We start from the raw sequence: 230,686 nt of genomic DNA on the forward strand, positions 1-230,686 counted from the left end.
AAGTAACCACGACCCATTCGATATTCCAGAGGGTAAAGTAACACTGCCTGAAGGCCACGACCCAGAAAACTACAAACGCGATCTAGCAATCAAATATGCAGACTATGCTCTTGGTAAATTCATCGCGAAGGCAAAAACGCAAGATTACTGGCAAGACACCGTCTTTTTAGTGGTTGCAGATCATGATGTGCGCGTGTTTGGTTCAGAGCCTGTGCCGCTTAAATCTTTCCACATCCCTGCTGTGATCCTAAATAGTGATATGGATGCAAAGCGCGATACTCGCTTAGTCAGCCAAATTGATTTACCTGTTACTTTGTTGTCGTTATTAGGCGTTGAGCAAGCAACCCCCATGCTTGGTTATGATTTAACTCAACAATACCCTGTTGAGCGCGCCATGATGCAGTACTACGACAACTTTGCTTACGTAGAAAATGGTGAAGCCGTGATCCTGATGCCAAACCAAAAAGTGAGCTATTGGCGCTATGACTCTACAAGTAAAACGCAAGTTGCCATCGATAACACAGATAGCAGAGTTGAGCTTGCCAAAAAAGCCTTAGCACACGTCTTATTTAGCAATTTAGCTTATACCGAACAGTTGTATCGCTTACCAAATAAATCGTAGCGATGAGGAATGATTATGAGCATGCAAATTAAACAACTCCTTACTAAAAAATGGCACGTTAGCTACAGCCAATTTGTCTGGCTGGTGTCGTTGTACTTGGTTATTGCATTTAATGGCCTGTTTTTATTTAACATGCTTGAAGCAGCCAGCAAACCTGAACATATCAATTGGTTATTTATAGCAAGCGTACCGTTTTTCTTATTAGCACTGACGGCAATGGTGTTAAGTTGGTTATCGCTAATCACCTTTGTTAAACCCGTGCTTTTAACAAGCGTCGTGGTTTCATCGTTGTTGTTTTATGCAACCTTAAATTACGGTGTTATCTTTGATAAAAGCATGCTGCAAAATATCTTAGAGACAAATTCAGGTGAGGCTTTTTCATACCTTAATGTACAAGTTATCGCTTTTATTACTGTGCTAGGCGTACTGCCTGCTTACTTGTTTTCTCGCTTTGAAATTGTCGGAAACTTTCGTGTTCGTCTTAAAAGCTTTGCGCTTCTTAACGTTACAGCGTTTATTGCTGTAGCTGTTATTGCCGTTCCTTTTTATAAAGATTACGCCTCTGTAGGGCGTAATAATCGTCAATTAACCAGCTACATTACCCCCTTTGCATTTTATACTGCGGGCTATAAGTACCTGCGCGATAATTATTTTTATCCACCTCTACCATTTAAAGTCTTAGATAAAACACCGCACCTATTAGCTAAGCAACAAAGTTCACTGACGATTATGGTGGTAGGCGAAACAGCACGCGCAGCAAACTTTTCACTACAAGGTTACGACAAGCCGACTAATCAATATACCCCTAAACTTGGCGTTAAATATTTCAGTGATGTTAGTTCATGTGGCACCGCAACGGCCATTTCTGTACCTTGCATGTTCTCGCGCTTAGACCGCAATCACTATGATTCGCGCATCGCGCAAAGCCAAGAAAATGCCCTAGATATCATTCAACGAAGTGGTGTAGAAGTAACGTGGATTGATAACAATAGCAGCTGTAAAGGGGTTTGTGTGCGGGTAAACTCAGAAACGGTAGAACCAACAAAGAGCAACCCACTTTGTGACGGACGCTATTGTTTTGATGAAGTACTGGTTGAAGAATTGGCTGCAAAGCTTGCCAAAAGTGATGCGAAACACCAACTAGTGGTATTACATATGATTGGTTCACACGGGCCAACCTACTATCGCCGCTATCCAGAAAAAGACAGTAAATTTTTGCCTGATTGCCCACGTAGCGATATCCAAAATTGTAGCAGTGAGCAACTCACAAACACCTATGATAATACCATTGCTTATACCGACCTAGTACTGAGTAAACTTATTAATTTACTGCAAAGCAGTCAGGCGGATGACAAAGCCCTACTGTATGTTTCTGATCACGGTGAATCACTGGGTGAAAAAGGCTTGTACTTACATGGCTTCCCGTATGCGTTAGCGCCTAAAGAGCAAACCCAAGTGCCTATGCTGTTTTGGAGTAATAAACTAGCCGATACCCGCTTTAATCAATGTATCGAACAGCAGCGTAACCATGCTTTTTCGCACGATAACATTTTTGACACCCTACTAGGCTTAACCCATGTACAAAGCACTGAATATCACCCAGAGCAAGATATCTTTAATGCTTGCTCAACACAAAGCTAACGAAATAGAGATTTCATACTATGCAATTTGATAGCACTAACAAACCCATTGGCATTAAACGTATTCGCCTTGCATTCAAAAACTCCCAACGAGCATTCACGTGGTTGGCAAAGCATGAGTCTGCTTTTAAACAAGAGCTGATACTGTTGGTCCTAGCCATAGCGGTGGTTTTTGTATGGCAGATTAGCCTGTACGAGAAAATTATGCTGCTTGTATCAGTGCTATTTGTGATGTTTGCTGAAGTCGTCAATACGGCAATTGAAGCCGCCATTGACCGAATAGGCCTTGAAATTCATCCATTATCAGGCCTAGCTAAAGACTTAGGATCCGCAGCCGTACTGATTGCTTTAACGATTTGTGCGTTGGTATGGGGCGGCGTGTTTGTTAATAACCTAAGCTAACTCGCTTTTTTATCATCAGGGGTGTCATTACAAAGTGCACAGTGGCGCCCTTTTGATGAATGATATAAACGGGTTGCGATAAAAATGGCCGTGGCAATAAAAGACCAAAGTAGCGCAAAGCCTAACGCGCCCATTGTCTCGTGACCTTTTAGAATTTCCACCATAAATAATAAAATAGCCACTAACGTAAAAACTTTAGTGGTTCTTAGTATCCAAAATTTTGTACCCACAACTTACTCCTTTATACCAGAATCCTTAGAACGAGACACCTTTGAAAGAAGAAGTGTAGTACAAAATAAGAAAAACAACCTAAAAAGCTAAAACAGGCCCAGACAATATCTGTACATTATTTCTAAATACCTCTAAAAGCCCTGTTGGTGAGTGCTCAGTACCAAGCACTATCACATGACAGACATAACGATAGCCATTGTTAGTAAAGGTATAAAAATGATTCCCTCCACTGCCATCAAAGCTTAATGTGCCCCCTGTGATCACAAGGCTTGGCTCATCTTGCATAGATTGATCAATCCCCCATGCTGCATAACGGTACTGATTATCAGCCAGTTCATCGATACGAATTAAATGCTGTTTTGTTTGCCACGTTAATATCGGCTTTATAAATTCACGGAGGCTTTTATGTAATGCTTGTTTTTGCTCGTCAATCAGCGCTTCGCGTTGTGCTTTTTCTGACTCTGATTCATAAGGCACAGCCCAAATAGAGCCATCAAAGTCTAACCACAATTTGCCTGAATCAAACATGATGCCGCGCCACCCCATCATTTCCCAATCATGGCGAACGTTTGAGTTCACGATTTTTTCGACAAACTCTTTATCAAAAATTTGCTCAAAGTTTTCTATAAGCATTTGCTCATTTTCAATTGCTTGCAGCGGCTCTTTGCGCTGCAGTGGATAATGCACTCGCTTAGCAATGGCAGCTTTATCACCTGCCTTAAATGCCGCAACCACAGGTTTGACAATATTTATGTGCTTTGTTGCGGCAAGACCACTGAATGCCATCAACAAAAGGAATAGATAAACACAGTACTTAAAAAATCTCATTAATTACTCGACCACCAAATCAAACACAACATTGACACTTGCTCTGAAGGTAATCGATTCTTGTAAATACTTACCTTCTGGGACTGTATTAATACGTGAGCCCGTGACCATGATTCGTTCAATATTTGTATTGCTACCATAGCCAAAGTGACTACCTATCTCTTGCGATTGAATACTATACACCCGACCAAGTTTCGCTTCGAATGCGCTTGCAAGGCTACTTCCCTGCTGTTTGGCATTCGCAACTGCTTTATCAAGAGCGGCTTGCTCGTAATCTGAGGCTTTGGTTGATAAAAGTTGAATTTGCTCGATTTGATTGACACCCACTTTAAGCGCAAAGTTTAAAAAGCCGTCCAGAAGGGAGAGTTTTTTAAGGCTGACTTTGACCTTGCGCGTGGCTCGAAAGCCATCTTTAACTTGGTTATCATTTTCGTCATAACGCATGTTCGGCTCTACGAAAATTCGCCCCGCAGAGATACTTTTTTCGTCTATTGAGAAATTATTTAAGCCCGCCAGGAGTTCATTAACTTGCGTATCGACTTGCTGCTTAGCCTGCACGCTTTCAGCTTTTACAGCTTCAAACTCTAACGTGATATCAGCCCTATCGGGGGCTGTACGCACAACTGCCTCACCTTTAACAACAATATGACGATTATCCGGCAGACTTGTTGCAGCTATCGCAGAACTTGAACATAAAACTAATGGTAACAGTAATTTAAGCATCGTAACCTCTCCCTAGAAAAAGTTATGATGCCTTGCTACAGCAGGAAAGTATAGTAATGCATACTTTCTTTCGATGTAAAAAAGCGAGTGATGATAACTCACCACTCGCAAACTCATCGAAGTTAAGATGATAGGAAATAAACGCTAATTGGCTTTAACTTGCCATCGCATTGTCGACGTAATCTTCGACCATATCGGCAAAATCTTGATCAACAATACCCAGCTCTGCAAAGCACTGCTCTTTAATTTTAAACCACTCGCTCGAATATTGTTGGTGGCGGGCATAGTCCACAGCACTTTCTGCACATTTTAAGATGGCATACGCCATACGTTGTTGCTCATCATTGTTTTGCTCTAAAAAGTGCGTGTTGTGATGATTTAAAATAACGTGACAAAGTGGCTTAGGTAGGTGCCAAGATACCGAGATAAAATAACCAATCACCGCATGATCGCACTGATAACGAGCCTGCTCTAGGTCGGTAATCGCGTGCTCTTTTGCTAGGTTTGCTTGTTTAAGAACCTCGACATAATCTCTGAATTTTAATGCCATTGCAGCAATACCGACATTATGAAAAAGCCCTAAAGAGTAAAGCTCATCCACTGGCATTAATGACTTATAACTGTTACCTAGCAGTACACAGGCATTCGCAACTTCAACCGACTCATCCCAAAAGCGCTCTAAGCTAATACAGGCATTGCCTTTAAAATTTTGCTTAAGCAAGGCTAAGGTTACTAGCCGGTTAAGCTGATCTAAGCCTAAAAACATCGCCGCTTGGCGTATATCACTAATGGTGCGTTGTAAACCAAACACCGGACTATTTATTGTTTTTAATAATAAAGCTGAAAGACTGATGTCTCTTGATATTAGCTGAGCTATTTTATCTAGGCTTGCATCCGACTTTTGCATTTCATCGGCAATTTGGCTCAATAGTTCAGGTTTAGGTGGAATATGAAAACCGCGTTCAAGCGAAACTAGGCGTTGTTCATCTAAGTTGATCATTTGCCCAAGAGCCTCCGTTAATAAGCAACGAGCAATTTAATAGTTTAGATGGGTAAAATACCCTAAGAACTTTGCCTTAGTATTGTTTGAGATCAATGTGTTGCGAAGAAAGGAAATTAATTAATGAAAAGCTAACACGGCACATTATGGCAGGTTGCTATAATATGCCGTCTTTTTGAAGATTTGCTTAGTGAGCAAGTACGCTTAGCCACTCATCTGGGTTTGCTAGAATGAACTCAAATACATCGTTGTTATTTAAAGTAATGCGAATTCCATCTGCTGTAATTGGTAGAATACCCGCGCCTTTACCCGAACACTTATCAACGTTATTGATGTGCGCTCGTGAAAGTGTGTATGGACCTAAGCCTAATTCTTTATTAAACGGTTCAAAAACAATCTCTTGCTCAGTCACTAAAAGCTTACCATCCGCTTTTGCGACACCCGATTGAATAGTCGCTGTTGATTCTTTGACTGTGTGTGCGTGCATATCCTTTACTCCACTTAACAGATGAGTGTTAACTTACACTCAATGAAACCTTAAAATTTCGTACCAACTTAAGATACACCACGTACGAAAAAAGTACAGTGTAATTGATTTCAAACTTTTTTATAAAAACTTGATTATTCGCTTTAAGTTACTTTTACCTAAGTTGTTAAGGTTTTTTATTATCCTCATAAAAAGTCATTCTGAATTAACCCCTTTCTTATGTGAACGAAAAAAATACTGCTATGCTTAAATTAACAACAGGATAGGTGCGGTAAACTGATGACAAAAGCGTTACAGCAAACTAAAAACAAGTTGAAAGTGAATGCAATTATCGTGATTGCATTAGTAACGTCGCTCACTGTTACCTCATTATTCTTTTACAAAAATGTCGACTCACAATGGCATGACTATTCAAAAACCGCCGCTAACGTTTATGTACTTCACGACAAGCTAATACAAAGACTCGGTTATGGTGGCTTTATTCACCATTTTAAAAACCTAGTGCTCAGAAAAAATACAGAACTGTATCTTCCGCCCATTGAAAATGAACTCACCGAAATAAAAAAGATCCTTGCCAAACTTGGCGCAATAAAAGAATACGATCATACAGCGCTTACTGACGTTAAAAAAACGGTTATTGAATATGAAGACAAACTCGATATTGTTTTAAAAATGATAGCTAACGGCGCGACTAGCGAGCAGATAGATACCACTGTAAAAGTAGATGATACAGATGCATTGAAGGCACTTGCTGCGTTCGAGCGACATGTAAAGTTAATGCTTCAAGATAAAAGCATCGCCATTGATGAAAACTTCCAAATTGCTTACATCGTGCATGTGTTAACAATCATATTGCTAACTAGCATATTGCTTATTTATTTTAGAAAGCTTTCTAACTCTTATAAACAACAGATTGAGCTAACTGAGCGTGCATTAGAAGGTGCGAGAATAAAATCAGAATTTTTAGCCAATATGAGTCATGAAATACGCACCCCACTTAATGGCATTATGGGGCTTTTACAAATTTTGCAGCCGAACATTCAAAAACCGAAAAATATAGAAGTTGTTTCTAAGGCGTTGTTTTCTTGTCGGTCACTCCTTACCATCATCAACGATATTTTAGACTTTTCGAAAATGGAGGCGAACGAGCTTTATATTGAACAGGTAGATTTTTCGATGTCGAAGGTTGTTGAGTCGATCAATTCTGATTTTCTGCCGCTTTGTAACGAAAAAGCAATTGAATTAAACATAGATATAGACGATGACGTTGAAGATTTATGGATAGGAGACCCAGTTAGGGTTCGACAAATTATTTTAAACCTGGTTTCTAACGCCGTTAAATTTACCGAGCAAGGTGGCGTACAAGTAAAAATTAATAAATCTTCGCAAAGCCAAAAACAAGGTGTTGAGATAGAAGTGATTGATACCGGCATTGGTATGAATAAAGAAGGTTTAATGCATCTGTTTAACCGTTTTCAGCAAGCCGATAACAGTATAACGCGGCGTTTTGGCGGGACTGGATTAGGAATGTCGATCACCGCAAATCTTATTAACCGTATGAACGGCCGTATTGATGTAGATAGTGCACTCGGTAAAGGCACCCATTTCACCGTTTATTTACCGCTCAAAGTATCTGAAAAGCAGCACTTAAATGATAGCTTTACCGATGTAACTGCACCTGACTTATCGGCTAAAACGGTACTAATTGCTGAAGATAACCCACTCAATACCATGATCATCAAGTCAATGCTTGCAGAAACCAACGCTGAGCTTCATTTTGCAAAAGATGGCGCTGAAGCAGTCGAGCTATTTAAACAACTCAACCCCATTTTAGTTTTAATGGATATACAAATGCCCACAATGGGGGGGATCGAAGCCTGCTCACATATTCGTAGTATTGATAAAGAGGTGCCTGTTATTGCTTTAACTGCCAACGTGATGAAAGAAAATATCATCGAATACATGAATTGTGGTTTTAATGGTCATGTAGGCAAACCCATTGAAAAGCATTTACTATTTAAAGCACTGCATGATGTTATTGCAATTAGCCGTGACGAGCTCATAGACTAGGCTTCCCAAGCAGAAAAGTTTTATCTCCACTTTATTTTCAATGACTTACAACTTCACTTCTACGTTTCTCCTGCTGATTCAAAATCGTATAATTTTTATCCAATATTAATTGACTTGGCTAAAAAGATCCCTCATAGTCGAAAAAATCATCAGTACACATTAGACCAAATTATAAAACCAAGTAGCAACTAAAATGCTATCAACAAAAATGTGGAGGAGATGCGTTATGAACCGTAAGTCAAAATTAATCTACCGTATTATGTTGGCCTCTAAGCTTCATAGCCGTAATAAAGAGATATCACTCGATAAACTAAAACAAGGCTGCTGCCTAAGTGACTCTGAATTACTAACCATTATAAAAGAGCTAGAAATTAAAAAACTGATCAGCTGGGATGCCAGTAAATCTACTTTTATGATTTCAGCCTAGCTCGGCATATTTAAACGACAGCTTAGCTTTTTCTTGCTGTCGTTTTACATATTTCCCCACCCTATTTAATCATTTAAGTATTTAGCCACCACCCACCTCTAATTAAGCTTTTAAATAAGATCTTAATCGATTATGTAACCACATTGTGAATACGTATGCATTTAATTGTAAATATTAGCTCAGGGTATATATTTAGTCGAAGTGTTGTTTTTTCATGCAACACCTTTATTCGACAACAAGGCCTGATATGAATTCATTGCTAACCAAAAGTTTGCTTATTTTATTACTAAGCCTAACTACTGCATGTACACTCACTAAAACTTCAAACAGTGCCTATGAGCCCAAACCCTACGTAAAACTTACTCACCCAGAGTGGTCAAAAAATGCGGTGCTTTATCAACTCAATACTCGCCAATTCACTAAAGAAGGCACCTTTAATGCAGCACAGCAGCAATTGCCACGCTTGAAAGAGTTAGGTGTTGATATTATTTGGCTTATGCCCATAAACCCGATTGGTGAAGAAAACCGCAAAGGCAGTTTAGGTAGCCCTTATTCTGTAAAAGATTACCGTAAAGTAAACCCTGAGTTTGGCACATTAGAAGACCTTAAAGCCTTTGTGAACAAAGCTCATGATATGGGGATGTATGTCATTTTAGATTGGGTAGCAAACCACAGTGCTTGGGATAACTGGCTTCGATATGAGCACCCCGATTGGTACGACCGAGACTACAAAGGCCAATTTAGACCGACACCATGGTGGGACTGGTCTGACATTATTGATTTTGATTATTCAAAACCTGATCTACGTGAGTACATGACAGAGTCAATGAAATACTGGGTAAAAGAAGTCGGTATTGATGGCTATCGCTGTGATGTAGCAGGCTTTGTACCCGTAGATTTTTGGAATAACGTCCGCCGTGAGCTTGATAACATAAAGCCTGTTTTAATGCTGGCTGAGTGGGAGTCTCGCGATTTACATGCCGAAGCCTTTGATATGACTTACGCCTGGTCATGGTCTGAGCACATGCATAAAATTGTAAAAGGTCATGCTGATGTTAGCGCCCTCTTCGTTTATTACTCATGGAACGAAAGTGCATTCCCAGCAGAAGCTTATCGCCTTGTGGGTGTTGCCAACCATGACACAAATGCATGGGAAGGCACCATGTTCGAAAACTATGGTGATGCACTTGAAGCCGTTATTGCATTATCTGTCGTTGGCGAAGGCTTCCCGATGATTTACAACGGGCAAGAAGCGGGTAACGATAAACGCCTCGCTTTTTTCGAACGTGACCCAATCAAATGGCAAAAGCACCCTATCGGTGATTTATATCAATCATTATTTACACTCAAACATAATAATGAAGCACTGTGGAATGGCCAATTTGGCGGCCGCATGGTACATGTACCAAACAGCGCACCAAAACAAGTACTAAGCTTTGTTCGTGCAAAAGGCAACGATAAAGTATTTGCTGTGTTCAACCTATCGAAAGAGCCACAAACAGTTAACTTTAAAGAGCCATTGTTTTTAGGTAATTACACAGATGCTTTTTCAAAACAGGCAATGGAATTTACTCAAACAACAGAACTTACAATTCCAGCATGGGGATTCAGAGTGTTTGTAAAATAACTCTCTCTCCTTAGCTTGCTCCCCCAATAAACCAAATTTGATCCCATAATTAAAATATGGGGTCTAATAATCAATTAATTACTTTACTAACAAGACACCCATATTAATTTCTATTACTTCACAGAGTTAAACCTATAAAAAATAACCCCTAACTAGATACCCAGCTTAAAATTTCTCACTTCTCAAAATTATGACTAAACTTAAATTGTTCAACTCATGGAGGAGAAGAGCATGGCAACCCCACGTAGAAACTTAATTAGCGTTTCAAACACGCCTTACTACCATTGTATTTCACGCTGCGTTCGTCGCGCTTATTTGTGCGGAAAAGATCCACTGACGGGTCGTTCATATGAACATAGGCGGGGTTGGGTTGAAAACAAACTACTTCAACTTGGCCGGATATTTTGTATTGATATTTGTGCCTACGCGGTTATGAGTAATCACACTCATCTAGTCCTACACATCAATATAGCAAAAGCTAAGCGTCTAAATAATAAAGCGATTCTAATTAGGTGGCACAAATTATTCAAAAGTACATTCCTATGCCAACGATTCTTAAATGGCGAATTGCTAACACAAACAGAGCTTTCTGCGGTTAATACCAGAGTAAGTTTATATAGAGAAAGGCTCAGCAGCATTAGTTGGTTTATGCGAGTTCTTAACGAGGGTATTGCACGAAAAGCGAACCTAGAGGATGAATGTAAAGGACGATTTTGGGAAGGTCGCTTTAAATCACAAGCTTTACTTGATGAAGCAGCACTTGCCGCTTGCCTCGCTTATGTAGATTTAAATCCTGTTAGAGCAAAAGCGGCCGATTTACCAGAAGAATCTGACTATACCAGTATTAAATCTAGAATTAATGCAGCTCAAAATAATAAGCAACCGAAATCACTTATGCGCTTTGCAGGTAAACCTCGTAAACATATGCCTAAGGGACTACCATTTGAACTCAAGACATATCTGCAACTTGTAGATTGGACAGGCCGTTCAATACGACAAGATAAGCCAGGGAAAATCCCAGAAGATGCTTTACCAATACTTGAAAGATTAAACATTTGTACTGACAACTGGCTTACACTCACAACCTCATTTACACGCTCATTTAAAAATACGGCTGGTAAAGAACAGGCTATATCTGCTTATACAAATCACATGAAACGAAAACGAAGAAGCTCTATTAGCACTAGTCGAGCACTATTTGCCTAAACCGAAACTCGAAAATATTTAGAGTAGCCTTGCATTTGGACTAAGCTTGCCCGAAATCTGGCACTAGTCAGAGAATAACTACAGCATCATGTAAAAAGAACATTCGATTTATAAATAAATTTAGTAAATTAATTTAGAACGACTGGGTAGCCTTATTTAAAGTCAGCTATTAAAAATCTACTAAAGTAGCCTAAAGTGGGTGTCTTTTTAATTTTTGTAACCTGTACCTCACCAGCTGTGTCTCCTTCAAATCAATTATGTACATAAAAACGAAGTTCACATTTTTAATGTGGGTGTCTAATTAACTCTAAATTGGATGTCTTGATAACTTAGAAAATAAATAAGCTTAAAGTTAAATTAGATTAATAGAAGAATAAAAGATTGTTTCTAAAGAAAGCTTTAAAACGGAATTTATATGAGGAAAGTCACCCAAAGAAGATTTTGGGTGGCAGTCTTACCAGCCGCATCTCGGCACACACGTCACACGCTGTGGCTGCTCCCTTCCGGGCCTGACCAGGTTCACCTGCTAGTGTTGCGAGAGGACCAATAAGACTACCATTGAGGGCCTTGTTTGGCGCGGGAGGGATTATCTCTACTTTTAGCCTGTTATTCAAGGGGTATTCGAAAAAGAAAGTGCGATTGCATACTTGGTATACAATCGCACTGTCATTAAGGGGGTTATCGCTTACTTTTCAAGTTCAGCTTTAATGTTGAGTAATGCAGCTTTCACTTTTTTCATATTTTCTGGGCCCATACGCAGTAATTGTTTTTGCGCATCAGGTAGGTTTTCCCACTCAGAGTATGCATATTGATAAGTGACTGAGTTGCGAACAAGTGGCATATCACCTTTTGGCTCTGGCGTATCAAGCAGTACGTCAATAGCCTCTTCTAGCGTGCCTGTGAATGCATCACCTTCGTAGCCAATTTCTGCATAAGCTTCGTTGATAAGTGGTTTGTATTCATCATACATACGAATAACTTGAGCAGCGCTTAGGCTAGTAAATAGTTTTACGTATGGCGTATAGCGCTCATAGCTATTTGGGTCGATTGTTAAAATGTCGCCCTCAATAACTTTAAACGACTCTTTAGGACGCTCAACAGGTGCATGGCTTAATGCCACTTTACCTTTTGCGATGTTATCAACATACACAACACCACGACGAATAAGGTCATCGGTCACCATTAAGCTCATCACTTGGTCACTTAGTAACTCATCCATACGAGCAACAACCACTTCATCGCTTTCATTTAACGTTGGTAGTGGCTCGACTTCTGGAACTGGCTCTGGAGTGCGCTCTGGAGCAGTATCGACTACAACTGGTTCTGGCTCAGGCTCTGTCACTTCAGGTTCTGGTTCAGGCTCTTGATACTCAACAACTGGCGCTTCTTCTGCAACAATGTCTTCAACAACTTGCACTGGTTTATCTTCAGGCTTCAATAAAATAAACGCTGCCACACCAGCAACAAGAATAAGCACAACCACCGCAAAAATCAGGTTGTTATTTGATGAACCCTTTTGTACTTCAGGCTCTGACGAATGCTCTGACATAGACACTCCCTTAAAAATAAAACAGATAAAAATACGAAAAAACCATTTAGCCTTGAGCTAATCTTTGCTTCTTCTAGCTTAAAGACTTACAGTTGATAAATAAAGTAAAGACGCACAACTATTTAAATGCAACCATGAGCAGTAAGTTAAAAAAAACACAACACTCTAAAATCGCTTTATTACTAACAGGTGGTGGCGCGCGAGCGGCTTATCAAGTTGGTGTGCTTAAAGCGATAACGCAAAGCATGCCTCGTACAGCCCCACTGCCCTTTACTATTATTAATGGGACATCAGCTGGCGCAATTAATTCCGCAGCGTTAGCATGTTATGCATCGTGTGCGCATTTAGCATGCAAAAAACTCGAATGGGTGTGGAAGAATTTTTCGACTTCTCAGGTTTATAAAAGCGATTTTTTAAGTGTGTTTTTGCATATTACTCGCAACATGCTTACGAGTTTTCAATCTGAACATATAAATCACCCACCTGCGAGTTTGCTGAATAATAAACCGCTGAGAAAACTGTTGCACGAAATACTCGATTTATCGCGTATCGAACGAAATTTACATAAAAACTACCTAGATGCAGTGTCGATTACTGCTTCGAGCTATACAACTGGTGACTCTGTCGCATTTTTTCAGTCACTGACACAAAAACCGTGGCGCAGAGCAAAGCGTGAAGGGCAAGCAACCCGCATTAATGTTGAGCACTTAATGGCATCGAGCGCTATTCCGATGGTGTTCCCGAGCGTGAATGTTTATAACCACTATTTTGGCGACGGCTCTATTCACCAACTTTCGCCACTGAGTCCTTCGGTTCACTTAGGTGCTGAAAAAATCTTTATTATTGGTGTTGATGAGCCAAAAGAATTGCACCCACCGGGTTACCAGCCTCATTACCCGGGCCTTTCTAATATTGCAGGTCACTTACTCGATAGCGTATTTACCGACACGCTACAGTCTGATTTAGAGCGCTTACAGCGTATTAACCGTACTTTGAGCCTTTTGCCTGCCCGCGACAAACACCAAGAGTTAAAACAAATCGAAACTTGCGTGATCAACCCATCGCAAAACTTTAATGCAATCGCAGCTCAGTTTTATGATGACATGCCTATGGCAATCAAACTGTTACTACGCATGATAGGCGTGAAGAAACGTTCGCAATCGAGTTTAACGAGCTACTTACTGTTTGAAAAACGTTATACCCAAAAGCTTATTGAAATTGGCTACCAAGATGGCCTTAAAAAGCTACCTGAAATTCGTAAATTCTTAGAACTGGAGTAGCTAATAGCTACTCCATACCGTCGAGTAAAAACCTCTCTACCCGCTCTACTCGGCGAGGCTTGCCTTGTAACACTAAAATATCACCTGCCAATAAAATAGTTTGTGATGAAGGTGCGTCAATTTCTCGGTCTTGTCGGCGCAGCGCTCTAACCGACACACGGCGCTGCTCAAGTTTAAGCTCACTAATTTTCTGATTAACCGCATAAGCGTGTTCTGGCAGAGCTATAACATGTAAATACTCAAGCCTATCTGAACTTGCCTCTTCGCCATCGAGTTTATCGCCAGTGAAAAAGCCATTTAAAAACTTATAACGATTACGCCGCTCTTTACTTACTCGGCGTATGATCCGTGTCATCGGCACGCCAGACATATAAAGCACATGCGAAACTAACATTAGGCTTGCTTCGAGTGTTTCAGGCACTACCTCAGTAACACCGAGTTCTTTAAGCGTTTCCATTTCGGTATCATCGCGCATCCGTACCAGTATTTTCACGTCAGGAGCTATTTGCTTGATGGCATCAACAACAATTTGTGTTTGCTCAAAATCAGTAAAAGTAATAATGACTAGCCTTGCCCGCTCTACACCCGCTGATTTTAAAATATCTTTTTGATTTACATGGCCAAAAATAACTGGCTCACCAGCCGCTTTTGCTTCTTGCAATAAGATAGGGTTACTTTCAACCGCGACGTATTCAATAGCTTCCGGTTTTAAAAAACGCGCAACGGTTTGCCCAACACGAGAAAAGCCACAGATCACAATATGATTTTGATACAAAGGGCTACTTGTCGCAGGCTGCTGCCAATACTGCCCTGCATGGCTTAAAAGGCCAAGTTTTTTAAGAATAAGCGGTGTTTTTTCAATAAGGTAAGGCGTTAGCGCCATTGAAAGCACGCCAACTGCAATTAAAAACGAAGCTTGCTCTGAGCTTATCAGCAAATGCTGCGAAGCAAGTGCAATTAACACAAAGCCAAATTCTCCCATTTGCCAAAGCATAATACCCGCCGATACCGCATCTTGCTTACGCTCCCCCATCACTTGAGCGGAAATCGCGAGCACCGCAATTTTAAATAGCAATAAGCCAATTAATACCGCGATGATCCAGTACCAGCTATTAAGTACATAAAGCACATCTAGCTGCATACCGACGGTAACAAAAAAGAGCCCCATCAATATATCGCGAAACGGCCGAATATCGGCTTCTAGTTGGTGACGATAATGACTCTCACCTAACATCATACCAGCTAAAAAGGCGCCTAACGCCATCGATAAACCAAATAGGTAAGTCAGGCCTGCGGCAAACAAGGCAACCAATAAAGTTGTTAGCATAAATAGCTCATCGGTTCTTACCAGCGCTATTTCACTAAACACTTTAGGCAAAATCCATTTACCTATGCCGAACAATAAAATACACACTAAAGCGCCTTTAGTGAGTGCAAAAGCCAATGCTCCAGCAATTTCTTCAGAGCCACTTTGTGCTAGTAAAGGGTAAACAATGAGTAGAGGGACAACAGCAATATCTTGAAATAGCAACACCCCTATTGCCAACTGGCCGCGGCGCTGGTTTAAATCTCCAGACTCTTTAAGTAACTTAACCACCACCGCCGTTGAAGATAGCGCCATTAAACTGGCGATGGTAAAACTATTTAAAAGGCTGTGCTCTAACAGCAGTAAAATCAGCATAAATACAATGCTGGTCACCACGACCTGCAAGGAGCCAAGGCCAAAAACAATATTGCGCATTGCCATTAAACGCGGCAACGAAAACTCAAGCCCTAAACTAAACAGTAAAAATACAATGCCGAGTTCGGCAACAAAGTGCATTTCGTGGCTTTGCGCCATCCAGCCAATACCATGACTCCCCGCCAACACGCCGGTGGCAAGATAAGCAAGAATAGGTGGTAAACCAATTCGTTTGAAGAACCAAACAAATAATACGGCAGCGACGAGCAAGCCAAACACTTGAATCAGCACATTTTGCAAGCAATAAACTCCCTTCTACTTGATGATAAAGCTGTACCCTACCTTAAATATAGCAACCATCTGTTTTTCAGCCAGTTTAAAAATGTGGCACAAATCTCGCTAAGTATGAGTATCTAAACACTCCGGGGGGAGAATTATCATGGAAAATGTCCATATTTTGACGCAGCGGGTGTCTGCGCGAGGCGAGTTTCTGCCGTTTTCGGCAGAGCATTACCGAATAAATGAAACAAATAGTCCACACGATTTGGTCGCAAGGTTACAAACTACGTTATCAATCGAAGAAATTTTGACAATTTTTGCCGAACACGCAAAACAACTGATCAATTTATCTGGATTACAGTTCCAATCTGCACTCGGAGTGTCACAAAGTGCTGGCAGCGATACCAGTCAAACACCGTACTCTTTTGATTTAGATATCGAAAGTGAACGCTTAGGGCAGTTAATTTATTTTAGCCAGTTCCCTATGGGTAAAGCGATTGAAGCAAAATTAAAGCAGCTTCATACAGCACTCGTTTACCCATTACGTAATGCGCTTATGTATACCCGCGTATTACGTTTAGCGACTAAAGATGCTTTAACAGGCTTAAATAATCGTAGTCAATTTAATGACAGCTTGGCACAAAAGCTAGAACGTTGCCGCCGTCAGCATCGTCCATTTAGTTTAATGCTGCTTGATTTAGATAACTTTAAACAAGTTAACGATAACTTTGGTCATAAAATTGGCGATGATGTACTGCAAGAATTTGCTAATGTATTACGCACTAGTGTGCGCGGCACTGACTCTATTTTCCGCTTTGGTGGAGATGAATTTGCATTATTAATCGACGACCCTGAATTTACCACTAATAAAGTGATTGCTGATCGCATTATGAGTTTGGTTGCTAGCTCAGGGTTGATGGCTCAATATGATGTAACATCAAGCATTGGTTATACACTCGCCAATAACCAAGACTGCGAAAACGAAGTGTTTGCCCGTGCTGACAAAGGTCTTTATAAGGCAAAAGCTGCAGGAAGAAACTGCGCAAGAGCTTACTAATTGAGTAAAAGCCTAGCATCCCCCGCTAGGCTTTTTTGTTTATAAATTTATAACCAAGTAATACTAACCAAAAACCAGCGAAGAAGCCGCTTAATAAGTAAAGCAAGGCAGCCATGGTGGTAAGGGGCGATACCATCACTAAAGCCAGCGGCGTAAGAACGCCCAGAATAAAGAAAATACCGCCTTTGCCTGACCAGTAACCTAGCAGCAATAATGAGCAAACTAAGCCGCCAGCTAGTGCATAAAAAAGTGTATTTATTGTCAGCTCTGCATAAGCAAAACCAGCAATTACAGCCACTAGCACCGACAACGCAAAGCCAAGTGGTGCCTTATTAACTAGTGATAAACCAACATGTGGTTGTTCACTCATAGATTGTCTCCCAAAGAATTCCATCTTCAACACTGTGCTGCTCACTAATAAAGTAGCCAACTACCTGCACAAGTTGATCGTTATAAAAAATAAGTGGTGTCTGCGCACGTAACCAAGGAGCTACTTTGGCATCTTTAAACCAATGCTTTAAAGTATTTTTGCCAGGTTTATGCAACGGTTTTATACGCGCTTGTGGCTTATTAAATTCAACCCTTACTTGCTCATCTGGCTTTGGTTTTCTAATACCCTTGCCCGCTTTCACTATTAGTTTTCGGCCATCTGTCAGTTCAACGCTTTGCAAAGTTATATCCATCGCCTCAGGTATTGCCTGCTCTTTTACAAAGTACCAATGTTGCTGATGCCGACGAACATCGCCGCTTTGCAAACAAATTTTTAACTGGGCATCGGCTTTTGCTGTTAAGCCTTGTTCAATAATTTGCTGTAGCTGATTCTCTGAAGGTAGTTGATGGGTAAACTGATTCAGCCACGCACGTACAAGGTTTGCTTGTCTGGGCTTACTAAACCCCGCTATTGCCTCGCAGCTTAAACCACCCTGTGAATTTTGGCAGTGTGTAAGGTCGTTTTGAGTATATTCATCGAGCAGCGATTGCTGCTTTTGTAACAGCCGAATACTGCGCGCTGCACTTTTTTCAAACCCTTGAAAACGCTCCGTTAAAATCGGCATAACCTGATGACGTAAAAAATTACGGTCAAAGCGTTCATCAATATTTGAGTCATCGGTGACATGGGTAATAGCAAATTCACTGGCAAATTGTTCAATTTGCTCACGAGTGATATTAATCAGCGGTCTAAAACATACACGCCCAGACGCTAACAATCGCGTTTGTGGCATTGATGCTAAGCCTTGCAAGCCAGAACCACGCTTTAGACGAAGTAAGAAGGTCTCAAGTTGATCATTTAAGTGCTGACCAAGCAGTATTACACTACTTGGTATACAGTTTTCGTCGAGTGCTTGGTACCGAGCCTCTCTTGCTTGTGCCTCAAGTGATGTACGCGAACGCTCATAAATTTCAACATGCACCGCTTTAAATGCGACATCGAGCTCTTCACACAGCGATTGGCAAAACCCTTGCCACTCATCAGCATACTTGCTCAAACCATGATTAACATACACAGCTTCAAGTTTAAGTCCTGAGTGTTGCTGTTGAGCTTGCTTCATTAAATGTAACAATACAACAGAATCAACACCGCCAGATAAGGCAACGCTAAAGCTACTTTGCTGAGCGTTCAGCAAAGGCTGCAATTGTGCTAAAAAATGGTGGTATAAATCTGATGTTTGCATTTAAAACCAATGAGTATACAAGCGTCTTTGTTATCGGCATTATAAAACAAAAAAAGCCGCAAAAGCGGCTTTTTTCAATTTTAAGCTGTGTTTAGCAATAGCCAAACGACATTAAACGTTTGTAACGCTGATCAAGCATTTCATCTAGTGAAAGGCCTTGTAAGTCAGCTAGGTCACGCTTAAGTTGGTTTTTAAGGTTACGCGCCATCGCATCGTAATTACGATGTGCGCCACCAAGTGGCTCATCAATTACGTTGTTGATTAAATCAAGCTCTTTAACACGTGCAGCTGTTACACCCATAGCTTCTGCAGCTAATGGTGCCTTGTCTGCACTTTTCCATAAGATTGATGCACAACCTTCTGGTGAAATTACAGAGTAAGTGCTGTATTGCAACATGTTAACGCGGTCGCCCACACCAATTGCTAATGCACCACCAGAACCACCTTCACCGATAACAGTACAGATAGTTGGTACTTTTAACGCGGCCATAACTTTAAGGTTACGCGCAATTGCTTCACTTTGACCACGCTCTTCAGCGCCAACACCTGGGTATGCACCTGGAGTGTCGATAAATGTCATGATTGGCATTTTGAAACGCTCAGCCATTTCCATTAAGCGTAATGCTTTACGGTAACCTTCTGGCTTTGGCATACCAAAGTTGCGTTTAATTTTTTCAGCCGTGTCACGCCCTTTTTGTTGGCCAATAACCATCACTGGTTGACCTTCAAAACGTGCAACACCACCTAAAATAGCTGGGTCGTTAGCAAAAGTACGGTCGCCTGCTAGTTCGTCAAATTCCGTGAAAATGCGCTCGATGTAATCACGAGTATAAGGACGCAACGGATGACGGGCTAACTGAGAAACCTGCCAAGCACCTAATTCAGAGAAAATTTTCTCTTTCATTTCAGCACTTTTCTCTTTTAATCGACTGACTTCCTCTTCTAATCCAAGGTCTAATTCGCCAGCGCGGCTTACATTTTGTAATTCTTCAATTTTTGCTTCTAATTCTGCGATTGGAAGCTCAAAATCAAGATAATTGAGGCTCATGCTCTAAACTACCTAATTAATTAAATTCTAGTTCTACATCTTGCGCCGCCATCAGCGATAACTTATGAATTAAGTCATCACTCGGCGTAACACACCATTCGGTTCCTAAGGTAATCTCAGCCAACGCATCCGGACGTTGATAGAATACTTTAATAGGACAAGTACCAAACTTATAAGGTTCCAGTACTTTTTGTAAATTATCGAAGAAGTTCGCCTCGATCTGCACCATATTCAAGGTCATTTTAATCGCTTTTATACGTTTTTCTCGCGCCTCAGCGATGGTGCATATGTCTCTAGCGGTCATTGTAATGCCACCAGAGAAGTTATCAAAGCTGACCTGTCCAGATATTACCAAGATATTGTTTACTTGCAGCAAATCTTGGTACATTTCAAACTGTTCTGGGAATAAGCGTACATCAATACGGGCACTCTTGTCATCTAAAGTTACAAGACCCCATCGATTTCCCTTTTTGTTTATTAAGGTACGGGCAGAAATCACTAAGCCTGCAGCCGTTGACTGCACATCGCGGTTAGTGGGTTGTAAATCAACCAGCCTTCCTGATGTATAATGCTTTAACTCTTTACGATACTGATTAATTGGGTGGCCAGTTAAATACAGCCCTAAAGTTTCTTTCTCACCATCTAGCCACTCATTGTCGGTTAAATCTGTGGCTTTGATAAATGCTTGTTCAACTTCATCTGGCTCTGTGGCAAGTAATCCAAATAAATCTGCCTGCCCTAATGACTCAGCCTTATGATGCTGATCGGCTGCTCGCATGGCATCTTTTAAACTTGCTAATAAGGTTGCACGGCCAGGCTGTGTTTTGTCTGGGCCAAGTTGATCGAGCGCTCCGGCATAAATAAGCTTTTCAACAACTCGCTTGTTTAAACGCTTTAAGTCAACACGGGCACAAAAATCAAATAAGTCCTTAAACGGGCCACCTTCGCTACGGGCTTCTAAAATAGCTTCAACAGGCGCCTCACCAACCCCTTTAATGGCACCGATACCGTAAACAATTTCACCTTGTAGATTAACCGTAAACTTGTACTCACCGGCATTTACATCCGGCGGTAACAAGGTCAGTTTCATGTTTTCACATTCATCTACCAAGGTAACAATTTTATCGGTGTTATCCATATCCGCCGACATTACCGCAGCCATAAACTCTGCTGGGTAGTGGGTTTTCATCCACAACGTTTGGTACGATACTAAGGCATAAGCAGCTGAGTGAGATTTGTTAAAACCATAACCTGCGAACTTCTCTACCAAGTCGAAGATTTTCATTGCAAGTTCGCCGTCAACTCCGTTATTAACAGCTCCTTCTTCGAAGGTTGAACGTTGCTTTGCCATCTCCTCTGGCTTTTTCTTACCCATCGCACGACGCAGCATGTCAGCGCCACCTAGCGTATAACCAGCCAGTACCTGCGCAATCTGCATTACCTGTTCTTGATAAAGAATGATACCGTAAGTCGGTTCTAGAATGGGTATCAAGCTATCGTGTTGCCACTGCACATCTGGATAAGATAACTCTTCGCGGCCATGCTTACGGTCGATAAAGTTATCTACCATGCCTGATTGCAATGGACCGGGGCGAAATAGTGCTACCAGTGCGATCATATCCTCGAAGCAGTCGGGCTTTAGACGACGAATAAGGTCTTTCATACCACGAGATTCGAGCTGGAATACCGCGGTGGTTTCGGCGCGTAGCAGTAACTCAATACTTGGCTTATCATCAAGTGGAATAGCGTTGATATCAACCGGCTCTTTACCCTCACGAGCTAAGCGCTCGTTAGTCATATCAAGTGCCCACTGCAAGATGGTAAGTGTTCTAAGACCTAAGAAGTCAAACTTTACTAAGCCTGCTGTCTCAACGTCGTTTTTATCAAATTGCGTTACCGGGAATTTACCTTCATCATCACAATAAAGGGCCGCAAAGTCAGTGATAGTGGTTGGTGATATTACAACACCACCAGCGTGCTTACCGGCGTTACGTGTACAGCCTTCGAGGATGCGACACATATCAATAAGCTCTTTGACCTCTTCATCACCGTCGTAGGCTTCTTGTAAACGAGGCTCAACATCAAACGCTTTAGCCAGGGTCATGCCCGGATCGCCCGGTACTAGTTTAGAAATACGATCAACAAAGCCGTAAGGGTGACCAAGTACACGGCCTACGTCACGGATAACCGCTTTTGCAGCCATGGTACCAAAGGTAATGATCTGAGATACCGCGTCACGGCCATAAAGCGCCGCTACGTGGTCAATTACCTCATCGCGCCTATCCATACAGAAGTCGACGTCGAAATCGGGCATTGAGATACGTTCTGGGTTCAAGAAACGTTCGAATAGTAAGTCAAATTCGAGTGGATCGAGGTCGGTGATCTTCAGTGCATAAGCAACCAATGAACCGGCACCAGAACCACGCCCTGGACCTACCGGAATATTGTTATCTTTACTCCACTGAATGAACTCCATTACGATCAAGAAGTAACCTGGGAAACCCATTTGGTTGATTACGTCGAGCTCTATTTTCAGACGCTCATCATACTCACCACGTTTTTCTTTACGCTCTTGCTCATCTGGGAATAAAAACTGTAAACGTTCTTCAAGACCATCTTCAGAGACCTTAACCAAGAAGTCTTCAATTTTCAGCGAACCGGTTGGGTAATCAGGTAAGAAGTAAGTTCCTAATTGTACGGTCACATTACAACGCTTAGCAATTTCAACGGTGTTTTCTAACGCTTCAGGAATATCGCTAAATAGCTCAGCCATTTGCTCTGCTGTTTTAAGATATTGCTGCTCAGAAAAACGTTTTGGTCTACGTTTATCTTCTAAGGTGTAACCGTCATGGATTGCCACGCGGATTTCATGGGCTTCAAAGTTTTCTGGTTTTAAAAACACCACTTCGTTAGTTGCCACTACAGGTAACTGCTCTTTTGTAGCAAGCTCAACAGCTAAGTGTAAATAGTCTTCTTCTAACGCACGTTCCGTACGAATAAGCTCAATGTAATAATGATCGCTAAAATGTTGCTTATAAAAGCTAACGACCGATTCAATAAGCCCAGGGTTACCCTTTAATAGGGCTTTACCTAAGTCGCCATCTTTAGCGCCAGATAATAAAATCAGGCCATTTTTGTGCTCCACCAGCCATTCACGGTCAACCACCGGCCGGTGAAATAGATGTCCACGCTGGTACGCTTTAGAGATCAATAAAGTAAGGTTTTTATAACCTTCGTTATCTTTCGCTAAGATGGTAATTCGGCTAGGTTCATCTTCAAATTCAGGGCTTCTTAACCAAAAGTCTGCGCCGACAATAGGCTTAATACCAGCGCCATGGGCAGCGCCATAAAAACGCACCAAACCACATAAGTTCATCTGATCGGTGATAGCCAACGCAGGCATTTGCAGCTCTTCTGCTTTAGCGACAATTGGCTTAGTTTTAGCTAGGCCATCCACCATTGAGAAATCTGAGTGAACACGTAAGTGAACAAATTGTGGCGCAGGCATTACAGTTGCTCTCCTTTTAACGCCAAAATGCGCTGAACAGGTTTAAAGCTTTTACGATGCTCTGCAATAGCACCGTATTGTTCAAGTGCTGCAAAGTGTGCCTTAGTTGGATAGCCTTTATGGCCTGCAAAACCATAGTCAGGGTAACGCTTATCAAGCTCAATCATTTCTTCGTCACGAGCAACTTTCGCTAAAATAGATGCCGCTGAAATCTCTTCAACTAGGCTATCGCCTTTTACTACCGCCTGTGCTGGCACAGTTAATTGGCTAGGCACTCGGTTACCATCAATAAAAACAAACTCAGGCTTTACGCTTAAGCCTTCAACCGCTCGGCTCATCGCGAGCATGGTGGCATGCAAAATATTTAACTCATCAATCTCGCTTGGACTACAACGACCAATAGCATAGCACAGGGCTTTTTCTTTTATTTCTGCCGCTAATAATTGACGTTTTTTGTCTGATAACTTTTTAGAATCTGCTAACCCTGCAATAGGCTTATTTGGGTCAAGTATTACCGCTGCGGTAACAACATCACCCACTAATGGACCACGGCCAACTTCATCTACACCAGCAATATAATTAACATTCGGTCGTTCAATTTGCATTTAGTAACTCCGCGACTGCTGCTGCAGCTTGTTCATTGGCATTTAATCTAATGTCTTTATGTATGGCTAAAAAGCGCGCTTTAAGTTCGCTGTTATCGGTATTCAACATAGGTGTTAACGCTGCTGATAGGTTTTCAACATTACATTCAGTTTGTAAGTATTCTGGAACGAGTTCTTCATCGGCTAATAAATTAGGCAACGAGAAATACTTAATGTTAAAAGTGAATAAGGTTTTGAAAATCCAGTAACTCAGTGGCTTAATTTTATAACCCACAACCATCGGCTTTTTGTACAGCATACCTTCAAGCGTTGCGGTTCCTGAGGCAAGTAAAATGGCATCAGCGGCTTGCATTGCAAGATTTGACTGACCATCCAATAATTGCAGTTTTAGATCAGGGGCTGTTTTTTCTAAAATTTCACAAAACTGTGCTTTTCGTTTTTCATTGACTAACGGCACCACAATTTTAAGGTCAGGGTTTTGCGCTTGCAGTTTAGCCGCTGTTTCAATGTAGGTTTCGCTTAAAAGCCCTACTTCAGAACCACGACTACCTGGTAGTAACGCAAGTACTTTATCAGTTTGTGCTAAACCTAGTTGGTTACGAGCCTCGGTTTGGTCGTGCTCAAGGGCAATATCATCAGCCAGAGTATGACCCACAAAGGTACAAGGTACATCGTGCTTATCGTAAAAGGCTTTTTCGAACGGTAAAAGTGCCAGCACTAAATTAGTGGCGGCACTGATTTTATGAATACGTTTTTCGCGCCACGCCCACACTGATGGGCTAACATATTGTACTGTTTTAATACCCGCCTCTTTTAGCGGCTTTTCGACACGTAAGTTAAAGTCAGGGGCATCGATACCAATAAATACATCTGGTGGGTTGTCGATAAAATGCTGCACCAATTGTTTGCGTATTTTTAGTAGGCGCGGTAATCGGCCAAGTACTTCAACTAGGCCCATTACAGATAATTCGTCCATATCGAATAATGTTTTACAGCCAGCCGCTTGCATACGCGGGCCTGCAATCCCTTCAAATATGGCATCCGGAAAACGGCGTTTAAGTGCTTTTACTAGCCCTTCACCTAAAATATCTCCTGATAACTCACCTGCCACCAAGGCAATACGTAACGGCTTTGTTTGTTCTTTCATTCGTTGATAATTCGCAACTTTTGGCACTAATAAAAACGAGTTTACCGTGTTTTAGCAGTCGGATAAATGTCACAGAGTTAATAAATACTAGAAATCGAAATTAGCCTGCCTACTTGCTCATTGGTTGAGCATCTATTTGCGCGGATAGCCTGCAGGTTTACTAGCTACTATCTAAAAAGAGCTTAAAAGAGAATAAAATAAGCCATAGCAAAACGGCTTTTTATAACGATTAAATATTTGAAACTTTAGAGCTTTATCTCTAATCTGTAGAAAAGGTGAGCAGGACTTATTCATCTTTATTTCGTATTTTCCTATTGACTAAAATGAATACAGGTTTAATATTCACAAAGTTTCAATAATTACTGAAACTTCATAATCAATATTTGTCGTGTCTACCGCACCCGCTAACAAGGAGCTAAACAATGATAGATGAAACATTTGTGGATCTATCGCGATTGCAATTTGCAATCACTGCCCTATTTCACTTCCTATTTGTACCCCTTACCTTAGGTATGACGTGGATTTTAGTGATCATGGAATCCGTTTACGTGATGACAGGTCGCGAAATTTATCGTGATATGACTAAGTTCTGGGGTAAGTTGTTTGGTATTAACTTTGCGATTGGTGTGGCGACAGGTCTAACCATGGAGTTTGAGTTTGGTACCAACTGGTCTTATTACTCTCACTATGTGGGCGATATATTTGGCGCACCGCTAGCGATTGAAGGCTTAATGGCTTTCTTCTTAGAATCAACCTTTGTCGGTATGTTCTTTTTAGGCTGGGAGCGTTTGAGTAAACGTCAGCATCTAGGTGCTACCTTCTTAATGGCACTAGGTACTAACTTATCTGCGTTATGGATTTTAGTAGCAAATGGTTGGATGCAAAACCCAGTCGGTGCTGAATTTAACTACCAAACCATGCGCATGGAAATGACTAGCTTTGCTGAATTGGTATTTAACCCTGTTGCACAAGTTAAGTTTATTCATACCGTATCAGCAGGTTATGTTGCAGCATCTATGTTTGTACTTGGTATTAGTAGCTGGTACATCTTAAAAGGTCGCGACCTTGCTTTTGCTAAGCGTTCGTTCTCGGTTGCTTCAGGGTTTGGTTTAGCGTCTATTCTTTGTGTTATTTTACTTGGTGATGAATCTGGATACGAAGTTGGCGAAGTGCAAAAAGTCAAACTCGCAACTATTGAAGCTGAGTGGCATACCGAAGAAGCCCCTGCCGCATTTACTTTAGTTGGTATTCCTGACTCAGAAGAACAAGTCACCCACGCCGCTGTAAAAATCCCTTATGCACTTGGCATCATTGCTACTCGCTCTATTGACGAGCAAGTAACAGGTATTAAAGACCTTGAAGAGCAGCACGAAGAACGTATTCGTAACGGTATGATTGCATACGAATACTTAGAAAAGCTTCGCGGTGGTGAAGACACCCCAGAAAACATTGCAAAGTTCGATACCTTAAAAGACGACCTTGGCTATGGTTTGCTACTTAAGCGCTACACCCCTAACGTGGTAGATGCAACAGAAGAGCACATTCAAAAAGCAGTGAAAGACTCAATCCCTCAAGTCGGCCCTATGTTCTGGTCATTTAGAATCATGGTTGGCTGTGGCGTGATCATGCTTGGTGTATTCGTCCTCGCATTTTATTACAACGCACACCGCATTATTGAACAAAAGCGCTGGTTATTATGGGCTGCGGTATGGAGTATTCCTCTGCCTTGGATTGCCATTGAGTTTGGTTGGATTGTTGCGGAGTACGGCCGCCAACCGTGGGCAATTTCGGAAATTTTACCGACCTTCTTGGCAACCTCGTCACTCACGGTGAATGACTTATTGATTAGTATTACTGGTTTCTTAGTTTTCTATACAGGTCTTGCTGCGGTTGAAGGCTGGCTGATGCTGCGCTTTATTAAACAAGGCCCAAGCTCACTTCATACCGGTAAATATCACCATGAACTTGCTAAAGCGGATTCACTTGCAAGCCAAGGAGCTCAGTCATGATTTTTGATTACGAAACACTAAAACTAATCTGGTGGCTGTTAATTGGTGTCTTACTGATTGGCTTTGCAGTGACCGATGGTATGGACATGGGTGTGGCAATTTTGCTTCGCCTAGTTGGTAAAACCGATGTTGAACGCCGTACAGTTATTAACACCATTGGCGCTCACTGGGATGGTAACCAAGTTTGGTTCATCACCGCTGGGGGTGCACTGTTTGCAGCTTGGCCTATGGTATACGCGGCCGCTTTCTCTGGCTTTTACTTTGCTATGATGCTGGTGTTATTTGCGTTATTTTTCAGACCGCTTGGTTTTGATTATCGCTCAAAAATAGATTCACCACGTTGGCGTAATAACTGGGATTGGGGCCTATTTGCTGGCAGCTTTATTCCTGCTTTAGTATTTGGTGTGGCATTTGGTAACTTATTACTGGGCGTGCCTTATCATATCGACGACCTACTGCGTGTCAGTTATCAAGGTTCATTCTTTGCGTTATTAAACCCATTTGCCATTGTTGTTGGCCTAGTGAGTGTACTAATGCTGGTTGGTCACGCAGGTATGTGGTTACAACTTCGTACTGATGCAGAGGTTGCTAAACGCTCAGCACAATATGGTCAATATGCACTGATGGCGTTTATTGTGCTGTTTGCCTTAGCAGGTGTGTGGGTATCGCAAATAGACGGTTATAAAATCGTTAGCATGGGCGATACCCAAGGCTTTGCAAACCCGTTGGCTAAAACAGTAACACAGGCACCGGGTGCATGGCTTGATAACTATACAAAAATGCCATTAACCATGCTGTTTCCTGCCCTTGCATTCGTGATGGCGGCACTGGCAATTGTATTATCTAAATTACAAAAACCAGCAATGGCCCTGATAGCGTCAAGCTTAATGCTCGCAGGCGTGATTTTAACAGCGGGTATGTCAATGTTCCCGTTTGTGATGCCTTCGAGCAACAACCCAAATATTAGTTTAACTATGTGGGATGCGGTTTCGAGCCATATGACACTTAACGTGATGTTTATCGCTGCGGTTATTTTTGTACCACTTATTCTTATCTACACAACATGGTGTTATGTGAAGATGTGGCGCAAAGTAACGATTAGTGAAATTGAAAACAACACTCACGGTAGCTATTAAGGAGATTTAAATATGTGGTATTTTGCCTGGATTTTAGGTGTTCTATTAGCCTGTACACTTGGGGTGATCAACGTAATGTGGTACGAATTTCACCAACATAAAGATTCGATTGCTGATGATGAGCTAGAGCTGTACGCGAGACTCAAAAACACCGATGACAACTAAACCCCGACCAAATCGCGCGCAGCAGCAAACGCTGCGCGCTTTTTTAAAGCAGTATAGCCAGTCCGCTTCAGGGCTTCTTAAATTAAGCATTAGTCTGGGCACACTCAACGCCCTATTAATGATTGCCTCTTGTTATCTTCTTGCAAACGCGGCTCATCAAGTCATGTTTGAACAAGCAAACTTGCAAGCCGTAAGCCCATTATTATGGCCGCTGGCAGGGCTAATTTTAGTTCGTGCTTTGTTGGTTGCGCTAAGTGAACGGGTTAGTAACCTCGCCGCGTTAAAGATAAAAAACGTGATGCGTAATACACTGCTAGAAAAGCTCAGCAAACTTGGGCCAGCCTACAGTGAACAAAAAGGTCACGGCGCAACACTTAACACCTTACATAATGGGGTGGAAGCACTGCATCAATATTACGCAAACTACATTCCGAGTGTGGCTTATAGCGCGCTTATTCCATTAGCGATATTGGTGGTGATTTTTCCAACCGATTACAAAGCAGGCCTCATCTTCCTTTTAACAGCCCCACTTATCCCCTTTTTCATGATATTAGTGGGCCATAAAGCTGAGCAATTAAACCAAGAACGTTGGCAACAACTGGCGGTACTTGGTAATTACTTTTTTGACCGATTACAAGGACTGACTCAACTCAAGCTCTTTAATGCAACCAAGCGTGAGCTAAATAGCATCAGTCAGATTTCTGATGATTACCGCGGTGCTACTATGGGTGTATTGAAAGTCGCCTTTTTATCGTCTTTCGCCCTTGAGTTTTTAGCCACCATTAGTGTTGCCCTTGTTGCTGTAATCATTGGCTTTAGATTGTTTTTTGGTACGCTCGATTTTGCCACTGGATTTGTGGTGTTACTACTAGCTCCTGAGTTTTACTTACCACTTCGACAAATGGGCACTCACTATCATGCAAAACTTGAAGGGATCAGTGCCGCTGCTGATATGGTCGACATAATCAATCAAAGCGACGCTGATGAACATTTGGGTACATCTAAACTTGAGTTACCGATAAAAGATATACAGCTGAATGCGCTTACCTTTCATTACCCAGAAACAAACGAAGGGGTAACTGATATCAACTTAACCCTGCCAAGCACAGGCTTAATTGCCTTTGTGGGTGAAAGTGGTTCGGGTAAAAGTACCTTGTTTGATTGCCTATTAGGCTTTCATCATCAGGCTAATAGTGCCATTAGCATTAACGGGCAACCACTGAGTGATACGGTATTAGCTGATTGGCAAGCACAGCTGGCATGGATCCCACAGCAAGCCACGTTATTTTATCGGACCGTTGCAGAGAACCTACGATTAGCAAAACCAGATGCAAGCCAAGCAGAGCTCGATGAAGCAGCAAGTAAAGCTGGCGCACTTGAGTTTATTACTGCACTACCTGATGGCTTTGATAGCTTGCTCGGTGAACAAGGAGAAGGCCTCTCTGGTGGGCAAAAACAGCGCATAGCCCTTGCTCGTGCATTTTTGAAGAATGCCCCAGTGCTGATGTTAGATGAGCCTACCGCTCACTTAGACAGCCAAACCGAGCATTTAATCAATCAAGCGATCCGCGAGTATGCAAAAGATCACTTAGTGCTAGTTATTGCTCACCGACTGAATACGGTTAAACACGCCGATAAGATTTACGTTATGCAACAAGGTCACATTGTTGAATCTGGTCAGTACCAGCAACTGACTGAGCAAGCTGGCCTTTTTGCTAAACTGGTAAGCCAAGGTGACGCCCATGCATAACTTTATACGTCTATTAAAACTGTGCAAACCTCATACTGGCATGTTGCTTTTAGGGGCTTTTTTAGCAAGCTTAACGGTTCTCGCTAATGTGGGCTTGCTCGCTATATCTGGGTGGTTTTTAGCAGCTATGGCAGCGGCGGGCATTGCGGGTGTGCAGATGAATTACTTTACCCCAGCTGGAGTGATCCGCTTTTTAGCTATCGTGCGCACAGCGTCTCGTTACGGTGAGCGGATGATAACTCATAATGCTACCTTTTTATTGCTGAGCGAAATTCGCGTAAACATGTTCAAGACTCTGAGCCAACTGAACAATGTTGACTTAGCAATGAGTCGTAGTAGCGATTTATTTAACCGGCTACAGAATGATGTAGATGCGCTGGATAAATTCTACCTCAATGTGCTGCTGCCGATTATTGTCGCCTTGATCAGCATTCCTATAGTAATGGCCTTCATGGCCATGTATAACGCTGAGGTTGCATTAGTTTGCTTTACTTCACTGATGATTATTGGCGTGCTGCTTCCCACATTGTTAAGCCATAAGCTTCACCAACAAGCGGATACCGAAACCCAACTTTCAGCCGAGTTAAGAGCTGAACTTGCCGATACACTATCAGGTGCAAGAGAGCTTGCTGTCTATCAAGCACAGGCGGCGCAATTAGCGCATTGTGATTCACTCAGTAAACAATACAACAACCAGCTCTATAATCGCCACAAAGCCGTGGCAAATAGTAATGGCTTAAACACTTTGGTGATCCAACTCACCATGCTGGCCAGTGTATTTATGATAATTCCACTGGTTGCAATGGGGACTATGAAAAACGTTGAACTGGCGATGCTCGCGTTATTTGTATTAGCAAGCTTTGAAACCGTACTCACCCTGCCTACGGCATTTATTGAATTGCCGCTTACTTTAAGTGCCGCAAAGCGACTGTTTGATCTTGAAGATAAACACAGCAGCTTAGCCGAAAAGCCAAACAACTTAGATGATCAGCTAGCAAACCAATTAGCTGACAAACCAGGGCTTGGTCTTGAGCTAAGCGAGATCAATTACCAATACTTGGGGGCAAAAAGTAAAGCCCTTAGCAATATCAATTTTGCGATTACACCCGGCAGTAAAGTTGCTCTAGTCGGTGCCAGTGGCAGTGGCAAAACCACTCTAGTTAACTTACTCACGGGCCTTTGGCCGCTGCAATCAGGCTCATTAAAGCTCACCACCAAGCAAGATAACTTTGAACTTGAAAGCTTGAGCACTGCAACACGCTTTAAGCAGCTAACGATAGTTGCCCAGCAGCATCATATTTTTGATGGCACGCTACGTGAAAATCTTCGCTATGCAGCTTTTGATGCGACAGATGAAATGCTTATTGAAGCCTGTGAACAAGCTGAACTTGGCTCTTGGCTTAAGAACTTAAAAGCAGGCCTTAATACCCGCTTAGGAACAGCAGGCAGAAAGCTTTCTCATGGTCAGTCACGTCGTATTGCCATTGCCCAAGCTCTATTAAGGCAAGGTAATTTAATCATTCTTGATGAACCAACAGAGAGCCTAGATAATCACACTAAGCAAAACTTGCTGACTACACTTGAGAAAATATGGGCAGATAAAACCATGCTGACCATTACTCACGACCCAGCAATGCTAAGTCGAGTTGATAAAGTTATTTGGTTAGAGCAAGGACAAGTAAGAGCCCTTGCAAGTCATGCTGAATTAATGGCTAATGAAGCCGACTACGTAGAGCTTATTACCCGTTTTTAATCGAGCTGCTCAACGGTGACGTCAATCACACCTTGCTTGACTGAGGCAATTTGTGAAAACGCCTTTTTTGATAAGTCGATAATACGACCGCGGATAAATGGGCCCCGGTCATTAATGGTAACAATCACGCTTTTATTGTTACCAATATTAGTAACTTTTACTCTGCTGCCAAAGCCAAGCGTTTGATGAGCCGCGCTCAATGCCTGTTGATTAAACACCTCACCACTTGCTGTCGTTCGGCCATGATATTTATCAGCGTAATAACTGGCTTTGCCTTTTTCTATTGCTCCTCTAGATACCGAAGGCACACTACTACAACCACTTATAATTAAGCTTAACAATGCAAAAATGATGAGTTTATTCATATTACTAGATCCTTTTTTGTCGTGAAGATAGCAAGCACTGACTTAGCAAAACCTGAACTATATCAAGTTACCTAATTAAGCGAATGAGTATAAAAACAAAAAAGCCACCTTACGGTGGCTTTTATAGAAGTTCGCTTATGATTAGCGAATAATTCCGCGCTCTGAGCTTTTCACGAAGTCTATCATCAGCTGAACAGCTGGGTACTTCGCAGCATCTTCACTTAGCACAGCGATTGCTTCTTCAACACCTAAGCTCTTACGATAAAGCGTTTTATATGCACGGCGTGTTGCCATGATTTCATCGCTTTCAAAGCCACGGCGTTTCATGCCTTCAGTATTGATTGCTACAGGGCCTGCCGGTGTACCAATAGTAGTTACAAATGGCGGTACATCTTTATTAACGCCTGAGTACATACCTACAAAGGCATGTGAACCAATTTTACAGAACTGGTGAACACCTGAATTACCTGCAAGGATCACCCAGTCACCTACGTGTACGTGGCCAGCTACAGAGGCATTGTTAGCAAAAATAACGTTATCGCCCACAACTGCATCATGTGCAACGTGTGTGTAAGCCATAAATAAGTTGTTGCTACCAATTTTTGTTACACCTTGGTCTTGAATCGTACCACGGTGAATTGTCGCACACTCACGGATCACGTTGTTGTCACCAATGATCAGAGTCGTTGGCTCATTCGCATACTTTTTGTCTTGGCAAGCTTCACCGACCGAAGCAAATTGGAAAATATGGTTACCAGAACCAATCGTCGATGGGCCTTTTACAACCACATGAGATTCGATGATACAGTTATCACCAATAGTTACATCGTTACCGATATAGCTGTAAGGGCCAACTGATACGTTATTTCCAAGTTTTGCACCTGGTTCGATTATCGCCGTAGGATGGATCACTATTAAAACTCTCTTCTCGCACACATGATTTCGGCAGTACACACTACTTTGCCGTCAACTTTTGCTTCTGCTGCAAATTTCCATATATTGCGGCGCTCTTTTACAAACTCTACATGCAAATGCATAGTATCGCCAGGTAATACCGGCTGTTTGAATCGCGCATTGTCGATCGCTGCGAATAAATATAGTTCGTTATCGCTACGATTTTCAACTGTCTTAAAACCAAGTAAGCCAGTTGCTTGAGCCATTGCTTCTAAAATCAACACACCTGGAAAGATAGGTTGATTAGGAAAATGACCCGTAAAAATAGGTTCGTTCACTGTTACATTTTTAATCGCATGTAACGACTCGCCTGGCGTGTAATCAAGTACACGGTCAACAAGTAGCATCGGGTAACGATGCGGAAGTAAACTCAAGATATCCTGGATATCAAGACTATTTAATTCATTTGCCAAAATAGCATCCTTATTTGTCTTCAATATTGAGTGACTTAGTCAGTGACTCAAGTGCTTTAATGCGGTCTTTCATATCGCCAAGGTTACGGATATGGGCAATACTACGTCGCCATTCTTTGTTGGTTAGATGTGGCAAGCCTGAAGAATAAATTCCAGGTTCTGTGATTGCCTTAGTCACCATACTCATGCCGGTGATTATAGCACCATCGCATACGCTAATGTGACCATTAATTGCAACCATACCGCCAATCTGACAATTCCTACCGATCACTGTGCTGCCAGCAAATACCGTACAACCAGCAACCGCTGTACCCGAACCGATCTCGACATTATGCGCTATTTGACATTGATTATCGATAATTACATTACTATGGATGATAGTATCGTCTAGCGCACCACGGTCAATCGTAGTAGACGCGCCTACCTCAACCTTATCACCGATGATTACTCGGCCAAGTTGCGGTATTTTCACCCATTCGCCACGCTCGTTAGCGTAACCAAAACCATCACTGCCCACTACCGTATTGGCTTGGAATAAACAGTCGCTGCCAATCTCTACTTCATGGTAAACGCTTACATTTGCCCAAAGCTTAGTGCCTTGGCCAATTTTTGCGTGCTCACCAATAAAACAGCCTGGGCCAATCTGCACATCGTTTGCAATTACAGCGCCCGCTTCGATCACCACATTGGCGGCGATCGCGACATTATCGCCAATAGAGGCTGAATCGTGAATGACTGCACTTGGGTGAATACCCGTCACTGCTGAGCGCGGTGTGGTATCCATTAGCTGAGCAAGTTTGGCGTAACAAACATAAGGATTAGCAACAATGAGCTTATTACCCGAAAAGTACTCAGCATCTGCTGGTGATAAAATCACCGCACTTGCTTGAGTATCTTCTAATTGCGAGCGATATTTCTTGTTCGCTAAAAATGCAATATGCCCATGTTGGGCATTTGCAAGTGTAGATATTTTTTTAATCTCTGTGGCGCCGTCACCTTGAAGCTCGGCGCCCAGAAGATCCGCTATCTGCGAAAGCGTGTAGTTTTGCATATATGATTTCTATTGCTTACTTACTTTTTCAACAACTTTGCTTGATAAGTCATCGACAGTTTTAGGGTTAACATAAATCGTTGTTTCTTTAACTTTAACTTCATCGAATTTGCCAGCTTTCGCTACTTCTTCGATTGCATCTAAGATTAGCTTTTGAACTTTAGCTAGTTCTTGGTTTTGACGCATTTTGATTTCTTGCTCTAAAGGACGACCTTTTTCAGCAAGTTGCTGCTGCATACCTTGAATCTTAGTACGTAATTCTTCTTTTTGCTTATCGCTCATCGTTGTTGCTTCACGCTTGAACTTTTCAGCTTCAAAACGGATATCACCTTGAAGTTTTTCTAGTTCTTGACGACGCTCTGAGAATTCAGCTTCTAAAGTTTGCTCTACTTTCGCCATTTGTGGGATTTGCTTGTAGATTTCTTGCATATCAACGATACCTACTTTGTGCGCGAATGCGTTAGTAGATAGACCCATAGATAAAGTAGCAAGTAGTGCAAAAGCTGTTGATTTAATTGATTTATTCACGAAAAAACTCCTTTAGAATGTATTACTAATGTTAAAGCTGATGGTCTTCGTATCGTCATCTTCTTCTTTTTGCAATGGATACGCAAAACTGATCAGCATTGGACCCATCGGAGAGATCCATTGTAGAGAAAGACCGGTTGAAACCCTAAAGCGCATCGGATCTGAGTAATCATCCAATTTTGCACGTTCATCTGTTGAAAGGTTTTGATAACGGTCAATATTAAACTCTGTATCCCATACGTTTGCAGCATCTACGAAGAAGCTAGTACGTACAGAGCTGGTGTTTTCTTCATCTAAGAAAGGTGTTGGAACAATAAGCTCCATCCCTGCTACCGCTTTGGCATTACCACCAATTCGGCCTGCTGTTTGTAATTGGTCAAATTCTGATGCACCACCAATGCTACCTGTTGTTGTACCATCAGGTAATGGTGTACCAGGAATGCTTTGCGGAAAACGTGATACGGCACGTGGTAAGATCGTATTACGGTCAAAGCCACGTAGTTCCATTTCAGTAATTCTGAAGAACTCTTGGAACGGCAGTGTTTGGTCATAACCATTGGTTGTACCGTAACCATTACCGTAACCAAGTGCCGCACGCGTTGAGAACACCCAGCGGTGGTCATTACTGATTGGCCAGTAGAAACGCGAGTCATAATTTAGCTTAAAGTACTGTAAATCAGAGTTTGGCGTTGTCGCAGTTAAGTTAAGAGATTGGCGCGAACCTGCTGTTGGGAATAAACCACGGTTAACAGTAACACGTGACCAACCTGCGCTTAACTCGTACTTAGTAAAGTCAAAGCCTGCGTCTGGATTTTCAGGGTCTAAGAATGTTTCACGAATAACACGTGTTTGCTCATATTCTGCAATATCAGACAGCTCTTCTTGCACCCAACGAACACCAAAGTTAATACGGTTTACTGCATCGATTGGGAAACCAATGTTTGTACCAATACCATAACTCTTCGATTTATAGTCGATTAGGCTGAATTTACTTGCATCATAGTTACTGTAGAAGATGCTACTACCTTGCGATACACCATCTGGCGTAAAGTAAGGGTCAGTATAAGACACACTAATACGTTCAGAACCACGTGAGGTATTAATGTTGAAACCAATTTGGTTACCGGTACCTAAGAAGTTTGATTCACTCACACCAATGTTAAATTGCAGACCCAAGTAAGAACCATAAGCAAGACCTGCGTTAAAGCTACCTGCAGATTGTTCTTTCACAGTGAAATCTACATCAACTTGGTCATCTACACCTGGTACTGGCACAACATTAAAATCAACGCTTTCCATGTAAGGTAAACGCTGGATTTGCAGTTTAGAGCGCTCAAGGCTTTGGTTTGATAACCACGCACCTTCAAGCTGTGTCATTTCACGACGAACCACTTCATCAGAAGTATTTTGGTTACCGCCCACAATAATACGACGAACATAAACACGTTTGCCCGGATTAACAGAAAGCGTTAATTGAACTTCTTTGTTTTCGTCATCAATCTCAGGGATGGTACGTACTTCAGCATTGGCATAACCAAAACGTGCTAAGTAGCTTTTGATAAACTCTTCTGATGATGTCACCACAGAGCCGTTATAAAGCTCGCCAGTTTTTAGCGGGATAACGCTCTTAATAAGCTCTTCACGGCCTAACAAGTCACCAATAAAGTCAAAGCCTTTCACTTTGTATTTAACACCTTCGGTGATATTTGCTGTTACATAAACAGAATCACGCTCAGGACTAACTGATACTTGTGTCGAATCGATATTAAAACGTAGGTAACCACGGTCTAAGTAGTAACTACGAATTTTCTCTAAATCGCCTTCGATAGTTTGCTTTTGGTAGCGGTCACTCGACATGAACTGCCACCAAGGCAAATCTTGTTGAGACTCGGCTAATTTAAGTAGCTCTTCATCTGAGAAAAGCTCGTTACCAACCAAGTTGATTTGACGAATTGACGCTGCGTCACCTTCATCAAATTTGAATAAAAGTTTTACACGGTTACGCGGTAACTTAGTAATGCTTACATCCACTTTTGCATTGTATTTACCAATACTGTGGAAGAATTCAACTAAGCCTTTTTCAATGTTATCAAGAACCGTTTTATCAAGCGGCTCACCAGTACGGATATCTTGCTGGTCTAGCGACTCATTAAGTTGCTCATCTTTGATGTCTTTATTGCCATCAAATTCGATCATGCTGATCGTTGGGCGTTCAGTCACTCGGAAGATAACACTGTTGCCATCACGTAATGCTTTAATATTGTCAAAGTGACCTGAACGATAGAGAGCCTTTATGGTTCTAGAAATTGTGTACTCATCAATATTATCGCCCACGTTGATCGGAATATGCGTTAACGCTGCACCCAGTGCAACACGCTGTAAACCTTCAACTTTTAAATCATCTACAATAAAGGAGTTTTGGCCTAGGGCTGCAAAGCTAGCACCTAATAAACTTGAAACTGCCAAATGTTTTTTTATAGCCATTTTGTTATCTTTATCCTTTACAACTGTATTACCGCTCAACACCTTATAAATTTAACTTTTGCGGTGTTTTACAATCGTGTTCAAATTGGAATTTTTCGCTTACTTGTTATAAACGCGATACATCATTGAACAAAGCGAAACATGTTAAAAACAGAAGCAGCAAGGCCCCCACTTTAAAACCAAATTCTTGCGTCTTTTCAGAGACCGGCTTTTTGCGAAAAAGTTCAATTATGTAATACATTAAGTGCCCACCATCTAGCACTGGAAGCGGTAATAAGTTAAATACGCCAAGGTTTACACTAATTAATGCTAAAAAGCTTAAAAATGCAACCAAGCCATAGCTTACGCTAGTTCCCGCGCCAACTGCAATGCCCACCGGGCCACTTAAATTTTTAACCGACACCTGACCGGTAATTAAATTACCAATCATGTCAAAACTAAGGGTAATTAAACGCCATGTTTCTTGTATGCCCAGCACAATACTATCGACAGGGCCATAATGTCTAGTTTCAATATAGTTTTCTGGCCATGGCTCAACCACCGGAGACACACCTAAAAAGCCCTGAGCAACGCCCTCATCATTGGTTCTGCTTTGTGGCGTCACTGACAGCTCTTTTATACTATCTTGCCTTTGTACACTAAATTGTAAGGATTTGTTAGGTGATTGCTGAATTAGTGAAACTAACTGGGTCCAACTGCTGATATTTTCACCATTTACAGCAAAAATTTTGTCGTTCACCTGTAAGCCTGCAGCTTCTGCCGCCGAGCCTTTGCTAATCATCGCCACTTCTAAAAGTGCTTTAGGACGAAATGGCACAATGCCTATAGAGGTTAATGGTGGTACGTCTTGTTGATCTAATTTCCAACCATCTAAGTTAAGAGTACGCACATGCTTTTGATAATTCTGATCGCGAAGCGTTACCACAACACTTTGCTCACCTAAGCGGCTCATTAGCGAGAATGTTGCATCTTGCCAAGTATTGATATCGTCTTCACCAATTTTAATAATTTGCTGGTTTGGCTCAATATTAGCAGCTGCGGCACGACTGCCCTGAGACACCTCACCCACCACAGGTTTCAATGACTGAACGCCGACCATGTACATTACAGCAAGGGCAAAAATAGCGAATAAAAAGTTTGCCATCGGGCCTGCAGCCACAATCGCAATACGTGCTTTTACTGATTTAGCATTAAATGATAAATGTCGCTGCTCTGGCGGCACTTCGTCAACACGCTCATCAAGCATTTTGACATAACCACCTAGTGGGATTGCTGCAATCACATATTCGGTTTGCTGTTTGTCGTACCACTTGACTAATGGCTTACCAAAGCCAATTGAAAAACGCAGCACTTTCACGCCGGCTTTTCGCGCAACCCAGAAATGACCATATTCATGCACAGTCACTAAAATACCCAGAGCAAGAATAAATGAGCCAAGATTCCAGAAAAAATCAAACATGCTAGTTGATGCCTCTTTTTACAAACTCAGTCGCTTTTACACGTGCAGCTTGGTCACAAGCTAAAATCTCGTCAAGAGTTTGCACGTTGATATTTTGCGTTGCATTGAGCGTTTCAGCGTTAATTCGATAAATATCTGTAAAGCCGATTTGACCATTTAGAAATGCTGCAACCGCTATTTCATTCGCCGCATTTACTGTTGTGGTTGCACCTTGGCCCATTTCACACGCATCAATGGCAAGTTTTAAATTAGGGTAACGAGCATAATCTGGTTTAGTGAAAGTAAAATCTGCCATTTGTGAAAAATCGAGCGGTTTGACACCCGCATCGACACGCTCAGGAAAAGCTAAAGCATGAGCAATTGGTGTGCGCATATCTGGATTACCCATTTGCGCAAGCACTGAGCCATCTTGATATTGCACCATAGAGTGAATAATACTTTGTGGGTGGATCACCACTTCAATATCACTGGCACAGCAGTTAAACAGCCACTTGGCTTCTATAAACTCTAGGCCTTTATTCATCATAGTCGCTGAATCAACAGAAATCTTTTGTCCCATTGACCAGTTTGGATGTGCCACTGCTTCTGCAACAGTCACTGATGGTAATGTCGCTAAATCACGCTTTAAGAAAGGACCGCCAGAACCTGTAAGCAAGATTTTGCTTACACCATTATCAGCAAGTAGGCCTGATGCATTCTGTAATGATGCTGGCATACATTGGAAAATCGCATTATGTTCGCTGTCGATAGGCAGTAAAGTGGCGCCATGTTGTTTTACTTTATCAATAAACAACTGACCCGACATAACTAGCGACTCTTTATTCGCTAGCAACACTTTTTTGCCAGCTTCAACTGCACTTAAAGTCGGCAGTAGACCCGCTGCACCCACTATCGCCGACATCACTGCATCAACATCTGTATGTGCAGCAAGCTCACACATCGCATCAACACCTGCTAGCACCTGTGTGCTGCATGAGCTTTTAGCGAGTAAATTCGAAAGCGCGCTAGCGGCTTGTTGATCAGCCATAACAGCAAACTTAGGCTGATGTGCGATACACAACTCAGCCATTTGCTCGGCATTTTTACCCGCCGCTAAAGCAAAAACCGCAAAGCGCTCCGGGTTTCTAGAAACAACATCTAAGGTGCTTAAACCGATTGAACCAGTTGCGCCCAGTACAACAAGTTGCTCTACTTTGCTCATAAACTCAGTGTCCATGCGTAGCAAAGTACAAAAATTGGCGCAGCTGCGGTTAAGCTATCGATACGATCTAAAATACCGCCATGACCTGGTAAACATGAACCGCTGTCTTTCAAGCCAACTTCACGTTTAAACATACTTTCGAGTAAATCGCCTACGGCTGAGAATAACGCGATAAATGCAGTCATCACGGCATAGATTGGCCAAACACTCATGTCAACATTAGTGAAATGGCAAAATACTAAAACAAAAACAACCGAAGCCACTACACCACCTAATAAACCTTCAATCGTTTTATTAGGACTTACCTTTGGCATTAGTTTACGTTTACCTAAGTTCTTACCAGTAAAGTAAGCACCAATATCTGCGCTCCACACAATACCAAGTACAACTAAAATTAACATTGAACCAAAGTGAGTAGATTCGCCATAACCTGCGCTACGTAGTGTATTTAGTGCAAGCCAAAGTGGCACTAACGTTAAAAAGCCAGCAATGGCACGCATTACAATGCCTTCATTCCAAGCCTTTGCCATAGCTGGGTAGCGCCAAACTAAGTACGTTGCCACAATCCACCATGCAAATGACAAGGTAAATAGGTAGTTTGCATCACCCACTAATTGACCATTTTGCCAAAGTGATTCAATGGGCCAATGCCAGTTCAGTAATGCCAAAAATGCAGCCGTTGCTGCAACAAATCCAAAACGTTTAACTTTATCGCATAGGCCCATAAATGCAGACCACTCCCATGCACCGAGTAAAACAATACCAGCGGCGATATAACTAAATAGTGTCAATGGGGTATAAAAAACCAAAATAAGTGCAAGTGGTGCCAACACGAGCGAGGTTAAAATTCGTTGTTTTAGCAATGTGTGTACCTTCAACTAGTAATTAGGTCTCGGCGAGTAATTGTTTTATTTGTTCGCCTGTACAACCAAATCGTCGCTCTCTGGCAACGTAACATGCGATAGCGTCAGCAAATGCAGCTTCATTGAAGTCTGGCCAAAGCGTATCGGTAAAGTAAAGCTCAGCATAAGCCGCTTGCCATAAAAGGAAGTTACTGATGCGTAAATCTCCGCCGGTGCGGATCATTAAATCAAGCTCACCTTGGTCGGCCATACTCATTTGTTCAGCCATTAGCTCTTCAGTAATATCTTCTGCGGCCATTTCACCGGCTGCGACCTTTTTCGCAAGCGTTGTTGCAGCGTTAGTAATATCCCAACGTCCACCATAATTAGCTGCCACGTTTAACTGTAGACCCGTATTATTACGAGTTAATTCATGGGCTGCATCAACTTTATTGCGCAAACCTTCTGAAAAGCGTGATAAATCACCAATTATGTTTAGCTTTACATTATTTTTATGAAGTTTTTTAACTTCTTTGCCCAGTACGAATAAAAATAGCTCCATGAGCGTATTTACTTCGTCTTCTGGACGTCGCCAATTTTCGCTACTAAATGCGAATAGTGTTAACGACTGTATACCTAAGCGAGTACAAAATTGCACTGATTGACGAACCGCATCAACGCCCTTTTTGTGCCCATAAACACGTGGGCGATTTTTCGCTTGTGCCCAACGTCCGTTGCCATCCATGATTATAGCGACATGCTTAGGCAAACTTTGCTGGGAAATTTTATCAGCGTTAAGAACCATAAATATCGAGTATTCCATAAAAAAACGCCGTCTAGTATACCCTAGACGGCGTTTCAAAACTAATAAATTTAGTTACGCCTGTTTACTTACAGAATCAGTGTCTGAAAGATAAACAGCAGCGATTAGATTTCCATTAACTCAGCTTCTTTTGCAGCTAGTTGTGCGTCCATCTCTTTGATGAACTTATCAGTAAGCTTTTGGATCTCGTCTTCTGCTTGACGTGCTTCATCTTCAGAAATATCTTTTTCTTTCAATAAGCTCTTAATGTCGCCATTTGCGTCACGACGGATGTTACGTACAGCAACACGACCGCTTTCAACTTCGCCACGTACGATTTTGATAAGGTCTTTACGACGCTCTTCTGTAAGTGGAGGAAGTGGAACACGAATAACAGTACCTGCAGACATTGGGTTTAAACCTAAATCTGAAGCCATGATCGCTTTTTCTACTGCTTGCGCTAGTGACTTATCAAACACGCTAATTGCAAGTGTACGAGAGTCTTCAATTGTTACGTTGGCAACTTGGTTTAATGGCGTGTCAGCACCGTAGTAAGACACTTGAATACCGTCAAGTAATGCTGGGTGCGCACGGCCTGTGCGAATTTTAGATAATTGACTGCCTAGTGCCGCAACACTTTTTTGCATACGTTCTGACGCATCTTTTTTGATATCGTTAATCACGGTTCAATCCTAATCTATTTGCTAGTTTCATCTGAGGCTTGTGAAGAGATAAGCGTTCCTTCATCTTCGCCCATAATAACACGCTTAAGCGCGCCTGATTTATTCATGTTAAATACGCTTAATGGCATGTTGTGGTCACGCGCCAGCGTAAATGCAGCTAAATCCATAACCTTAAGCTCTTTATCAATGATTTCATTGTAGCTTAAGTGGCGATATAGTGTAGCGTCTGGGTTTTTCACTGGATCATCAGAGTAAACACCATCCACTTTAGTCGCTTTGATTACAGTATCTGCTTCAATTTCAATACCACGTAAACACGCTGCTGAGTCTGTTGTGAAGAATGGGTTACCTGTACCCGCTGAGAAAATTACAACGCGGCCAGATTTTAATAGGCTGATAGCTTCTGCCCAGTTGTAAGCATCACACACACCGTTCAGTGGGATAGCAGACATTAAACGACAATTTACAAATGCACGGTGCAGTGCATCACGCATTGCTAAACCATTCATTACAGTCGCAAGCATACCCATGTGGTCGCCAACTACGCGGTTCATACCCGCTTCTGCTAATGAACCACCACGCAAGAAGTTACCGCCACCGATAACTAAACCTACTTCTACGTCGAGCTCTACAAGTTCTTTAATTTCTTGAGCCATACGGTCAAGTACTTTTGGGTCGATGCCGAAGCCTTCGTCTCCCATTAATGCTTCACCGCTAAGTTTAAGAAGAACACGTCTAAAAATAGGTTTACGATTGATAGTCATAATATTTGGGCCAGCCTTAGTAATGAGATAAAAAATAACCGCGCTATGGTTACACATAAAACGCGGTTATTTTAAAGAATTTTCATCAGTGACGCAAAAGCTAATAGCAGATTAATTTCATCTTATTGCCCTACGTCACTAAGTTAGAAAATTACTCGCCTTTTGCAGCAGCGATTTGAGCAGCTACTTCAGCAGCGAAGTCTTCTTCTTTACGCTCGATACCTTCACCAACTTCTAAACGGATGAAGTTAGAAACAGTTGCGCCTTTCTCTTTAAGAATTTCGCCAACTGATTTTTTAGGTTCCATGATGAAAGCTTGACCAGTAAGAGAGATCTCACCAGTGAATTTCTTCATACGACCGATAACCATTTTCTCAGCGATTTCAGCAGGCTTGCCTTCGTTCATCGCGATATCGATTTGAACTGCTTTTTCTTTTTCAACAACGTCAGCTGGTACGTCTTCTGGGTTTACGAACTCAGGCTTAGACGCAGCTACGTGCATAGCAACTTGCTTAAGTGTTTCTTCGTCAGCTTCACCAACTACAACAACACCGATACGGTCGCCGTGGCGGTAAGAAGAAAGCTTGTCACCGTCGATGTACTCAACGCGACGAACGTTGATGTTTTCACCGATTTTAGCAACTAGAGCAACACGAGTTTCTTCGAATTGTGCTTTAAGTGCTTCGATGTCTGCTTTAGATTCTGCAGCAGCGTCAAGAACTTGGTTAGCGAAACCAAGGAAGTTAGCGTCTTTAGCAACGAAGTCAGTTTGACAGTTAACTTCAAGAAGTGCAGCGAAACCGTTACCTTCTTTGATTAAGATTGTACCTTCAGCAGCGATGTTACCTGCTTTTTTAGCAGCCTTTGCAGCACCGCTCTTACGCATGTTTTCGATCGCTAACTCGATGTCACCGTTAGTTTCAGTTAACGCTTTTTTACAATCCATCATGCCAGCGCCAGTACGCTCGCGTAATTCTTTAACTAGGGCAGCAGTTACAGCCATTAGAATATCCTCAATTGAATTCTGTTATAGGGAAGCGGTATAGGCCGCTTAACAAGAATAACAAGTCTTCATCTTAATTAGATGAAGACTTGATGACAGCTAATTACTCAGCTTCTACGAAGTCGTCTTTCTCAGCTTGAGCAACGATGTTGTTCTCACGACCTTCAGTGATCGCAGCTGATACAGCGCCTGTGTAAAGTTGGATAGCACGGATCGCATCGTCGTTACCAGGTACGATGTAATCAACACCGTCTGGGTTAGAGTTAGTATCAACGATAGCAACAACTGGAATACCTAGGTTGTTAGCTTCACGGATAGCGATGTGCTCGTGGTCTGCATCGATAACGAAAAGCGCGTCAGGAAGACCGCCCATGTCTTTGATACCACCAAGGCTCTTTTCAAGCTTTTCCATTTCACGAGTAAGCATTAACGCTTCTTTCTTAGTTAATTTCTCGAAAGTACCGTCTTGGCTTTGCGCTTCAAGGTCTTTAAGACGCTTGATTGATTGACGAACTGTTTTCCAGTTAGTCAACATACCACCTAACCAACGGTGGTTTACGTAGAACTGCTCGCTTTGGATCGCTGCTTCTTTAACTGCTTCGCTTGCTGCGCGCTTAGTACCAACGAAAAGTACTTTACCTTTGTTAGAAGCTGCGTTCGATAAGAACTTAAGTGCTTCGTTGAACATTGGTACAGTTTGCTCTAGGTTGATGATATGAACACGGTTACGAGCGCCGAAGATGAAAGGCTTCATCTTAGGGTTCCAGTAACGTGCCTGGTGACCAAAGTGAACACCAGCTTGAAGCATATCGCGCATTGAAACGTTTGCCATTTGTATAATCCTCTATAATTTAGGGTTAGGCCTCCACATATCCCATAGCACCAACACCGCAGTTAATTTGTAACTTAAGTGCACCCAAGTGTATGTGACGATACGTGTGTGTGTTAAAATAAAATTGTGTTTGCCTTAAATACAAAAAATCAGTTAAGAATTTATTTGTAAAAAGACGGCGCGCTTTATACCATATTAAAATTGAAAACTCAACGTCTAGTGCAAAATTTGTGCACTGAAAACTGACCTGAAAAACAACTTTGGAGCCTCAATGAGTGCTGTGATCAAGACCCCTGAAGAAATCGAAAAAATGCGTGTTGCCGGGCGCTTAGCCGCCGAGGTACTAGAAATGATAGAACCGCATGTGGTGCCAGGTGTAACCACAGATGAACTAAATACAATTTGTCATGATTATATTGTTAATGTTCAAGATGCTATTCCAGCACCGCTTAATTACCACGGTTTCCCAAAATCAATTTGCACCTCAGTGAACCATGTAATTTGTCACGGTATTCCAAATGACAAACCACTTAAAGAAGGCGATAGCGTAAATATCGACGTAACTGTGATCAAAGATGGCTATCACGGTGATACATCTAAGATGTTCCACGTTGGTACACCTAACATTCAAGGCAAGCGTCTTGCTGATATCACGCAAGAAAGCCTTTATCTTGCAATTAAAATGGTTAAGCCAGGCGTACGCTTAGGTGATATTGGTGCTGCAATTCAAAAATACGCAGAAAGCTTTAGCTATTCTATCGTACGTGAATATTGTGGCCACGGTATTGGTGCTGAGTTTCACGAAGAACCTCAAGTAATGCACTATGGTAAACCAGGTACTGGCGAAGTATTAAAAGCAGGTATGTGCTTAACAATCGAGCCTATGGTTAATGCTGGTAAACGCCAATGTAAGCTACTTAAAGACAACTGGACTGTCGTAACAAAAGACCGTTCATTGTCTGCACAGTGGGAACATACACTGTTAGTGACTGAAAATGGTGTTGAAATTTTAACGCTCCGATCAGATGATACTATTGACAGGATCATCGAACACTAGGAGCCAGCCCCAGTGGCATTACCCAATAAAGTAAAAAAGTTGCTCAGCCAAGCTGAGCAACTTAGCGATTATCGCGATTGTTCTAGTTATTTTTATAAATGGCTACAGAACGAATTCTCAAAACAACCCGTTAGCAACTTAATTAATGCCCGCGCTGAGTTTATCGACCGCTTATTAATTAAACTGTTTCACGATTACGACCTTGCTCACGAAAGTGACTTAGCCCTGATTGCTGTGGGTGGTTATGGTCGTGGCGAACTACACCCCTATTCCGATATCGACTTTATGTTGCTGGTAAGCGAGCAGCCAAGTGAAGCCGTGTGCGAGAAAATTGGCCAGTTCGTTACCATGCTTTGGGATCTTAATTTAGAAATTGGTCACAGCGTTCGCACTATAGAACAAGCTTTAGAACAAAAACGCGAAGATGTGACATTTGCCACCAGCTTACTCGAAAGCCGATTAATTTTCGGTAACCATATCGAATTCGAAAAATTAAAAAATCATTTAATAGATACGCCGATTTGGCGCTCAGACGAATTCTTTTTGGCAAAAGTACAAGAACAAAGTTTACGCCATAAGAAATGCCATGGTACGGCTTATAACCTTGAACCCAATATCAAAGAAAACCCAGGTGGCCTGCGCGACTTACAGACCATTATTTGGGTTGCTAAAAAACACTTTAGAGCCGAAACATTACAAGAACTCATAAATCACGGCTATCTTACTCACGAAGAATACCAAGAGCTGTCTGAGTGTTTAGAAAACCTATGGAACATTCGTTTTGCGCTGCACATCGCTGCGGGTCGCTCTGAAAACCGCTTATTGTTCGATCATCAACCTCATGCCGCAGAAATTCTCGGCTTTGGTAGTGACGGTAAAGCCTCGGTCGAGCGCATGATGAAACGCTTATTTAGGATCATGAGCCGCGTACGTGAGCTTAACCAAATGCTGCTTTCATACTTTGAGCAAAGCATTTTACCGGGTGCCGGTGAATTACCTGTGATTGAGCTCGACCGTAACTTTGAGCGCATTGGCCATCAAATTCGTGTTAAGAATCCATCGGTGTTCTTCCGCCGTGATCAGCTATTTGTGTTGTTCGAGCATATTGCTGATAACCCAGAGATCACCCATATTTACCCAAGTACCATACGTACAATGCGCCAAGTTCGCCGTCGTTTATTGGGTGATTTACAAGATTACGCCGCCTGTCGCGAAGCATTTTTGCGTTTAATCAAACACCCTAACGGTATGGGCCGCGCATTTACGCTGATGCACAAGCACGGCATTATTGCTGCCTACTTACCACAGTGGCGTAATATTTTTGGCCAAATGCAGTTCGATTTATTCCATGCCTACACTGTGGATGAACATACCCATAAACTCATCAACAATATTTATAAGTACTTTGATAAATCAAAAGTCAGCGAATTTCCGTTATGTAGTGAAATTGTCACTCGTATGGATAAGCCTGAGTTACTTTATTTAGCCGGTATTTTCCACGATATTGCTAAAGGCCGTGGTGGCGATCACTCTGAGCTTGGTTCAGTTGATGCAATTGCGTTTGCTAAGCTACACCGCTTCCCAGCCTCAGATGGCAAGCTTATTTCGTGGTTAGTGGCTAATCACTTACTTATGTCGGTTACAGCGCAGCGTAAAGATATTAATGACCCAGATGTAATTAAAGACTTTGCAAGTAAGGTGAAAAATGAGCGCCAGCTTGACTACTTATACTGCTTAACCTTGGCCGATATTCGCGCAACTAACGATAACCTGTGGAACGATTGGAAAAATACCCTACTACGTGAGCTGTATTTACACACCCAGCGCGCGCTTCGTTTAGGGCTTGAAAATCCAATGGACCAACGTGATCAAATACGTGATAAAAAACAGCAAGCCAAACAGCGCTTACTGAACCACGGTTGTAACGAAGATCAAATCGACTTAATTTGGAGTCGCTTTAAAGCCAATTATTTTACTGCTTTTAGCGAGCAACAGATTTCGTGGCACACAGAGCACTTACTAAGCTGTGACGATTTAAGCCTGCCTAGCGTTGCCGTGTCTAACACCGCAATGCATGGTGGTACACAAGTATTTGCTTATAGCCCTTACTCGGGCAGTTTATTCTCACGTTTAGTTAGTGTGATTGGTTCGAAAAAAGCACAGATTCAACATGCGCAGGTACTGACCACAAAAGATGGCTACGTGCTATTTAGCTTTGTTATTTTAGAGGTCAATGGTGACCCGATTGCGAGTAACCGTTCGCAAGGCATTAAACGTGCTTTAGATCTTGCAATTAGCGACCCGAAAAAGAAAATTCGCCTTAAAAAGAATCGCTCTCAGCGCTTCAAAGACTTTAATATCAAACCAAAAATTGTGCTTAGACCGCATGCCCGTAAAGACCGCAGCTTAATTGAAATTCAAGCGGTGGATATTCCGGGTCTATTAACAAAAATTGCGGAAGTATTTCAAGCGCACTTATTACATATTCATGCCGCACGGATCACCACAGTTGGTGAGCGTGCAGAAGATTTCTTCGTGGTATCAAATAACGAATACCAAGCATTAACAGACGAAGAACAGGCTAAAATTCATCAAGCATTGCGTAAAAAACTCAACGCAGAAACCGAATAAGAGGATCTTATGTCAGATTTAAAAACCATGATCGAAAACGCCTGGGACAACCGCGATAGCATCAGCCCAAGCACGGTATCAAGTGAAGTTAAACAAGCAATTATCGACGCGCTTGAATTACTTGATAGCGGCGCTGCACGTGTTGCTGAAAAAATCAGTGGTGAGTGGGTTGTACATCAATGGTTAAAAAAAGCGGTGCTACTGTCTTTCCGTATTCGTGATAACCAACCAATGAGCGATGGTGTTAATCAGTTTTACGACAAAGTACCACTTAAATTTAGCGACTATACTCCAGAGCAATTCCAACAGGGCGGCATGCGTGTTGTGCCTAATGCTGTGGCACGTAAAGGCAGCTTCGTAGGTAAAAACGTGGTGCTTATGCCATCTTATGTCAACATTGGCGCCTACGTTGATGAAGGTACAATGGTTGATACATGGGCAACGGTTGGCTCATGTGCACAAATTGGTAAAAACGTTCACTTATCTGGCGGTGTAGGCATTGGTGGTGTACTTGAACCACTACAAGCTAACCCAACTATTATTGAAGACAACTGCTTTATTGGCGCACGTTCTGAAATTGTTGAAGGCGTTGTAGTTGAAGAAGGCGCAGTTATCTCAATGGGCGTTTATATCAGCCAAAGCACACGTATCTATGACCGTGAAACTGGCGAAATTCATTACGGCCGAGTACCAGCTGGTGCAGTTGTTGTTCCAGGTTCACTTCCGTCAAAAGATGGTTCGCACAGCCTATATGCTGCCATCATCGTGAAAAAAGTTGATCAGCAAACTCGCGAGAAAGTAGGTATTAATGCCCTACTTCGCTCGATTGATGAATAATAAAGCGGAGCTTTAAGCTGTCAGCTTAAGTTTGAGATAAGAAGCGCGATGCTAACTAGTTTCGCGCTTTTTTATTATCTGTAATGCAATGATTTTTAGCTAGTTTGTTGAGATATACTCACAAATATGTTTTAGTATAAAAAACAAACAAAAATAATAGTAAAAATGTTTAAGTCTTTTCGGAGTTTTACCCACACGGAGTTATTTTATTACACAGGGTTATTCTATCTTGTGGCAATCTTGCTGTTTGTATCACGTAGTTACCTATACGAATTTTTTGTAACTGATATGAATTCACATCGCATAGAAGTTAAAGAACTTGAAGTTGCTTTAACATCGCACGTTAATAAAGATTATGTTTTTGAAGCATTGCAAACAACCTTAGATGGCCTTGCAACCCCAGATCGAGTTGCAGTTACAATCCAATGTTATACGGTTTTCTGTGATGTTAGTTTTACGAACCCATTTATCACCATTAACGACCACAATCACTACAGTGCAGAAGTAAAACGTGTGTTTGAGCAAAATGTGGCTTCCCTTAGCCGAAAAGATACTACTCCCTAGTTTCAGGCGCTATTACTTAATGCTTTTAACTTAAAGCTCCTCAGCTAAATTGTTACATCTTATTTCAAATACACACTTTATCGCTTAATTACGGCTATTCAGCGTTACTTCTGAAACACATTTCATTTACCTCACTGGCACTTTTTTTACATCGCACTACAATGCACACAAACTGATTTTGGAACACACACAATGAATCTGACACGTAGTTCGCTGAAAAACCCTGCGAGTGTTATTGTCATCTTGGTGTTGATTATGTTGTTTGGCATGTTGAGCATTTTTAAGCTGCCAATTCAGCTCACACCAGATATTGAGCAACCGCAGATCACTATTTTCTCTGGCTGGCGCCAAGCTGCACCTGAAGAGATTGAATCGGTGATCATTGAGCCGCTCGAGAACGCAGTAAAAAACACCCCGGGTGCCTTAGAGGTTAATACTTACATTAACCGTGGTAATGGCTCTATCACGTTGACTTTTGCTGTTGGGCAAAACATGCAACAGGCTATGCTTGATGTGTTAACTAGCCTTAACCAAGCGCCGCCCCTGCCGTTAGATGCATTTGATCCTGTTGTATTTGCTGGCGGTAATAATGGGGAAGCCGCAGCAACGTTACTGGTCACCCCGAAAGATTTTAATAGCGACAGCCTTGATTTAGACATGGCGCAGTTCCAAAAACAAATCGATGAATTTGTTGAGCCCCGTTTGGCACGTATTCCTGGTGTTGCCCGCGTTGACTTAGCCAGTGAGCGACCAAAAGAGTTACGTATCACCTTTGACCCCCACAAAGCTGCCGCACTTGGCGTCAGCCTTGACCAAATCAGTAACGTATTAGCCAGCTCACGCGATACCTCTGGTGGCCTTGCCAATGTTGGCCGCCGTCAATATACAGTACGTTTTACTGGGCAATATGATTTATCAAGCATGGCACAAATGCGCGTTGGTTATTCAGGCGATAGACCCATTTACCTTGGCGATATCGCAAGTGTAGAACGCACTTTTTCTGACCGTTTAGGAATGAGTGGCCGAAATGGTAAACCCGCGTATTACATTCGTATTTCGCGCGCTAACGAAGCCAATACCGTTGCCCTACTCGACGAAATTAACCTTGCCATTAAAGAGCTAAACGAAGGGCCGCTGGCTGAGAATGGCTTATCGATTGAATTAAGTTTTGATGCCTCTGTGCATATTCGTAATGCTTTGTCGTTGGTAAAAAGTAACTTAGGCCTAGGTGTTCTGCTGTCGTGTTTAATCTTGTGGCTGTTCTTTAGAGGCTTAAAGGCCACGTTTGTGATTGCAGCGACAATTCCTGTCTCTTTGTTAGTCGCGTTTTTAACGTTGAATATTTTTGATCGCAGTTTAAATGTTATTTCACTGGCAGGCCTTGCCTTTGCTGTTGGCTTAGTACTTGATGCCGCCATCATAGTGCAAGAAAACATCGCAAGGCTCAGAAGCGAAGGCTTTGATACTAAAAAAGCCGCGCTAAAAGGCGCAGCTCAAGTAACAGGCGCTTTATTTGCCTCAACCACCACCAGCGTTGCTATCTTCTTGCCAATTTTATTTATGGCAGGTATTGAGGGGCAGTTATTCTCGGACTTGGCGCTTACCTTATCCATTGCAGTTATTGCCTCTATGATTTGCGCAATTACACTTATTCCGTTAGCTAACCACTTTTGGCCAGACAAAGAGCTAAAAGCGGATCCTTATAGTAAATATTGGCATAAGCTAACTAACTTCATCATGGCGCTTACCAATACCCGCGTTAAACAAATAGTATGGATAGTGTCGTTATTGGGTGGCTCACTCGTCGCGACCATGACCATGCTCCCGAAAACTGATTTTATGCCGCGCGCACCAACCGATGGCTTTTTCTTTAACTTAAATACCCCGCCTGGCGGCAATGTGCAGTTTATGGAAGAAGAGCTGCTGATGCGTATTAAAAAGCGTTTAATGCCTTATTACACAGGTGAAAAAGAGCCGGGAATTAAAGATTTTAACTTTTATGCTTTTGGTTCGAATGCTGGCGGCTTTATTTATTCTGCTGATCCGCAACGTGTTGAAGAATTAATGAAGGTAGCCCGAGAAGAAATCTTCATCGATTTACCCGACACCCAAGTATTCTTCTTTAGAGGGTCGATGATCCAAGTTGCTAATGGCGGTGATGGTCGTAATATCAATATCGATTTAACGGGTCCGAATATGGACGAGCTAATCGCCGGTGCTAATGTGGCGCTGCAAGCTGTCACCGAAGCAATGCCGAATGCCACTGCAAGGCCACAACCACGACTCGATATGGCAGAGCCAGAACTTAGGCTCACACCCAATGACCGTCGTATAACCCAAGCAGGGCTAACTCGTCGTGACGTATCTCAAGCAGTGCAAGCCTATACAGGCGGGTTATTTGTTAATGAATACTTTGATGGCAACGAACGCATGAACGTGATTTTGCGCGGTATTCCATGGCAAACTCCAGAGGAGCTTAAAGCACTGCCCATTGTGACCCCACAATCAGGTATTCAAACCTTAGGCGAGCTTGCCAATATTGAACGCACCGTAGGCCCAACCCAGCTTAGGCGTGTTAATGGCCGCCGTACCGTGAGTACTGTTGTCACGCCACCAGCAGATATGAGCTTACAACAAGCGCAAACCATTCTCTCAGAGCAAGTTATGCCGAAAGTTCGTGCAAGCTTGCCCGACAGCTCTGGCGCGATATTGGCGGGTAACGCACAAAAGATGAATTCAGCCATGCAAGAAATGACAATCAACTTTATCTTGGCTCTGTTTATTTTATTCTTGCTAATGACCGCATTGTTTAAGTCAGCCAAAGATAGCGCGTTAGTTTTACTGGTCATGCCATTGGCAATTGCAGGCGGTGTCCTGGCCCTATTCGTACTTAACTTATTTACCTTCCAATCACTCGACTTACTGACCATGATTGGCTTTATTATCTTGCTGGGTCTGGTGGTAAATAATGCCATTTTATTGGTTGACCAAACCCGTGTCGCAATGGCCGCAGGGCTCAGCCGAGAAGACGCTGTTCGCCAAGCAGTGCTGCTGCGCGCAAGACCCGTTTACTTAAGTACCTTAACCAGCTTATTTGGCATGCTGCCACTGATGCTAATGCCGGGGGTAGGATCAGAAATTTACCGTGGCCTTGCCACTGTGATTGTCGGCGGCATGGCCATTAGCGCCCTATTCACCCTGATATTAATGCCAAGTTTATTGCAACTTGGCAGACAACTGCCGCCCGTTAATAACAAACAGCAACCAGAAAAAACGCCTTTAAGCTTGGTATCGAATCAATGAGTATTAAAACAATGAACACACCTTTTCGTAAATTAACCGCTCGCTTTTGTGCGCTATTCAGTCTTATCGCATTTAACGCCTTTGCAGTCGTGCCGGTTACAGTAGAAACCGTCACACAAGCCCCGCTGACAAGCGAAATTGAAGTAAGCGGCACTTTGTATGGCAAAGACGATGTAACCCTAACAGCAGGCGTTAGCGGGCGTTTATTATATGTTGTTGAACCAGGTACTCTGGTTAATAGTGGCGACACCCTAGTTCGAATGGACACCTTACCGCTTGAACTTGAAAAAGCACGCCAGCAAGAAATGCTCAATCGCGCCAAAATAAACCTACGCTTATATCAACAAGAGCTCGCTCGTTTACAAAAACTCGCCAAAGCCAGTAGTGCTGCAGCAAGCCAAGTCGATGATATGCAAAATAAGCATGACCTTGCGTTATCTGATATCGCACTGGCTAAGGTTGAATTAAAAGTGATAGACGATCAACTTTCGCGTGCAACCGTGCTCGCCCCATTTGATGGCGTGATCAGCGAGCGTTTTAAACGCGCTGGTCGCGAAATAAATCGCGCAGATGAACTGGTCACTCTGCTCGATATTAATAACTTAGAAGTGCGTTTGTACGTGCCTGTTAAATACTTAAAGTTTTTACACAAAGGCATAGAGTTACCAATTCAAGCCGGCGACTTATCAGCCCCAGATATGACAACAGCCACCATAACAGCGGTGATCCCATCAACCGATCCGCGTTCACAAACCGTAGAAGTACGTGCCCTACTAGCAAATGATGCCGAGCAAACATGGGCAATTGGCCAACTGGTTGATGTAGCCGTGCCACTAAAAAGCAAAGGGGATGTACTACTGGTGAATCGCGATGCGCTGATTTTACGCAAAAAAGGCACCCATATCGTCAAAATCGACAACGACAACAAAGCCCTGCAAATTCCCGTAAAAGTAGGGAATGGCAAAGATAAACTTGTTGAAGTCACCCCGACTTCTAACATCACTTTAAATGCGGGCGATAAAGTCGCAGTACGCGGCGCCGAGCAACTACAAACCGGGCAAGAAGTCGAAGTTCAGGTAAAGCAATAACTATTAGGCTTGAGATGACTGCCAGTTATTTAATATTTTAAGAGCTGGCAGTTCTGATAAAAAGTAGTAACGATTATTAAAAGTTGCGCTTGTTTTTGACTTTCTAGGAAGCAAAAAGCAAGACAAGACCCCTTTATTCTTTCTTCTACGAAAGTTTATCATCTAGTCTAACTAGCTTATCGCCAATAAAATAAACAAACAGTCCTAAAGAAAACACAAACAAAACTAAATACCTCAACGATTTAATCCATTCGCTTTTATTTCCCTCAATATCTTGCAGTGATAGTTCAAAATCGTTTCCAATACGAATAGCAAAAACACTTGCTTCTTTATTTTTCAACTCCACAGATAGTTCAATGTACGAACCTATATGATTAGACAACTCATCATTTAACTCGATCATTTTGCCATTCCAGCGAGGATACAAATATTTATTAGAATCGCCTTCCAGCACTACTTTTAAGTTTAAACCGTTGTTATGGAAACTAACCATTTTTCCATGAACCGAGATTAGTTCATTTTGAGAAGGAGCCTTGGATTGAAGCTCCCCCCAAAACAGAGCACTTAGACTTATCACAATCAAGAGTGAACCGCAGATTTTATAAAAGCTATTTAACATGCTATTCGCCATCACTTTTTCTTTTGTTCTTCTAATACTGTAGCTATTGTTGCTCCAGCTATACCGGTTACGACTGAGGAGCCAGCTTCAATTCAGGGTGTTAAATCCGTGCTTTGTAGTAGTAAAGCTCAGTACTAGGGATTAAGATTTGCCCAGTGTAACGGAAACGCGATGAGCTTGTATTAATTGGCTCTCCAAATGGGCCATATTTATGTGTTGCTATTATTGAACCAGAGCCATTCGTTTCACTAATAAATTGCCACTTCAGACTTACCAAGGGCAAAAAGCAAAACATGGTCCTTCATTTTCTCCTTTTGGTTAGAACTGACCCTATTGGTTACTTGGAGGCAGGGACATAACTTTAATCTTTGTTCCTTGGTTTATCTGCATCTGGGTTAAAGTACAGATATAAAACAAATATAAAATACATAGAAAGTACAACCCCGCAACAGGTGATCAGAAGTCGATAAAATATTTCTAAGGGTTCTCCCACAACTTCGGATGTGAGCATCCGGTACAGCACAAGTAATAAAATTATACTTGAAGAGATTAAGCTATATTTTATTGCTCTTATAAAAATATTTTTACTTTTCATATACTACTTTTTATTTGGTTTCATTGCTTCATCAACAGTTTTTCTTACGATATCCTTTGTTATTTGTGTCGCAATATCGGTAGCTTGGTTGTCTAATACTCCAAACGAACCTTCTGCTGCTTCAGCGACTTTGCCAATAGCATTACCAACTGCTTTCTAGGTCCAGTTACATACATCAGCCCAATTACCAAAGTATCTCTAATAGATGGTGTATTACTATTTGATGATTCATTGACTGCATCCCCTATTGCTCCAGCGGCACCGCTACCTGCTGGCAGAACGGCACAAATCAGATCCTATTTGCTTTGAGAAGTATTTCAAAGAAATCCTATTAATTCCTTGGTTTATCTGCATCTGGGTTAAAGTACAGGTAAACAATTAGTAAGATGTAAACGCAAGCATAAACAAAAGGCCAAGCAAAAATATACCTTATGGCTATTTCAAAATTTGTACCGACTCTTTCCCCTATAGCGAGTCTAATAGTTACAAATATCATAATAAGTACCGTGGCCCATAATGCATGTTTAACTGGGCGTCTAAAAAAATTTTTTTCTTTAAGCATTAATCAATTTCCTATACGACAAGTTAGAGTTGCTTCTTTTTATTTAACTTAGAGTCAACTATCTTCGACGCAGGATTACCGACTAAATCCGACGTTACATCAACAGGCCACTTTATTCCAACCCCTTCGATTACAAATTTTATGTCATCAATCGAGCTTAATGCAGAGCTTAGTATATCCATAGCTCATCTATGCATTCATAGTCTTGTGCAATTTGAAAAACTTTGCCTACACTAGGAACTTGAGAAAATCCCTCAACTCTAATCTAAAACATATCTATTCCACTGATAGGAGCAGGTCTTGTTTTTTTACTTATTAAAGTAAAAAAGATAGGGCAGCCCACTTCATATACGCTTAGTTAAACAAACTAAATAAATTTAGCTGATGTAAGATCAAATTGTGACAATGTACTTTTTCCTTTTTTATATTCAAGAATATTGCCCTTTGATATAGAAAGCTTGCCTAGATAACTATTAAACAAGAGTTCTCTTGGTAGAGTCTTAACAATAATTAGTTGATCTGCTAATTTGCAATCCAAATAAACAAATTGAGTTAATTTAAATTCATGCATTGAGAGTGTAGCAATGACTTTAGATTCTATTGATTTCTTGGCCGATACTTTTTCAGATTGAACCCATTCATTCTCATAATTGTTAGCTTCGAACCGTTGCAGTATATCCAAGCTTTGTTCAAGAGGAATTGGCATTGCAGATATAGCAGCCGACAAAGCTTTTTCTAATATCCTTATGTAATGCTGTTGAAACTGAGAATCCTTTAAATGGCTTATTTTCTCTAACGGGTAATGAACTACAACTTCGAGGAAAGGCACAACTTTCATTGGCTGCACCCTTATCTCTGTACTGCCATCTGTCACATAAACATTTATTCGTGAGTATTTAGAGGTAAACTTGAGTTTACCGATTTCCCTTTCCCAAAAATTACACAAGCAACGAGACTTAAAAAGAAACACCTTTTTATCTTCTTCCGAATAATTACCGTCAAGGTAAAGTTCTATTTGACTTAACTTTGGCATAAATCTATTGCCTCTTAGTTTTAGACTTTTTTAGAAGCCGAAAGGTAGCTCCACCCTCCATTTGCTCTAACCAGTAGAGTAATTTTATTTTTCGAGGGTGGCGATTATATTAATGATTGCTAACTCACCACTTATGAATTCAGAAAGACACCAAACAGATGTATTACCCTCTATTGCAATTGGCTGCAAATCGTCCTGTAAGCTACTCTTAAACAAAGAAAGACTTCTTTCAGATGTTTTTATTTTTTTAATACTTAATTGATTTAACCAACCCTTCGTTGCTTCTTGAATATTGTCACCCCTAGACTGAGATATGAAAGTACCGCCATTCCAATCCATTAAAAACGTATACAACTTTGTACCTGACATTTATCTATAACCTTTAATTTTTTCAATCTATTGGGTTAGATTTTGCTTATGACTTTTTACTCAATAGGCACAAGACCTAAGCCTTCAAAATTAAACAATTCATTATTTTTACCAGCTACAGGATACAAGAAAGTTAAACCTTACAATTTGTATCACCAAACTTAATTAAGTTGTTTAGTTGATGTTTTGATGGTTGGTATGGTGAGCACAAAACTTTAATGAATTGTGATTTATCTTCCTCATCCATATCAATCCAACTTCTAGTTTCTCGTATCCAGTTCTTTATACACTCATAGCCATGCCAATCTTCATTTAGTTTAATTAATGACGACCAACCAATCGCTTCATCGTGCTCGTCGTTTTCCAACAGAGTATGAACAATATCCGCAAGAATCCTTGATGATAAATCTGCAATAATCCCACTATATGGAATGGCGGAATCAAAGTGCGACTCTTTGAACTTTGCCTCAACAATGGCTCTGTGAAGGGCCATCAACTCTGATGCTTTTGTAATATTCATATTTCCCAACCTAAAGTTTTAAGAGGGTCAAGTCTTGTTTTTTGCCTTATGAAAGAAAAAACAAGATCAGGGGCCTTCGACTTCCTTACTATCCAGAGTACCTAACTTAATTCCGATGACAGTACCAACAATCGCAAAGGCTATACTCAAAGGCACTTCTACAAACCATAAAGGTGGGATAAATAACGTTTGTAATAGTATCGATACAATTACTGTTCCCACTATAAAGCTCAGTAAATATACACTTAGGGCATAATTCCAAGCTTTTACAACATTGCGCTTAGCCATAACGGTATAAATTGCTGCGCTCAATAAATAAGAGGGTAATAACTGGTATGTAAAATATTTGCCGAATGAGAGTGAAGCTAAATTATCACTACCAATTATTAGAGTGATAAAAGTACTTAATACGGTATTCAAAGCCAGCATGGCTAAAGTGTATTTTACTATCCTTAAACTTTTCAATTTGTCTCCATGTGTCATGTCACAATCATGATTTAAAAATGGCTGATAATGGCTTCTGCAGAGCAAGTATTCAGAAAACCACTTATAATCGCAGCCTCCTTTCACAAGGCCAACAGCTCTCACAGCAAACAGCCAAACCCTTTTAATGAAATTTCTTGAGTATTCGCGCCACTTTGGTTTTTATGTTGAATGATCAAACGTGAATCTTGGCTAGTAAAGGTAAAGGTTCCGAGCCAAGGAAGCTGAGCAATTGGTTGCATGTGGTAAAAACCATTGGCATCAAAGCATATAAATGAGAACTCATGATGTACCGGTGCAAATACGCCATAATCAGCGGTAAATACAGCAATGTTGTCTTGCAGCATAAAATGTTTCGCTTGCGTGCCCGCTACTAAATACCAAAAGCATATTGCTGTCATTATCACCACTTGTAAGCCGCCGAGTAAAAATACTGAAAATTTAACAATACGAGTCGATTTACTAGCTTCCATATAAAGGCGCTTTGCTTTGAGTAATAACCAAAGCCCAATGGCAACCATAGTTAGCTTTACAATCATCAGTGCTACGCCTATTTGATACATCAGCTTAGGGCTATGCCATTGAATGCCAAATGTTTGCGGGATAAACAAGCTATCAATTAAGGGCAGCAAAATGAGTAGGAATGGCAGAATAAGCGCTTTGTTTTTCATTATTTACTTTTCTAGTGTTCTCGCATAGATAAGAGCCTAATGTTAATTCTTGGGCTCTAAAAAAGCAAAAAGGCGCAACCTGAGGTTACGCCTTTTATCGTTCTGGGCAGAACTTAAAATTTACAGTGCAGCGAATACATCGTCTGTTTTAGCAGCACAGATAAAATCATTTTTGTGTAACCCTTTGATAGAGTGGCTCCACCAAGTAACGGTTACTTTGCCCCACTCGGTTAACAGGCCTGGGTGGTGACCTTCTTCTTCAGCCATATCGCCCACTTTATTAGTGAACTCAAGTGCTTGCTTGAAGTTTTTAAACTTGTAAACACGCTCTAATTGCATAATGCCGTCGCGCACTTCAGGAACCCAGTCTGGGATCATTTTGATCAATTCTGCTAATTCAGCATCAGATACTTTAGGCGCATCCGCACGACACGCTTCACACTTTTGTGTGCTTAATGAAGACATTATAAATCCTTAACTTGCTAATTTTTCTTTAGGAGGAAACTTTGGCTCATGTAGCCCTAATTCTTTTGCTTTACTCACCAGCGACATGATATCCATTTGTGAAATATCAAATAAGTCATTGATTGAGTTAATGGTGTAGTACACAGGCTGCATAATATCAATACGATAAGGTGTACGTAATACATCAAGCACGTTCATCGCATTGATTTCTGGCTTATCTGAGTACACGTATTGTGTTTCGCCTGGGCTTGATAAAATACCACCACCATAAATTCGCAGACCTTGTTCGGTTTGCATTAAACCAAACTCAACAGTAAACCAGTAAAGGCGTGCTAAATAAACACGATCTTTCTTTTCAGCGGCATAACCTAACTGACCATATTTGTGTGTAAACTCAGCAAATGCTGGGTTGGTAAGCATCGCACAATGACCAAAAATCTCGTGGAAGATATCTGGCTCTTGTAAGTAGTCAAACTCTTCTCGGCTGCGAATAAAAGTCGCTACTGGGAACTGCTTGTTTGCTAGTAATCGAAAGAACTCATCAAAATCGATCAGTGCCGGAACAGGCGCAACTTGCCAGCCCGTTGTTTCGAGTAGCACTTCGTTGAGTTCACTAAGTTGTGGAATACGATCTGTTGGTAAATTAATTTTCTTAAGGCCTGCTAAATATTCATCACAGGCTTTACCTTCTATGCAAGCGAGTTGGCGAGCAACTAGCTCAGACCATATTTTATTTTCTTCTTCGCTCCAATGGATAACCCCATTTTCATCAGGTTGCTTGGAGGTGTAATTACTTGCTTTAGCCATAATAACCTTCTTCGTTAAATCTTGATCAGCATTGATCAGAATCTCATTAACTTGTTAAGCCGATACTATGTAAAAGTAAGCGAAATTTTAATAGTTAAGGCTGTTTCTAAGGTTTGCAGAAACAGCCCTAACGTAAACATAAAATTACACCAAAAGATCAAAAAGTTTACACACCACGTTTTTAAAGGGTTAAAACCAGCCTTTGTCGTAAACTTAAAATTACAACCTAACCAACGAATGTAAATGCAGCTTTAAGATCGTTAATAATATCGTTAACATCCTCAAGGCCAACTGATAATCGAATTAAGCCATCACTGATCCCAGCAGCTGCTCTTTCTTCAGGTGTATAAGGCGAATGTGTCATCGATGCAGGATGTTGAATGAGGGTTTCAGCATCCCCTAAACTCACAGCAAGCGTGCAAAGCTGGGTGTTATTTATAAATGTTTCGCCATCTTCAAGGCTGCCTTTTATTTCAAAGGCAATAACACCACCAGCGGCTTTCATCTGTGAGCCAATAAATTGATGACCCGGATGTGATTTAAGCCCAGGGTAATAAACTTTGCTTACCAACGGGTGCTGCTCTAAATATTCAGCAACTACTTTTGCACTTGCACAGTGGCGCTCCATGCGTACAGCAAGGGTTTTTAAACCGCGATTAATTAACCATGCATCATGAGGGCTAATCGTTGCACCAATATCTTTTAGCACCGTCATTTTTATCAGGTTGATATGCTCCTCTGTGCCGCATACAAGCCCTGCCACCACATCACCATGGCCATTTAGGTATTTAGTTGCGCTGTGTACCACAATATCAATACCAAACGAGGTAGGTTGCTGGAGCAGAGGCGTTAAGAAGGTATTGTCGATAACGCTTATCAGTTGATGCTGCTTGGCAACATCGGCAATTAAACTTAGATCAAGCACCGCCATGGTCGGATTAATTGGCGTTTCTGCAAAAATCATTTTTGAATTGGCTTTAACCGCGCCGCGAAGTTCAGCTTCGTTAGTCATATCAACAAAAGTGACTTCGATACCAAAGCGCGGCAACATGTGAGCAAAAAATGCAAAGGTACAACCGTATAACGCGCTTGATGCGACTAGATGGTCACCTTGTTGTAAAAAGCTAAGCACAGACGCAGACACGGCTCCCATACCGGTCGCTGTGGCAGCCGCTGCTTCACAGTTTTCTAACTGAGCCACTTTTTGTTCTAGCTCTTGGGTTGTCGGATTACCCAAACGGGTATAAATAAAGCCCTGCTCTTCACCGGCAAATCGGGCTGCACCTTGGGCTGCATTAGCAAAAGAGAAGGTAGAGGTTTGATAAAGTGGCGCACTCAGTGCGCCATGTGGATCATTTGGTTTTTCTGGACCGTGAATACATTGTGTATGTAAGTGATGCTTAGTCATTGTGTGTTCTCGTTTTTATTATCAGTACTTCATACTCATAAATAAAACGTAGATACCCACAATGCACAAGCATGCCGGATGCTCAGATGGCTAAATATCACTCAGCCGTTTTTATTAACTGTACACAAAAGTTGTCATTTTGTATTTTCGGTCTCTTTGTTGCTCGTACGTGAGGCAATTTTACGGGCAATACTATTGGCGGTTTCTTTTAGCAAGCTGCGCTTATGCTCTAAGCGAGGTAACGGGCGACTAAGCTCCATCGCTTTATACCCTATACGCGCGGTAAAAATACCTGCACTTAGCCCTTGCGCTGCTCGGCCCGACAATTTCCCCAGTAATTCAGCGCTTAGTGCCGTTGCCGCTAAATCTGAGACTAACTCTGCACTACCAACAAACAGCACTTGTTTCACTAATAAGCGATACAATTTAATACGGCTTGCATAACCAAAACCAATACCGTAAATACGGCCAATTTGTTCAATGAGCTTAGTGCCACGCCATAGCACCGCCATCATATCGACTAAAGCCAACGGGCTTAGCGCAACCAATAAGCCAGACTCAGTGGCAAAACGGTTAATCAGTTTTTTCGCTTGCTGATCTTGGCTTACCAACAAGCTATCGGCATATAAGGTCATGATTTCTTTATCAGTATGGTGACTTGCTATTTGCTGCTTAAACTCTTCAAACCCAGTAAGCGTTTGATGTTTATTAAGCTTTTCTAGCCATGGTAATGCTTCACCTACTTGCTCGCTATTGAGTAAGCGGTCGGCCTCGGTACGATGCAATTGATTACGCTTTAAACTTCTTAGCATGCGGTACTCGCGCCAAATAACACGGGCAATCAGTAGCACACCACTGAGAACAGCCGTTAAATACACCGAACCTAAAATAATTGATTGCTGAAACGTCACAAACAATGACATCGCAAACTCAAGTAGCACTAAAATTAAAAAGCTAACAACAAACACCCCTTTTAGGGTTTGCCATTTAGACTTTTTATACACGGGCTCAAGCTCAATGCTATCTTGCTGATCTTCTTCAGTGTCGATAAATTCGGCGTTTTCTATCACTTTAGCAACGGTTAACTCCTTCGCTGGCGCTTCATTACTTACAGAGCTTGAAATACGGCGACCTGCCTGAAAGTTCATCTCCTTTGGTTGCTCACTCATGTTAGTTTATCTCCTATCAGGTACTGCATGACATGATCTAAACGAATATGCTTTAACCGTTTATCAGGGCATGGCAGTGGCGAAAACGATAAGAACTCAAAGCCCTGTTTTGGCCACTCTTGTTTGTTGAGAAGGCGTGACGGTGGCTGCGGCGGTAAATACGTTAGCCATTCTTGCTCGCCTAAAGGCTTGCCATAAATACAAGCTAACTGTTGGCCTTTCTCAGCCACTTGGCGTGGCTCTGTTGCGCAGATAGATGACATTGCCATGGTTTCGATTTGCACACCTTCGAACTTTAAATGATTCGTTTGGTCATGCACGATTGAATCAAGCAATAGCGCTAAATCTTTATGGTATTGCGCACTAATATGATCTGACTTATTGGCCGCAAACAGTAGCTTGTCGATGTTTGGTTTAAACAAACGTTTAAAGAAACTTGCTTCACCATAATTAAAGTGCGCCAGCAATTGGTTAATAACACGGCTTTGCTCATGCAAGGTTTCGCTGCCTTCATTCAAGGCGCTGAGCACATCCACCAGCACAATTTGTCGGTCAAAATGACGAAAATGCTGCTCGTAAAAAGGTTTTACAACCTCTTTTACATAGGCTTTATAGCGCTTTTTAAGATGCGCTAAATTCGACCCTTCGGTTATGTCGTCAGGCACATTCGCAACTGGAAAAAACTGTAGTAGCGGCGCTCCTTTAAGCTCCCCTGGCATCAGCATACGACCAGGTTGCAGCATGGCAAGTTTGGTGTCTTTTTTAAGGCCCACTAATAACTGCTGATAAAGCGCAGCGACATCAGCAAGTTTGCTCTCATCAACACTGGCTGATAAATCAAGTTCAGCAAGGGCTGTTAAAAATGGCTTCGCTTTTTCGTTGCGTGCTGTTTGCTGCAAGAGTGAGTATTGTGACTCACACCAATCAGCAAATGATTGCTCTAGCATTGGCAAATCAAGTAGCCATTCACCTGGGTAATCAATAATGTCTAAATAGAGTGTTGATTGCGGTGCAAAGTGACCGCGTAGCCCCGAATTACTTTGGTACTTAATAGCTAAACGTAGCGTATTTATACGCTCGGTAGAGGCAGGCCATGCAGGCTCACCTTCAACAGGTAATAACGCTGCTAATGCATTTGTGTATTCAAATGTCGGTATTGTCAGTGCTTGCTGCGGCACTATTTTTGTGGCGATATGACGCTTTTCGCGCATCACATCAAAAAAAGGTAAGTTTTTATCGTCAGCTTGGCTGGTTAAATGTTTAACCAAGGCGGTAATAAAAGCGGTTTTGCCGCTGCCACTTAACCCTGTGACGGCTAATTTCACGTGTTGATCTAAACTACGGTGAAGGGCTTTTTCCGCTTTATTTTTTAACGAATTAAAGGTGTTCTTTGCAAATGATTGGCTCATAAAGTGTCTAGCACCTTATTTGCGCTGGGTATCACGATGCAAACAAGGTGCGTATATATCCTTTAAAGTTTGTTGATTTCACGGCTAACCGTAAATTCTGTTGATGTGACATAGCGTTCCATCTCTTGTAAACGACCATCAACTCGAGCAAGACGATCTTTTAAGTCTTGCAATGCACGGCGAGGTGGTTCCCCTTTTTGCCATACTTTAAATTTTACTTCAAGCGGGTCTTGGTGAATGCTGTCTGTGCTTTTCTCTGTTTTTTCTGCTGGTTTTTTATCTAAAATAAACCAAGCAGCAATGTAAGCAACTACAATAAATGGACCACCTGATAATAGCACTGCTGTCACGACTAAAATACGTACCAGCCAAAGCTCCATGTTAAAGTAATCGCTGATACCTGCGCACACACCTGCTATTTTGCCACGCTCTGCGTCTCTAAATAATTCGCGTTTGGTACTCATACTTTACGTCTCCACTGCGGAGCCTCTTGGTCAAGTAAGGCTTCTAATGTTTCAACACGCTCTGCCATTTTATCTGCTTTTTGTGCAAGCTCTAATAATTGGCGGTGCTCGTGTTCACTTAAACCTTGGCTCACTTGTTTTTTACTACGGTAATGTAAAATTAGCCAAAGTGGGGCAACAACCACCATAAAAACAATAATCGGTGCCATCAAAACTTCTGCGTCGAACATGGTACTCTCCTGTCAATCCGTTATGTGTTTAAGCATTGGGGGACATGCCCCCATTTATTATTTTTTATCTGCTAGTTTTTTCTTAAGCTCAGCTAGCTCATCATCAATCTTTTCGTCTTGCTGAAGACCAGCAATTTCGTCAGCTAATGATTTTTTACCAAGATCATAAGACTCTATTTGTGATTCTAGACCATCGATCTTAGTTTCGTAACGTTCGAAGCGGTTTAAAGCGTCTTCAACTTTAGAGCTGTCGAGTGCTTTTTTAACTTCAAGACGTGACTCAGCAGAGCGTTGACGTAAGATGATTGCTTTTTGACGCGCTTTTGCATCAGCTAGCTTCTCTTGTAACGTGCTGACTTCTTGCTGTAGTTTCTCGATGTGAGACTCTACATGCTCAAGCTCAGTTTCAACTGCTGCGACTGCATCTGCTGACTTTTGCTTTTCAATCAGTGCTGCTCGTGCTAAATCATCACGGTCTTTATTTAGCGCTAATTCAGCTTTTTCTTGCCAGTCTGCAACTTGAACTTTCAAAGTTTCAACGCGACGTACTAGCTCTTTTTTCTCAGCAAGTGTTTTTGCTGATGTAGAGCGAACTTCTACTAATGTATCTTCCATCTCTTGGATGATCAGGCGAACCATTTTTTCTGGGTCTTCTGCTTTATCTAAGATGGCATTGATATTAGAATTAACGATGTCTGCAAAACGTGAAAAAATTCCCATAACATTTACCTCTTTGGTGTTTTAACTTAATCAGTTGGTATATCTAGTATCAATATGCTTGCCAACTTTTATAAACTTAGAATAACTTAATATATTCAAACAGTTAAACTAAATTTATAAATTTCTTTAGTTCTCATAGATAATGAAATACACTAGATCTTAGTAAAAATGACTAAGAGTTAGGGAATATGAGCCAATTTCGCCAACAGGATAATTTACTCGGCCAATCTGACAGTTTTTTAAGTGTGCTTGATCAAGTTTCGCAACTAGCCAGTTTAGAAAAGCCAGTCCTTATTATTGGTGAGCGCGGTACGGGTAAAGAACTTATTGCTGCGCGTTTGCACTTTTTATCTAAGCGTTGGGACCAAAACTATATAAAGCTCAACTGTGCAGCGCTTAACGAAAACCTGCTCGAAAGTGAATTATTTGGTCATGAAAGTGGCGCATTCACCGGTGCTAGTAAACGCCACGAAGGCCGCTTTGAACGTGCTAATGGCGGTACGCTATTCCTTGATGAATTAGCCAATACCTCGGCGATGGTACAAGAAAAACTACTACGCGTTATTGAATACGGCGAATTTGAACGCGTTGGTGGTAAGCAAACCGTTAAAGTCGATACCCGTTTAGTCTGTGCGACCAATGAAGACTTACCAACCCTAGCTGAGCAAGGCGAATTTAGAAGCGACTTACTCGACCGCCTCGCCTTTGATGTTATTACCCTTCCCCCGCTGCGTGAACGCCAAGAAGATATCATGCTACTGGCAGAACAATTTGCAATTAACATGGCTCGCGATCTTGAGTGGGAGCTATTTAGTGGCTTTACGCGTAGCGCCATCGAAACGCTGCAATCTTATGAGTGGCCGGGTAATATTCGTGAATTAAAGAATGTGGTTGAACGTAGCTTATATCGTCATGGTAACGAACATATTCCCGTTCACCAGATTATTTTAGACCCATTTGCGAGTAAGTTTAGACCTAAACAGCGCGTAAAAGCAGCAGTTAGCAGTGCCCCTGTTGCAAACGTAGAAGCTGCGCCTATCGCCACGACACAAAATCAAGACGTTGTAACACTTAATAAGCCCGACATTCAATTTCCTTGTAATTTAAAGCAGCTGTCTAACGACTTTGAAATTGATGTCATTAAAAAAGCGCTTGAACATAGCCAATTTAACCAAAAGAAAACTGCAGAACACTTAGAATTAACGTATCATCAATTACGTGGCTATTTGAAAAAATACAATTTATTAGATCAGCAGCAATAGTTAGAGGCTAATCAGGTGTTTAAACCGTTACTTGCTTTGTCTTTGGTGTGCTTAGTAGGCTGCCTAGATAACGAAGAAAAAACCACAGAACAAAAAAACCAGGGCTTAGTCTATTGCGCTGAAGCAAATCCTGTGTCGTTTAATCCGCAAGTGACAACGACGGGTTCGACTATCGATATTATCGCCAATCAGCTTTATGATCGCCTGTTAAGTATTGATCCGGTGTCTGCCGAGTTTAAAGCAGAGCTGGCAACTGATTGGAAAATTAGCCCAGACGGCAAAGCAATTACCTTTACCCTGCGTAAAGGGGTTAAATTTCATACCACAAAATACTTTACCCCAAGCCGTGATTTTAACGCTGATGATGTAATTTTTACTTTCAGCCGCTTATTCGACGTTTATAACCCTTATCACTTTGTTGGTGATGCCAGTTACCCTTATTTTCAAAGTGTGGGTATTGATCAGCTTATTCGTCGCATTGTGCGTGTTTCTGATTACCAAGTACGGTTTGAGCTATATAATGCTGAAAGCAGCTTTTTAGCAAACCTCGCAACCGATTTTGCCGTGGTGTTATCCGAAGAATACGCCATGCAGCTTAAATCGCGAAATCAAGAAAACTTATTTGACCAATATCCCGTGGGTACTGGTCCTTATGTATATAAAGAATATCGTCGCGACCGTTTAATTCGCTATTACCGCAACCCTGATTACTGGAAACACCCTGTAGTACTTGAGCAACTGGTGTATGACATTACGCCAAACGGCACCACACGCGTTGCGAAAATGCTCACTAAAGAGTGTGATGTGACTGCGCACCCAAGCAGCGCACAGTTGAGTATTTTATCGCAACGTGAAGATATTAAAGTTCAAAAAGAGCAAAACTTAAATATTGGTTATTGGGCCTTTAACACTGAACGCCCGCCTTTTGATGATGTACGTGTACGCCAAGCACTCGCCAGCGCCATTGATGTCTATAAAATCATGCAAGCGGTATATTACGGTAACGGCATTAAAGCGCAGTCATTACTGCCTCCGGCTTCTTGGGCATTTGAAGCGCAAAAAGCCATGCCAGAATTTAACCCTGCACTTGCCAAAACATTACTCGCAGAAGCTGGCTACAAAAATGGCTTTGATATGAATATTTGGGCCATGCCAGTAAGCCGTATTTATAACCCCAATGCCCGTAAAATGGCTGAGCTGATGCAAAGTGATTTACGCAAGATTGGTGTGAACGTTAATATCGTCGAGTACGAGTGGAATACCTTTTTACAACGAATTGGTGAACATAGACACGATAGCGTGTTACTTGGTTGGGCTGCAGATACACCAGACCCAGATAACTTTATGAGCCCATTATTAAGCTGTACTGCGACTTTCAGTGGTAAAAACCCAGCAAATTGGTGTCACCCTGAGTTTGATTTATTACTTACTCAAGCCTTAGACACAACAGATCTTGAAAAGCGTAAACAATACTACAATCAGGCTCAGCGGATCATAGTGCAAGAGCTGCCTATTTTACCGATAGCCCATGGTATGCGCTTTCAAGCAGCAAGTAGTGATGTTAAAGGCATAAGCTTGAGCCCTTTTGGTGGCATTTCACTAGCTAACGCGAGGAAAGAATAATGATCCTTGATTATATTCTACGCCGCTTAGCACTATTGATGTTTATGATGCTGACACTGAGTATCTTTACCTTTTCATTGAGCTTTTTGTTTCCGGGTGATGCACTAACTAACTTAAGCGGTATTACCAATAGCACCTTCTCACAAACCAGTGCCTTAGAAGAAAAATTCCACTTTACCGAAAACTACGTAGTGCAATACTTTGCTTTTTTAGAGCGTATTATTCAGGGTGATTGGGGAATTTCATTTGCATCCGGCGAAAGCGTATTTCAGCATATTCAAGACTTATTTCCTGCAACGCTAGAGCTTAGCCTGTATGCATTGTTTGTCTCTGTTGCTGTAGGCGTACCGGGCGGTATTTTAGCTTCTGCTTACTACAAACGTTGGCCAGACAAATTTATAAACTCAGGCACGCTTATTGGCTACTCGATGCCTGTTTTTTGGTTAGCGCTATTGTTGATCATGGTGTTTTCACTGCAACTCGGTTGGTTTCCGATGTCGGGCCGTATGGGTCTACTTTACGAAATTGAACCTATTACCGGCTTTATTTTAATCGATATCATATTAGGTGACTTTCCGTATGATGGCATGGCATTTTTAGATGCAATACATCATCTAACCTTGCCTACTATTGTACTTGCCATGTATCCGACCACAGTATTGGTTCGCTTTACCCGCGACTCTATGCTGAAAGTACTCGATCAGAGTTACATTAAAACAGCACGCGCTAAAGGCTTAAACCGTGCACAGCTGATCCTTCACCACGCTCTGCGTAATGCGCTGCTACCGGTAATTAAACAAATAGGTTTACAGTTTAGTACCTTGATCACCCTTGCGATGATCACCGAAGTTATTTTCTCATGGCCGGGCATTGGTCGTTGGCTTATCGATAGTATTTATCAGCGCGACTATCCTGCGATTCAAGGTGGCTTACTCGCTGTTTCTATGTTCGTTATTTTAGCTACCATTATTGCTGAGCTCACTTATACCTTATTCGACCCATTATCGCGGAACCAAGCTCATGGCAAAGTTTAATTTATTCTCTGAAGAGTCGAATAAATCGCCACTGGCGCGATTTTGGAAGAAATTTAAAACCAATCACCCTGCCCTTGTGGGTTTATGGTTGTTTATTGCGTTAGTGTTACTGGCCGTGTCTGCACCACTCCTTGCACCTTATGGCGTGAATCAGCAACACAGCGATGCACTGCTGTTACCGCCATCGTGGCATGATGCAGGTGATGTACGCTTTTTATTAGGTACCGATGATTTAGGCCGAGATGTGTTATCGCGCTTAATGAATGGTGCAACCTACACCTTTGGTTTGTCGGTTGTCGCAGCTTTGATCACCACAGTAATTGGGGTGTTAGTAGGTACTTTTGCTGGGATCAGCCGGGGTATTCGCTCAAGCTTTTTGAATCACTTGCTTGATATTACGTTATCTATTCCATCGCTGTTACTAGCCATCATTATTATTGCGATTCTTGGCCCGGGCTTAATGAATACAGTATGGGCGATTATTTTAGCTTTATTGCCTCAATTTATTCACTCGGTACGTAACTTAATTGTTGAAGAGCTTAACAAAGATTACATTACAGCGTTTAAACTGGATGGTGCGTCAAACTGGCATATTCTCGCCCGTGGTATCTTCCCGAATATTTACGAGCATATTGTGGTTATTTTTACCATGGCGCTTTCTACCGCTATTTTGGATATCTCGGCACTTGGCTTTTTAAAATTGGGCGCACAGCCCCCAACCACAGAATGGGGTGCTATTTTGGCTGAAAACCTTGGTTTAATTTACCTTGCCCCTTGGACTGTTGGCTTACCGGGCGTATTATTATTTTTAGCAGTACTGTCTACCAATTTAGTAGGTGACGGTTTACGCCAAGTGCTTAAAGAACGTAAGGCCGACTAATTATGCAATTACTCGATATTCGCAATCTCACGATAGAGTTACGCACCTCAGATACCGTTATTCGTGCGGTTGATAGAGTCAGCATGACCTTAAAAGAAGGTGAAGTGCATGCTTTAGTTGGCGAGTCTGGCTCAGGTAAAAGCTTAATTGCAAAAGCCATCGTTGGGGTTTTAAACAAACGCTGGCATATCACCGCAGACCGCATGCATTGGCGTGGTGTTGATTTAATGCGCTTATCTAACGAGCAGCGCCGTAAACTAGTAGGTCAAGACATTGCTATGATCTACCAAGATCCGAGTCGCTGCCTAGATCCAACTGCCAAGATATTTGACCAAATTGCCGAAACCCTGCCTGCGCAAGCGACCAGTGGCTTTTTCTTAAAGCGAAATAAACAGCGTAAAGACAGAGTAAAAGCGTTAATCCACAAGGTCGGTATTAAAGATCATAAAAAGGTACTCGACAGCTACCCTCATGAGCTCTCTGAAGGGATTTGCCAAAAAGTAATGATTGCCATGGCCATTGCGCGTACTCCGAAACTATTGATTGCCGATGAGCCAACTACCGCCCTTGAAAGCACCACGCGTGCGCAAGTATTTAGACTGTTAAAAAGCTTGAACCAACTAAAGAACATGTCGATTTTAATGATCTCTCACGAGCTTGAAGAAATTGTTGAGTGGTCTCATGGCATGCATGTTCTTTACTGCGGACAAATGGTTGAAGCTGGCCCAACTAATCGTATTTTTAGTCAGCCATATCATCCGTATACTCAAGCACTATTAAAAAGCTTGCCTGACTACGAGCAAGGGCTTGCCCACAAAGAGCCGTTTTATGCTTTAAAAGGCACCATTCCGACCTTGCAGCATTTGCCAATAGGCTGCCGCTTGGGTCCACGTTGCCCACAAGCACAAAAAGAATGTGTGGTTACCCCGAAATTGACCAAGCATCATAGTCATAGTTATGCCTGCCATTTCCCATTAATTAAGGCGATGAAATAATGCAACCACTGCTCAAAGTTCAAGCGTTATCAAAGAGTTTTAACCTGCGTGCAGGCTTGTTTTCACGTAAACGATTCTCTGTTTTAAGGGATATTTCGTTTTGTTTAGGACAAGGTGAAACTATTGCCATTATTGGCGAAACCGGCTCAGGTAAAAGTACCTTAGCTAAATTACTCTCAGGAGCCGATAACGCTGATAAAGGGCAAATTTTGCTCGATGGTAATATCATCGAAAATGATGGCTTGCGTGATAACGACTGTCGCCACATTCGTATGATCTTCCAAGACTCTGAGGCGTCGTTGAACCCGGGTTTAACCATTGGAGACATGCTTAACGACTGTTTACAGTACAACACTGACCTCAACAAAGAAGAGCGTGAAGATAAAATAAAACAAACCCTCGCAAAAGTGGGTTTGCTTTTAGATCACCAGCACTATTACCCACATATGTTTAGTAGTGGTCAGTTACAACGTATAGCGCTTGCACGGGCTTTAATTTTAGACCCTAAGGTTGTAGTGCTCGATGAGGCGTTATCGTCTCTAGACCCGTCTGTACGCGCACAAACGGTAAACTTATTACTACGCCTACAAAAAGATACTGGCCTTAGCTATGTACTTATTACTCATCACCTAAGTTTAGTGCGTCATATTAGCGACCAACTTGTGGTACTTGATCACGGTGAGATTGTTGAATACGGCCAAACCGAAGCTATTTTCCAAAACCCGCAATCAAGCGTAACGCAGAAGTTGTTGAATTGCTGATCTTTAGCTTTAAGCTTTAAGCTGTCAGCTATCAGCTATCAGCTATCAGCTATCAGCTATCAGCTATCAGCCGTAAGTTTAAGATAAATCGGCGAAAAGACACACCTTACCTATCATCAATGTTACTTTGCTTGGCCAATTTAACCGCTTTACAAATAACCTCTGCGCACTCTTTTGGCTTTAACTGTGCGATAAAATGCCCGCCTGAAACACTTACTTCATTGTAATTAATGCAGTTTTTAGCAAGATCATTAACCGCTTGTCTGGAAACGAGCCGATCTTTCGATGGGCGAATATAAGTCACAGGTATTGAGATAATGTTATGCGCTTTTTGAAGGGTCGCAATATTATGTAAACGATTTCTCAGCTTTATTTTATTCGCCATATTAATTGAGTTAAAAACAGCACTAATTAGCTGGCTTTCATAGTGGGAGTTAAAACCAAAGTAAGTTAAGCTTTTGCGAGTAAAGCGATTCTCTTTAAAAAGGGCACTCGGTATTAAATGAGCCATGCATGCAATCGGTGATGGCCTTGATATAAAGCTCGCAAGAAATACAATTCCCGAAATCTGATTGGGCTTTAACAGCTGAGTTAAGGCATATGCGATAGGCCCTGAATATGACTCTGCAATAATAAATATGCAGTCATTTTTTAATTGCTCTGCAACCTCAGCCGCTTGCTGCTGATAACTCTGCCCTGAAACGTCTTCAAATGAGATAATGGTTACTTCAAATTTTCTGGAAAGCTCTTGAGCCAAATTTTCGAACAGTAATCCAGTACCATCAAGGCCGGGTAACATTACAAGCTTCATAAGGGCTACACTTCTTCTCTGTCACCATGGCTTGGTGGTGTAGATGTAACAATAAAATGAAGTGGTTCAGTACCTTGATTACTTAGCTGATGTACTCGCCCAGCACTTACTTGCAAACCTTGTTGCGCCGTGAGTTTGTGTATTTGGCCATCAAGTTCAATGGTGGCACAGCCACTAAGTACGAAGAAAAATTGTTCGGCATGTTTATGATAGTGTTTTACTTCAGCCTCACCTACTGGGACATGCTCTTGAATAACACTCAGCGCATTAGACTTTACCAAATGCCAACCGTCGCAATTGTTACCCCATGTGTAATGATCTGCGTTGTGTTTGTCTATGATACTCAAAACTTTTTATACATCCCTTGGCTTTGTGGTGCGACAAACTTGTAGCCAAGCTTTTCGTAAAAGCCTGGTTTGTCAGCGACCATAGTGACATAACTACCTTCAAAGGCGGCAGATTCAATGTAGCGGTCAACATGTTCCATAATGACACGCCCTAACCCTTGCCCTTGATATTCAGGTGATACAGCAATATCAACCACTTCAAAATTACAACCGCCATCACCAATAACGCGGCCCATGCCAATCAACTCATCGTTTTTACGAATACAAATAGCATAAAGAGAGTTTGGTAACCCCGCCTTTGCAGCCGCTAATGAACGTGCTGATAAGCCAGCTTTAAGGCGCATGTCACAGTATTCTTCTGCGCTTGGTAGCTGCTCTATTAGACTGTACTCCATAAAAGCTCCTTGTTACTTGCATTACCTTTAACGGTAACAAAAAAGGCGCCAGTAGGCGCCTTTTATTTAACTCATTTTGCTAATTATTCAGCAGCTTGAGTCGCTTGTGGTACTTGCACTTCAGCTTGTGCTTTTAGTGCTGCAATAAATACCATGTAGTTTTTATTCACTTGAGCCATAGTGATGTTTTGCTTTTGTTGCTCATTAATCTCAACTTCAGTCGCTGGATTAACTGCTTTTAGCGCAACAATTGCAGCATCGCCGTTGTTTAAGTCAACAACTTCAACCTCTGGTGCACCTTGTGGGTGAGCCATTTTGAAAGCTTGTTGAACAATCGCTGGTGACACTGTGTAAGCTTGACGAGCAAGTGCAGCTTCTTGGCGTACTGTTAGGCCTTCAGCTTGTGCAACTTCGTTTAGGCTCTTACCAGCTTCGATCTCAGCGTATAGAGTGCGTGCTTTTTCTTTAGCAAGCTCCGATGCTTTTTGTGAAACTAACGTCGCCTTAATTTGCTCAGAAACATCTGCTAGTGCTTTCGTTGTAGCAGCTTTGTGATCGTTTACACGAACAACAACAGCATGCTCATCGCCTACTTCAATTACTTCTGAGTTCATGCGGTCTTCTAACACTTCAGGTGAGAAAATAGCAGTAACAACTTGTGGGTTGTTTAACGGCTCAGGTAATGCATTGCGAGTAACAAGTTCTGTTTTTTGTACTTCAACGCCTGCTGCTTCTGCTGCATCAATTAAAGTATCTGAAATTTCGAACGCAAGCTCACCCATTTGAGTTTGCTTTTCATAGAACGCATTAATTTTCTTAGTACGCTCAAGTTCAGCGCGAAGCTCATCTTTTACGTCAGCATATGGTTTAACTTGCTGTGTTTGAATATCAGTAAGTTTGATGATGTGATACCCAAACTCTGATTCTACAACGTCAGAAATGTCGCCTTTGCTTTCAAGTGCATACGTTGCATCTTCAAACGCAGGGTCCATCATGTCACGTTCAATCCAGTCTAGGTCGCCGCCCATTTCTGCACTCACTACGTCATCAGAAGATGACTCAGCTAGCTCAGCAAAATCAGCACCGCTTTGTAACTGCGCTAGTAGCTCTTCAGCTTTCGCTTTTGCTGCATCATCGTCTTCGCTGTTATCAATTAAGATGTGCGATACACGACGTTTTTCAGGCTCAACATATTGCGCACTGTTTTGATCATAGTAAGCTTTGATATCTTCTTCTGAAACACTTGAATCAAGCGTTAAGGTAGCTGCATTTAAGTCAATGTAGCTTACAGACACTTGCTCTGGTGCTAAGAATTGCGGTTGATTCAACTCATAGTAATCAGCAATTTCTTGCTCTGTTACTTCGATACCTTCTTGTAATGATTCTTTAGCAACAACTAAGTAATCAATACTGCGCGTTTGCTGTTGTAGAGCAACGCTGTTGTTTAATTCATTTTCCAAGATGAAATCTGTACCAGCAACAGCACCTACTAATTGGCTGCGTGTCATGTCTTCACGTAAATATTCACGGAAAGCATCTGGTTGAAAATTCATTTGACGAATAACTTGTAAGTAGCGGTCGTTGCTAAACTGGCCGCCTACTTGGAAGTAAGGCATTTCTAAAATTGCTTTACGAACACTCTCGTCGCTTACACGAAGACCTAATTCTGCCGCTAGTTGAGTTTGCAATTCTTGTTGTACTAAACGGTCGATTACGCCTTGGCGAATTTGTGCCATGTAATTTGGATCAGCAGCGATTTGTGCAAAGTATTCACCAAATTGTTGTTCTAAACGGTTACGTTCGTTTTGGTATGCACGGCTGAATTCGGTTTGGCTAATTTTAACTCCATTTACTTCTGCAACGGGTTGCTCTGTGGTTTGTCCTAAATAACCACCGATCCCAGCTAAAGCAAAAGATAAAATCACCGCGCCTAAAATAATTTTGGCTGCAGGTCCCTGCGAACCTTCTCTGATTTTCTCAAGCATTTATCTATCTCTATTCTGATCAGGTACAAATTAACCCTGCTCATGTAAAAAAAGCGTATCTTACCAGATACGCTTTTTCACTTGAAGTAACTGGTGATAAGTTACCTAAATTCAATTTAAGTGTGATTAGGTATCTCTCACCAACTAATCTTTAATGATTAGTTTACTGCGTCTTTCAGCGCTTTACCTGCTTTGAAAGAAGGAATGTTTGCTGCAGCAATCTGGATAGTCTCACCAGTTTGCGGGTTACGACCTGAACGCGCTGCACGCTCACGTACAGAGAAAGTACCAAAGCCAACTAGCGCTACTGAATCGCCATCTTTAAGAGCGCCTGAAACAGCCTCGATGAATGAATCTAGTGCACGACCTGCAGCCGCTTTAGAAATGTCAGCGTCAGCTGCGATTTGATCGATTAATTGAGATTTATTCACAATATCATCCTCTTTCATTGTTATTATCAAGAGCGATTGTTTTTATAAAAAATAACATCACTGTTTTGAAAATTTATGAGCAAATTAAGTTTATGCTCAGTTTATTATATTTTTCTCAACCCTAGGCCACATAAGGCCTAGGCTTGAAAACTAGTGCTTAACTTATCATACCCTTTGTATTTGAAAAGCCCCTAAATGCACTTTTTTGCGGTTTTTTACTGGTTTTTTTCAGTTTCGACAGAAAAACTCTCTACTGGGTGCTTCAAAGCCAGTTTTAAAACGTCATCAATCCATGTAACTGGGTGAATTTCAAGGCCCTCTAATACGTTGTCTGGGATCTCTTTTAAGTCACGTTCGTTAATTTTTGGAATAATAACGGTTTTAATTCCACCACGATGCGCTGCCAGTAGCTTCTCTTTTAAGCCACCAATTGGTAATACTTCACCACGTAATGTGATTTCACCTGTCATTGCTACATCTGAGCGCACAGGGTTACCCGTTAAGCTCGATACCAAACCAGTTACCATGGCAATACCAGCACTTGGGCCATCTTTTGGTGTTGCACCTTCTGGCACGTGAACATGAATGTCACGTTTCTCATAGAAGTCGCTATTAATGCGAAGTTTTTCAGCACGATTACGAACAACCGTCATCGCAGCCTGAATTGACTCTTGCATTACATCACCAAGCGAACCTGTGTAAGTTAGCTTGCCTTTACCTGGTACAGCTGCAGATTCAATAGTCAGTAGATCACCACCTACTTCAGTCCACGCAAGACCCGTTACTTGGCCAATACGGTCACCGTCTTCTGCTTTACCATAATCAAAGCGTTGTACGCCTAAGAACTCTTCAAGGTTGCTATCGTCGATAAGGACCTTTTTAGTGTCTTTATCAAGCAGGATGTTTTTAACTGCTTTACGGCATAGTTTTGACACTTCACGTTCTAAGTTACGAACGCCCGCTTCACGTGTGTAGTAGCGGATAATGCCAATAATTGCGCTGTCGGCAATCTCAACTTCATGCTCTTTTAAGCCATTGCGCTTAACTTGTTTTGGAATCAAGTGTTGTTTAGCAATGTTTAGCTTCTCGTCTTCGGTGTAACCCGATAAACGAATCACTTCCATACGGTCTAATAACGGACCTGGGATATTAAAGCTATTTGATGTTGCCACGAACATCACATCTGATAAGTCGTAATCAACTTCTAAGTAGTGATCGGCAAAATGGCTGTTTTGCTCAGGATCAAGTACTTCAAGTAATGCTGATGCAGGGTCGCCACGCATATCTGATGACATCTTATCGATTTCATCTAATAAGAATAATGGGTTCTTTACACCAACTTTGGTCATATTCTGGATTAACTTACCTGGCATAGAACCAATGTAAGTACGGCGATGACCGCGGATTTCCGCTTCGTCACGAACGCCACCTAATGCCATACGCACATATTTACGACCTGTAGAACGTGCGATTGACTGACCCAATGAGGTTTTACCTACACCAGGAGGACCAACTAAACATAAAATTGGGCCTTTAAGCTTATTAGTGCGCTGCTGCACCGCTAGATACTCAATAATACGCTCTTTAACTTTATCTAAGCCGTAATGGTCACTATCTAAAATCTTCTGTGCGCCAGCTAAGTCTTTTTTCACCTTAGAGCGTTTTTTCCAAGGTACATTGATTAAGGTATCAATGTACGAGCGCACGACGGTTGCTTCCGCCGACATCGGCGACATCATTTTTAATTTAGATAACTCAGCGTTTGCTTTCTCTTGCGCTTCTTTAGGCATACCAGACTCTTCGATGCGTTTTTTAATTGCTTCGAATTCATCGGGTACATCATCAAGTTCGCCAAGCTCTTTTTGAATCGCTTTCATTTGCTCGTTGAGGTAATACTCACGCTGCGACTTTTCCATCTGCTTTTTCACGCGGGTACGGATTTTTTTCTCAACTTGCAGTAAGTCAATCTCGCCTTCCATCAGTGCCATTAAGTATTCAAGACGCTCAGTCACATCGGCAATCTCAAGTACTTTTTGCTTTTCAGGTACCTTAAGCGGCATGTGTGCTGCCATGGTATCAGCAAGGCGTGCAGCTTCATCGATGCCAGACACAGAAGTAAGTACTTCAGGTGGGATCTTCTTATTAAGCTTTACATAGCCTTCAAATTGGCTAATTGCGCTGCGAATAAAGATATCTTGTTCTTGCTCATCGATATGGCCTGATTCGATGAACTGTGCTTCAGCCACAAAGAAATCATCGTTATCTAAAAACGTTTCAACGCTCGCACGTTGTGTGCCTTCAACAAGCACTTTAACGGTGCCATCAGGTAACTTTAATAACTGAAGTACTGTGGCAATGGTGCCAACACGGTAGATATCATCTTGCTGCGGATCATCAACAGAGGCGTCTTTTTGCGCCACTAGGAAAATTTGTTTGTCCTTGTCCATCGCCGCTTCTAGGCATTTTATTGATTTTTCACGACCAACAAATAGCGGGATCACCATGTGTGGGTAAACCACTACATCGCGCAGTGCCAACACGGGGATTTCGACTCGATCTGTTCTCTCAAGCGTCATTATATTCTCTTCGCACTTCATTTATTTTAAAGATTACTCAAGTATATGGGGATATGTAAGGGAAAGTTCAACATATTTATAAAAAAAGGAGCCTTTGGCTCCTTTTTCGTGTTCAACTGCTTAACTTTTAAACTATTACAGCTTTATTCTGATGCAGCTTTGTCTTGGTTACCGCTTTGGTAAATCAAAATTGGGTCTGATTCACCTTTAATAACGGTTTCATCAATAACCACTTTGCTAACATCATCCATCGAAGGTAATTCATACATAGTATCAAGTAATACGCCTTCAACAATTGAACGTAAGCCACGAGCACCTGTTTTACGCTCCATTGCTTTATGAGCAATTGCGCTAAGTGCATCTTCACGGAACTCAAGCTCAACATCTTCCATCGCAAACAATGCAGAGAACTGTTTAGTTAATGCATTTTTTGGTTCGCTCAGAATTTGAATAAGCGCCGCTTCATCTAGCTCTGTTAGTGTCGCAACAACCGGAAGTCGACCAATGAACTCAGGAATTAAACCGTATTTCACTAAATCTTCTGGTTCAACATCTTTAAATGTTTCACTTAAGCTACGGCTACCTGATGATTGCTTAACTTCAGCACCAAAACCAATACCGGTATTTTTATGGCTGCGTTGTTCAATCACTTTATCTAGGCCGGCAAACGCACCGCCACAGATAAATAGAATCTTAGATGTATCAACTTGCAAGAACTCTTGCTGTGGATGTTTACGGCCGCCTTGTGGTGGCACAGATGCAACCGTACCTTCAATTAGCTTAAGTAAGGCTTGTTGTACACCTTCGCCCGATACGTCACGGGTGATTGATGGATTGTCAGACTTACGAGAAATCTTGTCGATTTCATCAATGTAAACAATACCACGTTGTGCTTTTTCTACGTCGTAATCACATTTTTGCAGTAGCTTTTGAATGATGTTTTCAACGTCTTCACCTACATAACCTGCTTCAGTTAGTGTCGTTGCATCGGCCATCGTGAATGGTACATCAAGTAAACGAGCCATTGTTTCAGCAAGTAATGTTTTACCACTACCTGTAGGACCAATTAATAGAATATTACTCTTACCAAGCTCAATATCTGCATTGATTGTTTGATTGCGTAAACGTTTGTAGTGATTGTATACCGCAACCGACAGCACTTTTTTCGCGTGGTCTTGGCCAATCACGTAATCATCTAAGTGATCACGAATTTCTTTCGGCACAGGCAGTTTATCAGACGCATTATGCTTCGGCGCAATGTCTTTGATTTCTTCCCTGATAATATCGTTACACAGCTCTACACATTCATCACAAATATATACTGAAGGGCCAGCAATTAGTTTGCGAACTTCGTGCTGGCTTTTGCCGCAGAAAGAGCAGTATAACAATTTATTACTTTTGTCGCCGTCTGTAGGAGTGTCAGACATTCAGCTACCTCATTTATTACGTTGGCAGTAGCACTGGGCTACTGCTAATTCACTATGTTTAACTATATCAAAGAATATCAGTTTTCGCATAGTAAAGGGTGATAGCTAACAATACGTTATTATTAGCTATTCAGATTACTTCGAATCGCGGCTTGAAAATACTGAGTCAACTAGGCCGTATTCAACTGCTTCGCTAGCAGTCATAAAGTTATCACGGTCTGTATCACGAGAAACCACATCGAGTGGCTGGCCAGTATGTTCAGCCATTAAACGGTTTAACTTATCTTTAATTGATAAAATTTCACGGGCATGGATCTCAAAGTCAGATGCCTGACCTTGGAAACCACCTAATGGTTGGTGGATCATTACACGTGAGTTAGGTAAACAAAAACGCTTACCTTTAGCGCCACCTGATAGCAAGAATGCACCCATGCTTGCCGCTTGGCCAACACAAATAGTGCTTACATCAGGCTTGATAAAATTCATTGTATCGTAAATTGCCATACCCGCAGTCACAGAACCGCCTGGCGAATTAATGTAAAGATAAATATCTTTTTCTGGGTTTTCTGATTCTAAAAACAGCATTTGCGCAAGAATCAAATTAGCCATGTTATCTTCTACTTGGCCAGTTAAGAAAATAATGCGCTCTTTTAAAAGACGTGAGTAAATATCATATGAGCGCTCACCTTTAGCTGTTTGTTCAACAACCATAGGGACTAGTGCGTTTAGAGGGTCTATCATACCGCTATTCATTCTTATTTAATTCCTTATCCGCTGCGACTCATCCTTACTATAAGGAAAGCACATTTATACTAATGTAAGTTAAGCTGTCTATTCAATCTTTATAACTATATAGGAACTTATCAGAACAAATTCAATCCTAGTCGAAAAAAGTTCTGAAATAACATCAGTATTGTTGGTTTTTTTGAAACTGATACCACAAACTAAAATGGCCCGAGTACGCTGTATAAATACAGGGTAACACGAGCCATTTAATCGCTAGCGAGAGCTTAAGTCAATGACTTATTAAGCACCTTGCTGTGGATTCATGATGTCGTCGAATGCTTTTTCAACGTCAGTCACGTTTGCTTTAGCTAGGATAGCTTCAACTGCTTGCTCTTCCATCGCTACGTTGCGCATTTGCTGCATAAGCTGATCGTTTGCTTTGTAGTACTCTACTACTTCAGTTGGATCTTCGTATGCAGAAGCTACAGTTGCGATTAACTCTTCAACTTTAGCGTCGTCAACTTTAAGCTCGTTCGCTTTAATTACTTCACCTAGTAATAGGCCAGTCTTAACGCGAGTTACAGCTTGCTCGTGGAATAATTCAGCTGGAAGCTCAGGCATGTTTTTAGCGTCGCCACCGAAACGTTGTGCAGCTTGCTGACGTAGTGCATCAATTTCTTGATCTACTAGCGCTTTTGGCACTTCGATTTCGTTGTTAGCTAAAAGACCTTTGATAGCTTGATCTTTAACGTTAGCTTTAACTGCTTGGTCAAGCTCACGTGTCATGTTCTTTTTAACTTCTTCTTTAAGAGCGTCAACACCGCCTTCAGCTACACCGAATTTAGTTGCGAACTCGTCGTTAAGCTCAGGAAGCTCTTGAGTTTCAACTTTCTTAACAGTGATTGCGAAAGTAGCTGCTTTACCTTTAAGGTTCTCAGCGTGGTACTCTTCAGGGAAAGTTACTTCAGCAACAACTTCTTCGCCCGCTTTTTTGCCAACGATGTTGTCTTCGAAACCTGGGATCATACGACCTTGACCAAGTTCTAGTGGGAAGTCTTCAGCTTTACCGCCTTCGAACTCTTCGCCTTCGATAGAACCAACGAAGTCGATAGTTACACGGTCGTTCTCGCCTGCAGCTGCGTCAACTTCAGCCCAAGAAGCGTGTTGCTTACGTAGAGTTTCTAGCATGTTAGCTAGGTCTTCGTCAGTTACAGATACAGCTGGTTTTTCAACAGCGATTTTATCTAAACCTTGGATTTCAACTTCTGGGTAAACTTCGAAAGTTGCATCGAACTCTAAATCTTTACCAGCTTCTAACGCTTTAGGAGCGAAAGTAGGTGAACCAGCTGGGTTAATTTTTTCAGAAACGATTGCTTCGATGTAGTTGCGTTGCATTAATTCGCCAGCAACTTCTTGACGTACTGCAGCACCGTAACGCTTGTTGATGATAGACGCTGGTACTTTACCAGGACGGAAACCATCGATACGCTGGGTTTTAGACAGTTGTTGTAAGCGTTTTTTTACTTCAGTCTCAACGTTCTCTGCAGGAACGGTGATGGTCAGACGGCGCTCAAGGCCTTGAGTCGTCTCAACAGAAACTTGCATGATTTACCTCAATCTTCAATTTTGGCGACTGTTCGCCTTCCTTACAAACAAGGTGATCTCCATGAGTGATAGCAAGTTTTAACGCTGAATATTTCAACTTAAAACGGCGCATTGTAACCATGAGATACCATTGCTGCTTTGCCTCTATGGGCACTATGTTAAACAATAGACGCGGCATTATAACCTAATATTTATTATAGTCGAGTCTGGGGGGCAATTATTTGGCGTATATAGCAGCAATCAGCGTTTAAATGCGTAAAAAACGAACGCAACAAAATAACAAAGGAGAATTAAGCTGAATTAAAGGATGTATTTAGAAATTGAGAAGTGGTCGGCGATGCAGGATTTGAACCTTCGACTGAATTGGATATACCCAAACCAATCGTTCTTTGACCATAAATCTTTAAAAGTGGTCGGCGATGCAGGATTTGAACCTGCGACCCCTTGGACCCAAACCAAGTGCGCTACCAAACTGCGCTAATCGCCGATACTGAGAGAAGCTTTGAAAATAAAGACCACTTATTAAAAGTGGTCGGCGATGCAAAATTTGCACCTTCGACTGAATTGGATATACCCAAACCAATCGTTCTTTGACCTTAAACTTTCTAAAAGTGGTCGGCGATGCAGGATTTGAACCTGCGACCCCTTGGACCCAAACCAAGTGCGCTACCAAACTGCGCTAATCGCCGATATCTTAGAGTAAATTGGGGTGACTGATGGGGCTCGAACCCACGACAACCGGAATCACAATCCGGGGCTCTACCAACTGAGCTACAATCACCACGGCATTTACATATTTTCAAATGGCGCACCCGGAAGGATTCGAACCTTCGACCAACGCCTTAGAAGGGCGTTGCTCTATCCAGCTGAGCTACGGGCGCATCGAAAACTTCATAAGTTTGCCTGTAAGCGCCGCTTCTTAAAGAAGAAGTGGTCGGCGATGCAGGATTTGAACCTGCGACCCCTTGGACCCAAACCAAGTGCGCTACCAAACTGCGCTAATCGCCGATGCTTACCGTTGTTTGCGAGTGACCTCGTTAACAACGGGGTGCATAATAGTGATTTGACCGAGTCAGGTCAAACATTTTTTTAAGAAAATAATTCAATCGGTCACTTTTAGTTCATAATGGTTAAATATTGCAAATATAAGCTAAAATTTGAACTCTTTTTTATAAAGTAGCGCTTTATATAAGATTGCATCTTGGCGCTATGATGCTTTTCTGCGAAAATACGCAACATAAATAAATATGATCAAACAAACATGATTTGTGTATCCACGCCCCCTTTATTGGATAATCATATTTAGATGTATCAGTATCAAGTTAACTAACCCCAATTAAAGGTCACCCATGACGGCAAACATCATCGATGGTAAGGCAATAGCTAAACAAGTACGCAGCAATGTAGCAGAGCGAGTTGCAGAGCGTGTAGCGAATGGATTACGCGCTCCAGGACTAGCAGTTGTGTTAGTTGGTCAAGATCCAGCTAGCCAAGTGTATGTTGGTTCTAAACGTAAAGCATGTGAAGAAGTCGGCTTTGTATCTAAGTCTTACGATTTACCTGGCGACACAACTGAGCAAGATTTACTTGCATTAATAGATCAACTAAACGAAGACAAAGAAGTAGACGGTATTCTAGTACAGTTACCTTTACCTCAGGGTCTTGATGCTGAAAAAATTCTTGAACGCATCACACCACATAAAGATGTTGATGGTTTCCACCCTTATAATATTGGTCGTTTAGCTCAGCGTATGCCGGCACTTCGTCCTTGTACGCCGAAGGGTATTATCACCCTACTCGACTCTACCGGTGTTCGCTACAAAGGTATGCACGCAGTTGTTGTTGGTGCGTCAAACATTGTTGGTCGCCCTATGTCACTTGAGCTTTTACTTGCAGGCTGTACAACAACGGTGTGCCATAAGTTTACTCAAGATTTAGAAACGCATGTTCGCCGCGCTGATTTATTAGTTGTTGCGGTTGGTAAACCTGAGTTCATTCCGGGTGATTGGGTTAAAGAAGGTGCTATCGTAATTGATGTAGGCATTAACCGCCTTGAATCTGGCAAGCTTGTTGGTGATGTTGAATACGATATCGCTGAACAAAAAGCACATTTCATTACACCAGTACCAGGTGGTGTTGGCCCAATGACTGTGGCAAGCTTAATCGAAAACACCCTTGAAGCGTGTGAAAAGTACCACAGCTAAGAAGAGCTAAATTATTGCAAAAGGCTGCCAATTGGCAGCCTTTTTTTGGTTTTAAAATCAATGTAGTTTGAACAGCCTAAGCTTTAGCATCTGGGGGAGCACTGAAAACACAATCATCAAAAACATTAATAGGTATTGCCAGTCTTGATATTGTTCGTTTATCAGTAAAACAGCGCATACGATTCCCGCGATTGGGTTAGCAATAGTGCCGAATGAAAACTCAGCCACAGTCATGCGTCCTAATAACCAAACATACAGAATATAGGCGATAGCGGTATTAGGCACGATTAACCAAAATAGCGCAGAATATTGCAGTGCTGAGATAGGCTTAAATATCACTTGGTATTGCTCTGGGTGAAGTAAACTGCCATCAATAAACGCAGCCAATAATAAAATAGTGCCGCCAATGATTAACTGCCAGGTAAGCACAACCCACCAATGAATATGCACCGACAAACTCTGTACCAAGGTGCTACCAATCACAATAGTCAGTAAGGCCCCAAATAAAGCAGCCACTCCCAATACATTTAATGCCACGTGTGCTGGGTCGAACAACAACCACGCAACACCACCAGCGCCATAGCACAGAATGCTTGAATTTTTGCGGGGCGCTGCCCTTTAGTAAGCCAAGCATATAGTAAAGCCACAACCGGCACAGACACCATCCCTACCCCTGCTATAGCTGCAGGAAGGTTTACCGCCATGATAAAAATAAAGGCAAAAAACAGCGCGATATTCACTGCACCTAGCGTTAACAAACTTGGCCACTGCGAACGGGTTGGCAAACTAGGTTTAAGCAATAAAAGTAATAACCCTGCAGGTAATGCACGCAATGCGCCTAATAAAAGTGGCGGCCAATCAGGTGTGGCATATTTGGTCACTGCATAGGTGGTGCCCCATAAAAAGGCGGGGATCATGGCAAGTAAAATATTCAATGCCTGTCCTTGTTAATACGAAGAGATGGCAAGGTAAAAGCTCAAGTACAGTTGAGGTCAATAGCTATATTGATTAATAACAAAAAAGGTTGCCTCGCTGGCAACCTTTTTTAATGAGTCATGATTCGATGAATAGTTAGGCTTTACGCCATGTTGTTTTACCAGCTGAATCTTCAAGTACCACACCAAGCGCATTCAATGCATCGCGCGCTTCATCAGCTGCCGCCCAATCTTTACTTGCGCGGGCTTCGTTACGTTTTGCTATTAACGCTTCGATATGTGCTACTTCGTCGTCAGCTTGGCCACCTTGCAAAAAGGCTTCTGGGTCTTGTTGTGCAACGCCTAGTACCTCTGCAACACTGCGTAGTACATAAGCTAGCTTACCTGCCTGCTCTGCATCGCTATCTTTAACACGGTTTAGCTCTTTTGCTAATTCAAATAATACTGGTAGTGCTTCAGGGGTGTTAAAGTCATCATCCATCGCTTTTCTGAATTTAGCCACATATTCATTGCTAGCTAAATCGCACTCGATTGGCGTTACGCCACGTAATGCAGTGTAAATACGTTCAAGTGACGAACGTGCTTGCTCAAGGTTTTCTTGCGAATAGTTAAGCTGGCTACGGTAATGACCTGAAATTAAGAAATAACGAACTGATTCAGCATCATACTCTTTTAATACGTCACGTACGGTAAAGAAGTTGTTTAAAGACTTAGACATCTTCTCTTTATTAACCTGAACCATACCTGTGTGGATCCACGTATTAACGTACTTGCCGTTATTTGCACAGCATGACTGAGCAATTTCGTTTTCATGGTGCGGGAACTGTAAATCTGAACCACCACCGTGAATATCAAAATGTTCTCCTAAGTGCTTAGAGCTCATTGCTGAACATTCGATGTGCCAACCAGGACGACCCTCACCCCATGGTGATGACCAAGATGGCTCTTCTGGCTTGGCTTTTTTCCAAAGCACGAAATCAAGTGGATCTTGCTTATCTTGTGCAACTTCAACACGTGAACCTGCTTGTAGCATGGTTAGGTCTTGTTGCGATAAAGCACCGTATTGCTCAAAGGTTGATACATCAAATAATACATCACCATCTGCAGCAACATACGCATGGCCTTTGGCAATTAAACGCTCAACCATAGCGATGATTTCATCCATGTGGTTTGTTACTGTTGGCTCAACATCCGGACGCAGCATATTTAAGCTGTCGAAATCTTCATGCATGGCTTTGGTCATACGAGTCGTTAGATCATTAATTGACTCACCATTTTCGTTAGCACGTTTAATGATTTTGTCGTCTACATCTGTGATGTTACGAACGTATTTTAAATCGTAACCGATGTGGCGTAGGTAACGCACAATCACGTCAAAACCAACGAAAGTACGAGCATGACCAATGTGACAGTAATCATAAATGGTGATACCACACACGTACATGTCGATTTTGCCATCAACAAGGGGTTTAAACTGCTCTTTTTGTCGCGTAAGTGTGTTGTAAATTTGTACCATTTATAAAATGTCCTTAACGGTGTTTCGAGATTCTCTATGGTAACACTTGCAAAGCCGCTGCTCTAGCGCTTTATCAATTGAATAAGCACTTTGTTAATCGTTTTAAACAAGCTCTTTGTTAATCAAAGACAACTACTATAAAATAGCCCCCTTATTAAACCTGATATAGGAAACCTCATGGTTGTACTACACACAAACTTTGGTGACATCACTATCAAGATGCACGAAAGCGATGCACCAAACACTGTTAAAAACTTCTTAGAGTATGCAAACGCTGGCTTTTACAACGGCACTATTTTTCACCGTGTAATTGATGGTTTTATGGTACAAGGCGGTGGTTTTGAGCCGGGTATGGTTCAAAAAGAAGTAAACAACCCTATCGAAAACGAAGCAAACAATGGCCTTGCAAATAAAGTGGGCACATTAGCAATGGCACGTACGCCGGATCCACATTCAGCGACTGCGCAGTTCTTCATTAACGTTAACGACAATGACTTCTTAAACTTCAGCAGTGAAACATCACAAGGCTGGGGCTACTGCGTGTTCGCAGAAGTTGTTGAAGGTATGGACGTGGTAAACAAAATTAAAGGTGTTGCTACTGGCAGCGCTGGCTTCCACCAAGACGTACCTCTTGAAGATGTAATCATCGAAAAAGTAACGGTTAGCTAATTTAATCGTTTAGTCTTTTTAAGCGGGCCTTTGCCCGCTTTTTTGCGAGTAACCATGAAACAAAGTTATTTTATTGCCGACCTCCATTTAACAGAAAACCGCCCAGACATCACTGCGGCATTTTTTGATTTTCTTGATAGCAAGATTATTAATGATGACGTTGATGCACTGTATATTTTGGGTGACTTTTTTGAAGTATGGGTAGGTGATGACTATCAAACTGACCTTTCAAAGAGTGTTGCCGCACGTTTAAGCCAAGTCAGTGAAAGTGGTACTGAGGTGTTTTTTATTCATGGTAATCGCGATTTCATTATGCGAGAAGACTATGCAAAAAGCGCAAGTATGACTTTACTACCTGAACAAGTTGTTATTGATTTATATGGTACTCCGACAGTTATCTTGCACGGTGATGAAATGTGCACTCAAGATATTGAATATCAAAAGTTTCGTAAAAAAAGCCGTGGTTGGTGGTGGCCAAAACTAATGCTTGCTATGCCGCTTTGGTATCGTAAGAAAATTGCCCGTAACGCCCGCGAAAAATCAAAACAAAGCCAAGCTGGCAAAGCATTAGAGATTTTAGATGTGACCGAAGATGCAGTACTAGCCATGTTTGAAAAGCATCAGGTTACTAATATGATCCACGGTCATACTCACCGCCCTAATGTGCATCACTATAAGCAAAATGGAAAAACACTAACCCGCACTGTACTGGGTGACTGGTATGAGCAAGGTTCATATTTAAGAGCTACTCCAGAGCAGCAAAAACTAGTCCACACGCCCTTTAAATAACCAATTTTTTAACTATGCTTTAACCAGTATTGTCAAAAAATGCATTATCTATGATGAGTCGGTTAAGCCTTTTATGTTGTTGTTTAATAATTAGCTTTTCAATCAATTGCCAAACTTGGCAATTGGTCACAGAGCCGTTTCCTCCTTATTTTATTGATAAGCCAAACAAGCCGGGCTGGCTGCACGAAGTCATCATCGCAGCACTGAAAGCACAAAAACATCAAGCCACCATTGAATACACCCACTGGGGACGTGCTCTAAAGCTTGCCAAACGCCATAAACGTGTAGCAGTGCTAGGTGCTTTTTATACAAAGCAAAGAGCGAGAGATTTTACATATTCACCTTCATTAGCAACCGCACATACCGTGTTATTCAAGCGTGTTGATAGCAAAATAACTTACACTGGCTCTTTGTATTCATTAAAGCCATATACAATCAGTAAAGGTGAAGACTATGTAGTAAGTGAGCAATTTGAGCACCACCCAAACCTTAGCGTGACAACCACAGGTAGCTTGATTGAGAGCTTGTTGCTATTAAAGCATGGTCGTGTTGATTTAGTTGCAGGCACAAAAGAAGTTGCCTTGTATTGGCTCGATAATAGCGAGCGCTTACAGCAAGCAAAGCAAACAGAATTAGAAATAGTTACCCCCTATCTTGCTACTCAACACTTACATGTGATTACTGATAAAAATCACCCTCAGACTGAGCTTTTTCAGCAAAGTTTATCTTTAGGTCTTAAAGCAATTACGGTGTCAGGCAAGCTTATAGAGATACTGAAGCGCTATGAACTGAATGAAAAAGAAGTTAGCCACATCAAGCAACTATATGAAAAAACCTATGCTAACTAATTTTGTTCTTTTTCAAGCTTGGCAAGGTAATATTAAACTGGGTTGCTATTCCTTCAGGTAGGTTTTTGCTTGCAACTAGCTGGATTTTTCCGTTAAGAACACTCGTAACCCATTCATGCACAAGGTACAAACCTAACCCTGTATGACCATGGTTTCTAGATGTAGTTACAAAAGGATCAAATAAGTTACTACGCAAAGAGTCATCAATCCCACAACCATTATCAGAAACGCTAATACAAAGGTCACCTTGTTGATTTAAATGTACATGCAATTGAATTTGTTTGTTATCAAGCTCGTCAAAGGCGTGAGAAATTGCATTAACGATTAAACTCTCGATAACCTGAGAGATAATCCCAGGGCGACTAATAATGTCTTTTTTGACATCGATTTTAGTGTCTATGGTTACTTTTGAAGCTTTAAAGCGGGATTTTAAACCAAGTAGTAGATCATCGATGACTTTTTCAATATTAAAGCTAACATACTGATCGTTTGACCGATCATGGGCCATCTCCTTGAAGCTTTTTACATGATCAATGGCCTTTTCTAAGTTTACTTGAGAGAGCCTTAAATTATCAGCAACTTTTTCTACGCTTGATTCTAAAAATTGCTTAGTGAAGCCTTGGTCTATTTTATCTTTGAGTTGTTGATTAATTAATTGCGCATTCGATAGTGAAATAGCAGCACCACCCAGTGGCGTATTCATTTCGTGGGCCACCCCTGCCACCATTAAACCCAGTGATGACAACCTTTGTGCTTCAATGAGTTCACCTTGTAGTTGATGCTGCTGTTTTATGTAACGTTGTAATTTAGTATTGGCCGCTAACAACTCCAGCTGCTCGTGCTCTAAGTGCGCTCTGGCTTTAATAATCTTGCACTGATCTCGATAACTACGCTGCAAATATAAGCCAGAAATTGATATCAGGCTGACAGCGCAAGCTAAAGCGATAATAAAAGATCGTAAGGTAATCTCGTTTCGCACCGAATCATCTGCCTTTACCAGTACAATAATATCGTTTGTACCATTTACGCTATTATTACCTAAGGTCATTTTTAAAAAGCTAGTTGTATGACTATGCGATGCAATAAGATCCTGAGATTTCGGCAATTGAGTGATTACTTGCCATAATTGGCTATCTTCGTTACCTAGTGTCAGCATAGGTTGCTCCAGCATAAACCCCCATTCTTTATCTTTGCGTGGATGTAACAACCAATAACCTTCACCATTAATTAATTGTATTTGTGCTTGTAAGCTGCTGAGTGACTTTATTTGCTGTAAGGTTTTCGACAGGTCAAAATTGACAACCACTAGCCCATCTAACACGTAACTATCGCTTGTGGTTCGGTAAGATGCTCTTAATGTTGGTTCATGTGGTGTAACAACTGCGCCACGCTCTACATTTAAATCTATTGGCGTGATATAAACTTCATCTTCGCTATGCTCCATCCCTTCGGTAAAATAATAACGGCTACTTTTATTTTGTAACTGTTTTGTTGGTACTCGCTCCGCTTGCCCTGCTTTAAAGTTAACCCGATACCTTTCTTGGCCTTCACTATCTAGCCAACGTATTTGAGATATATTTTCAGCGGCTAAACCAAAGTTCACAAAATGGGTTTGTATTTGATGCTCAAGTAATGCGCTTTCACCAGTTTGCTTTAATATGTCATCGGCCACCAGCAACTTAACTACTTTACGTACATCACCAAGCTCCCTGCTAAGGGTATTGTGAGCGGCAAGTAAGGTGTTATCTTGCAAAAGCGTGACACTACTTTTTTGTATTTGATATTGAATCACATAAACCATCAAGCTAATTAATAAGCTAACAGCAACCATCACCATAAATTTAAAAAGTAGACTTTTTTTTAGTGACTTATATTGGCTTGTTACTTCTACCATAATAGTTAATTATACCTGCCCTTTAGCCACTGCAATGCATCATCATAAAACATGGGTTTTGCATAATAATAGCCCTGTCCAACACTACAGCCAGCTTCTACAAGCCAAGTGTACTCAGCTTCGGTTTCAATGCCTTCGGCTGTTACTTCAAAGCCAAATTTTTCTGCTAAAAGCATAATCATTTCAATAATATGTTGGTTAGATTTTGACTCTTGGATATTGGTTACAAAACAGCGATCTATCTTTATATTTTGGGCTGGTATTTCACTAATATGGGCGAGCGATGAATAACCTGTACCAAAATCATCAATGCTAATTTTTATACCCAAGCCCGCAAAACGACATAAACATGCATTGATCTTTTCATAGTTAAAAATTGCTTGGGTCTCTGTTACTTCAAGCTCAAGTAACGAAGGTGAAATGCCATATTCCTCAATACGTGCCGCAATCTCAACAAAGTAATCATCGGCTAACAAATCAAACGTAGAGGCATTAAACGCGATTGGCAAACTAACGCCCTGCTCTGCAAATTGGTTAATCGTTTGCATTATTTTATCGAAAATAAGTTTGTCTAACTCACTGATTAGCCCTGCAGTTTCGGCAAGTTCAATAAACTCATCGGGTCTGACAAATGTTCCATCACCTCTTTGCCATCGCGCCAGTGCTTCAAAACCAATGACTTCTTTAGTGGTTAAATTAACCTTGGGTTGTAGGGCTACTTGGAGCTCTTTGTTGCGTATTGCGGTGCGCAGCTCTTGCATCAATTCATAGCGCCGTGTAATCGCTTTGGTATTATCTAACGTATAATAGAGAAGCTCAGCTCTTTGTGTGGTTTCATCATTAAGAGTAGACTCTGCTAAATTGAATATTTGCTCTGCGTTATGATCTTCAAAGGCGATTAGCTGCATAACTAAAATACGCACATCTAAAAACTGTTTTACCCCATCAATTTCAAAAGATTGACGTTTTAAAGAGTCAACAACGCTTTCATCTTCAAATGCATGGCTTGACACTAAAACACCTAAACAATCACTTTTAAAAACAGCGATACGAGGGTGATACGGCGCTAAGGCTTGCAAAATATTCTCGCGCATTTTTAGATGTGTTTTTTTACAAAATTCATGACCAAACCGAAAAGACTTTTCGTCAAACTGAAGTATCTCAAACACCACTAACTGAGTTTCAGCTTGTTCGTATTTGTTCATATTATCGATTTCGCGCTGAAGCCAGTTCCTGTTGGGCATGTTTAGCGTTATATCGGTGTAAGCAAGCTCAGTAAGCCGGTTCATCAGTGCAATATTCGAAAAGCCGGTACTGACATTTTCACTAAATACCTTTAGTAAAAATACATTATGCTCGTCGATGGGAACATCTGATTTAACAATCGTGATGTAATAGCTAACATCAACATCAGCGGTATCAAAATAAAAAACACTGTAATGCTCAGAAAACACATGCTCTTTTTTATCTCTGGCTAAAATATACGATTGCTGTGCTTCTTCACTGAGCACATCTGTGCTGAGCTCTTTACCATCAAGCCCTCTGTAACAACCGACACTAGTAAGAACTTTTGGGTGTTTATCAACGTGCTTTTCATTGCCAACGCATAATACGCCGCCTCCCTTAGATAGGTGCAAAATTTTACCTATTTCATCTAGCACCGCATGGGAAAATGCACGTATATCGTGTTTACTATTAATGCTTCTTGCTGCATCGAGCACTAGCTGCAGTCCTTGTTTAGCACTTGAGATTTGCGAAATGTATTGATACGTACGAAGATGGCTACTAACGATAGATTTAAGCTTATCTACCGTCATGTCTGACTTATTCCAGTATTCGTCAATATCAAGCGATTGCATTACTTGTGGTTCAGGGGCAAAGCTTGGCTGTCCTGTTAATAGCACTATGCGTATATCGTTATTGCCTAAAACGTGACGAATGGTATTTACAAGCCTAAGGCCAGAATCATCCTCTTCCATCACCACATCAAGAAATACAATAGCGATGTCTTTGTGACGCGATAACACAGACGATGCCTCTGACACTGAATTTGCCGTAAATACCTCAAGAGACTCATTGCTATCAAGAGATATGGCATTAAAACTATTTAATAATGCTTGTTGGTAGTTTAAGTCATCTTCAACCGTTAAAACTTTCCATGTTTTTTGGGCATACGTTTGTTCAGAAGCATCTTCTTTAAACTCGAAAGGCACATTAGAATCACGCATGACTTCTCCTTTTAACAACTTATGATTCTATTTTACGAATGTTAATAGCAACCTAGGTCAAAGGTAGTGCAAAATTTTAAAAGGTACAAATTATTTACTAAAACAATAAATGAGTAAGTATTAGAAAAATAATGAAAATTAGTTAATTTGAATAGGGGTAAAACCCACTAAATTTGGCAAGATAAATGAACTAGAGCGCCAAACAGGCGCTCTGATTTAATATATTATGCAGGCACACCGCTGTGAAATTTAAAGTCTTCATCTGGGGTTGAAATAAGCTCAGCTTCAAGTTGACCAAAAAATTCAACACGCTCAGTAATTTCAAACTCACTGATTTCTTGCGCAAGAGTTAAATAATCTTGGTAATGACGCGCTTCAGAGCGCAGTAGTGAGATATAAAAATCACCTAAGCGTTTATCAACATGTGGGGCTAATTTAGCAAAGCGCTCACACGAACGAGCTTCGATATAAGCACCGATAATTAACTTATCTACCAAGGCATCTGGCTCGTAAGTTTTTACGTGGCGCAGCATCCCTTTGGCATAACGACATGGGGTAATGCTTTTATATTCAATGCCGTATTCATCCATGATCTCAAGAACTTGATAAAAGTGATGTAGTTCTTCTTTAATAAGCATCACCATTTTATCGATAAGGTCTTGCCCATAAGGTGAGTTCGATTTTGGGATCATTGATTTAGTCAGCTTGTTTTTATCTGCAAGCTCACGCCAATCCCCTTCTCGCTTATAAATAAGTGTTTCAAATGGTTTTAACCACTCAAGCAACGCATCACTGCTTTCTTTATCAACCGCGTACTTACGAATTAAAAACATGGCAGACTGAGCTGCTTTTAATTCACAGATAAGATGGTCGATTAAAACCACATCTAAGTTTTCTTTTTTGGTTGCCGCAGCAATCCACTCATCAGGCGTTTCGCACTTTAAAAAAGAATGAATGGGCGCTAATAAATCAGAATAAGGCACTGAATAACTTCTCATCAAAAATCTTAATTGGATTTTATCACATAAATTAGCCCACGTTCCATGACCCACATCAGTGCAAGTTAATTTTCTATATGCACTAAAGAGTTACATTTAATCGGCTATAACGATTATTTCAGCTTCTTGACAAGACTTAATTACTGAACCATAACTTAATCAAAGCTGTACAAAAATAAAACAGCTCATATTCCTTTTTTACAGGGGCAATGATTATGATTCTAAACCACTTATGGGGCTTATACGCTCACCCACTCGAAGAATGGCAGACAATTGATAACCGTCACGAAAGCTTGCGCTATAGCTTATCGCACATTTTATTAATAGCCTGTATTCCTTCATTGATGGGCTACTATTCATCAGTTTATTTGGGCTGGAGTATTGGCGCAGGTGAGGCCGTATATTTAACCCATGATAGTGCATTACTTATCGCGGTTGCGATGTACTTTGCACTAATTGCGGGCGTTTTTGCACTGGCATACTTAGCTCATTGGATGGCAGTGACCTTTGGTGCAAAACCCACCTTTACACAAACCCTAGAGCTTGCAGCTTATACAGCAACGCCAGTATTTATGTCTTCATTTGCGGCATTTTTACCTGAGCTGTGGTTTGTGGTGTGCGTAGGCCTTGTAGCACTAGCCTACTCAGTTTACTTACTCTACACAGGGGTGCCAATTTTAATGCACATTCCTGAAGAGCGAGGTTTTATCTATGCCAGTTCAGTAGTCACCTGTGGGCTGATTTTACTGGTAATTATTTTAGCTGCCACAGCTATTTTATGGACTAATGGAATTGTCCACCCTATGTTTACTTAAGTTCATTGTTATTTTCCTTTCTTTCCATAAACAAAAAAGGAGCTGTGAAGCTCCTTTTTTATACCAATCAAATCAAGGCTGATTAATCAGCGCTGTTTTCTTCTTGGTTATGTAACTCTAAACTTGCTGACATCGCATTTTCACGAGTTGATTTTGCTGAATCATTACGTAAACGGTCAATGTGGTTTAGGTAATCTTGGTCGATATCACCTGTGATGTATTGACCATCAAATACTGATGTTTCAAAACGGGTGATTTCTGGGTTTTCTTGGCTTACTGCTGAGATTAAGTCATCTAGCGATTGATAGATTAGGCCATCTGCACCAATGCTGGCGTTGATATCTTCAACTTCACGGCCATGAGCAATTAGCTCAGCTGCCGATGGCATATCAATCCCGTAAACGTTCGGGAAGCGAATCTCAGGCGCTGCTGATGCGAAGTAAACGTTCTTAGCACCTGACTCACGAGCCATCTCAACGATTTGCGCTGAAGTTGTACCACGCACAATTGAGTCATCAACAAGTAATACGTTTTTACCTTTGAACTCACGGTCAATGGCATTCAGTTTTTGACGAACTGACTTCTTACGCATTTCTTGGCCTGGCATGATAAACGTACGGCCAATGTAGCGGTTTTTAACAAAACCTTGGCGATATGGCAGGTTAAGGGCTGATGCTATCTCCAGTGCTACGTCACATGATGTTTCTGGGATTGGAATAACCACGTCGATGTCTTTGTCAGCCCATTCACGTGCGATTTTCTCACCTAACTTAGTACCCATGTTTACACGTGTTGCATAAACAGACATACGGTCAATTGTTGAGTCTGGGCGCGCAAAGTAAACAAACTCAAAGATACACGGCGAGTAAGTTGCTTTTTCAGCACACGCTTGTGAGAAAAGTTGACCATCTTCAGTTACGTAAATTGCTTCACCTGGTGCAACGTCACGAACAAACTCAAAGCCATCTGTTTTTAAAGCAACGCTTTCTGATGCAAACATGTACTCAGTACCATTTGCAGTTTCACGCTTACCAAATACTAATGGGCGGATACCGTTCGGATCACGAAACGCAACAATACCGTGACCGATGATCATTGCAATTGTTGCATAACCACCGGTTACTTTATTATTCACTTCAGTTACCGCTGTGAAGATATCTTCAGCATCAAGTTTTAGCTTATTAGATTTGCTTAACTCATGTGCCACGATGTTAAGTAAAATTTCAGAGTCAGATGTTGTATTAACATGACGGCGAGCTTCTGAAAATAATTGCTGCTTTAATGCTTCTGCGTTTGTTAAGTTACCATTGTGCGCAAGTGCGATACCAAATGGCGAGTTAACATAGAAAGGTTGCGCTTCAGACGAGCTAGAAGAACCAGCTGTCGGGTAGCGAACATGGCCAATACCAATTGTACCTTGCAGACGTTTCATATGGCGTGTATGAAATACATCTTTTACAAGGCCATTGGCTTTACGTAAGCTAAACGTGTTGTTTTCAATGGTAATGATGCCAGCTGCATCTTGACCGCGGTGTTGCAAAACAGTTAAGCCGTCATATAACGCCTGATTAACAGGAGAAGTTCCGACTATGCCAACGATACCACACATTAAATTTATCCTCGCCGATTAACGGTTTACAGAATTTAAAAAGCTCGAGTTGTTTTCGAGGTACGAGAAGAACCACTCAACAACAAAGCCAAATTCTGGAATCAAAATAGAGTTGCCCCACCAATGCGTATTAGGTGCACCGGTAAAAGCATCAAGAAAGAAGAGTAACGCGCTTACGACCAACACGCCACGAAGAGCACCAAACACTATGCCGAAAACACGGTCTGTGCCAGATAAACCAGTACGTTGTACAAGTTCACCTAAAATATAGTTTAGTAACCCACCCAACAGGAGTGTCGCAAAGAATAATATGGCTATTGCGGCTGCATTTCTTAAAAGGGGTTCTGAAATACTTGTTAGGAAGGATGCTAAATATTGGTAAAACAAACTAGAGATGATAAATGCGCCAGCCCATACAGCTAATGACATTGCTTCTTTTACAAAGCCACGTATTAAGCCGATGATAGTGGATAGTGCAATAATGCCAAGTATGGCGTAATCAACCCAGATCATAAGAACCAACTAGTCGTTAATTTGGGGCGCATTCTATACCCAAACCACCTGTGGATGCAAGAATTCAGCATGAGATAAAACGCATTTAGGCAAGGCATTGATTGTAGGGAATGGTGTCCCCTTGTCAAAATCAATAACGCAGAATAAATGCGTTTTAGCCATGCCCTTCGGGCGCTTCACAGGGCTTCCACTACTGTGTTGTGGCAATTTGAAAGGTACCTACATTCCTGCATCGCCACGCCTTGCATTGAAAACCCTGTGATAGCGCTGAATCATGGATCTACAGGTGGTTTGGGTATTTGGAATTGCCAGATCATTTTGTAATTTCAAACTGAGTGACTTTGCCGTTTAACTTGGTTAACTGCTTTAACTCAGGAAGCTTACTCTCTAACTCTTTCTTGCTAAGTGAAGGACCTACAAAGACTTTTGTCAGTGTGCCGTTCGGGGTTTTGATTGGGCGAGTGAAGGTTTTGAAACCATTCGCTTTTAATTTTTCTTGTAGTGATTTCACATTAGGTGCGTGAGAAAAACTGCCCAGTTGAATAACATAAGCCATTTGTGTGAGGTTCTCTTCTGGCTTACGGGTTGGCTCAGGCGTTTTAGCAGATGGCTTGGCAGGCTCTTGCACTGCAACTTTCGGCTCAGCTTTGTTAATTACTGGCTCATCAGTTGAAGCTTCAACCATTTGCGGTACAGTATCAATTTGCTGGGTTTCATTTGCGACAAGATCAGCATCGCTTGCTTGCGTATCTTCAACCGGGATTTGCGAAGGTTGCTCGGCAGAGGCGACTTTATTATCAATCACCTCTTGCAAGTCTATCGTAGTGAACTCAGGGCGTTCAGGAATAGCTTTAAAGCCTTCTTTATAATGAACCTTCTCACCATCCAAAATGTTTGGAATGAAGACAATAGCCGCCACAACCACAATCGTGGTGCCTACTAAGCGATTAATAAACCCTGCGTTCACCGATTTCCTCTCTATTTTTTAAAGTAATTGATGGCTGCAGCCACAGTTATAAACGAACCGAACACAATCACTAACGTGTTTTCATCAACATTTGGTAATAACGTATCTAGCGCAGTTTCAACACTCTCATAGTGCGTACTAGGCGCTGTTGATGTGGTTTCGGCTAGTGATTTAGCAAGATTCTCAACTTTATCGCCGCGAAAACAATCTAAGCTTGCTAACGACCACTGGTCAACAACATTTGCCACGGCAGACATTGCAGCCACTTTATCTTTATCTGCAAGCATAGCGACTAATGCATGAATTTTAAACCCTTGATCTTTATACACGCTTAATTTGCGTGCCAAATATCGAGCTGACTCAGGATTATGTGCAACATCGGTAAAAACAAGCGGCTGCTCACTTAACTGCTGAAAGCGCCCTTCTACAGTTAGATTCGCCAAGCAATCACGCACTTGTTGCTCACTTGGCAATAGCTCAAGTTTTGCAAGTAAGGTCAACGCGGTTGCTGCATTTTGACAAGGGATAGCAGGCTTAGCTAAGCGCCAATCGTTATCTTGGTACTGCCAGTTAAAGCCTTCATTATCTTCTGTGAATATGAAGTCACGGCCTGATAACACCATATCAGCGTTAATTTCATTACCATAATCAGTCACTGTATGCGGAATCGCTAAATCGCCAACAATAGCTGGTGTATTGGTACGGAAAATACCGGCTTTATCATACCCAACAAGTTCACGAGTATCACCTAGGTATTCTTTATGGTCTAAATCTATGGTGGTGATCACACAAGCATGCGGATTCACGATATTAGTCGCATCAAAACGGCCACCCAGCCCCACTTCTAGCAGCACATAATCAACGGCGTGACGCTTAAAAATAGCCAGTGCGCCTAAGGTACCGTACTCAAAATAAGTAAGCTGCGTGTCACCACGGCCTTTTTCAAGCATATCGAAAGCGTCAACATGGAATTGATCGTCAAGCTCTTGGCCATTAATACGTACGCGCTCGTTATAACGAATAAGATGCGGCGAAGCATAAGTACCCACACTGTAACCCTGTGCAAGTAATAAACTTTCTAGGCAACGGGCTGTAGTCCCTTTACCGTTGGTGCCTGCAATTAGGATTATTTTGCTTGATGTATCGAGTAAGCCGACTTGGTTTGCCACGCGTTCTACGCGCTCTAAACCCATTTCGATATTAGCAGGATGGACACTTTCTAAATAACAAAGCCAATCATCAAGGCTTGATGATTGGCTAGGAAGGATTTCTGTCATAGCGTTTAATCAGTTAAGCTGAAATTTACGCTACTCTATGCTCTTGTTCAGTAGAAGGCAAGTTCATAAATTTCGCTAAGATACGTGCAAGGGTGTCACGCATTTCACGACGGTCTACAATCATGTCGATTGCACCATGCTCTAGCAAGAATTCACTGCGTTGGAAACCTTCAGGAAGCGTTTCACGTACTGTTTGCTCAATTACGCGAGGACCTGCAAAACCGATAAGCGCTTTAGGTTCAGCAACGTTTACATCACCAAGCATTGCCAGTGATGCAGATACACCACCCATTGTTGGATCAGTTAATACTGAAATAAACGGTAAGCCTTTTTCGCTCATTTTTGCAAGTGCAGCACTTGTTTTAGCCATTTGCATTAATGACATAAGTGCTTCTTGCATACGTGCACCACCTGATGCAGAGAAACAAATAAGTGGCATGTCGTGCTCTAAACATTGATCTACAGCTTCAACAAAACGAGCACCTACTACTGACGCCATTGAACCACCCATAAACGAGAACTCAAAAGCAACAGCAGCAACAGGAATGCCTTTTAGGCGGCCTTTCATTGCTACAAGTGCGTCTTTCTCGCCACTTGCTTTTTGTGCTTGGGTAATACGGTCAGAGTATTTTTTAGAATCTTTAAACTTTAATACGTCTTTTGGTTCGTGCTCTGCACCAATTTCTTGGCGATCAGCATCATCTAAAAAGTTTTCAAGACGTTTACGGCCACTTAAACGCATGTGGTGATCACACTTAGGACACACGTTGAGTGCTTTTTCTAATTCTGCTTTATATAAAATTGAATCACAGTCTGTACACTTAGCCCAAACCCCTTCAGGGATTTCTTTACGACCTGACGATTTAGTCGTTTTAGGTAAGATTTTTTCTAACCAACTCATTTGCAACTCTCTTAATGCTGTTCTGTGTCGCAGTCTGTTTAATTGGAGACACTCGCTTGTGTTTCTGATAACAAATAAACAGACAGATTTTTTCAATTAAAACATGAATTACCCGCAGACGATATAAAAAACTGGTCTTAGTAGTAGTCTACTAAAGTCTAACTGTCTGAATCAGGTAAGAACAAAGGCCCTAATGGTGTTTTAGGAATGCCAAAATGTTCTGGGTAATCCACGTCAACTAAGTAAAGGCCAGCGGCTTTTGCTGTTGCACTTGCCTTAGCGCGCTCTTTTAAATCGAGTAATTCTTTTAACCACACAGGTTCATGCTTATGAAGACCAATGTCCATCAAACACCCGGTGATGTTTCGTACCATGTGATGTAAAAACGCATTGGCTTTAATATCAATGATCACATAATCACCTTGGCGTTTTACCGATAAATGGTGAATAGTACGATTTGCTGTATTCGCTTGGCAGTGTAGTGCTCTAAACGAAGTAAAGTCATGCTCACCTATTAAATACTGACAGGCTTCTTGCATTTTAGTTTCGTCTAATGGGTGATGAAAATGGGTCACCCCTTCACTCATGATAGCGCCGCGATAGGTGTAATTATAAATCACATAGCGATAGCGACGTGCTGTGGCACTAAAACGAGCATGAAAGTCTTCGCTTACAGGCTCGGCAAAGCGAATAGCAATATCTTTTGGCAGTAAGGTATTCATACCCATCGTAAACGCGACCATTTCACGCTCAGCGTGAGTATCAAAATGGATCACTTGCCCGGTGCCATGTACACCCGCATCGGTGCGGCCTGCACAAACTATTTCGACTGGATGATTACAAATACGCGACAACGCCGTTTCTACTTCTTGTTGTACGCTATTGACGTGTGATTGACGTTGCCAACCACTGTAACGCGCGCCGTTGTACTCTACTCCAAGTGCTACTCGCATAATGCTCTATTTACCTACTGTACTAAATGACGGGGCATTTTATGCGATCTACGAGCGCAATAAAAGCCACAGTAGTAGATCACATTGTTCTGGTTACTCAGATATCACACCAATTCGCTTAACTATTATTGCGAGCTGGTATTAATCTTCTTCGATGTTATCGAGGCCCTTGGTGCCTTCTTTAGCACGAAGCTTGTGGTGGATGGCTGATTTGATCAGCATATAGCCGCTAATAGGTGCGGTGATCAGTAAGAAAATCGAAATCAAAATTTCTTTCACACTGATGCCATCGTGGGTGTAGCTAAAATACACCATGGCAGCAATTAACAATGATGCCATGCCAAGCGTTGTCGCTTTAGTTGGACCGTGCAGGCGCATAAAAAAGTCAGGCATTTTCACAAGTCCGATTGAACCTATAAGAATAAAGCAACCACCAATTAATAATAAGATTGATACAATCCATTCACTCATCATTCGTTACCTTATTCAATAATATCGCCACGCAGCAGGTATTTACATACAGCTACAGTGCTAACAAAGCCAAGCATGGCGATTAATAATGCGGCTTCAAAATATAAATCGGTGCCCATGCTCATGCCATACAGAATAATTAAAGCAATGGTATTTATGAACATAGTATCTAAAGCCAATATACGATCAGGTACCGACGGCCCAACAATTAAACGCCATAGGTTTAACAATAAAGATATAGCGATCATTGCAAAAACAATTAGAAAAACGGTATCTAGCATCGAAAAATCTCCTTAAGCGGTGCTTCGTAGCGCTGCTTAATAGTATTAATTAACGCTTGTTCATCAGCTAAATCGAGTACATGGATCAATAAGTAGCGCTGCTGAATTTCTTCGCCCTCTTCGAGTGACTCAGGAATAGGATAAACCTCTGCGCTCACTGTACCTGGTGTTAAAGATACTGTGCTGGCCAAAATAGTGATTGGCATTTCATGACTTAAATCCAATGGTACTTTGATAAAACCTGGGCGTAACTTTTTCGTTGGCCCAAGGATCAACAGGGCTACTTGTAAGTTGGCAGTGACAATATCGTACAGCACTAACAATAAGTGCCTAAACGCAAGACCCGGCCTTACAATAAGAGGCTGTGGATCACGAAATGGGAATGTAATCCACGGAATAGTAATAGCAAAAAATGCAGCTAAAAACAGGTGACCTGGCGACACACTATTATTTAACAACAGCCATACAATGAATAATAAAACACTGCGAAATGGTGTTGGCAACCAACGAAAGCGAGCTTCTAAACGCATTATTGGCCTCCTTGTAGTACAGCGTTGATGCTAGTGTTGATATCAAACAACTGCTCTGATGTTGCTAACATATAGTCTGAAATCGGTCCTGCAAATACAACCATTAATGGTGAACACGCAAGTAATGCAACTACAGCTATCACTTTAACAGGGTGTGCTTTAGTACCTTCAATTGCTTCACTGTCTTTATGAGTGTGATCCCAAAATAAGCTGGTACCAGCTCGTGAAACAGCCACTAATAACGCTAAACTCGAAACTAGATATATTGGCCAAAACAACATGGCTTTTTCGCTATCTAGCGTGCTCTTTAAAATCCATACCTTGCCGACAAAGCCAGATAACGGTGGCATACCAACAACAGCAAGTGCAGCCACTACAAAACAGGTGCCAAGTAAATATGGCTGTGCAACGGCGCGCCCTGCGACTAATCGGTCGGCAACTTTACCACGTTGCTGAGCAATTAAATCCGCAATTAAGAATAGTGCAGCGCAAATAATGGTTGAATGCACTAAGTAGTAAAGTAATGCCGCGGTTGCAGAGACATTCTGAATCGCAACCAATGCCACTAAAGTACCCACAGATACAACCACCAGATTCGCAATAAGCTTTCTAAAATCTTGACTCGCTAATACACCAATACCACCCATCACTATGGTCGCTAGTGCTAAGCCCCATAACCAAGGCTGTGCCATGTGAGCGAGTTCGCCAGCATTATCACCAAATATTACGGTATACACGCGCAACATGGCATACACACCGACCTTGGTCATAATCGCGAATAATGCAGCAACTAATGGCATTGCACTGGCGTAGGTATTCGGTAGCCATAAATGTAACGGTAATAACGCGCCTTTTAACGCAAATACTACGATTAACAGCAAGCCACCAATTTTAGCAAGGTATACATCGTCACCCGTCAGCTGTGGTACTTTTTGCGCTAAATCAGCAATGTTCAATGTGCCTAACACACCATAAAGTACACCCAGCGCAATTAAGAATACGCTTGAACCAATCAGGTTTAAAATGACGTACTGCAGTGCAGCTCGGGTACTATGTTTGTTGCCGGCATGCATCAATAATGAATACGAAGCAATCAACAGCACTTCAAAAAATACGAACAGGTTAAATACATCGCCAGTTAAAAAGGCGCCATTTACACCTAACACTAAAAAGTGCACTAACGGATGGAAAAAGCTCCCTTTTTTATCATCGCCTGCACAGCTATAAAGCACCACAACTGCACCAAGGAAACTGGTAAGTAGCACTAGTAGCGTTGCTAGCCTATCGGCAACCAGCACAATACCAAATGGTGCAGACCAATCACCAATTGCGTAAACAAGCGGTGCGGTACTATTTACGTGAAATAATAAATAAGCACTGACCAATAGTGTGACAATCGACAAAATAACCGACGAAACACGACGAATATGTAAGTTTTTTCCACATGGCGGCATGAGTAAAATAACCCCTGCCAACATCGGAATTAAAATTGGTAAAGAAGCTAAATGCTGAATCATTTTTGCTCCTTCGATGACTTAACAAGATGGCCATCAACATGGTCATTACCCAAGTCAGCACGACCACGAATCGCTAAAATAACCACAAAAGCGGTCATCGCAAAGCCAATTACAATGGCTGTTAAAACCAGCGCTTGAGGGAGTGGATCGGCATACTCACTGCCTGTACCAAGTACAGCCGCTTTGTTAATAGTTAAACGACCTGAAGAGAATAAAAACAGGTTAACTGCATACGACAACATAGTCAGGCCGAGTACCACCGGGAAGGTACGAGCCCGCAATATTAAGTAAATTCCGCATGCAACCAGCACGCCGACGCATGATGCGTACAATACTTCCATTAAATATTTACCTCTTGCTTGGGTGTATCAGCAGTTAATTTACCTAAACTTGCTAAAATCATCAGCGTTGCACCTACAACAGTTAAATACACACCTAAATCAAATACGATAGCACTAGCAAGTTCTGTCTTGCCGACTAGCGGAATATCAAAATAATCAAACCAGGTTGTTAGGAATGGACGTTCGAAGAACCAACTTCCAAGACCTGTAAACAATGCAATAGCAATACCTGACGCAATAATCTTACGATAATTCACGTCAAATCTGTCTGCAATCCAGTGCGAACCATTAGCCATATATTGCAAAATAAATGCAATCGCGGTAACTAGTCCTGCAATAAAACCACCACCTGGTAAGTTATGACCACGTAAGAAAATATACGCAGACACAAGTAATGCCAGTGGTAACAAGCTTTGTGAAATACTCGATAATAGAATTGGGTAACGCTCTCTTGCCCATGGGCGCCCTTCACTATCACTTGCTGGCATAAACAGCGGCAAGTTAATAAGAAGCTTATAAATACCTAATGCAGCAATACCTAGTACGGTAATTTCACCTAAGGTATCAAAACCCCTAAAGTCAACGAGGATTACGTTTACAACGTTAGTACCACCACCGCCAGTTTTTGCATTGGCAACAAAGAAGTCAGAAATTGACTCAAGTGGTCTTGTCAGAAGTGCATAACAAATACTCGCCACAACCACACCAATTGCCGATGAGATACCCAAGTCACGCAGAATACGCAGTGAGCTTGATTCTTTCGGAGTACGCTGTGGTAAAAAGAACAGTGCAAGCATCAGTAGCATTACGGTGACAACTTCAACCGTTAACTGAGTCAGCGCTAAATCTGGCGCCGAGAATCGAGTAAATGCAACAGATACCATCAGGCCTACGATTGAAATCATAATCAAAGATATCATTCGTGAGCGGTGCCAAATAACCGTTGCCAGCGCACCTATTATTAGTAAGCCAGCACCAATAGCATTATGGAAATCGATTGGCGTTAACTCACTTGCTCCTGCTAACTGGCGCATTTCAAATAAAGGCCAGCCCGCACACATAAGCACCACAGCAATCATTACAAAGGCATAGCGCTGTAACGAGCCATTTTCGATTCGTTTAATCTTTTCTTGTGACCATTTAATTAAGCTATATAAGCCACGCTCAAAGCCTTTTTTAGCATTTAAAGTTGGCAATGAAGCTTGGAAGTGGAACAGGTGCTTACGCTGCACATAAATCATCACACCCACGCTTGTTGCAATAAAGCTCATTAACAGGGGTAAATTAAAGCCATGCCATACAGATAGCTTATAATCTGGGGCTGCATCGCCAAGCACTGCATAAGACGCCGAAGCTAAAATATCACTTACTGCAAAGTGCGGGAACATACCGACGAGTAAACACAGCACAACCAAAATTTCGATTGGTACACGCATATAGCGTGGTGGCTCATGAGGCTGTTTTGGCAAATCGATTGGGTCGCCGTTAAAAAACACGTCGTGAATAAAGCGTGCTGAATACGCGACTGATAGCGCACCAGCAATAGTCGCTAACACTGGAATTAACCAAGACATAGAGCCAAGCACTTGCTGATGCAGTGTTTCGGCAAAGAACATCTCTTTCGACAAGAAACCATTTAACAGTGGCACGCCCGCCATGGCTGCCGCTGCCACCATAGCAAGTGTGGCGGTATACGGCATAAATCGCCACATACCATTAAGTTTACGCATATCACGGGTGCCAGTTTCATGGTCAATGATACCCGTTGCCATAAATAACGACGCTTTAAAGGTTGCGTGGTTAATGATGTGGAAGATAGCAGCCACTGTAGCAAGCTCAGTGTCTAAGCCAAGCAGTAAGGTAATTAAACCTAAATGGCTGATTGTTGAATACGCCAGCAAGCCTTTTAAATCATGCTTAAATAACGCGATATAAGCGCCAACCAATAAAGTCGCTAGACCCGTCATTGCCACTAAGATAAACCAAGTATCTGTGCCTGATAGCGCTGGATAAAAACGCGCTAATAAAAAGATACCTGCTTTAACCATGGTTGCAGAGTGCAAGTAGGCACTGACTGGTGTCGGTGCCGCCATCGCATGTGGTAACCAAAAATGAAATGGAAATTGTGCAGATTTAGTAAATGCACCTAAAAGCACTAATACCAGCGCAGCTTCATAAAGTGCATGAGATTGAATAAGCGCTTTGTTTGCTAAAATTACATCAAGATTATAGCTACCAACAATATCACCAATTAGTAATAAGCCTGCAAGTAACGCAAGACCACCGGCACCGGTAATAGCTAGTGCCATACGTGCGCCTTTGCGAGCTTCTGACTTATGCCACCAATAGCTAATCAATAAGAACGAGCTAATACTGGTGAGCTCCCAGAAAAACCACAGCTGGATGACATTATTCGACATCACGATGCCGACCATTGCGGTCATAAAGAGCATTAAATAGCAGTATAGCTTTGGCATTGAGTCGCTACTACTCAAGTAATAACGCGCATAAAAAATCACCAGGGTACCGATACCCAAGATCATATATAGAAAAAGTAACGTTAAACCATCAAGTCGAAACGAGACTTGCATGTTTAAAAGAGGGATCCACTCAGCAGTGTAGCGAATTGTTTCACCAGAAAAGACTGCAGGGGTATACGAAAATACAATTCCAAGGGCAATCAAAGGCGCTAACATGGTCAAAGCAGTGCTTTGGTTACGTGTTAGTTTTGAAGTGCAGGATGAAATAACACTGCCGATTAAGGATAACAGGGGTATCCAGAGCAAAGTCATAATTAGGAGCCTTTTAGTGTCATAAGAATATCAATACCGCTCTAGTTTTAATTAGTTGCGTACTGTTCATTTGGATGGTTAAAAGTTGGCTTCAAAAAAAGCTTACAATGCGTATAGTTATACTGATCAGGTGCTATTTTGTCTATAGGAGACACACCTATTTGCACAACATTTAACCGCTTTGCATACTAAAATAGCAATAAATAGACGATTAGTCAGAAAATTTCTGCTCTTTGGAAGCTGTTGTAAACACTGGCTTTAAGCCTAAAAAGGCAAAATATTCAGAAAACCGAATCGGCTTTGTTAAGGGCTGGTTAATTTGTTTTTGCCAAAGCTCACGGTATTGCTCAGACAAGCTCATTGTTTGGTACTGCATAATCGACCAATTAGGGCTTGGTTTATAGGCTAACTGATTGCTACAAGCGATACTTTTTTGCCAGCCTTTTGGTGGGGAAACCTTATTTGCAATAAACAGATTTGGCGCAACCAGCCCCTGTTGCTTACACAGCCACTGTTGTTTTTGCTCTGCTAAAACATACTCATCTTCAAAGCCATTAAAATGCATTAGCTCATGTAAAAATACCGCATAAGATTGCGATGAATTGATATGCATAATCCCGCCAAGCACATTAGCAGCCCCTTGTTTTGACATCATCACAATAAAGTCAAAACCTTCAGGCCATGGATGCGCTGCTGCATTTTGCCAGTTACACTTAAGCGCCCCACTACTATCATCACAGCTAAACTTATCGGCAACATAAACAACGTCAGTAAAACAAAAGCTGCCTTTTGCAGGCTCAGGCGCTTTACTGTATTGCTGCTTATACTGCTTTAAAGTATCAATGCCCTTGTAATGATCTGTCATCATTAAAACATTAAATTGGCACTGACTACTTGCTTGTATACTTGATGTTGATAAGGCTAATTGCTGTTGCTGCGCATAAGCTGGGTCAATTTGAGCTGGCGGCATTTGCTGTTGCAACAGCCAAGCTTGCTTGGCATTTCCCTCAGGTAACTTGCCAGCTTTACCTAGGTAACTTATATCGAGCCACTGGTTTGCTCTGACTAGCTGCTCCGCTAAGGTTTGTTGCTGAGCTGAATTGAATGTAGCAAAGTAAGGCTGCCACCATAATTTTGCTGCGGTGTAATCATGTTGCAGCAAAAATCTGAGCGCAAGTTGATACGCAGCATTACTATCATTAAGCCTTGCTAACTGACGAAGCTGTGAGTTACTCAGCACTAAATGCTGCAAATTAATGGCACTGGGTGCTAAATAATAGATAGCTGTTGCTTGTGAAGGAGTAGTATTTGCGTAATAAGCATAAGCGGGAATAAAACGAGACACTGAGCTTGGTACGAAACCCAAGCTCAGTAATAGAATAGCAGTAAAAGAAACCTTAGCTTGCGTTTTCACCAGCCATTAACTCAAGCTCTAAACGGGCATATTTGTATTCAACAAACTCATGCACATTGGTGGCAAGGGCAAGTCTAAAGTAATCGGCAGCAAGGTAGTTATCACCCGCCGCTTGATGCATTTTAGCTAGGTAGAAATAAGCTTCGCATAAGCGATGCGCATACTCTTGCTCTGAAGTTACACCTTCAATAATGCCAGATAAAAACTCAAACTCACTGATGTCACCTAAATAAAGTGCCAACAGTTGGTAACCCCATTGAGACTCATCAACACCCTGCGAGTTAGCTTTTAAATCAACTAAGGCCTGCGCTTTATCAGCTTCTGATTGAGCTAAATAAAGCCATAGCACACGATAAGGATCGCTTGGTGAACGATTTAAAAACTGCTGTAAATCATCTTGTGCAAGTGATGGACGGTCACCATAGTAAAGGGCAATACCACGATTTAAATAGGCATACTCATGTTGCTCGTTAAGCTCAAGTGCCGAATCAAAAAACTCATAAGCTTGTTCATACTGCTGCATTAGTGTGTGATGAATACCTAAGAAGTTATACACTTCTGCTAGGTCTGGTTTGAGCTTAATCGCACGGTTAAAGTCAATACGCGCCAAGGTCGACATACCTAAGCTGTCAAATAATACACCGCGATCATAATAAAGTTTGGCTTGTTGCTCTGCACTTAAATCAGCACGATTTAGTAGTTCAGAATAGCGAGCAATCGTAATTTCGTTACGAAAATCAGGTGCTAATGGTGCAGTAAAAGGCACATTAACAATAGGGACTGACTCAGGTTGTGAAGTTGTTTGACATGCACTTAAAGAAAAAATAGCCACAGCGGTCAATGCTAAGTGTTTAAAAATCATTAAATTCCTTAATACCTGAATTCTCTGTAGACAAAGGCGAAGCGGATAGGTTTCATTAAAGCATAAAAAAAGGGGCTAAACAGCCCCTTTTTCTTATATCCAGCAAATAACTGGTTATTCAATCATCATTAAGCGTCTTTAGACTCTTCTGCTTTTTCTTCAGCAGCTGGTTCCATTGCTTCTTTGATGCTTAGACGTACACGACCTTGGCGATCTACTTCAAGAACTTTAACTTTAACTTCTTGGCCTTCGCTTAGGTGGTCAGTTACGTTGTTAACACGCTCTGTGCTGATTTGTGAAATGTGCACTAGACCGTCTTTACCCGGAAGGATATTAACGAACGCACCAAAGTCAACGATACGTACAACTTTACCAGTGTAGATAGTACCTACTTCTAGTTCAGCAGTTAATTGCTCGATACGCTTGATTGCATCGTTTGCGCTGATGCCGTCAGTTGCAGCGATCTTGATTGTACCGTCATCTTCGATTTCAATCGTTGTACCAGTTTCTTCAGTAAGTTGACGGATAGTTGCGCCACCTTTACCGATAACTTCAGCAATTTTCTTCGCAGGGATTTGCATTGTGTAGATGCGTGGTGCGAATTGAGATAACTCTTCAGAAGGTGCTGCAATCGCTTCGTCCATAACACCTAAGATGTGTAGACGTGCTGCTTTCGCTTGTTTAAGAGCGATTTGCATGATTTCTTTAGTGATACCTTCGATCTTGATATCCATTTGTAGTGCTGTGATACCGTTTGAAGTACCCGCTACTTTAAAGTCCATGTCACCTAAGTGATCTTCATCACCTAAGATATCTGAAAGAACAACGAAATCGTCGCCTTCTTTAACTAGACCCATCGCGATACCAGCAACAGATGCTTTAATTGGAACACCTGCGTTCATAAGTGCTAGTGACGTACCACATACTGATGCCATAGACGATGAACCGTTTGATTCAGTGATTTCTGAAACAACACGGATTGAGTATGGGAAGTCAGTAAGTGTAGGTAGTACCGCAGCAATACCACGCTTAGCTAGGTTACCGTGACCAATTTCACGACGCTTAGGAGAGCCTACAAAACCTGTTTCACCTACACAGAACGGAGGGAAGTTGTAGTGAAGCATGAAGTGATGCTTGTTAGTACCTGTTAAGTCGTCAATTAACTGTGAATCACGCTCAGTACCAAGCGTTGCAGTTACAAGTGCTTGCGTCTCACCACGCGTGAAGATTGCAGAACCGTGAGTACGAGGTAAAACACCCGTCATTACGTCTAGTGCACGAACCATATCTGGTTCACGACCATCGATACGTTTTTCACCAGCGATGATACGGCCACGAACGATTTCTTTTTCTAAAGAACCGAATAGTTTGCCAACTTCTTGCGTATCTAGCTCTTCGCCTTCAGCAAGTTCAGCTGTTAATGTAGCAACAACTTCTTCTTTCGCTGCACCTAGTGCTTCTTTACGCGCTACTTTGTCAGTGATGCGGTATGCTTCACCTACTTTATCAGCAGCAATTGCAGAGATTTTCTCAGCAAGTGTTACGTTTTTCTCTGGTGCAGTCCAATCCCAAGCTGGTTTACCCGCTTCAGCTTTGAACTCGTTGATTGCGTTGATGATAGCTTGAGATTGCTCATGACCATAAACAACCGCACCTAACATTACGTCTTCAGATAGTGTTTCAGCTTCTGATTCAACCATAAGTACTGCGTTATCAGTACCAGCAACAACTAGGTCTAATTGGCTTTCTTCAAGCTCAGCTAGTGTTGGGTTAAGTACGTATTCACCGTTGATGAAACCAACACGTGATGCACCGATAGGACCATTGAATGGAATACCAGAGATAGCAAGTGCTGCTGAAGTACCAATCATAGCAACCATGTCAGGTTGGATTTCTGGGTTAACAGAAACAACTGTCGCGATTACTTGTACTTCGTTTACGAAACCATCTGGGAAAAGTGGACGGATTGGACGGTCGATTAGACGAGCGATAAGTGTTTCGCCATCGTTAGGACGACCTTCACGCTTAAGGAAACCACCAGGGATACGACCTGCAGCGTACATACGCTCTTGGTAGTTAACTGTTAGTGGGAAGAAGTCTTGACCTGGTTGTGCATCACGCTTACCAACAACAGTAACTAATACTGAAGTGTCGCCAATGCTTGCTAGTACTGCGCCGTCAGCTTGACGAGCGATAGCACCAGTTTCTAGAGTCACAGTGTGTTGACCTAGTTGAAATTCTTTAATAATTGCTTGCACTTAAAAATGTCCTTTAAATGTAAAAGCAACTCAGAGCTGTGCTCCGAATTGGTAAAAAATAGTCCATCAAAGTACCAATTACAGTACTTAATTGTGCTTATGAAAACACGATTAAGTACTACAATTGGCAATGATGTTTTTTGATATCTAAGCAGTATCCACTACCTAGGTGTGCGCTAGTATACCTTTCATGCGCGCACAAAAAAAGGGGCTAAATAGCCCCTTTTCTCGTAATCTAGTTCTTAGCGACGTAGGCCAAGCTCTTGGATTAACGCAGTGTAACGTGCAATGTCTTTACCTTTAAGGTAGTCAAGCAGTTTACGGCGTTGGCTTACTTTGCGAAGAAGACCACGACGTGAGTGGAAGTCGTGCTTGTGGCTAGCAAAGTGACCTTGAAGCTTGTTGATATCGAAAGTTAGAAGTGCAACTTGTACTTCAGGTGAACCAGTGTCGCCTTCAGCGCGTGCAAATTTAGCGATGATTTCAACTTTTTCTTGATTGCTTAGTGACATAGTAACTCCAAAAATTAATTTAAATTGTGTTTTAGCCGATCACTAATTCAGCCAAAACGATTGAGCGGGGCGTATTCTACCCAGCTTTGCTAATAACTACAAGGTAATCTTTACTCAGGCAGTTGATTTGATAAGCCACGCTTTGATTTTAAGTGACCGTCTTTATGACGCTCACCGGTACCAATGAACACCCCATCAGCCATTACCTTTACCACACCATCTGGTACAGGCTTACCAATCACGACTGTTTGACCATGACTAAATGCCACGCCCTGCTCTTGAGTAATCTCAATCACAGGTAAATCAACCAAAGCAGTATCCATTGGCAATAGTAGCTCATCTAGGTAGCTTGAAGGCGCAACATCGTCTGCTTTTGCTTGCTGTAGCTTTTCTTCAAGTTGCTCAAGAGTGACCATTTTCTCACTTGGATAATGGCCAACTGCACTGCGATGTAACATGATGACATGCGCACCACAGCCAAGCTTTTCACCTAAGTCGTCAACAATAGTACGAATATAAGTGCCTTTAGACACATGTGCCGTCATTTGTACTTCGTTATTAGCTTCATCAAACTCATCAAGCGTTAAACTAAATACATTAATTTTTCGACACTTACGTGGTACTTCGATACCTTCGCGGGCATATTTATACAAAGGCTGACCTTGGTATTTTAGCGCAGAGTACATCGAAGGGTATTGATCCGACTCACCTAAGAAACTGGCAATTTGCTCAGCTAATTGTTCACGGGTGACCGATACGTCACGCGTTTCAACCACTTCACCATCTGAATCAGAGGTCGTGGTTCGCTCACCAAGTTTGGCGCGTACAACATAGGTTTTGTCAGTATCAAGCAAGAACTGGGTAAACTTAGTCGCTTCACCAAAACAAATAGGCAGCATACCCGTCGCGAGCGGATCAAGCGCACCAGTGTGGCCTGCTTTTTGAGCAAAGTAAATTCCCTTTGCTTGCTGCAATGCTTTGTTTGATGAAATACCTTGCGGCTTATTAAGTAATAAGATGCCGTCAATAGCACGACCTTTACTGCGTCTAGCCATTAGTCTTTAGTGCCTTCTTCGCTGTCATCTTCGTCTACATGCTTGGCATTGTCTTCACGAATAACTGAATCAACCAAGTTTGAAATACGCATACCTTCCATAAGCGAGTTATCGATCACAAAACGTAACTCAGGCATGATGCGCGCACGAATACGTTTACCTAATAAAGAACGAATATAACCCGTTGCTTCATTTAAGATTTTAGCGCTTTGCTTGGCTTTATCTTCATCATCAGTATTAAACACTGTGATAAATACTTTTGCGTAAGATAAGTCGCGAGATACCTCAACCGCAGACACTGTCACCATGCCTAAGCGTGGATCTTTGATTTCGCGTTGCAGAATAACAGCAATCTCTTTTTGAATTTGCTGTGCAACACGATCAGTGCGAGAAAATTCTCTCATTTCATTTCACTCTAAAATAATAACTTATTGATGTTAAAGAATAAGTTAATTTAATTACGAATACACAAATGGGGGCTAGGCCCCCATTTAAAGCAATAACTTAAACGAAATTAAAGTGAACGTTGTACTTCAACCGTCTCGAATACCTCGATTTGGTCGCCAACTTTAACATCGTTGTAGTTCTTAACGCCGATACCACATTCCATACCGTTACGTACTTCTTGAACGTCATCTTTAAAGCGACGTAGTGACTCAAGTTCACCTTCATAGATAACCACGTTATCACGAAGTACACGGATAGGCGCGCTACGCTTAACGATACCTTCTGTAACCATACAACCTGCGATTGCACCAATCTTAGGTGACTTGAACACGTCACGAACTTCAGCAAGACCAATGATCTCTTGCTTGAATTCTGGTGCAAGCATACCTGACATCGCTTGTTTAACTTCTTCAATCAGGCTGTAGATTACGCTGTAGTAACGTAAGTCTAGGTTTTCTGACTCAATTACTTTACGAGCTGATGCATCAGCACGTACGTTAAAGCCAACAACGATTGCGTTTGACGCCGCTGCAAGAGTTGCATCAGTTTCAGTGATACCACCTACACCTGAACCAACAATCTTCACTTTAACTTCATCAGTAGAAAGCTTAGTTAATGAATCAGCGATTGCTTCAATTGAACCTTGTACGTCAGCTTTAAGAACGATGTTAACTTCTGATACATCGCCTTCAGCCATGTTCGTAAACATGTTTTCAAGCTTCGCTTTTTGTTGACGAGCAAGCTTCACTTCACGGAACTTACCTTGACGGTAAAGTGCTACTTCACGCGCTTTACGCTCATCTTTAACTACTGTTGCTTCATCACCAGCAGCAGGGATACCAGACAGACCTAAAATCTCAACTGGGATAGATGGACCCGCAGACTTGATGTCTTTACCGTTCTCATCTTTCATCGCACGTACACGGCCATATTCAAGACCACAAAGTACGATATCACCTTGGTTAAGCGTACCAGACTGAACTAGGATTGACGCAACTGGACCACGACCTTTATCTAGACGCGATTCAATTACAACACCTGCAGCCATACCTTCAGCTGGCGCAGTTAGCTCAAGTAGCTCAGCTTGCATTAATACCGCTTCAAGTAGGTCATCAATACCTAAACCTGTTTTCGCAGAGATGTGTACAAACTGTGTTTCACCACCCCACTCTTCTGGAATAACGTCTAATTGTGCTAGCTCGTTCTTAACGCGATCTGGGTCGATGCCTTCTTTATCCATTTTGTTTACTGCGATGATTAAAGGAACGCCAGCAGCACGCGCGTGCTGAACCGCTTCTTTAGTCTGTGGCATTACACCATCATCCGCAGCAACTACTAGGATTACGATATCCGTTGCTTTAGCACCACGTGCACGCATTGATGTAAACGCGGCGTGGCCTGGAGTATCTAAGAAAGTAATCATGTTGCCATTCGTTTCAACGTGGTATGCACCAATGTGCTGAGTAATACCACCGGCCTCACCAGAAGCAACTTTTGCTGAACGAATGTAGTCAAGTGTTGACGTTTTACCGTGGTCAACGTGACCCATTACTGTTACAACCGGTGCACGAGGAATCGCTTTACCTTCTTCGCTACGGTCGTTTAGAACTTTCTCTTCTAATTCGTTTTCTTTAACGATAATAACCTTGTGACCCATTTCTTCAGCAACAAGCTGCGCTGTTTCTTGGTCAATCACTTGGTTGATGGTAACCATGTCACCCATCTTCATCATCGTTTTAACAACTTCAGCACCTTTAACTGCCATACGTGATGCAAGCTCAGCAACAGTGATAGTTTCACTGATACGAACTTCGTTTTTCACGTCAGCTGTTGGTTTTTGGAAACCATGTTGTAAAGACGTTGGTGCTTTAAGCTTGCCTTTCTTACCTTTAGGACCGGCAGCCTGTTTATCTTTTTGAGGTCCTTTTTTCTTTTTCTTACGACGAGCGCTATTCTCTTCACGTGCATCAGATTCATCTTCTGCTTCACGTGCGTAAGTTGAAGTCGTAAGGTGGTGATCAGCGTTTTCTTCACGCTGCTTACGCTCTTCTTCTTCCTTTTTCCAGCGAGCTTCATTTTCTTCAGCTAGCTTTCTTGCCTCTTCTGCTTGACGTTTCGCTTCTTCTTCAGCTTTTCTCAATGCGGCCTCTTCTGCTTCTTTTTGCAGACGCTCAGCTTCGGCGCGATCTTGTTCAGACTTAGCACTTTGCTCTGGGGTCATCTGCTTCTGTTTCGCTTTACGCTCAGCTTCAGCTTTACGTTTAGCCTCTTCTTTGGCTTTACGCTCAGCTTCTTCTTTCGCTTTGCGCTCTGCCTCTTGTTTCGCTTTAAGCTCCTCAGCTTCTTGCTGGGCTTTAAGCTCTGCTGCTTTACGTGCAGCTTCTTCTGCAGCTAAACGCTCTTCTTCTTGCTGTTGCTCAATGGCGCTTTTCTTAACGTAAGTACGTGTTTTACGTACTTCAACTTGCACAGACTTCGCTTTACCTGTAGAGCCAGTTACGCTTAGCGTACTTTTGCTTTTACGTTGCAAAGTCATGCGAGCTGGGCCTTCTGAGCCCGTGCCGCCGTGCTGCTTGCTCAAGTGATCTAATAACGTCGACTTTTCAGACTCAGTTACCATATCACCTGCTTTTTTAGAAATACCGGCTTGTTCAAGCTGCTGTAGTAATTTATCAACAGTTGTACCAATATCTCCGGCTAGTTTTTCAACATTTACTTCTGCCATAGTGTGTAATACCTCCGTTAATAAATTACTCGTCTGCGAACCAACAAATGTTACGCGCAGCCATAATTAGCTTGCCAGCTTCTTCTTCTGAAAGTTCAGTGATGTCTACTAACTCATCAATGCCTTGCTCAGCTAAGTCTTCAAGTGTTACTACACCTTTACTTGCCATAACAAATGCAAGATGACGCTCTAAGCCTTCAAGCGCTAGTAGGTCTTCTGCAGGTTCTGCACCTTCTAGGCTTTCTTCAGTTTTAAGCGCTTTCGTTGTCAATGCGTCTTTTGCACGTGAACGTAAGATATCAACTGTTTCTTCATCTAAACCGTCGATTTCTAAGAATTCTGATGCCGGTACGTAAGCCACTTCTTCAAGTGTTGAGAAACCTTCGTTGATAAGTAAAGTTGCAAACTCATCATCGATATCTAGGTATTCAGTGAATAAGTTGATTAGCTTATCTGATTCAGCTTCGTTCTTCGCACGCATGTCATCAACTGTCATTACGTTTAATTCCCAACCAGTTAACTGGCTAGCAAGACGAACGTTTTGACCATTACGACCGATTGCTTGTGCTAGGTTATCGGCTTCAACAGCGATATCCATTGAATGTGTATCTTCGTCCATTACGATTGACGCAACTTCTGCTGGCGCCATTGCATTGATAACGAATTGCGCTGGGTTGTCATCGTAAAGAACGATATCAACACGCTCACCACCAAGCTCAGTTGAAACTGCTTGTACACGTGCACCACGCATACCAACACACGCACCTACTGGGTCGATACGTTTGTCGTTAGATTTTACCGCGATTTTTGCACGAGAACCTGGATCACGTGCAGCTGCACGTAGTTCAATCATCTCTTCGCCAATCTCTGGCACCTCAATGCGGAAAAGCTCCATTAGCATTTCTGGCTTAGAACGCGTTACAAATAACTGCGCGCCACGTGCCTCTGGCTTAACTTCGTAAAGAAGACCACGGATACGGTCACCTGGACGGAAGTTTTCACGTGGTAACATATCATCACGGTAGATAACCGCTTCAGCATTGTTACCAAGGTCAAGTACGATTGCATCACGGGTTGCTTTTTTAACAACACCTGTTACTAATTCGCCTTGTTGATCTTTGTATTCTTCAACCACTAATGCACGCTCAGCTTCACGTACTTTTTGTACGATAACTTGCTTAGCCATTTGTGTTGTAATACGGTCAAACTTGATTGACTCAATTTGTTCTTCAACGTAATCACCTAATTGTAGGCTTTCGTCTTCAACCTGAGCCGCTTCAAGTGTGATTTCGCTGTAAGGGTTTTCTAAAGAACCATCTTCAAGAACTTCAGCAATCTTCCAACGACGGAATGTGTCATAATCACCCGTTTTACGGTCGATTGATACGCGAACTTCGATTTCGCCATCGTGTTTTTTCTTTGTTGCAGTCGCTAATGCGAACTCTAACGCTTCAAAAATCTTTTCTTTTGGAACCGCTTTCTCATTGGAGACGGCTTCAGCAACCAATAATATTTCTTTTGCCATGGGTTATGCCTCGCTTGCCCTATTCCTTCGCACTCGAATTAAAACTTTGCGATGATGTTCGCACGTTCAATGTTACTAAGCATAATCATATGCTCAGCGCCATCTGCTGAAAGTGTGATCATATCACTGCTAACTGATACTAAATCGCCTTTAAAGTTACGACGACCATCTTGCGGAAGCTTTGTACGCACGCGTACTTCTTCTCCTTGCGCCTTCTCGTAGTGATCTTGTTTGAATAATGGACGATCAACACCAGGAGACGAAACTTCCAAATCATATTCGTTTGTAATTGGGTCTTCGACGTCTAAAATTGCGCTAACTTGACGACTAACGTCGGCACAATTGTCAACCGTAATCCCTGCATCGTGATCGATATAAACACGTAATGTAGAGTGGCGACCAGCTTGCACAAACTCAAGACCATGTAACTCAAAGCCTAACATTTCAACGGCCGGTGAGAGCATGGCTACTAAATCTTGCTCAAGTTTTGTCACGAAAATCCTCCATACAAACAAAAAAAGGGCATATAGCCCTGAAATACTGAGTTTAATAATGATTTAAAATCACCGCCAAGCAGATACAACAACGCCCCGAACCAAGCGGGGCGTCACACCTAAAGCATAAAACTGTGTGGCCTAGGGCCAAGCTTGGTTGCGAGTCAGTCACCTGACTAAATTAAACTAGATAGCCTAAACGCAAAACGCGCATTACCAGAATGCGCGACTTCATACAGTAAAAATACTGTGCATACTAAGTGCACTTACAATGCCTTAGCATGTATTTGGTTGCGGGAGCCGGATTTGAACCGACGACCTTCGGGTTATGAGCCCGACGAGCTACCAGGCTGCTCCATCCCGCGCCAATAGATATTAAAAGTAACTTAATATCATTTAATCGAGTGCTAAACACCTCAATTCAATGGCGGCTATTATAAGCATGTAGCGCTCAATTAGCAACCTTCCTACATGAATTAGTTAGACTATTTTTTGCCTAAAAATTTTATGACAACCTTGTCATAAAATTTCCCATAACTGAAAATTCTCGTCTATATTTAGTCATATAATAAGAACAACCTATAGCCTTGGCTATTAAGCGATTTACTATGAGTCTATCTTCATTTCAAAAAAGACTGTTACTACAAGATATTGAATTGCTAAAACCGGATTTCCATCAGTTTACAAGCGCATATCATCGCAGTCTTAGTACTCGTCAATTAACCATGACAGTGCCTGAGCAAGAAAGCATAACTAAGCGCAGCTATATTCTTTACTGTGCGCTCAACAAAGTAGTAAGCCACCTCGATGACTTACAGCAAGTCACGCCGTTTATTCATTATTTAGCGAATAACTTGAGCTTTTTAAACGTGTCATTTGAAGATATCGATACCCTTTGCGATGCCTTTATTGATACGCGCAAATCGTATATTCACCACATTAGTGCGCAATTACATCAAGCTTGGCTGCAAGCTACGAGAATATTTGCCAACATCGTAAAAAGTTACTTGTTTGCTTATTCAAATGTGGTGTCGCTTAGCGCCTATTGCCCAGCACGCTTAAGCTCATAGCTTGGTCAATTCGCTGTTGAGCCTATCTATTTGTTTTTGTTCAATGGCGATTAAGGTATTAAAACGACTCGTTAAAGCTGTCATTTTGTCAGCTAGTGCGTTATCGCTATTCGCATCAGCTAAATTACGAGGGCGGCTACTTATTTGTTGCTCAAGCTCTGACATTTGCATGTTTAACTCACTTTGATAAGTATCTATTTTATTTTCATGCTCTGAAATTTTACGCATAATTTGTTTTGAGCGAATAAAACTAGCCACCTCATTATTAGCAAACGTATTTGCAGATGAAGTTAACGTGTATTTTTCAGCCGTGAGTCTATCAATACTGCGCTGCTCACTGTCGATAAGCACGCCGTAACGCTCAGATACCGCGGTCATTTGTTTGGCGATTGCAGCTTGTTTTTTAGCCCCTACCAAGTTACGTAGCTGAGCATCTGATTGCTCAGTTAAAGCCACTATCTCCCTGTCCATTTTGAGCTTGAATGTGTCAATTTTATTGTTATGTTCTGCTATTTGCGCATCGATTTGCTTTAAGCGGATATAACGGTCGACCTCTGCGGTATCTTTACCTGCTGATGCTTGTGCAGCATTATCTGACGCGCCCGAAAGGTGTGGATTTTGTTCTTTAATGGTAATCAACTTTGCATCTTTGCCACAGGGCTGTTGGCTAAATTCTGCAACACCGTTTTTCTCACAGTGATAAACAGTGCTGTGGGCCAAAGGACAAACTAACAGGCTTATAAACAGTAAATGTAAGTTAATTTTCATTTCGATCCTTCCTTAGTAATGACTCATTAAAAATGCCACTAATGTACCTTTTATAGACTATATTGATCGATCTATCTTAGTGATTGCTTCGTAATTACCTAGATTACTTGCGGCAAAGGCTATTAGAAGTGCAATACACCACCTTAAGATTTATTTTTGGCGATCAACTTAATGCAAGCCACAGCTGGTTTAAAGAAAAATCACAACCAGACACGCTTTATGTCATCGCCGAATTAAAACAAGAAACCAACTACGTAAAGCACCACCTGCAAAAAGTGGTCGCCTTCTTTGCTGCAATGGAAAACTTTGCTAATGCACTGACAAAAGCGAATTTAAACTGCCTGCATCTGACACTCGATGACACACAAGATGATGACTCACTACCAGAGCTACTGACCCGGTTAGCTAAGCATTATCAATGCCAGAATATTGAGTACCAATACCCAGACGAATATCGCCTTAAAAAGCAACTTGCAGACTTTTCACAGCAGAGCGAATTTAATGTCAATGCAGTTGATTCGGAACACTTTCTACTACCTTTTAATGATATTGACCAGCACTTTAAGCCAAATAAGCCGGTAAAAATGGAGTTTTTTTATCGTGCTATGCGCAAACGTTTTAATATTTTAATGGACGATGATAACCAACCTCGTGGTGGCAAATGGAATTTTGATCAGCAAAATAGAAACAAGTTAAAACCGAACGATCTTAAAGAAATCCCAGAACCTTTGTGTTTTGGTCACGATGTTAGCCACATCCTTAAACGGATAGAAAAGCACAAAGTAAACACCTTTGGTGAGTGCAGCGATACGTTAATTTGGCCAACCACACGCGCTGAAGCAAAGCAGTTACTCGATTTTTTTTGCGACCATTTACTGGTTCATTTTGGTCAGTTTCAAGACGCCATGACATGCCAGTCCCAGTACCAATGGTCTTTGTATCACAGCCGTTTATCGTTTGCCCTTAATACTAAAATGCTGCACCCGATGCAGGTCATCGAGCAAGTGTTAACTAGCTTTGATAAGCAAACTATTGATATTGCACAAGTTGAAGGTTTTATTCGGCAAATTCTCGGTTGGCGCGAGTATGTACGTGGTATTTATTGGCAAAATATGCCTGATTACGCCAGCAAAAATGCCTTAAATGCAAAGCGCCCCCTACCCGATTATTTTTGGCATGGCAAAACAAACATGAATTGTATGCACCATGCCATTACACAAAGCCTGCAGACAGCTTATGCACACCACATACAACGTTTGATGATCACGGGTAACTTTTGCTTATTAACCGCTATTGAGCCAAGTGAAGTAGATGAATGGTATTTAGGTATTTATATCGACGCCATAGAATGGGTAGAAATGCCCAACACTCGGGGAATGAGCCAATTTGCTGACGGGGGATTAATTGCCACTAAGCCCTATGCAGCCAGTGGAAATTACATCAACAAAATGAGTGATTACTGCAAACATTGTAGCTACAACATTAAAGAAAAAGCCACTGAGGATGCTTGCCCATTCAACAGCCTATATTGGCATTTTATGTTAGAGCACGAACAGCAGCTTTCACAAAACCCACGTATCGGTATGATTTATAAAAACTGGTATAAACAGGATGAATCTGTACAGCAAGCCACTCTCAAACGGGCTAACTGGTGCTTGGATAATTTAGAAAAACTGTAATGACAAAGTACCATATTGGGTAAACTTGTTAATTAAATGTTTAATTATTTTGTCACTCTAGTGTAATCACGCTCTTTTTTAATAGCGCTGCATATTAAATAACACTTTGAGGACACAATGAAAAAAACTCTTATTAGCGCAGCGTTTTTAGTTGCATGCAGCAGTAACGTACATGCGTTTAGTCAAGAAACCCACAAACGTATAGTGATTGATGCAGTTAACTACATGCAACAACACCCAAGCACAACACAATACGCTGCGTTAGTCAGCTATGCTCAGCAAAATAATATGACTGTCACTCAACTTGGCGAGCTACTTGGGCAAGCAGCCTATGACGTCGATGATTTTGAGGACACTTTTTTTTGTGGTGCTATTACAGGTTCTTGCGTACAAGCACCAGTTTGGGGTGCTGCGGAAAGTATTGTGAAATACACCAGTTATTGGCACTTTCAAAATCACACGCAAGGTGCTGATCAACATGGCAACGACTTTGGCGGCTACAACTATCAAAAACTAACAGTATGGGGAGCGGTTGATAATCTCGCAGCGACATGGCTCAAAGGTGATTACCTTGATGATGGTAAAGGTGGTGAAACAGGCTGGTTCAATGCTGACTCTTCAAAATATAATAGCTATGGCGTTACTGAAGCTCATTACCGTATAGATAGCCAATCAAGTTACAGCATGTATGATGACTTTGAGGATATGCCATTCCAACCTATCGATAACTTAGGGCAGTACTGGTATCAAAGTTACTTACAAAGCGGTAATCCACAGATTTTAGGTTTTGTATTTCACACCACCGATTTACTCCAGCCTCATCATACTTGGACAACCTCCGATTTAAATCACTCAAGCTGGGAAAGTTGGGTGAATGATTATTACGACCAAGAAAACCTCAACGATCCAGCCCTTGTTACACAAGCTATGACAACCTTTGCGGCATTAGATACACAATCAACTGATGTACGCCCTTTGTTAACCCAAGGTGGCGCATTTTCGTATGCTCAAGGTGGGATCGTGTTAAATTCAGAAGATCATTACGACCGACTCGATACTGCAAAACAAGTGGTTCCTCATGCGATTGCGATGGTGGTTCACCTACTTAATCATGCCATGGTTGCTCGATAATGCGTGGGCTTTACATTTTGACAGCACTGCTAGGTTTGCTTTTTAGTAACCTAGCAGTTGCTGCGTTTAATCAATACACGGAATCTGAAATTGATCTCATGTGGCAGGTCTACAAAGAACAAAGCCCTGATATTAGTAAACAGCAAACACGTGCACGTCTATACGAGAATCAATTTTTACTTGAGTACGCACAGAAAAACATGCCAGAGCTTGTAGAGCGCCAAGCGAGTGTTGGCTTTTCAACTCATTACCATGTAATGCGCTACTTAGATAATCTGTTTATTCATCAGCTAAATCTTACCGATAAACCTGCCACTACTGGGCTTAAACCATTTGATCAACACTGGTTGAAAATCAACTTAGGGCAATACCCGCTGAATGGTCAGTACAGTGATGCCCAAATCAAACAATTCAATGCTATTAAACTCAATTTGTTTGAAAACTCAATGACGCTGTACGAATTTATGGCGCCTCTTTCTATGCAGACTCGCTTTCGTTTGCATCAAGGGGATAGCGACTTGTTCAAAACCGAAATTTTAAAACATCGACAATTTATTTTGCATTTAAAGCAAGCTGACACAGTCTTACAAACACAGCAACTTTCGCTACCCCATCTTTATTCTATAGCCAAGGGCGATATCTTAAGACCTTCGATTCAAAGCTGGTTAGGCATAAAAGGTATTATGCATGTTGATAGTCCTGTGTTAACTCGCTTAGAAAACACGGTAACTGGCACCGAAATCCAGCAATATTACCAGCAACACAAAGAACGATTTCATTATCTAAAATCGGTTAAGGCTCATGGCGGCGAATTTACCGATAGAGAGGCGGCGTTAGCATTTAGAAAGCAAGCAGAATCAAGCTCGATACAACACGCACTAAAGCAATTAAATCAGCCCGATATTTACGCTCAATATAAAAACCACTTAACCCGAGAGCAAAAACGAAATTGGGCAGTACAATTAGCATTCACACAAAAACCTCAACAATTGAGTGAAGTAATACGCTCACCGAATGGTTTATGGGTAGTAGTAATGAGCTACGATCATACTTTTGGCTACTTTAGCGCAAATGACGAAACCGTTCGCTATCAAGCTAAAAAGGCCATCGCAATTGAAAAAGCCATAATTAACTACCAACAGAGTTGGTTGGCGTGGCAAAAAGCGCATGGTATTAAGTTATGAAATGGCTAGCTTTAGCACTTTGTGTGCTTTTTAGTGCTGCGGTTATTATGCATGTGCAATCAAAACATATTGCTTTAGTGCCTGCTAAAAAAGCACTGGTGTCCGTTGAGGTTGAGAAAAAAGATGTTCGTAATCAACAAGCAATGACCAGTATGCACGTAAAGCCAACTTTAATTGCCAGTGAAACAATCGATGAGGCCGATACAAATGCGGCAATCACAACCCCCGATTACTTTCCACCCATTGCAAAGCAAACCCTGCAAGCAAAGCGGTTTACAGGTGATCTTAATGACCATAAAGCCTATCAGACATATCATCAAGCGCAGCAAACTGAACTAGAACTTCGCTTTATTGATGCCGCAGAGAGTAAAATTGCTACTCTCGAATCCCTTCTAGAACGTGGTAAGCAAGCGGGGTTGTCAGAAGATAAGCTTAATGAAGCCGAAGATAAAATTGCGGCTTTAAAGACGATGCAAGCAGAATTAGTTGCTAAGCATAACGAAAAAAGCCGCCTCAAATGAGGCGGCAAAACTAACTAGGGGAAACAATGCTGTTGGGTATTACTTGTTTTCGAGTAATTTGCCATTACCGATTTCGATTTTACGTGGTTTTAAAGCTTCTGGAATTTCACGCTCTAAATCGATACTTAGTAAGCCATTTTCAAGGTCAGCGCCAAGCACTTTAACGTGGTCACCTAATTGGAACTTACGCTCAAAGTTACGCTCTGCAATGCCTTGGTGAATGAACTTACGTTCAGCATTATCTTGTTTATCAGCTTTAGTACCGCTGACTTTCAATGTGTTGTTTTCTGACTCAATGGTCAATTCACTGTCACTAAAACCTGCTACAGCCATAGTGATACGATATTTGTCTTTATCGAGTGCTTCGATGTTGTACGGAGGAAAACTTGGCTGCTTGTCTGTGCGAGCTGCCGCATCCATTAATGATGCTAAATGATCGAAACCGATGAATGAACGATAAAGTGGTGATAAGTCTACTGTACGCATAATTATATCCTCATATTTAAGCGATATTTTGTTAGTACTCTTCTATTGAACCAGTGCTAACAAAGTTAAATTAATACTATATATTTCAATTACTTTAGTTTGTTTGGGACCCATCAGGCGTCCTCACTAAACTATTTATGGGCGGGTAAAATCTTTTCAAGATTTTTAGCAAAAAAAATTGTAATTTTTTTAAATAAATTGAAATTTTAACCCCCTCAAACTGGTCTGAATTAGTTGATTTTAAAGGGCTAACAACGTACAAAATAACAATGAAAAAAAATCCAACTTTTTTAAAAAAATTTATCAGTGTGCTAAAAAATATCGTGTTAATGGCAGTCGTTGTGTATGCCGTGACCGCATTTCAGCAACGTAATTTACTCTCAACTGATAAAACTCCTGCCCCCTATTTTAATTTAGCCACGCTAAAAAACCCGGCAGAGCGGATGACCATTGCACAATTACAAGGAAAGCAAACAGTGGTGTATTTCTTTGCGCCTTGGTGCTCAATTTGTCGTTACAGTATGCCAAATTTAGAAAAGGCTCATCAGCAAGGTAAGTTAAATGCCATAGCAATTGCCCTCGATTACCAAAATATTGCTGAAGTTAAACAGTTTACTGATTCACTCGAATTAACAATGCCGGTGTTACTTGGCAGTAAAAGTACAGGTCAAGATTATAAAATCAGTGCCTACCCAACTTATTATGTTATTGATGAGCAGTTGGCAATTACTGCGCATTCTATGGGTTACTCAACAGAACTTGGCCTCAGGATGCGCACACTTGATTAGCTCAATCGCTTTTAGTGAGAAAAAACAGAACAGTGCAATCGATTTTATGCGCTGTTTTTATTCGTTTAATCCGTTAAGATGATAACCAGATAAACACATTCACATCGAGGAGAGCGATATGTTAACTGTAATTTTTGGCCGTGAAGGCTGCCCATACTGTGTTCGTGCAAAAGACGTTGCTGAAAAACTAGCAAATGAGCGTGACGATTTTAAATACCGTTATATCGACATCATTAAAGAAGGCATCAGCAAAGCAGATTTAGAACAGTCTGCAGGCAAACCTTGCCCAACCGTACCACAGATTTTTATTGACCAAGCCCACATTGGTGGCTTCACTGAATTCGAAGCATACGCTAAAGAAAATTTAGGGTTATATCAATAAATTGTAAACGTGGTTGATTTTGGCAATTTTAAACTGATTAAATTATGACCAACATCAACCACATACAAATTAGTTGTAATTTATACAAGCAATTGCATTGTATTTCCTATACAATGCGCGCCTCTTTAAATTCGTTGAGGCGTATTAATGTCAGAACCAGTCACGTTTGAATCTCTAAATCTTTCTCCTGCAATCCTTAAAGCAGTTGAAGAGTTGGGTTACAAGACTCCATCTGAAATCCAAGCTCAATGTATACCGTTATTGCTAGAAAGAAAGGACGTACTGGGACTAGCGCAAACGGGTACAGGTAAAACAGCAGCATTTGCACTGCCGTTACTAAATAATATTGACCCGTCTGTGAAGCAGCCACAGATCCTTGTTTTAACGCCTACGCGTGAACTTGCGATCCAAGTAGCTGAGGCATTCGAACAATATGCTAAGCATACTCGTGGTGTTGAAGTTTTAGCCCTTTATGGTGGCCAAAGCTATAGCATCCAACTAAGTGCACTTCGTCGTGGCGCGCAAATCATTGTTGCAACGCCAGGTCGCTTAATTGACCACATTAACCGTGGCACAATCAAGTTTGAGAGCTTACAAGCCCTTGTTCTTGATGAAGCAGACGAAATGTTACGCATGGGCTTCATTGATGATGTAGAAAGCATCATGGAGAAAACGCCACGTGAAAAGCAAACATGTCTTTTCTCGGCGACCATGCCTAAGCAAATTCAAAATATCAGCAGCAAGTACATGAATGAGCCTGAGCAAGTTCATATTTCTGCGCGTAACTCAACTGTATCAACAGTTGAGCAAGTATTTTGGAATGCACACGTACACAAAAACAAAGCAATCGTTCGCTTCTTAGAAGCAGAACAATACGATGGTGCAATTGTTTTCGTACGTACACGTAACGACACGGTACAGTTAGCTGAATTACTTGAGCGCGAAGGTTTCTCTGCGGCACCACTTAATGGTGACATGAACCAACAAGCACGTGAACGCACAGTAGATCGTTTGAAAAACGGCCTAGTTGATATCGTTATTGCAACAGACGTTGCTGCACGTGGTCTTGATGTAGACCGTTTAAGCTTAGTAATTAACTACGATATTCCACAAGATTCAGAAGCCTACGTTCACCGTATTGGCCGTACTGGTCGTGCTGGTCGTCAAGGTAAAGCGATTCTTTTCGTAAAACATAACGAGCGTTATTTACTTAAAAATATCATTCGTCATACGAAATCTGATATCGCACAAGTTGATTTACCAACAGCTAAAGTTGTTGAAGAAAAGCGTATTAAAGCGCTTCAAGACAAGCTTACAATTGCTCTTGAAAACAAAGACATCACTTTCTTTAATCAAGTTGCTGCTAACATGGCAGAGAAACTTGAGCTAAGTACTGAAGATTTAGCAGGTGCATTACTTTGTTTAGCGCAGCAACAGTCACCAATCAAGGTTGAAGAAGTTAAAGTTCAACCACGTGGCGAACGCAATGAGCGTCGTCGCAATGAACGTGGTGATCGTGGCGACCGCCAAGGACGCGAGCGTAAACCTCGTGAGCCGCGTGAGCGCAACAGCCGTAACATGGGTCCTATGGATACTTACCGTATCGAAGTAGGTCGTGAGCACGGTGTACAAGTTAAAAATATCGTTGGTGCGATTGCTAACGAAGCTGATATCTCAAGCAAGTTCATTGGTGATATTCGCTTACATGACAATCACAGTACGGTACAGTTACCACAGAACATGCCAAAAGATGTGCTTGATCACTTCCAAAAGGTATTTATCTGTAAACGTCCGATGAATATGACGCTAACGCAAGACCAAGGTCCTGCGGCTCCTCGCTCTGAGCGCCCAAGTGGTGATCGTGGTGACAAGAAGCGTAACTTCAAAGACCGTGGCGAAAAACGTGGTGGCCCTCGTAAAGAGCGTCGTCCAGTGAGCTTCACTGCGAACTAATTGAAGCTGTAAGCTGTAAGCTGTAAGCAATAAAAAACCTTGTCATGAGAGTGACAAGGTTTTTTTGTGTCTGTAGTAAAGCTGTCAGCCGTCAGCTATCAGACTTCAGTTTTTTAAAGTCACGGCTTAACTACCGGCCATCAATTCACTGTTATCTTCTAGGTATTTAATCAATTCATCTAATTTTTCGGTATGGGTAGAAATATAAACTTTGCCATACTGCCCTGCATCTGCCACGACGGCTTCAATACCGTTATCTCTAAATAAGTAAAGCTTCGAAATGGACTTGATTGGAATGCGTTTTTTAATGAACCAATAGTTCCTTCCTTCAAGATAACCATTATCGATTTCAACTGCCGCATACTTAATTAAAATTGATACTAAAAATGCAAAAAAAAGAGAACCTAAAAAAATGCAAATTAAGAAAAAGGGTAATTGATAAACAGTAATGTGTTCAAATGTTATCTCAATACTCATCCCACTTTGGAAGTAACTGATGATCAGCATAAAGATAACGGGTATTAAAATTAAAACAAAAAGAGTCTTGGTAAGTTTTTTCCAAAGCTTTTGCCACTCAACATTAAACTTCACACAAATTCCTCTACTTATAAATTACATCAAAAAAGCCTCACGCTGGATGGCTGAGGCTTTGTTACTCTAATCGTTATGAGCCGATGGCTGGGTATGCGTAGCTTGATTGTAAGCCAAGAGGGATACCTAAGCCCCAGTACGCGAGTAAGAAGATACTCCAACCGATTAAGAAGGCGATTGAATACGGTAACATCATCGCGATTAAAGTGCCGATACCGGTGCCTTTTACATACTTTTGGCAGTACACAACAACCAGTGGGAAGTATGGCATCAGCGGCGTGATGATATTCGAGCTTGAGTCACCTACACGGTACGCAGCTTGCGTCAAATCAGGTGAAATACCCAGTTGCATAAGCATAGGTACAAAGATTGGCCCTAATAGCGCCCATTTTGCTGAGCTTGAGCCAACAAATAGGTTCACGAACGCCGTTAAGAAGATAATACCTACTACTGTGACTGAGCTAGGCAGAGCCATTGCTTTTAATAGTTGTGCACCTTCAATTGCAAGTAATGCACCTAGGTTTGATTTACTAAATGCAGCAATAAATAACGCACAGAAGAACGCCATAACAATATAGTAAGCCATACCACTCATCGCTTTACTCATTGCATCGATCATATCTTTAGAGCTTTTGAAGGTACCCACGGCAAAACCGTAGACGGCACCAGGGATCCAAAACAGTAAGAAGATAAGTGGCACAATTGATTGCATTAACGGTGAGCGGAAATTAGTTAACGAGCCATCACTGCTTCGCATTGCTGAGTCGGCTGGCGCTGAGACAAACCATAGTAGAGCAAGGCCTGCAATCATCACTGTGCTTGCAATATAGAACGCTCGTTTTTCATCACTGCGTGCTTCATCAAAGGCAGGTAGGTCTTCTGTATCTCCATCAAGTGGCGTGTTTTGTAAACGTGGCTCGATGATTTTATCTGTGATATACCAGCCTAATAAGATAATAAATAAGCTCGAAGCTGAGGTGAAAAACCAGTTATTAAGCGGGTTAATCGCCATATCTGGGTTAATAATTTGCGCCGCACTTTGGGTAAAGCTTTGCAGTAACGGGTCAATGCCTGACGGAATAAAGTTTGCGCTAAAGCCACCACTTACCCCAGCAAACGCTGCTGCTATACCAGCAAGCGGGTGACGCCCCATCGCATAAAAAATAACCCCAGCAAGTGGGATAACTAGTACGTAACCGGCATCAGTTGCGGTATGGCTGACAATCGCCACTAAAATAATAGACGGTGTTAAAAGCTGCTTAGGCGTTACTTTTAACATTAATTTGAGGCCGGTATTGATAAAGCCAGAATGCTCAGCAACACCAACACCTAACATAGCAACCAGCACCACACCAAGCGGTGCAAAGCCAGTGAAGGTTTTCACCATTGAAGATAAGAAGGTGGCAAGGGAGTCCCCTGCTAATAGGTTATTTACAACGATGGCTTCGCCGGTGCGCGGGTCGATTGCATCAAATGTAGTGCCCGAGAAAAGCCAAGATAAAAACCAAATAAGTAGCATTGCGACTAAGAATATAATCGCCGGATCAGGTAGCTTGTTACCTACCCTTTCTATGGTATTTAGAAAACGTGCGATTGCACCACTTGGTGCCTGCACATCATTATTGTTATTCATTTTCAAATTCCCTGGAAAAATATCTCGTTAACCTTAACGTATCTAACTACTAAGGTAAATTTTAAGTTAATGGAATTACCTGATAAAGGTAAAGTGATGATGTAAAAAAAGCGACACAGGTCGCTTTACAGAATTTTATTTAATTAGATTAGGCTGCAAGTGCTTTCACTTCATCCCATAGGCGCACGACAAGCTCTTTATCTTCTTCGTTTAACTCACCGTTGCGGTAAGCTTTAACTAGGCTAGATTCAACTTGATTGTTTAACTCATCAATCGATAAGTTTAATTCTTCTACTTGTGCATAGCCTACAGCTAAGTCAAAGTGACCACGTAAATAGCCACCAGCAAATAGCTCGTCGTCAGTTGCTTTATCGACTAAATCATCAAAATATTGCTGCGCTGCATCAATATAACTTACTAAACTCATTGTTACTTCTCCTCTGGGTGCAGCCCATCTTGATGACCCACTGCATACATAATATGGTCATTGAAACCTGTGGTTACGCGAATATAACCACTTAATTCATCGTCTAACTCACTGTCACCCGTATCGGCAATCAGTGGTCGGCCATTCAAGGCCTGTAATTTAGTTTTAGTGGCTACAACAATAATGTTATCACGGCCAATAGCACGAATAAGTGCAGGGCTTAATTGCTGATTACCTCTGCCGAAGATATGGCCTTGGCCACCAATTAAGGTGATCACCAATTTGGTTTCTTTACCTTGTGTGAGTTCAAGTAATTGCTGAGCAGTTAAATCCTGCGCGATAAGCTCTTGGTCTGCCACTAAGTCTACACCCAGCAAGGTATTTTCAAGACCCATTTCTTCCATAATTGCCGCGACTGTAGAACCACTGCCCATCACATATAAGCAGTCTTCATCCATTTCACTAACAACATAGGCAGCTATATCGGCAAGCACTAACTCATCGGTTTCTTTACCGCCATTTTTAACTGCCTGTACATAACGTACTTCACTCGGCACTTGCATTTCACCATAGCGCTTAGCTTTTACCGTGCCTTCGCGAAATGCTTCTTCGTCGATATCCATCACATCAGCATCACCAAGGCTTACAAGTTCACCTTTAACTAGCATCTCAACAACACGCCCTGCTGCTTTTGGGGTAATAGCATAAACCCCAGAATGAATTTTGCAGCCTGCAGGAATACCTAATACAGGAGTGCTATCGCCAACCGCATGGCAAATATTGCGGGCAGTACCATCGCCACCCGCAAATAAAATAAGGTCGACACCTTGCTCAACTAGTAGCTTGGCAGCCTGCTCTGTGTCATCTGGGGTGGTGATATCGTTTGTTTGGTAAATAACTTGGCTTTGAAAGCCTAGTTGCTTTGCCGTTTGCTCGCCCATTTCACCGTTTACAGTGTAAATGATTAAGTCATCTTGATGGGCAAGCAGCACTTCAAGTGCCGCTCGGGTGCGTAGGTTTGCTTTTGGCTCAGCACCAAGTTGCATTGCTTTTGCTGCGGTATCTGCGCCATCACTGCCCTTTAGTGCGACACTGCCACCTAAGCCGGCAACCGGATTTACAATCAAACCTAATTTAAACTGCATCAGATAAAGCTCCTGGGTTGCTATGAAAATCGCGCTGCCACGTAAACTGAGCAGCCGTTAGTGGCCATGGGGTTTTATAGAAATCACTCAATGCTTTAAGAAGTGCTGTCGTGCGCTGATTAAAGCCAGATGCTAAAAAGCTCAACACTTGCTGGTGAACTCGCGCTTGAAAATCGAATCGACAGGTTTGCTCGCCATTTAAATTATCAACCGATACATTAAAATCGAAACCTGCTGCAGTACTGAGCGCCCACTCTATAGCTTGGGGCTTTACTTCAACTGCTTCAAATTCAGCTTGCTGGTGCTTATCACGACCATCTGGGCAATACCAATAGCCATAATCTTCTTTTAACCGACGTGCTTCACCAGCAACCAGCCAATGGGCAATTTCGTGTAAAGCACTAGCATAAAAACCGTGGGCAAACACAATTTGGTGATAAGGCGTTTGCTCATCAGCAGGCAGGTAAATAGGTTCATCATCACCCTTTATCAAACGCGTGTTATGGCTTTGATAAAAGGTGCTTTCAAAAATAGCGATTAAGTCAGCAATCTGATGCATACGGCTTGAATTCATCTCGTTAAAAGCGTCACTAAAAACGAGGCGAATTGTACGGACTTTTCTCTCTAAAGTAAAAGCAACCGCCCTCAGTTACAGGTATTTTGCGATATCAACATCATCGATTTGCTCTGGGTTTAAATAGCGTTTTGCATATTCAAGGTAAATACCTGATGTTAAGAACAATTTGAACACATCTTCATCAACATGCTGATCGGCTACCATCTTGGCTAAAATATCTATGGCAACACTGAGTGGCTTGGCTTTTTTATAAGGTCTATCGGCAGCGGTTAATGCCTCGAAGATATCAGCCAGCACCAGCACACGCTCAGGTATCGATAAATCACCTGCAGATAACTTACGCGGATACCCCGTGCCTTTTAGAGTTTCGTGATGAGTCGAGGCATAACGTGGTACACGTGCTAACTCCTCAGGGAACGGCACATTATCGAGCATTCGAATAGTGCTGATAATATGCTCATTAATTTTAAAGCGATCTTCATTTGTTAATGTACCGCGCTGAATTTGCAAGTTATACAGCTCACCTAGATTATACTTGTATTCAGGAATGCTTACTTTAATGCCTAAGCGCTCGTCATACTGTATTGGTTTATCGTGGGCAATCAAATGCTCAGGTTTATCTGAAAGTAGCTTTTCAGTAACAGGCAACCGCTCATCATTACTATGAACGCGTAGTTCTTCAACTGGCGAAAGCCCTACCTTATCGTCAAAATGTCGTTGCCACGTTATGTTACTGAGCGCCTCTAAACGCTTAAGGCTTGCTTCATCCATAAATTCGCCCCCCACATTGCACGCAGCGATAAACGAAAAATCACTGCGCAATTGTGCTTGGCGTTTGCCAAGCTCGGCCTCAAGCTCAGGTTGCTTTTCTGGTGAACTTTGCAATGCTTTTAAATAAGCGATTTCTGCATCTCGCCACAGTACTTCAAAACGTGTACGCACTTCATGAATACGGTTATAAATGGTTTCTAACTTAGTGCCTTTGTCGACGATATGCTCTGGGGTGGTGATTTTACCGCAGTCATGTAGCCAAGCCGCGAGGCTAAATTCTCTTAACTCGTCTTTATTTTTAAAGGCAAACTCTTTAAAAGCGTGTTCATTGGAACTTGAAGCCGCTTTGGCCAACATAATGCCCAGTTCTGGTACTCGTTCACAGTGCCCTGCTGTATAGGGCGATTTATCATCGATGGCCTGCGCAATAAGCTCAATAAATGACTCCATTAAGGCTTTTTGCTTTTGCTCATGCTGCTGAATAGATTGACTCATTTGCACCATGGAGCTGGCCAGATTATTGATTTCTTTAATACTGCTTTTTAACGTTGAAACTTGGTCAAACTGACGGCGCTTTATCTTTAAGTTTTCACCCTCTAAGGTCTTAATAGGTGCAACAATGGGTGAGGCAAAAAACCACGACACCGGCAATACCATAATTAAGCATGCGGCAGTGATAAAAATAGAGAGCTTAATTTTCTCACGGGTAGAGCTTAGTACCCCCTCTTTCGGAACCACTATCGCTAAGTAATCGCTATTAATGCCCCCTTCTGAAAGCGGAGTGATATACACATACTTTTCAATGCCATTTAGGGTCATCAAACGTAAATGGGCAAAGTTTGTTTCATCTGTAATTAAAGTTAGAAACTCAGGATATGGCACAGTGCCAATAACTTGTGTTTGCTGACTGGGGTCGCTCCCTAACCATTTTCGCTCGAGTGCAGCAATGTACGAATTTGGCAACTGAGTGATTGCCATATCGATTAAGTCTTTAAGCGCTGCATCCTCTGGATGAAACAATAAATGCAGGGTATCGGGTAGTAGCTCGTGGCTATAACTATCAAGCTGATTGTACTGAATACCATCAATAAAAAACTGCTTTTGGGTGTACTTGAATACCGCCTCGTTATCTAAACCAGCATAGACGCGCCCTTGGCTTACTGCATCAAGCACCGCTTTAGTACTAGGTAGCTCAACAATATCGATGTCGGGAAAGTGCTCTTTGATCACTTTAATCACCGACCAGCCCTCGCCAATAGCCAACTGTTTGCCCGCTAACTGCTTCATAGTAACAACGGGTGTGGAACCTTTTGCTGTAATGATACTGAACGGTAAGGTCGCCATAGTTTGGCTCATAAGACCAAGCGGCTCATTGGCAGGCGTTTTAAAAATAGGCTGAATAATGTCTATTTCATTTTTTGCAAATTGCGTTAAAAACTCCGACCAAGTAAAACCGTTGATAAAGGTCACCTTGATTCCCAGTAACTCAGCCAAACCATTAATATAATCAATGCTATAGCCTTTCGGGTTTCCGCCCACACTAAAATCCATTGGTGGCCAGTTTGTCTCGTTTGATACGCTTAAATAAGGATACTTTGCCAATACACTTTGCTGATCTTCAGTAAGAGCTAGCTTTTCAAGCCTTGGCAGACGTAAGCTATTTTTTTGTTGGTTAGAGGCAACAATTTCACCCTCTTTATTGTATATATACAGCTCACTTAAATACTGGCTGCTCATTTTACTTTGCTGTTTACTTAAATACTCAGAGATGCTCGATAAGCTCACGTCTAACGCCAATACACTATTTTCTCTTGCCGACTTTATCGAATAGGTTTGCCCGGGCGCTTGTAGGTGGGTGAAAAAATACGGCTTGGTTTTATTGACTCGGGTCGAGTTTGCTTGCTTAAACCACAAACGCTCTCGCGGATCATAGCTGGTACTCTTTGTTTGAGAGATACGCAAATTAAATTGCTGATCAAAGTAATGAGTGTGCTGAACACGCTCTGCACCTTCACCGCTAATATGGATCACTACCCAACGATCCGCTTCGATGGCTTGCAACTGCTGGCGAACAATTTCACTACTTTCTAAATTAATTAATTCATAAAAGTCACCATTTTCATAGCCGACATATAAGGCATAAAACAATGGATTGAGCTGCATGATTTCGCTCATGACATCTCTCAGTTCACTTTTATCTTCGCTGTCGGCACTGATAAGGCTACTGTTTTGTACCATTACACTTAATGTGTTTTCTGACTTTTCATTCACCCCAGTAAGGTAATCAGCAACGGAGCCGGTGGCTAAATTAAAGTTTTTAACACTGGCTTCTAAGGCCATTTTTTCACTGAAATAATATTGCAGGCTAATTGCAATCAGGGCCGTTAATGAGGTGGCTAATACGAACACCGCGACAACGGTAAGACGAATCGAAAAACGAATTTTTTGTTTAAGTTTTTGAAAAGCAGATAGCAGCACTTATGCATCTCCTTGCAATGCTTTGTTCGTAAATAATATTAGCTTGTATAATCTTTATACACCAATAACTTTGTATTACAAACAAAAACACTGCAATATTAGCCTAAAGCATAAGCAAATAATTATCTTAGATATTTTTGAATATCGACCGAATCGATTTGCGACTCATGTAAAAACTGTTTTGCATATTTTAGGTATATGCCTGAAGTTAAAAAGAGCTCAAATACGTCACGGTCAATGTGATCGTCATCGACCATTTTCGCTAAAATATCAACAGCAACACTTAAAGGTTTCGCTTTTTTATAAGGTCTATCTGCCGCGGTTAATGCTTCGAAGATGTCAGCAAGTACTAACACACGTTCAGGTATTGATAACTGCTCAGCGGTTAATTTTCGTGGATAACCGGTGCCTTTTAAGGTTTCATGGTGGGTTGATGCATAACGCGGAACTTTCGCTAATTCTTTAGGGAATGGCACACTACCAAGCATACGAATTGTGCTGATCACATGCTCATTGATCTTAAATCGGTCTTCCGCTGTTAACGTGCCCCGCGCCACCGACAAGTTATACACTTCGCCAAGGTTATATTTATACTCAGGAATGACCATATTAATGCCCAAACTATCTGGGTACTCAACGGCTTTTTCGTGTGGAATTAAATCACTTGGCTTATCGCTTAGCAGTGACTCTTCGACAGGTAAATGCTGACTCTTCAAATCAACCATACGCATTTCTTCAAGGGGTGATAAACCTAAACTTGCGTCAAAATGGCGCTGCCACTTAATGCTAGCAACCTCATGTAAACGAGACAGCTGCGCTTCATCCATAAACTCACCACCAACATTACAGGCAGCAATAAAGCTAAAGTCTGCGTGTAACTTTTCAGTTTGTTGCTCAAGCTTTTGCTTAAGCACAGATTGCTGCTCTGGGTGCGCTAATAGTTGCTCATAGTAAGCAATTTTTGCATCACGCAGCAGCACTTCAAACCGGGTGCGTACTTCATGAATACGGTTATAAATGGTTTCGAGCTTAGTGCCTTTATCAACGATATGCTCTGGTGTGGTGATTTTACCGCAATCGTGTAACCACGCTGCTAAACGAAACTCGCGTCGCTCATCCGGGGTTTTAAAGCTGAACTCAGAAAACGCCTCATCTGTTGAACCTGATGCGGCATCTGCAAGCCAAATACCCAGCTCTGGCACCCGCTCACAATGCCCTGCCGTATAGGGTGATTTATCATCAATGGCTTGCGCAATAAGCTCAACAAAGGACTCCATCAACGCTTTTTGTGAATTTTCATGTTGCTCAATGGAGCGACTCATATCGACCATCGAACTAGCTAAATAATGAATTTCTAAAATATGGCTCGAAAGCGTTGATACCTCATTGTAATCGCGCTGTTGAATTTTTTTGTTCTCACCCACTAGTTTAAGTATTGGGTTAACGATTGAAGAGGCAAAAAACCAAGAAACGGGCAGCAGCAAAAGTAAAAATAAGCCCGTGACTAAAATTGAAATGCGTATTTTTTCTTTAATTACCGCTAACACGTCATCTTTAGATACCAGTACGGTAAAATAATCCACTTCATCAGATTGCATATCGCTACTGAGCGGCAGAGGCAGCACAAACATATACTTTTCTATGCCCTTTTCATGGACGCTTAGCATTTTACCAAATTGATGCGCTTTATTAGCAAGCCCAGATTGCTGCTCATCTAATTTAACCAACTGAGATAAGTCAGCAAAACTATGCTGATGGCTTTGATTTTTACTGCTCGCAATAATTTCGCCATTACCCCGATAAACATACATTTCACTTTCAACCAAGTGCTTCATTTTAGTTTGTTGCGCGGTTAAAAAATGATTCAAACTTGCACTGGCAATATCAATCGCTAATACATCGCCTGTTTGCGCTGATTTAATTGCATAGGTATAACCTGGTACATCAAATACGTTAAACACATACTGCTCAGTTTTCGTCACCGAAGTACTGGTTGCATCCTGAAACCAAACACGGGTGCGCGGGTCGTAATCTGTCGCTTTAATGTCTCTTTTACGAACGTTGAGCGACTCGTCTAAATACGTGGTTACTTGCTTACGATCGCTGCCCTGCCCTGTAATTTGATACACCAGCCAATGATCGTCTTCATCAAGTTGAAACGATGAAGGAAGCTTGGCATAGCCTTTTAAATTAATAACCTGTAATAAGTCGCCATTAGCATGACCAAGAATAAGCGAATAAAAGTCTGGATGGCGCGTTAAAATTTCGAGCAATACATGCTGTAAAATCTCTTTATTATCTTGGCTATTCGAAAATAATCGCGTGTCGTGGATCATCACGCTTAAGGTATTGTCGGCACGATGATTGATTCGGGTGATGTGATCAGCTATTTGCTGGCTAGTTTGTTTAAATTGTTCTGATTTAGTTTGCAGTATCAGCTTTTCACTAAAGTAATAATGCAAACTAATCGCCACCACGCCTGTGAGTAAACTTGCAAGGGCAAATACCAGCAAGACACTGGCTCTAATTGAAATTTTATACCCTTTATCGTGGCGTGTTAGCATTCGCGACTCCTTGCTTGCTAATATAAGAAAATAATATGATTAAAGATTATACCGAAATGATTATAAGGTACATGTTTTAACGCATAATTAAGCAATTAAAGTTTAATAACTAATTGATTACGTCCTGCATCTTTAGCCTGATAAAGTGCAGCATCAGCTCTTGAGATAACTGATTTTTGCTCCTCTTCTCTCATCACAGTTAAACCAAAACTTGCGCGAATTGGTAAAGATAACTCACCAACTTCGCACATTTCACTATTCAACCTTGAGATCATACTATTAATAATAACCGTTGCATCTGGCACAGAGCATAGTGGTAGTACAATTACAAACTCCTCTCCGCCAAAGCGATACACATCATCAGAGGTACGTAGTGAGTGAGTTAAAAAAGCAGAAAAACGTTGTAATACAACATCCCCCACCTCGTGGCCGTGGGTATCATTCACACGTTTAAAATAATCAATATCAGCCAAAATAACACAGACCTGTTTTGACTCACCTTGTTGCTGCTGAGTGAGCCTTTGGTACTCTGGGAAAGCATTATCAAAAGCGCGGCGGTTAGGCAGTTGAGTGAGTGAGTCTTTGAGTGCTTGGGTTTTCATTTCGTGAGCAAGTTGCGCAAGCTGAGTATTTCTTACAAACAGCTCCCTACGGATAAGATGCTCATGAGCAGCCATGATCATGCCTGCTAAGTTGGCCGCAACATGCGCTAAAATAACCATATAAAGGGAGTGGCTAGAGATGTCTTTATTAAAATAGATAACAGAGATAGCAAGGGCACTATATGAAATACTTAAAAATACCGATAACTTAATTGATACTAGGGTCGAAAAATAAAAAGTGATCAAAATGATCACATCAAAAAACATATGCAGAATGTAAAAACGTTCATAAGTAATAGCCATAAACTGCATATTCAAAAATAAGAAAAGCATAAATACAGATATTACCAATCGAAATAACTGGATTGTTTTAATATAACTCAGACCAAATGCACTCAAAACACATACTGAAACCATAATTGTTCTGCCTGTTAGAGCAATATCTGGCCAATATGAAGCTTGAATAATCATCTTATCGAAGAAGGTTACAAGCGTTGTAACTAATGCAATTATGCAGCACAAAAACTGCGCTATCTTTTTATCTTGCGCGAATTTACTTTGTAAAAATATTTGCTCTACCTGCAGCGACTTAAATTGACAGGCATAGCGCTCTATCGTCATATCTTGATTAAATAATTTTGGTGCAAAAGCGCCCATAAAAATGCCTACTACAAAAGGAAGTGTGGGGGTGTTCGATTAAAGAGCAACTACTCTAGTATAGAGTGTATGCTCACTAATTAAACTAGTATTTTTGTATAAAAATACGACACCCCCCCCCAAATAAAAGTATAGTAGACAATAAATTAAATAGGAAAATATTCTAAATTTCAGTTAGTTGATTTCTTCACCTGCTTCATCACAGTCTACAATATCGGTTTCTTTAAGGGCTTCGCTGATCCAGCTTTGCATTACTGGGCAACTAAGTACGTGCTGACAATAAGCTTGTGCAGCATGCGAAAGCTCCACCTGATAGGTTTTAAAGCGCAGCACCACAGGTGCAAACATCGCATCAACAATAGAGAACTCACCAAATAACCATGCGTTAGGGTAACTTTGCTGCTGAGCAGAAAATATTTCATCGATACGCGCAATGTCTTTTTTAGCTTGCTCTGATAATTCAACATGCCTTTTAGCGCGGATATTCATTGGCATTTCATTACGAAGTGCAGCAAAACCAGAGTGCATCTCAGCCGCTAGACTGCGCGCTCTTGCTCTTTGAGCTATTTCACTAGGCCAAGCAGCACCATTTAGATAAGCATCATTGATGTATTCACAAATAGCGAGTGAATCCCATACGGTTAACTCAGCATCAATAAGGGCCGGCACTTTTTGCACTGGAAACTTACTTTTTAATGCTTCATAAAATTCAGACGTATCTAATATTAATTGTTGCTCTGTAAAAGAAATATTGAATTTACTCAGTAAATACCAGGCCCGCAATGACCAAGTTGAGTAATTTTTATTACCAATAAATAATTGCATTGTGCTTCCTTTAACGTTTAGATTAGGCTCACTATAAAACAGCAATTGGGTAATTACTCGCCAATTGTTTTTATGCTACCTATAAGAAAAGCTGATACATTATGGATATTGATGCCCTCAGAACTTTTTGTGCCTTTGTTGATACAGGCAGTTTCACCCGCGCTGCAGCACAAATTTGCAGAACCCAATCTGCGGTCAGTATGCAAATGAAAAAGCTTGAACAAGACCTCGCAAGCCCGCTATTTGAAAAGCAAGGTCGTCAACTGGTGCTAACCCATCAAGGCCACCAGCTAGCAAGCTATGCAAAGCAATTGATAGCGCTTCATGATGAAGCCTTTAAGCAATTAAAAGCAGGCACTGGCAATTTACGTGTGCGCATTGGCTGCCCTGACGACTATGCCCACTCTTTACTACCAGAGCTTGTTGATGCTTTACACCAACAGTTTAATGCACTGGATTTACAAATAAGCTGCGCCCCTAGTACTGAGCTTAGAGCCAAACTAGACCAAGGTATGCTCGATTTGGTGATTGCCACTCGCTCGCCAGACAGCGAAGAAGGCTACTTATTGCAATCAAGCCAAGGCGTGTGGGTGAAAAGCCCTGCTTTTGAGATTAACGATTCAACCCCACTTCCTATCGCCTTGTTTCAACGAGACTGTAAGTTTCACCAAGCCAGTATTGAGGGTTTATTAAAAGCCGAGCGTCGTTTTAATATTATTGCCTGTTGTGGCTCAGCGGGAGCGTTACATGGCTTGATTAAACAAGGACTGGCAATTGGCAGTATGGCACGAATAAGCATGCAATCGGGTGTGGAAGAGATCTGCGATAGCTCACTTCCGGTATTGCCTGTCATTGATATCGTGCTGCTTTACGGTAATCATGCCCACAACCCTCTCAGTCATGAACAGCTTAAACAGCTTGTGGAGTTGATTAAGACGTAAAAAACATATCAAGCTAAAGAAGCTTTACTAACTTACGAGTTCTATTAGGCTCTGTAAGGTATAAAAACTCTGTTAAATCATGGGCACTGTTGATCAGCATATGTTGCTTAGGTAGAGTTAATTGCCAACTTTCTGTTGCAGCGGTTGCCAAATCAATACGTTGGAAATTAATGGTATCAGCATGCTCCATAGTGACCGCTAATTGCTGGTTACTTACAGATATACCAATGATGTCATTGTTAGCAGCTTGCCAAACAGTCTCAATATCTCCTCGGCTATTAACTCGAAACACTTCGTTGCTATTTGAAAAATAGATCTGGTCTTGCTCATCTAAATCCATGCCATAGCAGCTTAAACGTTTCCCTGAGCCTGTGAAAGGTGTCAAAGTTAGGCTTGTTAAATCGAATTTAGCCGGATGAAACGTCTGTCCATCCTCTGCTCGATACGAAACTAAAATCGCGTCTTGATTGTGATACATTTCTCTCAAATAGAAAGAATGATTGCCGTGAGGAATTGTTTCATAAGTGCCACTGCTTAAATCAATTTTAAACAATGTATCTTTACTTGCGGTGTACACCTGTCGTGCGTCCTGGCCCCAAACAATGCCAAATAACTCATGGTTATCAGGATTAGCAAAAATGCGCGTTTGCTTGCCATTATCGTATAAAAATAATTGTTTTAATCCAAAACGATGTGACTCAAAAACAAATTTCGTTGAGTCTGGCGAAAACACGGGTAGAAAGTCGATTGATGAGGTATCAACGAGTTTGGTCAATTTGTCAGGGGTGGCGCGTGTTTGGCTAACAATATCTACATCAACATTCACTAACTCCATCAAAATGGCTTCAGCGTCTGGTGTGTACTGGGCATCACGAATTATTTGATAATTATTAAATGAAATTAGCTGAAGCTCACCATCTAGCTCTAGATTAATAAGCTGATTTCGTTGACTTATCAATAGCGCTTGATTGTTCGGGTGCCAACTTAACCCTTGAATACCGTTTTCTATGATAGCAATAGTTTGTATTTTTTTACTGGCAAGGTCGAGTACATCAATACGGTATTTGTTTTGCCCCGCTTCAATTCCCATTGCGACTTTACTACCATCTTTCGATAACGCATTAACAAGTAACCAATCTTGCTGTGTAGCAGCTAGTAAATGTTCCTTTTGTTTAGATTCTAAGTTAAGTGAAACGAGTCGAGTATCGTTGTTTAGTTTATCTTTTTCTATGTAATAGAGCAGCTTATCAGCATACCAATCGATGTGGTGACTGGTTACAACGGTGTCATTTAAAACACTCACCGTCGCTTGTTCTAATGGCTGAAATTTCGATAAATCAATGCTTAATGTGTTCAGATATTGTTTCTGCTCTGCGCTTTTCACAAACGCAATCGCATTATCGGAGTTAGACCACCCCAAAGCGTAGTAGCTTGCTGCGTCTTCAGTTAGCCTCACCTCTCGCTCAGTCGCAAGCTCTTTAATCCAAATCTGCTGACTTCCTTTATTACCTCGAACAAAAGCAAGGTACTTACCACTATGTGAAAGTGACAAATTAGCTTCATTTAGTTCACTCGAAGTGAGTGGCATCAGTTGGGTAAAGTAAGCATTATCTTGTTGCTTAGGGACTAGTTGCCACGCAATAGCGATAAGGCTTACTAGTAAAACAAACAGCAACCCAAGATGTTGCGATTTTAGTTTTTTGCTTTGCCCCTGTGTTACTTTTTCAAGGCTATAACCGCGCTTAGGATGTGTAATTATATACTGCGGATTTTTGGCATCTTCTTGGAGTGCTTTTCGTAGCAATGCGATACAACGCTGTACAGAACTTGGGTTGTAGGTAGCATTAGGCCACACTTTTGCAAAGATTACTTCTTGGCTTACAACTTCACCTTTATTCAAATAAAGGGTATGTAATACATCCATGACCTTTGGCTCGACTATTTGCTCATAATCTTGCGATGAAATTAAACATCGACTCTCATCAATTGCAAATTTGCCGATTCGATAACGCGCCACTTACTTCTCCAATAAATATTTACGAATCAAAGATTAAGGTTTTCTTAAGAGAAACTCAAGCGTTACTCCATTGTCACTTTGCTCTGGCTATTGGATTGTTTTTGCTATCTCAAAATAGGTAATAAAAACAATGTATAAATATTTATCAACGCTCACTATTTTCATCAGTGCTTTTTTAATTTTTCAAATTCAGCCGATGCTTTCAAAGCAACTTCTACCGCAATTTGGTGGTGGTGCTTCTATCTGGTCAGCAAGTTTAGTGTTTTATCAAGTCATGTTACTTATTGGCTATTTCTATGCGCATGGTATGGGTCGCTTTCATATTAAGTTGCAGGTAGTCACCCATATAGTTTTAGTCAGCTTTGCCACACTCATTGTTGTGACAGAATTTGCAGCCCCAAATCTCACAAATTGGCCGCCTACGCTTGCGGTGTTTGTTAATTTATTTATAGAAATTGGTCCAATATTTATTCTACTGAGCGCTACCAGCGTTCTTTTACAAAGATGGTATGTGCAAACTGCTTCAGCACAGGTGCCTTACCATTGGTATTCCATCTCAAACTTGGGTTCTTTAATGGCGTTAATGAGCTACCCACTCGTTTATGAATTACTATTTTCTTTAGAGCAGCAAACTACTTACTGGCTATTTGGACTCATCAGCTACTGCTTGTTATTAGCACTTCTTGTAATATTTTTACTAAAAAAAGCACCCGATTTATCAAGAGCATCTATTCAGACTAGGCATATCACGCTATTAAAAGGTAAAGGTCAATGGCTTTTATTAAGTGCCTTAAGCTCGGCCATGTTGGTATCTACCACGCATATGATCAGCACTAATATTCCACCCATGCCATTACTTTGGTCGTTACCTCTTGTAATTTACTTGCTCACCTTTAGTTACACGTTTGCCAACAAAGTAAATTATCAGCGACATGTGTGGGCATATGCGTTTATATTTTCGGCTTTTGCAGGCCTGCTGATGTTTTATTTTGGCAGCTTATTCAATGCCCTAGCCCAGCTTATAGTTTACAGCTTTATTCTATTAACCGCCGGTATGGTCTGTCATGGTGAGCTGAGAAACAAAGCCCCTGAAAACGAGCAATTTACCGTTTTTTATTTTTATATCGCCCTTGGCGGTGTGTTAGGTTCGCTTTTCAGTACGCTCGTTGCCCCATTGCTATTTGTCCAGATTGACGAGTATTTACTTACATTAGCGGTTATCTTTAGTTTTGTGTGTTACTACCAAACAAAAGCTAAAACAAAGACAAACCAGCTCAAATTCACTCTCATGACCAGCTCAGTTACTTGGTTAGCATGCTATTGTTTTTTAGCGGTAAACTTTAACCAATATAACATTGCCACTAGCCGCAATTTTTATGGCTATTTAGCGGTAAAAGATATAAACACTCAATCAATAAAAGAAAGGCGCTTAATTGACGGCACCACGATTCATGGCTCAGAGCCACTAAATCCAAACCAACAGTTTGAGCAAAGTTATTACCACCAGCATACTGGTGTCGCTAAATCACTTGCCATACTAAAGCAAAACAGCGCACTAAACATTGGCGTGATTGGTTTGGGTGCAGGCGTTTTAGCTCGGTTTGCAGACCAACAGGATAGTATTCACTTTTTTGAGTTAAACCCTGCTGTGTACGAGATGGCAAAGCGTTATTTCTCATATTTAGAAAACAGTGAAGCCAAGCTCACAGTCAGCTTAGGGGATGGTCGTATTGCGCTAAAAAATAATGCGAACGAAGTATTTGATGTCTTAATTATTGATGCATTTACCAGTGATGTAATTCCTGCACATTTGCTAACCCAAGAAGCAATGTCACTTTATTGGCAAAGGCTCAATGAAAATGGCGTATTGATTGTGCATATCTCAAATAATCATATCGACTTACTGCCTGTATTACAGGCACATAGCCAATATTTTAATAAGGCAATGTTAAAGTTTAGCTATCAAGGCCATAGCCCATCAGACATAGGCTCAGACTGGGTGGTGCTAACTGATAATCAGGCTTTTTTAAATCGTGTATCTATCAGTGATTTGTCGCCTATTAAACGCTACCCACATAGCGAGCTGGCAATGTGGACTGATAGCAAACACAGCCTACTCCCATTATTAAAATTCTAACAGGCATAAAAAAGCGCGATGATAATCATCGCGCTCATTAACTGCTTTTACTTTATTTAAGACTGCGCTTAAATCGAACCTTTTATTGGTCCATGTTCGTGGCTTACATGTGGGTTTTGACCACGTTGGCGCAATAAGTGATCCATTAAGGTAATCGCCATCATCGCCTCAGCAATAGGAATGGCACGAATTCCCACACAGGGGTCATGACGTCCTTTGGTGATCATCTCTACCGCTTCGTTGCTAGTATTAATGCTGTTACCTGGAATGGTTATGCTTGAGGTTGGCTTAAGTGCGATAGAAGCAATGATATCTTGCCCTGTCGAGATACCCGCAAGTACACCGCCCGCGTGATTAGATGTAAAACCATCAGGAGTTAACTCATCACGGTGCTCAGAGCCTTTTTGCTCAACCACATCAAAGCCATCACCAATCTCAACGCCTTTTACCGCATTAATGCTCATTAATGAGTGTGCAAGCTCTGCATCTAGGCGATCAAATACTGGCTCACCAAGACCAACAGGTACATTTTTAGCAACCACTTTAACTTTAGCGCCTACCGAATCACCTTGTTTTTTTAGGTCGCGCATGTATTCATCAAGCGCATCTAATTTACTCGGATCAGGGAAGAAAAATGCATTGTTTTCCACTTCATCCCAGTTGTAATCTTCAGCTTTAATTGGCCCAAGCTGGCTCAAACAAGCACGTACTTCAATATCATGAAATTGTTTTAGGTATTTTTTTGCAATTGCACCAGCGGCTACACGAATCGCCGTTTCACGGGCAGAAGAGCGACCACCACCCCGATAATCACGGATACCGTACTTATGCCAATAGGTATAATCACCATGACCCGGACGAAATACATCGGCAATTTTGCCGTAATCTTTTGAACGTTGATCGGTGTTTTCAATCAGTAAACCTATGCTAGTACCTGTGGTTTTACCTTCGAAAACACCAGAAAGAATTTTTACTTCGTCACTTTCGCGGCGCTGTGTTGTATAGCGACTTTGCCCCGGCTTACGACGGTCTAAATCTATTTGTAAATCGGCCTCGCTAATTTCAAGACCTGCTGGTGTGCCATCAACAACGCCGCCTAATGCAACGCCGTGGCTCTCACCAAAGGTGGACACTTTAAATAGTTGCCCGATGCTATTACCTGCCATTAATTTTCCTCATTCCTAATGACTACTGAGACCGAGCCCTCAGGCTCGGCTTTTAAAATCTGCTGTTAATCTTCGAAATAGTTAACAAGCTGCTGTTTGCTGATCACAAACACACCAAGGCCACCTTGTTCGAATTCAACCCATTCAAATGGTGCGCCTGGGTACAGCTCTTCCATATGTACCATAGAGTTACCAACTTCGACAAATAACAAACCGTTATCAGTTAGATGCTCTGCAGCTTCAGCTAAGATGGTACGAGTAACATCAAGACCATCATGACCCGATGCTAAACCAAGCTCTGGCTCGTGATGGAATTCACGTGGTAAATCAGCCATATCTTCAGCATCAACATACGGTGGATTAGCTACGATCAGGTCATATTTTTGACCTGGAACACCACTAAACACGTCTGACTGAATTGGCAGTACACGGTCATTTAGCATGTAATCGCTAATATTAATATCAGCAACTTCGAGCGCTTCATATGAAATATCAACCGCATCAACCTGTGCATCTTCAAATGCTTGTGCAAGTGCAATAGCGATACATGCAGAGCCGGTACATAAATCAAGAATGCGCGTTACTGAGCTTGGCTCTTCCAACCAAGGTGCAAAGCGATTATTAATTAACTCTGCAAATGGCGAACGTGGAATTAACACGCGCTCATCAACATAAAAAGGCATACCTGCAAACCACGCGGTGTTGGTCAGGTACGGTACTGGCGTACAATCATTAATACGCTCTGCAATTAGTTCAGCTAAGCGGTTTTTCTCGGTGCTGGTTAAGCGCGCATGCATTAGCTCTTTTGGCGCGTCGATTGGCAAGCTTAATGCTGGTAATAGTAAGCTAACTGCTTCATCCCACGCATTATCTGTGCCGTGCCCAAAGAAAATACCACTGCTGGCAAATTGACTGGTTGTCCAACGTAACCAATCATGCAACGTTGAAAGTTCTGCAATTGCCTCGTCTAAAATTGCGTCTTCTATCTGGAAATGGTTCATGTATGTTCCTTAACTTTCAAAGTCTGTTCTGACGCGTATTGTACCGTCTTTTCAGTTGGTTTTTACTCGATTTTTAGCGTTTTTTTGTTTAGACTGCCGCCATGAAAAAAGATCCCCACGCCAACAACCACATTAGCACTGACGATATTGACTTATTTCGTCAGAGTATCAGTGGTGCCAAAGCATTTAAACAAGACACTATTCGATTCACCAATAAGCCTAAAGTGTCACAAGCGAAGCAATTTTCCCAGCAAAAAAAGCAACATCAGGCAGAATTTTTCTTTTCTGATGAATATGTACCAGACATCGACACTCATGGCACCGTAAGTTATGTCAAACCAGGTCACGATAGCTTTTTAGCAAAACAACTTCGCCGTGGAGATTACCCACCAGATTTAACCCTTGATTTACATGGCTTAAATAAAGAATTAGCCAAAGATGAGTTGGCGGGTTTAATTCATGAGTGTAAAAAACAGCATTACTATTGCGCTTGTGTTGTGCATGGAATTGGTGAGCGCATACTTAAACACAAGGTACCGCAATATTTAGTTCAACACCCTGATGTAATTGCTATGCACCAAGCGCCTCTTGAATTTGGTGGTAAAGGTGCAGTACTTATTTTAATTAATCTTCCACAAAGTGATGAGTTCAGACGCTAACGTCTTTTTATCATAAGGCCTAAAGTGCATATTTTTTCGATTATCTTTCCACTGATTTTTATCGTGTTAAGTGGTTACATCAGCTCGCGAAGCACGTTTTTATCGAAAGAGCATATAGCAGGTTTAAGTAAGTTTACTTTTTATATCAGTGTGCCTGCTTTTCTTTTTTTAAATATGGCCCAAGCCAATTTACAAAATAGTGTGTCTATTGCAGGCTTTTTGAGCTTTTACATTCCAGTATTGGCCATTTACGCCCTCGGCTATGTTCTTGACCGCTATCTCATTAGCAAGCACTCTGCGCCGTCACGTCATGCTGTATTTGCCCTTGGCAGTAGTTACTCAAATACAGTACTGGTAGGTTTACCTATTATTATTGCTGCACTTGGGCAACAGATGGTCGGCATTGTGTTTATGATCATCACTTTTCATAGCGCACTTTTGTTTACCCTTACCTTTTTGCTCAGTGCTAAGTCGCAGCAAACATTCTCTTGGCGAGCATTTGCTAAAAACATGCTGCTGAATCCAGTCGTGTTAAGCATCAGTAGCGGCTTGGCTGTTAACCTACTTGGCTTTACACTTTTTGATAATTTAGCAAATGGCCTGAGTCTACTTGCCAAACCTGCCATTGCCTGTGCGTTATTTGTATTAGGGGCGAACCTTGCGTTTTATAAAGTGGCCGACAACTTACAAGCCTCTCTTATTGCAACCATCATCAAGCTAGTTGTATTACCGTGCGGGGTCTACTTTTTTGCAGGCAGCGTATTCAACCTAGAGCAATCATTACTGAACGTGTTAGTACTTTTAAGCGCCTCTCCTTTAGGGGTCAACGCTTATCTAATCGCCAATCAAATTAAGCAACACCAAGCGACACTGGCAAGTAGCGTCGTGCTTTCAACTGTATTGAGTGTAGCGAGCTTTAGCATCTGGTTAAGTATTTTACTTTAAACATCTTCGCGCTTGTTTTTGCTGAACATTTAATGGCGAAATAAAGTTATCTTCACGCTGTTTTTGCGTTAAGCAGTTGCGTCGTTTTGGCAATGCATTTTTCGCAGCATCATTAATTTCACGACTCAATGCGGGTAAGCTAAACAGCTTGCCTTGATTAGCTAATATAATTAAGCGGTCAGCATGCTCATCAAACGCTATTTGTTGCTGTTGATAATCATCAACCTGATAAAACAGCTGACCCGTGTCAAGATGATAAATACTAGGCTTACCTTGGTTAATTATTAAATATTCTGCTGATGCTGATAAGCTTAAATCCCCAGCTTCTTCAGTGGTGTTAAATCGATAAAGTTCTTGCAAGCTAACAGTGTCAACAACCACAACAGCTTTGTCTTTTAATCCAATAACCAGCTCACTCCCCTTAACAAGTAGGTCTGCAATATCAGACTGGAAGGTCAGTTGTTTTAAAACCTCACCGGTTTGCAAATCCAAGATACCCACTTTACGCTTGGCTGCTTTTATTACCAAACGGTTTGCTTGTGACACAAAGTAGGCATCAAGAACTCGGGCTATTTTAGTTGTATTAAACTGCGGCTTTTTCGCTTGTAAATCATAAAGCATCACCCCTTTTTTATTATTACCTAGCAATAAATAACGCCCATCAGCACTCAGCCTAGGCTCGGTCATGATGGTATCTTCACTAAGGGGGATTTCGGCGATGCTTTGTTCGCTCATCAAGTCAACGGAGTAAAGCGCTTTTTTGTTCCAAGAATCTTCAATAAATAAAACAAACTGCTGTGCTTCATTTAATAATGAAACCGAAGCCGAATCATATTTGTCACCAAACTCAATTAAGCTGTTCTTTTCTAGATCAAATACTTGGTGATTGCCATAACCACATTCCACACTTATAAAGCGTTTTGCATTGGCTACATCGGCGATATTAACACGATGTCGTTCACACAAATCTATGCGTCGAACAAGCTCACCACTCAAGCTATTAAACATATAAAGCTGGTTTTTATTATCAAGGCTCTGTGCTGCCAGAGTGTGCCCGTCAGTGCTAAATTCAGCGCCCCATAAATTAATTTTTTCGCTAAGTGCTATGCTCGGGCTATTTTTCAGTAATGACCAAATTGAAATACTTTTGTCATCACTCGAGGCGTTAACCAACTCACTATTTGTTAAAACAAGCTTTGTGCGCTGATTAATTTTAAAGTTATTAACTTCAATAGCAGTTGCGACATCCCACACACGCACATTTTTATACGCTAATGTGATCAAAAGCTTACCGTCTGGTGTAAATGCGCCATCTTCAACATTTGAAAAATGGCTAAGCTGACTACCTTGATTTGTTTTGATATTCCAAAGTGTCGGAGCCTTTTCTAAACTACGAATAAAATCAGCATTTTCGGTTGTCGATTGTACTTGGTTAACAGTGGCCATTGCATAAACGTATTCTCCATTTTTACTCATCAAGGTATGAATATGCGGAGTAACTCCTTGTTGCTCGCCACTTTCAACTGCTTCAACACGGGTACCATTTAGATCGTAAATAACTAAGCCTTGGCTATCATTGGTAAAGCCTGTTTGTCGAGCCAAGCTATTTTTAGCTGTAAAATCATAAGCTAAATCCAATGAGCGTATTTCATTTCCATTTTGAGCGTTGAAGAGTTTAAGTGGCCCCACGAGCTCAGGAGTCGTTAAAATATAGTGACCATTTGGGCTAATTTGAATGTCTACCAAGCCGTATTGTTGAGAATGTTTAACATCGTATAAAAGCTCATTATTAGTGACATCCCAAGCAATGAGCCGGTCAAAATGACTGCTCATATAAAGGATTTTGTTATCAGGACTAAATACTAGGTTTTTTATCTCGGCTTTAATTTCGGTGCTTTGTTGTTTGGTTAAGGTATCACTATCCCAAACACTGACTTCGCCCTCACGAGTCGCTATAGCAAGTTGTTTGTTATCACGGCTTAAACTAAAACCTTGAACAAACTGTTCAGTTTTAAGCAGTTTATCTTCGTCACTATCTGTTATTGATAAACGCTTAACTTTGCCATTTGAAAGTACAAACAGCTGCTCATTTTCAACATATTGGTACTGTTCAATTTTTTCTTGTGCTTGATAATAAAAGTGTTTGTTATTGGCATAAATCGCCCGACGCAATTGCCCTATTCCACCGGGCATTGGACGCTCTCCCCCATATAAACCGGGTAGTGCATTGAGGCCTAATAGCAACGCAGTATCATGCTCTCCATCATCGTTTGCTTGACGGGCTCTATCAAGCAAAAAGCGACTTTGATTTAACAATGAAGCATCACGCTGCTCAGTTGCTATTTTAGTTTGCTGTTGCGCAAGCTGTTCATTTTTAATGGCTTGTTGCTGTTTAATATAAGCAAAAACACCCGCAACCACTGCAATAACAGCTAGCATAGCGACGGCACTTAACCATTGGCGCAAACGCTTTGCCTTTTGCTTAGCAAGTTCTAATTGATAAGCTTGATCGCGCTTAGTTAATGCTCCGAGTGGCACACCTAAAATGCCTGCGATAATTTTTAACAGCATCAATTTTTGTTGAGCTTGGTATTGCTCAACATATCGAGCTAAATCTTGGCTTGAAAATTCAGTGCGCGATTTTAAATACTGTTTATATGCTTCAATTGAGGTCCAGCCTTGTTCAAGCTTGCCATCATGATTAACCCGAAAATCAGCCGCTAGAGGCTCAGCTAATTGCGTTGTTGGGTTACCCTGTGCGTCGTAAGCATATTGTAAGGGCTTTGGAAAACATTCATCCTCTGGCGCAACCCCTTGCGATTGCTTTGTTTTATCCCAGCTTGCATTTGGTTCACCGTCAATCATTGCGGCAATAATTTGATCGCTTCGGCCTAACTTTTTGAAGTAATCGATTTCATCTGCAACATAAGTAGATGCCACAGCATTAGGTGAACATAGCACGATAAGCAGTTGAGTATTATCTAGTGCACGTGTAATTGCATTGCCAAGATCAGCATCGGCTGGGAGCTCTTCTTCATCACGAAAAATAGGGAAAATACGCTCTGGGATCAACTCGCCACGGGCATTTTTTTGACCCACTAAATCTTTCGGGATTTCATAGGTTTCGATTGCTTGGTGCAACCAAGTTGCCCACTGCCGTCCAGTTTGCTTATTATCAGCGTGACGATATGAGATAAACGCCAAGTATTGATGCTTAACTAACTTCTCACTCATTAGCTAATCTCTCTTAAAGTCTACAATACGCACTTCACCATTAGGGCGCTGACTAGTAAACGGGTAACGGCACTTAAACTGTTCTGGCACACCATGCTGCCACCAATTTACAACATCAGCTGTACCGCCAATTCCTCTGCTAGGTTGAGAATCCCACACTGCGATTAGCTCGTCGGCCATAGCAACTAAGTGCGCTGCTAAAGAGGCATATTGCAAAGCACGAGACTCATTAGCTGTATCTTCCATCTCGGCTAAACTTCGATAAACAGGGGGAATTTCTGCAAACCACTGTGCTTTGGCGAGCAACTGTTCAAACTCACTATCTTGTTTACTAAAATCCAATTTATACAGTTCGTAAGCCATGGGCAGTAGAGCAATAAAACTAGCGTCTAAATGGGTTAGCGCTCGCTCTATCACTAATCTATCAGCTCCTTCAGCAAGACCAGAAACAAACTGAAAATGACAATTTGGATGAGCCTGCTTAATCGCATCTAACTGCTGATCAATGTCTCGAACCAACGTGTCATGTTGCTGGCTTTCAAGGTTTGTGAAGCGATGGCCTGTGACTGCCACGGTGACCACTTTTTCAATGCCAAAAGGTTGCGTTGTATCTTTTGCCAGTAACAGTAAATCGTTAACAGCTGAGGCAAAAAAATCACTATTACCTTGCTGCTGTTGTTGTGTTAAATCATGCCAAGGTTTTATCAGTGTATGTCGTTTTGCAATATTTGAGCGAGTACTAGAAAACTGCCAGCCATCAATTTTACGCTCAGCGCACCAGCGAGCATGCTCCATCGACGACATCACATTGAGCTCGTTATCTGATAATTCAATGCTGTTTGAGTGGCTGCTAAAACGTGCATTTACCATCGTCAGTTTTTCACGCCAACTCAGCGCAAAAGCTCTATTGGCTTCCTTTAAACTATAAGGTAGATCTTGCCATGAAGTAACATTAGCTTGATTTGCTTGATAGCTTTGTTCGTGAGCTCGCTTAGCTAACACTGAGCCACGAGGCTGAGTCACTGCGCTAATATTGATATCTTTACTGTTATCATTAAAAGCCACCAAGTTATCAGGTACTTGCCTTGTTTTAGCTTGTTGTTGTTCACTAAATTCGGTGTAGCTAGTCGCGTAGTAAATGGGTGCCATAAATAAGCATTCAACTAGCATCTTATTGCGAAGTGTCAAAGCGATTGAGAAACAGTTTAATTGCTGTGTATCGAAAATATAAATTTGCGTTGCATTAGAAATGATATCGAGCAGCAGTTTATTATCTGCGAGTAATTCATGAATTTGCTTATTAATAACATTAAGCTCAGCGGCAGCGTCAATAGCTGTAAGCTCTGCACTCAACTCTGCATTAGATTCGGTAGTGATTAAAGTAATTTTTACCGGCTTTAAACTACTGTAGATAGCACTTTTCGCATAAGTTCTTGCTAAATCTAACGCCGCGTCATTACTACCAAAAATAACCAAATGAACTTGGTCTTTTCCTTGAATATTAAGCAGTGGTAACGGCGAATGCTTGGCGAAAAGCTGCTCTGCTAGTAACTGGCTTTTACGCCAAAAGCGTAATTCAGTGCTGGTATTTTCAATAAATCGAGGGAGTTGTTTAAGTTGATCCGCTAATACCCGACTATGCAGATGTACAAAAACGGGCGCTTTCAAGTTGGGTAAGTTAGTAAGTACTTGCTGTGCAATAGTAATGTTATGGCTATCATCGCCACAACAGAAAAATACCGCCTCAGCATGCTGTAAATGAAGCTTATCAGCAACTGATTGATTAATATCACCAACATGCACAATCGCACCTTTTTGTTTCAGTAAGGCAATATGACTATTTTCAGGGTTACTTTCGATTGCTATAACTGATTTATTCGCAGCCAATGCAGATAGAGCAATGGCAGAACCTTTATTTCCCAAACCAATAACAAGCTGAAAATCAGAGCGAGGCCTCAGTAAATATACAATGAGCTGCTTTGCACCATCAAAAATTAGATAAAAGAAAATTAATGCTGTCGTTAAGGGGGCTGCAAATCGAGCAAATTCAATGAAAGGGTTCATTTGATTGGTTTTATAAAGCTCTTGTGTCCAATCACCACTAAAAGCAAACAGGCCCGCAATTGCATATATATTGTTAGCTAAAGGTTCACTCCAGCGTGTTGTTTGCGATACACCAAACAGCCCCACCAACATAATGAACATAAATAAGCCGAACAGAAATAAAGTCGATTTCTTTTGTGAATCCATGGGCTACCTTGGGTTATTTTTATAGTTTATATTAGGAAATAATAACCCCTCAACGCAGTTACCACCAGCGAGGCTTACTAAAGCCCACCCGATACGTCTATAAAACTGCCCGTTGTGAATGAGGCTTGCTCACTTGCCAAAAAGTAAATTGCTGAAGCGACCTCTTCTGCCTCACCACCACGCCCCAGCGGCAACTTAGATTTTAACCTATCGACTCGGTTTGCCTCACCGCCATCGCGGTGCATATCGGTATAAATAAGGCCTGGCCTTATCCCATTAACTCGAATACCTTTACTCGCCACTTCTTTGGCAAGGCCAATCGTGAAGGTATCAAGTGCTCCTTTGGATGCGGCATAATCTAAATATTCATTTGGCGAGCCTGTGCGTGAAGCACCTGATGAAACATTCACAATACTGCCTTTGTCCATACGCTTTATAGCTTCTCGCGCGCACAGAAAGGCGCCTGTAACATTACAACTTAAAATAGCGTTGATACGCTTAGCATCCATCTCTAATAACGGCATTTGCGGCATCATCATCGCTGCGTTATTAACTAATACATCTAACCGCGAAACCTTAGCATCTAATTTAGCGAACATAGCGAGCACTTGCTGCTCATCGGCAATATCAGCTTGTAACAAATAGGCATTCACGCCAAGCGCATTTATCTCATCAGCGACCTGCTCTGCACTTGCGTGATCAGACTTATAGTTAATACATACATCATAGCCATGTTTAGCAAACAGTTTTGCTGTCGCTGCACCTATACCGCGGCCTCCTCCGGTAATAAGAACCACTGGATTCGTGTTCATTCTGACTCCTTGAAAACTAACCTAAACTGCTCACACACCAACGGCATCTCAGGGTGACATTGATACTCTGTGTCCGCGAGCTCTCGCTGGTAATAATCCCAATGCACACGCTGCCAGTACTCAAGGCTTTTGTCGCCCTCGCCTTCTAATGCGGCGTAATCGGTGCTTATTTGATTATATGGGGTGATAGTTACAGAGACTGTTTCAATAATGCCGAGAGGCTGTCCCTGCCAATTGGTAAAAATGGCTAAATCACCAACTTCAGGAAGGGCTTCATTATTGGCTTTAAACCAATAAAGTGAAGGGGTTGTTGCTTGTTTTACGCCATTTAAAACCAGCAATGCGCAGTCATTGGCATCTTGCTCATTGTCGCAAAAATGCCAATGTGGCAGTTCAATCACTTCGCGCCCTGATTGCTCATTAAAGCGAGCAATCATCTGCGCGATACGCTGCTCGTTACTTAACGGCTGCAACGACAGAAATCTCAACTAATAATGCATCGCGCGCCATTTTTGCCTCAACACAAGCGCGAGCTGGTGCATGACCCTGTGGCACCCATGCATCCCAAACAGCGTTCATCTGTGCAAAGTATTCCATGCTCTTCAGGTAAATTGTGGCACTTAGCATGTGCTCTTTGCTACTACCTGCTTCAATAAGCAGCGCTTCGACCTTATCTAGCATGGTTTGAGTTTGTTCGGTGATATCTTTTTCGGCATCAGCACAAACTTGGCCGCATAGGTATACTGTGCCGTTATGCTTAACGATGCGGCTCATACGCGCACCGGTTTGTAAACGTTCGATTGTCATAGTAAGAACTTAAAAAATTAACAGTGGCGCTAATTTAGCAAATCCACTGTTAGATTTCGACGTTATTTGGCGAGTGAATACTGAGGTACTGACTGCGCTGTTTGTGTTCATCATATTCGATAACAGCAACCGCCCCTGTATTAAAGATTGGCATATGGCCAGGGCTTAACTGGTCAACTAAGTAGCTAACAATTGGCATATGGGCAACGACCAACCAGGTATTGCAGTCTGGGTGCATAGCAATCAAGGTTTCTAGGTAATCAGCAGCAATTTGCGGTACACCATCGGGGGTAATATCACTGCAGGTTTCGTTAAATTGTAACGAAATATGTTGCGTCGCATCCAAAGCAGTTTGTTGTGCGCGAATGTAAGGACTTACCAACAGAGCATCAGGTTTATGGTGTGTTGCTAACCACTGCCCCATTCGACTGGCTTCTTGGTGACCGGTCTCGGTCAGTTGTCTTGCTGCATCATCTGCTTGCATTGGCGTAGCTTCGCCATGGCGCATGATTAAGATTGTTTTCATAAAAAATCAACCGATTAAAGAATATAAAACAGTAGCCAGTTTGCTTGATTGTTCGCTATATTAGAATATCATCACTAGATACATTAAACATCCGCTTATGATATTCAGGTAGATTTTCGTAGCTCTGTCTTTTTTAGCTTTCCTGAAAATATCATCTGTTGTTAGGACATTAACGCACTCTTTCAGGAGCATCTTTTGAATATCAGCCGCAATGATAACAGAACATATCAACCCCTAACACTGGACAATGGTCTAAAAGTACTTTTAGTGCAAGACTTAGAGTCAACAAAATCAGCGGCTTCTATGGCTATTAACGCAGGCCATTTCGATGACCCCCTTGATAGGCAAGGTCTCGCGCACTTTTTAGAGCATATGCTTTTTTTAGGCACTGACCTGTACCCAGAATCGGGCGGATTTTCTAATTTTGTATCGCAATCTGGTGGCAACACCAATGCCTGGACTGGCACTGAGCACACTTGCTACTTCTTTGATATTAATAACCAACAGTTTGCTGAGGCACTGGCACAATTCAGTCGTTTTTTTATTGCCCCACTCTTAAATCCTAAAGAGACAACAAAAGAACGTAACGCCATAGACGCAGAATTTAAGCTAAAAATAAAAGATGACGGCCGCCGTATTTATCAGGCTCATAAAGAAACGGTTAACCCAGCGCACCCTTTTGCAAAGTTTTCGGTCGGGAACCAGCAAACCCTCGCGGATCGTGAGGGCTGTATCAGTGATGAGCTACGTGCTTTTTTCGATAGCCACTATCAGGCTCAGTGGATGACACTGGTGATATGTAGCAATGAAGATATTGCGACCATGACCACCTGGGTAAAACAGTTATTTAGCGAAATTAAAGGTCAGCCAAAAAGTAAAGAGATCATAGAGCAGCCACTTTACCGTAAACAAGACTTAGGTAAGGTGCTGCATATTGAGCCACATAAACATATGCAAAAGCTCATTATTAGCTTTGCGATGCCAAATATTGATGACTTTTACCGTCACAAAACCGTTAGTTTTATCGCTCACTTACTTGGCTACGAAGGCAAAGGTTCGCTGTACTCTATTCTAAAAGAGCAAGGCTGGATCAATGCCCTCTCAGCAGGTGGTGGCATTAATGGCAGTAACTTCAAAGATTTTAACGTAAGCATGGCGTTGACTGATGAAGGTATTGAATACTATGAAGATATCGTCGAAATGGTGTTTGAGTATATCTGCTTGATTAACCAAAACTGCGATAAATTGCCGCGCCTTTATCAAGACAAAAAGAACCTCTTGCAAATTGCCTTTGATAACCAAGAAAAAGCACGTTTAATTGATTGGGTTAGTAACTTAAGCATTAATATGCAGCATTACGATGAAGCCAACTATGTGCAAGGCGATTATTTAATGGAAGGCTTTAACCGCTGCGCTCATGAAATTGCCATGCAATGGCTAACACCTGATAACATGCGCTTGGTACTCATTCATCCAGGTGTTGAGCCTGAGCACACTACAGCTTGGTACAACACCCCATATAAAGTAGAAGACATCTCAGCAAGTTGGTTAGAAGCGCTTAGTGAAATAAACACGCCATTACCACAGATGTGCTTACCAAGTGCTAACCCATACCTCACAAAAGATGTTGAACTATTACCATTAGACGAGCCAAATAAATCACCTGAGCTTTTAGTCACACGAGACGGCTTTGATTTTTGGTTTAAGCAAGACGCGACTTTCAGAGTAGCTAAAGGGCATTTTTACTTAGCAATGGACTCAACCTTTGCAATTAAAGATGTTAAACACATGGCCCTTACCCGCTTATTTGCAGACCTGTTTATGGACAGTGTTGCTGAGCAATTTTATCCAGCAGAATTGGCTGGTCTTAGTTATCACTTAACCTCGCACCAAGGTGGCTTAACCCTACATACTGCGGGTCTTTCCTCGAGTCAGTTAGAGCTGGTTAATGAGTTACTTGAAGCACTCTTTAATGTTGAAATCTGCGCAAAACGCTTTGCTGAATATAAAAAGCAGCTCGTTAGACACTGGCGAAACAGCAATCAAAACAAACCTGTTAGTGAGCTATTTAGTATTTTGGGTGCGCAAATCATGCCTTGGAACCCAGAGCCTAATGCCTTAGCACAAGCTTTAAAAGATACGAGCTTCCATCAATTTAATTGCTTTAGAAATGAGTTTTTTAAAGCCTTGCACGTTGAGTCTTTTTTACATGGTAACTGGCAACGCTCTGATGCGCTTAAGTTCCAAAAGCAAGTGACAGAGCACCTAGCCGGCAGCACCACAATTATTGATTTAACGCGACCGCTAAACGATATAACCGAAGTAGATCAACAGCGCTTCACGTTAAATTGTAGCGATCATGCGATGGTGCTGTACTATCAAGCACAAACGGATGACACTACCGAAAAGGTGCAAATGATGGTACTTAATCATTTAATAAACCAAGATTATTTTAATGAGTTAAGAACCAAGCAACAGCTCGGCTACTTAGTTGGTGCGGGCTATGCTCCTTTTAATACCCGTGCAGGTATTGCTTTTTACGTGCAGTCACCTATGCATAGTGCTGATGAGATACTTCAGCGTCACCAGCAATTTATTAATAATTATGTGGCACAAGTAAACAACATTTCTGAGCAGCAATGGCTCGATACCAAAGCAGGTCTTGTTACACACATTGCTGAGAAAGATAAAAATTTACGCTTACGCTCACAGCGCCTATGGTTAGCTATTGGTAATCGCGATACTGAATTTAATATGCAACAACAGCTTTTAGAGGCACTTGATAAGTTAAGCCTTACTCAAATGCAGCAGTATATTACCGAAACGTTCAGTGAAAACAGGCCAAGAATAGAACTTTTAAGTGAGCCAAAGGCTAAAAAACAGCCAAAAGCAAGCCTTTCTTCGCATTCTCTTTGACTCGAACGCGAGCTTAGATTAGATTAATTGGTGCGAATTACGGTAATGCATTAATGATAAAAATAATAAAAATGATTTCTGCTTTTTTAACAATAAGTATGGCTGGGATTTTTTCAGCATCCGCCAGCCCAATAGAGCTTGAACAGAGCACATTGCTGCTTATTCCAAGTGCTATTATGATGCTGTTATTGCCGTACCTATTATTTATAATTTTCAAATTAAAGCGCTCTCGAAAACAACTGCGTATTTCAGAACATCGCTTAAAAAGTACCGTAGAAGGCAGTGGCGATACCCTCTGGGATTGGAATATTAAATCCGGAGAAGTGCTGCGAATTAATGATAAATACACCTCAGATACTAACAGTAGCAGCGGCTTTCCCCCTAACCGCGAATTGATTCACCCACACGACTTACAACACGTTGAAACAGCCCTAAAAAAACACTTTGCCGAACACACCGCCTTTTTTGAAGCAAGTTACCGGATTAAAGACAGCCTCGGTCGTTGGCATTGGGTACTAGATCGCGGCAAGATCATCGAAAAAGACGCAAACCTCAACCCTTTGCGTATGACTGGCACTGTAAGAGATATTTCTCAGCTTAAATCAACAGAAGCCCGTTTAAACCTATTCGCTAAATGCGTTGAGTCGCTAACTGACGCCATCGCCATTTTCGATAAAAACTTTAAGTTGGTTGACTTAAACCCAAGCTTCTTAACGCTATTTGGTGGTACTCGAGAGCAATATTTAAAGAAAGATTTTACCTTGAATGGCTATGACCAAAGCTATGTGGATGAAATTAAAGCCACCGTAAAAGCCACGGAACATTGGCAGCAAGAGGTTAAACTTCGCAATGCGAAAAGGCAGCTGTTACCGATTGAAATTTCAATTGATGAAATCAAAAATGAGCACAACCAAATATGTAACTATGTCGTTGTGTTTTCAGATCAAACTGAGCGTAAAAAAGCCGAATCGCAATTACATAATTTATCGAACCGCGACCGCACAACAGGCTTACCTAACCGAAACTTATTTTTCACTAACCTGAAAAAGCTCGCTAAGCAAGATAACCATCATGCTTTATTAGTGTTTGACCTAGATAACTTTAAAAAGATTAATGACTCTCTGGGTCACCAACTTGGTGATAGCTTGCTATCTAAGCTTGCGATGCGTTTGAATAAATTAACCCGCGAAAAAGATGTGTTTTATCGCCTAGGCGGTGATGAGTTTGCACTGGTAATGTCGGGCACCAACGATATTCATACTATCACTCGCATGGCTAAACTCTTTTTAGCTGCAATTGCCACGCCTTTTAATATGGCGGGTCATGAACTGGTGATCACCTCAAGTGTCGGTATCGTGCTGTTTCCTGAAGATGGCAATACCCCAGAGCTATTACTTAAAAATGCGGATACAGCTATGTATCACGCAAAGAAAAAAGGCAATAGCTATCTGTTTTTCAACGACACAATGAACCGTGAAGCAGTTAAACGCTTACAAATCGAAAACTTAATGCGTTACGGCCTAAAAGAAGATCACTTTGAAGTGTATTACCAACCGAAGATGAATATTCGTACAGGTAAACTCGATGGTATGGAAGCACTTGTGCGCTTTATTACCCCGAAAAAAGGTGTGATCAGCCCAGGAGTGTTTATTCCTATCGCTGAAGAAACTGGGCAAATTATCGAAATTGGTGAAGTTGTTTTAAACAAAGCATGCCGCGATGTAAAAGCATGGATAGATCAAGGCTTATTCAACGGTCGTGTTGCTGTGAACTTATCAGCTAAGCAGTTTAGCTTACCTGATTTAACCACCCGTATTGATGTGATTTTGCAAAAGAATGAACTGCCCTCTTACTTCCTTGAACTTGAGATCACCGAAGGTACGGTTATGGACGACCCTAACGAAGCAATTGCAGTAATGCGTTCACTCAGTGCTCGTGGTATTCACCTTGCAATGGATGACTTTGGCACGGGCTACTCTTCATTAGCCTATCTTAAGCAGTTCCCGCTTAATACCTTAAAAGTTGATAAAGCCTTTATTGATGATATGCAATCAGAGCGTGGCCGTAATATGGTTGACTCAATTGTGACCATTGCCCATAACCTTGATTTGCATGTGGTTGCAGAAGGAGTTGAACAAGCCGAACAGGTTGTGATGTTAGAGCAGTTAAAATGTCAAACGGTTCAAGGCTACTATTACTCTAAGCCACTGTCGCAGCCTGAATTTACCGCCTTCCTACAAAAACAACTCGATAAATCTGCGCCTAGCCTGTTAAAAACAGCAGAAATTTAAGGTCGCCAGCCACAAGATTGGCGGCCAACATGGCGCACAAAAGCGCGGCGATAATGCACGTTAAATAAACACCAAGCGACAGGCCCAAGCACTCCACCTAACAGCATCCAACGCTTTACCGGCATTCCTTTAGATAGAGACTCTAAATACATCACCAAAATAAATACACAGCTCAAAAATACAAATAACACACAGCACCTCATTAAAATCTGCGGCAGTGTACATAATTTCAGCAAACTTTAAAACTTCACTCATGCTATACCCTCTATAAGGCTTATTTATACTGACCTTTATGGTAGTTAACCTTACTTTCTAGGCTGTTGAAATGATGTACAAAAACCAGCCTCACTGCTATTATCGGTACGTGCAATTTGCACAAAGGAATATACAAAAATAATTATGAGGAATCGTTATGTCTGAAGAATCAGCTAACATCTATGAAGCGCCAGAAGCTGAGCTTACTCAGCAAAATAATGGTGGTAATAAACCTATTTTAAACTTTGACCGCTTTTCTGCTTGGGGCGTGTTCTTTTTATGTCTTTTCACATTTGGTATCTACGCCGTATACTGGCTAGTAAGCCGAACCAATAAAGCCAATGCATTAGCAAAAAACCAGGTAAGCCAAGGCTTAGTTTATGGCTATGTTGCTTTGTACATTGTGAATATTGCGTTGTCTTTTACAGGAATTTCACCTGAAATTGGTGGTATTGTGTCACTGATTTCGTTTGTTGTTGCCATTGTATTAATTTTCTCTCTTCGTACATCGATTAAAGAGTTGATTAATGAAGGCAGTAATGAACCAGTTCATTTAGGTGGTATTTTAACGTTTTTCTTTAACGTTATTTATTTCCAATACAAAATTAACGAAGCTATTGATAATCAAAAATAATCGTTTCGCTTATTAGCTAATAAAAAAGGCATTGAATTCAATGCCTTTTTTATTGCGGGATTGCGGGTTGGTACTAGGTTATTACAATGCCCCGGAGTGCTTCACATTTAAATAGGTGTTAAGCACATGCGGTAGTAGCTGCTCAGGGTTACAATCTATGGCTATTACACCTTGTTTTTTCAACTTCGCCATATTGGCTTTATGTGAATTTAGTAGTGCTAATGCTGCACAATAGCTGGTTGCATCTTCGTACTTTTCAATAGGCTCCTCGAGCACCTCATTTACAGCACGGTTATTAATATTAATAAGTGCCACTAAGTGGTGTTTTTGTAATAGCTTAATTGCAGGCATTAACTCATCAATGCTTTGCTCATCAAGGGTAGTAACTAATAACACTAAAGAACGTTTACTGCGTTTAGCGATTAATTGGTTTACAGCCACTAAATAGTCACTGCTGCTCTTATCTGGGTATAGATCATAAAAGTGATTCATCACCCGTGATACATTCTGCGCGCCTTTTACATCGGGTAACCAGCGCAGGTTTTGATTAAAGCTTTGCATGCTAAACCAATCACCTTGCTTTAAAACTGTGTGCGACAGTAGTAGCAATGCATTTAAAGCATGATCAAAGTGGCTGCCTTCATTAGCTTCAATGGCCATTTTTTTAGAGGCGTCTAGCATCACTATTACGTGTTGATTTTGCTCTTCTTGATACTCACGAGAAATGAGTTTTCGACGCTTACTGGTCGCCTGCCAGTCTATCTGCCTAACACTATCACCTTGGCGGTATTCACGTAATTGCTGAAATTCGATACCATCACCGCGCTTTTTAGTGAGCTTTAAGCCTGAAATAGGCTTATTCACTACGCCATTTAAATGCTGCTTTGAAGTAACCCGGCTAAAATCGGGATACACTTTTAATTGAATTGCTTGCGCAGCTAACCAGTTTGTTTGCCAAAGGCCAAATGGCGACCCTACCCTAAGTTCAATGGCACTGATCTGCGCATCACCTCGTTTGTGAGCGCGTAATGTAAAGCTCTGCTTTACTTGTTGCATTGCATCTATAAACACCGTTTGCTGTGGCTTTTGCAGCTCAATAGCATTACTTAAATGAACACTGACATCTAGCATGGTCGCATGCTTCGCTTTGTTTTTAATCACTACCTGCAATGCTTGGCGGCGATACAAAGCCATGTTAAGACTCGTTTGTGCACTTACTTCAAGTAAAGGCTCTGACTTCGCCGCTATGTAATCTACAAATGCGAGCAATAAAGGCACTAAGAGCAAGGCCGTTAGCACTAAGCTGTCAACTGATGCAATGGCACAGACAAGCAACAATAACAGCAACAAAGCTGTTAATTGTACTAAGCGTTTTGCAGGTCTATGCTTAATGCGATTCATGAGCGTGGCGCTTCAACACTGGCTAAAATGGCATTGATCACTTCATCAAATGACACCCCTTCCAGCTCCAAATCAGCCGATAAAATTAATCGGTGTCTTAAAATATTCACAGACACTGACTTCACATCATCAGGAGTTACAAAGTCACGGCCATTCATTAATGCCATTACTTTTGCCGCTTTAATGATATTAATTGAGGCACGTAACCCTGCGCCGTGCAATACGCCTTGCCAAGTTCGTGAACTACGCACGATATCGACGGCATAATTCAGTATTTGTTCGTCTACTAAGATATCTGCACAAAGCTGTTTAATTTCCGCAATTCGATTAGCATCCAATACCGCAGGGAGCTGCTCTACTTTGGTTTCATTAGAGACAATTTGTGTATTCAGTTTTAAAAGCTCAACTTCCGATTCATGAGAAGGAAAACCAAGCTCCACTTTCATCATAAAACGGTCTAATTCAGCCTCAGGCAGTGGGTACGTCCCTTCTTGATCTAATGGGTTTTGAGTGGCTAATACCATAAACGGTGAATCAATAGATAATGACTCGCCATCAATGGTGATTTGTTGCTCTTGCATCACCTCTAGAAGAGCTGATTGCGTTTTAGCTGGTGCACGGTTGATTTCATCAGCCAGCAAAATATTAGTAAATGCTGGGCCTTTTTTGATATTAAACTCACCTGATTTCATATCATATAAACTATGACCAACAACATCTGAAGGCATTAAATCCGGTGTAAACTGCACTCGCGAAAAGTCTACATTTAAGCTTTTTGCTAAGGCTCTAACCAGTAGCGTTTTACCAAGCCCAGGAACCCCTTCAAGTAACACATGACCACCCGCAAAGAGCACTGTAAGCACATCTTCAACAATGGCATCTTGACCAACTAACACACGCGAAATGTTATGCTTTACTTGTTTTACTGCATCAGCTGCCTCAACTAAGCTCATGCGATTAGTGTCTAATTCCGTGCTCATAAGGCATTCCTTAATTGTTTAAATCGTTTTATATATTCTGTTCGTTGTTCTTTGGACTCAGGCAACTTGCTAGCAAGCAACTCAGCCACATTGTGTTTTTCAAAATGAGTTAAATTAGCGATGATCTGCGCCTGCTTTTCAGCACTAAGCATCTTAAAGTTAGGCACTCGCGACTCTACTTTGGCGTAAAAATCTTTCTTGAGTGCAGTAAATAACACGGCTTCGTGACCATGCTCTGAATAGAAATTTGCTACTGCACGAATATGCTGATTAAAGCTGGTTTTTATATCGAAGTCAGGAGCATAAGAGCGGCCGATACGACTACTGATATGCCACACTGCAAGCACAATTAATAACAGCAACGTCACCACAAATTGCCAGCTCCAGTGCCATAATTTGGCAAACCAATTTGGGTAAGTCAGGTAAGGTACATAGGTTACTTTTTCAGCCCCTTTACTTAACCAAAGTAATAAACTGCCATGATCCAGATGGCGAAGTCGGTAATTTGTAAAAGGTAACAGCGATGGCATCACAATGACCCGACCTTGACCAAATGCAAAGTCACACATCAAGGTATCGCCGTTATCATTATTTGTACTCACACCGGGGCAGTTTTCAATAAAAAAGGCACGGCTTAGCTCAAGGTCAAGCTGAGTGATTTCATCAATTGATAAAGTACTATTTTTATTCCCTTCTTTGAGCATCGCAAAGTCATATTCAAATACATCTTCTTGGCTTTCTACATTGATGCCAAGCTGACTAAAAAATACTGTGCTATCTATCGCCAGCTCATCACGTTGCCTGTTTAATACATAAATTAAACGCCCGCCTTCAGCGACCCAATCAGCAAGCTGTATATCTAATTGGTAAGAGTCAGCAAGCACCGCCTCATCCATAATTAAGATACTTTGCGGGTCTATGTTTAACTCATCACTTTGTGCTTGCTCTGCCAAGCGTTTATTTTTATTCCAATCGATACCATTGACTTTAAGCAGCCGCTTAGCCATCGTAAAGTTATCTTTGGCCACATCACTATGAAAGCCAATTTCTATTTCTTTTTTCTGCCAATCTAAAGAAGCAATACCAGCAATAACAAATAAGCTAAACACCACTAGCACCGCTATGAGCACAACCTTAAGCTTCATGGGCTTGCTCCTTAGTCTTTGTTGTCATTGCCGTAATTTGCTCTGTCAGCTCGATAAAGTCGATATCAGGGGTTTTATGGCCCCAAGCAACCGTGACCCACGCAGAAAATAAGCGGGCAAAAATTGCTTGCCCTTGATTTGGCACCCTAGCATCAATTGCACGTTTACATTCGCGCTCAGTCATCGAGCGGTGCAAGCGCACTTCATGTTGTTGCTGCGCCCAACTCAGCGCATGATGAAGCAAATACGCCAACGCCAAGCGGTGCTCACCTCGCTCAAAACACTGCTTTGCTGCGGCAATTAAATCTGTAGGTAAATCTTTGCTTTTAATTTCTGCAAATAAGGTTGGGATAACAGGCTCTTCATTCACTTTACTGCGCTCAGGCAAGCTTAAGTTGGCAAAAAAGCCACGCTTTTGCATCAGATAATAAACTAGCCAAATAACTAATAAACCGACCAATAGCCAAACTAACACGCCAAACACTTCGCCAATGGCAGTGAACACATCGATAAGCCAAGACCAATCACTATCTGATGAACTCGCTTTTGCTTCGATATTTGGCACCCATGTGGTCTCAGTTTCAATGACATTAGGCTCATTATAAAGAGCTGTAACTTGCTCTTTTACCGCTTGCTTATCGATTTGCTCTGCATAGCTTGTTGATGGTTTCAGCGTAAACGTTGTAAGTATAAGTAGTGCTACAGCACTGACTACGCCTGCAAGACGGGTGCGAATATTTTTAAATGCCAGCTCGATATCCCAGCCTTCTAGTTCGACACGGCGGTGTAAATAAGCAAGGAAACCACCTGTTACAAATAACGGTGCCACTAACGAGATACTGATGATATAAATAAAGTTAAACGCTATCTCAACCCAGATTGGCGCTTCGAGTATTTGGTACATGGCTTCTAGTGCAGAGAATGAATGGGGCACAAGTGCAATTGTCAGTGCCGATATTCCCATCAATAAGATAAACTCAAAATGTACACAGAACAGCATCCACAATGTCTGCTTAGGCTTAGTTGAAGCAAACAACACCTGCTTACGCTTAGTTTTGCGCTCACCTGATAGTCGTTCAAGTTGTTCTACAGGGGCTAAAAATGCTCTGTTTGGGCTGAGCCTAAAAACGGTTAAATGCGCCAACATATCAGTCATTTTTAACTGCTTGAGTGACTTTAAGCTACTCATTATGTTGACTGGCTGATTGAAAACCGCTTTTGACATGTAATCGAGTAAAGGTCGCTCAAATACAGGTTTAAGCCACCAAACAACAAAGCCACCTATGCCCCAGCTTAATAAAAAGCCGACAATCAAAAATACGGGTACTGCCATCATCAAATACAAAGAGACCAATGCCACAGCATGCTGCTTAACTAGCAACACTGTTAAATCGAAGGTTTCGTAAGCACTGCGTTTGCGAGGATTGAAGCTAAGACGATTAAGCTCCATAGCGCATTCCCCTGTATAAGCGAAAAATAACATAAGCCCAGCAACCGCTGCCAACTAAATATTTAACTTCGTTAGCAATATCACGGGGTGACCAAAATGCTTCGATAAAAGCGGCAATGACTAACATCAAAAATGCGCCAACAATCAGTGGAAGCGCTTTTTGTGCAGCCTGTTTCATCTCATATGCGCGGGTATACTGTCCAGGGTTTAACAAGCCGTAACCTATTTGACACCCGGCCGCTGAGGCAATAATGATAGCGGTTAACTCAAACGAACCATGGGTTATTACAAACGAAAAAAACGGCCCTTCAAATCCAACATTCACAATGTGAGCTGCAACAGCACCAAAATAAAAACTATTGAACAATAAGAAAAAAGCAGCGCCAACACAGAACAATACGCCACCTGCAAACATCTGAAATGCGATACCAATGTTATTGTAAATATAGACCCCGAACATCATCAGATCTTGCGATGCGCCGCGCTCAGCAGATTGAACGCTACCACTAGGGTTATACATTTGTTCGATATTAAGTACGGTGCCTTGCCCTAAAAATGTATACGCAGCATCAGGGTCTATTGTCACCCAAATAAAAGCAATTAAGGCCAATCCCCAGAATGCCAATAGGTTAATACCAAGCATTAAACGATTTTCATACAGTGCACGCGGAAATGCCGTGCGGGCCACATGCCATATTTCAGAAAATTGATTGCTTCGAGATAAATAAAGGCGCTTCTGCCCTAACTGCACCAGCCTGTTTATTTGCTCGATCAACACTGGACTATATTGACGACTTTGCGCAATGGCTAAATCATTACAGACTTTGCGATACAAGTTAGGGAAATTAACAGGTAAAGACTCTGCACTATTTTGTTCACAAAGCGCTTCAAACTCATCCCAACTGACACTATTTGATTTTACAAATTGAGCTTGCTTCATTGCTTACCCTCCTGCTGCGGGTAATCGTTATCGTGTTGAACTTGCCCAGCAAAGTGGCGTGCATAGCTAACGAGCTGCGCCTCAATCTCATGCTCTTCAGCAGAAAACGGTGCAGCTAAAATAGCTGCCAACTCACGGCGCCTTGCATCAGATAATTCATCATGACGCTCTGCAAAAGCAAGCACCGCTAATTGCTCTTCGGTGGTTAAGCTAATGGTAGGAATATGCACTTCACCTTGAGATAATTCAGGGCGCGTAGCTAACTCATCGTCGTAAATAACCATGGTGCCTGCAGCCCAATCACCAATGCGTTTAAAACGGTTGTTAAACAACATAACCACAAGGCCTAAGAAATAGCCTATAGGTAGCATATCGGCTGGGCGTAGTAGGTTACGCACTACAATTTGCGAAAAGCTTGCTGGTAAACCATTGTCTTGCACAACACGAATTTTTAGGCGTTTTTTACCCGGCGTTTGGCCACTTTCCATTTCAAACAGGATGTTATAACCCCATGAAATTAAAAAGTAAGCAATTAATATAAGTCCTTGCCCAGCATCGCCAAAAAAGGCAAATACAGTACCTACAGCAAGTAAAACCAAACTACGGATAATAAAATCGATGATGTAGGCATAGCTTCGGGCAACAACGCCAGCGGGAGTAATGGCGATATCAACGCCTTCGGGGAGTTTGATGTATTCTCTGTTTTCCAATCCGTGGTTCAACATTAATCTACTACTGGTATTTATTATTGTTTTCGTAAGCCAATAATAATGCGCGTTTTTCGTTCCTTTTTCAATGAATTTTGTTATGAGCGCGTTACAAATAAAACAAAAAAACCGGCTATAAGCCGGCTTTCAAAGGGGTTACAGAATTATTTTTCTGCGCGACCCATAAATTTATGCTCAACGGTATTAATACGAATACGGTCGCCTGTTGAAATATGCTCAGGAACTTGAATCGTTAAACCCGTTGTTAAACGTGCAGGCTTTGAACGTGCACTTGCTGAAGCGCCTTTGATTGAAGGGTCAGTTTCTTCAACTACAAGCTCAACACTCGATGGTAAATCTAAGCCAACTGGCGAGCCATCAATCACAATAACGTGAAGACCTTGAGTTTCTTCATTAACGAATAAAATCTCTTCGCTGATTGCTTCTTTATTTAGGTTATATGGCGTGTAGTCTTCGTTATCCATGAAAACATACTCTTCACCGTCAATGTAAGAGAACATAGCTTCACGACGAATGAGATCAGCAAGCTTTAGCATGTCGCTGTCTTTAAATGTTTCATCAACTTTACCACCTGTTACCACATCGTATAAACGCATGCGGTATAAACTGCCACCAGCACGACCTTGTGGTACTGAACGTTGAATATCTTTAACTACTAAAACACGGCCGTTATGCTCGATAGCGGCGCCTTTTTTAACTTCACTTGCCTTAGGCATGGGTGTATTCCTATCGTTTTTTGATGACAGAAATTTACCACGTAATGGCTTTTGTTCAATAAAAATTTACAGTTTTGACTCGCAGCCGTTATTTATTCGATTTTTCAGCAAATTATGACAATAGTTGTCTCAAAACTACGAAAAAGCTGCTATCTTTATAACTACGAAAAATGACTTCAAGGATTGGATCATGAATCAACACACAGTACACGAGTATTTAATGAAAAAGCCATTGGTGATGATCACCCAACCATTTGGCCAAGATGTCGACGTTTACAAGGTGAATCATAAAATGTTTGCCACCCTTGCCGAGGGCAAAGAAGGCCAAACAGACGATGAGGGAAACCTTGTATGGTGGCTAAATCTGAAATGCGATCCAGATGAAGCCCAAGCACTGCGTGATATTTTCCCGTCGGTGATCCCGGGTTATCACATGAACAAACGTTTATGGAATACGGTTATTTTAGACGGCACCGTACCACAAGGAGAGATTGAACGAATGATTGATAATTCGTTTGATTTAGTGGTTGCGAATATGCCAGAAAAAGACAGAAAAGCAATTGAGCTTCATCTGTAAAATTGCGCACTGATCACGCTCTGTGATCAGTGCAACTTAAATGAAAATGATGATCGGTATACAAAACACCGCCAATAGCATACGCATCTAGCTGCTTATCAACTAACTGAAAACCACATTTCTCAAGTACTTTTTCTGAACCGATATTACCCTCGGTGACAACCGCTTTAAATTCACGTACAGCATGTTCTGATTTGGCGTAATCAAGCACTGCTTGCAAAGACTCTGTGGCATAGCCACGACCATGAAAATTAGGCAGCAACAAATAACCGACTTCTTGACTATCTGGCACTGTTGATGAAGTAAACCCAGTTACCCCCACCTCTTTACCAGTACTGGTTTCAACAATAACTAAACAAAGTGGTGAATTCGAATTTGGCTGCCAAGGCTTTAAGCGTTCATTAAACTTAGCTCGCAGCTGCGCCTCTGAGGGCTTATCGAAGCATTTAGCTATAACTTCGGCATCATTATGCAAAGTATAAAACAATGGCCAGTCATCGGCATTTAACAGCCGTAATGTTAATCGCGCAGTGGTGAGAGTCATGGTGATTAATCGCTTTGTAAATAAACCTAGTTATAACAAACTGATTTCGTGAGTTAAATACCACTTATGGCCAATATAGAAGAAAAAAGCCCACATTTTTTAGACTTAATTTAGTTAAACTTCAAAGCCAAAATGACTCCCGTCCGGGAGCTCAACATCAAGTCTTAAGGTACCCCCAGCAGCTTCAACATAACGCTTTAATGATGATAATCTAACGTCACGACCTGGTTTCTCCATGTCAGATATCGTTGGCTGCTTGACACCAAGCTCTTTCGCCATCTCGCCCTGTGTTAGTTTCATATGTTCACGAAGCTCTGCTAAATGAATATTAAGAAGCATATCTGACGCCGCTTTCTTAGCTTTGGCTACCACTTCTGGTTTTTCATTCGCCAATAACTTTTCCAGTGTTCTAGCCATTATATTTACCTCTTTTCTAACTTATCTAGGTGAGCCGAATATTCACTATCAGCTATCGGGATCATTTGCTCATAAAACCTTTTTTCATTTGAGTTTTTATTACCCGCACAGAGAACAATCGCTTTACGGTTTGGATCAAAAGCAAAAAAAGCACGTATCGGAATCCCTTTACTTTGAATCCTTAACTCCTTCATATTACTAAAACAAGAACCATACACTGTATCTGCATAAGGTCTTGCTAGCATAGGACCTCGCTCCTGAAGAACCAATAAACACGCAAGTACATTAGTTCGGTCTGTGTCATCTAAGGCGTCAAACCAATTATCGAACCTGTCGGTTGTTTCAACTAACCACATATGAGCCCTCCTTGACCATAGATTTAAATCTATATAGATAATAACCTATAGTCAAGATTTAATCCGCTCAACTTCTAACCAATAAAAAAGCCCCGCTCAATGAGCAGGGCTTTTAAAATTAACTAATTTAAAGAATTAGCTTTTAGTCGTTTCTGTATCGGCATCTTCTGACGCTTGCTCGTCTTCAACCACTTCTTTGGTTACTTCAACCGGATCGACAGGCTTAGCTTCAACTACTGCCGGCTCTTCGCTTTCTGCTTGGTAAAAACGACCACCTTTTTCAGCCATTGCTTTTAACGTATCGCAAGGTGTGAAAATTGGGTTGTAGTTAGCAAAAGTCGCCATTTCAGAGCTCACTTGTGCTGCACCCAGTTTATCCATATAGCTAAATGGACCGCCTAAGAATGGTGGGAAACCAATACCAAAAATAGCACCAATATCACCATCACGCGGACTTGCAATAATGCCATCATCTAAACAGCGCACCGCTTCATTTAGCATTTGCGCAACACAACGTTTAGCAATTTCGCTCTTGTTTAAACGAGGTGATGGCGTAACACCCAGTAGCTCGTAAACTGACTCATCCACTTTTTTATCTTTCTTGTCGTAAAGATAAAAACCACGGCCTGTCTTACGGCCTAAACGCTTAGAGTCAATTAAGCGATTAAAGGCATCCGGGGCTTTAAAGCGCTCGCCCAATTCTTTTTCAAGGATTGGCGCAATTTTAGAACCGATATCAATCCCTACTTCATCAAGTAACGCTAAAGGACCTACCGGGAAACCAAACTCTACTAATGCTTGGTCAATCTTTTCAATCGGCTCACCTGCAAGCAGTAAATTAGCCGCTTCATTGACATAAGGCGCTAAGATACGGTTTACATAGAAACCAGCCATGTCTTTAACCACAATCGGTGTTTTACCTTGCTTACGGGCAAAGTTAACGACGCGAGCGATAGTTTCTTCAGACGTACCAGCATGAGGAATGATCTCAACAAGTGGCATCTTCTCAACAGGTGAGAAGTAATGCAGACCAATTACATTTTCTGGACGTGCAGCATCCGCAGCGATTTGTGCAATCGGTAATGACGAAGTATTACTTGCAAAAATCGTGTTGTCTTGGCATTCACGTTCTACATCAGCAACCATACCTTGCTTTAAAGCAAGATCTTCAAACACGGCTTCGATAACGATATCAATGTGTTTAAAGCCGCTGTAATCGGTGGTACCGGTAATGCGGTTCATGGTTTGTTGTAGATCAGCTTTAGATAAAATACGACGCTTTTGCTTTTTATCTAAAATCTTATAGCTGTAGTTCATTGCATTGCTGATGCCCTTTTCTGCCACATCTTTAATGCGCACTGGAACACCCGCTTTTACAGCACTAACATGGGCAATACCCGCGCCCATGAGGCCGCCGCCTAATACTGCCGCTTTAGCGATTGCTGGCGCATCATCATTACGCCACTCTTTTTTCATTTCAGTGGTTGCAAAGAAAATACCGCGTAATGCTTTTGACTCATCACTCATTACCAGCGTGGCAAAGCCTTCAGCTTCAGTTTTGTATGCTTTTAACTGATCAAGTTCAACACTTGCACGAACCGCTTTAATAATGGCTAAAGGTGCCGGGTAGTGACCGCCTGTTTTCTTCAGCACGTTTTCTTGTGCTTTTTTGAAAATAATATTACGACCAAATGGGTTTGACTCAAGTAATTGACTTAAACGGTCTAGCTTAGGTTTAGTAGCCTTCGCCTTACCTTTCAGAGCAAACTCTTTAGCAACGTCAAGTAATACACTGTGTGGTACACAGTCATTTACTAAGCCTGTTTTCTTCGCTTGCTTAGCACGCACTTGCTTACCTGTAAGCATCCACTCAAGTGCTTTTTGCAAGCCAACTAATTTTGGTAAACGTTGAGTACCGCCACCACCAGGTAATAAGCCTAACTGTACTTCTGGCAAACCAAGCTTAGTGATATCGCTGTCTGAACACACGCGATAATCACACGCTAAAGCAAACTCTAAACCGCCACCCAATGCAGCACCATGAATAGCACTTACTGTTGGAAAAGGCAGCTTTTTCATATCAAAAAATGCTTGCTGACACATTTCGCTTAATGCTAATGCATCTTCACGGCTATTTGCGCTATCAAGCATTTTAATATCAGCGCCGGCGATAAAGTTATCGCTTTTACCACTGATAAATACCATGCCTTTTACTGCTTGCGCTTGTGCGTCTTTGAGTAAGGTTTTTAAATCTTCTGCAAAACTGCTGCGCAGGGTGTTCATTTTCTCACCCGGCACATCAATGGTTACAACGGCTACGCCGTCATCTGCCACTGATAAACTAAATACTGAATCTGTCATTACGCACTCTCCAATACAAAGGCTGCGCCTAAGCCACCCGCTGCACATGCAGTCGTAAGCGCTAAGCCGCCACCGCGACGATTAAGTTCATGTAAGCTTTGCGTGATCAGGCGCGCACCTGTTGCCGCAAATGGGTGACCGTATGCAAGTGAGCCACCTAATACATTGAACTTGTCCATGTTAATTTCGCCGATCGCTTTGCTGCGACCTAGCTTTTCTTGTGCAAATTTATCTGACGCAAACATCTTCATATTAGCCAGTGTTTGCGCTGCAAATGCTTCATGCATTTCGATTAAATCTAAATCAGCTAATGTGATACCTGCTCTATCTAGGGCAATTGGCGTTGAGTGCGCCGGACCCATTAGCATATCTTCATGTACACCAATTGCTGAGAAAGCAAAACTGCGTACATAACCTAGAATGTCGTAACCCAATGCTTTGGCTTTACTCTCACTCATCATTAATACCGCAGCGGCCCCATCAGTTAATGGCGTTGCGTTAGCTGCAGTCACTGATCCGTGCTGACGGTCAAATACTGGTTTTAATTTCGCGTAGCCTTCAACCGTTGAGTTATGACGAATGTTATTGTCTTGCTCAATAAAGCTCTTATAAGGTGCAACATGGGCAGTCATTACTTCATCTTTAAGTTTACCATCAGCCCACGCCTGACTTGCAAGGGTGTGCGAACGATGTGCTAAAGCATCTTGATCTTCACGGCTGATGCTATGTGTTTTCGCCATTTGCTCAGCCGTTTGACCCATAGATAAACCAGTAGAGTACTCAGCGACCGCAGGCGGAACTGGAAGTAAATCTTTTAAACGTAGTTTTGAGAAAATCTTTAATCGCTGACCAAGCGTACGTGCTTTGTTTAAATCAACAAGGCTGCCCGCTAATTTTTTACTAACACCAATAGGTAATACAGACGATGAGTCAGCACCACCGGCAATACCTACTTGCACTGAGCCTGCCATAATTGACTCGGCTACGTTAGCAATGGCTTGGAAACTTGTTGCACACGCACGCGAAACAGAATAAGCATCAACAGAAACAGGCATACCCGTACCTAATACAATTTCACGGGCAATATTTGGCGCTTCTGGCATTTGCACTACTTGTCCAAATACAAGTTGGTCAATTTCAGATTTATCAAAGTTAAGTCGTTCAAGCATTTCGTTGACAACTAACTTACCCATATCAAGGGCTGGTACATGATGGAATGCTGTGGCTTGCTTTGCGAATGGCGTTCGCAGGCCGCTAACGATAGCGATACGATCGCCTTTTGCTGTTTTAAGTATATTTTGCTCAGACATTTATGCTCTCCCGCTGACAGGTCTGACCTGTTTGTTTTTCCTGATTCTAAAACAACCCGTGTACGAATGCCAATAGTAAGTTTTCAACCATAGGCTTTTTTCAGCCTATTTACAAAAAAACACCGTATTTATATGGTAGGCTAAAAATCCTTAAAAAATAACGAACTATTTGAGGATTTTGTGTCTAACACTTGTGTTATAACTTTTGAATCCTTATAACTTGTTAATAGCGCCCCACCACGGTACCGCGCAAATAATTTATCGGTACTGAATATAACGCATTGGCGCATAACAAAAACAATTTTTGACTCACGCTTTTAGGACAGTCTTTTTATTATGGCAGTTAACGCATTTTCACAATTAAAATCATATCTAGACACGCAAATTATCGGCCAACCACAATTAACTCAAGCACTGTTAATCGCAATTTTGGCAGATGGCCACTTATTAGTTGAAGGCCCTCCGGGTCTTGCGAAAACGCGTGCAGTCAATGCCTTAGCGAAAGGCGTTGAAGGCAGTTTCCAACGTGTACAATTTACCCCAGACTTATTACCTGCAGATGTAACTGGTACCGATATTTATCGCCAGCAAACCAGTGAGTTCGTATTTGAAAAAGGCCCATTATTTCATAACATAATTTTGGCAGATGAAATAAACCGTGCTCCTGCTAAAGTGCAATCAGCCCTACTAGAAGCCATGGCTGAACGCCAAGTAACGGTAGGTAAAAACACCTATCCACTGTCTGATCTATTTATGGTTATGGCAACCCAAAACCCGCTAGAACAAGAAGGCACTTACCCACTACCAGAAGCTCAGCTTGACCGCTTCTTATTGCATTTGAGCATTGATTACCCGGGTGCTGAACACGAATTAGATATCCTACGCCTAACCCGTGGCGAGGCTATTTCTGACAAGCAAGCAACAACACAGCAAATTAGTCAAAGTGAGCTATTTGCTGCCCGTAAAGCGATATTAGGTTTGTATTTAGCTGAGCCGCTTGAGAAATACCTAGTACAGTTAATTGTTGCCACTCGTGAAGCCGCAGAGCTTGATGAACAACTTGGCCGCTGGATTGAATATGGCGCAAGCCCACGTGCAACGATTGCCCTTGATAAGTGTGCCCGCGCACATGCTTGGCTAGAAGGCCGTGACTTTGTTGCCCCAGATGATATTCAAGCAGTGCTGCATAATGTATTGCGTCACCGTATTATCTTAAGTTACGAAGCACAGGCCGATGGCATCAGTAAAGACGATGTGATCAGCCGTATTTTAGAATTGGTGGCAGTGCCATAAGCTATGTCGAGCCAATTTGATACAGCGGCGTGGTTAGCAGCGAGTCATAGTCAAGGCGTCAATTTATCACTCAAAGAGTTGATGTATTACAAAGCCAAAGCTCGTTTGCTAGAACTTGCGCCCAAAGTAAAAATCAAAAACAGCTTGGCTGGGCAATACCTTGCGCCTCACAAGGGGCGTGGTATGGAGTTTGCCGAGGTGCGCCATTACCAAGCCGGTGATGACATACGCTCTATCGACTGGCGTGTTACTGCACGCACTGGCGAAACCCACACTAAGTTGTTTCAAGAAGAAAAAGAACGCCCAGTTTTTGTATTTACCGACTTTTCTAACTCGATGCTGTTTGGCTCGAAGTTATTATTAAAGTCAGTGCAAGCAGCGCACATTAGCGCATTGGTTGCTTGGTCGGCGTGTCAACGAGGTGATCGCATTGGTGGCTTGGTGTTTAATCAGCAAGGTCATCACGAATTAAAACCCACCTCACGTGAAAAAGCCGTATTAAAGCTTTGTCACAACTTATGTGATATTCACAGCCAAGCTCTGACTAATATCGATCAAACAGCCACCAGCTTATTTAGCGAAAACCTTAAACGTCTTAATCATTTAGCAAAACCAGGAAGCTTGGTTTATATCGTTTCTGATTTTAGCGCCCTTGATGAAGCAAGTTTCAAACAACTTGAAATGTTGAGCAGGCACTGTGAATTGATTGGCTGTCATATTAGCGATCCGTTCGAGCACCAGCTACCTGCTTTTAAACAAACGGTGACTGTATCAGCAAATGGCCAAGAGCTTGCTTTACCATTAATGGATAAGCAATTTCGTGAACGCTTTGCCAAGTCAGCTGAAGAGTCGTTTTCTAACAGATTAAAACGCTTACAAAAATCTGGGCTTAGTTTAATTTCATTCAGTGCAGCCACTCCTCTTGAGCTGCAATTAGTGAGAAAGTAACAATGCAAAAAAATCCGCTAGATGGCTTACATGATGTCATTGCACCGACCGAGGTTGCATGGTGGCCACTTGCTCCAATTTGGTGGCTGATTATCGCCTTAGTTGGTTCGTTATTAATTATCGGCTTAGTGCTTTTATATAAAAACCAGCAATTTAAAAAAGCCAAAAAACAAGCGATTAAGCTAAGTAAAACCCTTGGTGATGATGACGCGCAAGAGCTACACATTATTTTAAAACGCTTAACTCGTCATTATTACAGCAATCAGCTTGCTTCTCAGCCTTTGGCAAAGTGGTCTGAAAGTTTATCGAAACTGAGTGGCGATAAATTTAGTTACGACGAATTGATGCCGCTTTATCAACAACAAAGTAATAATGCTGAACTTGCAGCTAAATTACGCAATGCTATTAGCAACTTTAAACTCAAGGAGCCAATTAATGTTTGAGTTTAGTTGGCCATGGTGTTTTGTGCTTTTACCTCTGCCTTGGTTATTAAGCCGCTTTATGCCGTTAAAGCAGCAAGGGCAGTTACGTTTACGTATTCCTGGCTTTGCTAAGCTGGGCTTAAATAATCAAGCAGTGCAGCAACATAGCCGAAAAGTCTCATTGCTCGAGTGGCTAGTATGGGTTTTATTGGTTGTCGCTATTGCAAACCCAACTTGGCTTGATGAACCTATCACGCTGCCTAATGAAGGCCGCGATATTATGCTGGCGGTGGATTTATCTGGCTCTATGACAGAGCAAGATATGGCCTATCAGAATCAATATGTTGATAGGCTTACCATGGTAAAAGCTGTACTCAGTGACTTTATTGAACAGCGTCAAGGCGACCGACTAGGTCTTATCTTATTTGGTGATACCGCATTTTTACAAACGCCTCTTACTCGTGATGTTAAAACCGTGAGCCAAATGCTCAGCGAAGCGCAAATCGGCCTAGTAGGTAGAGCAACAGCCATTGGTGATGCATTAGGTTTATCTGTAAAGCGTTTTGCTAATAAAGATGAAAGTAACCGTATCGTTGTACTTTTAACTGATGGTCAAAATACCGCAGGTAACCTTGATCCAGAAGATGCCCTGCTGTTAGCCCGCGAAGAAGGCATTAAGGTATATACCATAGGTGTTGGCTCTGATAACCCGCGTGGTTTCAGCCTATTTAATATGGGTGGTATGAGTGGCGGTAACTTAGATGAAAGCTTACTCAAGCGTATTGCCGAGCAAACCGGCGGCTTATACTTTAGAGCAAAAGATGTGGCTGGCTTACAGCAAATTTATCAAGAGCTCGATAAGCTTGAGCCAATTAGTAGCGATGAACAAACGTTCCGCCCACAAATTTCATTGTTTTATATTCCACTACTTGTGGCGCTAGGCTTAATAAGCTTAGCAATGCTCGTCAGTTTTATTCGCCAATTTAAGCAGGAGAACTAGTATGGATTTTGAATTTATTCGCCCTGCCCTACTTTGGTTATTAATTCCCGCGCTGATTATTTTTAGTGTGCTGTTGGTACGCAACAAAAAAAGCGCCCCTGCTGATTTAATTGCGCCCCATTTGGCGCAGTTTGTAATGAGCGACAATCATAAAAAACAAAGCCAACCGCTTTGGCTAGTTGCTGTATTTACTCTGTTAGCCATCGTTTTTGCAGCAGGTCCAAGCTTTGAAAAGAAACAGGTTCCGGTGTTTCAAGCAAAGAATGCGCGGGTCATTGTGATGGATATGTCGTACTCCATGTTCAGTACCGACATCGCACCAAGCCGATTAGTGCAGGCTCGATTTAAAGCACTTGATATGATTGAGCTTTTCAAAGAAGGTGATACGGCATTAGTGGCTTATGCAGGCTCTGCATTTACTATTTCACCGCTAACTAATGACGCTAGCACTTTGGCTAACCTTATCCCAAGCCTAAGCCCTGATATCATGCCGAGCAAAGGTTCGAATGTTATTGAAGGCCTAGAAAAAGCCGACGATTTACTTAAACAAGCTGGCTATTTAGATGGTGATATTATTTTAGTCACCGATGGGGTTGATAGCCTAGATCAAGAAGATATTAGCCGCTTTACCGCTCAGTCTAATTATCGTTTAAATGTCTACGGAGTTGGCACAGAGCAAGGTGCGCCGATTAAGTTACCAGAAGGTGGCTTTTTAAAAGACATTCAAGGACAGATTGTGATTCCGACGCTTAATGTTAGCCGTTTAAGCTCGCTTGCGCGCAACAGCGGTGGCAAATTTGCACTGTATCAAACCAGTAATCAAGATATTCAAACATTTGCTCCCACCGCCAATGCAGAAATACTCAAAGATGAGAAACAAAGCCAAGCATTATGGCGAGTTGATGCAGGTATTTACGGCCTGATTATTTTATTGCCGTTAGCGCTCTTTTTAATTCGCCGTAGCAGCTTAGTGCTTGGCTTTTTGTTTGTTATGCTCCTACCTCAGCAACAGGTTTACGCTGCTGAGTTACCAGACGTATTTAAAAACCAAGACCAACGTGCTCTTGATGCCTATCAGCAAAATAAATTTGAACAAGCCGCCCAAGCACAAAACACGCGATTAAAAGGCGCTGCTCTTTATCAGCAAGGTAATTACCAAGCTGCGATGGATGCGTTTAGTGAAGATAAATCTGCGACGGGTTTGTACAACTACGGTAATGCCCTTGCTAAGGCTGGTGAGCTAGAACAAGCCATTGAAGCGTATAAGCAAGCCCAGCAGCTTAAAAATGACTTCACTGAGGCAAAAGAAAACCAAGCCCTCGTTGAACAGTTATTGCAGCAGCAAGAGCAACAACAGCAGCAACAAGATCAACAGCAAAACAATGATCAACAAAACTCTGATGGCCAGCAAGATAACCAGCAAAAGCAACAGGGTGAAAATTCACAGCAAGGCGAAAACTCTGAGCAAAGTGAGCAGCAAGATGGCCAACAACCGTCAGAGCAAGGTGAGCAATCAGATCAAAAAGGTGAGCAAAGCGAGTCAAATAGTGACCAGCAAAACAAACCTGAAATGGAATCACAAGCAGACAAGTCGTCACAATCTGGAGAACAACAGCCAGAGCAAGCTCCCGAGCAACAAGATGCTCAGCCACAGCCATCGCAAAACGACGAACAAGCTAAACAGCAAGCAGAGCAACAAGCAATGCAGGCACAAGCTGCTGAACTGACTAATGAAGAGAAAGAAAAAGCTCAGCAACTTAACCAGTTGCTGCGTAAAGTTCCCGATGATCCTGCGATCTTATTAAGAAATAAAATGCAATTAGAAGCACAAAAACGAAACTACCAACGTCGTCCACGAGGAGCCGAAAAATCATGGTAATGCGATTATTATGTTGTTTATTGCTAATCGCGGCAGCGCCGCTTTGGGCTGCCACCCAGCTACAGGCAAGTGTTGATAAAAACCCTGTCCTTGCCGGTGAGTTTTTTGTTTTAACCATCTCAGCAGACGACTCTATTAACAGCGAACAACCAGACACTTCGGTGCTATTAAAAGACTTTGTTGTTGGGCCAACCAGTGTTAGCTCGCGCACTAATATTATTAATGGTGAAATCAGTAAGCAAACTAACTGGTCTGTAAAGCTGATGACCCGCAAAGAAGGCACTTATACCATCCCTGCATTTACTGTAGCTGGTGTCAGTTCAAAACCGATTGAGCTAACGGTAGCTAAGCGCAGTCAAACCTCAGAGCAAAATAAAGAAGCCTTCATTAAAACAAGCATCAAGCCAAGTAGCTTATACGTGCAAGAAGCCGGTGTTTATACGGTTAAATTGTATTTAGACAACAACAAAGAATTGCTTGATGGCAACTTAACTACGCCAGAAATGGAAAACGCTGAGCTAACCCCAATTAACAAGCAATCTGAAGACTATGAGTTAATTGATGGCAAACGCTATTTAGTGATCACCCGTGAGTACTTAGTGCAGCCACAAAAAAGTGGTGTAAATACTATTACGGCACCTGTTTTCAATGGCCGTATTCGTCAAAACTATCGCCAAATGGCTGTGTCAGCGATGGGCGAAGATGTTGATGTTGAAATCAAGCCAATTCCAGAAAACTACACAGGTGCATGGCTACCAAGTGAACTAGTTAACCTTGATGAGCAATGGCAACCAAAAGATGACACCGTTGAAGTTGGTACGCCAATCACTCGAACTATCACCTTAACTGCATTAGGGGTTACTAAAGAGCAACTTCCTGATATCGATATGCCGCAGGTGAAAGGTTTTAGAAGTTACCCTGATGAAAAAGAGAGTAATCATCTGGTACGTGATGGCCGTGTTATCTCACAACAAACGGCTTCTTATGCTTTATTACCGCAAACACCGGGCACTTACACATTACCTGAAATCAAGCTGCCTTGGTTTAATACTAAAATCAATCGTATTAGCTATGCGACCATACCAGCTCGTACATTAACCGTTGTGCCAAGTACAAATCCACTCACACCAACAGCTCCTGCTATCGCAGAGCCGCAAACCGCAAGCTCTAATGAGCCCAGTGATACACCAACTAATGTACAAACCGTTACGCAAGTTACAACCCCTGTGTGGCTTATTGTCGTGGCAATTGTCGGCTATGGGCTTTGGTTAATCACCTTAGTGCTTTACATTAAAAAGCGCCCTCAACAGTCGGCAGCTGAGCCATTACCTACCAGTGGTTCATCAGTATCGTTGAATGAGCTTAAGCAGTTTGCAAAGCAAAACAATAGCTCAGGGTTTTATAACGCGTTGAACCTTTATGCAAAACAGCAGACAGGTAAAAATGCTGCAGCAATCGAGTGTTTACTAGCATCACTGAAAAATACACAACTTAATGATGAAATTGCTAAATTACGCACTAAACTTTATAGTTCAGCAGATGAACAGGTTGATTTAAGCTTAATCGTCAGCTTGCTAAGCCAAGCTGCAAAGCACACTAAACCGACAAGTAATGATACTGAATTAAAAAATCTTTACGATTAACTATTATTCTAATAGGTTGAATATAAACGGCTAATCTTGAATTAGCCGTTTTTTTAAGAAAAAAATAATAATCTCAGAAAGTTTTTTTCTGATAGGCAGGTCTTAGTTACTATGACAGAAAAACAAAAGCGATATGAAGCGCTGGTTCATGTCTACCACAGTGAGCTTTTTCGCTTTGCGTATTGGTTGTGTCGTGATCAGAACATTGCTGAAGACTTAGTGCAGGAAACCTTCCTGAGGGCTTGGCGTGCCTTGGATTCACTGCAAGATCAACAAGCAGTCAAACCTTGGCTGTTAACTATTTTGCGCCGCGAGAATGCACGCCGCTTTGAACGTAAACAATTTGATTACGCCGATGTTGAAAACGACATCCTTGTAGATGAACAAAGTACAACCCTTGATGCTGAAATGGAACAAACAGTGATTCAACGACAAATAGGAAAGTTATCACAAGAGTATCGAGAGCCATTGCTATTACAAGTAGTAATGGGTTGCTCTGGCGATGAAATTGCCCAGATCCTCGATTTAAATAAAAATACTGTCATGACACGACTTTTCCGTGCCAGAAACCAGCTTAAAGAGGCTTTAAGCAGTGATGATGATCAACTTAGAGGAGCATCAAATTAATGGATGAACTCGAGTTTCGCCGCCGCATCCTCGCCGAGCCAAGCACTATTGATAAGGAACTTGAAGCGTTTGCCGAGCAGGACACAGATAAACAGGCGTTTATTGATGATGTGCGCGCTTTAGATGATGAACTAAGTAATGCGCTTAACATCCCCGTGCCTGAAAATTTAGCAAAGCGAATTATTGATAATACCTATGCCTCAGAAGAAGCGCCTTCAGAGCAGCCGCTAGACACCATTATTGAGGCTAAGTCGCGCTTTGCCTTTAATCGCCTGTATTTAGCCGCTGCAGCGTCGTTTTTAGTAGCAATTAGTGTGTTCTTTGTCACTAACAAACAACATACGCTATACAGCGTGGGTGAGCATGCCTTTGCGCACCTATACCATGAGATAGGCTCGCTAGATAAACATGAAGCGATAGACCTTGCCTATGTGAACGAAAAGTTTGCCACCATTGGCGGACATTTAGATGAGCTACCAGGTAAAGTAACCTATTTAATGTTTTGTGACTTTCAAGGCAAAAAAGGTCTGCACTTGGTATTTGAGTCTGATTTTGGCCCGATGACGGTATTCATTGTGCCTTCTGATGAGCAACCATTTGGCACTGGCTCTGACGATTTCAATGATGAGCGTTTCGCTGGCCACATCAACCGCGGTGAGCGAGCGGATACTATCTTAATAGCGAGTATTGGCGCTCCACTTGATAGCTACAACAGTATGATCAATGACGCCATTCGCTGGCTGCATTAATACCTACTCGTAGTAACATATATTACAGGCATAAAAAAACCGCAGTCACTGCGGTTTTTTTATCGCTATAAAGCAGGTTACTTACAAACGTCTGCTACTGCATTTGCAAAGTAATCAATGTTTGCATCACTGATACCAGCAACGTTTACACGGCTAGAACCAACAATGTAGATAGAGTACTCTTTTTGTAAGCGCTCGATTTGCTCTTTATTAATACCTAGGAATGAGAACATACCATTTTGACGGTCAATAAATGAGAAGTCTTGCTCAATGCCTTTCGCTGCTAAGCTTTCTTTGATTAAAGTACGCAAACCATTAATACGATTACGCATTTCATCAAGCTCGTCATGCCACATTTGCGTCAGCTCAGTGCTACCTAAAATCGTGCTAACAATATCAGCACCATGTGCAGGAGGCATTGAATAGATGCTACGTACAACGCTTAATAATACAGAGTTTGAGATATCAGCAGTTGCTGCATCTTTAGCAATGATTGAACATGCACCGATACGCTCGCGGTATAAACCGAAGTTTTTCGAACAAGAAGAACAGATGATTAGCTCATCTACCGCTGCTGCTAATTTACGAAGACCCGCTGCGTCTTCTTCAAGGCTTGAACCAAAACCTTGGTAAGCAATATCAACCAATGGCGTGAAACCAACTTCAACAGCAAGATCAGCAACTGTGCTCCATTGCTCAGCATTTAAATCCATACCGCTTGGGTTGTGACAACATGCGTGGAATAACACAACATCACCTTTAGGCACTTGCTTAAGGGTATTAATCATGTCATCAAATAAAAGGTCTTTATTTTCGTAATCGTAGTAAGGGTATTCTTTTACTGTTAAGCCCGCCGCTTCAAATAAGCTGATGTGGTTTGCCCACGTTGGCGTAGTTACCCATACCGTCGCATCTTTGTTGCAACGCTTGATGAATTCAGCTGCAACACGTAATGCACCTGTACCACCTGGTGCTTGTGCAGTGCGAACACGGTTAGCTAAAAGTGCTGGATGCTCACCCAGTAATAAGTTTTCCATTTTTTGACAGTAATCTAGGTTACCTGCCAAGCCAATGTACGATTTACTGGTTTCGTTTTCTAAACGAAACGCTTCCGCTTTTTTAACCGCTTTTAATACAGGCGTATTGCCTTGCTCATCCTTATAAACACCTACACCCAAATCGATTTTCTTTGGGTTTGTATCTTGTTTAAAGGCCGCCATTAGGCCAAGAATAGGATCTGTTGGTAATGGTTTTAATTCTGAGAACATTGACTATCTCTTTTTATAGGGGTTAGCGTTGCCACTAGCTTAACATAAAAACCCAGCCTGATTACTAGTTAAATTAGACCAAGAGTTGAGGAATTTTAATACAACAAGCCACAAGTAATGCAAGGGTTTGCTGATCAAAGAAATCATTATTAAATGCTTCTGCATCTATAATACCTAAGCATTCATTTTTGTCTGATAATAATGGTAAACAAGTCTCAGCTTTCACCTTAGGATCGCAAGTATAATACTCACCACCTTGTGCGAGGTAATCGGCTACGTTATTGATCACACGCCCTTGCTTAGAAAGTGCAACTTGAACATTGTTACTACCTTTAGCAAATGCTTCAGTTAGCGGGAATAATGGACGGCTCGGTGCACCATGATAAACCAGCTTTAATAACTGAGAGCCTTCATTAGTCTCTGTCGCTTGATAAATACCAAACCAATCAACTTGAGTTTGGGCAACAACAAAATCGATAATTTGTTGAAGCTTAGCCAGTTTTTCAGTATTGGTAGCATCATCGGCAACATAATCATTTAATTTGAATGGTTCATCTTGTAAGTAGCCAAACAAGCTACACGCACCACCCTCGCCTAGCTCAGGAATTTGATACTCCCAACGCACTGCTGGTAAAGCTGACTCTGCAAGATAATGTTCAAGGTTTGATAATTGCTCAGCAACCAAATTTTCTGGTAATTTAAGCTGAGCTGTCGATAAGTAGTTAGAAATCATTTAGCCATCCAAACATCTATAATGCCAGAATGATAACATGCGATTTTAGTGTGAGCTAGTACTGCTTGCTGTTAATTGATAATAAATTTCGACTTGGTTGCCTGCACTATTGAAGGTCACTTTTGAAGCTACTTCCCCAAGCAAGCACAAGCCTCTACCATGCTCTCTTGCAAGGCTTTGTTGATTTGCCTGTTCTTTACTAAAACCATTTCCTGAGTCGCAAACAGTAAAATATAAAGCAAGTTCTTCTGGGCAATAACGAATATCAATAATGATTAAGGCATCGGTTAAATTTGCGAGTGCCTCTTCACGTTGTTGATAATAAATTAAAAAGCCATCTTCCTGATTTTTGACCTCTGAGTCGAGACCTAACACCCCATGATCTAAAGCGTTGTTATACGCTTCTGAGAGTATCAAAAAGATATTAGCGCGATGTGCATTTAACCCTGCTACTTTGCTTATTACATCAACAACTTCCAGCACCGGATCGGTACTTTTGATTTGCTTTGAGTTCAGGCTCAATGAAAAATTAAAAGGTAATGCGGATAGCGGCTCTGATTTTTGCTCAGGCTCGCGCATTGGTAAGCAATTTAATAATACGAGGCTCAAGTCGTCTTGTTGTTTATTACCACGGGCAAATTTATTGACTCGTTCAAGTACATGCTCAGTAGAAATAGCAGGTTTTGAGGCTAGCACTTTTTTAAAGCGATGCTCACCAAAGTACTCGTCATGTGGACTAGTCGTTTCAATGATACCATCGGTTGCCATGACAATACGGCATGTGTCTTCTACTTCAATATGAATAAGTGCACGTTCGAATTCATCTTCTTCTAAAATACCCAGTGCCATATGTTGAGATTCAAGGGTACGAATAACTTCACCGCTTTGATTGATGATATAGGTATCGGGTAAGCCCCCTAGCCATGCCGAGATACTTTTTCCGGTACTGCTAAGCTCTATGATGGTTGCAGCACAAAACATGTGGCCTGGTAATAACTTACCTAATACTGAATTGATCTCTGCGGCAATATCACTCACAGACATGCCCTTACTCACCATGGTATAAAATACTCTTGAAGCAGGGAGAGCTCCAACTGCAGCGGCTAAACCATGACCAGTAAAATCACCAAGCATGCAATATAAGCTACCTAATGGGCTTTGTGCGACCAAAAACATATCGCCATTAAACATAGCCGCAGGCGATAAATGAAAATCTAAATGCTTAGGAAAAGATTGTTGGTTCTCAAGAGCATTATTAAAAATATGTTCGACAATTTCATGTTCGCGTTCGACTTGATTTTGATGATATTCAAGTTGTAGATTTTGCTCTCTTGCCTTTTGGCTTAAATTACGGATCCGGCTATGCGCTTTAATTTTCGCGTTAAGAATCACTTCTTGAAACGGCTTATGCAAAAAATCATCACCACCAACCGATAAGCAACGCTCAAAGCTCGCTTCGTCTTCTAATGAGGTAATAAAAATAATCGGTAAGTAAACTTGGCTAAAGCGCTCTTTGATAATCGCTGCGGTTTCAAAGCCGTCCATCACAGGCATAATGACATCGAGTAACACAATATCAATAGTGTGTTCTTCGAGCAGATTTAAAGCAACAAGACCGTTCTCAGCGGTATAAACACGGTAGCCCTGCTGCTCTAACATCACGGTTAATAAGCGACGATTTAAGGCAAGATCGTCTACAACCAGAATATTAAGCATCAATCAATATCGAACTTTTTATCAAAACGTGAGATTTGCAGGATTTTTTTCAGTTGCGGTTGGCAGTTACTAATTTGAATTGTTTCAACTTTGCCTGTTAGGTTTTTTTTCATGTTCAGCAACATGCCTAACGCTGAGCTGTCCATGTAATCTGTTTCTCTAAGGTCTATAACCACTTTATCGATATTGTCGTTAAGATCGGCATACGCCTGACGAAAAGATTGCACCAAATTAAAATCAAATTTTCCTTTGATTTGTACAGTTAATATAGCGCCATCAGCAGAAGTGCTGCGCGTTAAACTCATAATAAACTCCTAATAAACAAATCTTTCCTGATACTTAACTAAATATAACCGCTTAAAACAAATAAGCCAAAAATTAAAACACTTAGGATGAAATTTGTTATCATTTAGCCAAGCTTCTATAACGAGATCTACCATGAGCGATAATAATCTAGTTTATTCAACTGCAACGGGTCGCATTGAGCAACCTAAAGAAAGTAAACCAAGCCAAGGTAAAATTTTTAAAGACGGCTTTTTACGCATAGAACGTCAAACCAAAGGGCGCAAAGGTAAGGGCGTGATGTTAGTTGTTGGTATCGACAGCGAGCAGCACGACTTAAAAAAATTAGCCAAAACCATTAAAAGTAAAATGGGCCAAGGCGGTGCAGTAAAAGACGGTATCATCGAAGTTCAAGGTGATGACAGAGATAAGCTAAAAGCGATTCTCGAAGGACTAAAGTTTAAAGTTAAAATTGCAGGGGGCTAATCGCCCCCTGTTTTTGCGTTCTGTATTTTATGAATTCAACGAGTTGAGCTGTTCATAAAGTGCTGGCAACTCATCTTCAGGGATAGGCTTGCTATAGTAGTAACCTTGCACAATATAACAGTTGTTGTTTTGTAAAAACTCAATCTGCTCAATAGTTTCCACCCCTTCGGCAACAACGTTAAGCTTCAGCTTTTGTGCCATAGCAATAATCGCAGCGGTAATTTCCATATCATTACTGTCTTGTGGAATATCTTTCACAAACGAGCGATCAACTTTCAAAATATCCACAGGGAAACGTTTTAGGTAACTCAGTGAAGAATAGCCAGTACCAAAGTCGTCGATTGAAATTGATACACCCAAGGCTTTTAACTGATGCAGTTGTAAAATAGCGGCTTCAACATGCCCCATTAGCATACTTTCTGTTAGCTCAAGGTGTAAGCGTTTAGGCTCAACACCTGTTTGCTTGATGATCTTATCCAGTGTCGACACCAAGTTCGCATCTTTAAATTGACGTGCCGACAGGTTGATTGAAATATTATTCTTTAAGTCTTGGCTTGCTAAACGTGCAGCAAACTCACACGCTTCTTGCAGTATCCATGCGCCTAATTCAACAATTAAACCAGTTGCCTCAGCAATAGGAATAAACTTAGTTGGTGGGATCATCCCTTCTTTAGGATGGAACCAACGAATAAGTGCTTCGTAGCCAACCACTTGGTTATTTCTACAATCAACTTGTGGCTGATAATAAACCCTAAACTGCCCTTCGCGAATACCAGTACGAAGCTCATTTTCAATGAATAAGCGCTCGTTTGCTGCAGCATTGAGCTCTTGGCTATAGAAGTGGAAAGTATTACGCCCTTTCGCTTTTGCTTCATACATCGCAAGGTCGGCATGTTTAAGTAGCTGATCTTCTTCTTGGCTATCAAATGGTGCCATTGTGATACCAATACTGGCACTGATGATCACTTCATTGTTACCTAATTTGATTGGCTCATTAAGTGTGCGCTGAATCGTATTAGCCACTTCCATGGCATGTGTTTGATGCTCAATACCACTTAAAAGGACCGCGAATTCATCGCCGCCTAAACGCGCTATTGTATCTTCCGTACGCAAACGCTTTTTCAAACGGTTAGCCACTTCAACTAATAACTGATCCCCTGCATCATGCCCTAGTGTATCGTTGATACGTTTAAATTCATCTAAGTCAAAATAGAATAAGGCAAATGCATAATGACCACGTTCAGCCAGTGCCATTGATTTACGCAGCTGCATTCTGAAGAAAGTACGGTTAGCAAGCCCCGTTAAGGTATCAAAGTAAGCCAATTGCTCCATCTTACGCTGGCTTTCTTTTACAAACGAAATATCTTGTGCTGATGCCACGTAACTGGTGATCTCACCACCATCTTCACGAATTGGTGAAATACTTAACGAAACCCAAACTGATTGGCGTTCATTCCCTTGTAATAAGGTATCCCCGCGCCAATAATTACGGCTACGCAAATCGATATCAATATCATCGACTAAAATCGCCATTTCTTGTGAAATGATATTCAGCAGCGGCGAGCCAATAAAGTGACGCTCCTCAAAACCGGTCATTTCAACCATTTTCGGATTCACGTATTTAATCTCAAAATCTTGATTGGTGATCACCACACCGGTACCAGAGAAAGCCACAGCTTTAGATAAACGATTCGCCGCTTTTTCAGCTATTTCTTTTTCACTAATGCGCTGGTTTAAGCCATCGATCAACTTACGAATTTCAATAGCCATGTCTCTAAACGAGCCATTTAGCGTGCCAATTTCATCTTTATTAGCCTTTGGAAACTCAGTTTGTAATTGCCCTTTGCCAAAACTAACTACCGCATTAACCAACGAATGAATGCGACGCAGTACTAATTGATAAAGTGCTTGATGTAATAACAAAGCAACTAAAATAGCGTACAAGATAAACAAGCCAAAGAATTTTACTTTTAACTCTTCAAGCGCAGAAAGTGCCGACGAACGTTTTTTATAAATTCCAATATACCAATTTAGATTCTCGACTTTACGAATATTGATAATGTGAGTTTCGCCATCTTGTACGAATGAATTTGCCGACTCAGGTAACTTTAAACGAATGGTTTCAGACACTAGTTTTTGCAGATCAGGGTTTACAAAATCTTCGGTGAGTAATTTTTTACCTTCACGACCATATTGCTCAAGCGTGGTTTTATCTAAATCAGGGTGAGCTAACAGCTGACCTTTTGCATCAAACACTAACAGATGCTGCTCACGGTCACCGATAGGTAGCTGTGCCAATAAGGTTTCAAGCGCGATATCACTGCCCGTGACACCAAAAAAATCGTTATCAAGGTAGATTGGCACAAGCACACTCACCACCCACTTATGCCAAATAGTATCGTAATACACTTTTGACCACACCGCTTCTCGGCTTGGGTTAGTTGCAGCCTGAGCGTAATTGAAGGTTTCGCCTTTAGTAAAATCAAAGTCACCAGGTACATTGAGTGCCCAGTTTGGTGGCGCGATTCGAATAAAGTTATCTTTGGTGACAAGGTAAAAATTAAAGAAATCTTGAATTAAGGTCGGTGAAACGATTTTCCATAGCGATTCAGAATCGTTTATAAGCTGTTTATAAAATTCAGAATATTTATCTTGAGGGAGAAACGCAGCCGATAAGCCATCTTCTGAGGTACTACGGATACTGCCATCGAGGGCAAATTTGAGTTCTGCGCTGCGTTTACTTTGTAAATGCGATTCGTTGTGAAGGAGTTGGCTGCTTACGACGTTATTCGCCTGCTCAGCAATATTGATTTTGGTTTTGATCAAGCGGTTAAATTGACGACTCAAGCGTTCACTAGAGTGCTTTAAAAGTTCGTGCTCTTCAAACACAAGCTGTTTTTCTTCAGATTTAAGCATCAAAGCCGCAGCACATATACCTGCAATCAAACAAATCGCAGAGATCAGCAGCGACAATTTCATACTTAATGAATTCACACCAAAACGTGATGGCGGTCGTCGATACACCACAGGACTACCTTATTAATAATTGTTATTATTTATTGTGCAAAAACAAATATACCAGATTCATTTTTATATTTATAAATTTTTTATAAATATAAATGAATTTTCTGAGTAAACACCGATGTTTTCTAAATTAGCTGCGATAGGCAGTTGACTTTACATACAAGTGTTTTTACATTAGTTCAATGAAACAAATTATCTCTCGCACTTATTTTTCGTTTTTTAGCTTCTTTAGATAGAGGAGGCTTAACTGTTTGCGAGATAAATTCACCGAATAGCTAAAGCCTCCCACTTGGGAGGCTTTTTTGTTTGTGCACTGTTTTGGAATGAGGAAACCAACATGAGCATTGATACATTAAATGCGTTACGACACGATATTAATGAAATAGATTCCGACTTATTGGTGTTACTGGCTAAAAGACGCCGTATTAGCCACAGCGTAGTTGAATATAAAATTGCCAATAACAAACCAATTCGCGATGAAGCCCGCGAACAAGCATTACTCGAAAAGCTTATTAATTATGGTAAGTCGCTAGGTCTAGATGCGTACTACATCAATAATGTGTTCCAAACTATTCTTGAAGATTCTGTTTTGAATCAACAAGCAATGCTACAAAAGAATCTAAACCCTGAAGCAATGAGCGAAAGTCATCGTGTTGCTTACTTAGGTGGTCAAGGCTCTTATAGCCAATTAGCCTGCCATAAATATTTTAGCCGTCGCCCAGGTAAGCTGATTGAGATGGGCTGTTCGAGCTTTGATCAAATCACTGGCAAAGTTGAAAGTGGCCAAGCTGATTTCGGCTTACTGCCAATTGAAAACACCAGCTCAGGTAGTATCAATGAAGTGTTCGATTTATTACAACATGCACAAGTATCAATTGTCGGTGAGGTCACTCACAGCGTTGAGCACTGTTTATTAGCAATGCCAGGTACTGAGCTTTCTCACATTAATAAAATCTTTGCTCACCCACAGCCTTTTGCTCAATGTAGCCGCTTCATTCAGGGTTTAGGTGATATTCAACATGAAACCTGTGACTCAACCTTCCATGCATTACAATCAGCGGTTGAAACTACAAACAGCGCCGCTATCGGCTCAGCACAAGCAGGTAAAAATGTAGGGTTAGAGGTCGTTAAATCAGGCCTTGCAAACCAAAGCGAAAACCATAGCCGCTTCATTGTCGTCGCGCGTAACCCGTTGCAAGTATCTAAGCAAATTCCAACAAAAACCAGTTTGATTATGGCGACCAAACAACAAGCGGGTTCATTGGCTGATGCCTTGATGATTTTTAAACAACATCAAATTAACCTAGTAAAATTGGAATCTCGTCCAGTACCTGGAAACCCATGGGAAGAGGTGTTTTATGTTGACCTTGAAGCAAACCTTGATGACTTACATGTTAAGCAAGCGCTTGAAGAGCTAAAAGAACACACCCAATACACACGTGTATTAGGCTGCTATCAAAGTGAGTCTTTGCAAGCTGTTAGTGTGTAATAGCCAACCTAGGTATGATTAATGAAAAGGAGCTCGTTGGCTCCTTTTTCGTATAATTTCATCTTAGATACTTGCACCCACTGCCCTGTCTAAGCATAATCTTGAAAACAATTTGAAATTGGAACTTTCATGAATTGGTTAGCAGAATTAGCAACTAAAAGAACACCTTGGTTATTATTAGCCGTTATTTCCCTCGCATTTGAAATCACTGCGTTATTTTTTCAATACAACATGGGCCTTGAGCCATGCATCATGTGTATATATCAACGTACCGCTGTTTTAGGCTTACTTGCAGCGGGTGTGATTGGTGCAATTAACCCACAAAATATGGTTGTTCGCTTAGTCGCATTTGCCACTTGGGGTGTCTCTGCAATTTGGGGTTACTTTATTGCCAAAGAACACATTGCAATGCAAAACAATACTGACCCTTTTGCATTTAGCTGTGCATTTGAACCTAACTTCCCAAGTTTTATGCCTTTGCATGAATGGATCCCTAGCTTCTTTGCCGCTACTGGTGATTGCGGAAATATCGATTGGCAGTTTGCTTCTATGAGTATGCCAGCATGGATGGAAGTGATTTTTGCAGCATTTTCAGTGGTATTTGTGGCTATTCTAGTTAGCCGATTAGTGAGTAAAAAGTCGCTATAATGATTTATTTTTTTACTAGCCAAATCCCTGCTTTAAAAAGCTTTAAAGTAAGGCAACGCCAGCAAATTATTGCCCTTGCTTTGGCTCATTTAAGCCCAAGCAAAAAGATCATTTTATCAGTATGTAAGCTTGCCTTTTTAGCACCATTATTTTTAGGCTTGGCCTACTTTGAAGGCTGGATGCTTATTCCTTGGTTATTGTTAGCGGGCTTGAGTTACCCACTCATCACAACACCTATCGAAAACATGTTCGCATTAGCGCATTTAGACAAAGCTATCGATGAATTTAAACAGGGCGAATAACGCCCTGTTTAGGTGTATAGCCCGCTATTTATAATGTAATTTTCCCCTCAAGTTTAGCAAATAGCTTATCGCCAATTCCTTTTACTTCTTTTAATTGCTCTACCGACTTAAACGGACCTTGCTTTTTACGGTGCTCAACAATCGCTTTAGCTTTTGACTCTCCAATACCCGGTAATTGAGTAAGTTGATCTATGCTGGCTTTGTTTATACTGAGCTTTTGCATTTTAACTTGTGTTGCTTCGGTTGGTTTAACGGCGAATGCCGATGTAGCAGGTAGTAACGCAATGCTTGTGGCAAGTAAAATACTTGATAGTAATTTCATAATTTCCTCCATGATGTCCATCTTGGACAGGTAGTTAGCTATTACCCAACACTCACTCCATCGCTTGTGTTTAACTTTGGGTAACAATTTAAATAAAGCTAATGTCCCTATTATTGTCAAATTTGCTGAATAAAATTTTTCTCAAGTTACTTGCAAAGTAAGCCCCGAAGCATTACTGTATATAAAAACAGTAATCAAAGTAGCGGTATTACGCTGCAAATGCCACGCTTAAATGCAGGAGAAATCATGGCTGTTGTTGTTAAATATGTTGTAGAAAGAAACGGAGTCGAGCGCATGACGTTTACTACTAAGAAAGAAGCTGATGCGTATGACAAAATGCTCGACATTGCTGAGTCATTAGAACTAATGCTTGAAAAAGTTGATGTACCATTAAGCGAGCAACAAATTGAGTCACTGGCGCTTGAAATGGCAAAAGAAAAAGACCAATTTATGGCGGTACTTAAAGGTGCAAAAGACGCCCCAGCTAAGCCTAAAAAAGCAAAGTCAGACGACAACGTTGCTGATATAAAAGAAAAAGCGGCAAGCTAAACGCAAATTTAGATCATAAAAAAGGGCAACAGATGTTGCCCTTTTTTGTGTTTAATCAAAAACTACAGTGACGACTCAACTTCATCAAATAAGTCTGTAATTTCTTTTTTCGGCTCAGCTGTCATAAGGCTAACAACAACAATAGCAATTGTTGATAAAATAAAGCCTGGGACAATCTCATAAATGATTGCACTTAATGCTTGGCCATCAATTGTAATTGGCGCGTAAATCCAAAACAGCACTGTTGCAGCACCAACAACCATACCACTAATAGCGCCTTGTAAGTTCATGCGCTTCCAGTAAAGGCTCAGTAATACGAGTGGACCAAATGCAGCACCAAAACCTGCCCATGCATTACTCACTAAATCTAAGATAGAGCTATCGCGGTCATAGGCTAAGTAAATAGCAAATAGAGCCACCAAAATAACACTAATACGACCAACTAAAACCAGCTCTTTTTGAGATGCGCTGCGGTTTAAGTAAATCTTATAAAAGTCTTCGGTTAGTGAGCTTGAACACACTAATAACTGTGATGAGATGGTACTCATAATCGCCGCTAAAATAGCTGCCAATAAGAAGCCGGCAATTAAAGGATGGAAGATAAGCTCAGACAACACTAGGAAAATCGTTTCTTTATCATCAATTGGCATTTGGTTTTCAAGCATATAAGCAGCACCAAATAGACCTGTTAGCACAGCACCAATAGCTGAAAGCGTCATCCACGACATACCCACACGGCGCATAGTCGGCATATCTTTCACAGAACGCACAGACATAAAACGCACAATAATATGTGGTTGACCAAAATAACCAAGGCCCCATGCCATTGCAGAGATAATCGCAATCGTTGAGCCACCAGCAAACCAATCCATCATATTAAGCGCATGAATTTCTGATTCTTTTGGTGAGCTTAATAATAAGTCATAGCGTGCATTTGCAAGTGTATCCATAACTGGCTGATCAAGCATGGTAAACGTTGCAATTGGCACAGCCAGCAACGAGATAAACATGATACAGCCTTGTACAAAGTCAGTCAGGCTCACTGCTAAGAAGCCACCAAACAAAGTATATAACACGACAACACCGGTTGTGATGTACAGACCCATTTCGTAGCTCATATTAAATGAGTTTTCGAACAACTTGCCGCCTGCAACAACACCTGATGAGGTATACAAGGTGAAGAAAACAATGATTACAATCGCAGAGATCACACGCAGAATATTTTTATTATCATCAAAGCGGTTCGCGAAGTAATCAGGAATGGTGATTGAGTCATTCGCCTTTTCTGTGTAAACACGTAAACGAGGCGCGACTAGGAAGTAGTTAGCCCAAGCACCGAGTACTAGACCTATGGCAATCCAAACCTTGCTTAAACCAAACAAATACATTGCACCCGGTAGACCCATTAGCAGCCAACCACTCATGTCTGATGCGCCAGCTGAAAGCGCAGCAACACTTGGTGATAAATTACGACCACCTAGCATATAGCCTGATACATCGTCGGTAGATTGCTTATAAGCATACAGCCCAATCCCCAGCATGACGATGAAGTACATTGCTAACGAAATTATCATTCCTGTTTCCAAATTAGCCTCCAAAAGTTGTTTAATGTTGGCTTTTAATCCGAATAATGACTCGCAAGTTATTTAATTTTAAGACATTATTGGGGTAAAAACCGATATCACCCATGACTATAACATGCTTCCCCCCTACAACTCCAATCAAGCAGTTCAATGGCAGGGTTTACAATTTCAACCTTTTCATAACAAAAATATGATATTTAATCGCAAGTTATAGAATTCAATTGCAATTTATCCTAGTCTTAAGATCAGAATAAAATCAGTATTTATCCTCAAATACTCGCATTTAATTAATGCTATTTCAGGCACAATGACATATATTGCTGATGGATAAATGAATTAACCGAAGTGGACATGCCAGGACTATGTATTTTTACGCTGCACGCCAACCTATTTTAGATAAGGAAAAGAAACTTGTCGGCTACGAACTCCTGTTTAGGGATGGCGTAGATAACGTGTTTCCAGACATTGATGGCGATGAAGCAACATCACGACTCATTGAAGGTAGTCAGTTCAATTTTGGTTTAGAAGATTTAACGGATAACAAACCAGCTTACATTAATTTCACTTTAGAGACACTCCAAAAAGGCTACCCTTTATTACTGGGTAAAGAACAAGTCGTTGTCGAAATTCTTGAAACTATTCAACCAGGTAAACGTTTACTTGCTCTGGTTAAAGATTTAAAAGAGCGTGGTTACACACTGGCCCTTGATGATTACATTCATCAACCTGTCTGGCGTCATTTTTATCCGTATATCGATATGATCAAAATTGACTTTTTAACCACAGACAAAGAGTCGATTGAAGCGGTTATTGAAGCGATAAAACCTCACCCGCACATCAAGTTGCTTGCCGAAAAAGTCGAAACTTACGAGAAATACCAACTTGCCCTAGAAATGGGTTTTAGTTACTTTCAAGGCTTTTTCTTTTCAAAACCGGAGATGGTACAAAGTAAAACTTTGCCACCTTCTGAGATGGCTCTTGCCGAGCTCCTATACGAAACATCAAGTATTGATTTAAACCTTAGAAAAATCACTGAGGTGTTTGAACGTGACGTTAACTTATCTTATAAGCTATTACGCTATTCAAACTCCGCGGCATTTAAACGCCGTGCCGAAATCAGCACAATCAAGCAAGCGCTTATCGTATTAGGAAGCGAAGAAATTAAACGTTTCTTGTCGCTGTTATTTGCAGCTCAAGTATCTGCAGATAAACCTGCTGAACTGATCCGCCTGTCGCTAACCCGAGCACGGTTTGCTGAATTACTGGCAATTAGTCATGGTAAGTTACGCGATACAGGTATGGCTTTCTTAACAGGCATGATGTCATTAATGGATGCTATCTTAGATGAAGATATGCCAAGCGTTATGAATAAGTTACCGCTGACCAACGAAATTAAAGACGCTCTACTTAAAGATGAAGGCTTACTCGCTACCTATCTAAACCTTGTAAAATTCTATGAGCAAGCAAATTGGGAAAAAGCGAAAGAAATCCAACAACAGTTGGGCCTTAAGCCAGAAGAAGTACCGGACGCTTACCACGACGCATTAAGTTGGTCTAATGACCAAATGAGTGTGTTTGGAGACTGATGAATATCAATCTATTAATGCTATAAAAAATGCCAGCAATTGCTGGCATTTTTATTTGAATAATCTTAAAGATTTTCTAAGAAGTCTTCGTCAAAATCATCAGGCTCTTTTTCTACTGGCGGATTACCATCATGTAGCTCATATAATTGACGCTGGAAGTAAATATCCTTCATGAAGATATAAGGGTCTAGCGACTCATTTAATAGGCTCTCTTGTGGCATTAATGAAGCACGGGCCTCAACCGCTTTCAGCGCGAACACTAATATTGTCTGTGGTGTTGTTAACGTGATTTCAGGTAACACAAAGTTATCTACCACATCACCTGTTAGGTTTCGTGCTGTACTTGGCCCCATACCTGGGATCATCAAGTATGCGCCATCACCTACACCCCATACACCTAAGGTTTGACCAAAGTCTTCATCGACAATTTCTAAACCCAGCGATGAAGCGACATCAAAAAAGCCGAGTAAACCTACCGTAGAGTTCACTAAAAAGCGCGCTAGGCTAATACCCATATTACCAGGTTTACCTTGCAGGCCAGCATTGACCATATCTGTTGGTGCGGTGATGTTATCGGTAAAATTAACAATGCTACGTCTTACCGGTGTTGGCGTGACTGTAACGTAGCCAACAGCTGCTGGGCGAAGAATATAAGCGTCAAGCACGTCCATATTAAAATCATACATAGGACGGTTAAACGACTGTAATGGGTCTCGCTCATCCGCTTTTTCTTCAGGTATTTGTGCGCATCCTGCAAGCACTACAAAAAAGATAAAAAATATACTGTGCCTAAACATCGGCTATCCTTAAGGTATTAACTCATTAATTAGCAACGAATATTCTTTTACGTTTGCGCGCTCTAAAACATCCGACTTGCCTTCCAACTCGCCGCTAGAAGTTACCACAGTTGCATCTTTTGATAAACGCGCAGTTAAAATAATTTTATCGACACTTGATAGATTCAAGCCTTCTACCATGGCATTGCTATCACTCAACGTCACGGTTAGCGGAAAGCTATATTCGGTCATTTTTACCACAGCTAATGGCATTTGTGGACCACTGGCTGCTTTTGCAAAAACAAATAACGTGCCGTTTTGTGGCTGCGAATCTGCAAGTGCAGAGTCTAAATCAACCGTGATGCTAATTTCACTGTTTGAAGCTTCTGCGAGTTTTGTATTTGTAACTTGCTGCTCATTATTTAAATGAGCATCAATTTCAGCAATTCGCTCTGCAATCATGCTATAGCGCGGGTCGTTTTGCTGCATACTTGCAAGCAGTACTTCAAACGCAGTTTTTGCTTGCAGCCAATCTTTACGCTCATAAGCAATTAGGGCTAGCAATGAGATAGCATCAATATTGGTCGGCTCTGCTTTTAACACTCTCGATAACATAGTCGCCGCACGAGACATATTCGCATCACTGCCTTCCATTAACAGAACTTGCGAATAGCTGATCAGCACTTGCTTGTTATCTGGGTTCATTTTAAGAACCTTATCAAATGACTGCATTGCCATATCAAATTCATTTAATGACATCGCAACACGACCTAGCAGCATCCACGCCACTTCATCATCACCACTTTGATCAAGCTTGGTACGCAATGCTAAAGCAAATGCTTGCAGCTCATTCGGTGTTAACGGCTCACCATCTTGCATTACGGCACGCTCACCATACGACTTAAGGTTTGCCATCGCGTCATGCCAGCCTTTAATTTGCTGCTGACTACCCGTGTAGCCATAAAAGATAGCCGTTAAAACAACTAAAAAGCCAGCGCCAGTAAGCGCAAAAATACGGTTGTTACCTTTACTATTTAGCGCTTTTTCTGGAGACAATTCATTGAGTAAACGACGCTTTTGTTCGATAACTGACTCATCGTGCATTTGTGCATCAATACGCTGGTTATCTAAGTCAGCTTTAAGCTCGTCTAAACGTTGATGATAAATTCGGATTAACTCCGAGTTTGCATTGTGATCAAGGCGTTGAATACGTTCGCGTTTAAAAAACGGAACGACAACAAATAGCAATGCAACCAGTGTGAGTAAAACAAAAGAAGCCCACATTAATGCCATCTAGCTTTGCTCCTGACGTTGATTTTGTTCAATTAACTTTGCAAGCAGCGCCTCGTCTTGCTCTGTCCATGTTTGTTTTACAGATGCCTTACGTTGGCGTAAAACAATAAAGCCAAAGCCAAGTACCACAATTAATACTGGCAATACCCATAACACTAAGGTTGCTGGTGTTACTGGTGGATCGTAATGTACGAAGTAACCGTAACGGTCAATCATATAATCGATGACTTCATCTTTGCTTTTGCCATCTTTTACCAGCGTTAATACTTTGTCCCGTAAGTCTTTGGCTACAACGGCGTCTGAATCGGCAATGTTCTGGTTTTGACATTTAGGGCAACGCAGCTCTTTGGTAAGTTCACTAAAGCGAACAGCTTGCTCTTTATCATCAAATTGATACTTGTCTTGCTCTGCAAATGCGCTAAACGTGATAAGCAAACTTGCTAAAAAAATCACGAGTCTCATTACTGTAACTCCTGCATTAACGGTGCGAATTTGGCTCGCCACACACGCGGATTAATATCGCCGGTATGGTGTAGCAAAATAGTGCCTTGCTTATCGACTAAAAAGGTCTCTGGTGCGCCAGACACACCTAAATCAAGGGCTAATGTGCGTTTTAAATCTAAGATATTAAATTGATATGGATCGCCAGCACGATTAAGCATGCTAGTAACATCTTCGCGTAGTGCGTTAATATCAAACTGGCCATCAAAGTCAGGGTCGTAGCCTTGCTCGTAGTATAAGCCAACAATCTTAACGCCCTGCTCTCTAAGCTCGGTTAAATAGCCTAACTCAGCTAAACAGGTCGGGCACCATGTGCCCCACACATTAAGTAAGTAAACTTCACCTTTTAAATCTGCATCAGTCCAACGCTTTGACTCATCCATCAAATCTGGCAGGTTAAAAGCTGGCATAGCCTGCCCAATACGCCCTGTTTGCAGCTCACGCGGGTTAGCAAACAAACCTTGATATAAAAACACACACAGTAAAACGAAAACCAGTAAGGGTGCTAGTGCGAGTAGTTTACGGTTCATGCTGAAGCCTCCTGCTTAGTCGATTTTTGGCGATAGCGTTTATCACCAAGTACTAAAAAGCCTGCCAGTGAAATCAAGATACCACCGAGCCACATCCAACGAACATAAGGCTTATGGTAAATACGCAACGACCACGCACCTTGGCTTAATTGCTCACCAAGCGCTAGATATAAGTCACGTGTGAAGCCTGCATCAACAGCCGCTTCAGTCATAAACTGCATACCAATGTCATATCGGCGTTTTTCAGCATGTAAAACGGTTACTTGTTTATCGTTTTTCAGCACAGTGACAACACCAGCATGGCCACTATAGTTTGCGCCGCGGATAGACTTAACACCATCAAAACGATACTGGTATTCATTTAAAGCCACAGTGTCACCCGGCTTCATTGATACATCACGCTCTACTGAATAAGCAGAGGTGAGCGTTACACCTGCAATCACGAACGCTAAACCAACATGGCCTAAAACCATCGCCCAATAGCTTAGCCCTAAACGTTTAAAGCCTTCGCCTAAGGTTTTGTGAATAGTTACTTTTGCCGCTAAATCAACCACTGTAGTAACAACAATCCATACCGCTAGCGTAGTTGCAATAAAGGTAATAGGCGCAATTACGTCATAGCTTGAATATAACCACGCTGCCGTTGCAACTAGGCTAACTACAGCCGATAGTGCAAATTTGTTTTGCAACATTGACCATTTATTTTGTTTCCAGCGTAACAGCGGACCCATCCCCATTAAAATGGCAAACGGTACCAGTAAAATAGCAAACATCTTATTGAAGAAGGGTTCACCAATCGAAATGCTTCCTAAGCCAAGTTCTTTGTGGATCATTGGCAATAATGTACCTAGCAATACAATCAGTGTTGCCACAACTAAGAAAATATTATTTAGCCAAAGCGCAACTTCACGTGAGGCAAACTTATAACGGCCTTCACTTTTCACCTGCGAAACACGCAGTGCATAAAGCGATAAACCACCACCAACTACAATGGCTAAGAAAGCTAAAATAAACATACCGCGGTTAGGATCTGAGGCAAAAGCATGCACAGATACAATGATACCCGAGCGAACAATAAAGGTACCCAGTAAGCTTAACGAGAATGCTGCAATAGCCAACAATACGGTCCACGACTTAAATACACCACGCTTTTCGGTGGTTGATAATGAGTGCAGCAATGCGGTTGCCACAAGCCATGGCATTAATGATGCGTTTTCAACTGGATCCCAGAACCACCAGCCACCCCAGCCAAGTTCTGAATATGCCCACCAACTACCAATGGTAATACCGAGTGTTAAAAAACCCCATGCTGTCATAGTCCAAGGACGAGACCATTTAGCCCAGGTATTATCAAGCTTACCTGTAAGTAACGCTGCAATAGCAAATGAGAACGACACAGATAAACCCACATAGCCCATGTAAAGCAATGGCGGGTGAATGATCATACCTGGGTCTTGCAATAACGGATTTAAATCGCGACCTTCAACAGGGAAATACGGTAATAAGCGCTCAAATGGGCTCGACATTAATAAGGTGTACAGCATAAAGCCAACACCTAAAAAGCCTAGTACACCCAGTACACGAGCACGTAATACCCAAGGTAATGATTGCGAACGCATAGCGACAACTGCTGTCCAACCCGCTTGCATTACTAACCAGAGTAAAATTGCCCCTTCATGACCACCCCATGTCGAGGTTATTTTGTAGTACCAAGGTAAGGTGCTACTTGAGTGATAAGCAACATACGAAACAGTAAAGTCGTCGGTTAAACTGGCATAAACAAGTGCAGCAAAAGACAAAAGTACAAATACGAATTGTCCAATTGCCAGTGATGGGGCTGCACGCATTAAACGTAAATTGCCGGTATGCGCGCCCCACAAAGGAAAAATACACAATAGAACACTGAGCACCATGGCCAGTGTTAAAGAAAAATAACCGAGTTCTGGGATCATATTAATTGCCGTTATCTAAGTTATACGTCGGTTTTTCGTGCTTGATACCCTTCACAGCTTCAGCAACTTCTGCAGGCATGTATTCTTCATCATGCTTTGCAAGTACTTCAAAGGCATCAATTTCATTGGCTTTAACTAACACACCCTGCGCCACAATCCCTTGGCCTTCACGGAATAAATCCGGCAAAATCCCTTGATAATTTATTGTCACCATAGGGCCTTTATCAATCAGTTTGAAGCTTACCTTTAAGCTTGATTCGTCACGAACAACTGAGCCAGGTACAACCATGCCACCAATACGTAACTTTTGGCCAATATGCGGTTTTTCTTTGTTTGGTCCTTTACCCTCAACAAGTTCACTTGGGGTATAGAATAAATTAATGTTTTCTTGCAGTGCGTACAGCACTAAACCAATCGTTGCACCCACACCAAAAATAATGGCTACAACTGCTAATAAACGTTTTTTACGTCTTGGATTCATTGCCCTGCCTCTTGCTTCGCTTTCTTAATGCGCTCTTCACGTTGTGCTTGCTGCTTTACTGAAGAGAAAATACGTTTTGTATCGTTTAACGAACTAAATAAAATACCGAGTAAAATTAATGCACAGCTACCAAAAGACAACCATACATAAAAGCCATAGCCACCCATGGCAATAAAATCTGCAAAAGAATCAAACTGCATGATTAACCTCGCTCAACCATATCACGCACCCAAGGGCGATGCTTTTCACGTTGGAGAATTTCGTTTTTAAGACGGATTAACGTCACCACACCAACAAAACCTGCAAACGCAACAATGTTAACCATTAATGGCCAAAACATGCTTGGATCAATGGCTTTAGTATCAAACTTTGTAATGGTTGCACCTTGATGCAAGGTATTCCACCACTCCACCGAGAAGTGAATAATCGGTAAGTTGATAACCCCAACAATGGCTAATATACAAGCAGCACGCCCCGCTGCTTTTTTATCTTCAAAAGCATGATAAAGCGATAACACACCAAGGTATAAAAATAACAGAATTAACTCAGAGGTAAGACGTGCATCCCACACCCACCATGCGCCCCACATAGGTTTACCCCATGCTGCACCGGTAATTAATGCTATCGCTGTCACACATGCCCCGACAGGTGCAATTGCAATCACTGCAAGTTCTGCATTACGTAATTGCCATACTAGTGCGATCACTGCTGCAATCGCCATAGAAGAGTAAGCGCCCATAGATAAAATAGCTGAAGGCACATGGATAAAAATAATTCGGTAGCTGTCTTTTTGTTGGTAATCGGCTGGGGCATAAGCAAGCCCCCAGACCCATCCAACAATCATACAAACCACCGTAACGACGGCGAAATAAGGCAGTAAGGTGTTACACAATTGGTAAGCACGATCTGCTTTTGCGTAGGGATGTAACCACTTCCACATATTAACTTACACTCACTTTCAATGCTGACGATATGGCAATTGGCGCCGCTATAATCGCTACGATTAGCATGGCACCAAGGATTGCAAGCTGTCCGCTATAGGCAAGCTCCATAGAGCTGGTATCAATAGCCGAGGTTGCAAAAATTAGTACAGGGATATACAAAGGCAAAACAAGCAAACTCATTAAAATGCCGCCTTTTTGTAGTCCCACAGTCAGTCCAGCGCCAATTGCGCCAATGAAGCTAAGCAATGGCGTACCTAACAATAAGGTCAGAACGGTTGCTAAAAGCGCTGAACTTTCTAAATTCAATAACAAAGCAAATACCGGAGTCATTAACACTAAAGGCAGCCCCGTGATCACCCAATGCGCTGCCACTTTTGCAAGGACAGTTAACGGTAATGGGTATGATGAAGCAATTAATTGCTCTAATGTTCCATCGTGATAATCATCACGAAATAGCTTATCTAAGCCCAACATAGTCGAGAGTAACGCAGCGACCCAAATAATGCCCGGCGCCATACGAGCAAGTAGACCGGGTTCAGGGCCAATTGCTAACGGAAAAAGTGTAATAACAATAAGAAAAAACAAGATAGGGTTAACGATTTCAGCACGCTGACGAAACGCTAATTTAAGATCTTTAGAAAAAACCGCAGAGAATAATTGCCAATACGAATGCTGTTTTACCATCAGTGGCGATACTCCAAAGTCACTGTTTGTAGGTCACTAAAATGTGTCGTTAAGTCTTGGTGGGTAGTTAAAAGAATCGCGCCACCAGCATTTAGGTGCTCAACAAAGCGTTCTTGTAAAAATGCCACACCGCTTTTATCAAGGGCCGTAAATGGCTCATCAAGGATCCATAGTTTGGCACTATTCAGCCACAGTCTTACTAAAGCGACACGGCGCTGTTGCCCTGCTGACAACATACGAACAGGCACATCTTCAAGACCTACTAAGCCAATTTTAGCTAGGATCGGATACAAGTCTTGTTTGCTATCGTAGCCATTAATTTTTAGCCAAAATGCGACATTCTCAAGGGCAGTAAGTTGTGTATTTACCCCTGTTTTATGACCGATGAATAATAACTCTTGTGCATATTCATCATAGTATTTTGTAATCGAGCGTTCTTGGAACAAAACATCGCCTTCATCCGCCATAGCGAAACCCGCGATAATACGCAATAATGATGTTTTACCAGCCCCATTTGGACCAGCTAATTGCATAATTTGTCCCGATTTCAAGCTGAAATTAAGATCCGCAAACAAACAACGATCTTGCTTGATGCAGGTGACGGCCTTAATGTGTAACAAGATGACGATTCTCTATACCCAAAATTAGGCGTTAGTCTACCATAATGATAGGGTAATACGAATATTGCTTTAAAACGATTAACTTATATTTGATCTAAAATAATGAATAAACAAAGCCAGTTGACTCTCAGCACTCAGCTTAATCTAGACCCAAAAGCAATCAGCAGTGCATCACAGCAATCCCCTAATGATGCATTGAAAATGCTGGCTGAGCAGAGCTTAACTGCCCGAAATATCGTGATTGGTAAGCAAAGCGTGCAAATGGACGTGCTAATCAATAACTCATGGCAAACACTGCGCTTATCAACAGAGCAAGAAAACCTCAAAACTGAGCGCTTTCTAGCGGCCAATATTCAATTAAGTAGTGATGGTAAACAGCTGACTATCACGCCAGCACCGCTGACGATTACACTTGGCAAAAGCCAGCAATTACAAGCACTACTGAACTTGCTAACGCAAGGGAGTGCAAATACAAATATGCCGCACCCAGCTCAGATTGCGCCAAGTAAACCTTTACTACAACTACCAACATTAAAAGCTGAGTTTGCTCTTAACAATAGTCTGGTTGCTCTTTTAAAAGCTGAAGCACCACTTAAAGCCATTTTGCTGCCTGCGACCAACCAACAAAATAGCTTTAATTTAAACATTATTAATCGCTTTGGGGATTCTCTCCATCAGCAAAGTGTTAGCCAACAAAAAGTAGCTGAGTTGGTGGCTAAGCTAACCCCTGAAATGAATTTAAAATTAGCTGGGCAACAAGTACAGTTAAGTGTTGCAAACAAGCAAAGTAATGAATTAACTTTACCGCTACCTACAATATCGCCAAAACAAGCGAAGCAAATTCAAGCGCAGTGGCAATTTCACCCTCATGCATTAAAACTAACCCCCCAGCAAGTTAAAAATACTGTTGAACTTATAAATAAAGCGCCTGTGCAACAAATACTGTTAAAGAACTCGCTGTCAGAGACATTCAATCAAGCATTAAAAAGCCAAGCTGTTGAACCTAAGAGTACGTTAATGACGCCATCGAGCAGCTCAAATTCCCCCATTAGCTCTTGGCTAAAAGACAGTTTTGCAGATTTAAAAACGCGTATTAGTGATGCAGTGCGCTATTTTGAAAAGCTCCCTGCTACCACCAAAGCGGCTGTTAACCAGTCAAAGCATCAGTTGATTGAAAGCAAAAATACGATTAGCCAACTGGGCTTTAATGCTAATAAAATCAATATAGTAAAGTTTGCCGCTATTCAACAAAGCGCGCCACAATACGCCGCCCACCAAGTATCGCAAAAAACCAGTGGGCCAGTTACAGCAAATACGCCATTACCTGCGACTAAACAGACAGTGCCATTAACCGAAAGTCAGTCTTTAAAGCAAGTTAGCTTACCAGTGAGTTATAACAAGGCTCCACCATTAATACAGTTACTGCAACGTATAAAAGTCAGTTTAGAGCCGCTTGTTAGTGCGCAAACTCAGGCGAGTCAACCAGCAATAAACAGTAGCAAAACACAACCACCATTGCTGAGCACAGATAACAATTTGCAAAAAGCACCTGCAGACAACAAAGCGGTTAGTGGTGCTGTTACTGCCATGAAATCTGACAAACCAGCCACAGAGCAGCTCGCCCAAGCTAAAAGTAACCTTGCTAATTCAGTAGTTAAAAACCCGAATGAGCAGGTTACACAAACTAAACAAGCGACATTAAGCACAGACCCAAATCCCACGGCACAAAATGTAAAGCCTGATTTAAAAGGGGCACCTGCTCCTTCGCAACAACAAGCTGTAAAAACAGTGGTTAAAAACCTTTTAGCGGCAGCGCCTAACGAGCAAGTAAAACAGAATAACTCAGCGACTAGAGCACCAGCTGAGCAAACAGCAGGGTTACAAAAAGTTGCTCAGCAGCAAACTCAATTACACGCCCCCTTTTTAGCAACAAAAGAGCCTAACTTAGCTCAACCCTTATTGCCGATAAGACCGATTGAGGCAGCACTGATTGCGAAGCTATTACCGCTTCCTGAAAGCAAACCTTTAGCAAGCACACCTCTACCGGTGCAATTAACAGAAAAACTTGTAGCTCTGAGTGAGCAAAACACATCGTCTTCGGTAGATTTAAATCGACTCGTTAATCAAGCATTTAATCGCATGATCTCGAGTCAAAACATGCATCCTACTACGATTGAACGAGAGCTTTTAAGTATCCTCAGGCCAACAGCATTACCCAGCCAGACTCAGCAAGCGAGCTTTAGCCAAGGGTTAGAACAATTAGCAGTGGCTTCACTTGCCGCGCCAATTATTAACCAAGCACCAACCAACCTTAGTTTTAATAATCAGACTGGTCTTGATGCCTTACTGCAAGTGTTAGTGCCCAACTTTAAAGCCGTTAACGGCAATAAATTACTCGAGCAGCTACAGCAGCCGGCGATGCAAGCCATGGCGGCTGAAGCCTCACAACTAAAAAACACGTTGGCTCAGGTGCAAACAACGCCTATCAATCAGCAACAAGATAATAGTGCTTTAGCGCAATTTTTCTTGCCGATGAAATTACCTCCTGAAACAGGGCAAACAGAAATCAGCTTAGGACAGTATAAAAAGCCAAGTAAAAATAAACTCGAAGCGAAAAATGTCTGGTTTGTGCGCTTGAACTTTGATTATGCACAGCTTGGCAAGTTACAAATTACCGCAGAGGTGATGGATAAAGCAGTTGATTGCCAGTTGCTCGCTTCTTCACAAGAAGTGACAGCGCTTGCTCATCCGCATTTAGAAACACTGCGTCATAAATTAGCAGGCCATGGCTTAAATGTAGGTGAGTTAAACTTGCAACAAGGAACGTCAAGCCACCAAGCTTTTTATAAATCCCATGCGATTATTAACATTAAGGTGTAATTTTTATGAGTGAACAAGCGGTGCATAAATCAGCAATTGGCTTACTCTACGAAGCTGGTAGCTCGCCACGAGTAACCAGTAAAGGCTTTGGTGAATTGGCTGAAGAAATCGTCAAACTTGCTGAGCAAAAAGGTATTTTGATACACCAAGATGCGGATTTGGCCCAAACTCTTTCTCATCTTGAGTTAGGTGAAGAAATACCGAAAGAGCTTTACTATGTCATTGCCGAGTTAATTGCTTTTTCGTACGTATTGCGTGGTAAATTCCCACCGGGTTGGCAAGACTTTCAAGGTAAGCTCAACATTCAAGCCTAGTGCTCAAATGTACTCAAATAAAAAAGCGCCTTATTGGGCGCCTTTTTGTTTATGAAGTGACATGAGTAGTTCAGCTTCGGCTCTGGGTAATTCGCATTCACGAATTATTTCTTCTAAATCAGCGCCTAGCTCAACCATTTTAACCGCTCGCGAATAAATTTTCGCATTCGGATCATCATATTTTTGTGCATCTTGTAGCTGTTCAAGCTCTTTACTTTTTTCTTCAACAGCAACAACGCGTTTGCCAATACTCAGCATGCCGGCTCGCATCTCAGCCACTTCGCTACGTAAAATACTCAATTGCTGTTGAGCTTCTTGTAACTGTTTTTGCTTGGCTTGAATCGCCGCCGCTTGCTTATTGTTATTGACAAAAATAAGCCCCAAACACACTAATACAAGTAAGATTGAGGCACCAAACAAAGAGTATAACAGCATATAATTTCCAAACGCTTATAGTGCGCTTAGCTCGTCCCACTCATCGTCATTTAATAATTTATTAAGATCAACCAAGATCAGTAACTCACCATCACGGTTAGATACACCTTGGATAAACTTAGCACTTTCTTCTGTGCCAATATTTGGCGCACTGTCAATTTCAGAGCTACGTAGGTAAACCACTTCTGCGACACTGTCGACTAAAATACCAATCACTTGCTTTTCAGCTTCAATGATAACGATACGAGAGTTATCAGTGACCTCAGCACCCATTAAGCCAAAACGTGCACGAGTGTCGATAACAGTAACAACATTACCACGTAGGTTAATAATACCTAATACATAAGAAGGCGCACCTGGTACAGGAGCAATTTCGGTATAGCGAAGTACTTCTTGTACTTGCATTACGTTAATGCCGTACGTTTCTTCTTCAAGTTTAAAGGTTACCCACTGTAACACTTCATCGTTGCTATCAGCGTTTTTATTTGCTGACAGTAGTCTTTCTTCACTCATGCTATTACTCCGTAAAAATAGTTACTGCTCACGGCTGTCTAAGCCCTGCTCTAGCAATTGATTTAAATTTTCAACGTCAATCAAGGCGCACATTTTCTCTTTGATAACACCTGCAAGCCAAGGCCGCTTACCTGATTTTGCTCGCCATTTTACATCTTCTTTACGAAGCGTAATATTATTTACGAGCTTTTCAGCCAATAATCCCCATTGACTGTCACCTAAGGTGATTAAATACTGATAATCTAATGATTGTTCTAATTTTTCATCATACTTTTCTGGCATAACCCAACGTGCAGTATCAACAACATTTAGTTTTTCTTCACGGTTTAGCATTACACCTTTAAACCATTTAGGTTTACCAAATAATTGGTTAACCTCAGCCAGCTGATGAATTCCCCCTAATGCTTTTAACGGTACAGCAAGCGTTAACCCTGCAACCTCAAAGAATAATGCCTGAAATTCACCATCAAAATAGTCTTCTTGACGATCAGACGAGGTTTTTGCAACCAGTTCAGCTTTAGGTTCTGTGACTATATCTTTGATATTAGCTTGGTTCTCGGTTTTCTCAAGCTCTTTAGTCGGTTCTGGGGGTGGTAAAACAGGTTCTGGAGTAGGCTGAACGTCTGTCAGCTTTTCTTCCGTCTTAGTTTCAGGCTCTTTAACCTGCTCCAGCAGCTTTGCGACTGGCTCAAGATTTTGGTCTGTAGGCTCATCTTCACACAACAAAGCGCCCAAATATTGGGTCATCACTTTTTCATTGGCAAATAAATGCTTACTCATCTTTAACCTTGTGCAACTAAGTAATCAAGCAGCGCGCGATAGGCAAATACCCCACGCGAACGCGGGCAAAATTGAATCGGCACTTGTTGTGCTAAACTAGCATCTCTAAACTTTGTATCGACAGGAACAACGCCTGACCATACTTTATCTTTGTAATTATCCTGCAGAGTCTTGTAAGCTTCAAGTGATGCTTTAGTACGTTTATCGTACATTGTAGGAATAATTGTATATTGGTACTGTTTTGCTTGCGATGTTTGCATCAACTCCATCGTACGCATCATACGATCAAGCCCTTTTAAGGCCAGAAATTCTGTTTGTACTGGCACTAAAATTCGCTCACTAGCTGCAAGAGCATTGACCATCAAAACCCCTAAAACAGGCGGGCAATCAATAATTGCATAGTCATAATGGTCGCTAATTTTAGCCAGTGCTTTTTTAAGTATTAAGCCCATGCCATTTTTATTACCCATGCTTCTATCAAGCGTCGCGATTGCCATCGTCGCAGGTAAGATATCAAGGTTTTCAAGTGTTGATGGACATAGAGCCTGTAAAATTTCTTCACTGGCCATGTTATTGCCGCGCGCAAAGATATCATACACGCTAACTTCTAAGTCTTCTGAATCTATACCAAAATAATAAGTCAATGATGCATGCGGATCGGTGTCAATAAGTAACACGCGTTTTCCTTGTAAAGCGAGAATACCAGCAAGGCTAACGGCTGTTGTTGTTTTCCCTACCCCACCTTTTTGATTCGCTACGGTCCAAACTTTCACATCACACCTTATTATTGTTCATTGCGCGTGGTAATCCTAATGCCACCATGTGGTAATTGAATCACTTTAATGCTGTTATCATCGCTTGGCAACTCAATTTCTGTCGTCTGTTGCGGTTGGTTTTGTGACTCTTGTTCAGTATTTTCTGGCTCTTTTGCCGGTAAACCATATTTAGACAATGCAACAACCACTTTGCGGTTTTCTGCGCGGCCTTGCTCAGTGTCATTACTTGCGAAGGGCGAATACTGCCCGTAACCTTCAATAGCCATACGCGCAGGGTTAATGCCTAAACTCTCAAGCTCAACCAGTACGGATGTAGCCCGCGCTACAGATAGCTCCCAATTTGAGCGAAACATCTCATTACGAATACCTTCGTTATCGGTATAACCACGCACGCGAATGTAGTTATCAACCGGCGCGATAATATCTTTCACTAAACCAACAACTTGCTTGGCACGCTGCTGTGCAACAGCACTGCCCGATGAAAATAACATACCTGAACTTAATTCGATGATAAGCCAATCTTGGTGAAGCTCTAAACTCGCTTCACCATCACGAATTTCATCTATGAGCGCAGACTGTAATTTAGTTAGTAAGCTGTCGAGAGGCTTGCCGAGATGTTTTTTCTCAATATTGCTGGTTTCGCTTTGTCCATCGAGTAATTCAGGGCCTTGCTCATCTTTACGAATGCTCTCACCGTATAGAATGTCGTTCTCCGGGCTGACTCTGTCAGTTAGTATGCCTGTGCCGTTAACCCCAGTGCCAACCTGTTGTTGCTGACGAGCTGATTTTTCAAACACCTGCTCCAGTGAGTCTGAGAGAATCTGAAAGTCTTCATTTTTACTAATTGCGATAGCATACATGACCACAAAAAAAGCAAACATGATGGTCATGTAATCGGCATAAGAGACAAGCCAGCGTTCAGTATGTTGGTTTTTTGACGTGTTATGACGCAGACGACGGCGCATCATAATAAATTACTCGTCAACTAAGCTTGGGCGCTCTACACGGTACGCCTCAAGTTTTAGTTCGATATTTAGTGGGCTTTCACCTTGCGAAATAGCAATAATGCCTTCAGCAAGTAGTTCATGATACAGCATTTTTTGCTCAACTTGCTGCTTAAGTTTATTCGCCATTGGCAAGAATAATAAGTTAGCTAAACCAACACCGTAAATAGTAGCGATAAACGCAGTAGCCACACCGGCACCCAGTTTTTCAGGATCGGTGATAAATTGCATGGCCTGAATCAACCCAAGTACCGCACCTAGAATACCAATTGTAGGGCTATAACCGCCCATGGCTTCGTAAACTCGGCTTACCTCGAGTAAGCGCTCGCGTTCAAGCATTAAATCAATCTCAAGGGTATCTCTAAGCTTTTGCTCATCAATCCCATCAACAAGTAGACTCAAGCCTTTTGCCGCATACGGGTCTGAATGCGACAGCGCTTCAGACTCAAGGGCTAAGTATCCTTCTTGGCGTGCTTTATGTGACCAAAGCTTAACTTGTTCGATGGCTGCATCAATATCGTGATACGGCGGAAAGAACACCCAATGACTGATCTTAAGTGTTTTAGTAAAAACACTTGCAGGGGTCTGAAGCATCACAGCCCCAAGCGTACCACCGAGTACGATGATAAGCGCAGGACCATTAAACAGTGCAGAAACAACCCCGCCCTCTAATGCATAACCAAAGGCGATGGCACTTATCGCGACAATTAAGCCAAGAAAAGATAGCTTATCCACAGCCAGTCTCACGCGTTAGGCGAGCTGCAACATCGGTGAGTGCTAAGCTCTCGCTCGCCAGCCCCGCATTTGCAACAGCTTGTGGCATACCATACACCACACTGGTTTTTTCATCTTGCGCCCAAATAGTAGCACCGACTTGCTTAAGCATACGCGCACCATCACGGCCATCTGCGCCCATGCCCGTTAAAACTACAGCTAGCACATCACCACCAAAGGTTTTTGCAGCACTAGCAAAGGTCACGTCAACGCTCGGTTTGTAAGTAATACGCGGACTGTCGTCTTCAAACACACGCAGTGTGCGAGAGCCGCCTCGTCCTTCTATTAGCATTTGTTGACCACCTGGCGCTAAATAAGCGGTACCAGGCACTAAACGGTCACCATTTTGCGCTTCTTTCACATTGATTCTGCATAAGCCATTAAGGCGTGCAGCAAAAGCAGGTGTAAACGCAGCTGGCATATGCTGAATAAGCAAAATAGGATGCGGAAAGTTAGCTGGCAGCTGAGTTAAAATTGTTTGTAGCGCTACAGGCCCACCGGTTGATGTGCCAATAGCAACTAACTGATATTGCTTGCCCGAAGCGCGAATATTACTCGTACTCGAAGACGATGCGGCAGGCGAACTAGCAGGAGCTGGACGGCTAAAGCTGCGATCAGGTTGAACAATACCGCTACTCGTATTTGTAGTGCTACTGCTCCTTGGTGCAGGAGCCGGAGTTGGTCGCGAAATAGGTGCTGGGCGCGAAAAACGAGAAAGGCGACGGCGACCAATTTCTTTTACTTTATTTTGCAAAAGTGCGATTGCATCTTCATTGTTGCGTGCAATGTCTTCAAATTTTTTCGGTAAAAAATCTAACGCCCCAGCATCCAGTGCATCTAGGGTTGCGGTTGCACCATCACGAGTGAGTGATGAGAACATTAAAATAGGAGTTGGTGTTGCTGCCATTATTTCTTTCACGGCACTAATGCCATCAAGAACCGGCATTTCAACATCCATAGTAATTACATCAGGTTTTAATTCACGGGCTTTATCTACCGCTTCACGACCGTTTACGGCAAAACCAATTACTTGAATATTGCTGTCTTGCTCTAAAATTTCGCTGACACGGCGACGAAAAAAGCTTGAATCATCAACAACTAATACTTTGACTGCCATTGGCACTCTCTTGTTTTATATCATTCAAAGTGCAGCTAAATGCTGCACTTTATTATTTATTATTAGCCAACGTAGTGTTTAAGCATGCTAGGTACGTCGAGGATCAGTGCAATCCCACCATCAGAAGTAATTGTCGCACCTGCCATACCTGGTGTGCCTTGTAATAAGGCATCCAAAGGTTTAATAACAACTTCCTCTTGACCAATTAACGAGTCGACTACAAAGCCCACTTGCTTAGTACCTATTTGTACAATAACCACGTGACCTTCTGCTTTACGCTCTTGGCGGTTGGCACCTTTTACTAACCAATGTTGTAAATAGAAAAGCGGGATCGCTTTTTCACGTACAATAATTGTCAGTTGGCCATCAACTACGTTAGTTTTAGTTAAATCAAGGTGGAAAATTTCGCTAACACCAGCAAGTGGTAATGCGAAGGTTTGCTCACCCACAACAACCATTAAGGTCGGTAAGATAGCAAGTGTTAATGGCACCTTGATTTCAAGTGCAGTACCTACACCCAGCTCAGACTGTATATTAACCGAGCCATTTAACTGAGTGATTTTAGTTTTAACAACATCCATGCCGACACCACGGCCTGAGATGTCAGAGATCTCTTCTTTGGTTGAGAAACCTGGTGCAAAGATAAGATTGTATGCTTCGGTATCCGACAAGCGACTTGCTTGGTCGTGATCGATCACACCTTTGCTAATTGCGATTTTTTTCAGTTTCTCAGCATCCATACCTGCACCATCATCACGAATGGTTAGTAGGATGTGATCACCTTCTTGTGATGCCGAAAGCGTTACGGTACCTGTACGCGGTTTACCTGCGGCTTCACGCACGTCTGGCATTTCAATACCATGGTCAACAGAGTTACGCACTAAGTGCACCAATGGATCAGCAAGTGCTTCAACAAGGTTTTTATCTAAATCGGTGTCTTCACCAACTAGCTGCAGGTTAATGTCTTTTTTCAAGCTACGGGCTAAGTCACGAACAACCCGTGGGAAACGGCCAAATACTTTCTTAATTGGCTGCATCCGGGTTTTCATCACCGCGCCTTGCAAGTCTGCGGTTACCACATCTAGGTTAGAGATGGCTTTACCCATTGACTCGCTATTGCTGTTATTAGCAAGGCTCACTAAGCGGTTTCGGACCAATACCAGCTCACCCACCATGTTCATGATTTCATCGAGACGTTTAGTATCAACACGTACCGTTGTTTCTGCCTGTGGTGGTGGCGCTTTTTTCGGTGCAGCAGAAGCTGCAGGCGATTTTTCTGGTGCTTTTGCAGGTGCTGGAGCCGGTTTAGGCGCTGCGGCAGCAGGTTTAGGCGCAGGTGCCGGTTTTGATACTGCAGGCTGTGCTGGTTTTGCAGGTTCTGCTTTTGGTGGTTCAGGCGCTTTTTCTGGCGCAGCCGTTTCTAGAGACTGAGGAGCAGTACCTTTACCGTGTAATTCATCAAGCAGCGCTTCAAACTCGTCATCGCTAATTTCATCGTCTGAGTCATTGCTTGAAGTATCTGCTGCAGGTGCTTGAGGAGCTGGCTGTGCAGGTTTTGCAGCTTCAGGCTGAGCAGGAGTATCTTGTTTTACTTCACCAAAGTTACCAACGCCATGCAGTTCGTCTAATAAGCTGTCAAATTCATCATCGGTAATATCGTCACTATCACTGCTAATTGCTTCAGGAGCAGTCGCTGCTGGACCTTGGCCTTTGCCATGCAGTTCATCTAGTAGACTTTCAAATTCGTCTTCGGTGATTTCGTCAATATTTTGTGACTCAGCGCTGCTATCTGCAAGACCGCCGCCATCAAATAACATATCGAATGCAAATGGGTCATCTTCATCGATATTGTCTGTTGTTGTTTCTGCTGTGACTTCAGGCGTATCAACAGCTGGCTCTTCAACTGCGGGTTCTTCAGGTGCAACTGCAACATCCTCTGCTACAGATAAATCTTCACCTGCAAGCTCTTCTGCAGTCGGTGGCTGACTTAATTTATGAAGGACTTCTAATAGGGCTGGGTCTGCAGGCTCTGGCTGTTCGCGATTTTGAATCGTAGCGAACATTTCGTTGATAGTATCGAGAGCCTGTAAAATTACGTCCATTAGTTCTGGTGTTACACTGCGTACACCTTGACGTAATAAATCGAAAACATTCTCTGCACCATGACACGCATCTACAAGTTCAGTCATACTTAAGAAGCCTGCACCACCTTTAACAGTATGGAAGCCTCTAAAAATGGCGTTTAATAGATCTTTGTCTTCTGGGTTGTTTTCAAGCTCGACTAATTGCTCTGACAAAAGCTCTAAGATTTCTCCTGCTTCAACAAGGAAATCCTGTAATATATCTTCATCGACTTCAAAGCTCATGCAGCTACTCTCCTCTTAGAAGCCCAGACTTGATAATAGATCATCGACTTCATCTTGTCCTGAGACAACATCATCGCGAGACTCTTTATCAATAATTGGCCCTTCAGGACCTGCTAGTGTGTCACTTATTGCAGGTGCTTTTTCTATGGCCTGTTTTTCTTGTTGTTGATGACCATCTTCTTGACTGCCAAACACAGTTAAGAGATTAATTAAACTGTCTTCTACCTCTCGCACCAACTCAATAACACGGCGAATAACTTGTCCGGTTAAATCCTGATAATCCTGCGCCATCAGCACATTAGTCATCAAACCTTGGAGCTCATCGGTTTTGGTATGCGAGTTATTCATGAACTTATCTAAGCTATGACATAACGATTTAAATTCACCGAGTTCAATTTCTCGGTTCATTAAACGATCCCACGTAGGTTTGATTGCGGCAATTTCATCAGCAAGTTGTTGAGCTATTGGTAAACTTGCTTCAACCGCATCCATGGTTTTATTGGCGGCGCTTTCTGTCATTTCCATAACATAATTTAAGCGCTGCTTAGCGTCTGGGATCGCGTCGGTAGTTAAATCAGTGAGACGAGTATCTAGGTCAAAGTTTTTTAACGCTTCATGAAGCTGACGCGTCAATTTGCCGACTTCAGCAAACAACTCTGATTGTTCTTTTGATGCAGCGTCAAGAATGAGCTTATCTGCTTTTTCTTGTTCACCATTTTCAAGATACTCAACAAGTTGACGAGCTTGCTCTAAACTTATTTGAGGCGCAGCAAGTGCTGACATAAGCCTCTCCCCTTAGATTAACCTAAACGTTCAAACACTTTTTCCAATTTGGTTTTAAGTGTCGCAGCAGTGAATGGTTTAACGATATAGCCATTAACACCTGCTTGAGCAGCAGCAACAATTTGTTCTTTTTTCGCTTCAGCTGTCACCATTAATACAGGAATATGCTTAAGGCTATCATCAGCACGAATTGCACGTAACAAATCAATACCTTGCATACCAGGCATGTTCCAATCCGTTACAACAAAATCAAACTCTTGATTTTGTAGCATTGGCAATGCTGTTGAACCGTCGTCAGCTTCCTGCACATTGGTAAAACCTAAATCCCTTAATAGATTTTTAATGATACGTCTCATTGTAGAAAAATCATCAACAACAAGAATTTTCATGTTTTTATCCAAAACATCCTCCGGTGAGGTTTGAACCTTTATTTACTTACTACTAATTAATCCAGTCATTGATTTTTGCTTTGAGCTTAATCATCGCCTGACCATGTATTTGACTCACACGCGACTCGCTAACATCGAGTATGTGTCCTATTTCTTTTAAGTTCATTTCGTCGTTGTAGTACAAAGACAAAACGAGAGCATCTCTTTCTGGTAACGATTGGATAGCCGTTAATAGAGACTGGTTAAACCGCTCATTTTTAACGTTATTAAACGGTTTGTCTAGTCCTAAATCCTGACCTACTGGTGTGATGACGTCTTCATCTACACCTAAATCTTCAATACCTAATACTTTACTCGAATTTACATCATGTAGAATATGATGGTACTCATCTAGCGTAATATCAAGTTTTTCAGCGACTTCAGTATCTTTGGGCTCACGATTTAAAGTGCTTTCTAATTCGGAAATGGTTTCAGCCACAAGGCGGGCATTTCGGTGAACTGAGCGTGGCGCCCAGTCACCTCTACGAATTTCGTCTAACATCGCACCACGAATACGAATTCCAGCGAAGGTTTCGAAACTAGCACCTTTGCTAGCATCAAAGTTTTTTGACGCTTCAATTAGGCCTATCATGCCTGATTGAATTAAATCATCGAGTTGTACACTGGCAGGTAAACGAGCAATTAGATGGCACGCCACTTTTTTGACTAAAGAGGCATGTTTTTCAACAATCGCATTTAAGTTCTGTGCTGATTGATATCCCATCGCTTTATTCACCGATGTTGTCATAGTTAGCCGTTTACTAGTTTTTCAATAAAAAATTCTAAATGGCCAGACGGTTGATTAGGGATCGGCCACTTAACTGCTTTTGTTGCTAATGTTTTAAACGCCACCGCTGCTGGTGAGTTCGGGAATAATTCAACAATCACCTTTTGACGTCGCGTAGATTTACGCATGTTCTCGTCATAAGGAATGGTTGCTACCAACTCCATTGAAACATCTAAAAAACGATCCGTTACTTTTGAAAGTTTAGCAAATAATTCTTGCCCTTCACGCAAACTGCGCACCATATTGGCAACAATTTTAAATTTATATACGCCATGCTCACGGCTAAGCACTTTAATAAGTGCGTAAGCATCAGTAATTGAGGTAGGTTCATCACACACAACCACAACAACGTCTTGGGCTGCACGAGAAAAGCTTAATACCATGTCAGAAATACCTGCGGCGGTATCGACAATTAAAATATCAAACTCGGTATTTAACTCGCTAAAAGCGCGAATAAGGCCTGCATGCTCAGATGGCGTTAATTCAACCATGCTTTGTGAACCAGACGTTGCTGGTACAATTTTGATGCCCGCAGGGCCTTCAACAAGAATTTCGTCAAGCTCACACTCGCCTGACAAAACATGAGATAAATTACGTTCAACACGAAGGCCAAGCATTACGTCACAGTTTGCCAAACCTAAATCGGCATCTAATACTAATACACGATTTCCTTGCTGACCTAATGCGATTGCGGTATTGAGTGAAACGTTGGTTTTACCCACTCCACCTTTACCGCCAGTAACAGCGATAACTTTAACGCCACTATTATTATTTTGATTCATTTTGCGCAGGCCGCTTGCTTGATCTAATACTGTGTTAATCATACATCCCTACTGTGTTCGACGCTACTGCTTGACGTCTTGAATGTTGTGCTTTTGCTCGTTTTAAATACAATTGTTCAGCTTTTTTCACTAGTTTTTCAGCATTCGCTACGCGAATATCCTCAGGAACGCGCTGACCGTTAGTAAGATACCCTATTGGAAGGCGATTTTGAATCGCTATGCTAATAATCTCACCTAAACTTAAAGATTCATCCAATTTAGTGAAGATACAGTCACTTAGGTGAACCTTTTTAAAGTGTCTTACGGTTTCTTGCAACACATTTATCTGTGCTGTAGCACTTAATACTAAATAACTACGAATATCAACACGCTGATTACGCATTAGGGTATTTAACTGCTCAGTTAAACGTAAATCACGTTGGCTCATACCCGCTGTGTCTATTAATACTAGACGCTTATTACGTAAATGGTATAACACTTCAGCTAATTCATTCGCATCTTTTACCTGCTTAACACCACAGCCAATAATACGACCATAAGTAGCCAATTGTTCGTAGGCACCAATTCTGTAGGTATCAGTGGTGATCAACGCCACTTTATCAGCACCATATTTTTGTGCACCCAGTGCAGCTAATTTTGCAACTGTGGTTGTTTTACCAACGCCTGTTGGACCCACTAACGCAAATACACCACCTTGACGCAGGATTTCGTTATTCGTTGTATGCATTTGGTTTTCAACCATTTGCAGAAGTGCTTGCCACGCTTGTTGACGTGATACGTCGTCAGGAATGAAACACGCCATTTGCTCAGCAACATCACGTTCAATGCCCATACCTGCTAAGCGGTCAATCATACATGCACGAGTCGGATCGCGGCGTGCCATATCTTGTTGCATTAAGCCAGATACTTGGTGTTCAAGTAATTGACGAATCGCATTCATTTCTTCACGCATGGTTGTCATTTCTGATTGATTCGCAGGTGCTGAGTTTTTATGCTCAGCTGGTGAATCTAAATCATCAAAACCAGAATCTAAGTCGTCATCAAAACCTAAGCTATGTGCTTGAGTTTGTGCACGAGGTGCTGCTTGCTGTTGATAACGAGGAGCTTGCTTATATTCAGGCTGTTGCTGCTCAAAGCTTGGCTCTTTTGGTTGATAGTGTTCACTCGTATCAATACCTGATTGACTAAACATTGACGCAAGCTCTGGCGAACGAGGGCGTGGGGCTTGACGCTCAAGTAACGCTTGTAGGCTATCAGCAACTTTCGCTTGCGGCTCAGGTTTAGCACGCATTGGCTCAGGCTTAACAAAGTTATGCTGCGGTGCAGGTGCTGATTGTGACACTGATGGTTTAGCTTCGGCTTTCGGGGCTGCTTTGTCGTAATCAACAGCTGCAACGATTTCAACGCCGTTAGCAAGCTTTTTGTTCGACATAATAACCGCATCAACACCTAGTTCATCTTTCACTTCTTTCAGTGCTGTGCGCATATCTTTAGCAAAAAAACGTTTAATTTTCATGGTTCAACCCCTTTACTATCCTATTGTTGGCCTACTGAGCTGACAATCTTAATCTGTCTTTCGTCTGGTACCTCTTGGTAAGACATCACCCTTAAACCTGGGATGGTGTACTTAACGAAGCGAGATAACACAGTTCTTAACATTCCTGACGTTAACAGTATCGAAGGTTCACCGGCCATTTCTTGGTTTTGATGCGCTTCATTCAATGATTGTTGAAGTCGCTCTGCAAGGCTTGGCTCTATTCCGGCACCTTCGTCACCTGCATTCTGAAGTGACTGATGCAACATCTGTTCCAACTCAGGCGCCAAGGTTATGACAGGGATCTCAGAAGACATACCAACAGCGTCTTGAACGATTAGTCTGCGCAGTGAAATTCGCACTGCAGCCGTTAGTACATCAGGGTCTTGGCTACGTGGGCCATACTCAACAAGGGTTTGAACAATCGAGCGCATATCACGAATTGCCACCCCTTCATTGAGTAAGTTTTGTAGCACTTTTACGATAGTAGTGAGTGGTAATACGTCAGGAACCAGCCCTTCAACAAGACGTGGATGACTCTTCGCTAACATATCTAGTAAGTTTTGTACTTCTTCATGACCAAGTAGTAAAGCAGCACTGTTAGTAAGTAACTGGCTGATATGAGTTGCAACCACAGTTGCAGAATCAACCACGGTATAGCCAAGTGATTGTGCTTCATCTTTTTGATCAGGTTTGATCCACACCGCATCTAATCCGAATGCAGGGTCTTTTGTGGCAACTCCTTTGATTGGGCCAAATACTTGGCCTGGATTAATCGCTAACTCATCACCATGCTTAAGCTCACCCTCACCGCTTGAAACACCCATCATAGTAATTCTGTAAGCGTTCGGGTCTAGCTCTAAGTTATCGCGAATATGCACAGGAGGTACCAAGAAACCAAGCTCCTGAGACAGTTTTTTACGCACACCTTTAATACGATTTAACAGTTCACCACCTTGAGATTGGTCAACAAGTGGAATCAATCGATACCCCACTTCTAAGCCAATAACATCAACTTGCTGAACGTCATCCCAACCCAGCTCTTTTTGTTCTTGTTTATTGGCAACACCTGTACCTGGTGCACCACCATTTGCCTCTTGCTCTGCTTTTTCGGCTTCTGCTTTGGCTTTTTGTTGCTGTGTGAAATAAGCAAGGTAACCGAGTAATGCACCTAAGCTTAAAAATGCGATGTGCGGCATACCCGGCACAATACCCATGATGATCAAAATACCTGATGCGATATAAAGTGATTTTTCGTTACCTAGCTGTGTCTTAACTTGGTCGCCCATGTTGTGCGATTCATTTTGACGGGTAACAACGATTGCGGTACCGATTGACAGTAATAGTGAAGGTAGCTGTGCAACTAGACCATCACCAATGGTTAGTAAAGTATACACTTCCATCGCACGGCTAAACGATAAATCATGTTGGATCATACCAACAAATAAACCACCAACGATGTTAATCACTAGAATAACGATACCCGCTATCGCATCGCCTTTTACGAACTTACTCGCACCATCCATTGAACCATAGAAATCAGCTTCGCGGGTGACTTCTTCGCGACGTTCACGGGCTTGCTCTGCACTGATGAAACCGGCGTTTAAGTCTGCGTCAATCGCCATTTGTTTACCTGGCATTGCATCAAGAGTAAAGCGAGCTGATACTTCAGAAATACGGCCGGCACCTTTGGTGATAACCACAAAGTTAATAATGATTAAAATTAGGAAGACCACTAAACCAACAGCATAGTTACCGCCGATAACCACCGAGCCAAAGGCCTCGATAACTTTACCGGCGGCATCTCCACCGTTATGACCTTCTAGCAATACCACACGGGTACTGGCGACATTCAGTGCTAAGCGCATGATGGTTGCAATTAGTAGAACCGCAGGGAACATACCAAATTCAAGTGGTTTCATGGTGTAAACAGTAACTAGTAACACCACCAGTGCTAACGCGATATTAAACGAAAATAGAATATCTAAAAGAAATGGCGGCAGGGGTAAAATCACCATGCCCAGCGCAGCAAGTACCATTAACGGCGTGCCGATACCCTTCGCATATTCTTTTTTATCTCTGTTAAGTTGTTGTAATACCGCTTTAAATTCCATAATTCAACAATTTCAAAAAATTGACACTACACGGAACTTGCAATAACTATTCCAAGTTATAAATTTATACCAATTCGCTTAATAAAGTGAGCAATTTTGAGACAATAAAACCTCGTTGATAGCAAGGCAAAATTTCGTTATTTAGTTGTTCTAAATCAGAAATTTTTAACGCAGATAGCGACAGGTTTAATCCCTCAAAATGATTATAGTATTATTGCGGATTGGTATTACTAATATTTGTAAGCATCGGGTATTGGGAGCTTTTTATTAAGTGGTACAGGACGTTTACCGCGCCCTTTTTGGAAGCGTTTTAACTGGAAAACATAAGCTAGCACTTGCGCAACGGCAGTGAATAGCTGATCGGGTATTTGATTACCCACATCGGTGGTGTGATACAACGCACGTGTAAGCATTGGTGATTCTACAATTGGCACGTCATTACCCTTGCCCACTTTACGAATTTGCATAGCAATCTCGTCCACGCCTTTGGCAAGAACAATAGGCGCACCCGCTTTAGCTGTATCGTATTTTAGTGCTACAGAATAATGGGTCGGGTTGGTCACGATCACATCGGCATCAGGCACGTCTTGCATCATACGCCTTTGCGACATTTCACGCTGAGTACGGCGAATGCGCGCTTTTATTTGCGGATCACCCTCAGAGTTTTTATATTCGTCTTTCACCTCTTGTAGGGTCATTTTTAACTGTTTATGGTGCTTATGGCTCTGATAAGGGGCATCAATTGCAGCAATGAGTATTAAAGTACAGGTTAAGCCTAAGAACATCCAAGAGAGGATTTCGAGTGCATGGATAAAATTTCCGGGCGCGCTTTCAATGCTTAGATGCAGTATTTCATCAAAAAAAGTATTAATTAAGAACACCGCAAAACCTGCAACCACTACAAATTTTAAAATAGACTTAACTAGCTCTACTCCTGCTTGAGGGCCAAGCATACGCTTAATACCTTTAGCCGGCGACATCTTACTAGCCTTTGGTGCTGCCGCTTGCCAACTAAAGTTATAGCCCCCCAGTAAAGTGTTTCCAACAAAAGCGGCTATCACGATGATCAACACAAACATAGCCATAGGGAATAACAACGCATCCGCAACAATTCCCCACACTGAAAACATTTTAGTGGTGTCGTAGGTTTCATTTCGATTAAGGCTTAATAAGCGCCCCATCACATTATAAAGACCTTTGCCAATTTCAGGTCCATAAAGTAATAGTGACACTGCCGAGAAGATAAGCACAAACATGGTGCCTAGCTCTTTAGAACGGGCAACCTGGCCTTTTTTCTTGGCGTCGTCTATTTTCTTCCCGGTGGGTTCTTCGGTTTTTTCTTGACCAGAATCTTCAGCCATGGCGTGCTCCTAAGGTGTACAACCAACAAGGCTGCACATTAACTCAACCATTTTTAACCACTGAAACTCAAATTGAGTCATGAAGTTACCTAGCGTTGCCCAAATAATCACGAGCCCAGCTACTAAGGTAAACGGAAAACCAATCGAAAAAATATTTAACTGTGGTGCCGCACGAGTCATTACACCAAACGACATGTTAATAACCAGCATAGCTGTCAGTGGTGCTAAAGCTAGCACCAAGGCTGTAGTAAACATCCAGCCGCCCCAAGTAACGATATCCCAGTAATGATCAACCGCCCACCAATTGCCATCAATTGGTAGCACTTCAAAGCTATGAATGACCATTTGAATCATCATTAAATGACCATTGAAAACAAAAAATAGTAAGGTAGCCAGAATCAAATAAAACTGACCAACTGCAGGAACGTTTAAGCCATTTGACGGGTCAACAACGGATGCAAAACCAAGACCTGTTTGCATCGCGAGTATTTGCCCTGCAAGGACAAATGTATTGAGTAGTAAGGTTGATGCAAAGCCTATGGCCACACCAATAAGCATTTGTTGAATGACCACGAGAATCATTTCAAAGGAGAATAGGTTATTAAAAGTCGCAGGGGGCAGCATAGGCACAGCAACAAAGGTTACCACAATCGCTAAACCTAGCTTGATTCGGGTTGGTACGTTTCTCGCGCCAAGGCCTGCCATGATCATAATCATTGAGCTAATACGCACTAATGGCAGCAAAAAGTCACTGAGCCATTGAATAATGACCGCAAATGGAAATTCCATTTAGCCTGCTATCTCCGGTATAGACATCACTAAACGGGTAAAATAGTCCATAAGCTCTTGCGTGAACCAATGGCCACCGACAATAAGTGCGCTTATGGTAATTAGCAAACGAGGTAAAAAGCTTAAGGTTTGCTCATTGATTGATGTTGCCGCTTGGAAAACAGCCACTACAAGACCAACTAATAAGCCAGGTACTACGATTGCAGACACTAACTTTATAACTAAAAATAGCGCGTCACTGAGTATATCGACAAAAATTTCTGGTTCCATTTTGTCTCTCCTACCTAATTATGTGTCTTGAATTGCATTGTTACACCCCGAGCCCAAAGCTCTTCGCCAGCGTGCCCATCACAAGGCTCCAACCATCTACTAATACAAACAGCATAATCTTAAACGGCAAAGATACAATCATCGGCGAAAGCATCATCATACCCATGGCCATTAATACGGAGGCCACTACTAAATCAACTATCAAAAAGGGAATGAAAAACATAAAACCAATGATAAAGGCCGTTTGCAATTCGCTGGTAACAAACGCTGGGATCAATACAATCAACGGCGTGTCTTCTGGCGAATCTAATTGCTCATAACCCGCTATTTTCGCAAAGGTCTCTAAATCTTTTATACGAACTTGCGAGAGCATAAACGCTTTCATTGGCTCTTTGGCAAGCTCTAATGCTTGTACAGAGGTAACTTGTTCATTCAAGTACGGTTCAATAGCGCGCTCATTCACTTGCTGATAAATTGGCGCCATAATAAAAATACTTAAAAACAGCGACATACCTAACAAAATTTGATTCGATGGAGTTTGTTGTAAGCCTATTGCTTGGCGTAATATCGCCAGAACCACAATAATCCGTGTAAATGAAGTCATCATAATGACCGCTGCTGGAATAAAACTCAACGCCGTCATAATCGCTAACACTTGTAGCGTCACGGAGTAATCTTGAGAGCCATCAGGGTTGGTGGTAATGGTCAGTGCTTCTATGCCTTCAGCGTTAACTGACGGCAAAAACAACACACTTGCTAAAATAAGTATCCACTTGATCATAGCGTTAATTCTTTTTATTTGAAGGTGATTGTGGGTTCAGCAACTTACCAAATTTTTTGGCAAGTTCTGGCAGTTCTTTTTCTTGTAATGGTGTTTCTAGTTTATGCAGGTAGTTAACACTATGCGGGGTCACACCAATTAAGTGCTGAGCGTTATCGATTTCAATGACCATCAAGCGCTCACGAGAGCCCAAAGGCAAACTGCGCACTACTTTAAATTCATCACTATTAGCAAGATTTGGATTTAGTTTTTTAACCAAAAAAGCCAAAGCAATAATAACCACCAGCACTAAAAGCAAAGACATCACCATAGACAGTAAATCTGCCGTCGGTGATGCCGAAGGAAATGCAGTGCTCGACGCACTTGTTAAAGCAACTAAAGCATTCATCGTAACTTTTTAATACGCTCAACTTGGCTGATAACGTCAGTTAAACGAATACCGAACTTATCGTTTACGACAACCACCTCACCATGCGCAATCAGGGTGCCATTAACCAATACATCAAGTGGCTCACCAGCGACTCGGTCTAGTTCTACCACTGAACCTTGGTTAAGCTGTAATAAGTTACGAATGTTGATTTTTGAACGACCCACTTCCATCGAAATAGTAACTGGAATGTCCAAGATGGTATCAAGTTTACGTTTTTCGTCGCCAGACAGCTCATGTCTTTCATCTTTTAACTCATCAAGCTCCGCTACAGCAGCATCGCCTGAGCCACCCTCAGCTTCTTCAGCTTCGGCTAGTGCCGCAGCCCATTCGTCCATTGTATCTTGATCATCACTCATTATGTTTAACCTTATAAATCGACTACCAGTCTAAATCTACACCTTCAGATAGATGTAGATCTTCTTCTAGTTCTGCTAATTCTGCATCTGAATCCAGTTTTTTGCCACCTTTTGTGAACACATGTAGTTCTGACTTAACTGATTCAGGGCGTTTAATTTTTTCGCTAATTTGTAGTGCCACATTGTCACGAGAGCGGCCCATTTTCGCTCTGAAGGTCGGCAATTCTTCTACAAATACGGTGATATGTTCTGGCATTTCAACAGGGATAATATCGCCAGCTTTAAGCTCCATAATCTGTTGTAGCGTTAAATCAACCTCAAGCAATTGAGTCGATAAATCGACCTCAACATCCATGATCTCATCACGTAATGCTTTACTCCAACGTAAGTCAGTGTCTTCGGTGTCTGATTGCACACCGGCATCGAGTAATTCACGGATTGGCTCAAGCATCGAATAAGGTAATGCGATATGGAAATCACCGCCACCACCATCTAGCTCAATATGGAAAGAGCTAATAACAACCACTTCAGTTGGACTTACGATGTTAGCCATCGCTGGGTTAACTTCTGAGTCAAGGTACTCAAAAGACACATCCATTACCGGCGCCCATGCTTCTTTATAATCTTCGAAGATGATTTTAAGCAGCATTTGAACAATACGGCGTTCTGTTGGGGTAAATTCACGGCCTTCTATTTTTGCATGATAGCGGCCATCACCACCAAAAAAGTTATCCACTAAAATGAATACTAATCGGGCTTCCATGGTAATTAGGCCGGTGCCCTTCAACGGACGAAAACGTACCATGTTCAAACTAGTTGGCACGAATAAGGTATGAATATATTCGCCAAATTTAATCATTTGTACGCCGTTAATCGACACCTCAGCGGTGCGGCGCATCATGTTAAATAGGCTAATTCGCATATGACGGGCAAAACGTTCATTCACGATCTCCAAGGTCGGCATACGACCCCGAACAATACGATCTTGTGATGAGAAGTCATACTGTAAGGTATTACTGTCTAAGTCATCACCTTCGTGAATATCTTCCTCTTCGACTTCATCAACGCCATGTAAGAGCGCATCAATTTCGTCTTGAGATAATAAATCGCTCACGCTGACCCCTTATTGCATCACAAAGCCGGTAAATAATACCCGCTCTATCACTTTGCTACCTTCAACATCACTTAATGCTGATTGTACTTTTTCAAGTGCAGCAACACGTACTGACTCTTTACCTTCACTGGTACCTAATTCATCTGCGGTCGTTGTTGAAAGAACGCCAAGTAAGGTACTTTCGATAAGTGGAATATGCTTTTTGGCAGTTTCTTCGTTCACTTCACCGCGAACAAGTAGCTGAACTTTTATTTGTACAATACGGTCGCGACTAGCACCAGGTACATTAAATACAAATGGGCGTGGCATTGCGACATACAGAGCCGAACCAATCTGTGCAGAGCTCGATGGTGCAGCAGCCTCTGTCACTGTGGTTTCATCTGCTAGGCTTTCTTCAGGGGCATCATCGCCCATAAATAAAAAGTAACCCGCAGCAGCACCAGCAATCAACACTACAGCTGCAATGATGATAATCAGCTTCTTTTTGCCTTTACCCGTATCTTCTATTTCTAAATTTGCTTCTTCGGCCATTGTCACTTCCCTCAAAGTTACAGCAAGCTGTTTATCACGCTGTAACTATTTTATTTCTTATAATAGCAGGACTTATGCATAGTAATCTATTGATGATGAAGAT

General features: G+C 41.7%; 210 protein-coding genes, 6 tRNA genes, 1 other RNA gene and 3 pseudogenes (2 of these 220 only partly in view). 63 read left to right on the forward strand and 157 right to left on the reverse strand.

Annotated features, from left to right (window positions below; genetic code table 11):
- The 3 genes in view from WA256_RS02760 to WA256_RS02770 are tightly spaced (at most 20 nt apart) and all read left to right on the forward strand, a layout consistent with a single transcriptional unit that may run on beyond the window.
- Positions 1-622: the 3' portion of an LTA synthase family protein gene (locus tag WA256_RS02760; RefSeq protein ID WP_063528281.1), read on the forward strand. The gene continues 1,322 nt to the left of window position 1, outside the view; only the last 622 of its 1,944 coding nucleotides appear in the window; its start codon lies beyond the left edge, outside the window; its stop codon occupies positions 620-622.
- Between the two features lie 15 nt (positions 623-637).
- Positions 638-2,263 (forward strand): phosphoethanolamine transferase, encoded by a 1,626-nt coding sequence (locus tag WA256_RS02765; protein WP_335988874.1) that lies wholly within the window; start codon positions 638-640, stop codon positions 2,261-2,263.
- Positions 2,264-2,283: 20 nt separating this feature from the next.
- Complete coding sequence (locus WA256_RS02770; protein WP_058586251.1) at positions 2,284-2,664, forward strand: diacylglycerol kinase; 381 nt, start codon at positions 2,284-2,286, stop codon at positions 2,662-2,664.
- Here WA256_RS02770 and WA256_RS02775 read toward each other — a convergent pair.
- From WA256_RS02775 to WA256_RS02795, 5 genes are all read right to left on the reverse strand, one after another.
- A complete protein-coding gene (locus tag WA256_RS02775; protein ID WP_335988877.1) occupies positions 2,661-2,894 on the reverse strand; it encodes a hypothetical protein in 234 nt (77 codons plus the stop codon). The two genes, WA256_RS02770 and WA256_RS02775, sit on opposite strands and share 4 nt — an antisense overlap.
- Positions 2,895-2,973: 79 nt before the next feature.
- Positions 2,974-3,723 (reverse strand): hypothetical protein, encoded by a 750-nt coding sequence (locus tag WA256_RS02780; RefSeq protein ID WP_335988879.1) that lies wholly within the window; start codon positions 3,721-3,723, stop codon positions 2,974-2,976.
- A gap of 3 nt (positions 3,724-3,726) precedes the next feature.
- Positions 3,727-4,446 carry an SIMPL domain-containing protein gene (locus WA256_RS02785; protein WP_335988881.1) on the reverse strand — a complete coding sequence of 240 codons (720 nt, stop codon included), beginning with the start codon at positions 4,444-4,446 and terminating at the stop codon, positions 3,727-3,729.
- A 154-nt stretch (positions 4,447-4,600) separates the two neighbouring features.
- Positions 4,601-5,446, reverse strand: coding sequence for an HDOD domain-containing protein (locus WA256_RS02790; RefSeq protein WP_063528277.1), 846 nt, complete (start codon positions 5,444-5,446; stop codon positions 4,601-4,603).
- 187 nt (positions 5,447-5,633) lie between these two features.
- Positions 5,634-5,933: a hypothetical protein gene (locus WA256_RS02795; protein ID WP_063528276.1), complete on the reverse strand. Its 300-nt coding sequence runs from the start codon at positions 5,931-5,933 to the stop codon at positions 5,634-5,636.
- 279 nt (positions 5,934-6,212) lie between these two features.
- Between WA256_RS02795 and WA256_RS02800 the strand changes: the two genes are divergently transcribed.
- The 4 genes from WA256_RS02800 to WA256_RS02815 all read left to right on the forward strand — a co-directional run bounded on the left by WA256_RS02800 (position 6,213) and on the right by WA256_RS02815 (position 11,263).
- Entirely contained in the window at positions 6,213-8,003 is a 1,791-nt protein-coding gene (locus WA256_RS02800; protein ID WP_335988886.1) for an ATP-binding protein, read from the forward strand.
- Positions 8,004-8,229: 226 nt separating this feature from the next.
- Complete coding sequence (locus WA256_RS02805; RefSeq protein WP_054564084.1) at positions 8,230-8,430, forward strand: hypothetical protein; 201 nt, start codon at positions 8,230-8,232, stop codon at positions 8,428-8,430.
- 247 nt (positions 8,431-8,677) lie between these two features.
- Positions 8,678-10,057, forward strand: coding sequence for an alpha-amylase family glycosyl hydrolase (locus WA256_RS02810; RefSeq protein WP_335988890.1), 1,380 nt, complete (start codon positions 8,678-8,680; stop codon positions 10,055-10,057).
- Between the two features lie 231 nt (positions 10,058-10,288).
- Positions 10,289-11,263: a transposase gene (locus WA256_RS02815; protein WP_335988892.1), complete on the forward strand. Its 975-nt coding sequence runs from the start codon at positions 10,289-10,291 to the stop codon at positions 11,261-11,263.
- A gap of 452 nt (positions 11,264-11,715) precedes the next feature.
- Here WA256_RS02815 and ffs read toward each other — a convergent pair.
- Both ffs and WA256_RS02825 read right to left on the reverse strand, forming a co-directional pair.
- An RNA gene (gene ffs / locus WA256_RS02820) (signal recognition particle sRNA small type) lies at positions 11,716-11,812 on the reverse strand.
- 136 nt (positions 11,813-11,948) lie between these two features.
- Complete coding sequence (locus WA256_RS02825; RefSeq protein WP_063528892.1) at positions 11,949-12,812, reverse strand: DUF3014 domain-containing protein; 864 nt, start codon at positions 12,810-12,812, stop codon at positions 11,949-11,951.
- A gap of 134 nt (positions 12,813-12,946) precedes the next feature.
- Between WA256_RS02825 and WA256_RS02830 the strand changes: the two genes are divergently transcribed.
- Positions 12,947-14,092 carry a patatin-like phospholipase family protein gene (locus WA256_RS02830; RefSeq protein WP_054562027.1) on the forward strand — a complete coding sequence of 382 codons (1,146 nt, stop codon included), beginning with the start codon at positions 12,947-12,949 and terminating at the stop codon, positions 14,090-14,092.
- Between the two features lie 7 nt (positions 14,093-14,099).
- Here WA256_RS02830 and WA256_RS02835 read toward each other — a convergent pair whose 3' ends face one another.
- The gene (locus WA256_RS02835) at positions 14,100-16,073 is read right to left on the reverse strand and encodes a monovalent cation:proton antiporter family protein (protein ID WP_062566896.1); all 1,974 of its coding nucleotides are present in this window, start codon (positions 16,071-16,073) and stop codon (positions 14,100-14,102) included.
- A gap of 139 nt (positions 16,074-16,212) precedes the next feature.
- Between WA256_RS02835 and WA256_RS02840 the strand changes: the two genes are divergently transcribed.
- On the forward strand, positions 16,213-17,109 hold the full coding sequence (locus WA256_RS02840; protein ID WP_054562029.1) for a GGDEF domain-containing protein: 897 nt from the start codon (positions 16,213-16,215) through the stop codon (positions 17,107-17,109).
- A 25-nt stretch (positions 17,110-17,134) separates the two neighbouring features.
- On the opposite strand, the gene WA256_RS02845 is transcribed toward WA256_RS02840, so the two are convergent.
- The 6 genes from WA256_RS02845 to lpxB all read right to left on the reverse strand — a co-directional run bounded on the left by WA256_RS02845 (position 17,135) and on the right by lpxB (position 25,090).
- Positions 17,135-17,479 carry a hypothetical protein gene (locus tag WA256_RS02845; protein ID WP_062566895.1) on the reverse strand — a complete coding sequence of 115 codons (345 nt, stop codon included), beginning with the start codon at positions 17,477-17,479 and terminating at the stop codon, positions 17,135-17,137.
- Entirely contained in the window at positions 17,472-18,782 is a 1,311-nt protein-coding gene (gene tilS / locus WA256_RS02850; RefSeq protein WP_335988900.1) for a tRNA lysidine(34) synthetase TilS, read from the reverse strand. The genes WA256_RS02845 and tilS overlap by 8 nt, the downstream gene beginning before the upstream one ends.
- A gap of 91 nt (positions 18,783-18,873) precedes the next feature.
- On the reverse strand, positions 18,874-19,830 hold the full coding sequence (gene accA / locus WA256_RS02855) for an acetyl-CoA carboxylase carboxyl transferase subunit alpha (RefSeq protein WP_054553102.1): 957 nt from the start codon (positions 19,828-19,830) through the stop codon (positions 18,874-18,876).
- Positions 19,831-19,846: 16 nt separating this feature from the next.
- Positions 19,847-23,338, reverse strand: a complete 3,492-nt coding sequence (dnaE, locus tag WA256_RS02860; protein ID WP_062566893.1) for a DNA polymerase III subunit alpha — start codon at positions 23,336-23,338, stop codon at positions 19,847-19,849.
- Complete coding sequence (gene rnhB, locus WA256_RS02865; protein WP_054562034.1) at positions 23,338-23,943, reverse strand: ribonuclease HII; 606 nt, start codon at positions 23,941-23,943, stop codon at positions 23,338-23,340. The genes dnaE and rnhB overlap by 1 nt, the downstream gene beginning before the upstream one ends.
- Positions 23,933-25,090 (reverse strand): lipid-A-disaccharide synthase, encoded by a 1,158-nt coding sequence (gene lpxB, locus WA256_RS02870; RefSeq protein ID WP_130166722.1) that lies wholly within the window; start codon positions 25,088-25,090, stop codon positions 23,933-23,935. The genes rnhB and lpxB overlap by 11 nt, the downstream gene beginning before the upstream one ends.
- Positions 25,091-25,512: 422 nt before the next feature.
- On the opposite strand from lpxB, the gene WA256_RS02875 reads away from it, so the two are divergent.
- From WA256_RS02875 to cydC, 5 genes are read left to right on the forward strand one after another with little or no spacing between them, the layout of a single operon-like run.
- Positions 25,513-27,099 carry a cytochrome ubiquinol oxidase subunit I gene (locus tag WA256_RS02875; RefSeq protein WP_252948671.1) on the forward strand — a complete coding sequence of 529 codons (1,587 nt, stop codon included), beginning with the start codon at positions 25,513-25,515 and terminating at the stop codon, positions 27,097-27,099.
- Positions 27,096-28,235: a cytochrome d ubiquinol oxidase subunit II gene (gene cydB, locus WA256_RS02880; protein WP_063530294.1), complete on the forward strand. Its 1,140-nt coding sequence runs from the start codon at positions 27,096-27,098 to the stop codon at positions 28,233-28,235. The genes WA256_RS02875 and cydB overlap by 4 nt, the downstream gene beginning before the upstream one ends.
- 12 nt (positions 28,236-28,247) lie before the next feature.
- On the forward strand, positions 28,248-28,400 hold the full coding sequence (cydX, locus tag WA256_RS02885) for a cytochrome bd-I oxidase subunit CydX (RefSeq protein WP_054553108.1): 153 nt from the start codon (positions 28,248-28,250) through the stop codon (positions 28,398-28,400).
- Positions 28,390-30,150: a thiol reductant ABC exporter subunit CydD gene (gene cydD, locus WA256_RS02890; protein ID WP_335988909.1), complete on the forward strand. Its 1,761-nt coding sequence runs from the start codon at positions 28,390-28,392 to the stop codon at positions 30,148-30,150. Before cydX ends, cydD begins: the two co-directional genes overlap by 11 nt.
- Positions 30,143-31,903 (forward strand): thiol reductant ABC exporter subunit CydC, encoded by a 1,761-nt coding sequence (cydC, locus tag WA256_RS02895; RefSeq protein WP_335988911.1) that lies wholly within the window; start codon positions 30,143-30,145, stop codon positions 31,901-31,903. Before cydD ends, cydC begins: the two co-directional genes overlap by 8 nt.
- Here cydC and WA256_RS02900 read toward each other — a convergent pair.
- The 14 genes from WA256_RS02900 to rpsB form a co-directional block, all read right to left on the reverse strand.
- Positions 31,900-32,268, reverse strand: coding sequence for a septal ring lytic transglycosylase RlpA family protein (locus tag WA256_RS02900; protein WP_335988913.1), 369 nt, complete (start codon positions 32,266-32,268; stop codon positions 31,900-31,902). The two genes, cydC and WA256_RS02900, sit on opposite strands and share 4 nt — an antisense overlap.
- 141 nt (positions 32,269-32,409) lie before the next feature.
- The gene (gene lpxA / locus WA256_RS02905) at positions 32,410-33,180 is read right to left on the reverse strand and encodes an acyl-ACP--UDP-N-acetylglucosamine O-acyltransferase (RefSeq protein ID WP_335988915.1); all 771 of its coding nucleotides are present in this window, start codon (positions 33,178-33,180) and stop codon (positions 32,410-32,412) included.
- A gap of 2 nt (positions 33,181-33,182) precedes the next feature.
- The gene (fabZ, locus tag WA256_RS02910; RefSeq protein WP_054562040.1) at positions 33,183-33,635 is read right to left on the reverse strand and encodes a 3-hydroxyacyl-ACP dehydratase FabZ; all 453 of its coding nucleotides are present in this window, start codon (positions 33,633-33,635) and stop codon (positions 33,183-33,185) included.
- Between the two features lie 10 nt (positions 33,636-33,645).
- Positions 33,646-34,686: a UDP-3-O-(3-hydroxymyristoyl)glucosamine N-acyltransferase gene (lpxD, locus tag WA256_RS02915; RefSeq protein WP_062566887.1), complete on the reverse strand. Its 1,041-nt coding sequence runs from the start codon at positions 34,684-34,686 to the stop codon at positions 33,646-33,648.
- 9 nt (positions 34,687-34,695) lie between these two features.
- Positions 34,696-35,214: an OmpH family outer membrane protein gene (locus tag WA256_RS02920; protein WP_054553115.1), complete on the reverse strand. Its 519-nt coding sequence runs from the start codon at positions 35,212-35,214 to the stop codon at positions 34,696-34,698.
- 12 nt (positions 35,215-35,226) lie between these two features.
- Positions 35,227-37,698 (reverse strand): outer membrane protein assembly factor BamA, encoded by a 2,472-nt coding sequence (bamA, locus tag WA256_RS02925; protein ID WP_062566886.1) that lies wholly within the window; start codon positions 37,696-37,698, stop codon positions 35,227-35,229.
- Between the two features lie 106 nt (positions 37,699-37,804).
- Positions 37,805-39,157, reverse strand: coding sequence for a sigma E protease regulator RseP (gene rseP / locus WA256_RS02930; RefSeq protein WP_335988921.1), 1,353 nt, complete (start codon positions 39,155-39,157; stop codon positions 37,805-37,807).
- A gap of 1 nt (position 39,158) precedes the next feature.
- Complete coding sequence (gene ispC / locus WA256_RS02935) at positions 39,159-40,358, reverse strand: 1-deoxy-D-xylulose-5-phosphate reductoisomerase (protein WP_058586277.1); 1,200 nt, start codon at positions 40,356-40,358, stop codon at positions 39,159-39,161.
- Positions 40,355-41,221 (reverse strand): phosphatidate cytidylyltransferase, encoded by an 867-nt coding sequence (locus tag WA256_RS02940; RefSeq protein ID WP_063529914.1) that lies wholly within the window; start codon positions 41,219-41,221, stop codon positions 40,355-40,357. The genes ispC and WA256_RS02940 overlap by 4 nt, the downstream gene beginning before the upstream one ends.
- Before the next feature lie 22 nt (positions 41,222-41,243).
- Positions 41,244-42,023 carry an isoprenyl transferase gene (locus tag WA256_RS02945; RefSeq protein ID WP_054553120.1) on the reverse strand — a complete coding sequence of 260 codons (780 nt, stop codon included), beginning with the start codon at positions 42,021-42,023 and terminating at the stop codon, positions 41,244-41,246.
- A gap of 104 nt (positions 42,024-42,127) precedes the next feature.
- Positions 42,128-42,685, reverse strand: coding sequence for a ribosome recycling factor (gene frr / locus WA256_RS02950; RefSeq protein ID WP_054553121.1), 558 nt, complete (start codon positions 42,683-42,685; stop codon positions 42,128-42,130).
- A gap of 14 nt (positions 42,686-42,699) precedes the next feature.
- Positions 42,700-43,449, reverse strand: coding sequence for a UMP kinase (gene pyrH / locus WA256_RS02955; protein ID WP_054553317.1), 750 nt, complete (start codon positions 43,447-43,449; stop codon positions 42,700-42,702).
- 151 nt (positions 43,450-43,600) lie between these two features.
- Complete coding sequence (gene tsf, locus WA256_RS02960) at positions 43,601-44,452, reverse strand: translation elongation factor Ts (RefSeq protein ID WP_062566883.1); 852 nt, start codon at positions 44,450-44,452, stop codon at positions 43,601-43,603.
- A 103-nt stretch (positions 44,453-44,555) separates the two neighbouring features.
- Positions 44,556-45,284, reverse strand: coding sequence for a 30S ribosomal protein S2 (gene rpsB, locus WA256_RS02965; RefSeq protein ID WP_054562046.1), 729 nt, complete (start codon positions 45,282-45,284; stop codon positions 44,556-44,558).
- Between the two features lie 247 nt (positions 45,285-45,531).
- On the opposite strand from rpsB, the gene map reads away from it, so the two are divergent.
- The 6 genes from map (at position 45,532) to WA256_RS02995 (ending at position 54,764) form a co-directional block, all read left to right on the forward strand.
- Positions 45,532-46,341: a type I methionyl aminopeptidase gene (gene map / locus WA256_RS02970; RefSeq protein ID WP_228290538.1), complete on the forward strand. Its 810-nt coding sequence runs from the start codon at positions 45,532-45,534 to the stop codon at positions 46,339-46,341.
- A gap of 12 nt (positions 46,342-46,353) precedes the next feature.
- Entirely contained in the window at positions 46,354-48,972 is a 2,619-nt protein-coding gene (glnD, locus tag WA256_RS02975; RefSeq protein WP_335988929.1) for a [protein-PII] uridylyltransferase, read from the forward strand.
- Between the two features lie 9 nt (positions 48,973-48,981).
- Entirely contained in the window at positions 48,982-49,809 is an 828-nt protein-coding gene (gene dapD, locus WA256_RS02980) for a 2,3,4,5-tetrahydropyridine-2,6-dicarboxylate N-succinyltransferase (protein WP_054553126.1), read from the forward strand.
- Positions 49,810-50,097: 288 nt separating this feature from the next.
- Positions 50,098-50,373 carry a hypothetical protein gene (locus tag WA256_RS02985; protein ID WP_253109031.1) on the forward strand — a complete coding sequence of 92 codons (276 nt, stop codon included), beginning with the start codon at positions 50,098-50,100 and terminating at the stop codon, positions 50,371-50,373.
- A 192-nt stretch (positions 50,374-50,565) separates the two neighbouring features.
- Positions 50,566-53,676 carry an efflux RND transporter permease subunit gene (locus WA256_RS02990; protein ID WP_335988933.1) on the forward strand — a complete coding sequence of 1,037 codons (3,111 nt, stop codon included), beginning with the start codon at positions 50,566-50,568 and terminating at the stop codon, positions 53,674-53,676.
- Positions 53,673-54,764, forward strand: coding sequence for an efflux RND transporter periplasmic adaptor subunit (locus tag WA256_RS02995; protein ID WP_442961413.1), 1,092 nt, complete (start codon positions 53,673-53,675; stop codon positions 54,762-54,764). Before WA256_RS02990 ends, WA256_RS02995 begins: the two co-directional genes overlap by 4 nt.
- Positions 54,765-54,909: 145 nt before the next feature.
- Here the strand turns inward: WA256_RS02995 and WA256_RS03000 are convergent, their stop codons facing one another.
- The 15 genes from WA256_RS03000 to pspA all read right to left on the reverse strand — a co-directional run bounded on the left by WA256_RS03000 (position 54,910) and on the right by pspA (position 66,288).
- On the reverse strand, positions 54,910-55,395 hold the full coding sequence (locus WA256_RS03000) for a hypothetical protein (protein WP_335988935.1): 486 nt from the start codon (positions 55,393-55,395) through the stop codon (positions 54,910-54,912).
- Positions 55,396-56,563: 1,168 nt separating this feature from the next.
- A complete protein-coding gene (locus WA256_RS03005) occupies positions 56,564-56,722 on the reverse strand; it encodes a hypothetical protein (protein WP_156426509.1) in 159 nt (52 codons plus the stop codon).
- A 185-nt stretch (positions 56,723-56,907) separates the two neighbouring features.
- Positions 56,908-57,573 carry a hypothetical protein gene (locus WA256_RS03010; protein ID WP_062566875.1) on the reverse strand — a complete coding sequence of 222 codons (666 nt, stop codon included), beginning with the start codon at positions 57,571-57,573 and terminating at the stop codon, positions 56,908-56,910.
- Between the two features lie 84 nt (positions 57,574-57,657).
- Complete coding sequence (locus WA256_RS03015) at positions 57,658-57,942, reverse strand: hypothetical protein (protein ID WP_062566874.1); 285 nt, start codon at positions 57,940-57,942, stop codon at positions 57,658-57,660.
- 133 nt (positions 57,943-58,075) lie between these two features.
- Positions 58,076-58,462, reverse strand: coding sequence for a hypothetical protein (locus WA256_RS03020; RefSeq protein WP_062566873.1), 387 nt, complete (start codon positions 58,460-58,462; stop codon positions 58,076-58,078).
- Positions 58,463-58,528: 66 nt separating this feature from the next.
- Complete coding sequence (locus WA256_RS03025) at positions 58,529-58,945, reverse strand: hypothetical protein (protein WP_156426508.1); 417 nt, start codon at positions 58,943-58,945, stop codon at positions 58,529-58,531.
- A 101-nt stretch (positions 58,946-59,046) separates the two neighbouring features.
- Positions 59,047-59,616 carry a hypothetical protein gene (locus WA256_RS03030; protein WP_062566871.1) on the reverse strand — a complete coding sequence of 190 codons (570 nt, stop codon included), beginning with the start codon at positions 59,614-59,616 and terminating at the stop codon, positions 59,047-59,049.
- 120 nt (positions 59,617-59,736) lie between these two features.
- The gene (locus tag WA256_RS03035) at positions 59,737-60,081 is read right to left on the reverse strand and encodes a 4a-hydroxytetrahydrobiopterin dehydratase (RefSeq protein WP_036969771.1); all 345 of its coding nucleotides are present in this window, start codon (positions 60,079-60,081) and stop codon (positions 59,737-59,739) included.
- 9 nt (positions 60,082-60,090) lie between these two features.
- A complete protein-coding gene (phhA, locus tag WA256_RS03040; protein ID WP_054553132.1) occupies positions 60,091-60,888 on the reverse strand; it encodes a phenylalanine 4-monooxygenase in 798 nt (265 codons plus the stop codon).
- A gap of 226 nt (positions 60,889-61,114) precedes the next feature.
- Positions 61,115-62,296 carry a methionine gamma-lyase gene (megL, locus tag WA256_RS03045; protein WP_335988941.1) on the reverse strand — a complete coding sequence of 394 codons (1,182 nt, stop codon included), beginning with the start codon at positions 62,294-62,296 and terminating at the stop codon, positions 61,115-61,117.
- Positions 62,297-62,430: 134 nt separating this feature from the next.
- The gene (locus WA256_RS03050) at positions 62,431-63,465 is read right to left on the reverse strand and encodes a TIGR01620 family protein (protein WP_335988943.1); all 1,035 of its coding nucleotides are present in this window, start codon (positions 63,463-63,465) and stop codon (positions 62,431-62,433) included.
- On the reverse strand, positions 63,462-64,874 hold the full coding sequence (locus WA256_RS03055; RefSeq protein WP_130166707.1) for a YcjX family protein: 1,413 nt from the start codon (positions 64,872-64,874) through the stop codon (positions 63,462-63,464). Before WA256_RS03055 ends, WA256_RS03050 begins: the two co-directional genes overlap by 4 nt.
- A gap of 62 nt (positions 64,875-64,936) precedes the next feature.
- Positions 64,937-65,338 carry an envelope stress response membrane protein PspC gene (gene pspC / locus WA256_RS03060; RefSeq protein WP_054562063.1) on the reverse strand — a complete coding sequence of 134 codons (402 nt, stop codon included), beginning with the start codon at positions 65,336-65,338 and terminating at the stop codon, positions 64,937-64,939.
- Positions 65,335-65,568: an envelope stress response membrane protein PspB gene (gene pspB, locus WA256_RS03065; RefSeq protein WP_036969793.1), complete on the reverse strand. Its 234-nt coding sequence runs from the start codon at positions 65,566-65,568 to the stop codon at positions 65,335-65,337. Before pspB ends, pspC begins: the two co-directional genes overlap by 4 nt.
- Before the next feature lie 57 nt (positions 65,569-65,625).
- Entirely contained in the window at positions 65,626-66,288 is a 663-nt protein-coding gene (gene pspA / locus WA256_RS03070; protein ID WP_054562064.1) for a phage shock protein PspA, read from the reverse strand.
- 188 nt (positions 66,289-66,476) lie between these two features.
- On the opposite strand from pspA, the gene pspF reads away from it, so the two are divergent.
- From pspF to WA256_RS03100, 6 genes are read left to right on the forward strand one after another with little or no spacing between them, the layout of a single operon-like run.
- Complete coding sequence (gene pspF, locus WA256_RS03075; RefSeq protein WP_054562065.1) at positions 66,477-67,550, forward strand: phage shock protein operon transcriptional activator; 1,074 nt, start codon at positions 66,477-66,479, stop codon at positions 67,548-67,550.
- A gap of 15 nt (positions 67,551-67,565) precedes the next feature.
- Positions 67,566-69,173 carry an ABC transporter substrate-binding protein gene (locus WA256_RS03080; protein WP_335988949.1) on the forward strand — a complete coding sequence of 536 codons (1,608 nt, stop codon included), beginning with the start codon at positions 67,566-67,568 and terminating at the stop codon, positions 69,171-69,173.
- The gene (locus WA256_RS03085) at positions 69,173-70,207 is read left to right on the forward strand and encodes an ABC transporter permease (protein WP_062566867.1); all 1,035 of its coding nucleotides are present in this window, start codon (positions 69,173-69,175) and stop codon (positions 70,205-70,207) included. The genes WA256_RS03080 and WA256_RS03085 overlap by 1 nt, the downstream gene beginning before the upstream one ends.
- Positions 70,194-71,087, forward strand: coding sequence for an ABC transporter permease subunit (locus WA256_RS03090; protein ID WP_054562068.1), 894 nt, complete (start codon positions 70,194-70,196; stop codon positions 71,085-71,087). Before WA256_RS03085 ends, WA256_RS03090 begins: the two co-directional genes overlap by 14 nt.
- Positions 71,088-71,089: 2 nt before the next feature.
- Positions 71,090-72,082, forward strand: coding sequence for a peptide ABC transporter ATP-binding protein (locus WA256_RS03095; protein ID WP_054562069.1), 993 nt, complete (start codon positions 71,090-71,092; stop codon positions 72,080-72,082).
- On the forward strand, positions 72,082-72,843 hold the full coding sequence (locus WA256_RS03100) for an ATP-binding cassette domain-containing protein (RefSeq protein ID WP_055022259.1): 762 nt from the start codon (positions 72,082-72,084) through the stop codon (positions 72,841-72,843). Before WA256_RS03095 ends, WA256_RS03100 begins: the two co-directional genes overlap by 1 nt.
- A gap of 106 nt (positions 72,844-72,949) precedes the next feature.
- Here WA256_RS03100 and WA256_RS03105 read toward each other — a convergent pair whose 3' ends face one another.
- The 14 genes from WA256_RS03105 to WA256_RS03170 form a co-directional block, all read right to left on the reverse strand.
- On the reverse strand, positions 72,950-73,654 hold the full coding sequence (locus WA256_RS03105) for an alpha/beta fold hydrolase (RefSeq protein WP_335988955.1): 705 nt from the start codon (positions 73,652-73,654) through the stop codon (positions 72,950-72,952).
- Between the two features lie 5 nt (positions 73,655-73,659).
- Positions 73,660-74,001, reverse strand: a complete 342-nt coding sequence (locus WA256_RS03110) for a cupin domain-containing protein (protein ID WP_335988957.1) — start codon at positions 73,999-74,001, stop codon at positions 73,660-73,662.
- A complete protein-coding gene (locus WA256_RS03115; protein WP_054562071.1) occupies positions 73,998-74,396 on the reverse strand; it encodes a GNAT family N-acetyltransferase in 399 nt (132 codons plus the stop codon). Before WA256_RS03115 ends, WA256_RS03110 begins: the two co-directional genes overlap by 4 nt.
- 83 nt (positions 74,397-74,479) lie before the next feature.
- A complete protein-coding gene (gene ppiD / locus WA256_RS03120) occupies positions 74,480-76,381 on the reverse strand; it encodes a peptidylprolyl isomerase (protein ID WP_062566866.1) in 1,902 nt (633 codons plus the stop codon).
- 158 nt (positions 76,382-76,539) lie between these two features.
- Positions 76,540-76,830 (reverse strand): HU family DNA-binding protein, encoded by a 291-nt coding sequence (locus WA256_RS03125; RefSeq protein WP_175580427.1) that lies wholly within the window; start codon positions 76,828-76,830, stop codon positions 76,540-76,542.
- Positions 76,831-77,027: 197 nt separating this feature from the next.
- Entirely contained in the window at positions 77,028-79,388 is a 2,361-nt protein-coding gene (lon, locus tag WA256_RS03130) for an endopeptidase La (protein WP_335988963.1), read from the reverse strand.
- Between the two features lie 143 nt (positions 79,389-79,531).
- Complete coding sequence (gene clpX / locus WA256_RS03135) at positions 79,532-80,815, reverse strand: ATP-dependent protease ATP-binding subunit ClpX (protein WP_054562074.1); 1,284 nt, start codon at positions 80,813-80,815, stop codon at positions 79,532-79,534.
- Between the two features lie 135 nt (positions 80,816-80,950).
- Positions 80,951-81,568: an ATP-dependent Clp endopeptidase proteolytic subunit ClpP gene (gene clpP, locus WA256_RS03140; RefSeq protein ID WP_054562075.1), complete on the reverse strand. Its 618-nt coding sequence runs from the start codon at positions 81,566-81,568 to the stop codon at positions 80,951-80,953.
- 273 nt (positions 81,569-81,841) lie between these two features.
- Entirely contained in the window at positions 81,842-83,146 is a 1,305-nt protein-coding gene (gene tig / locus WA256_RS03145) for a trigger factor (protein ID WP_054553149.1), read from the reverse strand.
- Positions 83,147-83,556: 410 nt separating this feature from the next.
- Positions 83,557-83,633, reverse strand: a tRNA-Pro gene (locus WA256_RS03150).
- 125 nt (positions 83,634-83,758) lie between these two features.
- Positions 83,759-83,835: transfer RNA gene (locus WA256_RS03155), tRNA-Pro, on the reverse strand.
- Positions 83,836-83,851: 16 nt separating this feature from the next.
- Positions 83,852-83,927, reverse strand: a tRNA-His gene (locus WA256_RS03160).
- 23 nt (positions 83,928-83,950) lie between these two features.
- Positions 83,951-84,027, reverse strand: a tRNA-Arg gene (locus WA256_RS03165).
- 50 nt (positions 84,028-84,077) lie between these two features.
- Positions 84,078-84,154 (reverse strand) — tRNA-Pro (locus tag WA256_RS03170).
- Between the two features lie 341 nt (positions 84,155-84,495).
- Between WA256_RS03170 and folD the strand changes: the two genes are divergently transcribed.
- Complete coding sequence (folD, locus tag WA256_RS03175) at positions 84,496-85,350, forward strand: bifunctional methylenetetrahydrofolate dehydrogenase/methenyltetrahydrofolate cyclohydrolase FolD (protein ID WP_054553151.1); 855 nt, start codon at positions 84,496-84,498, stop codon at positions 85,348-85,350.
- 57 nt (positions 85,351-85,407) lie between these two features.
- On the opposite strand, the pseudogene WA256_RS03180 reads toward folD, so the two are convergent.
- Positions 85,408-86,285 (reverse strand): annotated as a pseudogene (locus tag WA256_RS03180) (DMT family transporter).
- 136 nt (positions 86,286-86,421) lie between these two features.
- Positions 86,422-87,801, reverse strand: a complete 1,380-nt coding sequence (cysS, locus tag WA256_RS03185; protein WP_239964121.1) for a cysteine--tRNA ligase — start codon at positions 87,799-87,801, stop codon at positions 86,422-86,424.
- Between the two features lie 177 nt (positions 87,802-87,978).
- Between cysS and WA256_RS03190 the strand changes: the two genes are divergently transcribed.
- Genes WA256_RS03190 through WA256_RS03200 form a run of 3 tightly spaced genes read left to right on the forward strand, consistent with a single transcriptional unit; the run spans position 87,979 to position 90,107 of the window.
- Positions 87,979-88,470 carry a peptidylprolyl isomerase gene (locus tag WA256_RS03190; RefSeq protein WP_054562080.1) on the forward strand — a complete coding sequence of 164 codons (492 nt, stop codon included), beginning with the start codon at positions 87,979-87,981 and terminating at the stop codon, positions 88,468-88,470.
- Positions 88,471-88,524: 54 nt separating this feature from the next.
- Positions 88,525-89,259, forward strand: coding sequence for a UDP-2,3-diacylglucosamine diphosphatase (locus tag WA256_RS03195; protein WP_175078546.1), 735 nt, complete (start codon positions 88,525-88,527; stop codon positions 89,257-89,259).
- A 50-nt stretch (positions 89,260-89,309) separates the two neighbouring features.
- A complete protein-coding gene (locus WA256_RS03200; RefSeq protein WP_335988970.1) occupies positions 89,310-90,107 on the forward strand; it encodes a transporter substrate-binding domain-containing protein in 798 nt (265 codons plus the stop codon).
- On the opposite strand, the gene WA256_RS03205 is transcribed toward WA256_RS03200, so the two are convergent.
- The 3 genes from WA256_RS03205 to miaE all read right to left on the reverse strand — a co-directional run bounded on the left by WA256_RS03205 (position 90,100) and on the right by miaE (position 95,212).
- Positions 90,100-92,001: a sensor histidine kinase gene (locus WA256_RS03205; RefSeq protein WP_335988971.1), complete on the reverse strand. Its 1,902-nt coding sequence runs from the start codon at positions 91,999-92,001 to the stop codon at positions 90,100-90,102. The two genes, WA256_RS03200 and WA256_RS03205, sit on opposite strands and share 8 nt — an antisense overlap.
- Before the next feature lie 5 nt (positions 92,002-92,006).
- Positions 92,007-94,229, reverse strand: coding sequence for a GGDEF/EAL domain-containing response regulator (locus WA256_RS03210; RefSeq protein ID WP_335988972.1), 2,223 nt, complete (start codon positions 94,227-94,229; stop codon positions 92,007-92,009).
- A gap of 224 nt (positions 94,230-94,453) precedes the next feature.
- Positions 94,454-95,212, reverse strand: coding sequence for a tRNA isopentenyl-2-thiomethyl-A-37 hydroxylase MiaE (gene miaE / locus WA256_RS03215; protein ID WP_335989379.1), 759 nt, complete (start codon positions 95,210-95,212; stop codon positions 94,454-94,456).
- A gap of 230 nt (positions 95,213-95,442) precedes the next feature.
- On the opposite strand from miaE, the gene WA256_RS03220 reads away from it, so the two are divergent.
- Positions 95,443-96,042, forward strand: a complete 600-nt coding sequence (locus tag WA256_RS03220; RefSeq protein WP_054553157.1) for a Yip1 family protein — start codon at positions 95,443-95,445, stop codon at positions 96,040-96,042.
- 82 nt (positions 96,043-96,124) lie between these two features.
- On the opposite strand, the gene purF is transcribed toward WA256_RS03220, so the two are convergent.
- From purF to WA256_RS03330, 22 genes are all read right to left on the reverse strand, one after another.
- The gene (gene purF / locus WA256_RS03225) at positions 96,125-97,651 is read right to left on the reverse strand and encodes an amidophosphoribosyltransferase (protein ID WP_335988974.1); all 1,527 of its coding nucleotides are present in this window, start codon (positions 97,649-97,651) and stop codon (positions 96,125-96,127) included.
- Positions 97,652-97,669: 18 nt separating this feature from the next.
- Positions 97,670-98,164: a CvpA family protein gene (locus WA256_RS03230; protein WP_036969851.1), complete on the reverse strand. Its 495-nt coding sequence runs from the start codon at positions 98,162-98,164 to the stop codon at positions 97,670-97,672.
- A 313-nt stretch (positions 98,165-98,477) separates the two neighbouring features.
- Entirely contained in the window at positions 98,478-99,131 is a 654-nt protein-coding gene (locus WA256_RS03235) for an SPOR domain-containing protein (protein WP_335988976.1), read from the reverse strand.
- A gap of 11 nt (positions 99,132-99,142) precedes the next feature.
- On the reverse strand, positions 99,143-100,408 hold the full coding sequence (gene folC, locus WA256_RS03240; RefSeq protein WP_335988978.1) for a bifunctional tetrahydrofolate synthase/dihydrofolate synthase: 1,266 nt from the start codon (positions 100,406-100,408) through the stop codon (positions 99,143-99,145).
- A gap of 25 nt (positions 100,409-100,433) precedes the next feature.
- Positions 100,434-101,309: an acetyl-CoA carboxylase, carboxyltransferase subunit beta gene (accD, locus tag WA256_RS03245; protein ID WP_055021719.1), complete on the reverse strand. Its 876-nt coding sequence runs from the start codon at positions 101,307-101,309 to the stop codon at positions 100,434-100,436.
- Positions 101,310-101,467: 158 nt separating this feature from the next.
- Entirely contained in the window at positions 101,468-102,262 is a 795-nt protein-coding gene (truA, locus tag WA256_RS03250) for a tRNA pseudouridine(38-40) synthase TruA (protein WP_335988979.1), read from the reverse strand.
- A 141-nt stretch (positions 102,263-102,403) separates the two neighbouring features.
- A complete protein-coding gene (locus tag WA256_RS03255; protein ID WP_335988980.1) occupies positions 102,404-102,736 on the reverse strand; it encodes a Na+/H+ antiporter subunit G in 333 nt (110 codons plus the stop codon).
- Positions 102,737-102,744: 8 nt separating this feature from the next.
- A complete protein-coding gene (locus WA256_RS03260; RefSeq protein WP_054553164.1) occupies positions 102,745-103,014 on the reverse strand; it encodes a K+/H+ antiporter subunit F in 270 nt (89 codons plus the stop codon).
- A complete protein-coding gene (locus WA256_RS03265; protein ID WP_054553165.1) occupies positions 103,008-103,544 on the reverse strand; it encodes a Na+/H+ antiporter subunit E in 537 nt (178 codons plus the stop codon). Before WA256_RS03265 ends, WA256_RS03260 begins: the two co-directional genes overlap by 7 nt.
- Positions 103,544-105,061: a monovalent cation/H+ antiporter subunit D gene (locus WA256_RS03270; RefSeq protein ID WP_055021721.1), complete on the reverse strand. Its 1,518-nt coding sequence runs from the start codon at positions 105,059-105,061 to the stop codon at positions 103,544-103,546. The genes WA256_RS03265 and WA256_RS03270 overlap by 1 nt, the downstream gene beginning before the upstream one ends.
- A complete protein-coding gene (locus WA256_RS03275) occupies positions 105,058-105,402 on the reverse strand; it encodes a Na+/H+ antiporter subunit C (protein ID WP_054553167.1) in 345 nt (114 codons plus the stop codon). The genes WA256_RS03270 and WA256_RS03275 overlap by 4 nt, the downstream gene beginning before the upstream one ends.
- Positions 105,402-108,194 (reverse strand): monovalent cation/H+ antiporter subunit A, encoded by a 2,793-nt coding sequence (locus WA256_RS03280; protein ID WP_335988984.1) that lies wholly within the window; start codon positions 108,192-108,194, stop codon positions 105,402-105,404. The genes WA256_RS03275 and WA256_RS03280 overlap by 1 nt, the downstream gene beginning before the upstream one ends.
- Positions 108,195-108,405: 211 nt before the next feature.
- Positions 108,406-109,608, reverse strand: coding sequence for a hypothetical protein (locus WA256_RS03285; RefSeq protein ID WP_335988986.1), 1,203 nt, complete (start codon positions 109,606-109,608; stop codon positions 108,406-108,408).
- The gene (gene nlpI / locus WA256_RS03290) at positions 109,592-110,470 is read right to left on the reverse strand and encodes a lipoprotein NlpI (RefSeq protein WP_054553170.1); all 879 of its coding nucleotides are present in this window, start codon (positions 110,468-110,470) and stop codon (positions 109,592-109,594) included. Before nlpI ends, WA256_RS03285 begins: the two co-directional genes overlap by 17 nt.
- 128 nt (positions 110,471-110,598) lie before the next feature.
- Positions 110,599-112,728 (reverse strand): polyribonucleotide nucleotidyltransferase, encoded by a 2,130-nt coding sequence (gene pnp, locus WA256_RS03295; protein ID WP_054562096.1) that lies wholly within the window; start codon positions 112,726-112,728, stop codon positions 110,599-110,601.
- Between the two features lie 242 nt (positions 112,729-112,970).
- Complete coding sequence (gene rpsO / locus WA256_RS03300; RefSeq protein WP_054553172.1) at positions 112,971-113,240, reverse strand: 30S ribosomal protein S15; 270 nt, start codon at positions 113,238-113,240, stop codon at positions 112,971-112,973.
- Positions 113,241-113,350: 110 nt separating this feature from the next.
- Positions 113,351-114,295 (reverse strand): tRNA pseudouridine(55) synthase TruB, encoded by a 945-nt coding sequence (gene truB, locus WA256_RS03305; protein WP_054553173.1) that lies wholly within the window; start codon positions 114,293-114,295, stop codon positions 113,351-113,353.
- Complete coding sequence (rbfA, locus tag WA256_RS03310; RefSeq protein ID WP_054553174.1) at positions 114,295-114,699, reverse strand: 30S ribosome-binding factor RbfA; 405 nt, start codon at positions 114,697-114,699, stop codon at positions 114,295-114,297. Before rbfA ends, truB begins: the two co-directional genes overlap by 1 nt.
- Positions 114,700-114,809: 110 nt before the next feature.
- Positions 114,810-117,467 carry a translation initiation factor IF-2 gene (gene infB, locus WA256_RS03315; RefSeq protein ID WP_054562097.1) on the reverse strand — a complete coding sequence of 886 codons (2,658 nt, stop codon included), beginning with the start codon at positions 117,465-117,467 and terminating at the stop codon, positions 114,810-114,812.
- Between the two features lie 25 nt (positions 117,468-117,492).
- Positions 117,493-118,992, reverse strand: coding sequence for a transcription termination factor NusA (nusA, locus tag WA256_RS03320; RefSeq protein ID WP_054553176.1), 1,500 nt, complete (start codon positions 118,990-118,992; stop codon positions 117,493-117,495).
- Between the two features lie 38 nt (positions 118,993-119,030).
- Positions 119,031-119,486: a ribosome maturation factor RimP gene (gene rimP / locus WA256_RS03325; protein WP_054562099.1), complete on the reverse strand. Its 456-nt coding sequence runs from the start codon at positions 119,484-119,486 to the stop codon at positions 119,031-119,033.
- Positions 119,487-119,774: 288 nt separating this feature from the next.
- A tRNA-Met gene (locus WA256_RS03330) sits at positions 119,775-119,851 on the reverse strand.
- Between the two features lie 243 nt (positions 119,852-120,094).
- Here WA256_RS03330 and WA256_RS03335 point away from each other — a divergent pair.
- Complete coding sequence (locus tag WA256_RS03335; RefSeq protein ID WP_335988994.1) at positions 120,095-120,556, forward strand: hypothetical protein; 462 nt, start codon at positions 120,095-120,097, stop codon at positions 120,554-120,556.
- On the opposite strand, the gene WA256_RS03340 is transcribed toward WA256_RS03335, so the two are convergent.
- Positions 120,551-121,324, reverse strand: a complete 774-nt coding sequence (locus WA256_RS03340; RefSeq protein ID WP_335988996.1) for a hypothetical protein — start codon at positions 121,322-121,324, stop codon at positions 120,551-120,553. The genes WA256_RS03335 and WA256_RS03340 overlap by 6 nt on opposite strands.
- A gap of 128 nt (positions 121,325-121,452) precedes the next feature.
- Here WA256_RS03340 and WA256_RS03345 point away from each other — a divergent pair, with 128 nt between their 5' ends.
- From WA256_RS03345 to WA256_RS03360, 4 genes are all read left to right on the forward strand, one after another.
- A complete protein-coding gene (locus WA256_RS03345) occupies positions 121,453-123,003 on the forward strand; it encodes a cryptochrome/photolyase family protein (protein WP_335988998.1) in 1,551 nt (516 codons plus the stop codon).
- A gap of 117 nt (positions 123,004-123,120) precedes the next feature.
- Positions 123,121-124,134 carry a hypothetical protein gene (locus WA256_RS03350; protein ID WP_063529139.1) on the forward strand — a complete coding sequence of 338 codons (1,014 nt, stop codon included), beginning with the start codon at positions 123,121-123,123 and terminating at the stop codon, positions 124,132-124,134.
- Between the two features lie 17 nt (positions 124,135-124,151).
- Positions 124,152-125,318, forward strand: coding sequence for a peptidylprolyl isomerase (locus tag WA256_RS03355; protein ID WP_335989001.1), 1,167 nt, complete (start codon positions 124,152-124,154; stop codon positions 125,316-125,318).
- A complete protein-coding gene (locus WA256_RS03360) occupies positions 125,315-125,839 on the forward strand; it encodes a hypothetical protein (protein WP_335989003.1) in 525 nt (174 codons plus the stop codon). The genes WA256_RS03355 and WA256_RS03360 overlap by 4 nt, the downstream gene beginning before the upstream one ends.
- 39 nt (positions 125,840-125,878) lie before the next feature.
- On the opposite strand, the gene WA256_RS03365 is transcribed toward WA256_RS03360, so the two are convergent.
- Complete coding sequence (locus WA256_RS03365; protein ID WP_054562102.1) at positions 125,879-126,325, reverse strand: Hsp20 family protein; 447 nt, start codon at positions 126,323-126,325, stop codon at positions 125,879-125,881.
- A 269-nt stretch (positions 126,326-126,594) separates the two neighbouring features.
- Here WA256_RS03365 and WA256_RS03370 point away from each other — a divergent pair, with 269 nt between their 5' ends.
- The 3 genes from WA256_RS03370 (at position 126,595) to WA256_RS03380 (ending at position 129,448) form a co-directional block, all read left to right on the forward strand.
- Positions 126,595-127,113: a TlpA family protein disulfide reductase gene (locus WA256_RS03370; protein WP_269408055.1), complete on the forward strand. Its 519-nt coding sequence runs from the start codon at positions 126,595-126,597 to the stop codon at positions 127,111-127,113.
- A 118-nt stretch (positions 127,114-127,231) separates the two neighbouring features.
- A complete protein-coding gene (locus WA256_RS03375; RefSeq protein WP_054553185.1) occupies positions 127,232-127,495 on the forward strand; it encodes a GrxA family glutaredoxin in 264 nt (87 codons plus the stop codon).
- Between the two features lie 147 nt (positions 127,496-127,642).
- On the forward strand, positions 127,643-129,448 hold the full coding sequence (locus WA256_RS03380; RefSeq protein WP_054562104.1) for a DEAD/DEAH box helicase: 1,806 nt from the start codon (positions 127,643-127,645) through the stop codon (positions 129,446-129,448).
- Positions 129,449-129,574: 126 nt separating this feature from the next.
- Here WA256_RS03380 and WA256_RS03385 read toward each other — a convergent pair whose 3' ends face one another.
- From WA256_RS03385 to WA256_RS03425, 9 genes and pseudogenes are all read right to left on the reverse strand, one after another.
- Positions 129,575-130,039 (reverse strand): hypothetical protein, encoded by a 465-nt coding sequence (locus tag WA256_RS03385; RefSeq protein WP_335989008.1) that lies wholly within the window; start codon positions 130,037-130,039, stop codon positions 129,575-129,577.
- A gap of 73 nt (positions 130,040-130,112) precedes the next feature.
- On the reverse strand, positions 130,113-131,672 hold the full coding sequence (locus WA256_RS03390) for an AbgT family transporter (protein WP_054562105.1): 1,560 nt from the start codon (positions 131,670-131,672) through the stop codon (positions 130,113-130,115).
- Positions 131,673-131,820: 148 nt separating this feature from the next.
- Positions 131,821-132,099, reverse strand: a complete 279-nt coding sequence (locus WA256_RS03395) for a YfcL family protein (protein ID WP_054553188.1) — start codon at positions 132,097-132,099, stop codon at positions 131,821-131,823.
- A 2-nt stretch (positions 132,100-132,101) separates the two neighbouring features.
- Positions 132,102-133,244: an ATP-NAD kinase family protein gene (locus tag WA256_RS03400; RefSeq protein WP_055198023.1), complete on the reverse strand. Its 1,143-nt coding sequence runs from the start codon at positions 133,242-133,244 to the stop codon at positions 132,102-132,104.
- Positions 133,234-133,803, reverse strand: a complete 570-nt coding sequence (locus WA256_RS03405; protein WP_335989381.1) for an elongation factor P hydroxylase — start codon at positions 133,801-133,803, stop codon at positions 133,234-133,236. Before WA256_RS03405 ends, WA256_RS03400 begins: the two co-directional genes overlap by 11 nt.
- Positions 133,804-133,893: 90 nt before the next feature.
- Positions 133,894-137,070, reverse strand: coding sequence for an HD domain-containing phosphohydrolase (locus tag WA256_RS03410; RefSeq protein WP_335989013.1), 3,177 nt, complete (start codon positions 137,068-137,070; stop codon positions 133,894-133,896).
- A gap of 122 nt (positions 137,071-137,192) precedes the next feature.
- Positions 137,193-138,785, reverse strand: a pseudogene (locus WA256_RS03415) (HD-GYP domain-containing protein); the annotation flags it as partial.
- A gap of 944 nt (positions 138,786-139,729) precedes the next feature.
- Positions 139,730-140,893: a GGDEF domain-containing protein gene (locus WA256_RS03420; RefSeq protein ID WP_335989015.1), complete on the reverse strand. Its 1,164-nt coding sequence runs from the start codon at positions 140,891-140,893 to the stop codon at positions 139,730-139,732.
- A 174-nt stretch (positions 140,894-141,067) separates the two neighbouring features.
- A complete protein-coding gene (locus WA256_RS03425) occupies positions 141,068-141,718 on the reverse strand; it encodes a glutathione S-transferase family protein (protein ID WP_335989017.1) in 651 nt (216 codons plus the stop codon).
- A 101-nt stretch (positions 141,719-141,819) separates the two neighbouring features.
- Here WA256_RS03425 and WA256_RS03430 point away from each other — a divergent pair, with 101 nt between their 5' ends.
- Positions 141,820-142,659: a LysR family transcriptional regulator gene (locus WA256_RS03430; RefSeq protein ID WP_335989019.1), complete on the forward strand. Its 840-nt coding sequence runs from the start codon at positions 141,820-141,822 to the stop codon at positions 142,657-142,659.
- A 13-nt stretch (positions 142,660-142,672) separates the two neighbouring features.
- Here the strand turns inward: WA256_RS03430 and WA256_RS03435 are convergent, their stop codons facing one another.
- Positions 142,673-144,676: a winged helix-turn-helix domain-containing protein gene (locus WA256_RS03435; RefSeq protein ID WP_335989021.1), complete on the reverse strand. Its 2,004-nt coding sequence runs from the start codon at positions 144,674-144,676 to the stop codon at positions 142,673-142,675.
- Between the two features lie 130 nt (positions 144,677-144,806).
- Between WA256_RS03435 and WA256_RS03440 the strand changes: the two genes are divergently transcribed.
- On the forward strand, positions 144,807-146,813 hold the full coding sequence (locus WA256_RS03440; RefSeq protein WP_335989023.1) for a fused MFS/spermidine synthase: 2,007 nt from the start codon (positions 144,807-144,809) through the stop codon (positions 146,811-146,813).
- Between the two features lie 68 nt (positions 146,814-146,881).
- Here the strand turns inward: WA256_RS03440 and aroC are convergent, their stop codons facing one another.
- Positions 146,882-147,979, reverse strand: a complete 1,098-nt coding sequence (gene aroC, locus WA256_RS03445) for a chorismate synthase (protein ID WP_335989025.1) — start codon at positions 147,977-147,979, stop codon at positions 146,882-146,884.
- Positions 147,980-148,044: 65 nt separating this feature from the next.
- Positions 148,045-148,980, reverse strand: a complete 936-nt coding sequence (prmB, locus tag WA256_RS03450; RefSeq protein ID WP_054562115.1) for a 50S ribosomal protein L3 N(5)-glutamine methyltransferase — start codon at positions 148,978-148,980, stop codon at positions 148,045-148,047.
- Positions 148,981-149,081: 101 nt separating this feature from the next.
- On the opposite strand from prmB, the gene smrB reads away from it, so the two are divergent.
- Together smrB and WA256_RS03460 are read left to right on the forward strand one after the other, a co-directional pair.
- Positions 149,082-149,639, forward strand: a complete 558-nt coding sequence (smrB, locus tag WA256_RS03455) for an endonuclease SmrB (RefSeq protein ID WP_054562116.1) — start codon at positions 149,082-149,084, stop codon at positions 149,637-149,639.
- Positions 149,640-149,663: 24 nt separating this feature from the next.
- Positions 149,664-150,584, forward strand: a complete 921-nt coding sequence (locus tag WA256_RS03460; protein ID WP_335989030.1) for an AEC family transporter — start codon at positions 149,664-149,666, stop codon at positions 150,582-150,584.
- On the opposite strand, the gene WA256_RS03465 is transcribed toward WA256_RS03460, so the two are convergent.
- The 6 genes from WA256_RS03465 to sixA form a co-directional block, all read right to left on the reverse strand.
- Positions 150,576-153,818: a toll/interleukin-1 receptor domain-containing protein gene (locus WA256_RS03465; RefSeq protein WP_335989031.1), complete on the reverse strand. Its 3,243-nt coding sequence runs from the start codon at positions 153,816-153,818 to the stop codon at positions 150,576-150,578. The genes WA256_RS03460 and WA256_RS03465 overlap by 9 nt on opposite strands.
- A gap of 3 nt (positions 153,819-153,821) precedes the next feature.
- On the reverse strand, positions 153,822-156,068 hold the full coding sequence (locus tag WA256_RS03470) for an NAD-binding protein (protein ID WP_335989033.1): 2,247 nt from the start codon (positions 156,066-156,068) through the stop codon (positions 153,822-153,824).
- A 77-nt stretch (positions 156,069-156,145) separates the two neighbouring features.
- A complete protein-coding gene (locus WA256_RS03475) occupies positions 156,146-156,880 on the reverse strand; it encodes an SDR family oxidoreductase (RefSeq protein ID WP_063530245.1) in 735 nt (244 codons plus the stop codon).
- Complete coding sequence (locus WA256_RS03480) at positions 156,877-157,353, reverse strand: ASCH domain-containing protein (protein WP_269408063.1); 477 nt, start codon at positions 157,351-157,353, stop codon at positions 156,877-156,879. Before WA256_RS03480 ends, WA256_RS03475 begins: the two co-directional genes overlap by 4 nt.
- Complete coding sequence (locus WA256_RS03485; RefSeq protein ID WP_054562122.1) at positions 157,337-157,687, reverse strand: RidA family protein; 351 nt, start codon at positions 157,685-157,687, stop codon at positions 157,337-157,339. Before WA256_RS03485 ends, WA256_RS03480 begins: the two co-directional genes overlap by 17 nt.
- A 49-nt stretch (positions 157,688-157,736) precedes the next feature.
- Positions 157,737-158,213, reverse strand: coding sequence for a phosphohistidine phosphatase SixA (gene sixA, locus WA256_RS03490; RefSeq protein ID WP_054562123.1), 477 nt, complete (start codon positions 158,211-158,213; stop codon positions 157,737-157,739).
- Positions 158,214-158,408: 195 nt separating this feature from the next.
- On the opposite strand from sixA, the gene WA256_RS03495 reads away from it, so the two are divergent.
- Entirely contained in the window at positions 158,409-161,129 is a 2,721-nt protein-coding gene (locus WA256_RS03495; protein ID WP_062566837.1) for an insulinase family protein, read from the forward strand.
- A 176-nt stretch (positions 161,130-161,305) separates the two neighbouring features.
- Entirely contained in the window at positions 161,306-163,420 is a 2,115-nt protein-coding gene (locus tag WA256_RS03500) for a sensor domain-containing protein (protein WP_425272501.1), read from the forward strand.
- On the opposite strand, the gene WA256_RS03505 is transcribed toward WA256_RS03500, so the two are convergent.
- Positions 163,417-163,611, reverse strand: coding sequence for a hypothetical protein (locus WA256_RS03505; protein WP_058586342.1), 195 nt, complete (start codon positions 163,609-163,611; stop codon positions 163,417-163,419). The two genes, WA256_RS03500 and WA256_RS03505, sit on opposite strands and share 4 nt — an antisense overlap.
- A 221-nt stretch (positions 163,612-163,832) precedes the next feature.
- On the opposite strand from WA256_RS03505, the gene WA256_RS03510 reads away from it, so the two are divergent.
- Complete coding sequence (locus WA256_RS03510) at positions 163,833-164,309, forward strand: DUF4234 domain-containing protein (protein ID WP_062566835.1); 477 nt, start codon at positions 163,833-163,835, stop codon at positions 164,307-164,309.
- Between the two features lie 81 nt (positions 164,310-164,390).
- Here WA256_RS03510 and WA256_RS03515 read toward each other — a convergent pair whose 3' ends face one another.
- From WA256_RS03515 to efpL, 7 genes are all read right to left on the reverse strand, one after another.
- Positions 164,391-165,710: a DUF58 domain-containing protein gene (locus WA256_RS03515; RefSeq protein ID WP_335989038.1), complete on the reverse strand. Its 1,320-nt coding sequence runs from the start codon at positions 165,708-165,710 to the stop codon at positions 164,391-164,393.
- A complete protein-coding gene (locus WA256_RS03520; RefSeq protein ID WP_062566833.1) occupies positions 165,707-166,690 on the reverse strand; it encodes an AAA family ATPase in 984 nt (327 codons plus the stop codon). Before WA256_RS03520 ends, WA256_RS03515 begins: the two co-directional genes overlap by 4 nt.
- Positions 166,687-167,835: a DUF4350 domain-containing protein gene (locus tag WA256_RS03525; RefSeq protein ID WP_335989041.1), complete on the reverse strand. Its 1,149-nt coding sequence runs from the start codon at positions 167,833-167,835 to the stop codon at positions 166,687-166,689. Before WA256_RS03525 ends, WA256_RS03520 begins: the two co-directional genes overlap by 4 nt.
- Complete coding sequence (locus WA256_RS03530) at positions 167,825-169,285, reverse strand: hypothetical protein (RefSeq protein ID WP_335989043.1); 1,461 nt, start codon at positions 169,283-169,285, stop codon at positions 167,825-167,827. Before WA256_RS03530 ends, WA256_RS03525 begins: the two co-directional genes overlap by 11 nt.
- Positions 169,275-170,225 (reverse strand): stage II sporulation protein M, encoded by a 951-nt coding sequence (locus WA256_RS03535; RefSeq protein WP_335989045.1) that lies wholly within the window; start codon positions 170,223-170,225, stop codon positions 169,275-169,277. Before WA256_RS03535 ends, WA256_RS03530 begins: the two co-directional genes overlap by 11 nt.
- Positions 170,222-170,950 (reverse strand): RDD family protein, encoded by a 729-nt coding sequence (locus WA256_RS03540; protein WP_062566830.1) that lies wholly within the window; start codon positions 170,948-170,950, stop codon positions 170,222-170,224. The genes WA256_RS03535 and WA256_RS03540 overlap by 4 nt, the downstream gene beginning before the upstream one ends.
- Positions 170,951-171,096: 146 nt before the next feature.
- Entirely contained in the window at positions 171,097-171,669 is a 573-nt protein-coding gene (gene efpL, locus WA256_RS03545) for an elongation factor P-like protein EfpL (RefSeq protein WP_055020721.1), read from the reverse strand.
- A gap of 190 nt (positions 171,670-171,859) precedes the next feature.
- Here efpL and WA256_RS03550 point away from each other — a divergent pair, with 190 nt between their 5' ends.
- Entirely contained in the window at positions 171,860-172,246 is a 387-nt protein-coding gene (locus WA256_RS03550; RefSeq protein WP_054553214.1) for an MmcQ/YjbR family DNA-binding protein, read from the forward strand.
- Between the two features lie 13 nt (positions 172,247-172,259).
- Here WA256_RS03550 and WA256_RS03555 read toward each other — a convergent pair whose 3' ends face one another.
- The 5 genes from WA256_RS03555 to fadI form a co-directional block, all read right to left on the reverse strand.
- Complete coding sequence (locus WA256_RS03555; protein ID WP_175079233.1) at positions 172,260-172,790, reverse strand: GNAT family N-acetyltransferase; 531 nt, start codon at positions 172,788-172,790, stop codon at positions 172,260-172,262.
- A 114-nt stretch (positions 172,791-172,904) separates the two neighbouring features.
- The gene (locus tag WA256_RS03560) at positions 172,905-173,207 is read right to left on the reverse strand and encodes a helix-turn-helix domain-containing protein (protein WP_054553216.1); all 303 of its coding nucleotides are present in this window, start codon (positions 173,205-173,207) and stop codon (positions 172,905-172,907) included.
- A 5-nt stretch (positions 173,208-173,212) separates the two neighbouring features.
- Entirely contained in the window at positions 173,213-173,563 is a 351-nt protein-coding gene (locus tag WA256_RS03565) for a type II toxin-antitoxin system RelE/ParE family toxin (RefSeq protein WP_058586352.1), read from the reverse strand.
- A gap of 135 nt (positions 173,564-173,698) precedes the next feature.
- Positions 173,699-175,924 carry a fatty acid oxidation complex subunit alpha FadJ gene (fadJ, locus tag WA256_RS03570; RefSeq protein WP_335989052.1) on the reverse strand — a complete coding sequence of 742 codons (2,226 nt, stop codon included), beginning with the start codon at positions 175,922-175,924 and terminating at the stop codon, positions 173,699-173,701.
- On the reverse strand, positions 175,924-177,234 hold the full coding sequence (fadI, locus tag WA256_RS03575) for an acetyl-CoA C-acyltransferase FadI (RefSeq protein ID WP_054553218.1): 1,311 nt from the start codon (positions 177,232-177,234) through the stop codon (positions 175,924-175,926). The genes fadJ and fadI overlap by 1 nt, the downstream gene beginning before the upstream one ends.
- Before the next feature lie 336 nt (positions 177,235-177,570).
- Here fadI and WA256_RS03580 point away from each other — a divergent pair, with 336 nt between their 5' ends.
- The 8 genes and pseudogenes from WA256_RS03580 to WA256_RS03615 all read left to right on the forward strand — a co-directional run bounded on the left by WA256_RS03580 (position 177,571) and on the right by WA256_RS03615 (position 185,795).
- Positions 177,571-178,527, forward strand: coding sequence for an AAA family ATPase (locus WA256_RS03580; protein WP_335989053.1), 957 nt, complete (start codon positions 177,571-177,573; stop codon positions 178,525-178,527).
- A gap of 3 nt (positions 178,528-178,530) precedes the next feature.
- Positions 178,531-179,475 carry a DUF58 domain-containing protein gene (locus tag WA256_RS03585; protein WP_055020719.1) on the forward strand — a complete coding sequence of 315 codons (945 nt, stop codon included), beginning with the start codon at positions 178,531-178,533 and terminating at the stop codon, positions 179,473-179,475.
- Positions 179,476-179,477: 2 nt separating this feature from the next.
- On the forward strand, positions 179,478-179,918 hold the full coding sequence (locus tag WA256_RS03590) for a DUF4381 domain-containing protein (RefSeq protein WP_062566826.1): 441 nt from the start codon (positions 179,478-179,480) through the stop codon (positions 179,916-179,918).
- The gene (locus WA256_RS03595) at positions 179,911-180,897 is read left to right on the forward strand and encodes a vWA domain-containing protein (RefSeq protein WP_062566825.1); all 987 of its coding nucleotides are present in this window, start codon (positions 179,911-179,913) and stop codon (positions 180,895-180,897) included. Before WA256_RS03590 ends, WA256_RS03595 begins: the two co-directional genes overlap by 8 nt.
- 1 nt (position 180,898) lies before the next feature.
- Positions 180,899-182,776, forward strand: a complete 1,878-nt coding sequence (locus WA256_RS03600; protein ID WP_062566824.1) for a vWA domain-containing protein — start codon at positions 180,899-180,901, stop codon at positions 182,774-182,776.
- Positions 182,770-184,419, forward strand: coding sequence for a BatD family protein (locus tag WA256_RS03605; RefSeq protein WP_335989056.1), 1,650 nt, complete (start codon positions 182,770-182,772; stop codon positions 184,417-184,419). Before WA256_RS03600 ends, WA256_RS03605 begins: the two co-directional genes overlap by 7 nt.
- A 78-nt stretch (positions 184,420-184,497) precedes the next feature.
- Positions 184,498-185,046, forward strand: a pseudogene (locus WA256_RS03610) (sigma-70 family RNA polymerase sigma factor); the annotation flags it as partial.
- Entirely contained in the window at positions 185,046-185,795 is a 750-nt protein-coding gene (locus WA256_RS03615; protein ID WP_335989058.1) for a DUF3379 family protein, read from the forward strand. The pseudogene WA256_RS03610 and the gene WA256_RS03615, both read left to right, overlap by 1 nt.
- A gap of 77 nt (positions 185,796-185,872) precedes the next feature.
- Here WA256_RS03615 and WA256_RS03620 read toward each other — a convergent pair whose 3' ends face one another.
- The 4 genes from WA256_RS03620 to WA256_RS03635 form a co-directional block, all read right to left on the reverse strand.
- Positions 185,873-187,063 (reverse strand): amino acid aminotransferase, encoded by a 1,191-nt coding sequence (locus tag WA256_RS03620; RefSeq protein ID WP_054553227.1) that lies wholly within the window; start codon positions 187,061-187,063, stop codon positions 185,873-185,875.
- Positions 187,064-187,136: 73 nt separating this feature from the next.
- A complete protein-coding gene (locus WA256_RS03625; protein WP_055197972.1) occupies positions 187,137-187,796 on the reverse strand; it encodes a GAF domain-containing protein in 660 nt (219 codons plus the stop codon).
- A 45-nt stretch (positions 187,797-187,841) separates the two neighbouring features.
- Positions 187,842-189,512: an ATP-binding SpoIIE family protein phosphatase gene (locus WA256_RS03630; RefSeq protein WP_062566821.1), complete on the reverse strand. Its 1,671-nt coding sequence runs from the start codon at positions 189,510-189,512 to the stop codon at positions 187,842-187,844.
- Positions 189,512-189,817 (reverse strand): STAS domain-containing protein, encoded by a 306-nt coding sequence (locus WA256_RS03635; RefSeq protein ID WP_054562148.1) that lies wholly within the window; start codon positions 189,815-189,817, stop codon positions 189,512-189,514. The genes WA256_RS03630 and WA256_RS03635 overlap by 1 nt, the downstream gene beginning before the upstream one ends.
- 133 nt (positions 189,818-189,950) lie before the next feature.
- Between WA256_RS03635 and WA256_RS03640 the strand changes: the two genes are divergently transcribed.
- Positions 189,951-190,280: a translation initiation factor gene (locus WA256_RS03640; RefSeq protein WP_054562149.1), complete on the forward strand. Its 330-nt coding sequence runs from the start codon at positions 189,951-189,953 to the stop codon at positions 190,278-190,280.
- Positions 190,281-190,307: 27 nt separating this feature from the next.
- On the opposite strand, the gene WA256_RS03645 is transcribed toward WA256_RS03640, so the two are convergent.
- Complete coding sequence (locus tag WA256_RS03645; protein ID WP_105181454.1) at positions 190,308-193,307, reverse strand: bifunctional diguanylate cyclase/phosphodiesterase; 3,000 nt, start codon at positions 193,305-193,307, stop codon at positions 190,308-190,310.
- Between the two features lie 334 nt (positions 193,308-193,641).
- On the opposite strand from WA256_RS03645, the gene WA256_RS03650 reads away from it, so the two are divergent.
- The 3 genes from WA256_RS03650 (at position 193,642) to WA256_RS03660 (ending at position 195,743) form a co-directional block, all read left to right on the forward strand.
- On the forward strand, positions 193,642-194,793 hold the full coding sequence (locus WA256_RS03650) for a chorismate mutase (RefSeq protein WP_054562150.1): 1,152 nt from the start codon (positions 193,642-193,644) through the stop codon (positions 194,791-194,793).
- Positions 194,794-194,922: 129 nt separating this feature from the next.
- Entirely contained in the window at positions 194,923-195,441 is a 519-nt protein-coding gene (gene dsbB, locus WA256_RS03655; protein ID WP_269408080.1) for a disulfide bond formation protein DsbB, read from the forward strand.
- Entirely contained in the window at positions 195,441-195,743 is a 303-nt protein-coding gene (locus WA256_RS03660; protein ID WP_055197970.1) for a DUF6170 family protein, read from the forward strand. The genes dsbB and WA256_RS03660 overlap by 1 nt, the downstream gene beginning before the upstream one ends.
- Positions 195,744-195,771: 28 nt before the next feature.
- Here WA256_RS03660 and WA256_RS03665 read toward each other — a convergent pair whose 3' ends face one another.
- Positions 195,772-196,065, reverse strand: a complete 294-nt coding sequence (locus WA256_RS03665) for a ComEA family DNA-binding protein (protein WP_054562153.1) — start codon at positions 196,063-196,065, stop codon at positions 195,772-195,774.
- Between the two features lie 246 nt (positions 196,066-196,311).
- Here WA256_RS03665 and WA256_RS03670 point away from each other — a divergent pair, with 246 nt between their 5' ends.
- Positions 196,312-196,614 (forward strand): YebG family protein, encoded by a 303-nt coding sequence (locus WA256_RS03670; protein WP_054553324.1) that lies wholly within the window; start codon positions 196,312-196,314, stop codon positions 196,612-196,614.
- Between the two features lie 62 nt (positions 196,615-196,676).
- Here the strand turns inward: WA256_RS03670 and putP are convergent, their stop codons facing one another.
- Positions 196,677-198,188, reverse strand: coding sequence for a sodium/proline symporter PutP (gene putP, locus WA256_RS03675; RefSeq protein WP_138519590.1), 1,512 nt, complete (start codon positions 198,186-198,188; stop codon positions 196,677-196,679).
- A gap of 371 nt (positions 198,189-198,559) precedes the next feature.
- Between putP and WA256_RS03680 the strand changes: the two genes are divergently transcribed.
- Positions 198,560-199,783 carry an EAL and HDOD domain-containing protein gene (locus tag WA256_RS03680; RefSeq protein WP_054562155.1) on the forward strand — a complete coding sequence of 408 codons (1,224 nt, stop codon included), beginning with the start codon at positions 198,560-198,562 and terminating at the stop codon, positions 199,781-199,783.
- A 65-nt stretch (positions 199,784-199,848) separates the two neighbouring features.
- Here the strand turns inward: WA256_RS03680 and WA256_RS03685 are convergent, their stop codons facing one another.
- The 10 genes from WA256_RS03685 to ccmA are packed head-to-tail and all read right to left on the reverse strand — an operon-like array spanning position 199,849 to position 207,564.
- On the reverse strand, positions 199,849-200,580 hold the full coding sequence (locus WA256_RS03685; RefSeq protein WP_058586371.1) for an MlaA family lipoprotein: 732 nt from the start codon (positions 200,578-200,580) through the stop codon (positions 199,849-199,851).
- Positions 200,581-200,589: 9 nt separating this feature from the next.
- Entirely contained in the window at positions 200,590-201,852 is a 1,263-nt protein-coding gene (ccmI, locus tag WA256_RS03690; RefSeq protein WP_335989071.1) for a c-type cytochrome biogenesis protein CcmI, read from the reverse strand.
- A complete protein-coding gene (locus WA256_RS03695; protein WP_054562158.1) occupies positions 201,853-202,314 on the reverse strand; it encodes a cytochrome c-type biogenesis protein in 462 nt (153 codons plus the stop codon). It abuts the gene before it with no gap.
- On the reverse strand, positions 202,314-202,883 hold the full coding sequence (locus WA256_RS03700) for a DsbE family thiol:disulfide interchange protein (protein ID WP_054562159.1): 570 nt from the start codon (positions 202,881-202,883) through the stop codon (positions 202,314-202,316). Before WA256_RS03700 ends, WA256_RS03695 begins: the two co-directional genes overlap by 1 nt.
- Entirely contained in the window at positions 202,880-204,835 is a 1,956-nt protein-coding gene (locus tag WA256_RS03705) for a heme lyase CcmF/NrfE family subunit (RefSeq protein WP_175082355.1), read from the reverse strand. The genes WA256_RS03700 and WA256_RS03705 overlap by 4 nt, the downstream gene beginning before the upstream one ends.
- 1 nt (position 204,836) lies before the next feature.
- Positions 204,837-205,316 (reverse strand): cytochrome c maturation protein CcmE, encoded by a 480-nt coding sequence (ccmE, locus tag WA256_RS03710; protein ID WP_054562161.1) that lies wholly within the window; start codon positions 205,314-205,316, stop codon positions 204,837-204,839.
- Positions 205,313-205,516: a heme exporter protein CcmD gene (gene ccmD / locus WA256_RS03715; protein WP_054553244.1), complete on the reverse strand. Its 204-nt coding sequence runs from the start codon at positions 205,514-205,516 to the stop codon at positions 205,313-205,315. The genes ccmE and ccmD overlap by 4 nt, the downstream gene beginning before the upstream one ends.
- A gap of 2 nt (positions 205,517-205,518) precedes the next feature.
- Complete coding sequence (locus tag WA256_RS03720; protein ID WP_054553245.1) at positions 205,519-206,256, reverse strand: heme ABC transporter permease; 738 nt, start codon at positions 206,254-206,256, stop codon at positions 205,519-205,521.
- A gap of 1 nt (position 206,257) precedes the next feature.
- Positions 206,258-206,944 carry a heme exporter protein CcmB gene (gene ccmB / locus WA256_RS03725; RefSeq protein ID WP_054553246.1) on the reverse strand — a complete coding sequence of 229 codons (687 nt, stop codon included), beginning with the start codon at positions 206,942-206,944 and terminating at the stop codon, positions 206,258-206,260.
- The gene (gene ccmA, locus WA256_RS03730) at positions 206,944-207,564 is read right to left on the reverse strand and encodes a cytochrome c biogenesis heme-transporting ATPase CcmA (RefSeq protein WP_095209716.1); all 621 of its coding nucleotides are present in this window, start codon (positions 207,562-207,564) and stop codon (positions 206,944-206,946) included. The genes ccmB and ccmA overlap by 1 nt, the downstream gene beginning before the upstream one ends.
- Positions 207,565-207,666: 102 nt before the next feature.
- Here ccmA and WA256_RS03735 point away from each other — a divergent pair, with 102 nt between their 5' ends.
- Positions 207,667-210,444 carry a flagellar hook-length control protein FliK gene (locus tag WA256_RS03735; RefSeq protein WP_335989077.1) on the forward strand — a complete coding sequence of 926 codons (2,778 nt, stop codon included), beginning with the start codon at positions 207,667-207,669 and terminating at the stop codon, positions 210,442-210,444.
- A gap of 5 nt (positions 210,445-210,449) precedes the next feature.
- Positions 210,450-210,758: an EscU/YscU/HrcU family type III secretion system export apparatus switch protein gene (locus WA256_RS03740; RefSeq protein WP_054562165.1), complete on the forward strand. Its 309-nt coding sequence runs from the start codon at positions 210,450-210,452 to the stop codon at positions 210,756-210,758.
- 30 nt (positions 210,759-210,788) lie between these two features.
- On the opposite strand, the gene WA256_RS03745 is transcribed toward WA256_RS03740, so the two are convergent.
- The 23 genes from WA256_RS03745 to WA256_RS03855 form a co-directional block, all read right to left on the reverse strand.
- Positions 210,789-211,193: a DUF2802 domain-containing protein gene (locus WA256_RS03745; protein ID WP_055020709.1), complete on the reverse strand. Its 405-nt coding sequence runs from the start codon at positions 211,191-211,193 to the stop codon at positions 210,789-210,791.
- Between the two features lie 15 nt (positions 211,194-211,208).
- Entirely contained in the window at positions 211,209-211,706 is a 498-nt protein-coding gene (locus WA256_RS03750) for a chemotaxis protein CheW (protein ID WP_054553251.1), read from the reverse strand.
- Positions 211,707-211,727: 21 nt separating this feature from the next.
- A complete protein-coding gene (locus WA256_RS03755) occupies positions 211,728-212,486 on the reverse strand; it encodes a chemotaxis protein CheW (protein ID WP_130166647.1) in 759 nt (252 codons plus the stop codon).
- A gap of 2 nt (positions 212,487-212,488) precedes the next feature.
- Positions 212,489-213,259, reverse strand: a complete 771-nt coding sequence (locus tag WA256_RS03760; protein WP_054562168.1) for a ParA family protein — start codon at positions 213,257-213,259, stop codon at positions 212,489-212,491.
- Between the two features lie 11 nt (positions 213,260-213,270).
- Positions 213,271-214,230, reverse strand: coding sequence for a flagellar motor protein MotB (locus tag WA256_RS03765; RefSeq protein WP_335989083.1), 960 nt, complete (start codon positions 214,228-214,230; stop codon positions 213,271-213,273).
- A 6-nt stretch (positions 214,231-214,236) separates the two neighbouring features.
- A complete protein-coding gene (locus WA256_RS03770) occupies positions 214,237-215,001 on the reverse strand; it encodes a flagellar motor protein (RefSeq protein WP_335989084.1) in 765 nt (254 codons plus the stop codon).
- Positions 214,994-216,157 carry a protein-glutamate methylesterase/protein-glutamine glutaminase gene (locus WA256_RS03775; protein ID WP_063529195.1) on the reverse strand — a complete coding sequence of 388 codons (1,164 nt, stop codon included), beginning with the start codon at positions 216,155-216,157 and terminating at the stop codon, positions 214,994-214,996. Before WA256_RS03775 ends, WA256_RS03770 begins: the two co-directional genes overlap by 8 nt.
- A 62-nt stretch (positions 216,158-216,219) precedes the next feature.
- Entirely contained in the window at positions 216,220-218,523 is a 2,304-nt protein-coding gene (locus WA256_RS03780; protein ID WP_335989087.1) for a chemotaxis protein CheA, read from the reverse strand.
- A 15-nt stretch (positions 218,524-218,538) separates the two neighbouring features.
- A complete protein-coding gene (locus WA256_RS03785) occupies positions 218,539-219,306 on the reverse strand; it encodes a protein phosphatase CheZ (RefSeq protein WP_335989089.1) in 768 nt (255 codons plus the stop codon).
- 17 nt (positions 219,307-219,323) lie between these two features.
- Positions 219,324-219,707, reverse strand: coding sequence for a chemotaxis response regulator CheY (cheY, locus tag WA256_RS03790; RefSeq protein WP_016708035.1), 384 nt, complete (start codon positions 219,705-219,707; stop codon positions 219,324-219,326).
- Between the two features lie 40 nt (positions 219,708-219,747).
- Positions 219,748-220,458: an RNA polymerase sigma factor FliA gene (locus tag WA256_RS03795; protein WP_054562345.1), complete on the reverse strand. Its 711-nt coding sequence runs from the start codon at positions 220,456-220,458 to the stop codon at positions 219,748-219,750.
- A gap of 26 nt (positions 220,459-220,484) precedes the next feature.
- The gene (locus WA256_RS03800; protein ID WP_054553259.1) at positions 220,485-221,345 is read right to left on the reverse strand and encodes a MinD/ParA family ATP-binding protein; all 861 of its coding nucleotides are present in this window, start codon (positions 221,343-221,345) and stop codon (positions 220,485-220,487) included.
- Positions 221,338-222,819 carry a flagellar biosynthesis protein FlhF gene (gene flhF / locus WA256_RS03805; protein WP_335989097.1) on the reverse strand — a complete coding sequence of 494 codons (1,482 nt, stop codon included), beginning with the start codon at positions 222,817-222,819 and terminating at the stop codon, positions 221,338-221,340. Before flhF ends, WA256_RS03800 begins: the two co-directional genes overlap by 8 nt.
- A 20-nt stretch (positions 222,820-222,839) precedes the next feature.
- Complete coding sequence (gene flhA / locus WA256_RS03810; protein ID WP_054562175.1) at positions 222,840-224,951, reverse strand: flagellar biosynthesis protein FlhA; 2,112 nt, start codon at positions 224,949-224,951, stop codon at positions 222,840-222,842.
- 230 nt (positions 224,952-225,181) lie between these two features.
- Positions 225,182-226,312 carry a flagellar biosynthesis protein FlhB gene (gene flhB / locus WA256_RS03815; RefSeq protein ID WP_335989101.1) on the reverse strand — a complete coding sequence of 377 codons (1,131 nt, stop codon included), beginning with the start codon at positions 226,310-226,312 and terminating at the stop codon, positions 225,182-225,184.
- A 9-nt stretch (positions 226,313-226,321) separates the two neighbouring features.
- On the reverse strand, positions 226,322-227,101 hold the full coding sequence (gene fliR / locus WA256_RS03820; protein WP_058586387.1) for a flagellar biosynthetic protein FliR: 780 nt from the start codon (positions 227,099-227,101) through the stop codon (positions 226,322-226,324).
- Complete coding sequence (fliQ, locus tag WA256_RS03825) at positions 227,102-227,371, reverse strand: flagellar biosynthesis protein FliQ (protein WP_058586388.1); 270 nt, start codon at positions 227,369-227,371, stop codon at positions 227,102-227,104.
- Between the two features lie 40 nt (positions 227,372-227,411).
- Positions 227,412-228,152: a flagellar type III secretion system pore protein FliP gene (gene fliP / locus WA256_RS03830; RefSeq protein WP_054553265.1), complete on the reverse strand. Its 741-nt coding sequence runs from the start codon at positions 228,150-228,152 to the stop codon at positions 227,412-227,414.
- Between the two features lie 4 nt (positions 228,153-228,156).
- Complete coding sequence (gene fliO / locus WA256_RS03835; protein ID WP_335989106.1) at positions 228,157-228,540, reverse strand: flagellar biosynthetic protein FliO; 384 nt, start codon at positions 228,538-228,540, stop codon at positions 228,157-228,159.
- A complete protein-coding gene (fliN, locus tag WA256_RS03840) occupies positions 228,537-228,938 on the reverse strand; it encodes a flagellar motor switch protein FliN (RefSeq protein WP_054553267.1) in 402 nt (133 codons plus the stop codon). The genes fliO and fliN overlap by 4 nt, the downstream gene beginning before the upstream one ends.
- Before the next feature lie 22 nt (positions 228,939-228,960).
- Positions 228,961-230,052: a flagellar motor switch protein FliM gene (gene fliM / locus WA256_RS03845; protein WP_054553268.1), complete on the reverse strand. Its 1,092-nt coding sequence runs from the start codon at positions 230,050-230,052 to the stop codon at positions 228,961-228,963.
- Positions 230,053-230,061: 9 nt separating this feature from the next.
- Positions 230,062-230,583, reverse strand: coding sequence for a flagellar basal body-associated protein FliL (fliL, locus tag WA256_RS03850; protein WP_054562177.1), 522 nt, complete (start codon positions 230,581-230,583; stop codon positions 230,062-230,064).
- Between the two features lie 72 nt (positions 230,584-230,655).
- Positions 230,656-230,686, reverse strand: partial view of a flagellar hook-length control protein FliK gene (locus WA256_RS03855; RefSeq protein ID WP_335989111.1) — the 3' portion only. 2,408 nt of this gene lie beyond the right edge of the window; the window shows 31 of its 2,439 coding nt (coding positions 2,409-2,439); its start codon lies beyond the right edge, outside the window; the stop codon is at positions 230,656-230,658.

Source organism: Pseudoalteromonas sp. CH_XMU1449-3 (genome assembly GCF_037027245.1).
In the GTDB taxonomy this organism is placed as follows: Bacteria; Pseudomonadota; Gammaproteobacteria; order Enterobacterales; family Alteromonadaceae; genus Pseudoalteromonas; species Pseudoalteromonas shioyasakiensis.

What these genes read in the sequence shown, in the direction of transcription:
- WA256_RS02765 (WP_335988874.1), top strand. Translation starts at nt 638, where the DNA reads ATGAGCATGCAAATTAAACAACTCCTTACTAAAAAATGGCACGTTAGC.
- WA256_RS02770 (WP_058586251.1), top strand. Translation starts at nt 2,284, where the DNA reads ATGCAATTTGATAGCACTAACAAACCCATTGGCATTAAACGTATTCGC.
- WA256_RS02780 (WP_335988879.1), bottom strand. Translation starts at nt 3,723, where the DNA reads ATGAGATTTTTTAAGTACTGTGTTTATCTATTCCTTTTGTTGATGGCA.
- WA256_RS02785 (WP_335988881.1), bottom strand. Translation starts at nt 4,446, where the DNA reads ATGCTTAAATTACTGTTACCATTAGTTTTATGTTCAAGTTCTGCGATA.
- WA256_RS02790 (WP_063528277.1), bottom strand. Translation starts at nt 5,446, where the DNA reads ATGATCAACTTAGATGAACAACGCCTAGTTTCGCTTGAACGCGGTTTT.
- WA256_RS02795 (WP_063528276.1), bottom strand. Translation starts at nt 5,933, where the DNA reads ATGCACGCACACACAGTCAAAGAATCAACAGCGACTATTCAATCGGGT.
- WA256_RS02800 (WP_335988886.1), top strand. Translation starts at nt 6,213, where the DNA reads ATGACAAAAGCGTTACAGCAAACTAAAAACAAGTTGAAAGTGAATGCA.
- WA256_RS02805 (WP_054564084.1), top strand. Translation starts at nt 8,230, where the DNA reads ATGAACCGTAAGTCAAAATTAATCTACCGTATTATGTTGGCCTCTAAG.
- WA256_RS02810 (WP_335988890.1), top strand. Translation starts at nt 8,678, where the DNA reads ATGAATTCATTGCTAACCAAAAGTTTGCTTATTTTATTACTAAGCCTA.
- WA256_RS02815 (WP_335988892.1), top strand. Translation starts at nt 10,289, where the DNA reads ATGGCAACCCCACGTAGAAACTTAATTAGCGTTTCAAACACGCCTTAC.
- WA256_RS02825 (WP_063528892.1), bottom strand. Translation starts at nt 12,812, where the DNA reads ATGTCAGAGCATTCGTCAGAGCCTGAAGTACAAAAGGGTTCATCAAAT.
- WA256_RS02830 (WP_054562027.1), top strand. Translation starts at nt 12,947, where the DNA reads ATGAGCAGTAAGTTAAAAAAAACACAACACTCTAAAATCGCTTTATTA.
- WA256_RS02840 (WP_054562029.1), top strand. Translation starts at nt 16,213, where the DNA reads ATGGAAAATGTCCATATTTTGACGCAGCGGGTGTCTGCGCGAGGCGAG.
- WA256_RS02845 (WP_062566895.1), bottom strand. Translation starts at nt 17,479, where the DNA reads ATGAGTGAACAACCACATGTTGGTTTATCACTAGTTAATAAGGCACCA.
- tilS (WP_335988900.1), bottom strand. Translation starts at nt 18,782, where the DNA reads ATGCAAACATCAGATTTATACCACCATTTTTTAGCACAATTGCAGCCT.
- accA (WP_054553102.1), bottom strand. Translation starts at nt 19,830, where the DNA reads ATGAGCCTCAATTATCTTGATTTTGAGCTTCCAATCGCAGAATTAGAA.
- dnaE (WP_062566893.1), bottom strand. Translation starts at nt 23,338, where the DNA reads ATGCCTGCGCCACAATTTGTTCACTTACGTGTTCACTCAGATTTCTCA.
- rnhB (WP_054562034.1), bottom strand. Translation starts at nt 23,943, where the DNA reads ATGCAAATTGAACGACCGAATGTTAATTATATTGCTGGTGTAGATGAA.
- lpxB (WP_130166722.1), bottom strand. Translation starts at nt 25,090, where the DNA reads ATGAAAGAACAAACAAAGCCGTTACGTATTGCCTTGGTGGCAGGTGAG.
- WA256_RS02875 (WP_252948671.1), top strand. Translation starts at nt 25,513, where the DNA reads ATGATAGATGAAACATTTGTGGATCTATCGCGATTGCAATTTGCAATC.
- cydB (WP_063530294.1), top strand. Translation starts at nt 27,096, where the DNA reads ATGATTTTTGATTACGAAACACTAAAACTAATCTGGTGGCTGTTAATT.
- cydX (WP_054553108.1), top strand. Translation starts at nt 28,248, where the DNA reads ATGTGGTATTTTGCCTGGATTTTAGGTGTTCTATTAGCCTGTACACTT.
- cydD (WP_335988909.1), top strand. Translation starts at nt 28,390, where the DNA reads ATGACAACTAAACCCCGACCAAATCGCGCGCAGCAGCAAACGCTGCGC.
- cydC (WP_335988911.1), top strand. Translation starts at nt 30,143, where the DNA reads ATGCATAACTTTATACGTCTATTAAAACTGTGCAAACCTCATACTGGC.
- WA256_RS02900 (WP_335988913.1), bottom strand. Translation starts at nt 32,268, where the DNA reads ATGAATAAACTCATCATTTTTGCATTGTTAAGCTTAATTATAAGTGGT.
- lpxD (WP_062566887.1), bottom strand. Translation starts at nt 34,686, where the DNA reads ATGCAAAACTACACGCTTTCGCAGATAGCGGATCTTCTGGGCGCCGAG.
- bamA (WP_062566886.1), bottom strand. Translation starts at nt 37,698, where the DNA reads ATGGCTATAAAAAAACATTTGGCAGTTTCAAGTTTATTAGGTGCTAGC.
- rseP (WP_335988921.1), bottom strand. Translation starts at nt 39,157, where the DNA reads ATGTTTGATTTTTTCTGGAATCTTGGCTCATTTATTCTTGCTCTGGGT.
- ispC (WP_058586277.1), bottom strand. Translation starts at nt 40,358, where the DNA reads ATGAGCAAAGTAGAGCAACTTGTTGTACTGGGCGCAACTGGTTCAATC.
- WA256_RS02945 (WP_054553120.1), bottom strand. Translation starts at nt 42,023, where the DNA reads ATGGAATACTCGATATTTATGGTTCTTAACGCTGATAAAATTTCCCAG.
- pyrH (WP_054553317.1), bottom strand. Translation starts at nt 43,449, where the DNA reads ATGACTATCAATCGTAAACCTATTTTTAGACGTGTTCTTCTTAAACTT.
- tsf (WP_062566883.1), bottom strand. Translation starts at nt 44,452, where the DNA reads ATGGCTGTAACTGCTGCCCTAGTTAAAGAATTACGCGAGCGTACTGGC.
- rpsB (WP_054562046.1), bottom strand. Translation starts at nt 45,284, where the DNA reads ATGGCAAACGTTTCAATGCGCGATATGCTTCAAGCTGGTGTTCACTTT.
- dapD (WP_054553126.1), top strand. Translation starts at nt 48,982, where the DNA reads ATGTCAGATTTAAAAACCATGATCGAAAACGCCTGGGACAACCGCGAT.
- WA256_RS02985 (WP_253109031.1), top strand. Translation starts at nt 50,098, where the DNA reads ATGAATTCACATCGCATAGAAGTTAAAGAACTTGAAGTTGCTTTAACA.
- WA256_RS02990 (WP_335988933.1), top strand. Translation starts at nt 50,566, where the DNA reads ATGAATCTGACACGTAGTTCGCTGAAAAACCCTGCGAGTGTTATTGTC.
- WA256_RS02995 (WP_442961413.1), top strand. Translation starts at nt 53,673, where the DNA reads ATGAGTATTAAAACAATGAACACACCTTTTCGTAAATTAACCGCTCGC.
- WA256_RS03000 (WP_335988935.1), bottom strand. Translation starts at nt 55,395, where the DNA reads ATGGCGAATAGCATGTTAAATAGCTTTTATAAAATCTGCGGTTCACTC.
- WA256_RS03005 (WP_156426509.1), bottom strand. Translation starts at nt 56,722, where the DNA reads ATGGATATACTAAGCTCTGCATTAAGCTCGATTGATGACATAAAATTT.
- WA256_RS03010 (WP_062566875.1), bottom strand. Translation starts at nt 57,573, where the DNA reads ATGCCAAAGTTAAGTCAAATAGAACTTTACCTTGACGGTAATTATTCG.
- WA256_RS03015 (WP_062566874.1), bottom strand. Translation starts at nt 57,942, where the DNA reads ATGTCAGGTACAAAGTTGTATACGTTTTTAATGGATTGGAATGGCGGT.
- WA256_RS03020 (WP_062566873.1), bottom strand. Translation starts at nt 58,462, where the DNA reads ATGAATATTACAAAAGCATCAGAGTTGATGGCCCTTCACAGAGCCATT.
- WA256_RS03025 (WP_156426508.1), bottom strand. Translation starts at nt 58,945, where the DNA reads ATGACACATGGAGACAAATTGAAAAGTTTAAGGATAGTAAAATACACT.
- WA256_RS03030 (WP_062566871.1), bottom strand. Translation starts at nt 59,616, where the DNA reads ATGAAAAACAAAGCGCTTATTCTGCCATTCCTACTCATTTTGCTGCCC.
- WA256_RS03035 (WP_036969771.1), bottom strand. Translation starts at nt 60,081, where the DNA reads ATGTCTTCATTAAGCACACAAAAGTGTGAAGCGTGTCGTGCGGATGCG.
- phhA (WP_054553132.1), bottom strand. Translation starts at nt 60,888, where the DNA reads ATGGCTAAAGCAAGTAATTACACCTCCAAGCAACCTGATGAAAATGGG.
- megL (WP_335988941.1), bottom strand. Translation starts at nt 62,296, where the DNA reads ATGACTAAGCATCACTTACATACACAATGTATTCACGGTCCAGAAAAA.
- WA256_RS03050 (WP_335988943.1), bottom strand. Translation starts at nt 63,465, where the DNA reads ATGAGTGAGCAACCAAAGGAGATGAACTTTCAGGCAGGTCGCCGTATT.
- WA256_RS03055 (WP_130166707.1), bottom strand. Translation starts at nt 64,874, where the DNA reads ATGAGCCAATCATTTGCAAAGAACACCTTTAATTCGTTAAAAAATAAA.
- pspC (WP_054562063.1), bottom strand. Translation starts at nt 65,338, where the DNA reads ATGAGTACCAAACGCGAATTATTTAGAGACGCAGAGCGTGGCAAAATA.
- pspB (WP_036969793.1), bottom strand. Translation starts at nt 65,568, where the DNA reads ATGTTCGACGCAGAAGTTTTGATGGCACCGATTATTGTTTTTATGGTG.
- pspA (WP_054562064.1), bottom strand. Translation starts at nt 66,288, where the DNA reads ATGGGAATTTTTTCACGTTTTGCAGACATCGTTAATTCTAATATCAAT.
- pspF (WP_054562065.1), top strand. Translation starts at nt 66,477, where the DNA reads ATGAGCCAATTTCGCCAACAGGATAATTTACTCGGCCAATCTGACAGT.
- WA256_RS03085 (WP_062566867.1), top strand. Translation starts at nt 69,173, where the DNA reads ATGATCCTTGATTATATTCTACGCCGCTTAGCACTATTGATGTTTATG.
- WA256_RS03090 (WP_054562068.1), top strand. Translation starts at nt 70,194, where the DNA reads ATGGCAAAGTTTAATTTATTCTCTGAAGAGTCGAATAAATCGCCACTG.
- WA256_RS03095 (WP_054562069.1), top strand. Translation starts at nt 71,090, where the DNA reads ATGCAATTACTCGATATTCGCAATCTCACGATAGAGTTACGCACCTCA.
- WA256_RS03100 (WP_055022259.1), top strand. Translation starts at nt 72,082, where the DNA reads ATGCAACCACTGCTCAAAGTTCAAGCGTTATCAAAGAGTTTTAACCTG.
- WA256_RS03105 (WP_335988955.1), bottom strand. Translation starts at nt 73,654, where the DNA reads ATGAAGCTTGTAATGTTACCCGGCCTTGATGGTACTGGATTACTGTTC.
- WA256_RS03115 (WP_054562071.1), bottom strand. Translation starts at nt 74,396, where the DNA reads ATGGAGTACAGTCTAATAGAGCAGCTACCAAGCGCAGAAGAATACTGT.
- ppiD (WP_062566866.1), bottom strand. Translation starts at nt 76,381, where the DNA reads ATGCTTGAGAAAATCAGAGAAGGTTCGCAGGGACCTGCAGCCAAAATT.
- WA256_RS03125 (WP_175580427.1), bottom strand. Translation starts at nt 76,830, where the DNA reads ATGAAAGAGGATGATATTGTGAATAAATCTCAATTAATCGATCAAATC.
- lon (WP_335988963.1), bottom strand. Translation starts at nt 79,388, where the DNA reads ATGACGCTTGAGAGAACAGATCGAGTCGAAATCCCCGTGTTGGCACTG.
- clpX (WP_054562074.1), bottom strand. Translation starts at nt 80,815, where the DNA reads ATGTCTGACACTCCTACAGACGGCGACAAAAGTAATAAATTGTTATAC.
- clpP (WP_054562075.1), bottom strand. Translation starts at nt 81,568, where the DNA reads ATGAATAGCGGTATGATAGACCCTCTAAACGCACTAGTCCCTATGGTT.
- tig (WP_054553149.1), bottom strand. Translation starts at nt 83,146, where the DNA reads ATGCAAGTTTCTGTTGAGACGACTCAAGGCCTTGAGCGCCGTCTGACC.
- folD (WP_054553151.1), top strand. Translation starts at nt 84,496, where the DNA reads ATGACGGCAAACATCATCGATGGTAAGGCAATAGCTAAACAAGTACGC.
- cysS (WP_239964121.1), bottom strand. Translation starts at nt 87,801, where the DNA reads ATGGTACAAATTTACAACACACTTACGCGACAAAAAGAGCAGTTTAAA.
- WA256_RS03190 (WP_054562080.1), top strand. Translation starts at nt 87,979, where the DNA reads ATGGTTGTACTACACACAAACTTTGGTGACATCACTATCAAGATGCAC.
- WA256_RS03195 (WP_175078546.1), top strand. Translation starts at nt 88,525, where the DNA reads ATGAAACAAAGTTATTTTATTGCCGACCTCCATTTAACAGAAAACCGC.
- WA256_RS03200 (WP_335988970.1), top strand. Translation starts at nt 89,310, where the DNA reads ATGATGAGTCGGTTAAGCCTTTTATGTTGTTGTTTAATAATTAGCTTT.
- WA256_RS03205 (WP_335988971.1), bottom strand. Translation starts at nt 92,001, where the DNA reads ATGGTAGAAGTAACAAGCCAATATAAGTCACTAAAAAAAAGTCTACTT.
- WA256_RS03210 (WP_335988972.1), bottom strand. Translation starts at nt 94,229, where the DNA reads ATGCGTGATTCTAATGTGCCTTTCGAGTTTAAAGAAGATGCTTCTGAA.
- WA256_RS03220 (WP_054553157.1), top strand. Translation starts at nt 95,443, where the DNA reads ATGATTCTAAACCACTTATGGGGCTTATACGCTCACCCACTCGAAGAA.
- purF (WP_335988974.1), bottom strand. Translation starts at nt 97,651, where the DNA reads ATGTGTGGTATCGTTGGCATAGTCGGAACTTCTCCTGTTAATCAGGCG.
- WA256_RS03230 (WP_036969851.1), bottom strand. Translation starts at nt 98,164, where the DNA reads ATGATCTGGGTTGATTACGCCATACTTGGCATTATTGCACTATCCACT.
- folC (WP_335988978.1), bottom strand. Translation starts at nt 100,408, where the DNA reads ATGACAGAAATCCTTCCTAGCCAATCATCAAGCCTTGATGATTGGCTT.
- accD (WP_055021719.1), bottom strand. Translation starts at nt 101,309, where the DNA reads ATGAGTTGGTTAGAAAAAATCTTACCTAAAACGACTAAATCGTCAGGT.
- truA (WP_335988979.1), bottom strand. Translation starts at nt 102,262, where the DNA reads ATGCGAGTAGCACTTGGAGTAGAGTACAACGGCGCGCGTTACAGTGGT.
- WA256_RS03255 (WP_335988980.1), bottom strand. Translation starts at nt 102,736, where the DNA reads ATGATGAGTGAATGGATTGTATCAATCTTATTATTAATTGGTGGTTGC.
- WA256_RS03260 (WP_054553164.1), bottom strand. Translation starts at nt 103,014, where the DNA reads ATGCTAGATACCGTTTTTCTAATTGTTTTTGCAATGATCGCTATATCT.
- WA256_RS03265 (WP_054553165.1), bottom strand. Translation starts at nt 103,544, where the DNA reads ATGCGTTTAGAAGCTCGCTTTCGTTGGTTGCCAACACCATTTCGCAGT.
- WA256_RS03270 (WP_055021721.1), bottom strand. Translation starts at nt 105,061, where the DNA reads ATGATTCAGCATTTAGCTTCTTTACCAATTTTAATTCCGATGTTGGCA.
- WA256_RS03275 (WP_054553167.1), bottom strand. Translation starts at nt 105,402, where the DNA reads ATGGAAGTATTGTACGCATCATGCGTCGGCGTGCTGGTTGCATGCGGA.
- WA256_RS03280 (WP_335988984.1), bottom strand. Translation starts at nt 108,194, where the DNA reads ATGACTTTGCTCTGGATACCCCTGTTATCCTTAATCGGCAGTGTTATT.
- nlpI (WP_054553170.1), bottom strand. Translation starts at nt 110,470, where the DNA reads ATGATTTTTAAACACTTAGCATTGACCGCTGTGGCTATTTTTTCTTTA.
- rpsO (WP_054553172.1), bottom strand. Translation starts at nt 113,240, where the DNA reads ATGTCACTAAGCAATCAAGAAAAAGTTGAAATCATCGCTAAATTTGCA.
- truB (WP_054553173.1), bottom strand. Translation starts at nt 114,295, where the DNA reads ATGGCTAGACGCAGTAAAGGTCGTGCTATTGACGGCATCTTATTACTT.
- rbfA (WP_054553174.1), bottom strand. Translation starts at nt 114,699, where the DNA reads ATGAGAGAATTTTCTCGCACTGATCGTGTTGCACAGCAAATTCAAAAA.
- infB (WP_054562097.1), bottom strand. Translation starts at nt 117,467, where the DNA reads ATGGCAGAAGTAAATGTTGAAAAACTAGCCGGAGATATTGGTACAACT.
- nusA (WP_054553176.1), bottom strand. Translation starts at nt 118,992, where the DNA reads ATGGCAAAAGAAATATTATTGGTTGCTGAAGCCGTCTCCAATGAGAAA.
- WA256_RS03335 (WP_335988994.1), top strand. Translation starts at nt 120,095, where the DNA reads ATGAGTCTATCTTCATTTCAAAAAAGACTGTTACTACAAGATATTGAA.
- WA256_RS03340 (WP_335988996.1), bottom strand. Translation starts at nt 121,324, where the DNA reads ATGAAAATTAACTTACATTTACTGTTTATAAGCCTGTTAGTTTGTCCT.
- WA256_RS03350 (WP_063529139.1), top strand. Translation starts at nt 123,121, where the DNA reads ATGAAAAAAACTCTTATTAGCGCAGCGTTTTTAGTTGCATGCAGCAGT.
- WA256_RS03360 (WP_335989003.1), top strand. Translation starts at nt 125,315, where the DNA reads ATGAAATGGCTAGCTTTAGCACTTTGTGTGCTTTTTAGTGCTGCGGTT.
- WA256_RS03365 (WP_054562102.1), bottom strand. Translation starts at nt 126,325, where the DNA reads ATGCGTACAGTAGACTTATCACCACTTTATCGTTCATTCATCGGTTTC.
- WA256_RS03370 (WP_269408055.1), top strand. Translation starts at nt 126,595, where the DNA reads ATGAAAAAAAATCCAACTTTTTTAAAAAAATTTATCAGTGTGCTAAAA.
- WA256_RS03375 (WP_054553185.1), top strand. Translation starts at nt 127,232, where the DNA reads ATGTTAACTGTAATTTTTGGCCGTGAAGGCTGCCCATACTGTGTTCGT.
- WA256_RS03380 (WP_054562104.1), top strand. Translation starts at nt 127,643, where the DNA reads ATGTCAGAACCAGTCACGTTTGAATCTCTAAATCTTTCTCCTGCAATC.
- WA256_RS03390 (WP_054562105.1), bottom strand. Translation starts at nt 131,672, where the DNA reads ATGAATAACAATAATGATGTGCAGGCACCAAGTGGTGCAATCGCACGT.
- WA256_RS03395 (WP_054553188.1), bottom strand. Translation starts at nt 132,099, where the DNA reads ATGAGTTTAGTAAGTTATATTGATGCAGCGCAGCAATATTTTGATGAT.
- WA256_RS03400 (WP_055198023.1), bottom strand. Translation starts at nt 133,244, where the DNA reads ATGCAGTTTAAATTAGGTTTGATTGTAAATCCGGTTGCCGGCTTAGGT.
- WA256_RS03405 (WP_335989381.1), bottom strand. Translation starts at nt 133,803, where the DNA reads ATGCATCAGATTGCTGACTTAATCGCTATTTTTGAAAGCACCTTTTAT.
- WA256_RS03420 (WP_335989015.1), bottom strand. Translation starts at nt 140,893, where the DNA reads ATGGGCGCTTTTGCACCAAAATTATTTAATCAAGATATGACGATAGAG.
- WA256_RS03425 (WP_335989017.1), bottom strand. Translation starts at nt 141,718, where the DNA reads ATGCAATTATTTATTGGTAATAAAAATTACTCAACTTGGTCATTGCGG.
- WA256_RS03430 (WP_335989019.1), top strand. Translation starts at nt 141,820, where the DNA reads ATGGATATTGATGCCCTCAGAACTTTTTGTGCCTTTGTTGATACAGGC.
- WA256_RS03440 (WP_335989023.1), top strand. Translation starts at nt 144,807, where the DNA reads ATGTATAAATATTTATCAACGCTCACTATTTTCATCAGTGCTTTTTTA.
- aroC (WP_335989025.1), bottom strand. Translation starts at nt 147,979, where the DNA reads ATGGCAGGTAATAGCATCGGGCAACTATTTAAAGTGTCCACCTTTGGT.
- prmB (WP_054562115.1), bottom strand. Translation starts at nt 148,980, where the DNA reads ATGAACCATTTCCAGATAGAAGACGCAATTTTAGACGAGGCAATTGCA.
- smrB (WP_054562116.1), top strand. Translation starts at nt 149,082, where the DNA reads ATGAAAAAAGATCCCCACGCCAACAACCACATTAGCACTGACGATATT.
- WA256_RS03465 (WP_335989031.1), bottom strand. Translation starts at nt 153,818, where the DNA reads ATGAGTGAGAAGTTAGTTAAGCATCAATACTTGGCGTTTATCTCATAT.
- WA256_RS03470 (WP_335989033.1), bottom strand. Translation starts at nt 156,068, where the DNA reads ATGGATTCACAAAAGAAATCGACTTTATTTCTGTTCGGCTTATTTATG.
- WA256_RS03475 (WP_063530245.1), bottom strand. Translation starts at nt 156,880, where the DNA reads ATGAACACGAATCCAGTGGTTCTTATTACCGGAGGAGGCCGCGGTATA.
- WA256_RS03485 (WP_054562122.1), bottom strand. Translation starts at nt 157,687, where the DNA reads ATGACAATCGAACGTTTACAAACCGGTGCGCGTATGAGCCGCATCGTT.
- sixA (WP_054562123.1), bottom strand. Translation starts at nt 158,213, where the DNA reads ATGAAAACAATCTTAATCATGCGCCATGGCGAAGCTACGCCAATGCAA.
- WA256_RS03500 (WP_425272501.1), top strand. Translation starts at nt 161,306, where the DNA reads ATGATGCTGTTATTGCCGTACCTATTATTTATAATTTTCAAATTAAAG.
- WA256_RS03510 (WP_062566835.1), top strand. Translation starts at nt 163,833, where the DNA reads ATGTCTGAAGAATCAGCTAACATCTATGAAGCGCCAGAAGCTGAGCTT.
- WA256_RS03515 (WP_335989038.1), bottom strand. Translation starts at nt 165,710, where the DNA reads ATGAATCGCATTAAGCATAGACCTGCAAAACGCTTAGTACAATTAACA.
- WA256_RS03520 (WP_062566833.1), bottom strand. Translation starts at nt 166,690, where the DNA reads ATGAGCACGGAATTAGACACTAATCGCATGAGCTTAGTTGAGGCAGCT.
- WA256_RS03525 (WP_335989041.1), bottom strand. Translation starts at nt 167,835, where the DNA reads ATGAAGCTTAAGGTTGTGCTCATAGCGGTGCTAGTGGTGTTTAGCTTA.
- WA256_RS03530 (WP_335989043.1), bottom strand. Translation starts at nt 169,285, where the DNA reads ATGGAGCTTAATCGTCTTAGCTTCAATCCTCGCAAACGCAGTGCTTAC.
- WA256_RS03535 (WP_335989045.1), bottom strand. Translation starts at nt 170,225, where the DNA reads ATGAAGCAAGCTCAATTTGTAAAATCAAATAGTGTCAGTTGGGATGAG.
- WA256_RS03540 (WP_062566830.1), bottom strand. Translation starts at nt 170,950, where the DNA reads ATGTTGAACCACGGATTGGAAAACAGAGAATACATCAAACTCCCCGAA.
- efpL (WP_055020721.1), bottom strand. Translation starts at nt 171,669, where the DNA reads ATGCCTAAGGCAAGTGAAGTTAAAAAAGGCGCCGCTATCGAGCATAAC.
- WA256_RS03550 (WP_054553214.1), top strand. Translation starts at nt 171,860, where the DNA reads ATGAATCAACACACAGTACACGAGTATTTAATGAAAAAGCCATTGGTG.
- WA256_RS03555 (WP_175079233.1), bottom strand. Translation starts at nt 172,790, where the DNA reads ATGACTCTCACCACTGCGCGATTAACATTACGGCTGTTAAATGCCGAT.
- WA256_RS03560 (WP_054553216.1), bottom strand. Translation starts at nt 173,207, where the DNA reads ATGGCTAGAACACTGGAAAAGTTATTGGCGAATGAAAAACCAGAAGTG.
- WA256_RS03565 (WP_058586352.1), bottom strand. Translation starts at nt 173,563, where the DNA reads ATGTGGTTAGTTGAAACAACCGACAGGTTCGATAATTGGTTTGACGCC.
- fadJ (WP_335989052.1), bottom strand. Translation starts at nt 175,924, where the DNA reads ATGACAGATTCAGTATTTAGTTTATCAGTGGCAGATGACGGCGTAGCC.
- fadI (WP_054553218.1), bottom strand. Translation starts at nt 177,234, where the DNA reads ATGTCTGAGCAAAATATACTTAAAACAGCAAAAGGCGATCGTATCGCT.
- WA256_RS03580 (WP_335989053.1), top strand. Translation starts at nt 177,571, where the DNA reads ATGGCAGTTAACGCATTTTCACAATTAAAATCATATCTAGACACGCAA.
- WA256_RS03585 (WP_055020719.1), top strand. Translation starts at nt 178,531, where the DNA reads ATGTCGAGCCAATTTGATACAGCGGCGTGGTTAGCAGCGAGTCATAGT.
- WA256_RS03590 (WP_062566826.1), top strand. Translation starts at nt 179,478, where the DNA reads ATGCAAAAAAATCCGCTAGATGGCTTACATGATGTCATTGCACCGACC.
- WA256_RS03595 (WP_062566825.1), top strand. Translation starts at nt 179,911, where the DNA reads ATGTTTGAGTTTAGTTGGCCATGGTGTTTTGTGCTTTTACCTCTGCCT.
- WA256_RS03600 (WP_062566824.1), top strand. Translation starts at nt 180,899, where the DNA reads ATGGATTTTGAATTTATTCGCCCTGCCCTACTTTGGTTATTAATTCCC.
- WA256_RS03605 (WP_335989056.1), top strand. Translation starts at nt 182,770, where the DNA reads ATGGTAATGCGATTATTATGTTGTTTATTGCTAATCGCGGCAGCGCCG.
- WA256_RS03615 (WP_335989058.1), top strand. Translation starts at nt 185,046, where the DNA reads ATGGATGAACTCGAGTTTCGCCGCCGCATCCTCGCCGAGCCAAGCACT.
- WA256_RS03620 (WP_054553227.1), bottom strand. Translation starts at nt 187,063, where the DNA reads ATGTTCTCAGAATTAAAACCATTACCAACAGATCCTATTCTTGGCCTA.
- WA256_RS03625 (WP_055197972.1), bottom strand. Translation starts at nt 187,796, where the DNA reads ATGATTTCTAACTACTTATCGACAGCTCAGCTTAAATTACCAGAAAAT.
- WA256_RS03630 (WP_062566821.1), bottom strand. Translation starts at nt 189,512, where the DNA reads ATGCTTAATATTCTGGTTGTAGACGATCTTGCCTTAAATCGTCGCTTA.
- WA256_RS03635 (WP_054562148.1), bottom strand. Translation starts at nt 189,817, where the DNA reads ATGAGTTTAACGCGCAGCACTTCTGCTGATGGCGCTATATTAACTGTA.
- WA256_RS03640 (WP_054562149.1), top strand. Translation starts at nt 189,951, where the DNA reads ATGAGCGATAATAATCTAGTTTATTCAACTGCAACGGGTCGCATTGAG.
- WA256_RS03650 (WP_054562150.1), top strand. Translation starts at nt 193,642, where the DNA reads ATGAGCATTGATACATTAAATGCGTTACGACACGATATTAATGAAATA.
- dsbB (WP_269408080.1), top strand. Translation starts at nt 194,923, where the DNA reads ATGAATTGGTTAGCAGAATTAGCAACTAAAAGAACACCTTGGTTATTA.
- WA256_RS03660 (WP_055197970.1), top strand. Translation starts at nt 195,441, where the DNA reads ATGATTTATTTTTTTACTAGCCAAATCCCTGCTTTAAAAAGCTTTAAA.
- WA256_RS03665 (WP_054562153.1), bottom strand. Translation starts at nt 196,065, where the DNA reads ATGAAATTACTATCAAGTATTTTACTTGCCACAAGCATTGCGTTACTA.
- WA256_RS03670 (WP_054553324.1), top strand. Translation starts at nt 196,312, where the DNA reads ATGGCTGTTGTTGTTAAATATGTTGTAGAAAGAAACGGAGTCGAGCGC.
- putP (WP_138519590.1), bottom strand. Translation starts at nt 198,188, where the DNA reads ATGATAATTTCGTTAGCAATGTACTTCATCGTCATGCTGGGGATTGGG.
- WA256_RS03680 (WP_054562155.1), top strand. Translation starts at nt 198,560, where the DNA reads ATGTATTTTTACGCTGCACGCCAACCTATTTTAGATAAGGAAAAGAAA.
- WA256_RS03685 (WP_058586371.1), bottom strand. Translation starts at nt 200,580, where the DNA reads ATGTTTAGGCACAGTATATTTTTTATCTTTTTTGTAGTGCTTGCAGGA.
- ccmI (WP_335989071.1), bottom strand. Translation starts at nt 201,852, where the DNA reads ATGGCATTAATGTGGGCTTCTTTTGTTTTACTCACACTGGTTGCATTG.
- WA256_RS03695 (WP_054562158.1), bottom strand. Translation starts at nt 202,314, where the DNA reads ATGAGACTCGTGATTTTTTTAGCAAGTTTGCTTATCACGTTTAGCGCA.
- WA256_RS03700 (WP_054562159.1), bottom strand. Translation starts at nt 202,883, where the DNA reads ATGAACCGTAAACTACTCGCACTAGCACCCTTACTGGTTTTCGTTTTA.
- WA256_RS03705 (WP_175082355.1), bottom strand. Translation starts at nt 204,835, where the DNA reads ATGATCCCAGAACTCGGTTATTTTTCTTTAACACTGGCCATGGTGCTC.
- ccmE (WP_054562161.1), bottom strand. Translation starts at nt 205,316, where the DNA reads ATGAATCCAAGACGTAAAAAACGTTTATTAGCAGTTGTAGCCATTATT.
- ccmD (WP_054553244.1), bottom strand. Translation starts at nt 205,516, where the DNA reads ATGCAGTTTGATTCTTTTGCAGATTTTATTGCCATGGGTGGCTATGGC.
- WA256_RS03720 (WP_054553245.1), bottom strand. Translation starts at nt 206,256, where the DNA reads ATGTGGAAGTGGTTACATCCCTACGCAAAAGCAGATCGTGCTTACCAA.
- ccmB (WP_054553246.1), bottom strand. Translation starts at nt 206,944, where the DNA reads ATGGTAAAACAGCATTCGTATTGGCAATTATTCTCTGCGGTTTTTTCT.
- WA256_RS03735 (WP_335989077.1), top strand. Translation starts at nt 207,667, where the DNA reads ATGAATAAACAAAGCCAGTTGACTCTCAGCACTCAGCTTAATCTAGAC.
- WA256_RS03740 (WP_054562165.1), top strand. Translation starts at nt 210,450, where the DNA reads ATGAGTGAACAAGCGGTGCATAAATCAGCAATTGGCTTACTCTACGAA.
- WA256_RS03745 (WP_055020709.1), bottom strand. Translation starts at nt 211,193, where the DNA reads ATGCTGTTATACTCTTTGTTTGGTGCCTCAATCTTACTTGTATTAGTG.
- WA256_RS03750 (WP_054553251.1), bottom strand. Translation starts at nt 211,706, where the DNA reads ATGAGTGAAGAAAGACTACTGTCAGCAAATAAAAACGCTGATAGCAAC.
- WA256_RS03755 (WP_130166647.1), bottom strand. Translation starts at nt 212,486, where the DNA reads ATGAGTAAGCATTTATTTGCCAATGAAAAAGTGATGACCCAATATTTG.
- WA256_RS03765 (WP_335989083.1), bottom strand. Translation starts at nt 214,230, where the DNA reads ATGATGCGCCGTCGTCTGCGTCATAACACGTCAAAAAACCAACATACT.
- WA256_RS03775 (WP_063529195.1), bottom strand. Translation starts at nt 216,157, where the DNA reads ATGGCAGTCAAAGTATTAGTTGTTGATGATTCAAGCTTTTTTCGTCGC.
- WA256_RS03780 (WP_335989087.1), bottom strand. Translation starts at nt 218,523, where the DNA reads ATGAGCTTTGAAGTCGATGAAGATATATTACAGGATTTCCTTGTTGAA.
- WA256_RS03785 (WP_335989089.1), bottom strand. Translation starts at nt 219,306, where the DNA reads ATGTCAGCACTTGCTGCGCCTCAAATAAGTTTAGAGCAAGCTCGTCAA.
- WA256_RS03795 (WP_054562345.1), bottom strand. Translation starts at nt 220,458, where the DNA reads ATGGGATATCAATCAGCACAGAACTTAAATGCGATTGTTGAAAAACAT.
- WA256_RS03800 (WP_054553259.1), bottom strand. Translation starts at nt 221,345, where the DNA reads ATGATTAACACAGTATTAGATCAAGCAAGCGGCCTGCGCAAAATGAAT.
- flhF (WP_335989097.1), bottom strand. Translation starts at nt 222,819, where the DNA reads ATGAAAATTAAACGTTTTTTTGCTAAAGATATGCGCACAGCACTGAAA.
- flhA (WP_054562175.1), bottom strand. Translation starts at nt 224,951, where the DNA reads ATGGAATTTAAAGCGGTATTACAACAACTTAACAGAGATAAAAAAGAA.
- flhB (WP_335989101.1), bottom strand. Translation starts at nt 226,312, where the DNA reads ATGGCTGAAGATTCTGGTCAAGAAAAAACCGAAGAACCCACCGGGAAG.
- fliR (WP_058586387.1), bottom strand. Translation starts at nt 227,101, where the DNA reads ATGGAATTTCCATTTGCGGTCATTATTCAATGGCTCAGTGACTTTTTG.
- fliQ (WP_058586388.1), bottom strand. Translation starts at nt 227,371, where the DNA reads ATGGAACCAGAAATTTTTGTCGATATACTCAGTGACGCGCTATTTTTA.
- fliP (WP_054553265.1), bottom strand. Translation starts at nt 228,152, where the DNA reads ATGATCAAGTGGATACTTATTTTAGCAAGTGTGTTGTTTTTGCCGTCA.
- fliO (WP_335989106.1), bottom strand. Translation starts at nt 228,540, where the DNA reads ATGAATGCTTTAGTTGCTTTAACAAGTGCGTCGAGCACTGCATTTCCT.
- fliN (WP_054553267.1), bottom strand. Translation starts at nt 228,938, where the DNA reads ATGAGTGATGATCAAGATACAATGGACGAATGGGCTGCGGCACTAGCC.
- fliL (WP_054562177.1), bottom strand. Translation starts at nt 230,583, where the DNA reads ATGGCCGAAGAAGCAAATTTAGAAATAGAAGATACGGGTAAAGGCAAA.